223 protein-coding genes, 1 tRNA gene and 1 pseudogene (2 of these 225 running past the window's edge) are annotated in these 230,686 nt (G+C 37.4%); 111 read left to right on the forward strand and 114 right to left on the reverse strand.

The window, feature by feature from the left end; all coding sequences use genetic code 11:
- Together AC1PJP_RS16130 and AC1PJP_RS16135 are read left to right on the forward strand one after the other, a co-directional pair.
- Nucleotides 1-947: the 3' portion of an alpha/beta fold hydrolase gene (locus AC1PJP_RS16130; RefSeq protein ID WP_479767667.1), read on the forward strand. It extends 139 nt beyond the left edge of the window; the window shows 947 of its 1,086 coding nt (coding positions 140-1,086); the start codon falls outside the window, past its left edge; the stop codon is at nucleotides 945-947.
- Between the two features lie 10 nt (nucleotides 948-957).
- A complete protein-coding gene (locus AC1PJP_RS16135; RefSeq protein WP_479767669.1) occupies nucleotides 958-1,830 on the forward strand; it encodes an NAD(P)-dependent oxidoreductase in 873 nt (290 codons plus the stop codon).
- A 152-nt stretch (nucleotides 1,831-1,982) separates the two neighbouring features.
- Here the strand turns inward: AC1PJP_RS16135 and AC1PJP_RS16140 are convergent, their stop codons facing one another.
- The gene (locus AC1PJP_RS16140) at nucleotides 1,983-2,447 is read right to left on the reverse strand and encodes a hypothetical protein (RefSeq protein WP_479767671.1); all 465 of its coding nucleotides are present in this window, start codon (nucleotides 2,445-2,447) and stop codon (nucleotides 1,983-1,985) included.
- 864 nt (nucleotides 2,448-3,311) lie between these two features.
- Between AC1PJP_RS16140 and AC1PJP_RS16145 the strand changes: the two genes are divergently transcribed.
- The 3 genes from AC1PJP_RS16145 to AC1PJP_RS16155 all read left to right on the forward strand — a co-directional run bounded on the left by AC1PJP_RS16145 (nucleotide 3,312) and on the right by AC1PJP_RS16155 (nucleotide 5,374).
- Nucleotides 3,312-3,581 (forward strand): YARHG domain-containing protein, encoded by a 270-nt coding sequence (locus AC1PJP_RS16145; protein WP_005304919.1) that lies wholly within the window; start codon nucleotides 3,312-3,314, stop codon nucleotides 3,579-3,581.
- 17 nt (nucleotides 3,582-3,598) lie between these two features.
- A complete protein-coding gene (locus AC1PJP_RS16150; protein WP_013198018.1) occupies nucleotides 3,599-4,012 on the forward strand; it encodes an HIT family protein in 414 nt (137 codons plus the stop codon).
- A gap of 255 nt (nucleotides 4,013-4,267) precedes the next feature.
- Nucleotides 4,268-5,374, forward strand: a complete 1,107-nt coding sequence (locus AC1PJP_RS16155; RefSeq protein WP_013198019.1) for a porin — start codon at nucleotides 4,268-4,270, stop codon at nucleotides 5,372-5,374.
- A gap of 107 nt (nucleotides 5,375-5,481) precedes the next feature.
- On the opposite strand, the gene AC1PJP_RS16160 is transcribed toward AC1PJP_RS16155, so the two are convergent.
- Both AC1PJP_RS16160 and AC1PJP_RS16165 read right to left on the reverse strand, forming a co-directional pair.
- Nucleotides 5,482-6,075, reverse strand: a complete 594-nt coding sequence (locus tag AC1PJP_RS16160) for a YidB family protein (protein WP_013198020.1) — start codon at nucleotides 6,073-6,075, stop codon at nucleotides 5,482-5,484.
- 99 nt (nucleotides 6,076-6,174) lie between these two features.
- Nucleotides 6,175-6,636 (reverse strand): DUF6231 family protein, encoded by a 462-nt coding sequence (locus tag AC1PJP_RS16165; RefSeq protein ID WP_005304907.1) that lies wholly within the window; start codon nucleotides 6,634-6,636, stop codon nucleotides 6,175-6,177.
- Between the two features lie 39 nt (nucleotides 6,637-6,675).
- Between AC1PJP_RS16165 and AC1PJP_RS16170 the strand changes: the two genes are divergently transcribed.
- Entirely contained in the window at nucleotides 6,676-7,545 is an 870-nt protein-coding gene (locus AC1PJP_RS16170) for a DUF2797 domain-containing protein (protein ID WP_479767674.1), read from the forward strand.
- 35 nt (nucleotides 7,546-7,580) lie between these two features.
- On the opposite strand, the gene AC1PJP_RS16175 is transcribed toward AC1PJP_RS16170, so the two are convergent.
- From AC1PJP_RS16175 to AC1PJP_RS16190, 4 genes are read right to left on the reverse strand one after another with little or no spacing between them, the layout of a single operon-like run.
- The gene (locus AC1PJP_RS16175; RefSeq protein ID WP_479767676.1) at nucleotides 7,581-8,699 is read right to left on the reverse strand and encodes an ABC transporter permease; all 1,119 of its coding nucleotides are present in this window, start codon (nucleotides 8,697-8,699) and stop codon (nucleotides 7,581-7,583) included.
- Nucleotides 8,700-8,703: 4 nt separating this feature from the next.
- On the reverse strand, nucleotides 8,704-9,828 hold the full coding sequence (locus tag AC1PJP_RS16180; RefSeq protein WP_479767677.1) for an ABC transporter permease: 1,125 nt from the start codon (nucleotides 9,826-9,828) through the stop codon (nucleotides 8,704-8,706).
- Nucleotides 9,829-9,838: 10 nt separating this feature from the next.
- Entirely contained in the window at nucleotides 9,839-11,602 is a 1,764-nt protein-coding gene (locus tag AC1PJP_RS16185; RefSeq protein ID WP_479767679.1) for an ATP-binding cassette domain-containing protein, read from the reverse strand.
- Nucleotides 11,595-12,614: an HlyD family secretion protein gene (locus AC1PJP_RS16190; protein ID WP_479767682.1), complete on the reverse strand. Its 1,020-nt coding sequence runs from the start codon at nucleotides 12,612-12,614 to the stop codon at nucleotides 11,595-11,597. The genes AC1PJP_RS16185 and AC1PJP_RS16190 overlap by 8 nt, the downstream gene beginning before the upstream one ends.
- 118 nt (nucleotides 12,615-12,732) lie before the next feature.
- Here AC1PJP_RS16190 and eppR point away from each other — a divergent pair, with 118 nt between their 5' ends.
- Entirely contained in the window at nucleotides 12,733-13,380 is a 648-nt protein-coding gene (eppR, locus tag AC1PJP_RS16195) for an error-prone polymerase regulator EppR (protein WP_479767684.1), read from the forward strand.
- Here the strand turns inward: eppR and lpxB are convergent.
- Complete coding sequence (lpxB, locus tag AC1PJP_RS16200; RefSeq protein ID WP_479767686.1) at nucleotides 13,377-14,552, reverse strand: lipid-A-disaccharide synthase; 1,176 nt, start codon at nucleotides 14,550-14,552, stop codon at nucleotides 13,377-13,379. The two genes, eppR and lpxB, sit on opposite strands and share 4 nt — an antisense overlap.
- 220 nt (nucleotides 14,553-14,772) lie before the next feature.
- Between lpxB and AC1PJP_RS16205 the strand changes: the two genes are divergently transcribed.
- From AC1PJP_RS16205 to AC1PJP_RS16220, 4 genes are all read left to right on the forward strand, one after another.
- Nucleotides 14,773-16,872, forward strand: coding sequence for a TonB-dependent siderophore receptor (locus AC1PJP_RS16205; protein WP_416717316.1), 2,100 nt, complete (start codon nucleotides 14,773-14,775; stop codon nucleotides 16,870-16,872).
- 65 nt (nucleotides 16,873-16,937) lie between these two features.
- Entirely contained in the window at nucleotides 16,938-17,237 is a 300-nt protein-coding gene (locus AC1PJP_RS16210) for a hypothetical protein (RefSeq protein ID WP_479767688.1), read from the forward strand.
- Nucleotides 17,230-18,786, forward strand: a complete 1,557-nt coding sequence (locus AC1PJP_RS16215; RefSeq protein ID WP_479767690.1) for a PepSY-associated TM helix domain-containing protein — start codon at nucleotides 17,230-17,232, stop codon at nucleotides 18,784-18,786. The genes AC1PJP_RS16210 and AC1PJP_RS16215 overlap by 8 nt, the downstream gene beginning before the upstream one ends.
- Nucleotides 18,783-19,064 (forward strand): DUF1634 domain-containing protein, encoded by a 282-nt coding sequence (locus AC1PJP_RS16220; RefSeq protein ID WP_199942142.1) that lies wholly within the window; start codon nucleotides 18,783-18,785, stop codon nucleotides 19,062-19,064. Before AC1PJP_RS16215 ends, AC1PJP_RS16220 begins: the two co-directional genes overlap by 4 nt.
- Here AC1PJP_RS16220 and AC1PJP_RS16225 read toward each other — a convergent pair.
- Complete coding sequence (locus AC1PJP_RS16225) at nucleotides 19,039-19,155, reverse strand: hypothetical protein (protein WP_267530290.1); 117 nt, start codon at nucleotides 19,153-19,155, stop codon at nucleotides 19,039-19,041. The two genes, AC1PJP_RS16220 and AC1PJP_RS16225, sit on opposite strands and share 26 nt — an antisense overlap.
- A 61-nt stretch (nucleotides 19,156-19,216) precedes the next feature.
- On the opposite strand from AC1PJP_RS16225, the gene AC1PJP_RS16230 reads away from it, so the two are divergent.
- From AC1PJP_RS16230 to AC1PJP_RS16245, 4 genes are all read left to right on the forward strand, one after another.
- The gene (locus AC1PJP_RS16230; protein ID WP_049836553.1) at nucleotides 19,217-20,104 is read left to right on the forward strand and encodes a sulfite exporter TauE/SafE family protein; all 888 of its coding nucleotides are present in this window, start codon (nucleotides 19,217-19,219) and stop codon (nucleotides 20,102-20,104) included.
- 96 nt (nucleotides 20,105-20,200) lie between these two features.
- Complete coding sequence (locus AC1PJP_RS16235; RefSeq protein WP_013198033.1) at nucleotides 20,201-21,310, forward strand: 3-deoxy-7-phosphoheptulonate synthase; 1,110 nt, start codon at nucleotides 20,201-20,203, stop codon at nucleotides 21,308-21,310.
- A 135-nt stretch (nucleotides 21,311-21,445) separates the two neighbouring features.
- Nucleotides 21,446-21,937 carry a hypothetical protein gene (locus AC1PJP_RS16240; protein WP_198307949.1) on the forward strand — a complete coding sequence of 164 codons (492 nt, stop codon included), beginning with the start codon at nucleotides 21,446-21,448 and terminating at the stop codon, nucleotides 21,935-21,937.
- Nucleotides 21,938-22,004: 67 nt separating this feature from the next.
- Entirely contained in the window at nucleotides 22,005-24,125 is a 2,121-nt protein-coding gene (locus tag AC1PJP_RS16245; protein ID WP_479767693.1) for a TonB-dependent receptor family protein, read from the forward strand.
- A gap of 49 nt (nucleotides 24,126-24,174) precedes the next feature.
- Here AC1PJP_RS16245 and AC1PJP_RS16250 read toward each other — a convergent pair whose 3' ends face one another.
- From AC1PJP_RS16250 to ybaK, 8 genes are all read right to left on the reverse strand, one after another.
- Nucleotides 24,175-24,915, reverse strand: coding sequence for an adenosylcobinamide-GDP ribazoletransferase (locus AC1PJP_RS16250; RefSeq protein WP_479767695.1), 741 nt, complete (start codon nucleotides 24,913-24,915; stop codon nucleotides 24,175-24,177).
- 106 nt (nucleotides 24,916-25,021) lie between these two features.
- Nucleotides 25,022-26,581 carry a histidine-type phosphatase gene (locus AC1PJP_RS16255; RefSeq protein ID WP_479767697.1) on the reverse strand — a complete coding sequence of 520 codons (1,560 nt, stop codon included), beginning with the start codon at nucleotides 26,579-26,581 and terminating at the stop codon, nucleotides 25,022-25,024.
- Nucleotides 26,582-26,705: 124 nt separating this feature from the next.
- The gene (locus tag AC1PJP_RS16260; protein ID WP_479767699.1) at nucleotides 26,706-27,305 is read right to left on the reverse strand and encodes a histidine phosphatase family protein; all 600 of its coding nucleotides are present in this window, start codon (nucleotides 27,303-27,305) and stop codon (nucleotides 26,706-26,708) included.
- Nucleotides 27,298-28,353: a nicotinate-nucleotide--dimethylbenzimidazole phosphoribosyltransferase gene (cobT, locus tag AC1PJP_RS16265; RefSeq protein WP_479767700.1), complete on the reverse strand. Its 1,056-nt coding sequence runs from the start codon at nucleotides 28,351-28,353 to the stop codon at nucleotides 27,298-27,300. The genes AC1PJP_RS16260 and cobT overlap by 8 nt, the downstream gene beginning before the upstream one ends.
- Before the next feature lies 1 nt (nucleotide 28,354).
- On the reverse strand, nucleotides 28,355-28,873 hold the full coding sequence (cobU, locus tag AC1PJP_RS16270) for a bifunctional adenosylcobinamide kinase/adenosylcobinamide-phosphate guanylyltransferase (protein WP_151962722.1): 519 nt from the start codon (nucleotides 28,871-28,873) through the stop codon (nucleotides 28,355-28,357).
- Nucleotides 28,861-29,487 (reverse strand): 2'-5' RNA ligase family protein, encoded by a 627-nt coding sequence (locus AC1PJP_RS16275; protein ID WP_005304846.1) that lies wholly within the window; start codon nucleotides 29,485-29,487, stop codon nucleotides 28,861-28,863. Before AC1PJP_RS16275 ends, cobU begins: the two co-directional genes overlap by 13 nt.
- Nucleotides 29,488-29,592: 105 nt before the next feature.
- Nucleotides 29,593-31,740: a bifunctional mannitol-1-phosphate dehydrogenase/phosphatase gene (gene mtlD / locus AC1PJP_RS16280; RefSeq protein WP_479767702.1), complete on the reverse strand. Its 2,148-nt coding sequence runs from the start codon at nucleotides 31,738-31,740 to the stop codon at nucleotides 29,593-29,595.
- Nucleotides 31,741-32,364: 624 nt separating this feature from the next.
- Complete coding sequence (gene ybaK / locus AC1PJP_RS16285; protein ID WP_479768251.1) at nucleotides 32,365-32,832, reverse strand: Cys-tRNA(Pro) deacylase; 468 nt, start codon at nucleotides 32,830-32,832, stop codon at nucleotides 32,365-32,367.
- A gap of 190 nt (nucleotides 32,833-33,022) precedes the next feature.
- On the opposite strand from ybaK, the gene AC1PJP_RS16290 reads away from it, so the two are divergent.
- The 4 genes from AC1PJP_RS16290 (at nucleotide 33,023) to AC1PJP_RS16305 (ending at nucleotide 37,674) form a co-directional block, all read left to right on the forward strand.
- Nucleotides 33,023-33,325, forward strand: coding sequence for a hypothetical protein (locus AC1PJP_RS16290; protein WP_004792622.1), 303 nt, complete (start codon nucleotides 33,023-33,025; stop codon nucleotides 33,323-33,325).
- Between the two features lie 233 nt (nucleotides 33,326-33,558).
- Complete coding sequence (locus AC1PJP_RS16295; protein ID WP_005304840.1) at nucleotides 33,559-34,932, forward strand: ABC1 kinase family protein; 1,374 nt, start codon at nucleotides 33,559-33,561, stop codon at nucleotides 34,930-34,932.
- 229 nt (nucleotides 34,933-35,161) lie between these two features.
- Nucleotides 35,162-36,445, forward strand: coding sequence for an acyl-CoA dehydrogenase family protein (locus AC1PJP_RS16300; protein WP_479768253.1), 1,284 nt, complete (start codon nucleotides 35,162-35,164; stop codon nucleotides 36,443-36,445).
- A gap of 23 nt (nucleotides 36,446-36,468) precedes the next feature.
- On the forward strand, nucleotides 36,469-37,674 hold the full coding sequence (locus AC1PJP_RS16305) for an acyl-CoA dehydrogenase family protein (RefSeq protein ID WP_479767703.1): 1,206 nt from the start codon (nucleotides 36,469-36,471) through the stop codon (nucleotides 37,672-37,674).
- Between the two features lie 108 nt (nucleotides 37,675-37,782).
- On the opposite strand, the gene AC1PJP_RS16310 is transcribed toward AC1PJP_RS16305, so the two are convergent.
- Nucleotides 37,783-39,006: an alkane 1-monooxygenase gene (locus tag AC1PJP_RS16310; RefSeq protein WP_479767704.1), complete on the reverse strand. Its 1,224-nt coding sequence runs from the start codon at nucleotides 39,004-39,006 to the stop codon at nucleotides 37,783-37,785.
- A gap of 189 nt (nucleotides 39,007-39,195) precedes the next feature.
- On the opposite strand from AC1PJP_RS16310, the gene AC1PJP_RS16315 reads away from it, so the two are divergent.
- Complete coding sequence (locus AC1PJP_RS16315) at nucleotides 39,196-40,140, forward strand: AraC family transcriptional regulator (protein ID WP_416684568.1); 945 nt, start codon at nucleotides 39,196-39,198, stop codon at nucleotides 40,138-40,140.
- Between the two features lie 49 nt (nucleotides 40,141-40,189).
- On the opposite strand, the gene AC1PJP_RS16320 is transcribed toward AC1PJP_RS16315, so the two are convergent.
- From AC1PJP_RS16320 to AC1PJP_RS16330, 3 genes are all read right to left on the reverse strand, one after another.
- Nucleotides 40,190-42,055: a SurA N-terminal domain-containing protein gene (locus AC1PJP_RS16320; RefSeq protein ID WP_151988016.1), complete on the reverse strand. Its 1,866-nt coding sequence runs from the start codon at nucleotides 42,053-42,055 to the stop codon at nucleotides 40,190-40,192.
- A 131-nt stretch (nucleotides 42,056-42,186) separates the two neighbouring features.
- Nucleotides 42,187-42,459 (reverse strand): HU family DNA-binding protein, encoded by a 273-nt coding sequence (locus AC1PJP_RS16325; protein ID WP_001043034.1) that lies wholly within the window; start codon nucleotides 42,457-42,459, stop codon nucleotides 42,187-42,189.
- Between the two features lie 168 nt (nucleotides 42,460-42,627).
- Nucleotides 42,628-43,083: a phasin family protein gene (locus AC1PJP_RS16330; protein WP_049836542.1), complete on the reverse strand. Its 456-nt coding sequence runs from the start codon at nucleotides 43,081-43,083 to the stop codon at nucleotides 42,628-42,630.
- A 208-nt stretch (nucleotides 43,084-43,291) separates the two neighbouring features.
- Here AC1PJP_RS16330 and AC1PJP_RS16335 point away from each other — a divergent pair, with 208 nt between their 5' ends.
- The 8 genes from AC1PJP_RS16335 (at nucleotide 43,292) to fdx (ending at nucleotide 49,401) form a co-directional block, all read left to right on the forward strand.
- Complete coding sequence (locus AC1PJP_RS16335; protein ID WP_479767705.1) at nucleotides 43,292-43,939, forward strand: hypothetical protein; 648 nt, start codon at nucleotides 43,292-43,294, stop codon at nucleotides 43,937-43,939.
- A gap of 109 nt (nucleotides 43,940-44,048) precedes the next feature.
- Complete coding sequence (locus tag AC1PJP_RS16340; protein ID WP_004792640.1) at nucleotides 44,049-44,522, forward strand: Rrf2 family transcriptional regulator; 474 nt, start codon at nucleotides 44,049-44,051, stop codon at nucleotides 44,520-44,522.
- Nucleotide 44,523: 1 nt separating this feature from the next.
- A complete protein-coding gene (locus AC1PJP_RS16345; protein WP_005304823.1) occupies nucleotides 44,524-45,741 on the forward strand; it encodes an IscS subfamily cysteine desulfurase in 1,218 nt (405 codons plus the stop codon).
- Nucleotides 45,742-45,808: 67 nt separating this feature from the next.
- The gene (gene iscU / locus AC1PJP_RS16350) at nucleotides 45,809-46,195 is read left to right on the forward strand and encodes a Fe-S cluster assembly scaffold IscU (protein WP_004792646.1); all 387 of its coding nucleotides are present in this window, start codon (nucleotides 45,809-45,811) and stop codon (nucleotides 46,193-46,195) included.
- Between the two features lie 30 nt (nucleotides 46,196-46,225).
- On the forward strand, nucleotides 46,226-46,546 hold the full coding sequence (gene iscA, locus AC1PJP_RS16355; protein ID WP_004792648.1) for an iron-sulfur cluster assembly protein IscA: 321 nt from the start codon (nucleotides 46,226-46,228) through the stop codon (nucleotides 46,544-46,546).
- A gap of 82 nt (nucleotides 46,547-46,628) precedes the next feature.
- Nucleotides 46,629-47,147 (forward strand): Fe-S protein assembly co-chaperone HscB, encoded by a 519-nt coding sequence (gene hscB, locus AC1PJP_RS16360; protein ID WP_005304822.1) that lies wholly within the window; start codon nucleotides 46,629-46,631, stop codon nucleotides 47,145-47,147.
- 38 nt (nucleotides 47,148-47,185) lie between these two features.
- Nucleotides 47,186-49,045 carry a Fe-S protein assembly chaperone HscA gene (hscA, locus tag AC1PJP_RS16365; RefSeq protein WP_479767707.1) on the forward strand — a complete coding sequence of 620 codons (1,860 nt, stop codon included), beginning with the start codon at nucleotides 47,186-47,188 and terminating at the stop codon, nucleotides 49,043-49,045.
- A 17-nt stretch (nucleotides 49,046-49,062) separates the two neighbouring features.
- A complete protein-coding gene (gene fdx, locus AC1PJP_RS16370) occupies nucleotides 49,063-49,401 on the forward strand; it encodes an ISC system 2Fe-2S type ferredoxin (RefSeq protein WP_004792653.1) in 339 nt (112 codons plus the stop codon).
- Between the two features lie 52 nt (nucleotides 49,402-49,453).
- On the opposite strand, the gene AC1PJP_RS16375 is transcribed toward fdx, so the two are convergent.
- From AC1PJP_RS16375 to AC1PJP_RS16410, 8 genes are all read right to left on the reverse strand, one after another.
- Nucleotides 49,454-50,920, reverse strand: coding sequence for an adenylate/guanylate cyclase domain-containing protein (locus AC1PJP_RS16375; protein WP_023274248.1), 1,467 nt, complete (start codon nucleotides 50,918-50,920; stop codon nucleotides 49,454-49,456).
- Between the two features lie 56 nt (nucleotides 50,921-50,976).
- Nucleotides 50,977-51,411, reverse strand: a complete 435-nt coding sequence (locus AC1PJP_RS16380; RefSeq protein ID WP_479767709.1) for an HIT domain-containing protein — start codon at nucleotides 51,409-51,411, stop codon at nucleotides 50,977-50,979.
- A gap of 201 nt (nucleotides 51,412-51,612) precedes the next feature.
- Nucleotides 51,613-55,074 carry a transcription-repair coupling factor gene (gene mfd, locus AC1PJP_RS16385; protein ID WP_479767711.1) on the reverse strand — a complete coding sequence of 1,154 codons (3,462 nt, stop codon included), beginning with the start codon at nucleotides 55,072-55,074 and terminating at the stop codon, nucleotides 51,613-51,615.
- 134 nt (nucleotides 55,075-55,208) lie between these two features.
- A complete protein-coding gene (locus AC1PJP_RS16390) occupies nucleotides 55,209-55,565 on the reverse strand; it encodes a hypothetical protein (protein ID WP_479767713.1) in 357 nt (118 codons plus the stop codon).
- Between the two features lie 82 nt (nucleotides 55,566-55,647).
- Nucleotides 55,648-56,580, reverse strand: a complete 933-nt coding sequence (locus AC1PJP_RS16395) for a Dyp-type peroxidase (RefSeq protein ID WP_107880363.1) — start codon at nucleotides 56,578-56,580, stop codon at nucleotides 55,648-55,650.
- Between the two features lie 142 nt (nucleotides 56,581-56,722).
- Nucleotides 56,723-57,505 (reverse strand): glutathione S-transferase N-terminal domain-containing protein, encoded by a 783-nt coding sequence (locus AC1PJP_RS16400; RefSeq protein ID WP_479767715.1) that lies wholly within the window; start codon nucleotides 57,503-57,505, stop codon nucleotides 56,723-56,725.
- A gap of 21 nt (nucleotides 57,506-57,526) precedes the next feature.
- Nucleotides 57,527-58,033 (reverse strand): ribonuclease E activity regulator RraA, encoded by a 507-nt coding sequence (gene rraA, locus AC1PJP_RS16405; RefSeq protein WP_005304796.1) that lies wholly within the window; start codon nucleotides 58,031-58,033, stop codon nucleotides 57,527-57,529.
- Nucleotides 58,034-58,045: 12 nt separating this feature from the next.
- On the reverse strand, nucleotides 58,046-58,711 hold the full coding sequence (locus AC1PJP_RS16410; protein ID WP_479767716.1) for an NAD(P)H-binding protein: 666 nt from the start codon (nucleotides 58,709-58,711) through the stop codon (nucleotides 58,046-58,048).
- A gap of 212 nt (nucleotides 58,712-58,923) precedes the next feature.
- Here AC1PJP_RS16410 and rpsT point away from each other — a divergent pair, with 212 nt between their 5' ends.
- On the forward strand, nucleotides 58,924-59,190 hold the full coding sequence (gene rpsT / locus AC1PJP_RS16415; RefSeq protein ID WP_004792670.1) for a 30S ribosomal protein S20: 267 nt from the start codon (nucleotides 58,924-58,926) through the stop codon (nucleotides 59,188-59,190).
- Between the two features lie 57 nt (nucleotides 59,191-59,247).
- On the opposite strand, the gene AC1PJP_RS16420 is transcribed toward rpsT, so the two are convergent.
- Both AC1PJP_RS16420 and AC1PJP_RS16425 read right to left on the reverse strand, forming a co-directional pair.
- Nucleotides 59,248-59,982, reverse strand: coding sequence for a histidine phosphatase family protein (locus AC1PJP_RS16420; RefSeq protein WP_004792672.1), 735 nt, complete (start codon nucleotides 59,980-59,982; stop codon nucleotides 59,248-59,250).
- A 57-nt stretch (nucleotides 59,983-60,039) separates the two neighbouring features.
- Nucleotides 60,040-60,897 (reverse strand): 3'(2'),5'-bisphosphate nucleotidase CysQ family protein, encoded by an 858-nt coding sequence (locus AC1PJP_RS16425; RefSeq protein ID WP_479767717.1) that lies wholly within the window; start codon nucleotides 60,895-60,897, stop codon nucleotides 60,040-60,042.
- A 295-nt stretch (nucleotides 60,898-61,192) separates the two neighbouring features.
- On the opposite strand from AC1PJP_RS16425, the gene AC1PJP_RS16430 reads away from it, so the two are divergent.
- Nucleotides 61,193-61,561, forward strand: a complete 369-nt coding sequence (locus AC1PJP_RS16430) for a hypothetical protein (protein ID WP_004792677.1) — start codon at nucleotides 61,193-61,195, stop codon at nucleotides 61,559-61,561.
- Nucleotides 61,562-61,619: 58 nt separating this feature from the next.
- On the opposite strand, the gene AC1PJP_RS16435 is transcribed toward AC1PJP_RS16430, so the two are convergent.
- The 7 genes from AC1PJP_RS16435 to AC1PJP_RS16465 form a co-directional block, all read right to left on the reverse strand.
- Nucleotides 61,620-62,279, reverse strand: coding sequence for an SOS response-associated peptidase family protein (locus tag AC1PJP_RS16435; RefSeq protein ID WP_034591087.1), 660 nt, complete (start codon nucleotides 62,277-62,279; stop codon nucleotides 61,620-61,622).
- Between the two features lie 107 nt (nucleotides 62,280-62,386).
- Nucleotides 62,387-64,120, reverse strand: coding sequence for an ABC transporter ATP-binding protein (locus AC1PJP_RS16440; protein ID WP_479767719.1), 1,734 nt, complete (start codon nucleotides 64,118-64,120; stop codon nucleotides 62,387-62,389).
- A 12-nt stretch (nucleotides 64,121-64,132) separates the two neighbouring features.
- Nucleotides 64,133-65,275, reverse strand: a complete 1,143-nt coding sequence (locus AC1PJP_RS16445; protein ID WP_111853781.1) for an ABC transporter permease — start codon at nucleotides 65,273-65,275, stop codon at nucleotides 64,133-64,135.
- A 7-nt stretch (nucleotides 65,276-65,282) separates the two neighbouring features.
- Nucleotides 65,283-66,221: an ABC transporter permease gene (locus AC1PJP_RS16450; RefSeq protein WP_005304778.1), complete on the reverse strand. Its 939-nt coding sequence runs from the start codon at nucleotides 66,219-66,221 to the stop codon at nucleotides 65,283-65,285.
- 12 nt (nucleotides 66,222-66,233) lie between these two features.
- Complete coding sequence (locus AC1PJP_RS16455; protein WP_479767722.1) at nucleotides 66,234-68,246, reverse strand: M3 family metallopeptidase; 2,013 nt, start codon at nucleotides 68,244-68,246, stop codon at nucleotides 66,234-66,236.
- A 22-nt stretch (nucleotides 68,247-68,268) separates the two neighbouring features.
- Complete coding sequence (locus AC1PJP_RS16460) at nucleotides 68,269-70,089, reverse strand: ABC transporter substrate-binding protein (RefSeq protein ID WP_479767724.1); 1,821 nt, start codon at nucleotides 70,087-70,089, stop codon at nucleotides 68,269-68,271.
- A gap of 18 nt (nucleotides 70,090-70,107) precedes the next feature.
- Nucleotides 70,108-71,886 (reverse strand): ABC transporter substrate-binding protein, encoded by a 1,779-nt coding sequence (locus AC1PJP_RS16465; RefSeq protein ID WP_479767725.1) that lies wholly within the window; start codon nucleotides 71,884-71,886, stop codon nucleotides 70,108-70,110.
- 780 nt (nucleotides 71,887-72,666) lie between these two features.
- Between AC1PJP_RS16465 and AC1PJP_RS16470 the strand changes: the two genes are divergently transcribed.
- The 5 genes from AC1PJP_RS16470 (at nucleotide 72,667) to AC1PJP_RS16490 (ending at nucleotide 77,982) form a co-directional block, all read left to right on the forward strand.
- A complete protein-coding gene (locus AC1PJP_RS16470) occupies nucleotides 72,667-75,366 on the forward strand; it encodes a TonB-dependent receptor (protein ID WP_479767727.1) in 2,700 nt (899 codons plus the stop codon).
- 108 nt (nucleotides 75,367-75,474) lie between these two features.
- On the forward strand, nucleotides 75,475-76,188 hold the full coding sequence (locus tag AC1PJP_RS16475) for an energy transducer TonB (protein ID WP_479767729.1): 714 nt from the start codon (nucleotides 75,475-75,477) through the stop codon (nucleotides 76,186-76,188).
- A 41-nt stretch (nucleotides 76,189-76,229) separates the two neighbouring features.
- The gene (locus tag AC1PJP_RS16480; RefSeq protein ID WP_004792695.1) at nucleotides 76,230-77,111 is read left to right on the forward strand and encodes a MotA/TolQ/ExbB proton channel family protein; all 882 of its coding nucleotides are present in this window, start codon (nucleotides 76,230-76,232) and stop codon (nucleotides 77,109-77,111) included.
- A gap of 15 nt (nucleotides 77,112-77,126) precedes the next feature.
- Nucleotides 77,127-77,549 carry an ExbD/TolR family protein gene (locus tag AC1PJP_RS16485; RefSeq protein WP_004792697.1) on the forward strand — a complete coding sequence of 141 codons (423 nt, stop codon included), beginning with the start codon at nucleotides 77,127-77,129 and terminating at the stop codon, nucleotides 77,547-77,549.
- A 19-nt stretch (nucleotides 77,550-77,568) separates the two neighbouring features.
- Nucleotides 77,569-77,982, forward strand: a complete 414-nt coding sequence (locus tag AC1PJP_RS16490; RefSeq protein WP_013198067.1) for an ExbD/TolR family protein — start codon at nucleotides 77,569-77,571, stop codon at nucleotides 77,980-77,982.
- A gap of 51 nt (nucleotides 77,983-78,033) precedes the next feature.
- Here AC1PJP_RS16490 and AC1PJP_RS16495 read toward each other — a convergent pair whose 3' ends face one another.
- The 4 genes from AC1PJP_RS16495 to AC1PJP_RS16510 form a co-directional block, all read right to left on the reverse strand.
- Complete coding sequence (locus AC1PJP_RS16495) at nucleotides 78,034-78,495, reverse strand: GNAT family N-acetyltransferase (RefSeq protein ID WP_479767732.1); 462 nt, start codon at nucleotides 78,493-78,495, stop codon at nucleotides 78,034-78,036.
- Between the two features lie 103 nt (nucleotides 78,496-78,598).
- Nucleotides 78,599-80,764 carry a malate synthase G gene (locus AC1PJP_RS16500; RefSeq protein WP_111853776.1) on the reverse strand — a complete coding sequence of 722 codons (2,166 nt, stop codon included), beginning with the start codon at nucleotides 80,762-80,764 and terminating at the stop codon, nucleotides 78,599-78,601.
- A 367-nt stretch (nucleotides 80,765-81,131) separates the two neighbouring features.
- Complete coding sequence (gene zapE, locus AC1PJP_RS16505) at nucleotides 81,132-82,274, reverse strand: cell division protein ZapE (protein WP_174732204.1); 1,143 nt, start codon at nucleotides 82,272-82,274, stop codon at nucleotides 81,132-81,134.
- Nucleotides 82,275-82,351: 77 nt separating this feature from the next.
- Complete coding sequence (locus tag AC1PJP_RS16510; protein WP_013198070.1) at nucleotides 82,352-83,374, reverse strand: AraC family transcriptional regulator; 1,023 nt, start codon at nucleotides 83,372-83,374, stop codon at nucleotides 82,352-82,354.
- A 160-nt stretch (nucleotides 83,375-83,534) separates the two neighbouring features.
- Between AC1PJP_RS16510 and AC1PJP_RS16515 the strand changes: the two genes are divergently transcribed.
- Together AC1PJP_RS16515 and AC1PJP_RS16520 are read left to right on the forward strand one after the other, a co-directional pair.
- On the forward strand, nucleotides 83,535-85,043 hold the full coding sequence (locus AC1PJP_RS16515) for a flavin-containing monooxygenase (RefSeq protein WP_479767737.1): 1,509 nt from the start codon (nucleotides 83,535-83,537) through the stop codon (nucleotides 85,041-85,043).
- A gap of 48 nt (nucleotides 85,044-85,091) precedes the next feature.
- Entirely contained in the window at nucleotides 85,092-86,003 is a 912-nt protein-coding gene (locus AC1PJP_RS16520) for a LysO family transporter (RefSeq protein WP_447500469.1), read from the forward strand.
- On the opposite strand, the gene pyrF is transcribed toward AC1PJP_RS16520, so the two are convergent.
- The 28 genes from pyrF to AC1PJP_RS16660 all read right to left on the reverse strand — a co-directional run bounded on the left by pyrF (nucleotide 86,000) and on the right by AC1PJP_RS16660 (nucleotide 108,116).
- Nucleotides 86,000-86,698, reverse strand: coding sequence for an orotidine-5'-phosphate decarboxylase (gene pyrF / locus AC1PJP_RS16525; RefSeq protein WP_107880366.1), 699 nt, complete (start codon nucleotides 86,696-86,698; stop codon nucleotides 86,000-86,002). The genes AC1PJP_RS16520 and pyrF overlap by 4 nt on opposite strands.
- 185 nt (nucleotides 86,699-86,883) lie before the next feature.
- Nucleotides 86,884-87,249, reverse strand: coding sequence for a lipopolysaccharide assembly protein LapA domain-containing protein (locus AC1PJP_RS16530; RefSeq protein ID WP_002121360.1), 366 nt, complete (start codon nucleotides 87,247-87,249; stop codon nucleotides 86,884-86,886).
- Nucleotides 87,250-87,274: 25 nt separating this feature from the next.
- The gene (locus tag AC1PJP_RS16535; protein ID WP_003651488.1) at nucleotides 87,275-87,577 is read right to left on the reverse strand and encodes an integration host factor subunit beta; all 303 of its coding nucleotides are present in this window, start codon (nucleotides 87,575-87,577) and stop codon (nucleotides 87,275-87,277) included.
- Between the two features lie 156 nt (nucleotides 87,578-87,733).
- On the reverse strand, nucleotides 87,734-89,407 hold the full coding sequence (rpsA, locus tag AC1PJP_RS16540) for a 30S ribosomal protein S1 (protein ID WP_004792715.1): 1,674 nt from the start codon (nucleotides 89,405-89,407) through the stop codon (nucleotides 87,734-87,736).
- A 111-nt stretch (nucleotides 89,408-89,518) separates the two neighbouring features.
- Complete coding sequence (cmk, locus tag AC1PJP_RS16545; RefSeq protein WP_479767740.1) at nucleotides 89,519-90,199, reverse strand: (d)CMP kinase; 681 nt, start codon at nucleotides 90,197-90,199, stop codon at nucleotides 89,519-89,521.
- Between the two features lie 10 nt (nucleotides 90,200-90,209).
- On the reverse strand, nucleotides 90,210-90,650 hold the full coding sequence (locus tag AC1PJP_RS16550; RefSeq protein WP_005304736.1) for an SRPBCC family protein: 441 nt from the start codon (nucleotides 90,648-90,650) through the stop codon (nucleotides 90,210-90,212).
- Nucleotides 90,651-90,717: 67 nt separating this feature from the next.
- Nucleotides 90,718-91,221 carry a tRNA adenosine(34) deaminase TadA gene (tadA, locus tag AC1PJP_RS16555; protein ID WP_191899205.1) on the reverse strand — a complete coding sequence of 168 codons (504 nt, stop codon included), beginning with the start codon at nucleotides 91,219-91,221 and terminating at the stop codon, nucleotides 90,718-90,720.
- 4 nt (nucleotides 91,222-91,225) lie between these two features.
- Complete coding sequence (locus AC1PJP_RS16560) at nucleotides 91,226-92,350, reverse strand: enoyl-CoA hydratase/isomerase family protein (protein WP_111853773.1); 1,125 nt, start codon at nucleotides 92,348-92,350, stop codon at nucleotides 91,226-91,228.
- The gene (ung, locus tag AC1PJP_RS16565; protein ID WP_005304723.1) at nucleotides 92,347-93,060 is read right to left on the reverse strand and encodes a uracil-DNA glycosylase; all 714 of its coding nucleotides are present in this window, start codon (nucleotides 93,058-93,060) and stop codon (nucleotides 92,347-92,349) included. Before ung ends, AC1PJP_RS16560 begins: the two co-directional genes overlap by 4 nt.
- A 53-nt stretch (nucleotides 93,061-93,113) precedes the next feature.
- Entirely contained in the window at nucleotides 93,114-93,710 is a 597-nt protein-coding gene (locus AC1PJP_RS16570) for a 6-pyruvoyl trahydropterin synthase family protein (RefSeq protein ID WP_004792725.1), read from the reverse strand.
- Nucleotides 93,711-93,938: 228 nt separating this feature from the next.
- Complete coding sequence (gene gspK, locus AC1PJP_RS16575) at nucleotides 93,939-94,898, reverse strand: type II secretion system minor pseudopilin GspK (protein ID WP_447500472.1); 960 nt, start codon at nucleotides 94,896-94,898, stop codon at nucleotides 93,939-93,941.
- Nucleotides 94,898-95,653: a type II secretion system minor pseudopilin GspJ gene (gene gspJ / locus AC1PJP_RS16580; protein ID WP_447500473.1), complete on the reverse strand. Its 756-nt coding sequence runs from the start codon at nucleotides 95,651-95,653 to the stop codon at nucleotides 94,898-94,900. The genes gspK and gspJ overlap by 1 nt, the downstream gene beginning before the upstream one ends.
- Entirely contained in the window at nucleotides 95,653-96,033 is a 381-nt protein-coding gene (gspI, locus tag AC1PJP_RS16585) for a type II secretion system minor pseudopilin GspI (RefSeq protein ID WP_447500474.1), read from the reverse strand. The genes gspJ and gspI overlap by 1 nt, the downstream gene beginning before the upstream one ends.
- On the reverse strand, nucleotides 96,023-96,577 hold the full coding sequence (locus tag AC1PJP_RS16590; protein WP_005304714.1) for a type II secretion system protein: 555 nt from the start codon (nucleotides 96,575-96,577) through the stop codon (nucleotides 96,023-96,025). The genes gspI and AC1PJP_RS16590 overlap by 11 nt, the downstream gene beginning before the upstream one ends.
- Before the next feature lie 9 nt (nucleotides 96,578-96,586).
- Nucleotides 96,587-97,195, reverse strand: coding sequence for a TetR/AcrR family transcriptional regulator (locus AC1PJP_RS16595; RefSeq protein WP_013198082.1), 609 nt, complete (start codon nucleotides 97,193-97,195; stop codon nucleotides 96,587-96,589).
- Nucleotides 97,196-97,231: 36 nt separating this feature from the next.
- Complete coding sequence (locus AC1PJP_RS16600; protein ID WP_004792737.1) at nucleotides 97,232-98,005, reverse strand: TatD family hydrolase; 774 nt, start codon at nucleotides 98,003-98,005, stop codon at nucleotides 97,232-97,234.
- Between the two features lie 17 nt (nucleotides 98,006-98,022).
- Entirely contained in the window at nucleotides 98,023-98,364 is a 342-nt protein-coding gene (locus AC1PJP_RS16605; protein ID WP_003651467.1) for a PilZ domain-containing protein, read from the reverse strand.
- A gap of 10 nt (nucleotides 98,365-98,374) precedes the next feature.
- A complete protein-coding gene (locus AC1PJP_RS16610; RefSeq protein ID WP_198307917.1) occupies nucleotides 98,375-99,355 on the reverse strand; it encodes a DNA polymerase III subunit delta' in 981 nt (326 codons plus the stop codon).
- A 13-nt stretch (nucleotides 99,356-99,368) separates the two neighbouring features.
- Entirely contained in the window at nucleotides 99,369-100,130 is a 762-nt protein-coding gene (gene kdsB, locus AC1PJP_RS16615; protein ID WP_107880085.1) for a 3-deoxy-manno-octulosonate cytidylyltransferase, read from the reverse strand.
- A gap of 9 nt (nucleotides 100,131-100,139) precedes the next feature.
- Nucleotides 100,140-101,150, reverse strand: a complete 1,011-nt coding sequence (gene lpxK / locus AC1PJP_RS16620; protein WP_479767745.1) for a tetraacyldisaccharide 4'-kinase — start codon at nucleotides 101,148-101,150, stop codon at nucleotides 100,140-100,142.
- 2 nt (nucleotides 101,151-101,152) lie between these two features.
- Nucleotides 101,153-102,880: a lipid A export permease/ATP-binding protein MsbA gene (gene msbA, locus AC1PJP_RS16625; RefSeq protein WP_151826716.1), complete on the reverse strand. Its 1,728-nt coding sequence runs from the start codon at nucleotides 102,878-102,880 to the stop codon at nucleotides 101,153-101,155.
- Nucleotides 102,877-103,305, reverse strand: a complete 429-nt coding sequence (locus tag AC1PJP_RS16630) for an ExbD/TolR family protein (RefSeq protein ID WP_004642621.1) — start codon at nucleotides 103,303-103,305, stop codon at nucleotides 102,877-102,879. Before AC1PJP_RS16630 ends, msbA begins: the two co-directional genes overlap by 4 nt.
- 14 nt (nucleotides 103,306-103,319) lie before the next feature.
- Nucleotides 103,320-103,955: a MotA/TolQ/ExbB proton channel family protein gene (locus AC1PJP_RS16635; protein ID WP_013198088.1), complete on the reverse strand. Its 636-nt coding sequence runs from the start codon at nucleotides 103,953-103,955 to the stop codon at nucleotides 103,320-103,322.
- Nucleotides 103,956-104,005: 50 nt separating this feature from the next.
- The gene (locus AC1PJP_RS16640) at nucleotides 104,006-104,893 is read right to left on the reverse strand and encodes a ParB/RepB/Spo0J family partition protein (protein ID WP_005304694.1); all 888 of its coding nucleotides are present in this window, start codon (nucleotides 104,891-104,893) and stop codon (nucleotides 104,006-104,008) included.
- Complete coding sequence (locus tag AC1PJP_RS16645) at nucleotides 104,890-105,672, reverse strand: ParA family protein (protein ID WP_003651453.1); 783 nt, start codon at nucleotides 105,670-105,672, stop codon at nucleotides 104,890-104,892. The genes AC1PJP_RS16640 and AC1PJP_RS16645 overlap by 4 nt, the downstream gene beginning before the upstream one ends.
- A gap of 21 nt (nucleotides 105,673-105,693) precedes the next feature.
- A complete protein-coding gene (rsmG, locus tag AC1PJP_RS16650) occupies nucleotides 105,694-106,326 on the reverse strand; it encodes a 16S rRNA (guanine(527)-N(7))-methyltransferase RsmG (RefSeq protein WP_151826714.1) in 633 nt (210 codons plus the stop codon).
- Between the two features lie 87 nt (nucleotides 106,327-106,413).
- Nucleotides 106,414-107,103: an N-acetylmuramate alpha-1-phosphate uridylyltransferase MurU gene (gene murU, locus AC1PJP_RS16655; RefSeq protein WP_479767748.1), complete on the reverse strand. Its 690-nt coding sequence runs from the start codon at nucleotides 107,101-107,103 to the stop codon at nucleotides 106,414-106,416.
- Nucleotides 107,103-108,116, reverse strand: coding sequence for an aminoglycoside phosphotransferase family protein (locus tag AC1PJP_RS16660; RefSeq protein WP_416667669.1), 1,014 nt, complete (start codon nucleotides 108,114-108,116; stop codon nucleotides 107,103-107,105). Before AC1PJP_RS16660 ends, murU begins: the two co-directional genes overlap by 1 nt.
- Nucleotides 108,117-108,236: 120 nt before the next feature.
- On the opposite strand from AC1PJP_RS16660, the gene AC1PJP_RS16665 reads away from it, so the two are divergent.
- Nucleotides 108,237-110,675 (forward strand): LPS-assembly protein LptD, encoded by a 2,439-nt coding sequence (locus tag AC1PJP_RS16665; RefSeq protein WP_479767749.1) that lies wholly within the window; start codon nucleotides 108,237-108,239, stop codon nucleotides 110,673-110,675.
- A complete protein-coding gene (locus tag AC1PJP_RS16670; protein WP_199942178.1) occupies nucleotides 110,675-111,985 on the forward strand; it encodes a peptidylprolyl isomerase in 1,311 nt (436 codons plus the stop codon). Before AC1PJP_RS16665 ends, AC1PJP_RS16670 begins: the two co-directional genes overlap by 1 nt.
- Nucleotides 111,986-112,099: 114 nt before the next feature.
- Here the strand turns inward: AC1PJP_RS16670 and fba are convergent, their stop codons facing one another.
- From fba to AC1PJP_RS16685, 3 genes are all read right to left on the reverse strand, one after another.
- Complete coding sequence (gene fba, locus AC1PJP_RS16675) at nucleotides 112,100-113,137, reverse strand: class II fructose-bisphosphate aldolase (protein ID WP_005304678.1); 1,038 nt, start codon at nucleotides 113,135-113,137, stop codon at nucleotides 112,100-112,102.
- A gap of 121 nt (nucleotides 113,138-113,258) precedes the next feature.
- Nucleotides 113,259-113,504, reverse strand: a complete 246-nt coding sequence (locus AC1PJP_RS16680; RefSeq protein ID WP_013198094.1) for a hypothetical protein — start codon at nucleotides 113,502-113,504, stop codon at nucleotides 113,259-113,261.
- Nucleotides 113,505-113,628: 124 nt separating this feature from the next.
- Nucleotides 113,629-114,816 carry a phosphoglycerate kinase gene (locus AC1PJP_RS16685; RefSeq protein WP_151768065.1) on the reverse strand — a complete coding sequence of 396 codons (1,188 nt, stop codon included), beginning with the start codon at nucleotides 114,814-114,816 and terminating at the stop codon, nucleotides 113,629-113,631.
- Nucleotides 114,817-114,954: 138 nt separating this feature from the next.
- On the opposite strand from AC1PJP_RS16685, the gene AC1PJP_RS16690 reads away from it, so the two are divergent.
- The 14 genes from AC1PJP_RS16690 (at nucleotide 114,955) to putP (ending at nucleotide 128,549) form a co-directional block, all read left to right on the forward strand.
- Nucleotides 114,955-115,338 carry a DUF2237 family protein gene (locus AC1PJP_RS16690; protein WP_003651438.1) on the forward strand — a complete coding sequence of 128 codons (384 nt, stop codon included), beginning with the start codon at nucleotides 114,955-114,957 and terminating at the stop codon, nucleotides 115,336-115,338.
- Complete coding sequence (locus AC1PJP_RS16695) at nucleotides 115,338-115,931, forward strand: Maf family protein (RefSeq protein WP_151768066.1); 594 nt, start codon at nucleotides 115,338-115,340, stop codon at nucleotides 115,929-115,931. Before AC1PJP_RS16690 ends, AC1PJP_RS16695 begins: the two co-directional genes overlap by 1 nt.
- A 31-nt stretch (nucleotides 115,932-115,962) precedes the next feature.
- Entirely contained in the window at nucleotides 115,963-117,126 is a 1,164-nt protein-coding gene (locus tag AC1PJP_RS16700) for a ribosomal protein uL16 3-hydroxylase (RefSeq protein ID WP_447507018.1), read from the forward strand.
- Between the two features lie 368 nt (nucleotides 117,127-117,494).
- A complete protein-coding gene (locus AC1PJP_RS16705) occupies nucleotides 117,495-118,058 on the forward strand; it encodes a TetR/AcrR family transcriptional regulator (RefSeq protein WP_004792769.1) in 564 nt (187 codons plus the stop codon).
- A 466-nt stretch (nucleotides 118,059-118,524) separates the two neighbouring features.
- Nucleotides 118,525-118,836: an ArsR/SmtB family transcription factor gene (locus AC1PJP_RS16710; RefSeq protein WP_002121379.1), complete on the forward strand. Its 312-nt coding sequence runs from the start codon at nucleotides 118,525-118,527 to the stop codon at nucleotides 118,834-118,836.
- 398 nt (nucleotides 118,837-119,234) lie between these two features.
- Complete coding sequence (sstT, locus tag AC1PJP_RS16715) at nucleotides 119,235-120,437, forward strand: serine/threonine transporter SstT (protein ID WP_013198098.1); 1,203 nt, start codon at nucleotides 119,235-119,237, stop codon at nucleotides 120,435-120,437.
- Nucleotides 120,438-120,441: 4 nt separating this feature from the next.
- Entirely contained in the window at nucleotides 120,442-121,122 is a 681-nt protein-coding gene (locus AC1PJP_RS16720; protein WP_151768069.1) for a YoaK family protein, read from the forward strand.
- A gap of 3 nt (nucleotides 121,123-121,125) precedes the next feature.
- Nucleotides 121,126-121,662 carry a DUF2058 domain-containing protein gene (locus AC1PJP_RS16725; RefSeq protein ID WP_005304667.1) on the forward strand — a complete coding sequence of 179 codons (537 nt, stop codon included), beginning with the start codon at nucleotides 121,126-121,128 and terminating at the stop codon, nucleotides 121,660-121,662.
- A 365-nt stretch (nucleotides 121,663-122,027) separates the two neighbouring features.
- Nucleotides 122,028-123,875 (forward strand): ABC transporter ATP-binding protein, encoded by a 1,848-nt coding sequence (locus AC1PJP_RS16730; protein ID WP_013198100.1) that lies wholly within the window; start codon nucleotides 122,028-122,030, stop codon nucleotides 123,873-123,875.
- Nucleotides 123,875-124,315 (forward strand): MaoC family dehydratase, encoded by a 441-nt coding sequence (locus AC1PJP_RS16735; protein ID WP_151987954.1) that lies wholly within the window; start codon nucleotides 123,875-123,877, stop codon nucleotides 124,313-124,315. The genes AC1PJP_RS16730 and AC1PJP_RS16735 overlap by 1 nt, the downstream gene beginning before the upstream one ends.
- Nucleotides 124,316-124,422: 107 nt before the next feature.
- Nucleotides 124,423-125,448, forward strand: coding sequence for an AraC family transcriptional regulator (locus AC1PJP_RS16740; protein WP_004792780.1), 1,026 nt, complete (start codon nucleotides 124,423-124,425; stop codon nucleotides 125,446-125,448).
- A 37-nt stretch (nucleotides 125,449-125,485) separates the two neighbouring features.
- Complete coding sequence (gcvH, locus tag AC1PJP_RS16745; protein ID WP_005069578.1) at nucleotides 125,486-125,860, forward strand: glycine cleavage system protein GcvH; 375 nt, start codon at nucleotides 125,486-125,488, stop codon at nucleotides 125,858-125,860.
- Between the two features lie 90 nt (nucleotides 125,861-125,950).
- Nucleotides 125,951-126,658 (forward strand): SIR2 family NAD-dependent protein deacylase, encoded by a 708-nt coding sequence (locus tag AC1PJP_RS16750; protein WP_199942183.1) that lies wholly within the window; start codon nucleotides 125,951-125,953, stop codon nucleotides 126,656-126,658.
- Between the two features lie 400 nt (nucleotides 126,659-127,058).
- A complete protein-coding gene (gene putP, locus AC1PJP_RS16755; protein WP_005304658.1) occupies nucleotides 127,059-128,549 on the forward strand; it encodes a sodium/proline symporter PutP in 1,491 nt (496 codons plus the stop codon).
- A 33-nt stretch (nucleotides 128,550-128,582) separates the two neighbouring features.
- Here the strand turns inward: putP and AC1PJP_RS16760 are convergent, their stop codons facing one another.
- Nucleotides 128,583-129,071 (reverse strand): Lrp/AsnC ligand binding domain-containing protein, encoded by a 489-nt coding sequence (locus tag AC1PJP_RS16760; RefSeq protein WP_005304655.1) that lies wholly within the window; start codon nucleotides 129,069-129,071, stop codon nucleotides 128,583-128,585.
- 124 nt (nucleotides 129,072-129,195) lie between these two features.
- On the opposite strand from AC1PJP_RS16760, the gene putA reads away from it, so the two are divergent.
- From putA to AC1PJP_RS16780, 4 genes are all read left to right on the forward strand, one after another.
- A complete protein-coding gene (gene putA, locus AC1PJP_RS16765; RefSeq protein ID WP_479767755.1) occupies nucleotides 129,196-132,948 on the forward strand; it encodes a trifunctional transcriptional regulator/proline dehydrogenase/L-glutamate gamma-semialdehyde dehydrogenase in 3,753 nt (1,250 codons plus the stop codon).
- Between the two features lie 105 nt (nucleotides 132,949-133,053).
- Nucleotides 133,054-133,527: a GrpB family protein gene (locus AC1PJP_RS16770; RefSeq protein WP_479767757.1), complete on the forward strand. Its 474-nt coding sequence runs from the start codon at nucleotides 133,054-133,056 to the stop codon at nucleotides 133,525-133,527.
- Between the two features lie 106 nt (nucleotides 133,528-133,633).
- Nucleotides 133,634-134,719 (forward strand): tRNA (uridine(54)-C5)-methyltransferase TrmA, encoded by a 1,086-nt coding sequence (trmA, locus tag AC1PJP_RS16775; RefSeq protein ID WP_151822424.1) that lies wholly within the window; start codon nucleotides 133,634-133,636, stop codon nucleotides 134,717-134,719.
- Nucleotides 134,720-134,967: 248 nt separating this feature from the next.
- The gene (locus AC1PJP_RS16780) at nucleotides 134,968-135,198 is read left to right on the forward strand and encodes a hypothetical protein (protein WP_003651412.1); all 231 of its coding nucleotides are present in this window, start codon (nucleotides 134,968-134,970) and stop codon (nucleotides 135,196-135,198) included.
- A gap of 35 nt (nucleotides 135,199-135,233) precedes the next feature.
- Here AC1PJP_RS16780 and AC1PJP_RS16785 read toward each other — a convergent pair whose 3' ends face one another.
- A complete protein-coding gene (locus AC1PJP_RS16785; RefSeq protein WP_479767758.1) occupies nucleotides 135,234-135,980 on the reverse strand; it encodes a phosphodiester glycosidase family protein in 747 nt (248 codons plus the stop codon).
- 193 nt (nucleotides 135,981-136,173) lie between these two features.
- Between AC1PJP_RS16785 and AC1PJP_RS16790 the strand changes: the two genes are divergently transcribed.
- On the forward strand, nucleotides 136,174-136,764 hold the full coding sequence (locus tag AC1PJP_RS16790) for a lecithin retinol acyltransferase family protein (RefSeq protein ID WP_013198108.1): 591 nt from the start codon (nucleotides 136,174-136,176) through the stop codon (nucleotides 136,762-136,764).
- Between the two features lie 45 nt (nucleotides 136,765-136,809).
- On the opposite strand, the gene AC1PJP_RS16795 is transcribed toward AC1PJP_RS16790, so the two are convergent.
- The gene (locus tag AC1PJP_RS16795) at nucleotides 136,810-137,400 is read right to left on the reverse strand and encodes a YceI family protein (protein WP_005304638.1); all 591 of its coding nucleotides are present in this window, start codon (nucleotides 137,398-137,400) and stop codon (nucleotides 136,810-136,812) included.
- A gap of 216 nt (nucleotides 137,401-137,616) precedes the next feature.
- On the opposite strand from AC1PJP_RS16795, the gene AC1PJP_RS16800 reads away from it, so the two are divergent.
- The gene (locus AC1PJP_RS16800; protein WP_005304635.1) at nucleotides 137,617-138,024 is read left to right on the forward strand and encodes an OsmC family protein; all 408 of its coding nucleotides are present in this window, start codon (nucleotides 137,617-137,619) and stop codon (nucleotides 138,022-138,024) included.
- A gap of 56 nt (nucleotides 138,025-138,080) precedes the next feature.
- Here AC1PJP_RS16800 and tkt read toward each other — a convergent pair whose 3' ends face one another.
- Nucleotides 138,081-140,069 (reverse strand): transketolase, encoded by a 1,989-nt coding sequence (gene tkt / locus AC1PJP_RS16805; RefSeq protein WP_013198111.1) that lies wholly within the window; start codon nucleotides 140,067-140,069, stop codon nucleotides 138,081-138,083.
- 538 nt (nucleotides 140,070-140,607) lie between these two features.
- Between tkt and metK the strand changes: the two genes are divergently transcribed.
- Entirely contained in the window at nucleotides 140,608-141,774 is a 1,167-nt protein-coding gene (metK, locus tag AC1PJP_RS16810) for a methionine adenosyltransferase (RefSeq protein WP_004792802.1), read from the forward strand.
- Between the two features lie 124 nt (nucleotides 141,775-141,898).
- Here the strand turns inward: metK and AC1PJP_RS16815 are convergent, their stop codons facing one another.
- Nucleotides 141,899-142,147: a hypothetical protein gene (locus tag AC1PJP_RS16815; protein ID WP_005304620.1), complete on the reverse strand. Its 249-nt coding sequence runs from the start codon at nucleotides 142,145-142,147 to the stop codon at nucleotides 141,899-141,901.
- Between the two features lie 257 nt (nucleotides 142,148-142,404).
- On the opposite strand from AC1PJP_RS16815, the gene AC1PJP_RS16820 reads away from it, so the two are divergent.
- Nucleotides 142,405-142,599 carry a hypothetical protein gene (locus AC1PJP_RS16820; protein WP_479767762.1) on the forward strand — a complete coding sequence of 65 codons (195 nt, stop codon included), beginning with the start codon at nucleotides 142,405-142,407 and terminating at the stop codon, nucleotides 142,597-142,599.
- 65 nt (nucleotides 142,600-142,664) lie between these two features.
- Here the strand turns inward: AC1PJP_RS16820 and AC1PJP_RS16825 are convergent, their stop codons facing one another.
- On the reverse strand, nucleotides 142,665-143,228 hold the full coding sequence (locus AC1PJP_RS16825; RefSeq protein ID WP_111853744.1) for an FxsA family protein: 564 nt from the start codon (nucleotides 143,226-143,228) through the stop codon (nucleotides 142,665-142,667).
- A gap of 497 nt (nucleotides 143,229-143,725) precedes the next feature.
- Here AC1PJP_RS16825 and blaOXA point away from each other — a divergent pair, with 497 nt between their 5' ends.
- The gene (blaOXA, locus tag AC1PJP_RS16830) at nucleotides 143,726-144,547 is read left to right on the forward strand and encodes an OXA-213 family carbapenem-hydrolyzing class D beta-lactamase (protein ID WP_479767764.1); all 822 of its coding nucleotides are present in this window, start codon (nucleotides 143,726-143,728) and stop codon (nucleotides 144,545-144,547) included.
- A 76-nt stretch (nucleotides 144,548-144,623) separates the two neighbouring features.
- Here the strand turns inward: blaOXA and AC1PJP_RS16835 are convergent, their stop codons facing one another.
- A complete protein-coding gene (locus AC1PJP_RS16835) occupies nucleotides 144,624-145,169 on the reverse strand; it encodes a GNAT family N-acetyltransferase (RefSeq protein ID WP_151987937.1) in 546 nt (181 codons plus the stop codon).
- Nucleotides 145,166-145,759, reverse strand: a complete 594-nt coding sequence (locus tag AC1PJP_RS16840) for a helix-turn-helix domain-containing protein (protein ID WP_479767766.1) — start codon at nucleotides 145,757-145,759, stop codon at nucleotides 145,166-145,168. The genes AC1PJP_RS16835 and AC1PJP_RS16840 overlap by 4 nt, the downstream gene beginning before the upstream one ends.
- 198 nt (nucleotides 145,760-145,957) lie before the next feature.
- Between AC1PJP_RS16840 and ruvC the strand changes: the two genes are divergently transcribed.
- Nucleotides 145,958-146,503 carry a crossover junction endodeoxyribonuclease RuvC gene (gene ruvC / locus AC1PJP_RS16845; RefSeq protein ID WP_002121356.1) on the forward strand — a complete coding sequence of 182 codons (546 nt, stop codon included), beginning with the start codon at nucleotides 145,958-145,960 and terminating at the stop codon, nucleotides 146,501-146,503.
- A 7-nt stretch (nucleotides 146,504-146,510) separates the two neighbouring features.
- Here the strand turns inward: ruvC and AC1PJP_RS16850 are convergent, their stop codons facing one another.
- On the reverse strand, nucleotides 146,511-147,968 hold the full coding sequence (locus AC1PJP_RS16850; protein ID WP_479767768.1) for an NAD(P)H-hydrate dehydratase: 1,458 nt from the start codon (nucleotides 147,966-147,968) through the stop codon (nucleotides 146,511-146,513).
- A gap of 26 nt (nucleotides 147,969-147,994) precedes the next feature.
- On the opposite strand from AC1PJP_RS16850, the gene queG reads away from it, so the two are divergent.
- On the forward strand, nucleotides 147,995-149,095 hold the full coding sequence (gene queG, locus AC1PJP_RS16855) for a tRNA epoxyqueuosine(34) reductase QueG (RefSeq protein WP_005304608.1): 1,101 nt from the start codon (nucleotides 147,995-147,997) through the stop codon (nucleotides 149,093-149,095).
- 87 nt (nucleotides 149,096-149,182) lie between these two features.
- Complete coding sequence (gene bioB / locus AC1PJP_RS16860) at nucleotides 149,183-150,172, forward strand: biotin synthase BioB (RefSeq protein WP_004792815.1); 990 nt, start codon at nucleotides 149,183-149,185, stop codon at nucleotides 150,170-150,172.
- 50 nt (nucleotides 150,173-150,222) lie between these two features.
- Here the strand turns inward: bioB and AC1PJP_RS16865 are convergent, their stop codons facing one another.
- Together AC1PJP_RS16865 and AC1PJP_RS16870 are read right to left on the reverse strand one after the other, a co-directional pair.
- Nucleotides 150,223-150,435 carry a hypothetical protein gene (locus AC1PJP_RS16865; protein WP_005304605.1) on the reverse strand — a complete coding sequence of 71 codons (213 nt, stop codon included), beginning with the start codon at nucleotides 150,433-150,435 and terminating at the stop codon, nucleotides 150,223-150,225.
- 63 nt (nucleotides 150,436-150,498) lie between these two features.
- Nucleotides 150,499-150,849: a hypothetical protein gene (locus AC1PJP_RS16870; RefSeq protein WP_004792817.1), complete on the reverse strand. Its 351-nt coding sequence runs from the start codon at nucleotides 150,847-150,849 to the stop codon at nucleotides 150,499-150,501.
- 445 nt (nucleotides 150,850-151,294) lie between these two features.
- On the opposite strand from AC1PJP_RS16870, the gene AC1PJP_RS16875 reads away from it, so the two are divergent.
- From AC1PJP_RS16875 to AC1PJP_RS16905, 7 genes and pseudogenes are all read left to right on the forward strand, one after another.
- Nucleotides 151,295-151,831, forward strand: a complete 537-nt coding sequence (locus tag AC1PJP_RS16875) for a fimbrial protein (protein WP_421613622.1) — start codon at nucleotides 151,295-151,297, stop codon at nucleotides 151,829-151,831.
- Between the two features lie 87 nt (nucleotides 151,832-151,918).
- Nucleotides 151,919-152,662 carry a fimbrial biogenesis chaperone gene (locus AC1PJP_RS16880; protein ID WP_479767771.1) on the forward strand — a complete coding sequence of 248 codons (744 nt, stop codon included), beginning with the start codon at nucleotides 151,919-151,921 and terminating at the stop codon, nucleotides 152,660-152,662.
- A 56-nt stretch (nucleotides 152,663-152,718) separates the two neighbouring features.
- On the forward strand, nucleotides 152,719-155,259 hold the full coding sequence (locus AC1PJP_RS16885; RefSeq protein ID WP_479767772.1) for a fimbria/pilus outer membrane usher protein: 2,541 nt from the start codon (nucleotides 152,719-152,721) through the stop codon (nucleotides 155,257-155,259).
- Nucleotides 155,256-156,275: a fimbrial protein gene (locus AC1PJP_RS16890; RefSeq protein WP_151823243.1), complete on the forward strand. Its 1,020-nt coding sequence runs from the start codon at nucleotides 155,256-155,258 to the stop codon at nucleotides 156,273-156,275. The genes AC1PJP_RS16885 and AC1PJP_RS16890 overlap by 4 nt, the downstream gene beginning before the upstream one ends.
- 559 nt (nucleotides 156,276-156,834) lie before the next feature.
- Nucleotides 156,835-157,014, forward strand: a complete 180-nt coding sequence (locus AC1PJP_RS16895) for a hypothetical protein (RefSeq protein WP_035331443.1) — start codon at nucleotides 156,835-156,837, stop codon at nucleotides 157,012-157,014.
- Between the two features lie 88 nt (nucleotides 157,015-157,102).
- Nucleotides 157,103-158,099 (forward strand): annotated as a pseudogene (locus tag AC1PJP_RS16900) (AraC family transcriptional regulator).
- Nucleotides 158,100-158,198: 99 nt separating this feature from the next.
- Nucleotides 158,199-158,825, forward strand: a complete 627-nt coding sequence (locus AC1PJP_RS16905) for a sterol desaturase family protein (RefSeq protein WP_479767774.1) — start codon at nucleotides 158,199-158,201, stop codon at nucleotides 158,823-158,825.
- Between the two features lie 63 nt (nucleotides 158,826-158,888).
- On the opposite strand, the gene AC1PJP_RS16910 is transcribed toward AC1PJP_RS16905, so the two are convergent.
- Nucleotides 158,889-159,740, reverse strand: coding sequence for a LysR family transcriptional regulator (locus AC1PJP_RS16910; RefSeq protein ID WP_151768707.1), 852 nt, complete (start codon nucleotides 159,738-159,740; stop codon nucleotides 158,889-158,891).
- A gap of 94 nt (nucleotides 159,741-159,834) precedes the next feature.
- Between AC1PJP_RS16910 and AC1PJP_RS16915 the strand changes: the two genes are divergently transcribed.
- The 3 genes from AC1PJP_RS16915 to AC1PJP_RS16925 all read left to right on the forward strand — a co-directional run bounded on the left by AC1PJP_RS16915 (nucleotide 159,835) and on the right by AC1PJP_RS16925 (nucleotide 163,132).
- A complete protein-coding gene (locus tag AC1PJP_RS16915) occupies nucleotides 159,835-160,764 on the forward strand; it encodes a DMT family transporter (RefSeq protein WP_416684489.1) in 930 nt (309 codons plus the stop codon).
- Nucleotides 160,765-161,006: 242 nt separating this feature from the next.
- Complete coding sequence (locus AC1PJP_RS16920) at nucleotides 161,007-161,471, forward strand: hypothetical protein (RefSeq protein WP_005304574.1); 465 nt, start codon at nucleotides 161,007-161,009, stop codon at nucleotides 161,469-161,471.
- A 245-nt stretch (nucleotides 161,472-161,716) separates the two neighbouring features.
- A complete protein-coding gene (locus AC1PJP_RS16925; protein WP_479767776.1) occupies nucleotides 161,717-163,132 on the forward strand; it encodes a purine-cytosine permease family protein in 1,416 nt (471 codons plus the stop codon).
- Nucleotides 163,133-163,194: 62 nt separating this feature from the next.
- Here AC1PJP_RS16925 and AC1PJP_RS16930 read toward each other — a convergent pair whose 3' ends face one another.
- Nucleotides 163,195-163,632, reverse strand: coding sequence for a PACE efflux transporter (locus AC1PJP_RS16930; RefSeq protein WP_005304570.1), 438 nt, complete (start codon nucleotides 163,630-163,632; stop codon nucleotides 163,195-163,197).
- Between the two features lie 89 nt (nucleotides 163,633-163,721).
- Between AC1PJP_RS16930 and AC1PJP_RS16935 the strand changes: the two genes are divergently transcribed.
- Both AC1PJP_RS16935 and AC1PJP_RS16940 read left to right on the forward strand, forming a co-directional pair.
- Nucleotides 163,722-164,606 (forward strand): LysR family transcriptional regulator, encoded by an 885-nt coding sequence (locus AC1PJP_RS16935; RefSeq protein WP_005304566.1) that lies wholly within the window; start codon nucleotides 163,722-163,724, stop codon nucleotides 164,604-164,606.
- Between the two features lie 1,181 nt (nucleotides 164,607-165,787).
- Nucleotides 165,788-165,864 (forward strand) — tRNA-Ile (locus AC1PJP_RS16940).
- Between the two features lie 181 nt (nucleotides 165,865-166,045).
- On the opposite strand, the gene AC1PJP_RS16945 is transcribed toward AC1PJP_RS16940, so the two are convergent.
- Nucleotides 166,046-166,909, reverse strand: coding sequence for an iron-containing redox enzyme family protein (locus AC1PJP_RS16945; protein ID WP_013198131.1), 864 nt, complete (start codon nucleotides 166,907-166,909; stop codon nucleotides 166,046-166,048).
- 278 nt (nucleotides 166,910-167,187) lie between these two features.
- Here AC1PJP_RS16945 and AC1PJP_RS16950 point away from each other — a divergent pair, with 278 nt between their 5' ends.
- The 3 genes from AC1PJP_RS16950 to AC1PJP_RS16960 all read left to right on the forward strand — a co-directional run bounded on the left by AC1PJP_RS16950 (nucleotide 167,188) and on the right by AC1PJP_RS16960 (nucleotide 169,390).
- Nucleotides 167,188-167,760, forward strand: coding sequence for a TetR/AcrR family transcriptional regulator (locus AC1PJP_RS16950; protein ID WP_151823386.1), 573 nt, complete (start codon nucleotides 167,188-167,190; stop codon nucleotides 167,758-167,760).
- A gap of 173 nt (nucleotides 167,761-167,933) precedes the next feature.
- A complete protein-coding gene (locus AC1PJP_RS16955; RefSeq protein WP_151823134.1) occupies nucleotides 167,934-168,479 on the forward strand; it encodes a 1-acyl-sn-glycerol-3-phosphate acyltransferase in 546 nt (181 codons plus the stop codon).
- 161 nt (nucleotides 168,480-168,640) lie between these two features.
- Nucleotides 168,641-169,390, forward strand: a complete 750-nt coding sequence (locus tag AC1PJP_RS16960) for a YebC/PmpR family DNA-binding transcriptional regulator (protein ID WP_005304550.1) — start codon at nucleotides 168,641-168,643, stop codon at nucleotides 169,388-169,390.
- 44 nt (nucleotides 169,391-169,434) lie between these two features.
- On the opposite strand, the gene AC1PJP_RS16965 is transcribed toward AC1PJP_RS16960, so the two are convergent.
- A complete protein-coding gene (locus AC1PJP_RS16965) occupies nucleotides 169,435-169,905 on the reverse strand; it encodes an Lrp/AsnC family transcriptional regulator (RefSeq protein ID WP_004642558.1) in 471 nt (156 codons plus the stop codon).
- A 345-nt stretch (nucleotides 169,906-170,250) separates the two neighbouring features.
- Between AC1PJP_RS16965 and AC1PJP_RS16970 the strand changes: the two genes are divergently transcribed.
- Nucleotides 170,251-171,564, forward strand: coding sequence for a DcaP family trimeric outer membrane transporter (locus AC1PJP_RS16970; RefSeq protein ID WP_479767778.1), 1,314 nt, complete (start codon nucleotides 170,251-170,253; stop codon nucleotides 171,562-171,564).
- A 53-nt stretch (nucleotides 171,565-171,617) separates the two neighbouring features.
- On the opposite strand, the gene AC1PJP_RS16975 is transcribed toward AC1PJP_RS16970, so the two are convergent.
- The 5 genes from AC1PJP_RS16975 to AC1PJP_RS16995 all read right to left on the reverse strand — a co-directional run bounded on the left by AC1PJP_RS16975 (nucleotide 171,618) and on the right by AC1PJP_RS16995 (nucleotide 176,186).
- The gene (locus tag AC1PJP_RS16975; protein ID WP_004792844.1) at nucleotides 171,618-172,361 is read right to left on the reverse strand and encodes an amino acid ABC transporter ATP-binding protein; all 744 of its coding nucleotides are present in this window, start codon (nucleotides 172,359-172,361) and stop codon (nucleotides 171,618-171,620) included.
- Nucleotides 172,362-172,374: 13 nt separating this feature from the next.
- Nucleotides 172,375-173,052, reverse strand: coding sequence for an amino acid ABC transporter permease (locus AC1PJP_RS16980; protein WP_005304545.1), 678 nt, complete (start codon nucleotides 173,050-173,052; stop codon nucleotides 172,375-172,377).
- A gap of 2 nt (nucleotides 173,053-173,054) precedes the next feature.
- Nucleotides 173,055-173,897: an amino acid ABC transporter permease gene (locus AC1PJP_RS16985; RefSeq protein ID WP_005304542.1), complete on the reverse strand. Its 843-nt coding sequence runs from the start codon at nucleotides 173,895-173,897 to the stop codon at nucleotides 173,055-173,057.
- A 92-nt stretch (nucleotides 173,898-173,989) separates the two neighbouring features.
- Entirely contained in the window at nucleotides 173,990-174,883 is an 894-nt protein-coding gene (locus tag AC1PJP_RS16990; RefSeq protein WP_005304540.1) for an amino acid ABC transporter substrate-binding protein, read from the reverse strand.
- 538 nt (nucleotides 174,884-175,421) lie between these two features.
- Nucleotides 175,422-176,186, reverse strand: coding sequence for a glutathione S-transferase family protein (locus AC1PJP_RS16995; protein ID WP_151822568.1), 765 nt, complete (start codon nucleotides 176,184-176,186; stop codon nucleotides 175,422-175,424).
- 344 nt (nucleotides 176,187-176,530) lie between these two features.
- On the opposite strand from AC1PJP_RS16995, the gene AC1PJP_RS17000 reads away from it, so the two are divergent.
- The 8 genes from AC1PJP_RS17000 (at nucleotide 176,531) to ychF (ending at nucleotide 185,013) form a co-directional block, all read left to right on the forward strand.
- On the forward strand, nucleotides 176,531-177,766 hold the full coding sequence (locus tag AC1PJP_RS17000; protein ID WP_479767781.1) for an SfnB family sulfur acquisition oxidoreductase: 1,236 nt from the start codon (nucleotides 176,531-176,533) through the stop codon (nucleotides 177,764-177,766).
- Nucleotides 177,767-177,778: 12 nt separating this feature from the next.
- Entirely contained in the window at nucleotides 177,779-179,002 is a 1,224-nt protein-coding gene (locus tag AC1PJP_RS17005; RefSeq protein ID WP_479767783.1) for an SfnB family sulfur acquisition oxidoreductase, read from the forward strand.
- Entirely contained in the window at nucleotides 179,002-180,414 is a 1,413-nt protein-coding gene (locus tag AC1PJP_RS17010) for an LLM class flavin-dependent oxidoreductase (protein WP_479767785.1), read from the forward strand. Before AC1PJP_RS17005 ends, AC1PJP_RS17010 begins: the two co-directional genes overlap by 1 nt.
- Before the next feature lie 14 nt (nucleotides 180,415-180,428).
- The gene (locus tag AC1PJP_RS17015) at nucleotides 180,429-181,259 is read left to right on the forward strand and encodes a MetQ/NlpA family ABC transporter substrate-binding protein (RefSeq protein WP_479767787.1); all 831 of its coding nucleotides are present in this window, start codon (nucleotides 180,429-180,431) and stop codon (nucleotides 181,257-181,259) included.
- 13 nt (nucleotides 181,260-181,272) lie between these two features.
- Nucleotides 181,273-182,106, forward strand: coding sequence for a MetQ/NlpA family ABC transporter substrate-binding protein (locus AC1PJP_RS17020; protein WP_479767789.1), 834 nt, complete (start codon nucleotides 181,273-181,275; stop codon nucleotides 182,104-182,106).
- Between the two features lie 5 nt (nucleotides 182,107-182,111).
- A complete protein-coding gene (locus tag AC1PJP_RS17025; protein ID WP_198308435.1) occupies nucleotides 182,112-183,188 on the forward strand; it encodes a methionine ABC transporter ATP-binding protein in 1,077 nt (358 codons plus the stop codon).
- Nucleotides 183,169-183,828 (forward strand): methionine ABC transporter permease, encoded by a 660-nt coding sequence (locus AC1PJP_RS17030; RefSeq protein ID WP_004792864.1) that lies wholly within the window; start codon nucleotides 183,169-183,171, stop codon nucleotides 183,826-183,828. Before AC1PJP_RS17025 ends, AC1PJP_RS17030 begins: the two co-directional genes overlap by 20 nt.
- Nucleotides 183,829-183,921: 93 nt before the next feature.
- Nucleotides 183,922-185,013: a redox-regulated ATPase YchF gene (gene ychF / locus AC1PJP_RS17035; protein WP_004642544.1), complete on the forward strand. Its 1,092-nt coding sequence runs from the start codon at nucleotides 183,922-183,924 to the stop codon at nucleotides 185,011-185,013.
- Between the two features lie 46 nt (nucleotides 185,014-185,059).
- On the opposite strand, the gene AC1PJP_RS17040 is transcribed toward ychF, so the two are convergent.
- Nucleotides 185,060-185,581: an Mpo1 family 2-hydroxy fatty acid dioxygenase gene (locus AC1PJP_RS17040; protein WP_198308436.1), complete on the reverse strand. Its 522-nt coding sequence runs from the start codon at nucleotides 185,579-185,581 to the stop codon at nucleotides 185,060-185,062.
- A 91-nt stretch (nucleotides 185,582-185,672) separates the two neighbouring features.
- Here AC1PJP_RS17040 and AC1PJP_RS17045 point away from each other — a divergent pair, with 91 nt between their 5' ends.
- Together AC1PJP_RS17045 and AC1PJP_RS17050 are read left to right on the forward strand one after the other, a co-directional pair.
- Nucleotides 185,673-186,380: a Crp/Fnr family transcriptional regulator gene (locus AC1PJP_RS17045; protein WP_198308437.1), complete on the forward strand. Its 708-nt coding sequence runs from the start codon at nucleotides 185,673-185,675 to the stop codon at nucleotides 186,378-186,380.
- Between the two features lie 171 nt (nucleotides 186,381-186,551).
- Nucleotides 186,552-186,878, forward strand: a complete 327-nt coding sequence (locus tag AC1PJP_RS17050; RefSeq protein WP_004792870.1) for a hypothetical protein — start codon at nucleotides 186,552-186,554, stop codon at nucleotides 186,876-186,878.
- 74 nt (nucleotides 186,879-186,952) lie between these two features.
- Here the strand turns inward: AC1PJP_RS17050 and AC1PJP_RS17055 are convergent, their stop codons facing one another.
- Nucleotides 186,953-187,423: a hypothetical protein gene (locus AC1PJP_RS17055; protein WP_176564279.1), complete on the reverse strand. Its 471-nt coding sequence runs from the start codon at nucleotides 187,421-187,423 to the stop codon at nucleotides 186,953-186,955.
- A 121-nt stretch (nucleotides 187,424-187,544) separates the two neighbouring features.
- Here AC1PJP_RS17055 and AC1PJP_RS17060 point away from each other — a divergent pair, with 121 nt between their 5' ends.
- The 6 genes from AC1PJP_RS17060 (at nucleotide 187,545) to dapC (ending at nucleotide 194,336) form a co-directional block, all read left to right on the forward strand.
- A complete protein-coding gene (locus AC1PJP_RS17060; RefSeq protein WP_081402146.1) occupies nucleotides 187,545-188,267 on the forward strand; it encodes an AzlC family ABC transporter permease in 723 nt (240 codons plus the stop codon).
- 1 nt (nucleotide 188,268) lies between these two features.
- Entirely contained in the window at nucleotides 188,269-188,610 is a 342-nt protein-coding gene (gene ygaH / locus AC1PJP_RS17065) for an L-valine transporter subunit YgaH (protein ID WP_151767955.1), read from the forward strand.
- A 130-nt stretch (nucleotides 188,611-188,740) separates the two neighbouring features.
- Nucleotides 188,741-189,130: a tautomerase family protein gene (locus AC1PJP_RS17070; RefSeq protein WP_005304505.1), complete on the forward strand. Its 390-nt coding sequence runs from the start codon at nucleotides 188,741-188,743 to the stop codon at nucleotides 189,128-189,130.
- A 102-nt stretch (nucleotides 189,131-189,232) separates the two neighbouring features.
- On the forward strand, nucleotides 189,233-190,450 hold the full coding sequence (gene purT, locus AC1PJP_RS17075; RefSeq protein ID WP_479767807.1) for a formate-dependent phosphoribosylglycinamide formyltransferase: 1,218 nt from the start codon (nucleotides 189,233-189,235) through the stop codon (nucleotides 190,448-190,450).
- 27 nt (nucleotides 190,451-190,477) lie between these two features.
- Complete coding sequence (gene glnD, locus AC1PJP_RS17080; protein ID WP_013198147.1) at nucleotides 190,478-193,141, forward strand: [protein-PII] uridylyltransferase; 2,664 nt, start codon at nucleotides 190,478-190,480, stop codon at nucleotides 193,139-193,141.
- 25 nt (nucleotides 193,142-193,166) lie between these two features.
- On the forward strand, nucleotides 193,167-194,336 hold the full coding sequence (gene dapC / locus AC1PJP_RS17085) for a succinyldiaminopimelate transaminase (RefSeq protein WP_323740280.1): 1,170 nt from the start codon (nucleotides 193,167-193,169) through the stop codon (nucleotides 194,334-194,336).
- 58 nt (nucleotides 194,337-194,394) lie between these two features.
- Here the strand turns inward: dapC and AC1PJP_RS17090 are convergent, their stop codons facing one another.
- The 4 genes from AC1PJP_RS17090 to msrB all read right to left on the reverse strand — a co-directional run bounded on the left by AC1PJP_RS17090 (nucleotide 194,395) and on the right by msrB (nucleotide 196,838).
- Nucleotides 194,395-195,027 carry a LysE family translocator gene (locus tag AC1PJP_RS17090; protein WP_479767809.1) on the reverse strand — a complete coding sequence of 211 codons (633 nt, stop codon included), beginning with the start codon at nucleotides 195,025-195,027 and terminating at the stop codon, nucleotides 194,395-194,397.
- A gap of 64 nt (nucleotides 195,028-195,091) precedes the next feature.
- Nucleotides 195,092-195,937: an AraC family transcriptional regulator gene (locus AC1PJP_RS17095; RefSeq protein WP_479767811.1), complete on the reverse strand. Its 846-nt coding sequence runs from the start codon at nucleotides 195,935-195,937 to the stop codon at nucleotides 195,092-195,094.
- Nucleotides 195,937-196,422, reverse strand: a complete 486-nt coding sequence (locus tag AC1PJP_RS17100; RefSeq protein WP_479767813.1) for a glutathione peroxidase — start codon at nucleotides 196,420-196,422, stop codon at nucleotides 195,937-195,939. Before AC1PJP_RS17100 ends, AC1PJP_RS17095 begins: the two co-directional genes overlap by 1 nt.
- Nucleotides 196,419-196,838, reverse strand: a complete 420-nt coding sequence (gene msrB, locus AC1PJP_RS17105) for a peptide-methionine (R)-S-oxide reductase MsrB (RefSeq protein ID WP_004792889.1) — start codon at nucleotides 196,836-196,838, stop codon at nucleotides 196,419-196,421. The genes AC1PJP_RS17100 and msrB overlap by 4 nt, the downstream gene beginning before the upstream one ends.
- Nucleotides 196,839-197,076: 238 nt before the next feature.
- On the opposite strand from msrB, the gene AC1PJP_RS17110 reads away from it, so the two are divergent.
- The 8 genes from AC1PJP_RS17110 (at nucleotide 197,077) to AC1PJP_RS17145 (ending at nucleotide 210,641) form a co-directional block, all read left to right on the forward strand.
- A complete protein-coding gene (locus AC1PJP_RS17110; protein ID WP_198308441.1) occupies nucleotides 197,077-198,507 on the forward strand; it encodes a pyridoxal phosphate-dependent aminotransferase in 1,431 nt (476 codons plus the stop codon).
- A gap of 476 nt (nucleotides 198,508-198,983) precedes the next feature.
- The gene (locus tag AC1PJP_RS17115; RefSeq protein ID WP_013198151.1) at nucleotides 198,984-200,291 is read left to right on the forward strand and encodes a dicarboxylate/amino acid:cation symporter; all 1,308 of its coding nucleotides are present in this window, start codon (nucleotides 198,984-198,986) and stop codon (nucleotides 200,289-200,291) included.
- Between the two features lie 684 nt (nucleotides 200,292-200,975).
- The gene (locus tag AC1PJP_RS17120; protein ID WP_005304480.1) at nucleotides 200,976-202,043 is read left to right on the forward strand and encodes a type II asparaginase; all 1,068 of its coding nucleotides are present in this window, start codon (nucleotides 200,976-200,978) and stop codon (nucleotides 202,041-202,043) included.
- Between the two features lie 199 nt (nucleotides 202,044-202,242).
- Nucleotides 202,243-205,806 (forward strand): DNA polymerase III subunit alpha, encoded by a 3,564-nt coding sequence (dnaE, locus tag AC1PJP_RS17125; RefSeq protein ID WP_199942218.1) that lies wholly within the window; start codon nucleotides 202,243-202,245, stop codon nucleotides 205,804-205,806.
- 14 nt (nucleotides 205,807-205,820) lie between these two features.
- Nucleotides 205,821-206,660, forward strand: coding sequence for an RNA methyltransferase (locus AC1PJP_RS17130; protein ID WP_013198154.1), 840 nt, complete (start codon nucleotides 205,821-205,823; stop codon nucleotides 206,658-206,660).
- Complete coding sequence (gene cysE / locus AC1PJP_RS17135) at nucleotides 206,653-207,468, forward strand: serine O-acetyltransferase (protein ID WP_440207156.1); 816 nt, start codon at nucleotides 206,653-206,655, stop codon at nucleotides 207,466-207,468. The genes AC1PJP_RS17130 and cysE overlap by 8 nt, the downstream gene beginning before the upstream one ends.
- A gap of 105 nt (nucleotides 207,469-207,573) precedes the next feature.
- The gene (locus AC1PJP_RS17140) at nucleotides 207,574-208,518 is read left to right on the forward strand and encodes an ABUW_2363 family tetratricopeptide repeat lipoprotein (protein WP_479767817.1); all 945 of its coding nucleotides are present in this window, start codon (nucleotides 207,574-207,576) and stop codon (nucleotides 208,516-208,518) included.
- 116 nt (nucleotides 208,519-208,634) lie between these two features.
- A complete protein-coding gene (locus AC1PJP_RS17145) occupies nucleotides 208,635-210,641 on the forward strand; it encodes an esterase/lipase family protein (RefSeq protein ID WP_107880137.1) in 2,007 nt (668 codons plus the stop codon).
- Between the two features lie 52 nt (nucleotides 210,642-210,693).
- Here the strand turns inward: AC1PJP_RS17145 and ahpF are convergent, their stop codons facing one another.
- From ahpF to AC1PJP_RS17160, 3 genes are all read right to left on the reverse strand, one after another.
- The gene (ahpF, locus tag AC1PJP_RS17150) at nucleotides 210,694-212,259 is read right to left on the reverse strand and encodes an alkyl hydroperoxide reductase subunit F (protein ID WP_151822023.1); all 1,566 of its coding nucleotides are present in this window, start codon (nucleotides 212,257-212,259) and stop codon (nucleotides 210,694-210,696) included.
- A 177-nt stretch (nucleotides 212,260-212,436) separates the two neighbouring features.
- The gene (locus tag AC1PJP_RS17155; RefSeq protein ID WP_479767819.1) at nucleotides 212,437-212,958 is read right to left on the reverse strand and encodes a chromate transporter; all 522 of its coding nucleotides are present in this window, start codon (nucleotides 212,956-212,958) and stop codon (nucleotides 212,437-212,439) included.
- Nucleotides 212,958-213,518: a chromate transporter gene (locus AC1PJP_RS17160; RefSeq protein ID WP_191000235.1), complete on the reverse strand. Its 561-nt coding sequence runs from the start codon at nucleotides 213,516-213,518 to the stop codon at nucleotides 212,958-212,960. Before AC1PJP_RS17160 ends, AC1PJP_RS17155 begins: the two co-directional genes overlap by 1 nt.
- Before the next feature lie 101 nt (nucleotides 213,519-213,619).
- Between AC1PJP_RS17160 and AC1PJP_RS17165 the strand changes: the two genes are divergently transcribed.
- Nucleotides 213,620-214,522, forward strand: a complete 903-nt coding sequence (locus tag AC1PJP_RS17165) for a LysR family transcriptional regulator (RefSeq protein ID WP_479767822.1) — start codon at nucleotides 213,620-213,622, stop codon at nucleotides 214,520-214,522.
- 82 nt (nucleotides 214,523-214,604) lie between these two features.
- Here the strand turns inward: AC1PJP_RS17165 and arsB are convergent, their stop codons facing one another.
- The 3 genes from arsB to AC1PJP_RS17180 are packed head-to-tail and all read right to left on the reverse strand — an operon-like array spanning nucleotide 214,605 to nucleotide 216,457.
- The gene (gene arsB / locus AC1PJP_RS17170) at nucleotides 214,605-215,639 is read right to left on the reverse strand and encodes an ACR3 family arsenite efflux transporter (protein WP_479767824.1); all 1,035 of its coding nucleotides are present in this window, start codon (nucleotides 215,637-215,639) and stop codon (nucleotides 214,605-214,607) included.
- Nucleotides 215,640-215,649: 10 nt separating this feature from the next.
- Nucleotides 215,650-216,123, reverse strand: coding sequence for an arsenate reductase ArsC (locus tag AC1PJP_RS17175; RefSeq protein WP_479767825.1), 474 nt, complete (start codon nucleotides 216,121-216,123; stop codon nucleotides 215,650-215,652).
- Between the two features lie 4 nt (nucleotides 216,124-216,127).
- Nucleotides 216,128-216,457: a metalloregulator ArsR/SmtB family transcription factor gene (locus AC1PJP_RS17180; protein ID WP_322903565.1), complete on the reverse strand. Its 330-nt coding sequence runs from the start codon at nucleotides 216,455-216,457 to the stop codon at nucleotides 216,128-216,130.
- 84 nt (nucleotides 216,458-216,541) lie between these two features.
- Between AC1PJP_RS17180 and arsC the strand changes: the two genes are divergently transcribed.
- Nucleotides 216,542-216,970: an arsenate reductase (glutaredoxin) gene (arsC, locus tag AC1PJP_RS17185; protein WP_479767827.1), complete on the forward strand. Its 429-nt coding sequence runs from the start codon at nucleotides 216,542-216,544 to the stop codon at nucleotides 216,968-216,970.
- A 68-nt stretch (nucleotides 216,971-217,038) separates the two neighbouring features.
- Here arsC and AC1PJP_RS17190 read toward each other — a convergent pair whose 3' ends face one another.
- From AC1PJP_RS17190 to AC1PJP_RS17200, 3 genes are all read right to left on the reverse strand, one after another.
- Nucleotides 217,039-217,200 (reverse strand): DUF1427 family protein, encoded by a 162-nt coding sequence (locus AC1PJP_RS17190; RefSeq protein ID WP_000784879.1) that lies wholly within the window; start codon nucleotides 217,198-217,200, stop codon nucleotides 217,039-217,041.
- Between the two features lie 57 nt (nucleotides 217,201-217,257).
- Complete coding sequence (locus tag AC1PJP_RS17195; protein WP_479767832.1) at nucleotides 217,258-219,132, reverse strand: amidohydrolase; 1,875 nt, start codon at nucleotides 219,130-219,132, stop codon at nucleotides 217,258-217,260.
- A 109-nt stretch (nucleotides 219,133-219,241) separates the two neighbouring features.
- Nucleotides 219,242-219,928: a hydrolase gene (locus tag AC1PJP_RS17200; RefSeq protein ID WP_003651277.1), complete on the reverse strand. Its 687-nt coding sequence runs from the start codon at nucleotides 219,926-219,928 to the stop codon at nucleotides 219,242-219,244.
- A 197-nt stretch (nucleotides 219,929-220,125) separates the two neighbouring features.
- Here AC1PJP_RS17200 and AC1PJP_RS17205 point away from each other — a divergent pair, with 197 nt between their 5' ends.
- Nucleotides 220,126-221,016, forward strand: coding sequence for a LysR family transcriptional regulator (locus AC1PJP_RS17205; protein WP_005304435.1), 891 nt, complete (start codon nucleotides 220,126-220,128; stop codon nucleotides 221,014-221,016).
- 40 nt (nucleotides 221,017-221,056) lie between these two features.
- On the opposite strand, the gene AC1PJP_RS17210 is transcribed toward AC1PJP_RS17205, so the two are convergent.
- Entirely contained in the window at nucleotides 221,057-221,806 is a 750-nt protein-coding gene (locus tag AC1PJP_RS17210; protein ID WP_034591058.1) for a GntR family transcriptional regulator, read from the reverse strand.
- 396 nt (nucleotides 221,807-222,202) lie between these two features.
- On the opposite strand from AC1PJP_RS17210, the gene AC1PJP_RS17215 reads away from it, so the two are divergent.
- Nucleotides 222,203-223,672 (forward strand): NCS1 family nucleobase:cation symporter-1, encoded by a 1,470-nt coding sequence (locus AC1PJP_RS17215; RefSeq protein ID WP_322903556.1) that lies wholly within the window; start codon nucleotides 222,203-222,205, stop codon nucleotides 223,670-223,672.
- On the forward strand, nucleotides 223,669-224,403 hold the full coding sequence (locus tag AC1PJP_RS17220; RefSeq protein WP_479767835.1) for an aspartate/glutamate racemase family protein: 735 nt from the start codon (nucleotides 223,669-223,671) through the stop codon (nucleotides 224,401-224,403). Before AC1PJP_RS17215 ends, AC1PJP_RS17220 begins: the two co-directional genes overlap by 4 nt.
- A gap of 66 nt (nucleotides 224,404-224,469) precedes the next feature.
- On the opposite strand, the gene tauD is transcribed toward AC1PJP_RS17220, so the two are convergent.
- From tauD to tauA, 4 genes are read right to left on the reverse strand one after another with little or no spacing between them, the layout of a single operon-like run.
- Nucleotides 224,470-225,351, reverse strand: a complete 882-nt coding sequence (gene tauD, locus AC1PJP_RS17225; RefSeq protein WP_479767837.1) for a taurine dioxygenase — start codon at nucleotides 225,349-225,351, stop codon at nucleotides 224,470-224,472.
- An 8-nt stretch (nucleotides 225,352-225,359) separates the two neighbouring features.
- Nucleotides 225,360-226,229, reverse strand: a complete 870-nt coding sequence (gene tauC / locus AC1PJP_RS17230; protein WP_002114284.1) for a taurine ABC transporter permease TauC — start codon at nucleotides 226,227-226,229, stop codon at nucleotides 225,360-225,362.
- Nucleotides 226,226-227,020: a taurine ABC transporter ATP-binding protein gene (locus AC1PJP_RS17235; RefSeq protein ID WP_479767839.1), complete on the reverse strand. Its 795-nt coding sequence runs from the start codon at nucleotides 227,018-227,020 to the stop codon at nucleotides 226,226-226,228. Before AC1PJP_RS17235 ends, tauC begins: the two co-directional genes overlap by 4 nt.
- A 9-nt stretch (nucleotides 227,021-227,029) precedes the next feature.
- Nucleotides 227,030-228,070 (reverse strand): taurine ABC transporter substrate-binding protein, encoded by a 1,041-nt coding sequence (tauA, locus tag AC1PJP_RS17240; protein WP_282496882.1) that lies wholly within the window; start codon nucleotides 228,068-228,070, stop codon nucleotides 227,030-227,032.
- A gap of 441 nt (nucleotides 228,071-228,511) precedes the next feature.
- On the opposite strand from tauA, the gene AC1PJP_RS17245 reads away from it, so the two are divergent.
- Entirely contained in the window at nucleotides 228,512-229,696 is a 1,185-nt protein-coding gene (locus AC1PJP_RS17245; protein WP_282496883.1) for a hypothetical protein, read from the forward strand.
- A 62-nt stretch (nucleotides 229,697-229,758) separates the two neighbouring features.
- Here AC1PJP_RS17245 and AC1PJP_RS17250 read toward each other — a convergent pair whose 3' ends face one another.
- Nucleotides 229,759-230,686 carry the 3' portion of an MFS transporter gene (locus tag AC1PJP_RS17250; RefSeq protein WP_013198172.1) on the reverse strand. It continues 539 nt past the right edge of the window, so 928 of the gene's 1,467 nt are visible here — the last part of the coding sequence; its start codon lies beyond the right edge, outside the window; it ends in the stop codon at nucleotides 229,759-229,761.

Genomic DNA, 230,686 nt, shown 5'->3' on the forward strand with positions numbered 1-230,686 from the left:
GTTATTACTCAGCAACACAAAAAAAATTTAAAGAACCATTAGTGTTTGTTGCACCACTCGCAATTAATATGGCGATTTATGATTTATATCCTTATCGCTCTCTTATTAAATACTTTCAAAATGCAGGTTTTGATGTTTATTTAGTCGATTGGGGTCGCTTAAAGTTTAAAGATAGACACCTTAACTTTTTATCATTTATTGAAGATTTCATTCCAAAAGCAATAGAACTCGTTCGCACACATTCAGGAAGTGAGCAAATCTCACTCCATGGCTGGAGTATGGCAGGCATATTCGTTACTTTATATGCTGCTCTGAATCAACCTAACTACATTAAAAATTTAATTGTTCTTGGTAGTCCAATAGATAGTTATGCATCTGGCCATATTGGCAAGCTCTATCAAACCATAAATCAGTTGATTAGTCGCAATAAGAGAATTCAGGAACGTATTTATTCTGGATTGCCAAAACGTCTGATCCACAGTCCCGGAATTTTAAATTCACTAGGTTTCAAAATTCTTGATCCTAAAGGTTGGTTAGATGGACATGTGCAATTGCTAAAGAATCTTGATGACCTGCAATTTGTACAAGAGCATGCCACCCTAAGTAACTTTTTAAATAATATGATTGACTATCCGGGTGGTATTAATCAGGACATGTTGTTTAATGTCTGGCTACAAAATCCGTTAAAACGTGGCTTTATTCAGTTAAAAGATAAGAAAATCGAATTAAAAAATATAGATTGTTCTCTCTTAGTTGGCGCGGGTCGTAGTGATCAATTGGTGACTGCTGACGCTGCTTCGCCATTAAGTCAATTGACAAGCAGTCAGGATGTCACGTTTACTCTCATCCCCGGTGGTCATTTAGGCCTAATGTCGAGTCAAGCAAGTGCTCTGGAGTTTTGGCCGAAACTGGCTGCATGGCTCGCCGAACGTTCAACACAAATTTAAGGATAAGGTCATGAGTCAATCTGTTGCATTTATTGGTTTGGGTGCAATGGGCTACCGTATGGCAGCGCATTTACCAAAACACTTCGATACTGTCTATGTATGGAATCGAAATTTTGAAAAAGCCAAACAACATGCAGCAGACTATGGCACTAAGGCTGTCTCATTAGAGCAAGCTGTACAAACAGATATTATCTTTTCATGCTTACCGACAAGTACTGATGTAGAAGAACTTATTAGTAGTGTAGAAATTAAATCTGGAGCAATCTGGATTGACTGTACCAGCGGGGTTCCGGACTCTGCCCGTGCATTAGCTAGCTCATTAAAGCAATTAAATGTTGATTTTCTGGATGCTCCAGTAAGCGGTCAAACCGTAGGAGCTGAAAACGCAACTTTGACTGTAATGGTGGGTGGTGATGTAGCAGCTTTCGAACGCGCATTACCAGCTCTACAAGCGGTAGGAAAATTAATTAAACATGTCGGTGAGTCTGGCGCTGGATTTGCAGTAAAAGCAGTTAATAATATGCTACTTGCGGTCAACCTTTGGTCTGTTGCAGAAGGTTTCAGTGCTTTAAAAGCGCATGGGGTAAGCTTGAACGAAGCTTTAGAGTGTATTAACGCTTCAAGTGGTAAAAGTCTGGTAACAGAAACTATCTTCCCACAGCGTGTATTGAGTCGCGAATTTCCAGTAACCTTTGGCTTGCCTCTTCTTGCCAAAGACACAGGAATTGCTTTGGATTTAGTCAAGCAAGCAAAGCTTCCTGCCCCGCTTTTGTCATTAGCACAAAGTTTAATCCAAGCAGCTCATTTAACTGCTGAAGACAACAGTGACTTCTCTGCGGCCGTTAAAATGTATGAAGCGTGGACAAAGATTACATTAGAGTAAATTTAATCTTTTAGAGGGCTGCCTATTAAACTTAGTTTTAATAGGCTCAATAATGAATAGTAGGAAATCTCAAACATGTAAACTCATGTCATTCATTACGAAAATTTTTCTAAATAAAAACATTAAGTATCAGAAAGATTATTATTTTTATACTACGTAGGTACTTTATTAACCTTTTTATAATCCGAGGATCTAAAATAATTTACAATCATTTGCGCACTTTTCTCGGATACAACCTTAGCTTGTTCCATTTTTGCTGAATAAGGATTGGCAAGCATACAGCTAGGAAGCAAAGTATTAGCAAGTGGTGGAAACTTTTCTCTTCCTCCCAAAGTAATCTTTTCAATAAAACTAGCCAACCACATAATATATTCTCCTTTATTTTTATATGTTGGCATTAAACTGATATCGAGTTTAGCTGAACATTCATTTGCTGGCTTATTTAAACATTCTTCAAAATCAATAAAGTTATATTTTAATTTATATGAAGTATCTTTTATCTCTTTTCGAATCATACTAACTAAGCGATTCAAGTGCTCAATAATATCCTCTGAGAAAAGCTTTTCTTCTTCAGATTTCTCATAAATGCTTTCAGCAATGAGTAAAAATTGTGGCATTCTCTATTTCCTTTTAATCTTGTCTCCGATGAATAATCAGATCCTTTAAGGAAGTATGATGAATATAACATTGCTATATGTAAGTTAGTTAGATTAAAAAGTAACCACAACAGTAAAAGTGAAAGTTGTATGCCTAATGCATCACACTAATTAAACATATAGCTAATTACCACTCACAAGAGTGGGGTTAAATTAATATATTTCGAAATAACTTAAATAAAAAAAACCCATCTCAATTTTAGAAATGGGCTACAAAAACAAAAAACTATCAAACGCAGCAATTTAAGGACTATATAATAGAAGTTAAAACATGCAAAATCAATACATCTTTCAATTGAAGTGTAAAATAAGATTACTTTTGGTCTATTAATATTTTACAGCTTAAAAGAAAAAGCCCATTTCCGTCTAAATTAAAATGGGCCCAGTGAATTCCACTTAATCCTAAAAACACAAACTGTGATAATTATCACGTTTTGTGTTTTTGATAATGTCATTGCTAATCCCCTTTTTCATTGACCTAATTTCAAACTTCATTTGTCTATTTAGCAAATGGAATAGGCTATAAGATCTCATCTTTTGCTAAAATTTTTTATATCTGATCACCTTAATCTTAGGCATATTTTTATATCGCCAATAAAAGTTAAAAGTGAATTTAAAAGAATCAAATTCTAAAAAAATATATATAATTTCTCTTAAGTTTATGTTTTTATTTGATTTTTATAAATTATTGATATCTAAAGTTTTTATTTGTTTTATGAACAAATTATCACCCAAAATGACATTTGAGTAATTAATAATCATTGAAATATTGGTAATAAACCTTATATTGAGTACAGGTTCATACCTTTAACTGAGGAAACGCTCATGAATAAATTTATGGTTGCAGTCTTTACTGGCATGGTGAGCATGGCTGGTTTAAGCGTTCAAGCTGCAACGCCTGAGCAAGAATGTCAGAAATTGCAAGACGACTATAATTTGATTTATGCATCAAAAGGCTTTTGTTTTAAAGATCCTGATGCTAAAGAAAAATATGGTAATGAAAACTGTCATACGACAAAACCAAAGTTTTCTGACAAAGAGCAACAACGTCTTGATGCTATTAAAGAGCGTCAGAAAGAATTGAAATGTAAATAATTTTAAAGGACTAATACATGGCATATGATGATCAAAATATCTTCGCAAAAATTTTACGTGGAGAACTTCCAGCGATAAAAATCTATGAAGATGATCAAGTTCTAGCTTTTATGGATATTATGCCTCAAGCCGATGGTCATACATTAGTTATTCCAAAAACACCAGCTGTAACGCTGCTTGATTTACCCCCAGAAGCAGCCGCATATACCATCCAAATTGTTCAGAAAATTGCGAAAGCAATGGAAAAAGCCTTCAATTTAGAAGGTATTGTTTTGATGCAACTTTCTGGAGCAGCGGCTGGACAAACTGTTCCACATGTTCATTTTCACCTTATTCCTACAAATGTGCATCAACTAGGAAGACATGCTGTAGAGTTAGGCGATCAAGAAAAAATTAAAGCTTTAGCTGAGAAAATTAAAGCAGCTCTTTGATTTTTAATATATTAAAGCGGAGTTTTGACTCCGCTTTTTTTCGTCTAAAAAATATAAAAACCTAAAATAATTAATTTATTTCTAAATTTTAATCGTCATAAAACTGTCATTTATTTTTCACGCCCCTGTCACAAAGTTTGCCGATACTGCTTAGCAAGTTGGTGAGCTTTTGTAACTTTTTGTACATAAGTCAACTACAAAATAAATAGTTAACTAGGCATACGCCATTTTTAAATACCTTTTGGAGAAATCTCAATGAAGAAATTGCTACTCGCTGCCGCAGTTGCAACTTTGAGCATAAACGCGGTGCAAGCAGCGCCAACTTTGTATGGCAAACTAAATGTTTCTATTAACCAAGTTGATAATAAAAATTTCGATGGTAAAAGTGATGTTACCGAAGTTAACTCAAACTCTTCTCGCATTGGGGTAAAAGGCGAAGAGAAATTAACTGACAAGTTATCTGCTGTTTATTTAGCTGAATGGGCAATTTCTACTGATGGTTCAGGTTCTGATAGTGACCTTAGCGCTCGTAACCGTTTCATCGGTTTAAAAACTGAAGGTGTTGGTACTTTAAAAGTAGGTAAATACGACTCTTACTTTAAAACTGCTGCTGGTGGTAACCAAGACATCTTTAATGACGATACACGTTTAGATATTACCAATATCATGTACGGTGAAAACCGCTTAGATAACGTAGTTGGTTTTGAATTAGACCCTAAATTATTAGCTGGTTTAACTTTCAACATCATGGCTCAAACTGGTGAAAGCACCTCTGACAGCAAACAAGGTGAAACTGGTAAAGACAGCAAGAATGACAGCTTTGACTCTGTGTCTACTGCGCTTGGTTATGAAAACAAAGATCTTGGTTTAGCAGTAGCTGCCGCTGGTGACTTTGGTATTAAAGGTAAATATGCTGCTTACGGTTTGAAAGATGTTTATACAGATGCTTACCGTGTAACTGGTTCTTATGACATCGCAAAATCAGGTTTTGTGGTAGGTGCTTTATGGCAACATGCTGAACCTACTGATGAATTGACTGCATATGGTCAATCATATAAATCAGATGGTTCAATCGATAAAGCTGGTAAAGCTTACCGTGGTTTAGAGGAACAAGCATATGCAGTAACAGCTGCTTATAAAATTCCTAACACTAAACTTAAAGTGAAAGCAGAATATGCTTCAGCTGAAACACAAGTAAGTGGTCAAGCAGATCGTAAAATCGACTTGTATGGTTTAGGTCTTGACTACCAAATCAACAAGCAAGCTCGTTTCTATGGCATTGTTGCTCAACAAAAACGCGATTGGTTGAATGATGATGACAAGCAAACTGTTGTAGGTACAGGTATCGAATATAACTTCTAATTAGTTATCTTCGATTCAAATCTAAAATAAAAGGGCTAATGCCCTTTTATTTTATTGTTCAGATTAAAAAGCCGATATTTTTATATCGGCTTTTTTTACTTTGTAGCTTACTTTAAGAAACCACTTACAAGATTCATAACGTTTTGAATGTCTTGGTTCGCTTCTTGATGATCGGTACTTTCACCCTGAGGTGTTAATGAGTCAATGACTTGAGGTAAGACTGAAGCAATTGCACTGTAAACTTGCTCTTTTGGAGCTTGAGCTTGCACAGCAACTTGCTCAATGTCAGCTGGATTAAATAAACTCTGCAATTGTTGAGTAGGAACTTCGCTATTACTTTGATTTGGATCAACCCAGCTTTGAACTTGATTACCTAAACCTGCACCTTTTAGCTTTTCTAAAGCAGCCTGCAAACCACCTTGTTGTTGAACCCAACCTAAGATTAAAGGTACAACTGCAATTAATAAACTTTGTACGCCACCACCTGCTTGAGGTGCGTTATTATTATTTCCAGTCACTTGACCTAATACAGAACCTAGTACTCCTCCAAGACCACCTTGTGCGCCAGAAGAAGTATTGCCCCCCATTTGTCCGAGTACTGAACCTAAAATTCCACCTAAACCACCTTGACCTGATGCTTGCTGGTTCCCACCTAAAGCCTGCTGAGCCAAAACTTCTACAATGTTGCTTAAATTTGTCATGTGTAACTCTTATGTATGGTTTATACACGAGCATACGCGGATTCTTGTGAAGACAGCAAAAGCCAAATTGTTAAATTTTGAAAGAGATTTAGTGCTCTTTTACCAGCGGAATTTATTCCAGTTCTCTGGGTTTGCCCAGAACTTTGAATTAAACCAATCTGGAACATGCTTATAAGTCAAGATGTTAAATTGCCATAAAGCAAAATCACTATCATGTGAAGTTTTATCAATGAGTTGCGTGAAACCTAAAGAACGTAATAACTGTTCATCACTGCGTTTACTCACTACAACAATTCGCTTTGCTAATAAATCTCTTAGCTTCACTAATAATTGTGACTTTTGTAGTTCAGTTATGTTCTGCATTTCATCTGTATCAAACAATACAAAACCCAAGTCATAACGCTGAGTAAAAGGCAGACTTAAAAGCTCAGTTACGGTAAAATAGTGCCATTGAATTGCGTTATTCTGGTCAATTTTCTGGCCAATACAAAGTGCAGTATGAATGGGCTGTTCGTTTGATAAATCGTCTAGCATAGAAGTGATGACATTTTGTTCAGCCATAACTGCAACCCTTAATTGAAAGATGTGAGTTTAAACTTTATGGAACTACAAGGCATTTGCCATAAAATGCATGCAGGCCTAAAAGATGCTAGTGTAACTGATCAACAGACAACCAAGGCAAATGTTGAATACAAATTTGTATTAGACCGTTCAGAAATTGATCTTCCTTTTAATTTAGGACAAGAACTAGAAATCGAATGGACAGGTAATATTTATTGCACTTCTTGTGGCACTAAAACACCAAAATCTTATTCTCAAGGCCACTGCTTTAAATGCTTTAAAACTAAAGCAGAATGTGACCTATGCATTATGAAACCTGAAACATGCCACTATCATTTAGGTACATGTCGTGAAGATGACTTTGCCCACAATCTTTGTTTCCAACCTCATATTGTATATTTGGCAAATTCGAGTGCTTTAAAAGTGGGTATTACTCGTGTTAGCCATATGCCAGGCCGTTGGTTAGATCAAGGTGCAACACAAGCCTTACCAATTTTAAAAGTTGGATCCCGCCGTTTATCTGGTCAGCTTGAAACCATGTTCGGTACTTTAGTTGCTGACAAAACTGATTGGCGCAAACTCCTTAAAGGAGAAGCTGAACCTCTGAAACTGACAGAACAACGTGATCAGTTAATTGAAGAGTTCGCACCTAAAATTCAAACTATTCGTGAAGAATTTAGTCAAAATCTTGAATTTAACGAAACGGTTGAACTACTAGAAAATGAATTACCACGTGAGTTTGTTTATCCAGTTGAACAATATCCTGAAAAAATTAAGTCTCTAAACTTAGATAAAACGCCAAAAATTCGTGGTGTATTACAAGGTATTAAAGGGCAATATTTAATTTTTGATATTGGTGTCATCAACGTCCGTAAATATACGGGTTACGAGCTGATCGTACGTGCCTAAGTAAGTTTTAAAGCCCCTAAAATGGGGCTTTTTAATTAAGATAATCTGTTTCTAAATAGCCAAGCTGCTAAAGGCAAAGTTATTAGTCCAAGTATGATCATTGGAATAAAGTTGAATTTGACTTGTGGAAAGCTTGCACCTTCCAAATAAACTCGTTGTACCAAGTTAATTCCAAACCTTAAAGGATTTGCGTACGTTGCTATTTGTAATGCTTCCGGCATGTTTTCTACAGGAGTTAATAAACCTGAAAGCAACATTAAAGGCATAATCAATAAAAACGTAAATAACATAGCTTGTTGCATATTTAAAGATAATGCCGAAATCGATAAGCCCACACCAACTACAGCCACATTAAAACTCAACAAACCAAAATAAAGCAGCCCAATAGAGCCATTCATGGGAATTTTAAACCAGAACAAAATAATCAATAAAATAATGGTTGACTGCATCAGCCCTACAAAAATTGGCGGCAAGGCCTTACCAATCATAATTTGTAATGGCGTATATGGCGTAACTAACAACTGATCAAATGTCCCCTGCTCACGTTCCCGCGCGACTGATAAAGCGGATAAAAGTAATGTTTGCATCATACTTAAGGCTGCAATTAATGAAGGCATTAGACTCCAACGAGACTCTTGATTTGGGTTGTACCATGTTCTTGTTTCAAGGCTAATCGGTAAAGCTAAGTTAAATTTTTGCTGATTAAACTGACCAACAATTTTATTTAGATATGAACCAGCTACAACAGCAGTTGATGAGTTCCTGCCATCAACAATCACCTGTACAGGAGAGCTCTGGTTATTATTTAATTTGTCTTCAAAGTCGGACGGTATCGTAATTACAACCAGTGCCTGACGGCTATCAATAACTTGTTTGATTTGACCAGTATATTGAAGTGTTCCAACACGCTTAAAAATACCAGAGCCATCTAGTTTTGAGATGAGTTCATGTGAGACCTGCCCATTGCTCTGATCTAAAATTGCATAATCCACACGGTTAACATCATAGGTTGCAGCATAACCAAACAAAAGCGCTTGCATGAGGGCTGGTACAAATAGAATGACTCTATTTGCAGGATCACTAAAAATGGTTAAGAATTCTTTTTTGACCAAAAAACTTAAATGTTTTAGCCAAGCGATTAGTTGCTGCCACATAACTTTATCTCAACCGTTTTTTTAGTGAAAAGTTCACAGCACATATCAAAACAACGATATATCCCAACAGAAAACCGCACTCTTTAAACCATAACTTCCAATCATCACCTCCCATAAATAAGGTTTTAATTAAAATCATAAAATGTGTAGCCGGTAATAACTGGCTAATAATTTGCACAACCAAAGGCAAGTTGCGTGTATCAAAAACAAACCCAGAAAGCATCAGCGCGGGCATAAAACTTGCCAATAAGGCAATTTGACTCGCCTGAAACTGACTTTGAGCAAAGCCTGATATAGTTAAACCAAGTAATAAAGAAACAACTAAATAGAGAAATGAAGCAGACAAAATTGAGAATAATGAACCGCGCATAGGCACTTCAAAAATAAAATATGCAGCAACAATACAAATCATGATATCAATCATGCCGACCACCACATAGGGAATGAGTTTTGCTAATACAATTTCAAATGGCCGTACAGGCGTAACAAATAAAGCCTCTAGAGTTCCTCGTTCCCTTTCACGGGCAATAAGCAGCCCCGTTAAAAATGCGCCAATTAAAGTTAAAATGAGTACCATTAAGCCAGGAACTAAAAACCAAGTACTGTTACCAGATTCGTTAAACCATATTCGTTGTTCAATATTAACGGCGCTTGATGTTGCTAATATTGGGCTACGGTCAAACTGTATAGACGGTGCAGTAGCTAAAGCACCTGCAACATAACCGTCTAAGGCTGTTGCTATGGTGGTGGATGTCCCATTTAATAATAGTTGAACCTTGGCATTACCTTGCTGCGCCTGACTGGCAAAATCTGAAGGAAAATGCAAAATGGCATCAATTTCGCCATCTCGAATGGCCTGCTCTGCTACAGGCAAATTATGAAACTCTAGACTTGTTAAATAGCGCGAGCCATTTAAACCAGCTAAAGCCTGATTGATCTGCGGTGAAGACTGATCAACGACAACACCGACTCGGGCCTGATTTAAGTCAAAAGAAAGTCCATAACCAAACAGTAGAATTAAAATAACAGGCAAAACGAGTCCAATCCCGAGGCTGCTTTTATCACGAATGAGCTGCTTAGTTTCTTTACGAACTAATGCTGTCAGCCGATTCCAAAATCCAAAGCTCATTGTAGTCCTCCTAAACAGCATGCCTTAACGCGCGTGCTTGTTCCACAATTGCTATAAAAGCCTCATTCATGTCACCAATATGTTTATCTTTACTTGCCAATTTACGGACTTGTTGGGGAGACCCTAAGGCCAATAACTTTCCAGCATCTTGTATGGCAATGCGGTCACAATATTCTGCCTCCTCCATAAAATGCGTCGTAATAATGATGGTAATGCCCTGATTTGCCAGTTCACCAATGCTGTACCAAAATGAGCGCCGTGCAAGCGGGTCAATTCCGCTCGTGGGTTCGTCTAAAAATAAAATTTCTGGTTCATGTAATAGTGCAGCAGCCATTGATAGCCGTTGTTTATACCCACCCGGTAAATCACCACTTTTACTATGAGGCTTTAAATCGTATTGCTGTAAGGCTTTATCAATTTGTTGATTAAGTTTTTTGCCAGATAACCCATATGCTCCACCAAAAAACTTCAAGTTTTCTAAGACAGTTAAATTGCTATACAGTGCAAATTTTTGAGAGACATACCCCACTTTGGCTCTTGCCTCAGCACGAGCTGTCCGTAAATTTTTACCAGCAACTTCTAGATAACCACTACTTGCCGGTAGTAACCCACATAACATTCGAAATGTTGTCGTTTTACCCGCGCCATTGGGCCCAAGTAATCCAAATATTTCGCCACGTTGTACAGTAAATGATGTATTGGCAACAGCAGTAAAATCTCCAAAAGTTCGGACTAAATCTTTAACTACAATGATAGGTTGCTCTGATTTTAAATTATCGTTTTGTGCTAATTGAAAAGCTTGCTCAGAAATAGATATATGTTTTGATTGCTTTTGAGTCTGCTGCAACAGCATCATAAATGCATCTTCAAGTTCAGGTGGTCTTGTATTTGCTTTTAGCCCTTCAGGTAAAGTATCGACTGATAGCTCTTTTTGACGACTAATAAAGTTCACTTGTTCACCCTTTGGAACAGCATCAATAATCTCTAAATCGTTATCAAGTAACTGGGCTTGTAAGGTCCGAGCTTTAATTTGTTCTGAAGGTTTTAGACTCCATGTTTGTCCATGTGCTATTTCTTTTAATTGTTCAGGTGAACCTTGTTTTAAAATTTTGCCTTCGTGCATGATATACACGTAAGCGCACTTTTCTGCTTCATCCATATAAGCAGTACTTATAATTACGCTTAAGTTTTCTTCCTGAACAAGTTGTTCAATAATGATCCATAAATCTCGTCTCGATAGAGGATCCACCCCAACACTAGGCTCATCAAGTAACAGTAATTCTGGGGACCGAACTAACGTACATGCCAGCCCTAGTTTTTGTTTCATCCCACCAGAAAGTTGCCCAGCTAGGCGTTGAGTAAACTGAGTAAGATCCGTTATTTCCAATAACCGCTTAAACCTTTGCCCCCGTACATCCTTTGAAACGCCGTGTAAGTCAGCATATAAATCTAAATTTTCCTGTATGCTTAAATCTTCATATAGTCCAAAGCGTTGTGGCATATAGCTAATACGGTCTTGTACAGCCTGCGGATTTTTACTCACGTCAATTCCAAGTACATTTAATGAACCAGAAGTCGCTTTATATAGTCCTGCAATTAATCTTAATAAAGTTGTTTTTCCCGAGCCATCCGGACCTACCAAAGCGGTAAGTTCTCCTTTGTTAATTTGCATATTCAAATCAACAATTGCCGTAATTTCTGCTGTCTTTTTACTCTCAGCCTTAAAAGTCATGAGCAAATTTTTAACTTGAACCACTGCTTTTTCATCAGTCATGAGCTTTCTCACCTGAAGCAAGTGGCACTTTTACAGTCACAGGTTGACCCATTTTCAATTGATCATTCGGATCATTTACATAGACCCTAACCTCATAAACTAGTGTTGTTCTAATCTCTTCGGTCTGTACTGTTTTGGGCGTGAACTCAGCCACTGAAGATATATAACCAATTTTTCCATTGATAGGCTGATTAGGATCAGAATCACGAATAACTTGGGCCGTGCCACCCATTTTAATAGAGCTTAAATCTTGTTCGTTTACATACACCCGAATCCATTTGGGATCGGTCAAAGCCAATGTATAAACGGCCTTTTGCGCAGTTGTCATATCTCCAACTTCTTGTAACCGAGCTCGTACCACTGCCTTTACAGGAGACTTTAGTTCAGCTTGAGTAAGGTTATAGTTAATTAGATCTAAATTAGCCTTAGTTACTTCATACTGTGCTTTGGTCGCTTCACGATCTTCTTGTCTGGCACCTTTAATGATTAATTCTAAATTAGCTTGTCTTTCACGGACCGCTGCCTCAGCGCTATCTTTATTACTTTTGGCATAGTCGAGCTCTTGTTGGCTAATTGCCCGACCATCCGTACTACTTACCAAAATTTGTAAGCGTTGCAAGTTTTTGTTGGTTTTATCAAGCTCGGCTTGGGCAGATGCAAGTTGTGCTTTTGCTTGACTAATTTCTTCTGGGCGAGCTCCCACATCTTGTTTAACAATTGCCTCTTGTTGAGCTTTAAGTTGTGCTTGAGCTTGCTTTGCCTGAATGTGTAGTGCATTGGTATTAAGAGCCGCTAGTACTTGACCAGCTTTAACTTTATCACCCTCTTGAACTAAAAGCTTCTCTATACGGCCAGACTGTTCAAATGCAAGTGAAACTTGGCGAATATCAACATTTCCATATAAAGTTAATACACTATCTTTTTGATTTTTATTGTTATATTTCCATACCCAAAAGCTAATAATAACTACAACTATAACAACCAAGACGACGGCAATCACTTTTTTATTCATCTTATTAGCCTTCTTATTAAATTCAAATTTTCTTAGTTTAAATTCAATTTAAATTTAAATTACTCCAATCTTTGAATAAAAGATATACTTTTATGGTGAGTAAAAATTAGGGTTAAACATGTCCAGATCTAGACGAAGTGATGGTGACTTAACCAAGTCCAAAATTATTGAGGCAGCAGGACCTTTAATTGCCCAATATGGTTTTGCAAAGACAGCGAACAAAACAATTGCTAACGCTGCGAATGTCGATTTGGCTGCAATTAATTATCACTTTGATGGTCGAGACGGGCTATATCAAGCTGTGTTAGTGGAAGCTCACGCTCACTATCTAGATGAAAAATATTTACTAGAACTTGTTGAAAGCACTCAGTCACCAGAAGAAAAGCTAAGCTTATTACTTGAGACCTTGCTGCATAAATTAACTGAAAAAGAAGTTTGGCATGGCAAAGTCTTTATTCGTGAACTCTTTTCACCTTCTGAGCATTTATTAAATTTTATTGAACTTGCAGGTATGAGGAAATTTTTTCTTATTCGTAAGCTCATTAGTCAAGTTGCTGGTTTAGATGAAAATGATCCGGCTGTTTTGCCTTGTATTTTAAGCGTGATGACACCTTGCATGATGCTCATTATTGCCGGACCTAATGCTCAAGCACCTGAGCCGCTTAAAAATATTGCCCAGATGCCATTACACGGTTTAGTTGAACATTTTAAGAAATTTTCTTTAGCTGGCTTAAAAGCAATTAGCCAAGCAAATCTTAAAAATTAGCGATTTAAACATTGCAAAATGGCTTGTACCGGATCTTCTGTATTTCCAGAAATAAGTTGTTTATGCATGGTTAAATGTTGCATCACTTGAATTTGAGCTGTTTCAACATTCATTAGTTTTTCTATTTCAGCGGCTAAATTTTCTGGTGTTGCATCAGCCTGAATAAGCTCTTCAATGACTTTCTTACCCGCAATAATATTGGGTAAAGAATAATAAGGAATTTTCACCAAAAGCTTAGCAATTATATAGGTCAACCAATGCAATTTATAGAAAGTGACCATTGGTCTATGCATGAGCATGGCTTCTAATGTTGCCGTTCCAGAAGCTAAAGCAATGATATTACTTGCATTCATGACCATACGACCAACTTTAGACTCGCTATCTGTATTTTCTAAAATATGAATTACAGTTTTCAAATTAGGCGCTAATTGTTCAACACCCTGCTCAATCTGTTGTTTTCGTGCATCGTTAATCGCGGGAATTAAGAATTGAATATCTGGATATTTCTTATGCAGAATATTGGCAGTTCCAAGCAACATAGGCAAAAGTCGTTCTACCTCACCTTTTCGGCTGCCTGGTAATAACGCAATATGTTTTTGATTTTCATTAAGACCTAATTGCTGTTTAGCAATTTGGATTGGATTTTCAAGTGGCAATTGTTTAGCTAATGGATGGCCTACAAATGCTGCTGGAACTTCATATCGTTCATAAAAAACTTTTTCAAAAGGAAATAAGCAAAGTACTAAATCTATACTCTGTTTAATGCCATGAACACGTCCTTGACGCCACGCCCAAACTGAAGGACTGACATATTGAACTGTTTTTATTGGAATATTCTTTTCTTTAATACTTTTAGAAAGTCTGAGGTTAAAGTCTGGCGCATCAATACCAATAAAAATATCAACTGGATTTTGAGTCCATTGGTTAATTAAACCATCCCGCACGGCGAATAATTTTTTTAAGTCTTTTAATACCTCAACAATCCCCATCACAGACAGAGTTTCCATTGGGTAATAACTGTTAAAACCTTCAGCAATCATTTGAGGACCACCGATTCCCTCAAATTCGGCATCGATTCCTTGTTCTCGAAAACTACGCATAAGTTTCACACCAAGCGTATCTCCAGAAACTTCCCCAACCACAATGCCTATTTTAAGTTTTCGGTTTGCCAAGGCGATTTACCCAAGAATTTGAAATAATGCATTCTAGCATAGAGGTTTATCAATCTTGAACTTGATCTATATGTACTTACCAAGAGCAGCTACAGCACAAGCTATCTAAAATTACATTCATTCACCATATTTTAATCTAAATTAACAATGCAATTTGAATTGTAGCTTACATTTACAAACAATAAAATAAATGAGAATTATTTACATTATCCTTAATCTTATGAATATCCCACCTCGACCATTTAAGCTTACTGTAATCGCCTGCGCGATTTGTTATGCGAACCTCTCTTATGCTCAAGACTCAGAGGTACAATCTTTACAGACGATCCAAGTTAAAGCATCAAATGCTGAGCAGTCTTCTGAACAAACCAAAGCATATAATGTTAAGAACTCAAGTAGCGCAACCAAGCTTAATATAGAGGCTAAAGAAACCCCTCAAACTATTAATGTCGTTACTCGTCAGCAAATTGAAGATTTCGGACTGACTAGTACCCGAGATATTTTAAGTAATACTCCCGGTGTCACTGTAACTGGATTAGAAACAAACCGAACAACTTATACTGCTCGTGGTTTTGATATTTCAAACATTTTGGTTGATGGAATCGGTATCCCTCAAGTTGACAGCTATAATTATAATAATAGTGATGCAGATAGTTATTTGTATGATCGTGTTGAAATTGTCAAAGGTGCTGATGCCTTAACAAATGCTCTTGGGGATCCTGGCGCTACAATTAACTATATACGTAAACGTCCCACTAAAGAATTTCAAGCAAATGCTGGGGTGAGCTACGGTTCATGGGATACGCAACGTTATGAAGCGGATATCTCTGGTTCCCTTACACAAGATGGACGAGTACGGGGACGTCTTGTAGGTTATGAGAAAGTAGGAGATTCTTATCTAGACCGCTATTCAGAAGAAAAAAATGGATTTCAAGGAATTTTAGAAGCTGACGTTACAGACACCACAAATGTTTCAGCAGGATATTCGAAAACTCGTCAATACGCTAATGGTTCTCAATGGGGTGCTCTACCCTTAGTTAACTCCAAAGGTAAACCATTAAGTTATTCTCGTAACTATAATTATGCACCGTCATGGACATACTACGATTGGGAAATAGATAATTATTTTGCCAATATTGAACAAAAATTATGGGGAGACTGGAAGCTAAGATTAGGATATAACCTCAAAAAATCAGATGTTAAAGATAAAATGCTTTATCTCAGTGGCTCTCCTTCTGATACTGATAATACCTCTGGTATTTCGCTCTATCCAGAGATTTATAATCAAAAATTTAAAGAAACTACTGCTAATGCAGATATTCAAGGTACTTTTAATTTATTAGGGCAGCAACACGAAGCAAATATTGGTTATAACTGGTCAAAATATAGTGCTCAAAGTGTTTATTCTTATGGCAGTAGTTTAGGTGTTATTACCACAGACTTACCAAGCTGGACTCCTGAAGAACCGACTTGGGGAGATTTTACCTATGCTGACCCAGAAGAAAGAACTATGAAGTCCGTTTACGGTGCGACTCGTCTTCATTTGGGTGAGGATCTGAAATTTATCTTAGGTGCCAACTACACTGAAATTGACACTTTAGAATATAAAAAGAATAAAGTTTCTCCATATGCAGGTATTACATATAACTTTACTCCTGAATACACAGGTTATATGAGTTACACCTCTATTTTTAGACCACAAACTGTTATTGATCTTTCTACTAAACAAACAGCTGTACCAGTAGAGGGTGAAAGCTATGAATTAGGTGTAAAAAGCGCTTGGTTAGATGGAGCTTTAACAGGAAATATCGCCATCTTTAGAACAGATGAAGATAATTTTGCACTAGATCCATTATGGGATCCGCTTTATAACAAATACTCATCTCCAATCGGAACGATTAGATCGCAAGGTGTTGAGGTAGGATTAACTGGAAAATTAACTGATAACTTAGATTTAGTTTTTGGTTTTTCAACATTTAGTCTAAAAAATATGGAAACGGGTGAAAGAGGTAGACCTAATATCCCGACTCAAACGCTTAACGTTTTGGCATCTTATACTGTTCCACAGATTCCAAAGTTAAAAGTTGGTGCAAGCATTAAGTGGCAAGATGATATACATGATACCTCTTACTCAACTGTAAAACAGGATGCGTATGCATTGCTTAACGTTATGGCCAGTTATGATTTAAACGAACATGTACTGTTTCAAGTAAATGGTAACAACCTGACAAATGAAAAATATTTGACAGGTTTATCTGGTGGCCAAGGTTACTATGGCGCTCCAGCCAACTATACAGTTGCTGTAAAGTTTAAATATTAATACCGTAGTCAATCTCAATTAGGGATTGGCTTTACTTATTATTCTTTGTGTATGTGTCAGTAACGATGTCCAAAACTGTAAATCTCCCAGTGTCATATCGCATTAAAGTTTTCTATCGATTCTTACTAGTTTTCGGTATGGGGTTTGCCTGTATGGCGTATTTAAGTCTTGGACTCATTGGAATTTTTCTTTTGACCCTCGACAAAGCTGAAGCTATATATCTCGCTGCATTTATAGCAATTCTATTTTATGTATTGTTCGTAATTATAGGTTTTTGCATTCAATCACTTTTGAAACTCACTGGGCTATCAATTGTTTTGTGCGCCCTTTTCTTTTTTGTGACATGTATGGTGGGTTATGCATAAAGGTATACGTCAATCTATGGCATGGCTACACTCATGGACTGGCTTAATATTTGGATGGCTCGTATTTGCCATTTTCTTAATGGGAAGTTTGTCCTATTACCGCCACGAAATTAATTTATGGATGCAGCCTGCACTTGCACAATATGAAGTAAAGCAAGATATTGCCATTAAAACAGCATATCAATATTTACAAGAAAACGCTCCAGATGCCAAATCTTGGTATTTAACTGTTGCTACACCTGAAAGTCCCGTCAACACTATGTATTGGGAAAAAGCTGATGGCGGGTATGGCAATGCCACACTTGATGCTAACACGGGAAAAGAACTTAAACTTTCGGCAACTCTAGGCGGCGATTTTTTTTACCGCTTCCATTACCAACTTTTTGGCATTCCAATCATAGTTGGGCGATTAGTCGTATGTCTTGCCGCATTTATTATGCTGATTGCTTTGGTTTCAGGCATTATTACCCATAAAAAAATATTTACCGACTTTTTTACTTTACGCACATTTAAGTCTCAGCGTTCATGGCTAGACTTTCACAATATTTCTTCAGTGGTTGCACTGCCCTTCTTTTTAACCATTACATTTACGGGCTTAGCTATTTTCTTTTATTTATATCTGCCTTGGGGAATGCAAAAGCTTTACCCTGAAAACCCTTATCAATATTTTACCGAAATCCGCACAAAGACTGTACTTGAGAATCAATCAATTCAGCCTGCTCAAAACTTAGCTATTGATAAGCTATTGAACCAAGTTCAACAAAGTTGGGGTAATCAACCTTTATCAACGATTAGTGTGAAAAACCCGAATACCAATCAGACGCAAATTACATTTATTCAGCAAGAAGACCGCTCTATTACTCGTAATCAGGCTCAAATTACATTAAATGCTTCAACCGGCAAAGTCTTAGAAGACACACGTAATAATAGTCCTATTGCAACGTTAAATGCGGGTGTCTATGGGCTACATATGGCGACATTTGCTCAGCCTTTACTTCGTTTAGGATTCTTTTTCTCAGGCATTTTAGGCTGTGTAATGATTGCCTCTGGTTTATTACTGTGGAGTCTTAAACGACAAATTCAAAATAAGAATAGTAAGTTTCATTTCGGGCACTACTTAGTTGACCGATTGAATGTTGCAGCGTTTGTTGGATTACCTTGTGCAACTGTAGCCTACTTAAGCGCTAATCGATTATTTACAGTCACTTCAACCACAATCAATTATGAAGTTTATAGCTTTTTCTTGGTTTGGCTCATCAGCTTAATGATTGCATTAATCACTAAAAAACAGCATTTGTGGCGAACTCAACTTTGCGTTTTTATTATACTAAGTATTGTACTTCCCATCTTAAATCTAAGTTATTTACTTAAACATGAGTATGTTCAAAGCCTCAGAGATTATTGGACCTTTGCACGTGTAGATGTATTTTTGTGGATCTTTGCAGCTTTAGCAATTTTTATATTCTGCAAAATTCAACCTATCCAGCATAAAGCTGTCGCAAAAATTCAAAAAAAGCTGAATAAACTAAATACTGAGGTGAGCTCATGATTCTTATAGCTTTCATCTTAATTTTATTAGGGATGTATTTACTATTTATGGCGAGTGAAAAATATCGATCACCGAAATCGACAGGACATTTCAAATCGATAGCTCAAAAATATTACCGACACATTAAGATAGCTGCATTCATGCTATTTGGTTTATGTGCATTTATTCTTATTCAACACTATAAATTTTCAATTGGTTTTGTCAGTTGGTGGATCTTTGCAACGCCATTAACTTTTATTCTTATACTTTTAGTTAATCCTCTAAAGTCTTCAAAATAATCGTTTTCTTAAAAAAGTGATGAAAAATAGAACAAGCTAAGCAATATTTTGATTGCTTAGCTTTTTTTTGCATAAGCAAATCATTATTCATGACAACTGTTTATCTCTAAAAGGAATAAGATATGTGCGTTTCGTGATAAGTGGCGATAAAGATGTCTGGTGCTTTTGAATTTATCTTAGCGGGTATGTTAGTTGGTTTCTGCGTAGGGATTACGGGAGTTGGTGGTGGATCATTAATGACACCAATTTTAATTGGCCTTTTTAGAATTGAACCTCATATCGCAATTGGTACCGATTTACTTTATGCCGCAATTTCAAAATTTTGTGGATCAATGGTTCACGCTAGAAAGCTCAATATTGTCTGGCCAATTGTTTTATGGTTAGCAGTAGGCAGTATTCCTGCATCTTTCGGTACCACATGGGTACTTGAGCATTATTTAAGTCAGTCAACACACTATAAAGCTGTACTCACCATGGTATTAGGTTTTATGCTGACTTTAACTGGTGTATCTATCATTTTCCGCTCTCGTATTGAGAAGTTCTTTAGTCGTTTTAGAAGTAAAGAAGTCACTCAAACTGAGACTGAGCATTTAGCTATCCATAAGAAACGTAGCTTTATCGTGGTGATGGGTATCATCTTAGGTGTATTCGTAACGCTTTCATCAGTCGGTGCTGGTGCATTTGGAATTATGGCACTCGTGATCATGTTTCCGAACTTACCAATGATTCGAATTATTGGGTCAGATGTTGTACATGCCGTATTGCTTACTTTAGTAGCTGGCCTTGGACATATGAGTGCTGGTAATGTCGACTTTACGCTTCTTATGTGGTTATTGGTAGGTTCAATTCCTGCAATTATTGTTGGTACGCTCATTAGTTCTCGTATGCCAGAACGTTTAATCCGAAAAATTTTAGGGATTACCCTATTTGCCCTCGGTGTTAACTTTATGGTTCACCCAGTCAAAGCAAAACCGAAAGCACCTGTGGTACAACAACAAGCTGTGGTTGCTGAAAAAACAAGCAACTCAACTGAAAGATAGCAAAATCAATAAGATTTTTCCAAACTGAAATACCATGAGATGTAGGATTTTCATAATTATTTCATGGTATATTCAGTACACAAAACAACCTTTAGTATGATCGAACCAGTGACAGCAATGACTACACATTCAAATTCCGTTTCAAAGCCAGATATCGACGACGTTAATATTAAAAGCATTCAAACTCTTGTAACACCAGCTGAGCTTAAGTCAGAACTTCCTTTATCTGATGTTGCTTCACAAACTGTTCTAAAAGGTCGCGATACCATTCGTAATATTTTAGATGGTTCAGATAAGCGTTTGTTTGTCGTTATTGGTCCTTGCTCTATTCATGATCCAAAAGCTGCTCACGAATATGCCGATCGTTTAAAAGCATTAAGTGAAAAGGTTAAAGATTCATTGTATTTAGTTATGCGTGTTTATTTTGAAAAACCACGTACAACAATTGGTTGGAAAGGTCTAATTAATGACCCTGACATGAATGACTCTTTTAATATTGAAAAAGGTTTACGTATTGGTCGTAAGCTTTTGCTTGAATTAAATGAAAAAGGTTTACCATGTGCAACTGAAGCACTTGACCCGAACTCTCCGCAGTACTACCAAGACTTAATTTCTTGGTCTGCAATTGGTGCACGTACAACCGAAAGCCAAACTCACCGCGAAATGTCTTCTGGTTTATCATCACCAGTAGGTTTTAAAAATGGTACAGATGGCGGTTTAACTGTTGCAACCAATGCGATGCAGTCTGTTAAATATGGTCATAGCTTCTTAGGTCTTAATGAAGACGGACAAGTTTCGATTATTAATACAAGCGGTAACCCTTACGCACACGTAGTATTACGTGGTGGTAATGGTAAGCCAAACTATGATGCTGGCTCTGTTGAAGAAGCTGAAAATGCTTTAGCAAAAGCAAAAGTTAGCACTAAAATCATGATTGATGCGAGCCACGCAAACTCAAATAAAGACCCGTACTTACAACCACTTGTTCTTAAAAATATTACTGAACAAATTTTAGATGGTAATAAGTCAATTGTTGGTCTTATGGTTGAAAGTCACTTAAAAGGCGGCCGCCAAGATATTCCTGAGAATCTTTGTGATCTCGAATATGGTAAATCAGTGACTGATGGCTGTATTGACTGGGAAACGACTGAAAAAACATTACTTGAAATGCATGAAGCTTTAAAAGACGTTTTACCAAATCGTTAATACATCTTTTTAAGAAGATCAATTAAGCCCTCATTTTTGAGGGCTTTTTTATTTTTCTTTGTCGGAATTTAGCTATGATGACTTTTCTTTTTTGATTATACTTCGGCGAGCTTTTCCACTACGACCGCCTAGAATATGGTGCTGAGTTTCCGTCAACATTTGCTGAAGTGGCGCACGCTTTTAAGTGCTATCACTTTGCTGTGTTTACTATGGCACATTTTTTTGCCTACTTTAGTGCAAATTGGCATCGTACCTGAGTTATACACCATGCCTAGTCACTGTCAGCCAGTCACGCTAGAGCATTCATTTCACCAACAAAATTTCAATACTCAGCAGCATCACTCTTCACATGCCCATCACCATATGGAATCTGTTCAAGATAAATTTCATAGTTCGCATGCTCAAGAAGTTTTTGCTCTAGCTACTCAAATCATGAAGCATTGTCCGCTTTGTACGCATGGTCTAGATGCAGCAATTTTAATTCCTTTAATTGCTTTGATTTTTGTTTTAATTTTACGTTGGTTTACCCGTGTACGATGCCTGTGCCATACGTGGACAATACAGCTAGAACTTCCCCCTACCTTCTATATTTTACCGATTAAACACGCCCCACCTGCTGCTCTGTAAAAACGCAACTTTTACCATCCTTGATTTTCAAGGACTCAAAACTTATTGCTTTTTATAGGGTCAAAATATGTTATCCCTCAAATTCCGCTTATCTGTTTTAAGTGCGGCGTGCTTTTCTGCCTCAGCCAGCCCTATTATTTTTGCTGAAGATTTAACACCAGCAAATAGTGACACAAAAACATTAACAACGATTGTAGTCACAGCAAGCCGTGAAGGTGAAACACTCAATAAAACACCAGCAGCGATTAGCCAAATTAATAATGACCAAATTGAAAATAAACATGCCACGTTTATTGGACAACTTGTGAACCAGACACCAGGGGTTTTAATGAATGACCTTGGTAATGAGCAGCACATGATGTCTATACGTCAACCCATGACAACCGCAGCTGTATATCAATATTTAGAAGATGGTCTTTCAATTCGCCCTGTAGGCGTGTTTAACCATAATGCCTTATATGAAATGAATATGGCTGGCGTGGACAATATTGAAATTTTACGTGGACCTGCGAGTAGTGTTTATGGAAGTAATGCTATTGGTGGAACTATTAATTTTTTAACAAAGGCACCAAGTACAACACCAACAGCTGATATTGGCCTGAGCGCGAGCAGTGAAGGCTATCGTCGTGTAGATGTAGGAGCATCTGATACTTTTGATACAAGCAACGGAACACATGGTTTAAGAATTTCTGCCTATGCCAGTGATCGCGGTGATAGCTGGCAAGATCATGCCGAATCAGATAAACAAAGCATTACCTTACGTCATGATTGGCAGATCTCAAATGCAACAAAACTGAAAAACATTTTTAGTTATAACCACTTATATGCAGATATGACAGGTAGTTTAAATGCTGAAGATTATAGTCAACGCCCTGGCTATAGCTATCAGACATTTACCTACCGTGAAGTAGATGCAACTCGATTGTCTTCCCAGCTTAGCCATGACTGGAATGATCAGCAACAAAGCCAAATTACTTTATATTATCGAGACAATACAACTGAGCAAAACCCAAGCTATAACATAAAAACAGATAAGAAAGATGGAGTTGCAACAGGAACATACAGCGGACAAACAACATACAATAGTTTTCAGTCCTATGGGCTTAACTTACAGCATTCAGCAACGTTAGGCCAAGTTAAGTTAGTCGTCGGTGGCATGGCTGAGCATTCTCCGACCCAAGGTCGAACCAATGACATTCAAGTTTTTCGAGATCCAGTTACCCGTATTTATACCCGTTTTAAACAGCGAAAACTTTTACGTGATTTTGATGTCGATGTTGATAATGAAGCAATCTACGCCCAAGCTAACTGGCAAGCTCTACCTACTTTAAACTTAGTCGGCGGCGCTCGTTATGACTGGATTCGTTATGATTATCAAAATAATTTAACTCCATCTAATGTTACGGGCGCACCTGATGAAACGCGAAACTTTCATAAGACCAGTCCGAAACTAGGTGCAATTTGGAACGTAGCACCACAAATTGACTTCTATACAAACTGGTCACAAGGCTTTGTCCCACCAGAAGTTAGTAGCCTTTACGGCGCAAATTTAGTCACACCAAATTTGACTGAAGCAACTTTTACCAATATTGATGCAGGTATTCGCTTTAAAACATTGAATGATCGTTTGGACGGTGAAATTACGCTTTATCGTTTAAATGGTGCAGATGAAGTAATTAGTTATACCAAGCCAGATAATAGCCGTGAACCACGGAATGCGGGTAAAACTCGTCACGAAGGTATTGAAGTAGGTGCAACTTGGCAAATTTCCGATCAGCTTGACCAAAAACTGAAACTATCAGGTAGCTGGGCTCACCATCGTTATGAACAATTTCAGCCATCATCCACTATCGACTATAGTGGTAATGATATGCCAAGTGCCCCAAAAACTTTTGGTACGCTGGAATATCAAATTAAACCAATTCCCGAACTACTACTTTCAGCAGAAGGTGTCTATGTAGGTTCATATTGGATTAATGATGCTAATACACAAAAATATGACGGACACACAGTACTCAATCTTCGTGCGAACTATCGTAAAAAAGCTTATGAGGTATATGGTCAGATTTTAAATGTGGCAGATACTCATTATGCTGAAAGTACTTCTTTTAGTAATAATGAAGTGAGCTATACACCAGCTGCACCACGTACTTATTTATTAGGTCTACGCTATCACTTTGGTGATTAATCAACTTTAAAGTTTGTGGTCATCAATTTGGCCACAAACCTTTATCTAGCTATAAATAAAAATAACTCACGACAAAAGCAAAAAGCAGCACGGTTTCGCTAAGCTCAATCGCTGCCCCCACTGTATCACCTGTAATACCGCAAATTCTTTTAATAAAGAGATGTCTTAAATAAACCAGACTGATTAAAAAGCCAATAACGGCGATGAGTCCTTGCCATTCCCAATATAAAGCCAATAACAAAACTACCGCAGTTATTATCCATGAGGCTGTTTTAGGTAAATGATCTGTCAATGAACGGCCTAAACCTTTTTCACGGACATATGGCGTAGTTAAAAACAAAATAGATGGCACAACACGACCAAGTGCGGGAACAAAGACTAAAAATAACGTTTGATGCTGTCCAGTCAACACATAAATCAGTACAAACTTGAGCAAACAAATAATAACTAAACTTAGCACTCCAATTGGACCACAACTTGGATCTTTCATGATTTGTAAAGTACGTAGTTTGTCTCCAAAACCGCCTACCCATGCATCTGCCGTATCTGCTAGCCCGTCTAGATGTAATCCTCCGGTCAGCCAAATCCATAAAGTCATGATGATGGCAGCAAGTAAAAGAACGGGTAATTTAACTAAAAGACACGAGATAAGAAAAAGAATGCCACCAATAATCAGTCCAACAAATGGATAAAACAAAATAGCTCGACCATTTTGTTGCGCCGTCGGCATTGTCTTTAGCTCAATAGGCAGAACAGTTAAAAATTGCAATGCAATCCAAAAAGGTGTCATATCCAAGTCTCTAACTGATCTATATTTAAAAGCAAATTGGATTATGAAGAAATAAAAATGGGAATAGCAATCCCTATTCCCATTAAAGACTTCAAAAACTGAAAATCTATTGCATTTGATAGCACTGTTTCAATTTGATGTAGTCGTAGTAAAAACTAGTTGGTGTATAACGTGCATAGTTACATGTAGATTTGAACAAAGTTTCTTTTTCGTTATAAAGCATTTTTACCAAAGTATTGCCTTGGCTATTTTGGTAAATATCCCATTGAACATTTGCCGCCATAGGTGAAACTACTTCACCACGCCATGCGCTAGTTGAGTAATTATAGGTCTGACGTAGTGGTAAAGGCTGCATCATATTATGTAAATCTAGGCTCGTTGCCAAAGGAATAATAATTTCAGCATGGGCAAACCGTAAAACTGCTTTGTAAGGCTGAGCTTTATTCACCACGGCGTCAACTTGTTGGAACAGGTCCTGTTTAAGTCCTTGAGCAATTTCACTTGTGACTTGATTTGACTCTGTAAAACTTGGACCTTTTTCGTAAAAATCGTTTGTATCATTAAATTCAGCGTAGAATTTCGCAGCATCTAACGCCATATATTTATCAAAATCGATACCTTTTAACTCATCTTTCATGCCACCAGCAATTGAATAGAGCTCATAAATATAAGCTGCTGCATCAACTGCACTGGCAATTGTATTTTTGCCCTTACCTTTTTCTGTAATTTGCTCACCTTTTGGTGAAGTTACCGTAAAGGATCCGGTATTGCTAAAGCTATAACCTGTTGTACCCAGTTTTTTAATAAAGTCTGTTTTAAAAATCGGATTAAGTACAATTTGGGCCGTTTTTTCGGCTTCTGTATTTTTTGATAACTCATCTAACTTTTGGGCTAAATCTTTATTATTTTCTTCAAAATCTTGATAGGCCTGACTAGCATCATAAATTTTTTGTTGATTAGGACTCAATGGCTGAGTTAAATCTTCATCTGCATTCAAACTATGAAAATAGAGCTTAAAACGATCAACGCCACCATCTTCAACACTTGGAACGCTTGCACTCGATAAATTGGTATAAGACGTTGGTACAATTTTATCTTTAAGTTGCGGTTGTTGTTGAATGAGTTCAGCCGTGAAGAACTTAGCACTATCTACCGCACGATCCACCCCAGAACTTTGTACCAATATAGATGCTTGCGAATTTAAAAGACTTGGTAAGCGTTGTAATAAACGATCTGCAATGCCGCGGTGTTCTAAAATACCAGTCATGGTTTCATTTCCATAACCGTACTGGCGAATTCCTTCCACGCCATAGCCTAATAAGATATTGGCTTTCATCATTGCTTCTAAATCAGCACCCAATTGTTCACCTAATGGTGTTAAGGCATTTTCTGCTTTTGCCTGTTTCCATAAATTATAAAGTGCCAAATCATATTTCAGACTTGAGAGACCTCTTGAACCGTGACGTGCCACTAATTCTGTAAAAACTGGCTGGAACCCATTCGGTGCTGTTTCATAGTTTTTTATTTCTTGTTGTGGTTGATAAGGTGTTTTTGTTTGATAATATTTTGATGAGTTTGTTGGGACAATTGTTTGATCATCATTATTGTTACAAGCCACAAGTAATAATGAGGCTGCAAGCACAGTCGTTTTAAATAAAATATTCATAAGTCAGATGAGTGATTAATAAGAAATGCCAATAGCTTAATTTTTAGCAATGACAGTTCTATTACAAATACTCAAATATCTTTATAAAAATAATAACTTACATGTGTATAAAAATATAAAAGTGCTATCTCAACATAAAAGTTAATTGACCATCTGTTTCAGAAAAGTCGAATGAATATAATTTCCCAAGCTCTGCCGGCATTTTTAGCAAATCATCTAAAGGTTGTTGCGTGGCCAAACAAGCTAATAGCTTAATCACACCGCCGTGGGTAACAACCAATGCATGTTGCCAGTTTTGGTTTTGCATCTCTACAAGTAGTTCCTGAAAGCCTTTAAGCACCCTTGTTTGAAATTGCATTAATGTTTCTGCATGCGGTGGACAATATTGACTCGGTTTTTGCCAAAAATTTGCCAGTAATTCCGGTGAAGTTTCATAAATTTGCTGAGTTGAGACACCTTCCCACTCACCAAAATACATTTCTTTTAAGTCATGGTTTAAAAGTAAAGGTAGCTGAGTTGTCTTTGCAAGTTGCTCAGCAAAACAAGCACAACGTTTTAATGATGAACTTATAATGACATCCCATGACTGATTTGCAACTTGCTCAATGGTTGACTGCATCTGCTGCCAACCTTTTGCCGTTAACTCATCATCCAAATGTCCACGTAAAGTATGGCTATACTCACTTTCACCATGTCTGAGCAAATCAATTCTGAATTTACCCAATTTTATCCCCGCTTACGGCAGCTTGAGTAAAGGTAGCCATTTGGTTGTGTAATACACATGCCATTTTAACTAATGCTAAGGCAGTCCCAGCACCACTACCTTCACCTAAGCGTAAATTCATTTTTAAAATCGGGTCAGCATTGAGTTCTTGCAAAATACGGCGGTGGCCATATTCTGCCGATTGATGGCCAAATAACATCCAGTCACGTACTTTAGAGTTCATGCGTACCGCACATAAAGCAGCGACCGAACTAATAAAGCCATCTACAATGATAGGTAGGCCAATCTGCGCACATCGAATATAAGCACCTACAATTGCCGCAATTTCCAATCCACCAACTGCACACAATGTTTTGAACGCATCACCAGTAACATGTTTATGGTGAAGTTCAATTGCTTGTTCAATTACTTCAATTTTGTGTCTTAGCTGATCGGCACCAATTCCTGTCCCGACTCCAGTTAATTGTTCAGCAGTATCATTTAATAAAAGACATGCTAAGGCAGAAGCAGAACAGGTATTTCCAATTCCCATTTCACCCGCAATATAAATATCTGCGCCGTTGGCTTTAGCCGTGTCTACACTATTTTTACCTAACTCTAAAGCAGCACGGCATTCATCAGCATTCATTGCGGCTTGTTTGGCAAAATTTGCTGTCCCAGCACGAATACAATGACGCTCAACACCTACGTATTCATATGCTTCACCTACGGTACCGCAATCAATCACTTGCAAATGAGCTTGATGATATTTGGCAATTACACTAATTGCTGCCCCGCCAGTTGTGAAGTTTTGCAACATTTGACGAGTTACGGCTTGAGGATATGCAGAGATATTTTCTTCAACCACACCATGATCGCCCGCAAAAATAGTAATCCATGGATGGTTAGCTTGTGGATGTGCATTTGACTGCAAACTGGCAAGTTTAACTGCTATCAGTTCTAAATCACCTAAGGCACCAGTAGGTTTTGTGAGTTGGAGTTGATGTTGCTCTGCTTGTTGTTTTGCGTCCAAATTTGGTTGCTGTACAGACTCTAACCACCAGTTCATTTTATTTCTCACCTTTTAAAATCATTGGAAAACCAGCCACACAAAACACAACCTTATCTGCAATTTGCCCTAGAGCTTGATGTAGTCTGCCTGCTTCATCTACAAATCGTCGACTTATCTCACCGAGTGGCACAACGCCTAAACCCGTTTCATTACTTACTAAAATAATTTCTGACTCAAGCGTAGGTAAAACTTTTAACAGCTGCTCACACTCAAGTTGTTGAACACTTTGATCATCTAACAGTAACAAATTGGTTAGCCAAAGCGTTAAACAATCCACCAAAATAATTTGATTAGGTCGATCAATTTTTTGTAGAGCATTTGCTAAATATAATGGCTCTTCAACCAAAGACCAGTGAGCAGGACGCTGATTTTGATGGTGTTCAATTCGACTTTGCATTTCTGGGTCAAGCGCTTGCGCAGTAGCAACATAAGTCACAGCTAATTGCGTATTTATTGCCGTTTGTTCAGCCAGTCGACTTTTACCAGAACGGGCTCCACCTAAAATCAGTTGCAACATGAATCACCTAAAAACAAATGCTGAGATGGATATAACTTACCTTGTAAAGTTTGAGCTTGATAATAACCAAACGTTAGATGCTCGAACTTAAGATCAAATTCAGCGTGTTTGTATTGTACAGGTAATTCAGAAATTTTATGTAAAATCAAATCACTACTATATTCTTTTTTATATAACCCCAAAGTAATATGCGGACAATATTCTAAAGCAGCTATTTCATTAGAAACTAAACCTAGCTTTTGGCGTATTAGAGGCAAGGTATTTTTGATATCTTGGATTTGAACAAATAAAGCACTAGTAAAACTATCAATTGAACCAATTTTTAATTGAAATGAGGAAAAATTCTCTTTTCTTAAGATTTCTCTTTGCTGCTCAAATTCACTCAAACTAAAGTCATCACTATAGATTCTAGTTTTGTGGGTTAAAAATCCACATATAAACAGCGTGATATGATATTGACGATTATTGGGTTCTACTAAAAATTCTGAAAAATGCGCGCGCAAGGCATCTAAATAATCAACTATTTTTTGATCATTAATTTCTAAATACCATAAAGCATAATTTTGGCGCCCAAGATGCCATTCGGGATAATCCCGTATAGAGGTTGGCACCATGAACGTCGAAGGTTTTAGCAGCACAGCTTTAATTCAAAATCATTCAATTTTCATATTAAAGCACGTTTGCCTTTCAGTTGTAGAACATTAATTATTTAAACGAACTTAAGCATACTGAGTACGCGTACTTTTGGAGTTGGTAATATTCATGTTTAAAGGCTGTTTGCCTTGTTCAGAAAATAAATATTGAACTAATTGCGTTAACTCAACTTCAAGTTGTCTTTTTTGGGTAGTATTCATATCCATTTTTTGAATTTGCTGTTGTAAATGTTTGATTACATCAGCCTCTTCAATTTCTAAATATTGAATTGCATACGCATACCCTAGCGCAGCGCCTTTTAATAAGTTTTTATAAGGCAAATCATGACCTATATTCACCTCAATTGACGCAATTACTCTTTCATTATGAGTTAATTTGCGAAGTGGATCTCTGGCCACTCGTTGACAAGGGTCTTTAAAAGCATATTCACATGAGTCTAGAAAGCTTTGTGCCATACGATCCAAATCTTTTGCATAGTTAGGTAATACAATTGCAAGCCCTTGCTTTACTTCTCTAATTAAGTTTTCTGCAAATGCTTTAACTGAATGATCACCCATGGCAACACCGATAGATTCATAACCTAGTAAAGATGCGTACCAAGCAAGCATGGCATGCACGCCATTCCATAGTCGGTTTTTGATTAATTGTATATCTGTAATCTGATTAACCAAGACAACTTGACGTAACTTTTCGAGCAAAGGACTGCCTTTTTCTACATAAATTGGCATATCCGTTTCGCTATGAAACAGAATTAGGTCCATGCTTTGTAATATATGACCTGGCTGGAAATTACGGCGCATGTTATCAACATATAAAGATGCCTGGTTTTGCTGATCTTGGGACAGTTTATTGCAATCTTCGATTTCGACTTGTTCTTCATGCTCGACATCAGATAAATGCTGTTCAAGAAAGTGATGCTTAATACGAAGTTGACGATATAAATTCTGATTAGATAGCTTTGAAACCATGCGATTTACAACGGTGTCACAAAAGTAATGTTCTTTTAAAATATGCTCAGTTACATCTTCATCGTTAGTTAACTCTAGTAGAGCTTCTCTAAGATGCTTCATAACCAAATATTTCGCGCCTACTTTATTTAAAATAATTAGAAAAGTTAGCGGTTCAATACATGTTTCAAGTGGCGAGTTAAAACGTGCATATAATCCTTTTGCAATTATTTTTGACTCAGCCTCGATCGCTTGTTCAGGTAAGCAAAGTGCAATCAAACTTGAATGTGTATACATCTCTAGCATTTGTTGCTCATTGTCAGAATCAACAATGGTCATATTCTCAATACGTTCATCATAAGAAAATTGACCATAGCGAATACTATAAGTTCCAAATGCATTCACAGCCTCTCGAAAAAGACTATTACGTGTTGAAGCAATAATTCTCTTTGGTTTTGTGTACCCATCCCAATGTGACAAGATTTGCGCTATATAACCACCACCAATAGCGCCGAAACCATGTATTCCAACCGTCAATTGATTTAGGCTTTGCGGAAAAGGCTCCTGCATCTCTGGCATATCCATAGCAGGAATAAATTGATCGAGATCAGTTAACAAGTCATACATCTGATCATAATAAAAATGTGCTTTTTCCAGCATTTCATCATTTGGTTCTTTAATATCTTTTAATAAAATCGTCAAACCTTTTGAAGTGTGAGCCGAAGTTAAACCATTTTCAGAATCTTCAAACATAAGACACTGGTTAGCATCCAAGTGAAGTTGACTAGCAGCTTTTAAAAAGATTTCAGGATGCGGCTTTCCTTGTTCGACTTCATCACCACAGGTAATCACATCAAAAAATTTATAAACATTCGCATTAATTAAATATTCTTCGGCAATTGCTCTACGGCTTGAAGTCGCAACAGCCATTCTTAAGCCAGATTTTCGTAAACGTTCTAAAACTTGAACCAAACCTTTTTTAATCGGTACGCCGTGTTTTCGAATATATTCGAGTTCCATCTCATCGGCTCTTTTTCGAATTTCTTTATAGGGAACATTTACACCATATAACCGTTGAGCCAATTGTTCAGCAGTAGTTGCACTTAAACCTAAACATTGCATTAAATATTCGTGTGAAAATTCCTGTCCAATGAGTTCTTGAGATGCATGTTGCAATGTTTGAAACCGCAACCTCTCAGTATCAAACATTGTCCCATCCATATCAAAAATTGCTCCATGAACAGGTTTTCCATGAAAAATAAGCACGCTTTTTCCTCTTTTTTGATCATGTTTTATTCAGGGTATACAAAAAATTGGTTAAAAAGGCGGGATATTAATAAATGAAACATTAGTGGTTATTTTTTAATCAAAAATATAAGAGATCTGTTACTGAGCAGAGTTAAAACTCTAAAAAGGTTGAACAATATGAATAAGTATGAAGCTAACTGTAAATACAAGAGTAGCAAGCCATCCTCGCTTGCCACTCTTGGTTTATTCTTTTTGTTGCGCTGATAGTATTTATTTTTCTTAGTTCCATTTACCGCTACTTGAACCTGCATATTTTTATAATGTCTCGCAGGTGTCATATACCAGAAATCAACTCACCTTTCGCTATTCTCATTGTTGGTGCTTCTGGTATAACTCTAAAATTCATAAGAAAATGAGCATGAACGAATAGAATATAAGATTGATATTACAACCAATGTCTTTGCTCCTTTAGAAAATAGCTATATCGCCACTAACAATAATGATAATCATTTTCATTTGATAATTCAAGCTTTTTCTTCATTATTTGTGCTTCTCTCTTTTAAAAAAAGATCTGCATAAAGTATTTTCTCAATATAGATAGAGAATCATGATTGGTTCTTAAAGTATGTTTTTCGGTCATTATTATTGATCAAGCACATCAACAAATTGAGCATTTAAAAGCTGAGCTAAATCTTTTGGATTTAAACCAATATCCAGCCCTCTTTTTCCCCCACTTACATAAATTTTATTAAAGTTTTGAGCGGATGCATCAATGACCGTTTTTAATCGTTTCTTTTGGCCTAAAGGACTAATCCCTCCTACTAAATATCCTGTTAAACGTTCGGCATCTTTAGGATTAGCCATCTGTAATTTTTTACATCCAAACGCCGTAGCTACTTTTTTTAAATTTAATTGGTGATTAACTGGTAAGACAGCAACGAAATAATTTTTATCGTCACTTACCATTAGAGTTTTAAATACTTCGTTTACATCTAAATCTAATTTTTCGGCTGCTTCTAATCCAAAACTTTTAGCATTTGATTCATGTTCATATTCATGAATAGAAAATTCGATTTTATTACTTTTTAACAATCTACATGCAGGAGTCATGATAAGTGGTGTTATAGATGAAATTGTTTCGATTATAGTTTTTTTAGAAAAATTTTTAAATTTGCTTAGGCTATTTACAAGAGTTACATAAAAATTCAAACAGCAACTGAAGAAAAAATAATCTCAACTTGATATTCGTTGCTCGACTCCATATATTTTATTTAGATTTGAAGTCTGAGCTGACAATTTTATGAGTTATAAACACAATAATCTGATGGCGATGCGTCACCGTTTTTGGGATGAATCCTCAGATTCTGTATTAAATGAAAAGCAATTTTTGCAGCAGACGTTAATTGAACAAGGTATTTTTAATAATGCAACTCTTGATGATGTTAAGTACTTCTTTTACACCCTTCCTAGCATCATTATTGTAAAAGCTCATGCACTTGGTTTTATGCATGATTCAGTCAAACAGATGTTATTGCAACATATTCAGACCAATCGTCTGCATTTGATGCAGAAATCTGAATTAAAGATTCAATTTAAAATGTAATCCATTTTGTTATCAAAGATCTGTTTTATCTTAGTTTTACTCATCTCAATTGTTTTAATTTCTTAAATTTCCAAATTGCTTAGGCTATTTAAGAATTATTGGAATAAAGATGACCATTTCGGCCTATCATTCAGTCTGAGAGAACTATTTTAATACGCTCAAAACATGTAATATTCGTTACAATTTTAGATCACCAGCGTTTGGCTGCATGATGCGCATAGGATTCTATTTTCATGTCAAATCAGAAAGATAAGCTTAAGAGTTTAAAAACTTCTTCCATGGATCGACGCTTATCAATCGCGAAAGCTTCTTTACTTGCAGGAACACGTTGGGCAACTGCAAGTGCCTCTTCTTTATTTTCTAATGAAGAAGAAAAAGAAAAGAAACGCAAAAAAGCGATGAGCGAACAAGCTAACTATCTGGTTTCTGAAATAGGTAAACTTAAGGGTTCTATTGTTAAAATTGGCCAAATGATGGCTCTTTATGGTGAACACTTTTTACCAGAAGAGATTACACAAGCATTAAATACCCTAAATAACCAAACCGTTGCCTTAGATTGGCCTGCAATTAAGCCACATTTACAAGAGCAATTGGGTGCTAAATTAAATGATTTAACGATTGATCATGAACCAATTGGTACTGCATCTCTCGCACAAGTACATCGTGCAACACGTAAATCAGACGGCTTAGAGTTAGTTTTAAAAATCCAATATCCTGGCGTTGCAAATGCAATTGATTCAGATATGAGCTTGTTTAAAAACATGCTTAAACTGACACGTATGGTGCCACAAACCCGTGAATTTGATCAGTGGTTTGATGAAGTACGTGAAATGATGCATCGTGAAGTTGATTATGATGTTGAAGCTGCCACTACCCGTCGTTTCGGTGAACGCTTAAAAGATGACGAGCGTTATATTGTTCCGACAATTGTAGATGAATACTGCACTAATCAAGTACTTTGCATGACTTTTGAACGTGGTGTTCCAATCAATAGCCCTGTGATGTTGTCTTTACCTCAAGAGCGTCGTAATCAGCTCGGTGAAGCTTCACTCGAAATTGCAGTTCGTGAAATTTTTGAATGGGGTGAAATGCAGACTGACCCTAACTTTGGTAATTACCTTGTTCGTTTGGGTAATGGCCAAGACGTTCAAGACAAAATTGTGTTATTAGATTTTGGTGCTATCCGTCAGTTTGATGAACATCTGTTAGCAGTTGCACGTCAACTCATTCAAGCAGGTTATCAGCATGATAAAAATGCGATGGTACAAGCCATGACTGGATATGAATTTTTTGATGCAATGCCTGAAAGTATTAAACCCGGCATGGCTGATGTGTTTTTAATCGCGACAGAAGCATTTAGTACCCCTGCAAATAATCCAGATATGCCCGCTGGCCTTATGGATGAACATGAACGTTATGACTGGAAGAAAAGTCAGTTACATAGCCGTGTTATGCAGCAAGCAAGTAAATCAATGGCATCACGTTATTTCTCAGTTCCTCCAAAAGAATTTATGTTTATTAGCCGTAAGTTTATTGGGGCCTATACGTTTATGACAGTTATTGATGCAAAAACAAATGTGCGACGTATGATTCGTAACTTTGCTTAATTTAATAAAGGACTAGAATGATTCCATGTCATTCTAGTCAATACCTCTGAACCCACCCAATCATCAAATATTTTTAAACAAATAAAATCAAAAACTTATAATTTTATTATTTTCTATTTGCCATTTATCTACTCATTATTTGAATGTCAGTAACGACATAGTTTTTTAATATGAGGCGTGTCAGCATAAAACAATAACAACGTGTTAGGACACCATAATCATGACAAGTATGATCAATAAAGCTCAGGGTTTGGGTTTATCGCTAATTACCAGATTGGCTGGAAGCGATGTACTTGATCAACTCAAGTTGCGTAAATTTGTTGAAAAATCTCTTTATCAAGGTTCAAAAGCTGGTTTTAAAGCATTAAGCCAGACTCAAAAAGCATTTAAACCAAAACAGATCTCCCAACAGCGATTACCTCGCCAACAAAAAAATCTATTTGATTTAAGCCTAACTGAAGAACAACAAATGACCTCTGATGCAATGTCTCAATTTGCTCAAGAGGTTCTATTAGGATTAGCACATGAAGCTGACCAGAATGCTCAGTTTCCTGAAAGTCTTTGGCAATATGTTGAAGATTTAGGTCTTAACTACTATGCACTTCCAGAGGCATTAGGCGGTGTCGCGACCGAACAAAATATTGTAAGTAATCTATTAATAGCTGAAAAACTAGCTGAAGGTGATTTTAGCCTTACAGCAGGATTACTCAGTACATTTAGCGTTATCAATGCAATCACACGTTGGGGTTCTGCTGAAGTTCAGTCAATGTACCTACCCTGTTTTGCAGAAGACTCAGACATTACAGCAACCTTTGCAGTTCAAGAAGCAACTCCGGCATTTAATCCTTATGCTTTAAAAACAAAAGCATCACTTGAAAATGATCAGTTTTTTATTAATGGCGAAAAAACATTAGTAATTTTAGGTGATTTAGCTGATGTATTTTTAGTAAGTGCAGACTTTAACGGCAAGCCAGACGTATTTGTCGTGCAATGCGGTGACACAATTTCAATAAAAAACACTCCGGCCATGGGTCTTAAAGCCACAGAAACTGCAACTCTTCGTTTTAATCACACACCCGCTCTTAGACTAGGCGCAACAGACTTTGATTACACTGTTTTTTTAGATTTGGGGAACTTAATGTGGTGTGCAATGGCTGTAGGTACATGTGAAGCTGTTAAAGCTTATTGTATTAAATATGCCAATGAACGAACTGCTTTCGGTGAACCAATTTCTCATCGCCAAAGTGTCGCTTTCATAATTGCAGATATGGCTATTGAAATTGATGCAATGCGTATGCTGGTTTTAAACGCAGCAAGCCTTGCAGAATCAGGCAAACCATTTCACCGCGAAGCTTATCTGGCCCAACTACTTTGTGCTGAAAAATCCATGAAAATCGGTACAGATGGTGTGCAAATTCTTGGTGGACATGGTTTCACAAAAGAACATCCAGTTGAACGCTGGTACCGTGATCTACGCGCTACTGCAATTTTACAATCTGGCTTACATGCTTAAATGATCAATCAGAGGATACTTTAATGAATTTACAAAATCCTAAAAAATTCAAGATGATGATTGATCAGGCACACGATGTTGCGATCAATGTTTTACGCCCTATTTCTCGTAAATATGATAAGGCTGAGCATGCTTATCCCAAAGAGCTGGATATGCTCGCTTCACTCATTGATGGTATGAATGAAGGTGGCGAAGGTATTAATGCTGGAGCTGCAGGTGCTGGAAAGCGTGGTGATACAGAAAGTGAAGGTGTTCGTAACGGAACCAACATGTCGACCGCTCTTGGAATTATTGAGATGTGTTATGGCGATACAGGCTTATTGCTGAGTATGCCACGTCAGGGGCTTGGGAACTCAGCAATTGCTGCTGTGGCAAATGATGAACAGTTAGAACGGTTTAACGGAACATGGGCAGCAATGGCCATTACTGAGCCAGGATGCGGCTCTGACTCTGCTGCGATCCGCACCACTGCAACCAAAGATGGCAATGACTATATTTTAAATGGTGAAAAGATTTTTGTGACCTCTGGCGAACGTGCAGATTCTGTCGTCGTTTGGGCCACGCTTGATCGCAAACTTGGACGTGCAGCTATTAAGTCATTTGTGGTACCCAAAGGTACACCGGGAATGAAAGTTGAACGTCTCGAACATAAATTAGGAATTAAAGCTTCAGATACAGCAGTGATTAGTTTTATTGATTGCCGTGTGCCAGCCGAAAACCTTTTAGGTAATGCCGAAGTAGACGTCGCTAAAGGTTTTGCTGGAGTAATGGAAACTTTTGACAATACTCGCCCCTTAGTTGCAGCAATGGCAATCGGTTGTGCTAAAGCTTCACTAGAACGTATTAAAGAGATTTTTAAAGATCAACTCGATCCTAATTACTCTACGCCCTACCTACATGCTTCTAACTTTGCAGCTCAAATCTACCGTATGGAAGCTGAGTGGGAAGCTGCTCGCCTCCTCATGTTAAAAGCAACGTGGATGGCAGATAACAAAAAACCAAACTCTAAAGAAGCTTCTATTGCAAAAGCAAAAGCAGGTCGTGTGGGTAATGAGATCACTTTAAAATGTGTCGAATTGGCAGCAAGTGTGGGCTATAACGAAGATGAGTTACTTGAAAAATGGGCACGTGATTCGAAAATTCTCGATATCTTTGAAGGTACTCAGCAAATCCAGCAATTAATCATTGCCCGCCGAGAACTGGGTAAATCTTCTAGCGAACTAAAATAATAATTAAGGGAAATTTTCCCTTCTTTTATTAGCTGTTTATGTAAAAACTTAAAAGCCCTCTAGCGATTAAACTAGAGGGCTTCGTATTTCAGGAATTTACATTTTTATTTATTCGGTAGTTGTACTGTCTAACGCTTTATCAACTACACCAAATTTCTTAAAGATTTTTGCACGTCGTTTTGACGAAATATTTGCTTTGTTTAAATCACCTTTATAATGATCAAAAACACGCTTATCCATTATTTTAAACCACAATGAAGGGATTAATGCTGGTAGTAACATACTTGCATAACCGCTTGGTAGCTCAGGTGCCTCGTCAAAATGACGCAATGCTTGGAATGGACGAGTCGGATAAGCATGATGGTCTGAATGACGCTGCAATTGGTACAAGAATAAGTTTGTTACAACGTTATTATTGTTCCAGCTATGCTCTGGCATTGTACGTTCATATTGACCATTTTCTTTTTTCTGACGTAATAAACCATAATGCTCAATATAGTTAATAATTTCAAAAAGACTAATGCCATAAAATGCTTGTGTTGCTAAATATGGAATTGTACGTTTACCAAAGATTCCAACCATAGAACCATGAAAAGCAGCAGTCATTCCCCAGCCTTGTAATAGTTCATTATCTGAAGACCAGAATTCTTTACCTTTACGTTTTAAACGATTTTTTTCAATTTCTATTGCAGACTTAAAAGAACCAATAACAGTACGTGGCCAAAACTCATAGAATGTTTCACCCATACGTGATGAAGCTGGATCTTCTGGTGTTGCTGCACGCTTATGATGACCATAAGGATGCTCAATACGGAAATGATTATAGCCTGTTGGAACTAAAGCAAGATGAGACAGAATATGGTCTATACGATCATGCTTATGACTTAACTCATGGGCTGTATTAATCGCAATACCATTGATTGCACCCATTGAGATACCAAGTAAAATCTTATCAATAAAAGATGTTGTTTTACGACTTGTTAAATAACATGCATAAACATTCGCAGCATACTGTAGAGGGATAAAGCTCTTCACAAGACGTGAGTAATAGGGATCTTTTTCTAAAAGCTTAATTTCTTCATCTGTCGGATTTCGAGCATCTTTCCCAATAATAGTATCAATTACAGGAATCACAACATGTAATAAAAGTGGGCCACCTAATGCGAAGACTTTTTTCAAAGGGCGTGGACCAAACTGATAACCAGCTAAAATAGCTAAACCGATAGCAGGTAAAGCAGGACTAATCATCCATAAAAAGCGTTTGCGATCTATTTCACGCATAGACGCAGGCACTGGCATAAGTTCTTGCTGAACATTTACTGGTGCATTCATAGCTATATTTCCTTTTTCTATATGTCTATATAGTTAAAGAAATAGTGTTTAGTTAACAGTAGTAACCGTCCAAAAAACCTATGTTAAAGTCTTTGGCATTTTCTTCCACTTTTCTGTCCTAAAAACACATGTTGATCTATTCTTATAGCTCACTATAATTTTATTAAAATAATGATTGATCATTTAAATATGGATGCACTAAGTAAATTTTTTGATGATATTCACCTAAATAAGTCTGAATACATCTATTTAAAAGCGCAAGGAGAATGGGCTTTTAAAACACAAGATCAATCTGCTTTACTTGCTTATATTGTTTTAACTGGTTCTGTATATATTCAACTTAACACTTCAGAAAAAATAACTGCGACTGCTGGCGATATTATTTTAATTCCTTCAGGGAAAGCACATAGTGCGACTGACTCAAAATCAACAGCGAGTAAGTTGGTAGATTCTTTAGATATAACATCGCTTTTTAATGGTCATAGACAAGATGCCATCGAATTTGGTACTTCATCTCCAGATAATACATTATTGCTATCTTTACGCTGTCAAATCGATACCCATATGGCTGGGCCACTCATTAATGCCCTGCCGTCCATCATGCATATTCAGCATGAAAATCAAACTACCCCACCTGAATGGCTACAAATTGGACTTTATTTTCTAGCAATCGAAACTCAAAAAATTAGGCCAGGTCACGACAAAATTATTGATCACTTAGTCAGTATTTTGCTCATCGAATGCATTCGTGATCATATTCAACGGATGACAGATCAACAAAACTGGTTAAGTGCCTTAACTCATCCAGAACTGAGCAATGCGCTATCTGCTATTCATAGCCAGCCAGAAGTCACATGGACAGTTGAATCTTTAGCTGAACAATGTTGTATGTCACGTTCTAAATTTGCAAATTTGTTTAGTAGTATTATTGGCGAGCCACCTCTAACTTATTTACAGCATTACCGTTTCCGTTTAGCCAGTCAGTATTTACGCACAAGTAATTTATCAATTCAGCAAATATCAAATAAGGTTGGCTATTCATCCGAAACAGCATTTAGTCAGGCATTTAAACGAATTTTTGATTTATCTCCTAAACAATATAGACAGCAATATATTGGACACAGCTTAGATTAACTACCAATAAAAAAAAGCGCCGAGGCGCTTTTTTTATTGAATCAAATTATTATTTAATTTTTGCATGTGATTTTAAATATTGACTGTAATCTTCTAATATTTGTTGACCACGTGACTGACGATAAAGTTGCTTTAACTGCTGCAACTGATCAGCAGGAATAGCATTCGCAGCAGATGAATTTACATTTGAAACTGCAACAACAACTAGCTCATTTGGTAAATTTGCAGTTGTAACAGACCACATACCTGGCTTAGGTGTAGCTGCACTAAATGCCGCGCGCTCAATTTCACGCTTTAATCCTTGTGAACGACTAAATACGCCAGCCGATTCAAATGCTACTTTATTTTTAGCAACTACTTGATCTGCTGGTTGAGTTTTAAATTCAGCTAGCATTGTAGCAATTTTAGCTTGAACAGCTTTACGCGCTTTTTCATCGATAACTTTTGCTTTTGCTTCATTCATCGCCTGTGCTAAAGGTTTTACACCAGCAGCATGATAATCACGTACTTTAACCCATACCGTATCACCATTCGCTAACTGAATATTAGATGATGCATTACGGTCACCATTTTTCACGTCATCATTAAACAATTTAATTTTAACGTTTGGATCACTTAAATATGGATTTTGTGTAGCTAAAGTTACGCCATTTAATGATTCAACTTTTGTACCTTTTACTTCTTGTACAACAGCTTCTAAAGAATCATTACCAACAATCGTTTCATTTAAACTGTTTACGGTATCTGAATAAACAGTTGCAACTTTATTCTTTTCAACCTCAGCAGTTAAACGCGCCTTCTCTGCTTCGAATGAAGGGATTTGACTAGCTTGAGTTTCTGCCTCAATAATATGATAACCATATTGAGTTTTTACTGGTTGAGAAATCTGTCCATTTTTCAAGCTCACTACAGTTTTATCAAATGCATCGGAAAAAACACCTGGTGCATACGCTTCAACTAAACCACCTTTTGCTTTCGAACTTGGATCTTCAGAGAACTGAGATGCAGCTTGTGCAAATGTCAGACCGCCTTGAATTTTCGCATATACTTCTTTAGCAAGTTTTTGAGCTGCGGCATCATCACGAGCATCTGTAGTAATTAAAATATGCTTCACAGTACGTTTAGCATCTTTTTTCTGAGTTTCAACAAACTTGCTATACGCTTGTTGCAGTTCAGCTTCAGTTGCAGGAGCTGGTTTAGCCATTAGTGATGGCGACACAACCACATAATCCACATCAACAGAAGATTGTTGTTTAAACTCATTTTGGTGTTTGTTGTAATAATCTGTAGCTTCTTGATTAGAGGCAGTTAAACCAGTTTTATAACCATCTAATTTAATACTAGCCAAATGTAATGTACGTTGTTCAGTTTGCAAATTCGCAATTTGCATTAAATCAACTTTACTTACTAAAGAGTAATCAGAAAAAGTTGACGTTAGCATTTTTAAAGCATGATCTTGACGAAGACTAGCAATTAAGCCCTGACTTGTCATACCAATAGAACGTAAGTAATTTTCATAGAGTTTTTGAGAGAACTGTCCATTCTCTTGCAAACTAGGCTGTTGAGCTAACATTTGCTCAATTTGAGTATCACTAAGTGAGATACCTAATTTTTCAGCTTGTTGAATTAGTAAATTACGCGACACTAAAATATCGAGTGCCTTAGCCTGAATAACAGGCAAATTAAGTAAACTCTCATCGCCTTTAACAGCAGCTAAATATTGTTCTTTGTAAGACTGAGTTAAAGTTTCAAGGTCTTTTTTAGATATTTCTTGGCCATTTACTGTTTTTGCAACATCAGCCTTGTTTCCCCTATTAAAATATCCTTCAATACCTACAAGTGCTAAAGGGGTCAAAAACAAAATTAGAAGGACTTTGCCGAGCCAACCCTTAATGACTGTACGAAACGATTCCATAAGTATTCCAATATTTTATTTCGAGGAGAATTTTAACTGAAAAACCACAATCAATGAATGAGCAATATTGGTCAATTCAGATTTTTAATAAAAAACGCGCCTATATTGGCGCGTTTAATCATCTTAAAAGATTAAGCTACTGAATCTTTAAGACCTTTACCAGCTTTGAAGCTAGGTACTTTTGTTGCTTTAATTTGAAGCTCTTCACCAGTTTTAGGGTTACGACCAGTGCGTGCAGCACGTTCTTTAACACTGAAAGTACCAAAACCAACTAAAGTTACTGTGTCACCTTTTTTAAGTGCTTCAGTAATTGACGCAATTGTCGCATCGAGTGCCTTGCCTGCATCAGTCTTAGATACTCCCCCTTTTTCAGCAATTGCATCGATTAATTCTGATTTATTCATGAATAAAACATCCTCTTAATATCGTTTGTTTAAGGTCCAAGGCTATAGTTTAAAAGGCCATGACGCCTTTATAGCAATGCTTTGGGGGAAAACGCAATACTAGAGCAGGGCTTTTAGCGAAAATAAATGCTAAAAAACTGTTATATATTTGCTAAATCCCAACATTTTTTACTTTTTATTCAATTTTTCTTTCAATTGCTGGTTTTCTTCTATTAAAGCATCCACCTTAATATGAAGCTGTACCAAGAGCTGTTCAATGTGCTGTAAATCCTTCGGAGTGACCAATCCAATCCGGTTTAAAGAATGGTTCACACTGGTATCAAGAATTTTCTCTACTTTATCTTTTGTTTCAGATACAGATTCTTTTGCTTTTTCTGTGACTTTGCCTACAGTGTTATCTGCTAAGTCTCCAGTTTTTGACTCTAGTTCTTCACCAACTTTGACTAAGGAATCAAAGAGTTTGTTGCCCTCTTCTTCTGCGCGTGAAAAAGCTCCTAGTCCAGCTAACCAAATTTGCTTGGTATACTTTCTAAAATCTAAAGCTGATTTTCTTGAACTTCTTGATTTTAATTTATTTTTTTCTTCTGACTCTTCTGCCTGTGTCTCTATGTTTGCATTATCCATTAATCTAAACTCCTAATCAGATGAGAGAGATGATGACTGATTTGACCACAAAATATTTCTATAATATCAAAGTAAAGACTTGATCCATTTACAAAACTGTTCTACAAAGCAATTAAGTCATGTAAATATATTTAACACGACATTGTGTTAAGTTTGGGATAGGATGTCCCATTCTTCGGTTAACTGCTATTTGTAAGGATAAACTTTTATGAGTGAAACGCAACAAAGACAAAAACATCCCCGTCTGTTGCTGAATATCGTTCTAATTATTTTAGAAACTTTCTTTTCATTTATTCTCACCCACGATGGTGTTCTTCGCTTGCAAGCGAAAAAGTTTATTTCAAACAAAATGACTATTCGTATCAATAGCTATCTACCTTTTTTTGACTTTTATGTTCAATTTACAGAAAAGGGTTTGTTGTTCGATATCCATTCTTTTGACCGACGTATTGATCTTGAAATCAATAGTACTCTTATCGACTTAATTAAGATTTTTGCTTTTTCAAACCAGCGCAGTCTTAAAAATATGCGTATCGATGGTGATGAAGAAACTAAAAAAGAGTTATTAGATTTAATTTCTCACCTTACTCTGCCTAAACTTTTAGCAGACTGGAAGCAATGGTTTAATACACCTGATGATGAAGCTGAAGCCCTTGCTTCACGCAAAAGAATTGCCCCATTACTTGAAAAAATTGATCAACAACGATCAGAAATCAATTCACTTCATGTGGAAATTAAACAATATCAAAATCGAATTACTCGCTTACAGCAGCGTCAACGAAATATTAACTTCTCCTTTGGTATAATTAGCCTGATATTTATTGTTTATTTCATATATAATTTGTGGGTTGCTTAAATTATTTTTCCATTTTGTTCCTGCACTTGAATTAAAAATAAAAAAACTTGACTATTTTAGTCGGGATTCATAAAATCCTATTATCTAGTCTTAACATGTGTATCGAATCATGCGCCTTACAACTCGCGGTCGCTACGCAGTGACTGCTCTACTTGATTTAGCTTTGCAGCCAACTGAACAAACGATCACGCTCGCCGAAATTGCAGCTCGCCAATCCATTTCAGTTGCTTATTTAGAACAGTTATTCGCAAAACTTAAGCGTCATGGGTTAGTTTCTAGTGTTCGTGGTGCAAATGGTGGTTATCATTTGGCTCGAAATGCTGATGAAATTACTGTGTTAGAAATTATTGAAGCTGTAAATGAAACTGTTGATGCAACTCGTTGCGACCATAAAGGTAACTGCCAAAATGGTGCAATGTGTCTCACACACGATTTATGGCAAGAACTCTCTCATCATATTGCCGACTATTTAGCAAAAATCTCTCTTGCCGACCTCATTAGCCGAGACAACGTTCAAACTGTTGCATTACGCCAAAATGTGACTGGCATAGATTCAGCTCTTTTATCGGGTACAGGTATTTGATATGAAACGTCCAATTTATCTTGATTACGCAGCAACCACTCCAGTAGATCCGCAAGTTGCAGAACGTATGATGGAGTGTTTAACTTTCGACGGTACCTTTGGTAATGCTGCATCTCGTTCCCACGCTTATGGCTGGCAGGCAGAAGAGAAAGTTGAATATGCACGTGAGCAAGTTGCAAATTTAATTAAAGCTGATCCACGTGAAATCGTTTGGACTTCTGGTGCAACTGAATCAGATAACCTTGCTCTAAAAGGTGTAGCACAATTTTATGCATCTAAAGGCAAGCATATCATTACAAGTAAAATTGAACACAAAGCTGTTCTAGATCCTTGTCGTGAATTAGAAGACCAAGGTTTTGAAATTACTTATTTAGAACCAGAACCACAAACTGGTTTAATTACACCTGAAATGGTAAAAGCTGCCCTTCGTCCTGATACTGTTCTTGTTTCTCTTATGATGGTAAACAACGAAATCGGTACAGTTACAGATGTAGCAGCAATTGGTGAATTAACACGTGCCAATAAAACCTTCTTTCATGTAGATGCTGCTCAAGCTGCTGGTAAAGTTGAAATTGACCTATCTACTATGAAAATTGACCTAATGAGTTTCTCAGCTCATAAAATTTATGGTCCAAAAGGTATCGGTGCATTATATGTACGTCGTAGTCCACGTGTTCGTTTAAAAGCACAAATTCATGGCGGTGGTCATGAGCGTGGTATGCGTTCTGGTACTTTAGCTACCCATCAAATTGTAGGTATGGGTGAAGCTTTTGAAATTGCTGGCAAAAGAATGCAAGCAGAACAAGAGCGTATTCGCAAGCTTCGCGACAAGCTTTGGAATGGTTTACAAGATCTTGAACAAGTTTTCTTAAATGGCCATCCAACTCAAAACGTTGCTAACTATTTAAATGTCAGCTTTAACTTTGTTGAAGGTGAATCTTTAATGATGTCGCTCAAAGATGCTGCAGTATCAAGTGGTTCTGCTTGTACTTCTGCAACTTTAGAGCCTTCATACGTTCTTCGCGCATTAGGTTTATCTGATGAGCTAGCACACAGCTCTATCCGCTTCAGTTTTGGTAAATACACAACTGAAGAAGATATTGACCATGTGCTTACAATTACCAAAGCCGCTGTTGAGAAATTACGTGAACTTTCTCCGCTTTGGGATATGTACAAAGAAGGTATCGATCTTTCTACAGTTGAATGGGCTGAACACTAATTCATTGAAATTAGTGTTTTTACCCTCATATTAATATTAGGCTGACCCCGAGGTTTGGAGAAGCGAAATGGCTTATAGCGAAAAGGTAATTGATCATTACGAAAACCCTCGTAATGTTGGTGTTTTAGACAAAAACTCTGAAAATGTAGGTACAGGCATGGTGGGTGCACCAGCATGTGGCGACGTGATGCGTTTACAAATTCAAGTAAACGATAGCGGTGTGATTGAAGAAGCACGCTTTAAAACTTATGGCTGTGGTTCAGCAATTGCTTCTAGCTCACTTGTAACTGAGTGGTTAAAAGGTAAAACTCTTGATGAAGCTCAAGCAATCAAGAATATTGATATCGCAACCGAGCTTGCTCTTCCACCAGTAAAAGTTCACTGCTCTGTACTAGCTGAAGATGCGATTAAAGCTGCGATTGAAGATTACCGCACTAAAAAATCAAAAGCTTAATTTGTTATTACTGTAAAAGTTGGAGTTTTCATGATTCATTTAACTGAAAATGCTGCGACTCATATTAGCAATTACCTCAAAAACCGAGGTAAGGGTGAAGGCATTCGCGTGGGTGTGAAAACTTCTGGCTGTTCTGGGTTGGCTTACGTTCTTGAATTTGTTGATTCTGTCGATGAACATGACGAAGTTTTCGAACAATTTGGCGTTAAGGTATTTGTAGATCCAAAAAGTCATGTCTATTTAGAAGGCTTAGAAATGGACTACGTCAAAAATGGCCTTAATGAAGGGTTCGAATTTAACAACCCCAATAAAAAAGGCGAATGTGGTTGTGGTGAGTCTTTCACTGTATAACCCTTCTCCTTCCATCTCTCATTAAAACAGTGTCTTTTTAGCACTGTTTTAATGTATTTAATTAACGTGGACCTCCTTTCTAATGAATCATTTTGAGTTGTTCAATTTACCCGTAGAACTCGATATCGATTTGGCGAGCTTAAAATCTAGTTTCTTGAATTTGCAGCAGCAATATCATCCAGATAAAGCAGAAGATAAAAATCAGGCATTGATCAAATCAAGTGAAATCAATCAAGCTTTTAAAACATTATCGCAAGTAGATAGCCGCGCAGCTTATCTTTTAGCATTAAAAAAGCAAGATCATCACCTTGATCAATCTATTAGTGATTTTGAGTTCTTACAATCAGCTTTGGAACTTCGTGAGCAACTGGATGAAGCAACCTCCCCAGAACATCTAAGCACTCTTAAACAAGAAGTGTTTCAATGGATAGAAAGTTTAGTTCGCGAATTTAAAATTGATTACTCAGATGAAGACTGGGGTGAAGCTCGCGATACTGTACGTAAATTACGGTTCTTTCAGCGCGTTCTTAATGATATTGAAAAAGCAGAAGATCAAATGTTGGATGACGAAGACAACTTTGATTTAGACGACGATTTTTAATTTTGCTTTTTCCAATTTATATTCAAGGGATTTAACTCATGGCACTTTTGCAAATTGCTGAACCGGGTCAATCCAGTGCCCCACACCAACACCGCATTGCGATTGGTATCGACCTAGGAACAACACACTCCTTAGTTGCGACAGTGTTATCAGGCAAGCCTAAAGTACTCAATGATGAAAAAGAAAGAAGACTCCTTCCTTCTATTGTGCACTATGGAAACGATGCAACTCACTACGGTGAAGAAGCAAAGCCTTTCCTTATTGCCGACCCGAAAAATACAATTGTCTCTGTAAAACGCTTTATGGGTCGTTCAAAAGCGGATATCAAATTTCAGCATCCATATGAATTAATGGGTTCTGAAAATGAGATGCCAGCTTTTGAAACACGTGCTGGTCGTAAAACCCCTGTTGAAATTTCTGCAGAAATTTTAAAACAATTAAAAGATCGTGCTGAAACTAGCCTACAAAATCCAGTAAATGGTGCAGTTATTACTGTTCCTGCCTATTTTGATGAAGCTCAGCGACAAGCAACTCGTGATGCAGCACAACTTGCTGGTTTGAATGTACTACGTTTATTAAATGAGCCAACTGCTGCTGCTGTGGCTTATGGTTTAGACCAAGAAACTAATTTAGCTACAGATCATAACTACGTAATTTATGATTTAGGTGGTGGTACTTTTGACGTATCAATTTTGCGTTTCTCACAAGGTGTCTTTGAAGTATTAGCTACAGGTGGCCACACTGCTCTAGGTGGTGACGATTTAGACCGTCTCATTGTTAAATGGGCTAAAAAGCAGTTAGATATTGATACTTTGAGCGATGAAGCATATGCAGTATTTATGGTTGCTGCTCGTCAAGCTAAAGAACAATTATCTACTCAAGAATTAGTTCAGTTAAAATTACTTGAAAATGTATTAACACTGGACCGTCCAACTTTTGAAAGTATTATTCAAGTTGCTTTAGATAAAACAATCAGTGTTTGTAAGCGTGTTTTACGTGATGCAAAACTTGAATTATCAGATATTCAAAATGTTGTTTTAGTGGGTGGCTCTACGCGTTCGTATGCTGTTCAACAAGCGGTTCGTAATGTATTTAATCAAGAACCTCTTTGCACGATCAACCCTGATGAAGTGGTTGCAATTGGTGCTTCGATTACTGCCAACCAATTAATTGGAAACAGTCAAGACGGTTCATTACTTTTAGACGTAACTCCTCTTTCACTTGGTCTAGAAACTATGGGTGGACTAGTAGAGCGCCTTATTTCACGTAATACTGCTATTCCTGTTGCTCGTCGTCAAGAATTCACAACTTATCAAGATGGCCAAACCGCCATGCTTATTCATGTGGTTCAAGGTGAACGAGATTTGGTAGAACATTGTCGTTCATTAGGAAAATTTGTCCTTCACGGCATTCCACCAATGACTGCTGGTCAAGCACGTATTGAAGTTACCTTTCAGGTAGATGCAGATGGTCTACTTACTGTTTCAGCTCATGAAACAACTTCTGGTGTACAGGCTCAAATTGATATTAAACCATCTTATGGCTTATCAGAATCTGACACTGAGCGCTTATTAATTGAAGGTTTCCAACATGCGGAAGAAGATAAAAATCTACGCCATTTAAAAGAAACCAAAGTTGAAGCCCAACGTGAACTTGAAGCATTAGAACAAGCTCTCAAAGTTGATGCTGATTTGCTTAATGATGAGCAGCTTGAAGCACTTAAAACTGCTGAAAATTTGCTAAAAGTTCAGCTTGAAGGCAATGATATTCAAGCAATTGAAAAAGCTGTAGAACAACTTAAAGTACATAGTGATGCTTTTGCCGCACTACGTATGAATCGACATATTGACCACGCCTTAAAAGGTACAAAACTTGAAGATTGGTCAAATTCAAACTAAAGGTATAGGTGATCAATATGCCCCGTATTAAAGTACTTCCTCATGCTCAGTTCTGTCCTGAAGGTGCAGAATTTGAAGTTGAACAAAATGCAAATCTTTGTCAAAGTTTGCTTGATCGAGGAATTAAAATTGAACACGCTTGTGACATGTCGTGTGCATGTACAACTTGTCACGTAGTCGTTCGCAAGGGTTTTGACAGCCTAGAAGAAATGGATGATGTTGAAGCAGATCTTTTAGATCGTGCTTGGGGTCTTGAACCAGATTCTCGTCTCTCTTGCCAAGTGAAGATTGTTGATGAAGATTTAGAAATTGAGATTCCTAAATATACAATCAATCACGCATCCGAAAGCCATTAAAATAAAAAAGCTGCTTTTAAAAGCAGCTTTTTTTTACTTCACATTTTAAGCTTTAAACCTGATCTTGTTGATCAATTTCAATAGGCTTAACTTCATCTTCAAGTCTCAAACGTGCAATACCTTGAGTATTAATTAAAGTTTGTTGAACTTTAAGTCGTTGAATCATTTTCTCAAGCACTTCTACTAATTCAGGGTACTCATAGTTTTGTACTTCTTCTAAATTAAGGACTAAATGGAAGCCTTTATATTCATAGTCGAACCATTGCTGATGATCTGACTTATTCCCTGTGTATTTCTCCATTACTTGCCAAGTCTTCACAGCACCTTGAATCCCTTTTAAGTAAATTGGTGTTTTTGGAGCACAAAGAAAATCACTTTTGATTAATTGATAAGTATCATCTGAAATTAAAATTTCATCTATTTCAGCAGCATATTGTAAACGAGCTGCTAAATTCACATCACGACCTACAATAGTATAAGCCATACGATGTGTTGCCCCATAGTTCCCTACGTGGCAGTAACCAGTACTAATTCCCATGCGAATATGTAAGGCTGAGTAGCCCATTTTTTTCCAACGCTCACGCAGCAATTTCATTTGCTGACGCATAGCGATTGCCATTTCCACACAGGCTTTTGCATCTTGCTCTACACCCTGAGAATTCGGATCACCAAAAAATATGAGGATGGCATCCCCCATAAATTTGTCGACGGTAGCTTCATACTGCTTGGCAATTTCTGTCATATGGCTTAAATAGTCATTAAGCAAAAATGCCAAATCATCAGGAATTAAAGTTTCTGATAATTCTGTAAAACCCTGAATATCAGAAAAAAATACAGTCATTTTTTTTCGTTTATATTCAATTTTTGCTTCTGCCTCACCGCGCATGATAGATTGCCACAACTGTAGTGGTGCATATCGGCTTAACTGATTAGCAAAAGCAATATAGCGGGTCATTTGGTCATAGTAATGTTGACGCTGCTGACTGATTTTTTTAACCCAACGATGTTGGTAGTAATTTCCAATGGTAATAAACATGACCAAACCCAAGAGTGTAATTACAGTTAACTCTTGGCTAGTAGGTTCAAAATATGTATAAAAACCAAATAGGAAAAAAGTACTTAAATAAAAAATAATCGCGCCTAGCAGGCTCGTCAAACAAATAACTGCGAAAGAAATACGACTATTAATTGCAGAATAAAATAATGCAAATACCGCAATAAATGTAGGGACTAAATTGAGATGCAGCCCTGCCAAGGTAACCGCTACAACAATTGCATCAATTGCAAAAAAGACACTTTTTTGAGTTTTCTTATCGAATTGGTATTGAAGCCAATGTTCTAACTTCGAACTAATAAAAAGTAAAAAGAGAAAAAAAGGAGGAACGTAGATCTGATAATTTGTATTAGGTGAGGTAAAAGCATAGATCACTAAAATTAAGGACAGAATTGAATATCCCATCAAACGATGAAAATATGCAAACTGCTTAGGCTCTCTATCGATAAACCTCTCTAATTGCACCCTGTCCTCCATACCTCAATGTAGCCACATTCGTATAAATGTGGCATTGCATTGATTTAATCCATGCGCCAATCAAAAGGCATATCACCTTGACCACGTAAAGCAAGCATAAGGGTTTGACGCATATGAGCCAGTACATCATTCGTGTATGAAACTGCAGGTGTTCCCCAAACTGGCTTAGGCCATGCAACATCATTTTGATAACGTACAACATGATGGAAATGCAACTGAGGTACCATGTTACCTAAAGCTGCAACATTCATTTTATCAGCACGGAATACTCGAGCTAGCTGGCTAGATAACCAACTTGATTCACGTAAAAACTGTTCTTGATCAGCTTGGCTCAATTCATATAATTCTGTGATTCCCGGTACACGAGGGATTAAAATCAACCACGGGAATTGCATATCATTCATTAAACGACATGTTGAAAGCGGAAAATCGCCGACAAAAAAAGTATCTTGAGCAAGTTGTGGATGCAAACTAAACATATCTTTTATAAATGACAATAAACAATAATGGCTAATACTATCACATCAGTTTTGATGTGAGTATTGCTAGTGGCTGGTTTGATTACAAATAACAATGATTTTATGCACTTATTCCTCCTATGATCCGAGAAATCGTGCATAAAATTCTGATATCAGCTTTTAAAAAATTTGTATGGGATTAAAATCACTTTGAAACATTATTTAAGCATGTAATTCATTTAATAATTTAGCTAATAAATCATTAATAAATTGAATGCGCTTTTCCTGTTCTTCTAACTGAACCATAACTTTTAAACGCTGTCCGCCCTCCATACGATAATAGGTCGGATGCTTTTGCATCAGCTGAATAATGCTAATCGCTTGAACAGGTGTATCAGGTGAAAATTCAATATTACCACCTTGAGTATTAATATCGATTTTTGTGATACCCAGTTGCTCTGCTTTCAAGCGGATCTGATGGACAGTAAACAAATGTTTAACCGATTGCGGAGGAACCCCAAAACGATCAATGAGTTCCATACGGATATTATCGAGTTTTTCTTGTGTATCTGTATTACTAATACGCTTATAGAATAATAAACGCTGATGCACATCTCCTAAATACTCATCTGGAATGAGTGCCGGAATATGTAAATTAATTTCCGCAGTCAGCGATAAAGGTGCATCAAAATTCGGTGTTTTTCCTTGCTGAATCGCCTTAGTGGCTTTTTCGAGCATTTCCATATACAAACTATATCCGATTGCCTGCATTGAACCGCTTTGTTGTTCACCTAAAAGCTCACCAGCACCGCGAATTTCTAAATCCTCTGTAGCTAACATAAAGCCAGCACCGAGTGTAGAGGCACGTTGGATTGCATCCAAACGTTTTTCTGCATCACCTTTCAAGTGCTTTATAGAAGGAACTAACAAATAAGCATACGCTTGGTGATGTGAACGCCCTACACGTCCACGTAATTGATGTAATTGAGCCAAACCGAGTTTGTCAGCCCTTTCTATCAAAATTGTGTTGGCATTTGGAACATCAATTCCGGTTTCAATAATGGTTGAACATACCAATACATTAAACTCTTTGTGATAGAACTGCTGCATCACTTGTTCGAGCTCTCTTTCTCGCATTTGTCCATGAGCAACGGCCACACGAGCTTCAGGTACAAGAACGCGGATGTTTTCAGCAGCTCTTTCAATCGTATCGACTTCATTATGTAAGAAATATACTTGGCCACCACGTAATAGCTCACGCAAAATCGCTTCTTTAACAGAGGCTTCTGTATGCTCTTGCACAAAGGTTTTAACAGCTAATCGACGGGCTGGCGGTGTAGCAATGATAGATAGATCACGCATTCCCGAAAAAGCCATATTTAAAGTTCTTGGAATAGGCGTTGCTGTAAGCGTCAACATGTCTACATCTGCTCGTAATGCTTTGATACGCTCTTTATCACGCACACCGAATCGATGTTCTTCATCGACTACCATTAGGCCCAGATCTTTAAATTGCACATTTTCTTGTAAAAGTTTATGTGTTCCCACCACAATATCAACTTTACCAGCAATTAGATCTTCAATATTTTTTGTATGGGTTTTACTTGAGCCAAAGCGTGATAGCACTTCTATACGCACAGGCCAATCAGCAAAACGATCTTTAAAAGACTCATAATGTTGTTGTGCAAGTAAAGTCGTAGGCACTAAAACAGCAACTTGCTTGCCATTTTGCACAGCAACAAACGCGGCTCGCATTGCCACTTCTGTTTTACCGAAACCTACATCACCACAAACAAGTCGATCCATAGGTCTGGCTTGTTGCATATCGTGAAGCGTCGCTTCAATAGCATTCGCCTGATCGAGTGTTTCTTCGTAGGCAAATCCACTGGCAAATTGCATATAAAGTGATTGATCGAGTTCGAAACCAAAACCAGGTTTTGACTGACGACGTGCTTGTATATGTAATAATTCGGCTGCAACATCATGAATTTGTTCTAAAGCTTTACGTTTAGCTTTACTCCACGCATCACTTCCAATTTTATGAAGTGGCGCTAGATCGGGATCGCCACCACTATAGCGACTGATCAGATGCAAATTAGTCACAGGAACATAAACTTTTGCCCCTTCAGCATAATTGAGTTGCAAGAATTCATAATCTTGCCCTTCAATTGCTAAAGTAACTAATCCTGCATAACGTCCCACACCATGATCAATATGAACAACTGGAGCATCAATACTGAGTTCAGTCAAACTGCGAATTAAGAACTCTTCAGAAACTTCTTGCTGACGTTTACGACGACGCTGAACTACCCGATGTTCATATAACTGATTTTCTGAAATAACAGTTAATTGGTCTGTTAAAAGTAAGCCACGGTCGAGCGGTGCATTTGTAATCGCAATCGCAAACTGACTCGTTTGAAATTGTTCAAAACTGTCTACACTAGGGATATCTCCCAGACTAGCACGTAAACCATCTCTTAGGCTTTCACGTCGGCCTGCACTTTCTGCAACCAATAAAACGGGATGATTGGCTTCATCAATATATTTTTTGACGACGGTAAACGGTTTTTCCTTTTTAGGATCGACTGCTAATTTTGGCGGCTGCTCAGCCTTAAGATTTAATGCTCCAGCTTTTTCTTCAACCAATTCGGCACTTACAAGCATACGAGGAAACTGGTTTAAAGCACTCAGCAAATGGTTTGGAGCAATAAATAGTTCTTCAGGAGCAAGAATTGGCTGATCTACATTATGACGTCTGTCTTCGTAACGACGGAAAACTTCTTTCCAAAAATTAGTTAAATCATTATCTACATCATTTGTTGTAATTACAATGCAATTCTTTGGTAAGTACGTTGTAAGTGTACTTTGCGATTGCATTTGTGCTTTATCAAAAAATAATGGTAAATAAAACTCAATTCCTGGTGAAGCAATTCCCTCTAAGACATCTTGATAAATCGGGTTTTTCTTAGGATTAGCAGTAGGAAAAAGTTCAGAATATCGATCTCTAAAAATTGAGCGAGCTTCTTTTAATGGGAATTCTTTTGCGGGTAAAACTGTAAAACTTTTTAAAGCTGTAGTCGTTCTTTGTGTTTCTGGATCAAAGAATTTTAATGTATCAATTTCATCATCAAACAGATCAATACGGATAGGTGCTTCTTGTCCTGAGGCAAAAATATCCATAATACTGCCACGCACAGCAAACTCACCATGATCATAAACAGTATCTACCAAATGATAACCAGCTTGTACCAAACGTAATTTCTGTTGCTCTAAATCAAATTTTTGACCTACACGAATATCAAAATGTTCACCCAAAACCCATGAATATGGCGCAACTCTTTGAGCTAAAGTACTTGCTGAAAGGAGTAATACCCCCTTCTGAGGCATATTAGATAAAATTGCGAGGCGTTCTGAAACAATATCTTGATGAGGTGACAAACGATCATACGGTAAGATTTCCCAATCAGGGAAAATTGTTGGTTTTATGCCATAAAATTCAAGTTCACTTTCTAATTGAGCTACATGCTGGTTATTTCTGGCAATCACAACAAGTAAAGACGAATGCTGAACAGCAATTTCCTTAAATAGTAATGCAGCAGATGAACCTAATAACGACCCCACCCAACGCTTTTCACCGGCCTTGAGCTGTTGTAAATTCAATTGAGAGATTTCTTGTTGAAACATGTATATGGCTTTTATCAGCTAAGAAGATATAGGCCTAATAGTAGCATGATGTTTTTAGTGAATTGAGTTATTTTTTTGAAAATCAAACTACTAGTTAGCTCTACTTTTTATATTTTTTAATCAATCAACTATGATTATTTATCACGCAAAAACAAAACGTAATATTGATTTAATATTTGTATAATCGCTTTAAGCTGAAGTAGCTTTTCTTGCGTATTTCCTAATCTTTCTACATAGCGCTGGGTTGCGATTTCCAGATCAATTTTTTCACTAATTTGTGGAGTAATGAGGAATAACTTCTGAAGATTATCAAAATTTTGTAATTTACGGTTTGAGAAATACTCAAGATGTTCTGACCATTTCTCATTGATTACTACATCGTTAATGATAGGTCCTTGTTCAGAATCAAATTTTAATTGATTCTCTTGCAAGTAAAGTTGTTCTGGCGTTTCTTTTGAGCCTTGAAAAAGCTGAGTTATCTTCTTAAACATTTCATCACATCATATTAATTTTAAATTTAAGTCATGGAAGCAATCTAAATACCTCCATGACTTAAGCCTTCTAATTTAACGACTATTCATCGCCTAAATCATCAAGAAAATCGACAGTTGGTACAAAAAACAGAGTTCCAGTCTGGGCAGTACTAAAGTCAAGCAACCGATCAAGATTACCATCCTCATTGCCTAAAAACATGTTTTCAAGCATTTGCCGGGTTGTACTAAATTTACGTGAGTAACCAATAAAGAATGTGCCATATTCATTTCTAGACGGATTTGAAAAAGGCATATTAGCTCGCATAATTTTAAGTTCATTGCCTTCTGCATCATGAGCTTTACTTACAACATTATGAGCAGTTAAAGGCTTTTCATCATCACCAAGTTCAACATCATTGAACTTTTTGCGTCCAATCACTTTCTCTTGCTCTTCATCGGTTAATGAACGCCATTTCTCCATATCATGTGTATATTTTTGAATAAAAGCATAACTTCCCCCGATAAAATCAGGATCTTCATTCCCCACTAACGCCCACTGCGCTGCAATAACGGGTTCCGGGTTTTCAGTCCCATCAACAAAACCAATAATTGCACGTCCGTCAAAATAACGAAAACCATGAACTTCATCAATTGGATACGTTACTTTACCAAGCTGTTGATTAATTATATTGCCCAGCTCGTAACATAAAGCCTGGCGATCGGCACGAATATGAAAAAATAAATCACCCGGAGTTGAGACAGCCGTATATTTCGGGCCTCTAATTTCTTGAAATGGCTGTAACTCTTGAGGCTTCGCTTGCTCTGGGAATAAAATATCCCATGCATTTGAACTAAAACCCAACGTCGCATTAAATTTACTTTCTGGGTAACGATTAGACAGACTTCTGGTTAGCGCTGAAAAATTAGCAGCAAAATCTTTTACTTTTTCTATTACAGAATCACCTTGAGCCAGTCCCAATACAATAAATAATGCATTTTCACCAGGAGCGCTCGTTACAGGCTGAATTCTCATACATTCCATAAAATATGCCTTTTAGGTAATTAACCTTATTAATTTAGCATACTCATTTTCTTTTCATACATCTTGTAATGAAATCTGAGATTGGTAAGAGTTTAAGTAAAGCGCCTTAAACTCTTACTAAAATAGATATTAATTAACGTCCATACTGCTTCTTTAAATATTTTACGATTTGAGCAGACTCAAACATCTTCACTCCTGTATTCGGATCTACCAAATACGGCACCTGCATTTTACCTTGCATAATAGGCAATATTTTTTCTCTTTTTCCGCCTTCTAAAGGTATATATTTACCTGGCTTTAAACGAAGTATGGCAGGTCCCATATCTTGCCATCTCTCTTTTGCAACATTATGCAAAATATATGGAAGCTCAAGCTCACAGAGTAAACCTCTTACGACTCTTGAATAAGGGCTTGCCTCAAAACTCCATAACTCAAGCTTTTGCTCAGGCGCAGCTCTATTAACAATTTTTTTATTTATCCAAACTCCACGAGCACCATTTAATATGGTCCCTGCAAATGCCACATACGGCATGTTCGGGTAACTCGAAAATTTCTGAGGTGTCTTTCCAGTCTTACCGTAGTGTTTAAATAAATGATGAATAATATCTTGTGATTCGTATAGCTGATCACCTGTATTTTCATCAATTAAAAAAGGAAATTTTAATTTCCCGCCTTTTTCTTTTACAACTGAACGATACTTTGTTCCGCCTTTAGGACATGGATAAATTTCGACATCCAGATTCAAAAGTGTAATCACTTCACGAACGCGGCGGCAAAATGGTGAACCTTCAAATTCATATAGTTTCAAAGCTTTTACAGGTTGCTGAGGAAAAGCTGTGCCTGTTACGCCCCTACCGCCTTCAGCAATTGCAGATACAACTGCTTGAAGTACTTTAATTTGATGAATCACCATCATGCGTTCCTTTATATTAGAGAATTAGACTAATTTTTCTTTTGCAATCACAATTCCATTATTATCAGCATAGATAAAATCACCTGATTGAATTGTGACACCACCAAAATACAAATTAATATCTACTTCACCAATGCCTTTACGATTACTTTTTTGCGGAATTGCAGCCAATGCATGTACGCCTAAATCCAAAGTTGCAAGCGCATCTACATCTCGTACACAACCGTAAATCACGACACCATTCCAGTTATTTTTAACTGCTGACTCAGCAATCAAATCACCCATAAGTGCACAGCGCATAGATGCGCCACCATCCACAACTAATACTTTATCTGTACCATCTGTTGCCAATAACTCTTTTACACGTGAGTTATCTTCAAAGCACTTTACTGTTACAACCTGTCCCCCAAAAGTTTTACGTGCGCCATAGCTTTGAAAGAACTTTCCATCCATTGAAGGAATTACAACCTGTAAATCTTTTTCAGGGTTATCATCTAATAAATCACATGTTACAAATGGCACTGTCGACACTTTTATTCTCCCTTATCGAGTTTTCTGTATGCTCAGATTATCATATCGTTTAAAGGCTTCAATTTGCGTTAGCGCCGCTACGACCATCGTATGAGCCAATTGCTCCGCAGTTACAGGTTTATATTTGAATGGTTTTTGTAATTTATTCTCAATAAATTTAAATAGACTTTGCCCTAAATCTTCTATAAAACGTACGTCACTGCGTTTACCAATAAGTAAAGATGGTCTAAAGATAGACAATTTCTCGAGTTGTAGACTTTCAATATAATCTTCTAGTTGTCCTTTCACTTTATTATAAAAAATCGGTGAATTGGCATTTGCACCAAGTGCACTCACTAACAATAAATGAATATGTTTATCTTGTACCAAATCTGCCAAATGAGCATTGATTTCATAATCCACAGCGTAAAAGGCTTGTTTTGAGCCTGCATTTTTTAATGTTGTTCCCAAACAGCTAAATGCATGGGTATGACCGTTCACATCTTCATCATTTAACATTAAGAAATCTTCTACAACCAGCTGATTAACTTTTTTATATGTATTAAGTAGTTGTGATTCTTTTCTTACCACAACAGTAATCGCTTCAAATTCTGGTGTTTGCTCAAGCTGTTCGACAAGAGCTAAACCCACAAGTCCTGTAGCACCTATCACAATTGCTTTTTTCGTACTTATAGTCATTTTTTATCCAACCCTCTTTAAGTTTGTATCAAATTTAACCTTTTCTTACGGTTTTAGCAGCCCCTAAAACCGCTTAAAATGCTCTCAAGGCTTGACTTCACGGTGTCTATTCATCACAATATGGCACTTGTTTACGGGCTGGTGATGGTTGCACCAGTTTACTGGATTGACCACAGCCCGCCCAGACCAACTTATTTTCAAGGAGTGCAAGAGTGGCAAACTCTGCTCAAGCTAAAAAACGTGCGCGTCAAAACGTTACTGCACGTAAACACAACGCAAGCTTGCGTTCTATGGTTCGTACATACATCAAACGTACTTTAAGTGCAATTGCTGGTGGTGATCATGCTGTTGCTACAGAAGCTTACAAAAAAGCTGTTCCTGTAATCGACCGTATGGCTGATAAAGGCATCATCCACAAAAATAAAGCTGCTCGTCATAAGAGCCGTTTAAATGCTCAAGTTAAAGCGTTAGCTAACTAATTGAAGCATGTAAAAAAAGCCCTATTGGGCTTTTTTTATTACTTATCGTTTTTGAGCTTATAGCCCTGTGTTAAATTTGGCTACATTTAGCTCATAGGCCTTACCTCTCCAAATCCATTTTAATTTGCAATTTGGAAACTCTTCGCCCTCAAACCATACAAATAAGCCTTCCATCATTTCAGGCCAATCTTCTTTCTTAATTTTATTTTCACCAGAAATTACCGCAACAATCGCAGCAATAATAGTGTCATGACTGACAGCTAAACTAAGTCCGCCTTGAGTTTTCGGATGAGTACGGTAAATAAGCTCTAGCACGTCTAGAACACCAGTAATGGGGTGTTTCATGCCAGGTAATGCATTATTAACAAAACTATTAATAAAACCCAAAGCGCCTTGTTTTTTAAAATAAGGAGCAGCTTGCTGTATATCTAGTACAAAGCTACCGGGTTCAACCAGTAGTCCTTGCTCAATAATTTCAATGGTATGCGTATTAGATTCGGGACTTACATCATCCGCCCCTTCAATCATGAGCGCAGCCGTATCTACACAACGTTGTATTGGACTTGAAATACAATGCTGGATAACACGATCTGTATTTTTAATTAAATAATTACCCCATGCCTGCGCAAGCTCACGCCCTTGAGGAGTAAGTTGGAGGTCATATCCTGCTAAACCCTGCCCGTCCACAAGTTCTCTTAGAGAATGGCGCGTAAATAAGGTCACGGGAGTTGAAGCATCGGGCAATAAATCAATTGCTTCAAACATACTTTTAGGCAATAAATCGAGTGCCATTGTTATCTTGTCATCTTTTTTCAATACTTTGCCACTATAACATGTCTGGCATAACTCTCAATCTATAACACCTGATTGGGCTAATGCTTCAAATGCTATTTTTTTGCTTTCCTGATCACGAAATGCGATAAAGCCCTTATTTAAAACGGTGTGTCTCTGGTTATATTCAAAAGGTTTTCCATCAAGAGTAAGTAAACCACCCCCTATACTTTCCAACAACCCTTGACCAGAACTTGTATCCCATTCAGAAGTTGGATGGAATCGCGGGTAAATATCTATTTCACCTTCCAACATCATGCAAAATTTATAGGCACTCCCAGCTTCTCTTCGAATAATATTATGTTCTTTTTCGATAGGTTGAATAAATTTTTGATATTTTGGATTTTTACTGCCGTGACTAAGTCCTATTTGTATAGGTGCATCTGGCGAAGGCGAAGTTATCTGATATTGATACCACTGCTTTTGACTAAAACTATATTTAAAAGGTAAATCTTGCAGATATCCTAAATACACGACTTGTTCACATGGCACCGCAATAACTGAAAAGATTGTCTGTTTACCCTTAATCAAACTTAGGTTTATCGTGAACTCATCACGCTCATGAATAAACTCTTTAGTTCCGTCAAGAGGATCTAACATCCAACACATAGACCAGTCATGGCGAGCACTATAATCGCTTTCTTCAGACAAAACAGGCAAGTCTGGGGTAATCTCCGCCAAGTGCTTTAATAAGAAAAGATTCACTTTTAAATCTGCTTGAGTTACAGGTGAATCGTCTTGTTTTTCATGAATAGTAAACTCATAACCCGCAGAATAATTTTGATATTCTTGTAATAGAATCTGGCTCGCTTGTTCCAAGATTGGAAGAAGCTGATTAATCAAAGTATCTTGTGGGCGCGTAGTTGTTATAAACATAAATATGCTCTACATAGTTTCATTTCTATTATAGGTGAATTATGAACAATTCAATATTCGCCAACAGTTTGATTTACTAAAAAAGTAATTTATCTTAATGATTAGATGAACGATGCTTTGTGTGCACACTATATAGTTAATATGAAAAATGATGATGTTAAAAAACCATTATTATGTACAAAAAACAATCTATAAGTTATGAAAAATAAACAACTTAAATCAGATCCATCCATTTCCTTTTCATGTATTTCTTGCTATGTTCAATCACACAATAACAAGATGGAAGAAAGCGCACATGATGCTATATGGATATCATTTCTCGACAATAGAACGTAACTGGGAAGAACTTACTCCCTTAAATGAGTTCCTACAAACATTTGCAGATGATGATGGTGATGTTTCAACAAGAGATAAAGAATCTCTTAAAGAAATTATTGCAAAATCAGATACAGCTTTAGCTTTAGCAAGAGAAATGGGTTGGGATGGTAGTTATACAGGATGTCCTTATCTATTCTGGTTACCAAACAAAAGTAGCCAGTCTTTTGAATATGGTTTTGTATTTAAACAGACCTCAGATAATACAACTTTTGTTATTTCACCCATTGAATTGAGTTATCTAGCTCAGGATTCTGAAGTACAAACATTAAGTAAAAATATTGAATAAATAATATAGGTTATTGATTCAGAGTTGATATCAATAACCTCATCTTATTTTAGATAGATTAGTCAAACATGCTTAACTGTGGTGTCGGTTTTATAACTTTTTCTTTTGGCACATGAGAGCACTCAAATTCTTCAACCGGAAAGCCTTCGATAAAGCTGGAAATATCAGGTGATTCTAAACTTAACCACTCTTCTAGTCGATCATGTGGAATCACAATCACTGATCTTTTGACATCGCCTGGTTCATGAAAGTCTTTCATCATGGGATGGTCTATGGCGTCCATAGTTAACATGCTTGCAGAACGAATAACCGTCTCATTAATTTTGCAAATTTCATAGATCGCTGCAATGAAAAAAGCTTGCCCATCTTTACGGCGTACACCCCATCGTTCGGGCTTATCATTTATATATTTACTTTCATAAAACTCGGTCACTGGAATTACCCCAAACTTACATTTAAGAGCAGCTTCTTGAAAACTCGGTTTTTGGAAAATCGTTTCATGACGGGCATTGTAAGTATGTTTCGCTATGTTGGTATCTTCAGCCCACTTTGGAACCAAGCCGAACATAACTTCACGCCATTCAAAACCTTGTGGTGATTTGAATAATAGTGGCATTGTTCCCGCAGGATAAACCTCTTCAGCATAGCTAAAGCCAACCACAGGCAACTGAAGTTGCTGTAATTGAGCAAGAGTTAAAGGTTTAAAGTTGGCGCACATAGCAAGAATAAAATACTCTATATTTACTTCTGTTATTTTATAAGCATTTACGCAATAAACCAAATAAAAAGGCACTCGAAAGTGCCTTTAACGACATAACTTTACGCTTATGAAATGTGTTGAATCCCTTGAGGAATCGCCTGCAATAGACGTTTAGTGTAATCATGTTGAGGATGTGCATAGAGCTCATCTGAGTTGGCAATTTCCACAACTTCTCCATGGTTCATGACCATCACCTGATCAGAGATATATTTCACAACAGATAAATCATGTGAAATAAAGATATAACTCAGCCCAAACTCATCTTGTAAATCTTGTAATAAGTTAAGTACCTGCGCTTGGACTGAAACATCGAGCGCAGAAACAGATTCATCACAAATCAAAATTTCAGGTTTTAATGTTAAACAACGTGCAATCGCAATACGTTGACGCTGTCCACCCGAAAACTCATGCGGGTATCGATAATAAGCTTGTTCAGGTAAATTGACTCTATCAAGTAAACCAAGCGCAATTTGTTTGCGCTCAGCATCATCTTTACCAATACCATGAATTTGCATAGGCTCTAATAATATTTGCCCAATGGTAAAACGTGGATTAAGAGAGGCATATGGGTTTTGAAAAATGATCTGAATCTTTCGCTGATATTTTGCAAACTCTTTTTCAGTTAATGAAAGAATATCTTTACCTTCGATGAAAGCCTGTCCACCAGATGCCTGATGTAAGCGCATGAGTAATAGTCCAACAGTCGTTTTACCTGAACCTGACTCACCGACTAAACCTAAGGTTTTTCCTTTAGCGAGTTTAAAAGAAACTCCTTTAACTGCCTGAAACTCTTCTTTGCCAAATAGACCTTTACGGCTATAAAAGCTTTTTTTCAGGTCTTTTACTTCTAAAATGATTTGCTCATCACCATTTAAGCCACGTTTGCGCTCGGGAATTTCTGAAGCATCAAAACTTTGTTCGACCAATATATTGTCTTCTTGACGCATAAAATCGCTGGTCACTGGCAAACGATAAGGTCGTTGTGACATTTGCGGGCGACAATAGAGCAAAGCTCTCGTATATACATCTTTAGGCTGTTCAAGAACCTCTTCAGCAGCACCTTGCTCTCTAATCTCACCATGACGCATCACAATAACTTTATCTGCAATTTCACCAACCAACGCTAAATCGTGAGTAATAAAAAGCATCGACATTTGACGGCGCTTACGCAATGACTCAAGTAAATCAATAATCTGTTTTTGGATCGTGACATCAAGTGCAGTAGTCGGCTCATCGGCAATGAGCAGTTTAGGCTCACACGCAATCGCCATAGCAATCATGATACGTTGTTGTTGACCACCCGAAAGTTGATTTGGATAGGCATCAATTTTAGTTTCAGGTGAAGGAATACCCACTTCTTTAAGCAACTCTAAAACGCGTTGTCGAGCCTGTTTGCGGCTCAATCCCATATGCAAACACAACACTTCTGCAATTTGATTACCAACCGTAAAAACAGGATTTAATGATGACATCGGCTCCTGAAAAATCATCGCAATATCTTTGCCACAAATTTTACGCATCTCTGTACGAGATAAGCTCAGTAAGTCTTTGCCTTCAAATATAATTTTACTTTGCTCATCAATTTTACTCTGGCCTACAGGCAGTAACCCCATAGTTGCCAAAGAAGTAACCGATTTACCGCTACCCGACTCACCTACTAAAGCAACCGTTGTATTTTCAGGAATATCAAAGCTAATTCCTTTTATGGTTTCAATATATTGTTTATCTTCACCTTTAAAACTTACTCGTAGATTTTTAACATGAAGCAACGGCGCACTCTTATTTTCATGTTCTGACATTAGGATTTCCTCTTATTTTAGTTTTGGATCTAATGCATCACGGAGTGCATCAGTAAACATTGAAAATGCCGTTACCAAAACAGCCATCGCGACAGAGGCTGCGACAAGCTGCCACCACTTACCTAAAAGAAGTTCACTTTGTGCTTCATTTAACATGCTCCCCCAAGACACTACGCCTACTGGCACACCAAAACCTAAGAAACTCAAGATGACCTCAGATTTAATGAAAGACACCACCAAAATTGACATTTGGACCAAAGCGATATGGCTGACATTAGGGAAAATATGAATGAACATACGGCGAAAGTGTCCAACGCCAATTGCTTTAGCAGCAAGAACGTACTCACGTGCAGTATGTTTCATATATTCGGCACGAATTAAACGATAAACACCCGTCCAACCCGTTAAACCTAAAATCAGAACAATGGATAAAATGCCTTTTTGTTGAAGTACGGCAGCAATAGCGAGAACTAATAATAAATATGGGATTGAAGTAAAAATGTTATAAAACCAGTTGAGAATGTCATCAACCCAACCACCAAAATATCCAGAAATTGCACCTAAAAGTGTACCAATCCCTACCGCAAGTAAAGCGGATATCACCCCAACAATAATTGAAGTTTCAGCACCTTTAATGGTCTTTTTAAGGACGTCTTGTCCCCATTTATCAGCTCCAAATATAAGTGTGCTTTTAAGTTCACTTTGCTGATCAAGTAAATGTCCTCCCAGCTGTTGATCAATTGCTTTCATATCATCAGCTAAAGGGTCAGCTACACCATAATAATCAATTGCACTTCCAGCACTCTTTTCTTGTTTAATTTCAGCCTTGAGTTGGTGAATTACATCTTTTAAAGGATCGACTGGATTTATCGGTAACTCTTCTTCAATCGCTGCTGCATTTTGCCCTGCACCTGTTGTCTTATCTGCGCCTATAAATGTAGGTGGTGCATAACTTACTGCAACCTCTTTATTCCAGTCAGATGCAATCACACCCGTCATTGATAGAACTAAGATAATAAAATAAAGCAATACAATCACTAGCGATGACATTGCGATCTTGTCAGCCCGAAGACGACGCATGGCAAGTTTCCACAGGCCAGATGAATGAGCTTCGGCTTTTGTTTGTTGTTTTCTTTTTGATAAAACGCTCAGCATAGCCCACCTACTTCAACTGTACACGTGGATCAACCACTTTGTAGACCAAATCGGCAATCAGGTTAAAAATCATGGTTGCAGCGGCGATGTAAACTGTAATTGCCTTAATTACAGGAAAATCACTCCGCTCAACTGCAATAATCACCTCTCGACCAATCCCAGGAATGCCAAAAAAACGTTCAATTAAAAATGCGCCTATGAGCAATGCAGGTAAAGTTGACATTACATCGGTAATAATAGGAATTGAAGCGTTCCGCAGTACATGTACACCTAAAATTCGGCTTTCACCTACACCTTTAGCACGTGCTGTTCGAACATAGTCCTGATTAATTTCATCAAGCACAAAGCTACGATATAAACGTAAAGTCGGTGCAATACTCACCACCAGCATGATTAGAATCGGTAGTAAGGCAAACTTAAATAAATTATCAGTAAAGCTATCGCTCCAGCCTTGTACAGGGAACCAACTTAGCTGATAAGCCAGAACATATTGAAAAACGATAATGTAAACTAAGATGCTGATCGACATGCCGATGGTACAGAGCATCATGACCATACGGTCGGTTAGAGAACCACGTACAGCTGCAACAGCCAATGCCAAAATAATTGAAATAACTGTCTGTAAAATAGTCAGTGGAATTAAAAGCGTGAGCGATGGTCCTAATCGAGTTAAAATAATTTGGGAAACAGGTTCGCCAGTACTCCAACTCGCACCATAGTCAAAAGTAAGAATCTGCTTAATAAAAATCCAGAGCTGAACGTAATAAGGCTGATCTACACCAAGCTGCTTACGAATGTTTTCGATCTGCTCAGGATTAGACATCTTGCCCGCTAAAATATAAGCAGGATCGCCACCTACCCAGTTAAAAAGAATAAAAATAAGTAAGACTACCCCCAACATAGTTGGAATCATCTGCCATAAACGCCGAATAACATATGCCAGCATAGTGATAATTCCTTATTTAACCCGTTGTCCGGTAATTTCATTAAAGAACGCTTTGTTATCAGGTTCACGGCCAAGGAAATCTTTAACTAATTCAGCTGCCGGTTTTTGGCTACCTTGTGACAAAATGGTTTGACGGTAACGCTGTCCAACTTGCGGGTTATTAAGGTTGTCCCCATAAGCAGAAAGCATGTCTAAAGCTAAAACCTCAGACCACATATAGCCGTAATAACCTGCTTGATAACCGCCCATCAAATGCCCAAACTGCCCAGGAAATTCTGTTGTTGGTACATAACCTAAGGCTGTAGCAGCTTCCATTTTTTGCCAATTTTCTAAAGGTTTTACTTTTAAGGCATCAGCAGTATGCAATGACATATCGTACTGTGCATAAAGAGTCTGACGCGCATAGCGCAAGCCACGACCATAGTTATGTACAGCTTTTAAACGGGCAATTAGTTCGTCATCAACACGTGGACATGCTGGATCACAATAATCGGCCACTTTAGATAAAGTCTCTTTACGGCGTGCCCACTCTTCATACATTTGAGACGGCGCTTCTACAAAATCACGCTCTACGGATGTTCCTGACTGACTGGCATAACGTGTATTTGATAAAATGCCATGTAAGGCATGACCAAACTCATGAACAAAAGTTTCAAGCTCGTCACTGTTTAAACCTTTACGGTTAAAATTTGTGACCAAAGCCGAAATGGGCAATCGATTGGTTAAAGTGCTGCCACCGTATACTCCCCAAACGGCAGCATGGCCATATTTCCCTTCACGAGGAAATTTATCCATATATAAGCCGCCAAGAAGCTTACCTGTTTTTTTGTCAACTACATCGTAATATTCAACTTCATCCTGCCATGCTTTAACTTTGACAGGTTTAAAATCAATGCCATAAAGGTCAGATGAAATGGCAAATAACCATTTTTGAGAAGCTAAAGTGGGAAAATAATCACGAAGTTTTTCCTGATCAATCTGATATTTATTCTTACGAAGTTTTTCACTCCAGTAAGCTTCACTCCAACGTGTGATCTCGGTTTTCTCTAGGGGCGTTTTTAACGTTTGTGCTTTAAATTCACGGAGTTCTTCTACTTCTTTACGTTCAAGTGGCGCTACTGTTTTTTGGACTTCTGCTAAAAATTGATTTACAGCCTCAGGCGTTTTAGCCATACGGTCTTTTAAAACCCAATCTGCATAACTTGCTTTTCCAAATAACTGAGCAAGCTCATAACGCAAATCAATTGCTTGTTTAAGTAGTTTTAAATTTTGCTCAGTACCACGTCGAGTAAAGGCAATTTGATATCTTTTCCGAGCATCATCATTATCTGCCAACTCCATAAAGGGACGATATTCAGGATATTCAAACCCTAATAAATAATTGCCTTTAGCATTTTTCTTTAATGCTGAAATATAACTTTGAGGTAAGCCTTTCATCTCTTCAGGAGTAAACTCAAGTTTCTCCGGATTATCACGGACATTACGGGCATATTCTTGTTCGAGTTTGGTCAACTCATCCAGAATGGCCTTCATTCGTGCACGCTTTACTGGTTCAAGTTGAACACCTGTGTCTTCAAACTGATCTAGAATATCTTGGCGGTATTTTTGGTCAATTGGGTCTGTTGCTTGTGTATTTTTAATTAAGTTATATAGCTTCGGGTTCTGAAATATATCAGTGTGAAACTGATTAATTTTGATTTCACAGTCTTCAGCTGCCTTACGTAATTTTGCATCTGGGTCTACGTTACTATATAGACTTATCGGACCTGAGAAATCTTCAAAATGCGCAAAAATTTTATCCCATTTTGCCAATATAGGTGCCGCTGCTGCATTATCTTTCACAGGCGTTTTTTCGAAAATTGTAATCTGTTGTTGAATCTTTTTTAAATTAGCATCACACCATGCTGGGAGTTGTTGTGCTTTAAGTAATGGCAAAGTAGGACGTGTTGTCTCTGCCGTTGCAAACTGACTTATACCTATGGTCAACATACATAAAGTTGTCATTTTCAGTGCATTATTTTTCATCATATCTCCAATTTTTTTTCATTTAATGATTAGATTTAGTATGTGTATCGATATCAAAATACATCCACTCAGCATGTAAAATTGGATGCTTTTTATATCCAATGATTTGTGGTTGAGCCAGCATATTTCGGTAGCGTGCATAAGAGACCTGAACAGGCATATACACTTCTAATAAACGTGACATTTTTCGATAAAGCGCGTCTCTCTCAGGACCTGCTTGCATTTGTTGTGTCTGACGATATAACTGATCAAACTCTGGTGTCGAACCACAAGACCAGTTCGTCATATGCGTATTGGGTCCATAAAAATTCTGCATAAAATTATCCCCATCTGGATAATCGGCGATCCATGCAGAAGAACCAAACATACCTTCACATTGTTTTTGCGCTCGAATGAGGTCTGCAAAAAGCATGGGTTTAAAGACCATGCGAATATTTAAACTATCAAAGTTCTTTTTCCAAAGCTCAGCGCTTTGCTGACCAATACTGTCACTGCGCGCCATATATTCAATGACGAGAGGCTTACCGTCTGGTTGTGTACGCCAACCTGAAGCATCTTTTTTATAATGATATCGATCTAATAGTAAATTTGCTGCTTTCACGGAATATGGCGTACTGCTTCTATACTGTGGATCGTTACCCACTACCCCTGGTGGAACTGGAAAATCTAAACGCTGAGCATCATCATTTCTTACTAATTTAATTTCTTGATCTATTGAACGAGACATTGCTATTGCACGGCGTAAAGCAATCTTTTCTTTACTCATTCCGCCTACCACCGGATTTTTAAGGTTCCAATAGATATAGCTAATTTCAGGATCAACAATACGAGATAGCTGCACACCTTCTTTAGCAAGTTCAGGTCTTAATTTACCGTCTTTAATTGCTTTTGCGACCAGTTGACCTTCAAGCTGAAATATATCAATTTCACCACGCTGAAATGCCAGCCATCGCGATTGATTTTCTTCCATAACCTGAATATCAATTGTACCTATTTGAGGCATTTTTTTACCTTTAAGGCGTTTTACAATTGCCTCGTCCTCAGGGGTACTGGCAGCAAAGTTCCAAGTAAAACCACGGAAATCAGGATTCGCTTTTAAAACAATTCGTGATGCTGGTACCCATTTACTGAGTACATAAGGTCCAGTCCCTACAGGATGGCCCATTACATAACCTGCTTTATCTTTATATTTTTCGATGACTTCACGTGCCACTGCACCTGTAGGGTCATGTGCCAGTAACAGAGGAAAGTTATAATCTGGCTTAACTAAACGAATCACCAAGGTGTATCTATCTGGTGTTTGTAAACCAATTACTTTTTGGTCATAGTTAAATTTTCCAGTTTTATTGGCTGCGTTTATTAATGCATCCATACCTTCAATTTTGTTCTCTAGCAACCAGCTATTTGGAGAACGTAAATTCGGGTCCAATAAACGCTTAAAAGAATAAGCATAATCATTGGCTGTTAATTCTCGTGGTTTACCTTTGAAAACAGGGTCCTGTGTAAAATAAATACCCTTTTTTATGTGAATGGTATAAGTCAGACCATCGGCACTAACTTCTGGCATGGCTGTGGCTATTTTCGGAACAAGTTTTGCTGGCCTTGCTAAGTAGTCATAGGTATATAAAGTTTCAAATATTGAAGTGGTTACATGTGCTGAATATAGATCATGAATATAAGCTGGGTCGAAACCTGTTTCTGCTGTCGGGAATACGTAACGTAGAACTTTATTGGGATCGGCTGGGCTTTTAGCACATAGAGCTGTAGAACCAGTTAATGCCATGCTAGCAAATAAAAAACTGACGCCACAATGCTTGAGCTGTTTTATTAAATTTTCAGTCATATTTATCTTTATCTAAAATTATTTTTTAACAGGGGTAATATCAAGATATTGCCAGTTCGTATTCATCATTGGGTGGGGTTTAAAACCCTGAACTTGTGGACGTATCAACCAGTTACGAATTCGAGTTACATGAATAATCCAAGGATTATCAGCTTCAATCTGGCGATTAAGCTTTTCGTAATATGGTAGACGTTGTTGGGGTGGTAAATGAGTGGCTTGATTATAAAGAGCATCGTATGTTTTAGACTGATAACAAGCATGGTTTCCCTGACCTGCGTTTGGACCATAAAGTAATTGTGCAAAATTATCTCCCTCAGGATAGTCAGCAATCCATGCGCCGCCCCAAATCATATATTTACATTGAGTTGCGGCTTTTAAGTTATCTGCAAAATTACTCACTTTGAATTCAGCACGAATACCAATCGCGTCTAGATTTTTTTTCCATAATTCAGAAAGAATAACTGAAGATGAGCTATTTTCATTATTAATTTTTAAAACTAAAGGTTTTCCATTTGGCAAATTTCGATAGCCATCAGCCCCTTTTTTATAACCATAATAATCAAGTAATTTATTTGCCAATAATGGATTGTACCCTACGCTACTTCTGTACTTGGGGTTATATCCATTTACACCTTCAGGTATGAACATTTCTGCTCTAACAGCTTGGCCTTTGTAAACCAGTCTTATACTTTCTTTTTGATTATATGCCAACGTAATTGCTCTACGAAGTGCAATCTTTTCTGGGCTGAAACCACCAATGACCGGATCACGCATGTTCATCATCGTATAGGTCATTTCGGGTTCCTTATATGGAAAGTGCTTAATTCCCCTTTTCTGAAAAGAAGTCTTAAGTTGATTTCCATCTAAAGCTTGAGGAACAGCATCTGCTGTAAGTCTGTCAAAATCTAATTGACCAGACTGAAAAGCTAACCATCGTGACTGTTGTTCTTCAATAATACTGACTACAACCTTACCAATTTGGGGCATTTTCTTACCGCTCATTTCTTTAATAAGCTGGTTATCCCAAGGTGTTCCTGTTGACTTAAAATTCCAGACAAAACCTCGATAATCAGGATTGGCAACTAACTCGACCTTACTTCTTGGAACATATTTACTTAACATGTATGGTCCGGTACCAACTGGATGCATGCCGATACGATCACCGTAATAATCCACAACTTCTTTTGCAACGCCACCAAAGGTAATATAAGCAAGAATATAAGGAAAATTAAAATCTTGCCGAGTCAAAGTGAATTGTAGAGTGTATCGATCAAGTGCTTTAACCCCAGCAATCGGAGTAGCATAATTAAACTTTCCCGTTTTCTTTGCTTGAGCTACAACTGCATCTGCACCTAACAATTTACCCTCAATAAAAGAAACTGAAGGTGCCCTATTTTCAGGATCTAAAATGCGTTTAATTGCATAGACGTAATCTTCAGCTACCAGCTCACGGCGTTTACCTTTAAAAGCAGGGTCATCGGTAAAATAAATACCAGGCCTAATTTTAAATGTATAAACTTTCCCATCTTGTTCCACCTTAGGCAGGCTTTCAGCCGTATATGGAACTAACTGTACTGGACGAGCTAAATAATCATATTTGAGTAAAGGCTCAAATATGGTTTCCGCGATACTGGCACTATAAAAATTGGTGGTTTTAACCATGTCAAAACCATCATCTGGGGCTTCATAGGCAACGTGTAATATTTTGTTTGGTTGCGCAGGCGTTTGGGCGAAAGCACAAGAAACTGATGTAATAGCCAGACTTAGAATGGCGAGCTTAAAAATTTTTAATTTCAAGTTCCTACCTACTTAATTAATTTTTTAAAGATATTATCCTTTTGAGTAACATCTAAATCCGAATAAGAAAAGTTCTTTCTCAATGGACTACTTTCTTCTTTGTAAATTATTAACCTTTCTATTCAATCTTTTATTTGATCGAATGGAAAACATCATAATGAAATTAGAAAGCTGTAACTATCTAATATAAAGCGAATTTCATGCCATATTTTATGATCAAGAATAATTCATATAGAAATATTTAAAATTTACATTTTAATTAGGCACTTAAAACTTCTGGGACTATATAAATAAAAGTAAGTTTTTGCCAAATATTATATTTATATAACTTATCCATTATTAGCCTATAATGCACAATTAAAAGTCATGAATGTTTCATTCTAGTTCATAATTTTTTTATAGATCAAACAAGAAACATCAACATAAAATATTAATTTATATTAAAAAATGAAAAAATAAAAAAAATGTTACATTATACAATTACATTTAAAAAAGTTCTAAAAAGATACAAAAGATACGAATCGATACATGAACAATCCAATAATGATTACTTTTTGTACAAATAATTTTGGAACTTTTGGCCACCTTATAAAAACTTACCAAATGGAAAATTTTTTAGGTGGAGATAAAACACTAGATCCTCACCACAAACATAATAAAATCAATATATATCAATATTTTGCATAAACTAAAAAAAGAAAAATATATAGTTGGCACTTGCTTTGCTTAAAAACTTTCCAGCAATATCGCTAACTACAACAAAAAGGGATCAAATCCACGATGAAAAAAAAATACAATGTTCGATCTCAGGTAACCCCCAAGATTGGCAAAACAATTCTTAAATTAAGTACCCTTAGTTTAAGCATGATGTGTCTTACCATGGCACAAGCAGCAGAAACAGAACAATCCAACTCACATGATAAACCCATCAAAGTTGTAAAAGTTGCTGTGACAGGCTCTTCAATCAAGGGAGTTGCAGCTCAAAGTGCTTCACCCATTACTATTATCAAAGGCGAAGATCTCGCAAATGCTGGCGTTACTACAGTTGAAGAAGCATTAACTCGCGTAAGTTCAAATCAGGCTGGCTTCTCAACTGATCAAAATGTTGGCGCAACCAATACAGATGGTTCTACAGCTAACCTTCGTGGTTTAGGCAGCGATAAAACATTAGTATTACTTAATGGACGTCGGCTCGCAGCCAATCCATTTGGTACATCTACTGTAAATCTGAATATTATTCCTCTAGCAATGATTGACCGTATTGAAGTTTTACGTGATGGTGCGTCAGCTGTGTATGGTGCCGATGCTGTTGCGGGGGTTATTAACTTCATTACAAAAAAAACATATGAAGGCATTGGGATTAGTGCAGGTTTATTACAACCAGAACACAAAGGTGGTGACAAACAAGATGTTTCTATCTTTGGTGGTTATGGGAACTTAGATGATGATGGTTTTAATATCTTTGGTGTTTTAGATTATCGCCGTACTAACGGCATTATGGCAAAAGATCGAAAAATTTCAGAACGTGGGGGGCTATTACCAGAACTCGGCCTAGATGGACGCTCTGCTAATGCCTTTACCTCAAATTTTTATGATCCTGTATCTGGCGTTTCAGGAAATCCCTATGCTCAAAATGGTCAATGTTTTGGAGCTGGAGAATCAGCAGAAGATGGTTTTTGTTATGCAAATACCCAAGCTTTGATAGGCATCAAACCAGACGTAGAAAACGTTTCTGCATTAGGGCGTGGTACATTCAAGATTAATGATAATTTAAATGCTATTGGTGAATATATTTATTCGCGTAGTGAAGTTATCACTTCTGTTGCTCCGGATCCTTTTAGCCGCAGCAACCTTTCAACTCGTGTCACTCTCCCAAATGACAGTCCATATTATCCTGGTAACGGTATCGTTCCTGGCGTTGAAGGACTAAGTGGTGCCCCCCTTGAACTCTATTTACGGTCACATGCAGGAAACCGTATAGCTAAATCTATTAATGAATCCCATCGTCTTTTTGCTGGTTTAGAGGGTGAAGTCTGGGGTTGGGATTTAAATACAGGTTTGACCTATGCAAAAAGTGAAGCCTCTGATCATTTCGTTAATGGCCAATTAAACAAAGCCAAATTACAAGATGCTTTAAATAATGGAACACTGAACCCATTTGGTGAAAGTAGTAATCCTGATATCTGGAATACTCTATCAGTTAAAGGAAAATACAACGAAGCAACTTTAGAATCGACTACTGCTGATTTCAGTATTAGCCGCCCTATTTTTACTTTACCTGCTGGTGAGGTTGGTTTTGCCTTAGGAGGTAGCTTTACCAATCAAGAATGGAAACAACATATTAATGCGGATTTAGTCCGTCAAGCTCCTAGTAGTGGCACAGATCCTAGTAAACCCGATAACTCTGGTGACCGGGATATTACCTCTGCATTTGCAGAATTTCAAATACCAATAACCAAAACGATCGAAGCACAACTTGCAGCTCGTTATGATGACTATAGTGACTTTGGTAATACATTTAATCCTAAATTCGCTATACGTTGGGAACCATTAAAACAACTAATGTTCCGTACCTCATATAGTACAGGTTTTCGAGCACCTAGCTTATATGAGATTAATGCAGCTCAAAGCAAAACATACACTGGAGCAAAATATAATGACCCACTTTACTGTCCAGGCGGTGTCATTGTAGAAGGGAAAAATAAAAATGACTTTTGTAATACTCAATTTATGAAATTACAGGGGGGATCAAAAGATTTACAACCAGAAGAATCAAAATCATTTACTGCTGGTTTTGTTTTTGAGCCAATTAAAAACCTTGTATTAACGGTTGACTACTTCAATATTAAGATTGATGACCTGATTGCACAGGTAGGGGAAGCTACTATATTTGGGGAGCCTGAAAAATACTCTGCTCTTTTTGTAAGAAATGCTGATGGTTCTATCGATTATGTAAAAACTAATTTATTTAACTCTGGCGGTATGAAAACAGAAGGTTTTGATATTAGTCTGAACTATTTAACTCCAATGACATCCACTGGCCGTTTTGGCTTTGGAATTGATGGGACTTATGTATCCAAACTAGATTATCGCGACTCAAAAGGTGAACCATGGACAGGTCAGGTTGGCCTATATGAAGACCCTGCTGTTGTCCGGTGGAAACACACAGCTAATATTAACTGGGCATATAAAAATTGGAGATTAGTTTTCGAACAACAGTTTATACGTGGTTACGATGATCAAAATCAGATAGGTGAAGAACAATATGATCATCATAAAGTTAGTGATTATACCCTCTACAATATTTCTGGTACTTATAAAGGCTTTAAAAATCTTGAGTTAACAGCGGGTATTAAAAATATTTTCGACGAAGAGCCGTCTGCTTCAAACGTTTTAGATAATTTCCAATACGGATATGACCCTCGGTATGGTGACCCAACAGGACGTACATACTATTTACGCGGTACATACAAGTTCTAATTGGTTATTTTGCAAACACGAATTTAGACATCGTGTTTGCAGACCGAATACTCACCCTTAGTCAAACATTAATTCAAGAATTGTTTGTCTCAAGTTTCAGGAGTAACTATGGGCATGACTTTTACAGACATAGAAAATAAATCTGCAAAGCGCCTTATTGGTATTGCCGCAGTACTTTTTCTGCATCTTATTGTTGCCTATATTCTGATGTCAGGTTTAGCAAACAATATTCAAAAACCAGCAGAAAAACCTGTGGAATTACAAATTATTCAAGATATTAAACCACCTCCTCCGCCTAAACCAGAGGAGCCAAAACCTAAGGAAAAACCGCCAGAGCCACCTAAAATGGTAGAAAAAGTTGCCAAAGTTCCTGAGCCGCCTAAACAAGTAGAGAAAGTAGCGACACCGGTACAAAAAACGACACCAGTAGCTCAACCAACAAAAGTTGCTACCCCAGCTCCTGCTGCACCTAGCACCCCATCACCAAGCCCTGTTGCCGCACCAGCTCCAGTGGCAGCTGCCCCTACTCCTAAACCAGCTGGCGTAACTCGCGGTGTTTCGGAAGGTTCTGCTGGCTGTGAAAAACCGGAATATCCTCGTGAAGCACTGATGAATGAAGAACAAGGTACGGTGCGTATACGTGTTTTGGTTGATACTTCAGGCAAAGTCATCGATGCCAAAGTAAAAAAATCAAGTGGCAGCAAAACCTTAGATAAAGCAGCAACTAAAGCTTACAGCTTATGTACATTCAAACCAGCAATGAAAGATGGCGTGCCTCAGCAAGACTGGTATGAAATTGAATATCCATTCGTAATTGAATAAACAATTGAATTAGTAAGAAATTAAAAAATATTGGAGATAATATGATGAAAAAATCAACTCAACCGCTAGTACGTTTCGCTTCTGCAAGTTTAATCGCAGCTTGTTCATTACTTCCATTAAACTCGGTTTTTGCAGAAGAAACGAGTAATGCTCCTGTGGCAACAGCAACCGCTGAAGCTACTTCAAATGCAAATACTCCAACTCCACCACCGAAACCAGCAACAAGCGAAACTGTTAAAAACCCTTATGGTCTAGAAGCTCTTTGGCGCGAAGGAGACTTAGTCGCTAAATCTACCTTATTTATATTAGTGCTGATGTCTATTGGCACGTGGTACATCATTATTTCAAAATTCTTACAGCAAGCTAAAGTAAAACGCCAAGGTAAAGAAGCTGAGAAAAGTTTTTGGGAAGCAACTTCACTAGATAATGCAGCTGATAATTTAGAACAAAGTAGCGCATATCGCTTTATTGCAGAAAAAGGCATTAACTCAACTAAATCGCACGGCGGCTCTTTACTTGAGCGAATCGATTTTAATACATGGGTGAGCATATCAATTCAACGTGCAATTGAAAAAATACAAAATCATTTAGGTGGTGGTTTAGCTTTCTTAGCAACCGTTGGATCAACGGCACCCTTTGTTGGTCTTTTTGGTACGGTTTGGGGAATTTATCACGCATTAACTGCCATCGGAATTTCAGGTCAGGCATCTATTGATAAAGTTGCTGGTCCTGTCGGTGAAGCTTTAATTATGACAGCTATTGGTCTTGCAGTCGCAGTACCCGCTGTACTTGGTTACAACTGGCTAACTCGCCGTAATAAAGCCGTTATGGAAAATGTTCGTTCATTTGGTTCAGATTTACACGCAGTTTTATTAAGCGGAGAAATTAGTACCAATAATTCGGTTAACCGCAGCATTAAATAACGAGGAGCAAACGTTATGGGTATGAGTGTGGGTTCTGAAGATGATGACGAAATGATTGGCGCAATTAATACAACGCCTCTAGTTGATGTCATGTTGGTTTTACTTATTATTTTTCTAATTACGATTCCGGTAGTTACACATACGGTTCCAGTGAAACTACCAGAAGAAAAAAATACGCCATATGCCACCACACCTGAAAATATTCAACTTTCTGTGAACAAGAAAGGAGATATTTTCTGGAATGAAAGCTATGTGCCTAATAAAGAAATATTGCTATCAAAGCTTCAAGCAGTTGCACAAAAAAGGCCTCAGCCAGAAGTTCATATTCGTGGAGATCAGCTTACTCATTTTGAGGCGATAGATCAGGTCATTAGCACGACCAAACAAGCTGGTATTGGCAAAATTGCATTTGTTACTACCCCACCAGCCTCCCAGTAATTATTTTAAGGAGAATTTTATGGGTATGAATGTCGGTTCAAATAATGATGACGATGTGATGTTAGAGGTCAACATGACACCTCTTATTGATGTCATGTTGGTACTTATTATTATGTTCATTATTACCATCCCTGCACCAAACAACGCGATTAATATTAATTTGCCAAATGGCACACCGCCTCCAACAAATGAAAAACCACCTGAAGTGATTGATGTAAGAATTGATGCAGCAGGTAAAGTTTTTTGGAATAACCAGCAGGTTTCAGACCGCACCGCACTAGAGACTTTATTTCAAAGTGTGGTTGCCAAAAAAGATCAAGACCAGATCAAACTTAAACCAGATCAAATGGCTGAATATAAAAATGTAGCGATGGTCATGGCTACAGCGCAGCGTTTAGGTGTCACCAAAATTGGAATTGTGAGCAGTAACTAATATTGCTTTTAAATCTGTTCTATTACTTCATACGCTAACTGGAATTTTCAGTTAGCGTTTTTTTTGAAGGGAAATATTCAACTCTAAAATAATATCTCCACATTCATCATATTCTCCAGTTTCTATAAAACCCATTTTTTTATAAAGTTTTCCAGCACAATGATTCGATGATTTATACATAGTTCGAATGCGTTTAGCTCCTTTTGTAAATATTTCATCGATTGCAATTTGCAATGCTTCGGTACCATAACCTTTAGCTTGATTATTTTTATCAATCATAAAACGAAATAACCAGAATAATGTCTCATCAGGTGGATCAATTTCGACGCAATACATTAAGAACCCAATGACGTCATTATTGAAACAGATCACTCTTGGACAGTAATGTTCTTCCACTTTAGACTCAGCAATAGAATAAACATTTGGTGCAACATAGTCTTTTTGAGATTCATCTAATGATAATCTTGCACATTGAATCCAATTCTCACGATCGAGATTTTTTAAGTTAATCAAACTTGAAAACCTTTATTTATAAATTCACACCTTATCTGTAAGCACAAAATATACCGAGAACAAAAAAAGCCTCCGAAGAGGCTTTTTTCATGACAGGTTAAAATTAGTCACCTGTATAACCTTTTAACTTTAAACGAGCAGCATGAAGTAGCGGCTCAGTATAACCTGAAGGCTGTTCACAACCTTTAAAGATGAGGTCAGAAGCGGCTTGGAAAGCAATGTTAGTTTCAAAGTTAGCAGCCATTGGTTTATACAATGGGTCATTCGCATTTTGCTCATCAACAATTTTTGCCATGCGTTTAAGCACTTCTTCAACTTGTTCACGAGTCACAATACCGTGACGTAACCAGTTTGCAACGTGTTGAGAAGAAATACGTAATGTTGCACGGTCTTCCATTAAGCCCACATTGTTAATGTCAGGAACTTTCGAACAACCTACACCTAAGTCAACCCAACGAACAACGTAACCTAAAATACCTTGGCAGTTATTTTCAAGCTCATTGTTGATTTCTTCTGCTGACCAGTTTGTTTCTGGTGCAAACGGAGGAGTCAACAAGTCATCTAATGACAACATTTCTTCAGCTTTCAACTGATCTTGACGTGCTTTAACATTCACTTGATGGTAATGCATCGCATGAAGTACTGCACCTGCTGGAGATGGAACCCAAGCACATGAAGCACCCGCATTTGGATGTGCAGCTTTAGTTGCCAACATATCTTTCATGCTGTCTGGTTTTGGCCACATGCCTTTACCAATTTGTGCTTTACCTTGTAAACCAGTCTTCAAACCAATTGCAACGTTACGGTTTTCGTAAGCAGCAATCCATTTTTGTGTTTTTACGGCTTCTTTACGAACAACTGGTGCAGCTTCCATTGAAGTATGAATTTCATCACCAGTACGGTCCATGAAACCAGTATTAATAAAGATCGTGCGGTCTTTTGCAGCAGCAATACAGTTTTTCAAGTTTACAGATGTACGGCGCTCTTCATCCATAATACCGATTTTTAACGATTTAGGTGGTAAACCAATCGCTTGTTCAGCACGTTCAAATAACTCTACAGCAAACGCAACTTCTTCTGGACCATGCATTTTTGGCTTAACAATATACATAGAACCTTTACGAGAGTTCTTGTTTTCGTTTTCACTACGAATGTCCGCAACTGACAATAATGGTGTTACCAAGGCATCCATAATACCTTCGAAAATCTCTTCACCATCTACTAAAATCGCTGGGTTAGTCATTAAATGGCCTACATTACGAAGTAACATAAGTGAACGACCATGAAGTTTCGTTGTACCACCAATTAAGTTTTTAATTTCGCGGTCTTTATTTAAATCACGAACAATCGTTTTACCATTTTTCTCGATAGATTCTTGAAGCGTACCTTTCATTAAACCTAACCAGTTACGGTAACCTTCAACTTTTTCTTCAGCATCTACTGCCGCAACAGAATCTTCTAAATCCTGAATAGTAGTTACAGCCGCTTCGAATGTTAAATCTTTAACACCCGCTAAATCAGTTTGACCAATTGGACTAGATGCATCAATTTCGATAATGACATGAAGGCCATTACTTAAAAGAACAACTTCTGTAGGGTTCGCTTCTTCACCATTGAAACCAACGAACTGAGCTTCATGAGCTAAACCTGTTTTTGAACCATCTTTCAAAGTCACAACAAGTTTGTTTTGCTCAATCGCATATTTTGTCGCATCTGCATGTGAACCTTGTGCAAGTGGGAAAACTTCATTTAAGAAGTTTTTAGCGAACTCAATCACTTTTGCACCACGTACAGGGTTATATCCTTTGCCTTTTTCAGCTCCGCCTTCTTCAGAAATTACATCGAAACCGTAAAGTGCATCATATAAAGAGCCCCAACGCGCATTTGCTGCATTTAAGCTATAACGTGCATTACGTACAGGTACAACTAACTGTGGCCCTGCCAATAATGCGATTTCTTCATCAACGTTTTCAGTTGTAATTTGAAAATCTTCAACTTCTGGCAATAAATAACCAATCTCTGTTAAGAACGCCTTATAAGCACCTAATTCAAATTTATTGTTGCGGTGCCATTCATCAATTTTTGCTTGTAATTCATCACGCTTAGCCAATAATGCTTTATTTTTTGGGCTAAGATCGACAACAACTTGCTCAAAGTTCTTCCAGTAAGTTTCACTATCTAAACCAGAACCTGGTAAAGCTTCATTTTCGATAAAATCGTAAAGTTCTTTAGCAATCGCTAACTTGCCTTTTTGAATACGTGCAGTCATTGTCTTTCCTGAAGTTGCTACTTTTTATACCAAGAGAATCCTAGTATACCGATTTAAATTAAGCTGAATACTAATATCACATTCCTAAATAGTAAGCATTTTCCCTTGTAAAACTATTGACAAAGATAAATTCTTCTATATAGGAAATATTAAAATTCTAACTAGGATTCCCAACAATTTATTCAATATTTAAAGATACTGAAACTAGACTTTTTGTTAACAGACAAAAAATTCCACTATCTTATTTTTCTAAAGCGTATTTAGTTATATCAAACTTTGCAGCATGAAAAAGCATTATTTAACTAAAATTATCTATTTTTGTTGTAAAAAAAGCGCCCTATAAAGAGCGCTTTTCATATCTATTTTTTTATGCGTTTTTAGCTTCATCAATATGGCGATGTTCAGAATGCAAATATTCATCCGATTGCATTTCCAGTAAACGCGAACGAGTACGCTCAATCTCAAAGGCTAATTTTTCACCTTGATAAATATCAATAATACTATCTTGCGAAGTTAAAAGTAATTTTACTCCACGATCATAAAATTCATCGACTAGATAAATAAAACGACGTGTACCTTCAGACAAGAAATCTGTTAAATGCGGAACATTACTTACCAGAACCGTATTATAGATATTTGCAATTTCAATAAAATCTGCTGGGCTACGTGGTTTAAAGCAAAGTTCAGAAAACTCACACCACAACACATCTTCGGTATGTCCTAGAGTCTCGACCACACGATTATTAATCACAATCGGCTCTTGAGAGTGAGCTTGTGTGTGAGTTAAAGCGCTAAAACGTTCCGCCATCCAACTTTGCACTTCATTACTTAATGGTGATTTAAATAATTGAGCTTGCTTTAAGACACGTAAACGATAATCCACACCGGCATCTACGTTTAAAACAGTACAGTTCTTTTTAACCATTTCAATTGTTGGCAAGAAACGGTCACGATGAATACCGTTTTTATATAAACCGTCTGGTGCAATGTTTGATGTAGCAATCAATGTCACACCACGAACAAACAATTTTTGAAATAAATCACTCAAGATCATTGCATCAGTTACGTTTGATACAAAGAACTCATCAAAACAAATAACGACTGCATCTTTATAAATTTGGTCAGCCACAATTTCAAGTGGATTACGTTGACCAGAAAGCTTGTTTAATTCTTTATGAACATGTTGCATGAAATGATGAAAATGCATACGTGTTTTACGACGAAATGGCACTGACTCATAAAATTGATCCATAAGCCAAGTTTTTCCACGGCCTACTCCACCCCACATATAGACACCTTTAGGTGAGGTTTGGCGGCGAAAACGACGGAAAGCTTTTTTAGAGGCTTTATAACGGTTTAAAAGTTCTTTCCATACACGATCTAATTCTTGCACTGCCTGTGCTTGCGCTTCATCTGCCATAAACTGGCCTGAAGCTAAAGCCTCAGCATAGCGTTCTGCTGGGGAAGAAGGTGAGAATGCAGTACTATGAGAAGATTTTAAATTTAACATATCGTTTTATTTCAATTTTAACTGATAGGAGTATAGCGAACATTTTGTTCAACCACATTAGCTTTTAGCATCAAGAATTACGACGATGACTCTTTGCCATATTGTCGAGGACTCTGCCCAAACCATCGTTTAAATGCATGATTAAATGCCGCTGGTTCAGAATAACCGAGTAAGTCGGCAATAACTTCTATTGAGTATTCTCTATATTCCATAAGCTTTAATGCCTTATTCTTAATAATTTGTTCACGAATTTGCTTATAACTCGTATTTAACTGTTGCAATTGATGCCTTAATGTCCTTTCAGGCATTTTCAATGCAAAAGCTGTTTCCGCCATGCTCGGGATAATTCCTTGTTGCAACTCAAGATAATCTTGCACACATTGTATGATATGTGGAGTTTGGTGATCTTGTTGATTTAATCTTGTTATTTCTGTAATACATTTTGATTCATAAATACGATGTGTAATGATGTCCGCAGAAGGGATTTTGATTTCAAGTACATCCTTGCTTAGGCTAAATGCTGCATATTTACCATTAAAGTGCACATCATCGCCATAGTATGCAAAATAGCGAGATAAGGTCTCTGAGTCCGTTGGTTTTTCAAATGGAAGTTCTATACGCATAGCGGGCATTTCTAATCCCATCATCATATAAATATCTTGAATAAATTTATAAGTTCCTGAAACCTCACATTGTGCCCGTAACTGCCCCACTTGGGTTTTCAAATCAACAGGCAAATAATTTAAGATGGTGCGCTCATCCGTTTCATAAAGTCCTAAAGCACCAAATAAATGTGTAAGTCTTTGATATTTTATTCCTTTACTTAATGCAGTTTGAACATCATTACTTGTTACAAGCAACATAAGTAGTGGCCCATAACCGGCCAAAGCATAATGCTGTCCAATGAATAGACCCTTTTCAGGCTCAACATTTTCGCTAATAATTTGTTGTATATCCCATTCTAGGCGATCATGAATTGTGGAGCTCGGATCTAAAGCATCAACCTTAATTCCTATGCCAGCCAAACGTGAGTCGACATCAATGCCCGCATTGCGCATTCCTTGAATTAAATACATTAAACCAAGTATCGACCGTTTCATTCTTCTATCAATTTCCCTAGACTCAAATGTTTTACTATAAAGAAGAAAGAAAATTAATTGCCGAATCTATCAATTTTCACGTCGATACAATCATGTTTAAACTGATCAAAAAACGTTAGTCTTTCCTGCAATCCTCTTTTCAGCTTATGCAGGGTTTCCAATGCTAAACACAAAGCAAGATGCTATTCAAAAAACTAAAATCGCTATTATTGGTGCTGGATTTGGTGGCCTAGCAATGGCAATTCGCTTACTGCAAAACCAACAGCAAGACTTTGTTATTTTAGAAAAATCAGATGATGTTGGTGGAACCTGGCGCGAAAATCGCTACCCGGGTGCGGCATGTGATGTTCAATCTCATATGTATTCTCTCTCGTTTGCCCCTAAAACAGACTGGTCGAAACGTTACGCTGAGGGGCCAGAGATATTTGAATATATTCAAGATATTACAGAAAAATATAAGATTAAAAATTACTGTAAGTTCAATCACGATGTAACTCATGTCCAATATGATGAAATGCGTCACGTATGGACTCTTGATTTTAAAAATCAGCCTTCGATTGAAGCTCAATTTGTAGTTTTTGCATCAGGCCCCTTACACATCCCACAAATCCCTCATATTCAAGGCATCGAAAAATTCAAAGGGAAAGTTTTTCATTCCTCACAGTGGGAACATGACTATAACCTAAATGGTAAATCAGTCGCATCTATTGGTACTGGTGGTAGCGCGATTCAATATATTCCAGAAATAGCTGGAGATGTTAAACAGCTCTATGTATTCCAAAGAACGGCAGCTTGGGTAATACCACGAGATGAACGCAAGTACTCTCGTTTGAGTAAAGCATTATTCAAATCTTCTAATCTTTATCGTCAAATTCATCGTAGTCGTCTTTATTGGAGTAATGAGTCGCGCGTTGTACCCATTGTTCAACCCCAAATTATGAAATATGGTCAAAAGTTGGCAGAAGCTTTCATACGCTTTCAAGTGAAAGATAAAGAAGTAGCCAAGAAACTTACACCTGACTTTGTGATGGGATGTAAACGTATTCTTATTTCAAATAAATATTTCCCTACATTTAACCGTAAAAATGTTGAGCTAGTAACAGATAGTATTCAAGAAATTAAAGAAAACAGTATTGTCACTAAAGATGGTAAAGAACGATCTATCGATTGTTTAATTTATGGTACTGGTTTTATTACTGACCCACGTATTTACTTGAAACATTTCACTTGTATTGGACGTAATCAAATCGAGTTAAAACAGGCTTGGAAAAATGGTGCAGAAAGTTATTATGGCATTATGACTAAAAACTTTCCAAATCTCTTCCAATTAGTCGGCCCTAATACAGTATTAGGTCATAATTCGATTATTTTTATGATTGAATCTCAAGTAAATTACATTTTACAACTCATCCAACTTGTAGAAAAATCTGGGCAAAAAGCAGTTGAGATTAAACCAGAAGTTCAAGATGCTTTTAACGAGCGGGTTCAAACTCAGCTTCAAGGAACTGTGTGGCAAGCTGGAGGTTGTAGTAGCTGGTATCAATCTGCCGATGGAAAAAACTTTTCACTATGGCCCACCTATACATGGAAGTACTGGTTAGAAACGCGCAAAGTTAATCCTAAAGATTATTTACTTTTAAATAAAAGCGCACAGAGCTATGCAGCTTAAAATGTTCAAGACATAATAGGTGGGTTAAAACAATCCACCTATTATTATATGCAATCTTTTTATCTCATCATTCAAATTTTTTTAGCACTTGCTTCCGGCTATTTTCTAGCACCCAAACTATCTTTAAATATCCAAAAGTTTATTTTTAAAATACTGCCCTATTTTTCTTATATTCTCTTAGCAAGTGTAGCTTTAGAATTAACACTAGCACTTGATCAAATTGAGAATCCTTCTGCCATACTTCCACCCGCTATTATTATTGCACTTACAACATCTTTTGGTTCTTTCTTTACCTGTTTATTGGCTTATACAATTTTTGATAAACAAAGTGTCAAAGGCAAAATTTCACTTCAACTTTTTGTAAATGCTTTAAAAAATATTGCAAAGGCCTTTCTTGCTTTAGGCGTCGGTGTTCTATTAGGAGCTATTGCCACTCAATTCAATTCACATATGGCCTTTAATAGTTGGTATTTATTATTACTATTTATTTTCTTAATTGGTATTGAACTTGCCTTCACTCATTTCAACCGTACTTGGTTAAGCTGGAAGATTTTAATTGTACCCTTAGCCGCTTTTATCGGTTCATGTATAGCCGGCTTCTTTAACTACTTTTTACTTAGCAAGAATTTTGCACTGAATGAGACGTTAGCATTAGCACAAGGTTATGGCTGGTATTCAATGTCAGGGATCTTATTTACGCAATTACACTCGGCAGAACTAGGTGGTATTGCATTATTAACTGATTTATTTAGAGAAATTGTGGCTATATTTTTAATGTATACAATGGGATGGCGTTTTCCACGCCCTGCTATCTCAAGTGCTGGCGCAACATCAATGGATGTTACCTTAGCCATGGTAAAACAGTCATGTGGTACACATTATGTACCACATGCCATGATGAGCGGCTTATTATTAAGCCTACTCGCCCCGCTATTAATTAGCTTATTCCTAAATTTTTAAGCAATTGAAGTAAGAATAGACTTCAACATTTCTGTTGGATTTTCTGCTTTAGTAATCGGTCGACCAATGACTAAGTGTGTAGAACCATCAAGCATAGCCTGCTTGGGAGTCACAATACGTTTTTGGTCGTCCGCATTTGAACCTTCCGGACGAATACCAGGTGTTACTAAAGAGAAGTCTTGTCCAATCAAGTCGCGAAGAATTTTAGCTTCTTGTGCAGAACAAACCACACCATCTAATCCACTTTCTTTAGTGAGTTTAGCTAAGCGTTTTACATGCTCTACTGGTTCAACATCTAGACCAATATCTTTTAAATCTTCACGCCCCATTGAAGTTAACACAGTAACCGCAATTAATTGAGTTTGATAGTTACCTGCTTTTAAGCGTTCTACACAAGTTTCCATCATTTTACGGCCACCTGAAGCATGGACGTTGACCATCCACACTCCTAAATCAGCTGCTGCACAAACAGCCTGAGCGGTAGTATTTGGAATATCATGAAATTTAAGATCAAGAAAAACTTCAAAGTTTTGTTCTTGAAGTTTTTTTACAACAGATGGGCCTTCATGAGTAAAAAGCTCTTTACCCACTTTTACACGACATAAAGTAGGATCAAGCTGTTCAACAATTTTTAAAGCGTCATATTGGCTTTTTGCATCTAACGCAACAATGATACTCAAGAGACTTTCTTCCATCATATAAAATCAGCATCATTATAATAGACAAGTCATCAAGTAATAAAGAAATGTATAAAGAAGGCTTTCAAATTTAGACACAATAATGTTATGGGGACTTATTTTTAGAAAAATACAAAGAAGTACAAGCTAACAAATTAAGGAAAATACTACTCTTTACTCATTAATAAAGAGTAGTACGGGGATTATAGCGGAGTAGAGTTTTTATCTTGCGGATAAATATCTACAACGGTTTTTTCATGTCTTACATTTGCAGCTGCCTCAGCTGCTGCTAATTGAGCACTTTGGATTTGTTCTTTTCTTAAATGGTCAATATCTTTACGAAGACGTTTAATTTCCCAGCCTTTTTGGAATACTCTGAAAACCTGCACACCTAATAAAAGACCAACCACAGTTCCTAGTACCAATGTGAGTAGCAATAATAAGCCTAAACGCATAGCTGGAACTTGGGTAAATAACAAATCAACAGACAGCTCTGTTGGATTCTGCAAAACAAGTGCTAAAGAATAGCCAAATACAACAATAAGCAATGCAATTAAAATATAACGCATAGGCACCCCGCTTATAAATTTTTATTTATTTCCCGGATTCGTTGACTGCATCACGCAGTGCTTTACCGGGTTTGAAATGTGGAACAGCTTTAGCTGCCACTTCTACTGATCTTCCAGTTTTAGGATTACGACCAACTCTTGGATCACGGTGGTGTAAAGCAAAGCTACCGAAACCACGGATTTCAATTCGATTATCAGTTGATAGGGCCTCTATCATTTGATCAATCATAATTTTAACCGCCTCTTCCACCAAAGGTTCAGCTAAGTGTGGGTTTTTCAGCGCAATGCGTTCAATCAAATCAGACTTATTAAGAGCTTCAGTAGTCATCTACGACCTCGTTATTTATTGCTACTCTATGTCGTCTGATAATAACCTGTTTAAATACAAAACGGTAGCGTAGTATATTGAATACTAGGCTACCGTTTACAGTAATTTGTATAAAAAGTACAATTCCGTTACATGAAACTGTACTTTGTTAACCTATTACTTCATTTGTGCTTTAATCAAATCACCAATAGTCTTAGGACCATTTTCTTGATTTGTTGTTGCTGTACGCAAGCTAGCAACTGCTTCTTTCTCTTCAGCTTCGTCTTTTGCTTTAACAGACAAGTTGATAGAGCGAGATTTACGATCAACGTTGATGATTTTCGCTTCAACTTCTTGACCAACTTCTAAGAATTTAGTTGCATCTTCAACGCGGTCACGGTTGATTTCAGAAGCTTTAAGAGTAGCTTCTACTTCGTCAGCTAACTTAACAGTTGCGCCACGAGCATCAACTGCAGTTACAGTACCTTTAACTAAAGCACCGCGTTCGTTAGCAGCTAAGAAATCATTGAACGGATCGCTGTTCAATTGCTTGATACCAAGGCTGATACGGTTACCTTCAGCGTCTACAGACAAGATAACAGCTTCAACAGTGTCACCTTTCTTGTAACGACGAATAGCTTCTTCACCTTGCTCGTTCCAAGAAATATCAGACAAGTGTACTAAACCGTCGATACCGCCGTTCAAGCCAATGAAGATACCAAAGTCAGTGATAGACTTGATAGTACCAGATACTTTTTCGCCTTTCTCATGAGCTTTAGCAAACTCTTCCCATGGGTTAGCACGAGTTTGTTTGATACCAAGGCTGATACGACGACGTTCTTCGTCAACTTCAAGAACCATAACATCAACTTCATCACCAATCTGAACAACTTTAGATGGGTGGATGTTTTTGTTAGTGTGATCCATTTCAGAAACGTGAACTAAACCTTCAACGCCTTCAGCGATTTCAGCGAAACAACCGTAGTCAGTTAAGTTAGTTACACGAGCTTTAACGATAGAACCTTTAGGATAACGGCTCATGATCGCTAACCATGGATCTTCGCCTAATTGCTTAAGGCCTAAAGATACGCGGTTACGCTCACGGTCAAATTTAAGTACTTTAACAGTAACTTCTTGACCAACTTCAACAACTTCTGAAGGGTGCTTGATACGTTTCCACGCCATATCTGTGATATGGAGAAGACCATCAATACCGCCAAGATCAACGAATGCGCCGTAATCAGTAAGGTTCTTGATTGTACCTGTAACTGTTTGACCTTCTTCAAGTTGAGCAAGTAATGCTTCACGGTCAGCAGAAGATTCAGCTTCCATAACAGCACGACGAGATACAACAACGTTATTACGTTTAGCATCAAGTTTGATTACTTTAAACTCTAACTCTTTACCTTCAAGGTGAGTAGTGTCACGGATAGGACGAGTGTCAACTAATGAACCTGGTAAGAATGCACGAACAGGACCGATGTCAACAGTGAAACCGCCTTTAACTTTACCAGAGATAACACCAGTAACGATTTCGCCATCTTCAAAGATTTTTTCAAGTTTAGTCCAAGTTTCAGCACGCTTAGCTTTTTCACGTGATAAAACTGTTTGACCCATACCGTTGTCAAGAGCTTCAACAACTACGTCAACAGTATCACCAACCTGAACTTCAAGTTCACGTTGTTCATTTAAAAATTCAGCACGGTCAACAATGCCTTCAGACTTTAGGCCAGTGTCAACAGTTACCCAGTCGCTATCGATGTTTACAACAACACCTTGGATGACTGCACCCTTTTCAACGTTGAGGTTTAATTCACTTTCTTCAAAGAGGGCTGCAAAAGATTCGGTCATGATATACCTGATAAATTCAGCGGTCTTGGATCAGACAAGGCCGGTTTAGTTAAGTATCAACATAGTCTTTATAGACTGATCAAGCTATGCTTCAACTGATAATTCTATTTGCTAAATGGTGCGGCTATCGACATAATCAACCATCAACTTAAATACCTGATCGATCGTTAATTCCGAACTATCAATGATATAAGCGTCTTTGGCTGGCTTGAGCGGAGCAACTTCTCGCTCCATATCTCTTTTGTCACGCGCCTGTATATTAGCTAAAATGTCGTTTATTTTAGCATCTAGGCCCATGCCCTGCAACTGTTTTACTCTTCGCTCAGCACGCGACTCAGCCGAAGCAGTCAGATAAATTTTTGCATTTGCTTCTGGAAAAATAGCTGTTGCCATATCACGGCCATCTGCAACTAAGCCAGGTTTTTGTGCAAAAGCTCTTTGTCTCTCAAATAACGCCTGTCTAAGTTCAGGAACTGCTGCAACTTTCGATGCATATTCACCCACACGTTCTGTACGAATTGTTTGCGATACATCTTCGCCATCTAGAAAAACTAGAATGCCCGCTGCGGAAGTTTCAAATTTAATATCCAATTGACGTGCATATTGAATACATTCGTCGAGTTGACTGTCTAATTTCTCTAATAAATCGTGCTTATGTAATGACAACCCCAATAAACGATATAAGGCACCAGAATCGAGTAAATGATATTTATAATATGCTGCAAGTTTTGCTGCCAATGTTCCTTTACCCGAACCACTCGGACCATCAATAGTAATAATTTGAACTGTCATTGAACTCTCACTAAGAAGCAACTGCTTTAGCTAATCTCGAAAAGCCTAGTGTAATGGCTAGTTTTAGCTGTGCAAGGATTAATTTACTTACCACTGGAGCTTTTGCCGTTAACTCGATGCGATATGTAACTAAAGTTATGTATGGGGTTATTTCAGAAAACTCTATTCGACCTAAATGGTGTTTAATCAAAGGATTGTCTATTAATTTATATTCAATGCTTTTATTTTCTTCAAGCAAGGTAATTTCTTCTTTAATTGGCTTAATTGGACCAAACCCCATACGACGAACTGAACCTAAACCATCAGGTCTTTTAGAATCTGCTGAGTCTTTCACACGTACAACTTGTAATGGCGCAAAAGCAGTATTGTAAGTTGCATGTTTAGAAAGCAAATTAAATACGTCACGAAGAGGAGCATTAAATTCTTTTTTTACGGTAATTACATTACGCATTGAATATTCCTTATTAAAAAACATGGCAGTAAAATCGCGTTAGTTTGCCATAAGCTCGTGTTACTTTTTAATCATTTAAGGACGTTTTCTGTTGTTTTTCTTGTTTCTTTTGCTCGCGTCTTTGTTTAAAAAAATGACTGAGTTGTTGGGCACATTTTTCTTGTAAACAACCTTGTTGAAAAGTAAATTTATGATTGTAATAACCATCTTGTAGTAACTGACGAGCACTTACCAATGAACCTGCTTTAGGTTCTGTTGTACCAAAAACCACATGTTTGATTCTTGCATGTACTAATGCACCTACACACATTGTGCATGGCTCAAGAGTGACATATAAAGTCGCATCGTCAGGTAATCGATAATTATTTAATGATAAGCATGCTGCACGGATAGCTTGAATTTCTGCATGTGCAGTTGGGTCTAACAAACTAATTGGAGCATTATAGCCAGATCCAATCACTCGATTTTGGCTTACTACAATCGCACCAACAGGAATTTCACCCTGCTGTGCAGCTAATTCAGCTTGCTCGTAAGCAAGCTGCATCCAATATTCATCACTAAATTCAGTCATGTATTTAGGTGATCACACCGTGTTGTCTAAGTAACGCATTCCAGCTATCTATTGAAGTCACTGGCGGACAATCAGCTAATATGCCTCTTAAGCTTAAGTCTTCACATGGTTTCCATTCTGGTGATAAATCTTTATCAACCAACCGTGCACGAACCCCTTCAACAAAGTCAGGATGACGAATTTTCCACTCAGAAATCTGAGCTTCAAGATCAAAAACCTCATCCCAAGAATGTATCTGTTTACCCCATTGCCACAACAACCAAGTGATTGCCGCAGTACTAGGAGATCCTTTTTGTAAGTTCTCACTCGCTTGGCGTAACCAATCACTGCTCGCATCACGCAAGCTCACAATAGCTTGATAATCTTGTTCAAAATTAAAACCACGGCAAACACTATGAATCACATCAAGTGAGTTTTGTAATGGACCTGCCGCAACCGGACGATGCAAACTATTTAAAGTATCATCAATTGCGCGGAAATCCCCAGCAGGATAATGAGCCCAATTAATATTTAAAACTTTTTGCAAAACATTATCACGCTGTGCTTCACAAATATGTGTTGCCCAACCGATGCTATATGCTCCAGCGGCTGTCATGATTGAACCAGTTAAACCAGTAAACAAGCCTATTGGACCACGATCTGCCAAGAAGCGGCTCGCCCCTACATCCGGATATAAACCAATATTAATTTCAGGCATTGCTAAACGAGAATATGGAGTTACTAGACGGAATGGTGCTGCCATAAACAAGCCCAAACCACCACCCATAACATAACCTTCGCCCCAAACAACTACAGGCTTAGCATAATTATGTAATAGTAAATCTAAAGCATATTCTTGCTGGAAAAACTTATTCGCTGTGTCTACTTCTTGATTGATAACAAGTTGACGTAATTTTCTAACATCACCACCTGCACAAAAAGCTTTTGGTGTTGTTGAATCTAACCAAATTGCTTTAACGCTTTCATCATCACGGAAATCTTCAAATACTCGTAATAATGCCGTTACGATTGATTCATCTAAAGCATGCAATGATTTAGGACGATTCAAACGTACTATACGCCAGCCGTTTTTTGCTTCTTCGACCACCAAGTCCGGGTGATAGTTATTTAGATTGGGAGAGTTCATCATGCGTCCAATTGCCAGTCTATGGGCTCAATGCCATGTTGTTTCAAATATTGATTTGTTTTTGAGAACACTTTGCATCCAAAAAAACCACCTCTGTTTGCAGCAAGAGGCGATGGATGTGCAGCGGTTAAAACCAAGTGTTTATCTCTATTTATACGTTGTCCTTTGCGCTGTGCATAAGCACCCCACAAAATAAATACTATATGTTCTCTTTGCTCATTCAGGACATCAATAACTTCATCAGTAAATGCTTCCCAACCTTGCTTTTGATGTGAGGTTGGCTGTCCAGCTTCAACAGTAAGCACACTGTTCAGTAAAAGCACACCTTGTGTAGCCCATTTCGTTAAGTCGCCATGACGAGGAGCTGGAATACCCAAATCTGTATGTAATTCATGAAAAATATTACGTAAAGATGGTGGTAATGCAATACCTTTTTGAACAGAGAAACTTAATCCATTTGCTTGGTTTGGTCCATGATATGGATCTTGTCCAAGAATAACGACCTTCACATCAGCCAATGGTGTCGTATTTAGAGCACTAAAGATTTGTTTACTCGGGGGATATATTATTTTTTGTGCTTGTTTCTCTTGAAATAAGAAATCGCGCAAATTATCCATTTGAGGGCTTAACAAAAAAGGTGCTAAAGATATTTTCCAGCTTTCTTCTAATTGAACTTTACTGAGTTTATCTTGCTGTTGCTCAGTTAATTGCATTAATGTCATCCTAGATCAATTTTCAATTCTACAAATACTGTAAGTAATTCGACTTATACTTCGACTTGTAAATCAACTTGAGGATTATTAAATTTAATCCCATTTTTCAAGTCTTCATACATTTGAGGATTTGCCCACTCTATCTGAATTTGTTCTGAAAAAACAATTCCATCGAGACTTAAAATCCCCATTTGTTCATTTTGAATATCTTCAATAAAGCTTTGTGCATATCCAGTATCAGTCTCATGAACAATAACTGAATAAACCTCAACATCACCTTCCCCATTTTGAGTGATGGTTGATTGTAAAACTTGCTGAGCTAAATAAAAGAAAATACGTGAAAACTGTTCAGCCGAAGGTGAAACAGGTAAAGAAATCCAACGAGCACTAAAAGTCTGACAAGCATCAATGTATTGAGAATCATCTTTTTCCCAAAAACAGATTGCATGATCAAAGCTGTCAATAAGGTCTTTTATTACCCCTTTTAGAAGCCCAAAATCATAAACCATTTGTCCATGATCTAATTTCGAAGCTTTAAGCAATAATTCGACTTTATAGCTATGTCCATGAATTGATCGCTTACAACGATCCGATGTACAGTTTCGTACAACATGTGCATTTTCAAACTTAAATAACTTACGAATTAACATGTGCCAAATCGATCATTCCTTCTAGGAACATTATTATAAAGCAAAAGACGAAAACTTCGCACCACTTTTCAATTAGAAACAATTAGCGAAAAGTATGATAAGACTTGTGAAGAAATATTGAAGATAAATATATAGAAAATTTATCTTCATTTTATTTTGTCATTAGAGAAGTTTCTAAATATGACTTTTCAACAACATGATAAAAACAAATAAACCAAAATTTTTCAATTAGTTAAATGGTGACATGTTTCTAGAATAAACATAAACCTGCTTATCATTACGCATTAGTGCACTTGTAAATTGTCTTTTCCGATTATTTAGCACGACCTCAATTTGTGCTTGAAAAAAACTCGACTTTACATCTAACAAGCTATTCACTTCAGTTCTCTTTTGAGTGTCGACTGTTGAAAAAGCATTCAATTGCCATAATTCATCAACATTTTGAAAGAATTTTAAATTTTGTTGGCGCATCTGAAGCTCTTTTTCTACCGCCCCTAAATCTAATTTTGGATCAATACTCGCCAAAACTAATGGCGAGACGGTATTAATATTTACTTTTGTATTCTCAGGTAATGCAGAAATATAAGGAGCAATTAAATCATATTTCTTACCGTCAAACCCTCTTACTAATTTTAGCTCTTCAATACGATGAAATTTAGCATTTGAAGCTAAATAGCTAGGATCAAGACCTTCATAATAACTGCTTTCAGCACCCATAGGCCCAGATGGTTCGTCATCTGGATCTTGCCAATCGATGACTGCTTGACTTAATTCTGCTGGCAAGCCTACACGTACAAGTAACCGCTCAAACCAATTTTTAGCAGCTTCGTTTACCTTACCTTCATTCGTCGTCAAATTGTTTAGGTTAAATTTGCCTGACTCATCCAATAAACGTCCTGATACTGATCCATCTTCTATTGGAAAAGGTGGCATCGGCTGTGCCCATGTTTCTTTTAAATGATCAACGCCACCAGCATTGTTTGCATCTTGAATTAATAATTCAGAAAAAAAAGCCTCTGCACTTTTTGCATAGAGTAATGACTGATTTTGACGCATCAAATAGCCAGTATTTTCCATCGTATTGGTTTGATGCTTTGCAATAGAGGCAGCCAAAATTGTAGCCAAAGCAACCATAATTAGAATGGTGAGCAAAGCAACGCCTTGCTGGCTTTTTTTATAATGCAACACTATCCCACTCCTTTATTGGAGAGCGATAAATCACCTTGATTTAAGCTATAAATCCACTCATAACTTACACCGGCAACTGTGAGTTGTATTTTTATTCCTTTCGGCAACTTTCTAAATTCTTCAGGTTTTGTGGGATCAATATTAATTTCTGGCCACTTTGTCACTTCTTGAGGCGTTAGTACCATAATTTGAAATTGTTCAACTTGGCTCAACAGCGTACTTGATAATGGTTGCTCTCTGTTTGAAGTATTTAAATTACTATATTTAAGACGATAAAGCTTTTTTTGATCAGGATCATATCGATATTCGATACGTTCAAAAGGTGACAACCCTTGTTTTAAGGGATCAGTAACACCTGCCTTACTAAAGTGAAGAACTTGATTATCTAGTTCCAAGGCTGGACGTAGTTGCCCGCCTTGATTAGCCGATAAAGGTATAATTTGCAACGTATCACGTAAAACTTGTTGATAAGCATCTTGTAATTCGAATAACTGTACTTCGTGTTGTGCATTACGATCACGGACTTTTAATAAATAATCAAAGATCTTCCAACCCAACAAAGATAGAACAGCAAAAATTGCAATTGCGACTAAAAGCTCAACTAAAGTAAATCCTGAGCGAGGATTAACAAAGCGAAGCTTTGTCTGAGCGCAAGACGAAGAGCTTTGCTCGGAGTAACCCCTCATCATCTGCTCCGATCGTGCAGCAAGACGAGAAACTAGACTTCTCGAGCGAAGATATTTATTTTTTATCATTATTTTGCTTTCATTGGATAATTAAAAAATACCAAGTGGGTAATACCATTTTGAACTTTCCCTTTATCAGAATCATATAAGCTAATTTGCAAATCTACTTTCTGAACATTCGGGCTGACTGTAGCTTCAGCAGATTTATCAATCTGCCAAGTTTCACCTTGAGAAGTAACTTGCTTACTTTGAGTACCTTGAAGCCATTCTTGATTTATCTCCATTAAGGCAACTTCATTCATTGCTACAAACTGAGCTTTTGTTCTAAGAATTGCATTTGAGGTAGATTGGGTATATTGCATGGCCACTTTAGTTAACGCGACGGCAGCTACAGCAAAAATTGCTAAAGCTACCATTACCTCTAATAGAGTAAAGCCTTTAGATTTCATTTATTTTACCCAAATGATCAATCTGTATTTCTGAACCAATTGGTTTTTGTTCAAAGTAAAACTGTATTTTAACTGTTTTAGCTTCACCATTTCCAAACCAGATTAACTGCGGAGCCTGCCCGCCAATTAAATCTGTATTGGTAGCTTTTGAATAGGTTTGACCATCTAGAGGTTGTACTGTAAACGATACATGTTTAGGCAATTGGCGCGTAGTAAATTCTGGGTATTTCTGCCAACGATTTTTTAAATCTTGTACCTGTAATTTACTCTGATCGTGGTATTCATACAGCTCATAAGAAAATGGAGAAACGTCAGTTTCACTCATAGTAGATAGAGCTAAAACACGAGACTGATCAAGTGACTCTTTACCAATTTTATGGGCATCAAGCAAAAATAACTCTCTTGCTTGCATCGCTTTCTTTTGGTCAACCCCACCTATATTAAGTACAACAAGAGAGGTCATAATCGTCATAATAACAATCACCACCATCACTTCAATGAGGGTAAAACCTTTTTGTGATTTAGGCGGTGATTGAGATTTCATATCGACCTATTAAGCATATTGTTCAGCAGTTTGTTTAGGTAAGGCTAATGCCTGATCAATATAAGCCACTCTTAAAGTGTCCCGCGAACCCAAATAGCGTTGGTAAAAACTTGAGTTGAGAATAGCTGCTGCACCATGCGTTAACGACCAAATAGAAGCCAGATAATCTCGAGTTGTCATATTGCTTTGAATCGATTCTAAATAGTGATCTGTCATGCGAATGATAATTCGTAATCGTTGTTTACGCACTTGATAAAGCTCATTAAAAAGGTGATGCACACCTTGAGCTGTAATCGAAAGTTTTTCCTCAATTTGATGAAATAAAACTGTCCGTTCAGGATGGTGTAAATGATGCAGCATAAAAAAGGCCAAATGTTCTGGAAAGGCCTTTTCAGTATCTTGAACCATTTCGAGTAACATACGTTCATTACGAATAATCAACAGCATGTACAATTCATCTTTACTTTGAAAGTGTTTGTACAAAGTTCCTTTTGCTAAATCAAGCTCAGCAGCCAAGACATCAAGTGTCATTCCGGCTTCGCCATTTTCTAGCAATAATTGCTCCGCAACCTGAAATATTAATACTTCTCTTGCTCGGAACTGAGCCTGACGATCCATCTTCACGCAATTACTCTCTTATATAGTTTCTATAACTTAAATCGCTTTTAGCAAGTTCTCAAAATTTTGTGAGGTGATCATTGCAATTTCCTCAACCGATTTATCATATACATCGCTGAGCGCTTTGGCTACATAAGGTACATATTTTGGTTCATTTGTTTTTCCACGGTATGGAACAGGTGCTAAATAAGGGCTATCTGTTTCAATTAAAAGCCGATCTAATGGCACTTGTTTAGCTACATCACGCAAGTCTTGTGCATTTTTAAATGACACAATACCTGAAAAAGAAATGTAATAACCACAATCCAGAACAGCCTTTGCTGTCTCCCAATCTTCGGTAAAACAATGCAAAATTCCATGAGTGGAGTTTTCAGCACGAATAATATCTACCGTATCATGCTTTGCTGAACGCGTATGAACGACAACCGGTTTTTTTACAGTTTTCGAAGCTTGGATATGTCTTGCAAAACATGCCTTTTGCTCTTCAACAAAATCTGTACTGTGGTAGTAGTCCAGTCCAGTTTCACCCAGAGCCCATACTTTTTTCGACTGAGCCAATTCAATCAAGTATTCGGTCGTGGCACGAGCCATTGTATCGGCATCTTCACAAGGATGAACACCTACTGTATAACCAACGTCTTCATGTCTCTTTGCAATCTCTGCTAGTGCAATGTGGTCATCAAGATCAACGGATATTGCCATAAATTTAGACACACCTTCTGCTCGCGCTGCTGCGAGCGCAAGGTCCAGATCGCCGTTATAAGGCGTTAAATCTAACATCGTTAAATGGCAATGCGTATCAACAAACACTTTTCTATCCTATTTGATTACATGGTATAACTTGGACGATCTAGAGACATACTACCAGCCAAAACTCTTTCTGCCTCAGCTTTATAGTAAATTCCCTTATCTCCACTTAATTGAATAGCAAAACCTTGAGGTTTAAATCCACTCTGCTTGTGCGATATCCAAATCACCTTACCCGTAAGAGGAATTTTTTGAGACTGCTCAGGCAAAGTAGCTAAAATGAAAATTTCTTGTCCCATTTTTACTTTTTGTTTTGATGGTACAAATAGGCCTCCACCTTGCACATATCCCATATAGCTTGCTTGTAAAGTAGCTCTATCAGGAATATTTACCTGAATAATCCCCCCCATTTGCGGCTGCATAATCTTCCCCTTAAACATTCATTAACGTTATAAACAATTGATCTATAATAAGTTGACTTTGTACATTTTGCTCAACAAGCTTTTTTGCTTGTTGTAGTTCACTATAAATATTGAATAAGCTTTCTAAATCGTAATATGGAATTAATTGATCAAAATCTAAATCTGTATTTTTCTGCGGTTGATTTAGCTTGACACAAATTAAATCTCCCAACAAGTACTCAAAAAGTACGATAAAATCGCTAAAACTTAATTCTTTTTGCCATTTTCCTGAGAAAAATAAAGGCATATTTTTTTGAGCTACAATTTTTAGCCAGTCATTTAAGAAAGTCTGTCGTTTAGTAAACCAATCACTTTTTGCAATTTCTATAGCTTGTAAAGGCATATCATTAGATAGACCAAGCAATAAATCAGGTTGGACTTCTGCAATTTCAGATAAATGCTCATTCAAATATGAAGTAGCCTGCTCATATGAAATGCGGTCTAAAGCAAAGTGCTGCAATCGGCTACGAATAGTGGCTGGTAATTTAAGGTAGTGATCGGCCAATAAAATTAAAACAACACGCTCACCTGGTTCTTCCAAGGTTTTTAATAGCGCATTTGAAGATGCTAAGTTAAGAGCTTCAGCAGGTTCAATAAGAATAACGCGCCAACCCTCTCCTGTTTGTTGCACGAAAGGCAGTAAATCTCGAATCTTTTCGATTTTTATTTTTGCATTTTGCTTTTTATTTTCTTCATCTGTTGTGATATGGACATAATTTGGATGAGTATCCGATTTTAACCATTGACAGCTGCTACATTCACCACAAGCACCATGAGGCTGCTTATTTAGACAAAGTACCCACGCCAAGAAATGCTTAGCAAATGCATGTTTCCCACAGCCTTCCTTGCCATAGAATAATAGGCCATGTCCAATATTGGGAAACCTTGTTGTTAAGGTATCCCATGTTGTTTTCTGCCAAGGATAAACCTTTGAAGTTACATTCGGATTCATTAAAAATTAACGCTTATTCAAAAGATTCGACTGGCATATTATTTAAGCGATCAAGATCAGCTTGAGTGTCCACACCGGGTGGTAAATTTGCTTGGGCAACAGCAATCGCAATACGATGACCATTTTCTAAAACACGTAATTGTTCAAGACTTTCTAATTTTTCAAGCTTACCCATATCCCAGGTCACATATTCTTGCAATAAGCTCACTCGATACGCATATAAACCTAAATGACGAAATGCTTGTGTATGTAAAGTCGGTTCATCATGTTTAGCCTCATCCCGATCATAAGGAATAGTAGCCCGGCTAAAATATAAAGCTTCATTTTGTTTAGACATGACTACTTTTACAATACTATCGCGCTGAAACTCATCTAAGGTATGAATTGGCTCGCACAACGTCGACATTGAACAATTTGGTTTATCAACCAAAAGTTTTGCAACTTGCTTAACAAGTTGGGCTGGTAATAAAGGTTCATCTCCCTGAACATTTACAATAATGTCATTAGCATCCCAACCTTTAATGCGCGCAACTTCGCTTAATCGGTCTGTTCCTGATGGATGATCAGGACTTGTAAGAACAACATCTACACCATCTGCACGGCAAATCTCAGCAATACGTTCATCATCTGTTGCCACACATAGATCATCAAAACCTTCGACTTTTTTGGCTTGATCCACTACACGTAAAATCATAGGACGGCCATGAATAAGCAACAATGGTTTACCTGGCAAACGCGAACTTGAAAAGCGTGCTGGAATGACGATGTGTTTCATTTTTTCTTCCTAAGATAATTGGATATCAAGTTGTTGCAGTTGCTGCTTTAAAACCTGATAACACTCTACAGACAGGATAGCTTTAACAGGAACAACCCAAATAGGTTGTTTAAATTCTGGATATTTTTTAAGCAATGGCAATAATTTAACTGCATCTTTTTCAGTTGTAATAAGTGGCAGTTCATCATTAAAAATTAAATCATCGATTGCGTAATCATGATGGTCACGAAACGCATGTTCTTGAAATTGTTTCAGACCTAAATCTTTAAGTGTTTGATAAAAACGCTGTGGAAAGCCAATCCCAACTACAGCATGATAATTACTTTGAGGATTAAAAATGTGTTCGACCCTTCGCGAAGGATTGAGTAAATATGGTTGTCCAGTATCAAGATGCATATTTAATTCTGTAGTTGGTTTATACGCATGTTCAATTACTGTTCCAGTTTCTAAACGCTCAACTGGCTCTCTCAAAAATCCTTCAGGTAATAGTTTTTGATTTCCTAAGCCTCGATTTTGATCGAGTACAATCCACTCGATTTGTCGTCCCAGTGCCCAATGCTGCAAACCATCATCACTAATAATTAAATCTACTGATGTTGATGCTAATAAAAGTTCAATTGCAGCCTGTCTATTAGGACCTACTGCCATTGGTACACTTGTCGATTGAACAATTAATGCAGGCTCATCTCCAACCTGAGTTGCTTGAGCACCCGAAGTAACTAACATGGGAAAAGGACCTATACCACCATATCCACGGCTAATGACCCCAACTTTGACATTATGCTGTTGTAGATAATTCACCAGTTGTATTAATAATGGAGTTTTTCCACTTCCACCCACAGTAATATTACCAATCACCATGACCGGTACAGGTGCTTTATAAACTTTCTTTAAACCCACAGTATAAAAATTACGATTTAATAGAAACCCAGCACGATACAAACAAGATAATGGACGTAAAGCAATCAACCAACTCGATTGCTTATTCCATGCATTCTGGATCAGCTGGGCCAATGACATGCTTAGTTATCCTCAAAATTACGCTGATGTAATTGATAATAAGCACCATGTTTTTCAAGAAGCTCTTTATGAGTACCTTGCTCAAGGATTTGCCCTTGATCCATCACTACAATACGATCAGCATTTTCAATTGTTGATAAACGGTGTGCAATAACGATCGTTGTACGGTCTTGCATCGCTTCATCAAATGCTTGCTGAATAAAATGTTCAGATTCATTATCGAGAGCACTTGTAGCTTCATCTAAAATTAGAATTGGAGCATTCTTTAAGATTGCTCGAGCAATTGCAATTCGTTGACGCTGACCACCAGATAGGTTTAGACCTTGTGCGCCTAAAACAGTGTCATAACCGTTTGGCAAATTCATGATGAAGTCATGTGCATAGGCTGCTTTTGCCGCTGCATAGATTTTTTCATCTGATGCACCTTCCAACTGACCATATGCGATATTTTCACGAACAGTACGATTAAACAATATAACCTGTTGATTTACCATTGCAATTTGCGTGCGCAGACAAGAAAGTTCAATATCATTAATTGGCAAATCATCTAAATAAATTTGTCCACTCGATACTTCTTGAAAACGTACCAACATATTCACTAATGAACTTTTACCAGCTCCTGAACGACCAACCAATGCCACTGTTTGACCCGGGAGAATATCTAAAGAAAAATCTTTAATGGCTGCTACGCCATCAGCATAATTTAATGTCACATGATCAAAACGGATTGCACCATTTAATTTAGGCTTCAATTGACCGTTATTTTGCTCTTCAGGTAAATCTAGTAATTCAAAAACAGAATGAGCTGCTGCTAAACCACGTTGTAGCTTTTCATTTACATCAGTCAAGCTTTTAACTGGTTTTGCTAATAGACCAGCAGCTGTAAGATAAGCCACAAATTCACCAGCACTTGTATTACCTAAAATCTGAGGTCGCAAAGCTAACCATACAATAAGGGCCATAGCACAAGCCATTACTACCTGAACAACTGGACTATTCAGGTTTTGCACAATCACCATTTTTAAACCGCGTTTTAAGTTCTCTTCCGATGACTTATAGAAACGTTTTTGTTCAGATTCTTCACCAGCAAAAGTCTTTACTACAGCATTACCATTAATACTTTCTTGGACAACATGGTTCACATCACCCATAGTGTCTTGAACTTGTAACGAAAGCTTTCGCATACGTTTCGAAGCTTTACGTACCAATACACCAATTACTGGTAAAAACACAAAAACGCATAAGGTAAGACGCCAATTGGTATAGAACAGATAGCCTAATAGTCCAATAGTAATCATCCCATCCCTAACAATGGTTCTTAATGATTCCGAAGAAGCAGCTGTTAGCTGTTCAACGTTATACATAATTTTGGCAGTAATATGGCCAGATGAGTTATCTAAGTAATATTGTGCTGGGAGTCTTAAAAGTTTGGCGTAAACTTCCTGACGAATACTAAAAACTAAACTACGGGAAATCACAGCAGTATAGTAGCCGCCCATAAATAGGCCTAAGCCGCGGAAGAATACTAATAAAATAATTAATAACGGGAACCAATCCAAATCTGCTCTACTGCTGTTTTGGATTGCATCAATAATAAATTTAATCAATTTAGCAACGGAAACTTCTGTTGCTGAGTTAATACCGAACCCGATAAGTACTAATAAGGCCACGCCCCAATAAGGTTTTAAATAGGCTAAGAGACGCGTATAAACCTTAAAATCTTGATTCACTCAGAAAAACCTCTAGAAGGAACTTTGGTACTAATATTGATGTTAACAAAACCGAGTTGTCCTGCCACATCCATAACGCGAATTACATCCTGATGAGACGCTTTGGCATCCGCAGCAATGATGAACATAAAGTCACGGTGCTCTTGAGCAACTTGCTTAATTGCAGTACTCAGATCAGCAACCTCTTTAGATGAAAGCGCTTGACCATTCACAGCATAATGACCAGCAGAGTCTACCACGACTTCAATTTTATGATCGTACTGTTTTGGTGGAACACCTTGTGCATCTGGTAATGTTAAATTGATGCGACTTGGCTGATTAAAAGTGGTCGACAGCAATAAAAAAACCAAAATGAACAACAAACAGTCAATCATAGGCGTTAAATTGATATGAATGTCTTCAACTTGAGAACGTTTAAACTTCATTTGGCGTCCACCTCTTAACCAACACGGCGGTGTTCAGCTACAGATGAAGAACGCTTATAGAACAATGAAGCATGAAACAAGGTCGATTGCTGTTCTAATTCAGCAATATAATCTTGCACTACTCTTTGGAAATAGCGATAAGCAATTAGAGCAGGAATTGCAATTAACATTCCCACAGCTGTGGTAATTAATGCTTTAGAGATACCAGGGATCATTAAACTTGGACTACCAGCCGATCCAAAATCAATCACAAGAAATGACTCAATAATTCCCACCACAGTGCCAAGCAATCCGAGTAACGGCGCTACAGCACTTAAAGTGCCCAAGAAGTTAATATTTTTTTCTAAATAGGAAATTTCTTGAGAAGCTGCAACTTCCATTTGCGCGCGAGCAAATTGCTCACCATGTTCGCGATGCTCAAAGCCTGCTTTTAAAATGTGTCCCAATGCACTATTTTGCACTTCTACATTTTGTTCTAAACTTTCCACTATATCTTCAGCTCTTAAAGAGCTCTTACCGCTTAATGCTTCGGGTAGAACTTGTGAACGTCTTAACCGAACAAAACGTTCAATACTGATCGCAACAGTTAAAATTGAGCATAGAATTAAAGGCAGCATCAACCAGCCACCCGCTCTCACAAGTTCCCACATATGTTCTTCCCCAAGAATATAAAATTAGAAATACATGACCCATCTGCAAATTATTCTGGCAAGCAAATATTTAAAATGCCATCTAACTCATCCAAGGTATGATAATGAATAACAAGTTTACCCTTACCTTTTTGGTTATGATCAATTTTTACATTAGCACCAAAACGCTCTGATAATTTTTGTGTCAATTGCTCAATATCTGGTGCTACAGGCGCTTTTTCCTTTTCCTGCTTAGGCTCACTTCTATCACGCACCAATTGCTCTGTTTGACGAACTGACAATCCTTTCTCGATTACAATTTTAGCAACTTCTAATTGATCTTTACCTTTCAATGTCAAAATTGCTCGAGCATGCCCCATATCAAGCTGCCCTTGCTGCATGAAATCTTTAATATCATCAGCTAAACTCAATAAGCGCAGTAGATTACTGACAGTAGTACGTGCTTTACCAACTGTGTCAGCAATTTCTTGATGACTTAAACCAAATTCATCATGAAAGCGTTGTAGAGCTATTGCTTGATCAATTGGATTTAAATCTTGACGTTGAATGTTTTCAATTAACGCTAATGCAATTGCCACCTGATCATTTAAATCACGAACAATTGCAGGAATTTCAGTTAAGCCCGCAAGTTGAGCTGCACGCCAACGACGCTCACCTGCAATGATTTCATATGGATGTGTTTCATCATCAACTGGACGGATTACAATAGGCTGCATCACGCCATGTTTTTCAATAGAAGATGCTAACTCTTGTAAATCATGCTCATGAATAAAACGACGTGGTTGATATTCACCACGCTTCAGTAAATTCACATCAATTTGTTTTAACTGTCCGTGGTCTAACGCCTGTGCTTCCAGTTGTAGTTTTTCTTTTTGAATTGAACCAAGTAATGCATCTAAACCACGTCCTTTAGCCAATCCGCGTTTTTTGATGCTCATACTTTACTTCCTTTCTTCACTTTACTTCTCTTTAACATCTCAGCTGCAAGATTTAAGTATGCAACTGCACCTTTAGAACTTTTTTCGAAATAGATAACAGGCAACCCATGTGCTGGTGCTTCTGCTAAGCGAACATTTCGTGGAACAACAGTATCATAAAGTTTCTTGCCGAAATATTGCTCTAGTTCTGCAGACACATCACGTGTTAAAGCATTTCGTGCATCGTACATCGTGCGTAATACACCAATAATTTCTAAATCAGGGTTGAGTGCTTTTTGAATACGATCAATAGTCTGGGTTAAATCAGCCAAACCCTCTAGCGCATAATATTCACATTGCATTGGAATAATTACACTATCTACAGCCGCCAAAGCATTGACAGTAATCAAACTCAAACTTGGAGCACAATCTACAATGATATAGTCAAATGAGTTTCTGATTTCATTCAAAGCGTTCTTTAGAATGAATTCACGACCTTCCTGCTCTGCGATAGCGAGCTCTACACCTGAAAGCTCACGATTGGAACCTAGAACTTTATATCCAACTTCTGCTTTTTGAATGGCTGTTTCAATTGGAACTTCGCCAAGAAGAACATCTGTAATTGAATACAAAAGATCGTTCTTTTGAATACCAGACCCCATCGTAGCATTACCTTGTGAGTCCATATCTACAAGTAATACACGTTTTTTTAATACAGCTAGAGACGCTGCAAGATTTACTGCAGTCGTTGTTTTACCAACACCACCCTTTTGGTTTGCAATCGCAATAATTTGAGCCATGGTAACCTTAATACTTTTTATTTAGATACGTTGAAGTAAAAGTAAATGACGTTGTTCATCAAGTCTTGGTACGCGCAGTTCAATCACTTTACATGAAAAGCCCTGCTTGAGCTGCTCAATTTCCTCAACTGGCACTACACCTTTCATCGCTGCGATTATACTGCTCTGATGAAGATATGGCTGAGCTGCATCTACAAAGTCCGTTAAAGAAGCAAAAGCTCGACTTGTTATGACGTCAAACTGGCCAAGCTCATCAATTGTATCTTGATTCTCAACACGTGTTTGCACTGCCACAACGTTACTCAATTTTAGATCAGCAATAAATTGCTTCAAAAAACGAATTTTTTTACCATTAGAATCTAAAAGAACACATTGGCGTTGTGGCTGACAAAGAGCAATAATCATGCCAGGCATTCCACCACCTGTACCCACATCAAGTAGTCTACCTTCAGGTAAGTCATTTAAAATACTTAGACTATCCAACAAATGCTTCACTAACATTTCTTTCGGATCACGAATTGCTGTCAGATTATATGCTTTATTCCAAAGTACCAAAGCATCTTGATACTTTAACAATAATGCCAAAGCTTCATCGCTAAGCGATAAACCTAGTTTTTGACTACCCTGTTGTAACTCTTGAAAAAACGGATGCATAAACAGATAACATCTAAGTAAAATTTAAAACAAAGTATACCCATTTATGCATCGTGGAACACTAGTTAACGATTAGGGATTACACACTTAATCGTAGAAGCCTTCACGAATTTGCAAATCTAGCTCCATTAAACGCTCAGGCGTTCCCACATCGACCCATGCACCTTTAAGCTTTTCACCAGATATTTTTTGATTGTGCATCGCTTGCTTCAACAGTGGAGCTAAAGGACGTTTACCAGGTTCCAATCCATCAAAAAGCTTAGGATGGATAACAGATACACCACTAAAAGTGAGATTCTCACCCTTCACATCTTGATCGAATGTAAAAGCGCGTCCATCCAATAATGTAAAGTCGCCTTCGGGATGCTGTTTAGGGTTATTAACCAATACAAGATGTGCTAAATCATCATTTAACTTAATATGGGGTAGAGCTTCAAAATCCATTGTGGTCCATACATCTCCATTCACCAGAATAAACGGATCTGTTCCAAGCAGTGGCAAAGCATTAATAATTCCACCAGCTGTTTCTAGCCCCTCATCCTCTCGTGTCCAACGGATATCTACACCAAATTGAGAGCCGTCTCCTAAGCTACTGATGAGTTTATCTGCCAACCATGCAGAATTGATGACGATTTCAGTCACACCAATTTTCTTAAGCTTTTCAATATGCCACACAATTAGCGGCTTACCGCCTACCTCAAGCAGAGGCTTTGGTGTATATAGCGTAAGTGGACGCATACGATTACCCAAGCCAGCAGCAAGAATCATTGCTTTCATTATGCTGCTACCTCATAGCTACCATATTTCTCGATAAATTTAGGCATCACTGTGTTATTTATAAATACCATAAATTCTTCAAGTTCAGCGTAACCACGACTTTCTTCAAGTAAATACCACATGACTCGCGGCAAGTCTTTTAAGTATCCAGACTTACCATCACGCTCAAACAAACGAACAAAAATGCCAAGAATTTTAATATGGCGCTGAATAGCCATTAAATCTGCATCACGCTTGAATTGCTCAAAACTGCGGTTCTGTTTGGCAGACTCAGGCAATAAGTCATAAAATGTTCTAAACCATTGATAAACATGCTCAGCATTCCATTGAACATATGCATCACGAGTAATCGAAATTAAGTCATATGTATCAGCACCAATAACAGCATCTTGGAAGTCGATTACTCCAAGCTCTAGTTCATTTTCAATTTTCATCAGATTACGACTGTGAAAATCTCGATGTACAATAACTTGCGGTTGGGCTACTGCGGCACGAGCCAAGAAATCAAATGCATCATCAATCGTTTTTTTCTGCTCAGCAGTCGGCTGAATAGCAAGCGATGGCAACATCCAGTCTGTGAGTAACTGCATTTCCGACATTAATTTTTCGTAGGAATAAGCTGGAAACTGGTTAGTCCCATCAATAGATTGCAATTGAATAAGTTGTTTAAAACTTTGTTCATAGTATTTATCGACTGTTTCATCATTTAATAATGTAGACAACAGCACATCACCAAAATCTTCCAATAGCAGAAAACCTTGAGCCAAATCTTTCGCGACGATCTGCGGTACGCGTACACCATGGCCTGCAAAAAATTCGTCAATGGTCACAAACGGAACACAGTCTTCTTTTTCTGGAGGGGCATCCATAAGCATATACGTTTTATTTTGTAACTGGATACGCGCATAACGTCGGAAGCTTGCATCACCTGCTAAAAAAGCGATCTTAAATTGATCATTTTTAAGAACAGATGTAAGCCATGTATATATCAATTGTTCACGTTGTGTATTCATTTGCAATAAAATCTAAAACAAGCTGAGATTTTTGAAGGGTTAAGTGTAGCCACTTATAAACTTTTTCTCTATGATGCGACAATAATTAATTGTGAATTAGCATACTTGGTTAATGAGACAATGAAGCATCAGTTTAAATTTAATCCTTTAGCGACAGCTATTTTTACGCTCTTATGTGGCTCCATACAATCAAGTTATGCTGAGTCAGCTGATGTTGTCTCCAATATAGACAATAATCAACTTAAAGCGAGCATCAAAGAAGCCTACCCGGGTCAAGAATTCTTTCAACAGTACTATGTTGATAAATCTGCACCTGAGGCCCAGCTTCGTGACAATAAATATTTAAGCTCGGCATTTTGCCAGGGTACTTGGGTTACACCGATTAACCCACAGACCAAAGCCTTAGATGCCGATAAGACAACCTCTGTCGTTACGGCTAATTATGGACATTATAATCCTGCCGGTGACTCGGTTTTAGAAGGCGATGTCGTTATTGATCAGGAAGGACGCACAGTTCGTGCTGACAAGGTTACGATTGATAAGACCCAAACCTTTGCACACGCACAAGGCCGAGTACAACTCGCTCAAGGTGGGTTGCTTTCACAGAGCGACGAAATTAATTACAACCTAAAAAACCAGACTGGTAATTTAGAAAATAGTTTTTATATTTCTGAACAGCAACATGCTCATGGTCATGCAGGGAAAATCGAAAGAACATCACCAAATGTGATGGTTCTTAACGATGCTACCTACTCGACTTGTCCACCGGGTCAAAAACCTGGTTGGAAAATTCAAGCAAATAAAATTGAGTTAAATCAGGAAACTGGACGTGGTACAACCCACGGAACAAAACTATATGTTAAAGATGTTCCAGTTCTAGCAATTCCCTACTTTAACTTCCCAATTGATGATCGCCGAACTACAGGTATTCTTAATCCACAGTTTGGTTTCTCAAACGATGGTGGTGTTGAGCTTTCTATTCCGGTTTATTTAAACCTTGCACCTAACTATGATCTGACACTTACTCCACGCTATTTAGCAGATCGCGGTGCAATGTTAAAAGGTGACTTTAGATATTTAACCGATGGCTTTGGTGCGGGCGAGATGTGGGGTGGCATGTTGCCATCTGACAAAGAATATGATGATAAAGATCGTAAAGATTTCCATTTCTTACATAACTGGAATATCAACGATCAATGGTCGACCAATCTAGAATACAACTACGCTTCAGATAAAGACTATTTCTCAGATTTAGATAGCAGCCCTAACTCTAAAACAGACCTAAACTTACGTAGAGCATGGGAACTTAACTATCAACACGGTATTCCGGGTTTAAAAGCTCAGCTTAAAGTTGAAGATTTCCAGACACTTGACCCAGACATTGCCGATGTTGATAAGCCTTATGCACGCTTGCCACAATTCTTATTAAATTATGTCACGGGTAATCCATTAGGTTTACAATACGAATTTAATAACGATACCGCATACTTCAAGAAATCAATTAATGATGATTCTGCTCAGGAAAGTAGCGGTACACGTATCTACAACCAGTTTGCAACACGCTACAACTACCGCACACCAGCAGCATTTGTAATTCCTGAAGTTTCAGTACGTTCTATTCAAACATTCTACGATAAAGACAGTATTGCATCTCAAGGTCTAGATGGCGGTTCTGAAAATAAATCAGTCGTTGTACCTCAATTCACATTGGATACTGGACTGAATTTTGAACGTGAGGGCAAGTACCTACAAACACTTACCCCTCGTGCGTTTTATGCATATGCTCCATACAAAAACCAAGACAACTATCCAAATTTTGACTCAACTTCAGCATCAGTAAGTTACGATCAATTATTTAACCCTTACCGCTTCTACGGACATGACCGTCTTGAAGACAACAACTTTCTATCACTTGGCGTAAGCTATAGCCTTTTTGACACAGTCGGCTTAGAGCGTTTACGTGCAAGTGTTGGTCAAAGTTATTATTTTGAAGATCGTCGTGTGACATTAAAGCAACAAGATGAGATTGATACTGAAAGTAACACTGGTCCAGTTGTAAGTTTAACAAGCCAGTTAAACCAAAACTTCACTATTGCTGCTAACTCAGCATGGATGTCTAATGGTGACAATGCTCAGCGTGATTTCCAAGTTTATTATACTGGAGATAAAGGAAACCTATATAACTTAGGCTATTTCTACCGTAAAGACATTGCAGGACGTCAAGATACTTACGATCAGGTTGTTGCATCGTTTATACAACCAGTTAAAGATAATTGGCGTATTATGGGCCACGTACAATATGACATGGACAATGATGTTGCCCGCGAGATATTACTAGGGGTTAACTATGAGTCATGTTGCTGGGGCATTTCTGTCTATGGTCGCTCATACTATAACGATCTAGATGATCCAAAATCTCCAGATGTTAGTGAAAAACGTGCCATTATGGCCGAAATTACGCTAAAAGGTTTAGGTGGTTTAAACAATAAACTCGCGTCTTTACTTGAAAATCGCGTTTTAGGTTTTAACAAAATTAATCAATCTTGGACACAACGTTAATGAAGACAAAGCATCTTAAACAGTTTTTTAAAGCAACTACCCTTGCTGCCCTAATCTCTTCATCAATGCATAGTTTTGCCCAACCCGCTGATGAAGTTGTGGCAATTGTGGACAATAGCGTAATTTTAAAAAGTGATCTTCAACAAGGGATGGCTGAAGCCGCTCACGAACTACAAGCACAAAAAAAAGAGGTTCCACCTCAGCAATATTTACAATTTCAGGTGTTAGATCAACTCATCTTGCGTGAGGCACAACTTGAACAAGTTAAAAAATATGGCATCAAACCTGATGAAAAAAGCTTAAATGAAGCAGTCTTAAAAGTAGCAAGTCAATCTGGAAGTAAAAGTTTAGAAGCTTTCCAGCAAAAGTTGGATGCTATGGCACCAGGAACTTATGAAAGTTTACGTGGCCGAATCGCTGAGGATTTAGCGATTAGCCGTTTGCGCCAACAACAAGTCATGTCCCGTATTAAAATTAGTGACCAAGACGTAGAAAACTTCTTGAAATCACCTCAGGGACAAGCTGCTTTAGGCAACCAAGCGCATGTGATTCATATACGTATTACTGGTGATAATCCGCAGGAAGTTCAATCTGTAGCTCAAGAAGTACGTTCGAAGCTTGCACAAAGTAATGATATAAACGCATTGAAAAAGCTTTCAACTGCAAATGCAAAAGTTGATGGGGCTGACATGGGATTCCGCCCACTTTCAGATATTCCTGCCGAGCTTGCAGCCCGTATTACCCCATTACAAGAAGGTCAAACAACCGACTTAATTTCAGTACGTGATGGTGTACATGTTTTAAAGCTTATTGAACGTAAACAAAATGAGCAAAAAGCTTTAGTACCTCAATATCAAACTCGCCATATTCTTATTCAACCGTCTGAAGTGGTTAGCCTTGATAATGCCAAGCAAATTATTGACAACATCTATAAGCGCTTAAAAGCTGGCGATGATTTTGCAACTCTTGCAGCGACCTACTCAAATGATACAGGCTCTGCGCGTGATGGCGGCAGTTTAGGTTGGGTGACGCCTGGCATGATGGTGCCTGAATTTGACAAAAAAATGCAGGAAATTCCTGTCGGTGAAATCAGCGAACCATTCCAAACTCAATTTGGTTGGCACATTTTACAAGTAACTGAAAAACGTGAAAAAGATATGACTCATGAATATCAAGAGCGTATGGCACGTCAAATTTTAGGTGAACGTCAATTTAATACTGAAATCGACAGCTGGTTGCGTGAAGTGCGTGCGAATGCTTATGTAGAAATTAAAGATCCAAGTCTAGACAAAAAGAACTTACAAAAGTAAGTCTTTTGTCTTCATTAAAACCTGCGTTCATCGCAGGTTTTTTTATGAATAAAATTCACTTAATAAAAAACCGGTTATAAATAACCGGTTTTTTAAATTAAACCCTAACGGGAATTATTTATAACGATCAACCATTTTCTCTAAAGAAATTGGACGAATCTTGTCAGCATTTCCAGCTGTACCAAATGCTTCATAACGATCGATACAAATTTGCTTCATTGTATCAACTGTTTTAGCAAAGTATTTGCGTGGATCAAACTCAGATGGATTCTCTGCCAAAAATTGACGAATCGCACCTGTTGAAGCTAAACGTAAATCAGTATCAATGTTGATTTTACGTACACCGTGTTTGATTGCTTCTACAAGCTGCTCAACAGGTACGCCATAAGTTTCGCCAATATTACCGCCAAACTCATTGATTACCTTTAACCATTCTTGCGGAACAGAACTCGAACCATGCATTACAAGATGAGTATTTGGTAATGCCGCATGAATTTCTTTAATGCGGTCAATTGCCAAAATATCGCCTGTAGGTGGACGCGTAAATTTATACGCACCGTGTGAAGTACCAACTGCAATTGCTAGTGCATCAACATTTGTATCAGCAACGAACTGAGTCGCTTCTTCAACAGAAGTTAAAAGTTGTGAGTGGTCTAGCACACCTTCTGCGCCAACACCATCTTCTTCACCAGCCATACCAGTTTCAAGGCTACCTAAACAGCCAATCTCACCTTCAACAGAAACACCACATGCATGCGCTAAAGCAACGACATTACGAGTTACATCAACGTTGTATTCGTAAGATGTAGGTGTTTTACCGTCTACACCTAATGAACCGTCCATCATCACAGAGCTAAAGCCAAGCTGAATTGAACGCTGACAGATATCAGGGCTTGTACCATGATCTTGGTGCATTACCACTGGAATATGTGGCCATTCTTCAATTGCAGCCAAAATAAGATGGCGTAAGAATGGAGCGCCTGCATATTTGCGAGCTCCAGCTGATGCTTGAACAATTACAGGTGAATTGGTTGCATCCGCGGCAAGCATGATTGCGCGCATTTGTTCTAAGTTATTTACGTTAAATGCTGGTACGCCGTAGTTATGTTCAGCAGCGTGATCCAAGAGCTGGCGCATTGAAATGAGTGCCATAATATCCTCCCAGGTAGTGCGGGTTATTCTACCCTTTCATTTATTTCAATTCAGCAACAAATCACAGTATTTCAAAAAAAATCCCCGCATATGCAGGGATTTTTTAACAAAAAACAACAAATTAATGTGTTTCTGAAGCAGCAGCCTCACTTGATGCACTACCTTCAACCACATCAGTATTCTTTTCATCTAAAACTGGCTTATCAATCGCATCAATTGCTGCTTGTTGCTCAGGCGTTACTTTTTCAGAAACAGCAGTAGAAGCTGCCGATTCTTGCCCAGCCTGAGATGCTTCATCTTTCTTAGCACAAGCAGTCAACATCATCGGTACAATTAACACAGCAGCAAATGTAAGCTTTAAATTCATCACTATTGTCCACAGTTGGTGATTTAATGCTCGCTATTTTATTGCAGATATATGACAGTTTAATGACCTATCCATGAAAAAAGGGATTGGCAACCCAATCCCTCCTTCTTTTTAGATAACAGTATTAAGCGCGCTCAAGTAGAACCGCAACTGCTGGCAAAGTCTTTCCTTCAACAAACTCAAGGAAGGCACCGCCACCTGTAGAAATATAACCAATTTGATCAGCAACGTTATATTTATCAATCGCAGCTAAAGTATCTCCGCCACCAGCAATAGAGAAACCAGCAGATTCAGCAACAGCAAGCGAAAGCGCTTTCGTACCTTCACCAAACTGATCAACTTCAAATACGCCTACAGGACCATTCCAAAGAATCGTTTTTGATGTTGTTAAAATATTTGCAAATGCTTTAGCTGTTTCCGGACCAACATCTAAAATCATGTCATTTGATGTTACATCTTCTACTTTCTTCACAACTGCTTGCGCTGCTGCTAAAGAACCTAAGAAATCTTCAAAGTTAATTTGCGAAGCATCCGCAACTACCACATCTGTAGGAAGTGGAACACTTACTTTAGCTGCAATTTGTTTTGCAGTTTCAACCAAGTCAGCTTCGTATAGTGACTTACCAACATTGAAACCAGCAGCTGCCAAGAATGTATTTGCAATACCACCACCAACGATAAGTTGATCACAAATACTAGAAAGTGAGTTTAGAACATCAAGTTTAGTTGAAACTTTAGAACCTGCAACAATTGCAACCATTGGTTTTTCAGGAGTTTGCATTGCACGGCCTAGTGCATCTAACTCAGCTGCCAATAAAGGGCCAGCTGCTGCAACTGGAGCAAAGCGAGCAACACCTTCAGTAGACGCTTCTGCACGATGAGCAGTACCAAATGCATCCATTACAAATACATCGCATAATGCAGCATATTTTTGTGCAAGCTCTGGATTATTTTTCTTTTCGCCATGGTTAAAACGTACATTCTCAAGCAATACAACTTGACCAGCTTCAACCTCTACGCCATCTAGGTAATCTGTTAACAATTTAACTTCTTGACCCAATACTTCTGTTAAATAAGCAGCGACTGGTGCAAGTGATTGTTCCGGCTTTGGTTCACCTTCAACAGGACGACCTAGATGTGAAAACACCATCACTGCTGCGCCTTTTTCTAAAGCACCCTTGATAGTTGGTAATGCTGCACGTAAGCGAGCATCACTAGTAATCACACCATTTTTGACAGGAACGTTTAAATCTTCACGAATAAGGACACGTTTACCTGTTAAGTTAAGGTCAGTCATACGCTGAAAATTCATGTAAAGCTCTCTTTATGATTTTAAAAACGCGCCAATTTTAAATGATTACATCAAAAAAGGTTAGTTTTTTTGCATAAAAGCTGTAGAAAGCCTGAGTTTTGATTATGATAGAGATAGTCATTTGATATTTCATCCATTATGTCTATTCATCCAGATCCACAAATCAATCGTTTAAATGTTTTAGGGGAACCTTTAGCAAGTTGTTGTTTCGACCCTATTACTGGCTATTTTAGAAATGGCTTCTGCCACACGGCAGTAACAGACCTTGGTCAGCATACCGTATGTGCGCAAATGACCTCTGATTTCTTAAATTTTTCACAAAAAATAGGTAATGATCTTATTACCCCGTTACCAGAAGTAGATTTCCCTGGTCTAAAACCCGGTGATTTCTGGTGTATCTGTGTAACCCGTTGGGTTGAAGCATATCAAGCAGGTCAAGCACCTCCTATCAAAATACATGCATGTCACCAAGCTGTATTAAGCTATGTGCCTTTAGATGTTTTAATGGAATTTGCAGTGTAATGGTTCAGCCACAAATTATTTTGGCATCAAGCAGTCAAACCCGTAAAGCTTTAATGGATCGCCTAGGGATTAGCTATATCTGTGTGAGTCCTGATATTGATGAGAGCCCTCGCAGTGAAACCCATGCCGATGAACTTGCGAAAAGGCTAGCTTTCACAAAAGCTCAAGTGATTGCTGCACAAAACCCACATGCAATTATTATTGGTTCCGATCAAGTCGCATGGCGAGAACACGCTCCTAACGACTTCATTGGTAAACCAATGACCACTGAAAATGCCAAAATACAGTTAGCAGAAAACTCAGGTCGAACTGTCTTCTTTAGTACGGCACTCAGTGTGCAATGGCTTGATGGGAGTTTTGAGCAAACGCTTGTTGAACATTATCAAGTTAAATTCCGAACCCTAACTCAAGCTGAAATTGAACGATATATTGCATTAGATCAACCACTCCATTGTGCTGGTAGCTTTAAGTGTGAAAGTTTAGGAATTAGTTTGTTCGAAAAAATGACTGGCCTAGATCAGACGACACTTATGGGTTTACCCATGATTCAACTTTGCCATATTTTAAGGCAGCTTGGTCTACAAATTCCTTAATTTTAGATGTTTTTATAAATAGGTTATTTCCATGACAGAACCTTTAGCAGTTTTAGGCGGTATTACTGCCGAACAATTTTTAGCAGAATATTGGCAGAAAAAACCTTTACTGGTACGTAACGGGTTGCCAGAAATTGTCGGTCTTTTAGAGCCCGAAGATGTGCAAGAACTTGCTTTGGAAGAACATGCGAGTGCCCGACTCATTCGCCAAAAAGATAAAAATCCAAATGAATGGCATGTCAAGTCTTCACCTTTAACCAAGGGTGATTTTCAAAAGCTACCAAAACTATGGACGCTTTTAGTACAAGCTGTAGATCATTATTCATTTGATTTGTCTGAACTTTGGAAAAAATTTCCATTTATTCCTCAATGGCGCCGCGACGACATTATGGTCTCTTACGCTCCTAAAGGTGGTTCAGTAGGAAAGCATTTTGATTTTTATGATGTGTTTCTAGTTCAAGGTCATGGACATCGTCGCTGGCAGTTAGGACAAATGTGCGATGCAAATACTGCCTTTGTACCGAATCAACCATTAAAACTCTTGCCAGAAATAGATGTACAATTTGATGAAATTTTGGCACCTGGTGATTTGCTATATGTTCCACCTGGAATGGCGCATTATGGCGTTGCTGAAGATGATTGCCTAACGTTCTCATTTGGTTTTCGCATGCCAAACGTTGCAGGGATGATGGAACGTATTAGTGATCAATTTTCAGCTAATAGTTTATTGCAAAATCCTGTTGTTGACATAGTACGCAAACAGATAAGTCAAATTGGTGAAATTAATACCTCTGAACTTAGCCACCTAAAAGACTTAGTATTAGCTCAATTACAGGATTCGGCAGCACTTGATGCCGCTATCATGTCTTATATGAGTGAACCTAAATATCCGGATAATATTCCAGAGGCTGATGAAATCGAAGCCGATGACTTGAAGGAAATTTTACATGAAGGTTACGAAGTTCTTTTAGAGCCTGCCTCTCGCCTACTCTATACAGAAAAAAACGGCACCCTAAACTTTTGGGGCAATGGTGAAGCCCTATTTATAGCTGAGTCCTTTGAGCAAAAATTAAAAGCAATTGCTAATGGAGAAAGTCTAGCTTTCGATAGCCAATTTAATGATGATGAAACATTAGAGAACGTTGCTCACTTGTTAAATGAATCTATTCTGATGCTTTTACCTCCTGCAGAGTAAACGTCTTAATAAAAGTAGACTTTTACATGACCGTGGAAAAGTCTACTTTTTAAATTAACAATCTAACTCAAAATAAACTCGATTATTACTCATTAAATTTACCTGAAAGTCCTTAAATAGCGCGTAATTAAAGTTATTAAGCATAAAAAATTTTGAAAACAAAATTAAAAATAGAAAACCTTATTATTAGAGAAATAGCATACCTCTTACTTACTTTTTCCTTAAAATTTAAACGATACCGTTTAAAAAAATAATATCTTTTTTCTATCAATAACAAACAATACCTTGTAAAATTAAAGATCCAGATTCTCATTAATACAGATCACAGTTCAAGCGAATAGCAATTCATTTGTGAGAGGCTAAAAAATATGTCGAAAAAAGATGACATTATTAACACCGCATTAAGACTTTTTAACTCGTATAGCTATAATTCTATAGGGGTAGATCGCATCATTAATGAATCTGGCGTTGCAAAAATGACTTTTTATAAGCATTTTCCATCAAAAGAAAAATTAATTGAAGAATGCCTACTTCTACGGAATACGCTTTTACAAAACTCTCTGACTTCAGCCTTATCACAACATGATGAGTTAGACCCTCTCGCGAGAATTAAAGCAGTATTCTTATGGTATTCCGACTGGTTTAATAGTGAAGATTTTAATGGCTGTATGTTTCAAAAAGCTTTGGAAGAAGTTTTAAAACAGTATCCGTCAACACACCAACCTGCTACGTTGTATAAAGCTTGGTTGACTCAACTTATGCAAAATCTTCTTAATCAATATGATGTAAAAGAACCAGGTCCTTTATCTTTACTACTCGTTAATATATTGGAAGGTATGACCATTCAAGCTCAAGTCGAACATGGTTCAATAAAAATTTATGATTATTGGAATCGAGTTGAAAAGTTAATCGACTTTGAAAGAGCCGCTTAAAAATAAAGCGTGATGTTCTTCTTCTTATATTAATGTTCTTCTTATCTATCACGCTGCGTCTGAAAGTCATTTTGGTTCAAAATTAGACGTTTTTTTCGACCCTACCGAACCAAAATATACAGACCTGTCTGTACAAAACAGATTATATATTTAAAAAATAAAAACTCAATCATTTTTTATGATTCATTTAAAGATAAATTAGATTTAACTATTTATCAGAGTGGAATAGCAGTTATTTCATATTAGCTTCAATTCACTTATACTTAACAATTAAACTTATAACACAATGCAACACTTTAGACACAAAAGAACTACAAACAACTGTTTTTAATTAAAAATACTACTTATTTATCAGTTCCCCTTATATTGCTTTTCAACAAAAACAATTGGATTGATTAGTTTTGCTACATTCATTTGTGCAAGATCAATCTATACTATGCCCGCTATATTGATATAGGTATAAAGTATGAAAGATGGACTCCAAATTGAAGAAATGAAAAATGCGGCTGATTCAGTCGTTGGAATTCTCAAATCTTTGGCGAATACAGATCGTTTATTAATTTTATGTCATTTAGCTTATGAAGAGCTAAATGTCTCACAAATTGAAGAGAAGACCCAAATTACACAGCCCACTCTTTCACAACAACTTATGATGCTACGTAAAAGTGACGTTGTATCAACTCGTCGTGATGGTAAGCAAATTTTTTATTCTATTAAGGACGACAATATGCATTCAATTTTAAATACGCTTCACCAACTGTACTGCGCAAGTAAATAATATCTTTAAACTATAAATTTATAATAATATTAGTAATTTCCTGAAATATGCGATTTTTCAGCTTGAAAGCTTAGAGTTTAGTCCAAGCACAGAGTTTTGAAAATTCGCGTAGCTTTTCCAAAGTCTCACTGATCCCCTTTATTATTTCATCTATTCATTTCTCTGCGATTTGATAGTTATTTGATATAACTCTTTTTCTGACGAACAATTAACAAGCAAAACAATTAACGAGAAAAGTTAAATTTCAATAATAAATAAAATTAAAACAATAGTTTAATATTACCAATCACTATAAAAAAATCTAGTTAGCATAAAAAAGCTTAAGATTCACTTAACTTAAGTATAAAATACTCCGCTTGTTCAACCTTTAGCCATGATTAGGTTAATAAGGCCTTTATATGCTTGCATTCTTTTCTCGATTAAGCTTAGTCACTAAGATTATTATCGCCATTATTTTAGGTATTGGCGTTGCATTATTATTTCCAAACGTTACGCCTTATTTAAGTTTATTTGGTGAGCTTTTTATTAAAGCCTTAAAATCGGTTGCCCCTATTTTAGTTTTTGTATTGGTACTTTCCTCTATCGCCAACTTCCAAGTGGGTCATAGTGCAAATTTACGTCCAATCTTGATTTTATATGTAGTCGGTATGTTGCTTGCTGCTTTCACAGCTGTGATTGTGAGTCTTTCTTTTCCTAGCACTTTGTTCCTTAACACTGTTTCGCACAATGATTTGCAAGCCCCAGGAAGTTTAGCCGATATTTTAAAAAATCTGCTTTTGAGCTTTATTGCGAACCCTGTTCAAGCAATCAGTGAAGCAAACTTTATCGGTATTTTAGCTTGGGCAATTGGCTTAGGTTTAGCTATGCGCCATAGCTCAGACACCACTAAAGAAGTAATGCAAGATGTTGCTCATGCTGTCAGCGCTATTATTCATAAAGTAATTGCTTTTGCACCTGTTGGTATTTTCGGTTTGGTTGCAGTAACTTTTGCTGACGCTGGCCTCGCGACTCTTGAAAGTTACGCACAATTATTAATAGTCCTATTGGGTACGATGTTCTTTGTTGCTTTAGTTATTAATCCAATTCTTGTTGCACTTACCATACGCGGGAATCCGTACCCTCTTGTGTTTAAGTGTCTTAAAGAAAGTGGGATTACTGCTTTTTTCACACGAAGTTCAGCAGCCAACATTCCAGTTAACTTAGATTTAGCAGAACGCTTAGGTGTTAATCCATCTACAGCAAGTGTGTCCATTCCATTAGGTGCGACAATTAATATGGCGGGTGCAGCAGTAACAATTACTGTACTTACGCTAGCAACTGTACATACGCTTGGAATTCATGTTGATTTTGCAACAATGCTTATTTTATCAGTTGTTGCTACAGTTTCAGCATGTGGTGCTTCTGGTGTAGCTGGTGGTTCTTTACTTCTAATTCCAGTAGCGTGTAGTCTATTTGGCATTTCAACTGAAATTGCTATGCAAGTCGTGGCTATTGGTATGATTATTAGTGTATTGCAAGACTCTACAGAAACAGCGCTTAACTCTTCTACGGATGTTTTATTTACCGCAGCTGTAGATATTCGCTCTAAGCAAGCTTCTTAAACACATGCCATTTCAACGTCTACCAAACTGGTTCCAACTTGGAGCCTTTTTACTGGCATTCAATGCCGGAATGATTAATGTATTAGGGTTAATTACCCTTTTGCATCAATCTATTTCACATATGACTGGCAACGTTAGTATGCTAGCTATGAGTTTGGTAGAGTGGCAGCCAGAACATATCATTTTCTTGCTTCTGGTAATTATTTGTTATGTTTGCGGTTCATTTTATAGTGGTTTTATTTTAGGCAGCAGTCATTTTCGATTAGGTCGTCGCTATGGACTACCTTTGAGTCTTGTTGCCTTATTCATTTTTCTTTGTTGGCTATTACTTCCTTATTTTCCACGCTATGGATTATTATGGGCTTGTACAGCGATGGGCTTACAAAATGCGATGGTAAGCCATTATAAAGGAACCATTATTCGAACTACCCATCTATCTGGTGTTTTAACAGATATTGGTTTAGCACTTGGATATAAAGCCAGAGGCTTACCAGTAGAAAACCGACGTATTGTTTTACATTTACTTATTTTTACAGGTTTTCTGCTTGGTGGGATTCTCGCAGCGCTAGTACATCCGTATTTAAAGTTACAAGCATTTTTATTGCCAGCAACTTTAAGCTTAGTCTTAAGTATTTCTTACTGGGTAGTTTATCTCTATAGCCCTTCAACTTCACATAAGGATTAAGTCATGGTTAAAAATGCCTTACAAGCACAGCTACTAAAAGCTGGGTTAGTGGATAATAAAAAAGCAAAAAAACTAACAAAACAAGCTCATCATGAGCAACGTATCGGTCAAAGTGATGAACCAGCAATCAAAGCGAATATTGAAAAAGCTCAACAAGAAAAGTTAGCTAAAGATCAGGCTTTAAACTTAGAAAAACAACAACAACTTGAGGAAAAAGCCCTCAAAGCATCAATCATTCAAATGATTAAACATCATAAAATTTCAAATACTGATGGTGATAGTGTTTATCAATTTATTGATGAGGGTAAGATCAAGAAGGTATACATTTCTCAGCAAGTATATAATGCACTTGTTAGCGGTAGCTTAGTGATTGCTAAAGATCAAGATCAATACGCTTATTTGCCAAAAGCTTTAGCTGAAAAAATCGATCAAAAAATGCAAGGTTTCATTTTAATGAATAATGCTGAGAAAAATGAACAAGCCACTGATGAAGAAGATCCTTATGCAGCGTATGTTATTCCTGATGATTTGATGTGGTAATGCATACAAGGGCCTTTATGATGCAAATCTAAGGGCCTTTTTTGATTTGGGTTAAAAATATTAATTTAACAAATGTTCAAAATATTAAGAAAAAATACTTAAAGAATAAATTCCTTCACCACTTTATCTATTAATCCCGATATAATAAATCATAATTTTTTAAGTCCTCGCGACATTCTTGAAGATTTCTTCAGGTATCCAAATTTTACGTCATGTACAAATGAATGACGTACAACGTAATCAGTTCTGTGTATTTACACATACTCAAAAGATCGAAAACTAAGTGATATTGATCTGACTGACTTTCTTGTAAATTTAATTGCAAAGATTTAATTAAGTGGCTTTTGTCTTAAAGGTAGTAATTCATGCTGAAGTGGTTTGAAAAACTTGTAGATCCCTACCCAACAAAAGGTCTGGATGAACCTTTACCAACTCGTTTTTTTCCATTTATTTGGCAAGCGACAGAAGGCTTACGCCCTTACTTATTATTACTTATTCTGTTTACAGCAGGTGCTGCAAGCTTTGAAGCCTTACTTTTTTCAAAGATTGGACAACTCGTAGATTGGTTAAGTAAAAGTCATCCTGAAAGTTTTTTAAGTCAACATGCAACTGATCTATTGCTTTTAATTGGTGTTTTATTTGCCAATATCTTCTTCGTAAATATTCAATCTATTATTAAACACCAGATTTTATATAGTACTTTTCCAATGCGTTTGCGTTGGCGGTTCCATAATCTTTTATTGAAACAAAGCTTAGATTTTTTCCATAATGACTTTGCTGGAAGGCTTTCCGCAAAAGTTATGCAAACGGCTCTGGCAATCCGTGAATTCTGGATTATTTTGGGTGACATGTTGGCTTATGTCGCTATTTACTTTATTACGGTTAGCATTGTCCTTGGGGCTATTTCTCCTATTTTGTTAATACCACTTTTAGTTTGGTTAGCTTTATTTCTCTTAAGTGCATGGTTCTTTATTCCTCGTTTAAGTAAAGTTTCACAGCAACAAGCTGATGCCAGAGCAGTGATGACTGGCCGCATTACCGATGCTTACACCAATATTCAAACTGTTAAATTGTTTGCTCATGCAGGACGTGAGAGCCAATATGCCAAAGCATCAATGAAAGAGTTTATGACAACAGTCTATGCTCAGATGCGTTTAGGTACTCTTTTTGAAATAAGTATCAACATGCTATCAGCTGTTTTATTTATTGGCGTTATTGGCACTTCCGTTTGGCTATGGACTCAAGGTTTAGCAGCATTAGGTGTCATTGCAGCGACTACTGCCATGATTTTAAAGCTTAATAGTATGGCTGAATTTATGATGTGGCATATGTCCGCGTTATTTGAAAATGTTGGAACTATTCAAGATGGTATGCAAACATTAGGTAAAAAAATCAATATTCAAGACAAAGCAGATGCAAAAACTCTTGAAGTTGCCAAAGGTGAAATTGTATTCAAAGATGTGAGTTTTGCTTATAACAATAAAAATGTAATTGATCATTTCAATTTACATATTAAAGCAGGCGAAAAGATTGGTATTGTTGGGCGTTCAGGTGCAGGTAAATCCACTCTAATCCAACTACTTTTACATTTTTATCATCTTAAAGACGGTGAAATTTTAATTGATGGGCAAAATATTGAAAATGTGACTCAAGATAGTCTAAGAGCGAATATTGCCTTAGTAACCCAAGATACGTCTTTATTACATCGCTCAGTGGCTGAAAATATTAAATATGGCCGTCCAGATGCATCTGATGCCGAGATGGAGAATGCTGTAAATAAAGCCAAAGCAGCCGAATTTATACCTCAATTGGTTGATTTAAAAGGTCGTAATGGATATCACGCCCAAGTTGGTGAACGTGGTGTAAAACTTTCTGGCGGTCAAAGACAACGTATTGCTATCGCACGTGTATTCTTAAAAGATGCTCCTATTCTCATTTTAGATGAAGCGACCAGTGCACTAGATTCAGAAGTTGAAGCAGCAATTCAATCTAGTTTAAATGACCTTATGGTTGATAAAACGGTTATTGCAATTGCACACCGATTATCTACTATTGCACAAATGGACCGTTTAATTGTTCTTGATGAAGGTCGAATTGCTGAGCAAGGAACACACGAAGAGTTAATTGCTCAAAATGGAATATATGCACAATTATGGAAACGCCAAACAGGCGGCTTCCTGTTTGAACAAAAAGTTTTACAGGGTCAAGATTAATGCTTTATTTAGAAGATTTGAAAATTGGTGATCGTTTCATTAGCCGTGAATATGAAATCACCTTAGATGAAATCAAAAAATTTGCAAACTCCTATGACCCTCAAACATTTCACACAGATGAAGAGCAAGCTAAGTATGACCCTATTTTTCAGGGGATTGCTGCCAGCGGTTGGCATACGTCAGCCATCACTATGCGTTTATGGACAGAATGCATGCCAATTCATGGCGGCCTCATAGGTTCCGAATCTAGCCTACGATGGCCACGCCCCACCCGACCTGGTGACAGAATTCATGTTGAAGCTGAAATTTCAGCTATCACACCATCCAAAACAAAATTAGATCGTGGTATTGTTAGTTACGTTACGCAAGCCTTAAATCAACACGGGGATGTTTTACTTATTTCAACAACAAAAATTGTTGTCTTTAAAAAAAATGTTTAAAAATGGTTGATATGATTGTCTAACAGTTTTTATAAACTCAGATTATATTTCATGACAAGATGTGTAAGAAATGCATGTGAAAAATTGATGAGAGCAATGGAACGCATATGAAAATTACCTCAGCTCGTCAAGATCAGGGTATTCCGGGTGTCTATGGCTTATTGCTATTAGATGTTGTTTCACGTTGGGGATACAACGACGAAACATTATTTGCTCCATTTCATCTTACCAGCGAGCAACTGGCTGACCCTGACTATCGTATTTCTACACCAGTAGCAAATGAACTAGTAAAACACGCTCTTAATTTAACTGGCGAAACTACGTTGGGTTACCATCTTGGTACTCAAATGCGTATTTCAATTCATGGCTTCATTGGCTATGCAATTATGACAGCTAAAGATATTACTGAAGCAATTGCTCTTGCAGCTCGCTTTATTCAGCTACGCCTACCCTTTTTACAATTATATTTCTCAACTTTTGGGCCTAAAGCAACCTTACAATTACAGTGTGATATTGAACTTGAACCTTTACGTACAGAAATCGTTTTAGGTTTAACCATTGGTATCATGAGCATGGCCAAAGCGATTACTGGTATTGAAGATTTAGCTGGTGATGTAGATTTAGATTTCCCAGAACCAGAAGGTTTTGACAAATATAGAAATAAGCTAAGCAGCACAATTCGCTTTAACCAACCTCATTTAATTTCAAGTTTTGATAAAAAATATTTAGGAATTAAATTGGTTAATGCTGACCCTATCGCAAGTCAAGTTGCTATTAATCAGTGCGAAGCTGAACTATCCGCTTTAGGTGAACGCCGTCGTTTAGCAATGCGAGTTCGTGATATTTTAAGTAATTCTGAACAACATTATTTAAGCATCGAAAATGTAGCTGAATGTCTACATATGTCTGATCGAACGCTCAAACGTCAATTAGCAGCGGAAGGAACATCATTTTCAACGTTAGTTGATGAAGTACGCTATCGACATGCAACATCGTTACTTTCACGTACAGATTATAGTCTTGAACAAATTGCTGATGAACTTGGCTATTCGGACGTTGCAAATTTTAGCCGTGCTTTTAAACGCTGGAGTGGCCGCAGCCCGAGCAACTGGCGTAAAGACCCATACCTATAATTTTTAAAACTATTGGACACAAGCTTAAGGAGTTACCATGAATCATCCTTCGGAACTGAAGTATGCACGTACACATGAGTGGGTAAAGATTGAGGGTGATCTTGTTATTACAGGGATTACCGATCATGCACAAGATGAACTTGGCGATTTGGTTTACGTTGAAACTCCAGAAGTTGGGAGTAAAGTTACTGCTGGCGAACAAGCTGGTGTGGTTGAATCAGTAAAAACTGCTTCTGATATCCATGCTCCTGTTTCAGGCACTGTAGTAGAAGTAAATACTGACCTTGAAGATGATCCTGATTTTGTAAATGATGATCCATATGGTAAAGGTTGGATTTATAAAATCAAACCAGACAACATTGCAGATGTTGAAAAACTTTTAACAAATGCAGAATATGAAGCTGGCTTATAAAAGATAGCTAAAGCTTTTCATATTTAATAAAAACCAGTTTAGTCTTAAACTGGTTTTTCTTTATCTATTCAAATTCAGTTTTACGAATCGGTGACTTCTATGACAAAGCTTGTTGTATTCTCTGGCGCTGGCATGAGTGCCGAAAGTGGAATTAGCACTTTTCGTGACAGTAATGGTCTATGGGAAAATTACGACATCCAACAAGTTGCCACACCTGAAGCATGGCAAAAGAACCCTGCTCTAGTTCAACGCTTTTACAATGAACGACGTAAAAATATTTTAGAATCTCAACCCAATTCAGCTCATCAATATATTGCAAAGTTACAAGACTATTTTGACGTTCAGGTTATTACTCAAAACATTGATGATTTACATGAACGTGCCGGAAGTTCCAAAGTTTTACATTTGCATGGAAATATTCGTTTAGCAAAGAGTTCTGGCCCAAATGCACAATTTACAACTCAGTTTTATGACATTAACGGTTGGAAATTAGATTTAGAACATGACCTGTGTCCAAATGGTTATCCCCTTCGTCCACATGTTGTTTGGTTTGGTGAAGCTGTACCTGCTTATGAAGAAGCAATTAGAGTCGTGCAAAGTGCAGATATTTTTATTGTAATCGGCTCCACATTAAGCGTATATCCGGTTGCGGGTTTAGTGCATGAAATTGCAGCACAATGTAAAGCTTACTATATAGATCCCCAAGCAGATCATGGACGTGTTCCTCAACAATACGAATTATTAAAGATGTCAGCGACTCAAGGAATGCATGAACTTTTTGAAAATTTAACCAATTAATTGCTATTTTTAAGGACTAAATAAATTTAATTTGAATAAAAATTACTATTTTTTAGATAAATTTTTTTAACATTGTTCTAATTTTGCTCAATAAAACTTTATCACTTAAGCCCGTTGTAACTAAATTTAGAGTTATTTTTTTAAAAATATTTTTATTTTTCACAAAATCTTTAAAAAATAAATATTAAAAAATTATAAGTTAATGATTAATATTATAATTTTTCTATTAAAAAACCCACTTATTTTAACTTACACAAAGATACAAAAGTACAATATAAAAATAACAGAGCAAAAAAAATCTTTTGTGGTTGAATCTCAACCTCTTGAATGCCGTACAAGAAAACAGCGACCTGGATTAGGTTACAATCACGGATTATGGATATAAGGACACACATCCATCATGAGTTATTTTGATCCCACCCTCATCATGTTTATGGTGTACATCGTAGCAATGGTACTTATTGGCTTATTTGCCTACCGTGCTACAAGCGACTTCTCAGATTATATTCTCGGTGGTCGTAGTTTAGGCAGTTTCGTTACTGCGTTATCCGCAGGCGCATCAGACATGAGTGGTTGGCTACTCATGGGTTTACCAGGAGCAATTTATCTTTCTGGTCTATCTGAAGCGTGGATTGCAATTGGTCTTATTATCGGTGCTTGGCTTAACTGGCTACTGGTTGCTGGTCGATTACGCGTTCATACTGAAATTCAAAACAATGCATTAACTTTGCCAGATTATTTTACAAGCCGTTTTGATGACCAGAAAAAAGTACTTCGTATTTTCTCGGCTGTTATCATCTTGGTTTTCTTCGCTATTTACTGTGCTTCAGGCATGGTAGCGGGTGCTCGTTTATTTGAAAATCTATTCGGCATGTCTTACAACACAGCAATTTGGCTCAGTGCTATTGCAACCATCAGTTATGTTTGTATCGGTGGATTCTTAGCAATTAGCTGGACTGATACATTCCAAGCTGGATTGATGATTTTTGCCCTGATTTTGACACCAATCGTGACTTATCTTGCGATCGGGGACACAACTCATTTTGTTACCCTCATTGAAACTGCACGCCCGCATGCATTTAATCTCATCTCAGATTTTGGTGTGGTAGCAGTTTTATCCTCCATGGCATGGGGTCTTGGTTACTTTGGTCAACCACACATCCTTGTACGTTTCATGGCAGCTGACTCAGTAAAATCTATTCCTGCTGCTCGCCGTATTGGCATGACTTGGATGATTTTGTGTTTAGGTGGTGCTGTCGGTGCTGGTTTCTTCGGTATTGCTTATTTCGAGCAACATCCTGAATTAGCAGCAGTTGTAAGCAAGAACCCTGAAACTGTATTTATGGAATTGACTAAAATTTTATTCAATCCATGGATTGTGGGTATCATTTTGGCTGCAATTTTAGCTGCTGTTATGAGCACACTAAGCTGTCAACTTTTAGTATGTTCAAGTGCTTTAACTGAAGATTTATACAAAGGTTTCCTTCGTAAAAATGCATCTCAAAAAGAACTTGTATGGGTTGGCCGTGTCATGGTTCTTGTTATTGCTGTTCTTGCAATTATTCTTGCAGGCAATCCTGATAGCAAGGTTCTTGGTCTTGTTGCTTATGCATGGGCTGGTTTCGGTGCAGCGTTTGGTCCGCTTATCATCTTGTCATTGTTCTGGAAACGTATGAATTTACAAGGTGCATTAGCTGGTATGATCGTTGGTGCAGTTGTGGTTATTGGTTGGAAAAATCTTTTCGCAAGCACAGGTGTTTACGAAATCATTCCGGGCTTTATCCTTGCATTTATCAGCATCATTGTAGTGAGTCTTTTAACTAAAGCGCCAAATACGACTGTAACTGGACGCTTTGAAGAAGCAGATAAACTCTACAAAGAAAGCGTATAAATCATTGAAATAAATAAAGGGGCTAAAGCCCCTTTATTTATTTTTGGTTTTAATTTTAATTTTTGAAGTATCTTTGACTACCTGCATTACGGGATAACTCCGAGTTTCTTTCACGCCCGGTAACTGCCATAGCACCTGCCCCGCAATACGTCTAAATTCTTCCATACTACCACTTCGTAATTTAATTAAAAAATCAAACCCTCCACTCACCATATGACATTCAACAATTTCCGGATAGTGAACCACAGCATCAATAAACTCATCTAAAACATTAGGCGTGGTTTTATCTAGTAATACTTCAACAAATACCAAAAAATTTGCATTTAATTTGACTGGATTTAATTTTGCTTCATAACCCAAAATGAAATCATCTTTTGTCAGCTTTTGAACTCGGGCCATCACAGCAGTTGGAGATAAATTCACAAGTTCGGCTAATTTACTGTTAGAAATACGCCCATCTGTTTGAAGAATATCCAAAATTTTTAAATCAGTGCGATCAAGGCTTAATATTGGGCCATTCATCTGAATTTTCCTCTAAAAAATGGGCTAAATATAGTGAGTTATTCGGTGTTTCTTCTGTAATGATAAATTATCTAAACCTCTCTACTCAAGATCTTTGTACGAGAGTCGGTTGGCGGAAACAGATATGAACACAATGGATACTTTTCATCAAATGGATAAATCTCACCAAGGCTATATCACCGAATTCAACGATAAAAGTGAGTTTGAACAACGCATCAATACAGCTTGGCGACGTGCTGAACCAGAAGCTGTAGAAGAGCTATTACAAGCTGCTGCGGTATCTGATGATTTAGATCATAAAATTTATGACCTTGCTTTTAATCTTGCTAATAATTTACGTGAACGTAAAACCTCTTCGGGTAAAGCAGGTATTGTTCAAGGGTTATTACAAGAATTCTCTCTTTCTTCACAAGAAGGCGTGGCACTCATGTGTCTTGCTGAAGCTTTGCTTCGTATTCCAGATTCTGCAACACGTGATTTGCTTATTCGAGATAAGATCAATCAAGGTAACTGGAAAGAACACGTTGGCCAAAGCAGCTTAATGTTTGTAAATGCTGCGGCATGGGGCCTCATGTTAACTGGTAAGCTTATGGAAACTCCAAAGCAAACCAGTCTTTCAAGTGTACTTACTGGCCTTTTAGCACGTAGTGGACGTGGCATTATTCGTAAAGCTGTTGACGTTGCAATGCGTATGATGGGTGAGCAGTTTGTAACTGGTGAAACCATTGAAGAAGCTGTAGATCATGCGAAAGTACTCGAAGACAAAGGTTTTCGCTATTCGTACGACATGTTGGGTGAAGCAGCATTAACCGAACATGATGCTGAACGTTACTTTAACGATTATACGCAAGCCATACATGCAATTGGTAAAGCATCGAATGGTAAAGGCGTTTATGATGGTCCGGGTATTTCAATCAAACTTTCTGCTTTACACCCTCGCTATCAACGTGCCCAAATTGAACGTGTTCATCAAGAACTCTACGGCAAAGTATTTGAACTCGCTCTTTTAGCTAAAAATTACAATATTGGTTTAAATATTGATGCAGAAGAATCAGAACGCTTAGAAATTTCGCTTGAGTTACTTGAACGTCTTTGTTTCGAGCCAGAACTTGCAAACTGGAAAGGCATTGGCTTCGTTATTCAGGCTTATCAAAAACGCTGTTTCTTCGTAGTTGATTATATTATTGACCTTGCTAAACGCAGCCAAAAACGTCTCATGATCCGTCTTGTGAAAGGTGCGTATTGGGATAGCGAAATTAAGAAAGCGCAAATCGAAGGTATGGATGACTACCCTGTCTTCACGCGTAAAGTACATACAGATTTATCTTATATCGCTTGTGCTAAAAAATTACTTGCTGCGCCAGATTTCATCTATCCTCAATTTGCAACTCATAATGCTCAAACATTGGCAACGATCTATCAGTTAGCTGATCCAAGCAAATATTATACGGGTCAATATGAATTCCAATGCTTACATGGTATGGGCGAACCGCTTTATGAACAAGTTGTTGGTCCACGTGAGCAAAATAAATTAGGCGTGCCATGCCGTATTTATGCTCCTGTTGGTAACCATGAAACGTTGTTAGCTTATTTAGTTCGTCGTTTACTTGAAAATGGCGCGAATACTTCATTCGTTAACCGTATTGCAGACAAAACACTTAAAGTTGAAGATCTTATCCAGTCTCCAATTTACGACATTCGTCATGCAGCTAAGCTTGAAGGTTCGGTTGGTTTAAAACACCCATCAATTCCATTACCTTTAGATATGTACGGATCACTCCGTAAAAACTCTAAAGGCTATGATTTAGCAAATGATGCTCCACTTGAAGCTTTAGATAGCACAGCTCAACAACTACGTAATCGTATTTGGCAAAGTCATCCATTATTGGCAAATAACGATTCATTAGAGCAAGGTCATTCTGTTGCAATTACAAACCCAGCACAAAATGATGAAATTGTTGGGCATGTGCAAGAAGCTGATCTTAAGCATGTCGAAATTGCATTGAATGCAGCAGAACAAGCTCAATCTGAATGGTCAAATACACCTAAAGAAAAACGTGCTCAATACTTAAAACGTGCAGCAGACCTCATGGAAAGCCGCATTCAAGAATTGATGGTTTTGCTTTGCCGTGAAAGTGGTAAAACTTATGCCAATGCAATCGCAGAAGTTCGTGAAGCTGTAGATTTCTTACGTTACTACGCGACTCAAGTCGAGAATCTTCCTGCTAATACAGCGATTGAACCTTTAGGTACAGTACTTTGTATTAGCCCATGGAACTTCCCTCTTGCAATTTTCTCTGGTCAAATTGCTGCCGCATTAGTGAGTGGTAACTGTGTTATTGCTAAGCCTGCTGAACAGACTCCATTAATCGCAGCTCAAGCCGTTCAGATTTTATGGGAAGCTGGTATTCCACATGGTGCTGTACAGCTACTTCCTGGCCGTGGTGAAACAGTGGGTGCTCAGCTTAGCCAAGATAGTCGTATCGATGGCATCATGTTTACTGGCTCGACTGAAGTTGCCAAAATTTTACAGAAAACTGTTGCGAAACGTTTATCTGATAATGGTCAATCTATTCCTCTCATTGCAGAGACTGGCGGTCAAAACGCCATGATTGTGGATTCATCAGCATTAACTGAACAAGTCGTACTTGATGTTGTAAGTTCTGCTTTTGATAGCGCGGGTCAACGTTGCTCGGCTTTACGTATTTTATGTGTGCAAGAAGACAGTGCTGCAAGCGTTATTAAAATGCTTAAAGGTGCAATGCAACAGTTGATCGTAGGTAACCCTGCAATTTTAAAAACTGACATTGGTCCTGTTATTGATGAAGAAGCAAAGCAGACGATTGACCAGCACATCCAAAAAATGAAATCTAAAGGCTACCCTGTACATCAGTTGATGTTCGGTGCAACAAGCCAGAATGAATTAGATAAAGGAACTTTTGTTGTACCAACGGCAATTGAGTTACCTAATCTTGATGATTTGCAACGTGAAGTGTTTGGTCCAGTTTTACACATTATTACCTATAAGTATGGTGAACTCGAACAACTCATCTCACGTATTAATGCAAAAGGTTATGGTTTAACAATGGGTCTACATACCCGTATTGATGAAACCATCCAAACCGTCATTCAGCATGCTGAAGTTGGTAACCTCTATATCAACCGTAATATTGTTGGTGCAGTTGTTGGTGTGCAACCATTCGGTGGTGAAGGTCTATCTGGTACAGGCCCGAAAGCTGGTGGTCCGCTATATATGTACCGCTTAATGCAGCACTGTTCAAACAAAGTACTGGCAACACCATTTGCCATGAAGAATGAGCAAACTGCTTTTGAAGGCTTTAACCGTGAGGTTTATCAGAGCTTACAAAATTGGGCGAAACAGCATTTACCGCAAGCAAATCGTGAGATTGAACCATTTGGTGTGGGTAAATTCTATGAGTTACAAGGCCCTACTGGGGAAAGTAACCAATATATTATTTTGCCGCGCCATCGTGTGCTTTCAATTGCAGACACTGAACAAAATCAATTGCATCAGTTGCTCGCAATTTTTGCAGTGGGTAGCCAAGCAGCAGTAATGCCTAATAGTCCATTATTGGCAAAATACAAACAAACTTTGCCAAAAGATGTGCTTGCAGCAATTACTACGGTTAAAAACATCACATCAGATGATTTTGATGCAGTTTTACACCATGGTAACCGTGAAGAAATCTTCTCATTACAGCAAGAAGTTGCTAAGCGTTCTGGTGCAATTGTTGGTATTACACACGTTGAGCCGAATGAAAATATTCCACTTGAACGTTTAGTGATTGAACGTGCGATTAGTGTGAATACAGCTGCAGCTGGTGGTAACGCAAGCTTAATGACAATGACTGATTAATCGATAATTTTCTAAAAAAGCCCAAATCTCAGTATTTGGGCTTTTTTATTTAATAAAGTAATCTATTCTTTAATATATAAATTTTATCAAATCGAGATTCTAATAATGGTCTTTTTAGAACCAGAACAATATCAGCAAAGATGCGCTCAACTTTTTAATTCGTATAAAAAAGATATTTCCACACTTCTACCATTTGCCCAAATTGAGCACATTGGTTCATCTGCAATACCTAATGCAATTTCAAAAGGTGATCTAGATATTTACATTGAAGTTAAACCTGATCAATTTGAATTCGCAGTAGCTCAGTTAAAAACACTTAATTTTATAGAGAAGCAAAATACACTAAGGACAGATGAGCTTTGTATGCTCGAATCACTCAACAACGATGATGTGGCATTTCAAATTGTAGTAACGGATTCAAAATTTACATTTTTCTTAACATTTAGAAATAAGATTATGGATTCTCCAGCTCTAGTCAACGAATATAACCAATTAAAATTAGAGTGTAGCCATTTAGATCATGATCAATATAGAACAATAAAAGCAGATTTTATCAATCGCGTTTTGAAACATCCTTAATTTTAACGTTAGCCTTGCTTATTGATATCCAGCTAAAATTGGCTCCTGTAACCCCGTTTTTTTTGATACCATTCACTATTTGATTCTGTCTAAATTTTCTTTGTCTATGACCTCTTCTTATCATCAACAACTTCAAACTAAAATTGACCGCATTACTGCCCAATTTTCTGAATTTACTCCACCTACATTAGAAGTGTTTGAGTCACCTGAACAACATTTCCGTATGCGTGCTGAGTTTCGTATCTGGCATACAGAAAATGACATGTTCTATGCCATGTTTGAACGTAACGATGATGACAAGCAAAAAACAGTTGTACGCATTGATGAGTTTCCTATTGCTGACCAAAGCATTAATGATTTAATGCCAAAACTTTTGGAAGAACTCAAAGCGGAACCCAAGCTTTCTAACCGTATATTCGAAGCTGATTTCCTCGCTACACTTAGCGGAGAAATGTTAGTTACCTTAATTTATCACCGTAAACTAGATCAAGAATGGGAACAGGCAGCTAAAGCACTTGCTGAGAAATTAGACATTAAAATTATGGGCCGCAGTCGTGGCCAGAAAATTATTATTGGCGATGACTTTGTTGTAGAAGAATTTGAACTTTTAAACCGTTCATTTAAATACAAACAAATTGAAAGTAGCTTTACTCAGCCAAATGCACAGGTTTGCAAAAAAATGCTGCAATGGGCATGTGATGCTGCAGAAGGATCGAAAAAACATTTATTAGAGCTTTACTGTGGTAACGGTAACTTTACTCTTCCACTTTCTTTAAAGTTTGAACGCGTTTTGGCAACAGAACTTGCAAAATCCTCTGTTTATGCGGCTCAATGGAACATCGAACAAAATCAGATCGATAATATTCAAGTAGCCCGTCTTTCAGCTGAAGAATTCACTCAAGCTTATCAAGGTGAGCGCGAATTCCGCCGTCTACAAGAAGCAAATATTGATATTCAGAGCTATGACTTTGATACCGTATTTGTTGATCCCCCACGTGCAGGGATTGATGATGAAACTTTGAAATTATTACAGGGTTTTGAACGTATTATTTACATTTCATGCAACCCAGATACACTGTATGAGAACTTAAAAACATTAGGTTTAACTCACCGTATTACTAAGTTTGCATTGTTCGATCAATTCCCTTATACACATCATGTTGAGTCAGGTGTATTACTTGAGAAGATTTAAACAAAATCTTTCATTGTAAAGTTTTAAATAAGGAGGTTTTGTACCTCCTTATTTTTTAACACTTTATTAGCTAAGTATTTAAATTTTCAAAAAATATCAAGTCATCTATTCGTCATAATTTCGTTTAACTCGAGCATTCCTATCGAAAATTCTTGAGTTCAATTGGTGGATTTATCACTTATAGAGACTTGTATTTTATTTTAAATTGGCTATATTTCGAGCTATGTTAGGTTGTATATGAAGGCTCTATGAGTTTTTGGCAAAAGCTGTTCTTAGCAGATCAACAGCATAACGAGCATAAAAACCAAACTGCTTGTGTTGAAAATGACTGCTCATGTAAAACAAATGAACAACTTCTAAGTGCTCTTGCACTAGCAACAGATGAAGATGTCATTAAGGGAATAAAAAAAGTTCTTATTTCCCGTGGTTATAGCCGAAAAGAGTTAAATGAACTCACTCAAAAACCATCTATCCACTAATAAAAAAGCCAGTCTTGTACTGGCTTTTTTATATTTCACTTTATTTGGCAATCTGTCTGATCAACCGAACCAACTATTGGCCCCATTTCAAATAATTGATCATTACGCTTGTTTTTTTGAATATATAAACTAGAAATAGAACCATCGAGATATAAAGCCTGCTCTACCTTAAGATTTCTTTGAAAGAACTGAGCAAATCTGTAGAAACTCACGCTATTTTTCGATATTACAAAGTAGAGCTTATTATTTCGAATACCAACACCATTACGAATTTTATTCGACTGAGAGTCTGGTAAAAAAAGGGAGTTTATCTTCCCATCAATAACTAACATCGGGCCAGATTGTGTCGCATACTCAAGGTTGAAATCTCGTTGGCTATATTGATGCGTTGTTAAAATAAAGGCCTGTTTTTTATTCCAACCTAGCACACCATTCGGCTGTAAAAAGAAATTTCCCAATCCTTTATTTTCATTCAATGGCTGAATCACTTTAGCTTGTTCAACAAATAGGCCTACTGGAGAAAATCCCGGATGAAACATCCCTGCATTCATTGCAAAAGAAAGATGCTCACATTTCTTTAAATTTTTCTGAATATTACTAAAGCTTTTGTAATATTGCTTATTATTGGAATTCTTAAGAAACAGACGTAACTGTTTTAAATTGCTAATTACAATCACATCATATTGGTCGCCTTCCGCTGTTTTAACTTGCTGATGTTCTATGGCATAGACAGACTGAATCAAAAGACCATATATCGTTAAGCACCACATCAACCATTTCATTTAGTACCACCAAGCATGACATTTTTCCTTCATATGAAATCTTTAAATTATATACAATAAAGACAAATAGATTGGGTATGAGCCAAACTCATTCATTCGACGTAATCAATACACTCTGTATTGCTGATATTGGTTATAATGGTTGGCAGCTTTTCAATAAAAGCCATTTACACTTTATTGGATCAGCGTAAGCATGCAGCAATCGAATAAACGCTACCCTCTAGGGGCTCATCTCATCGTAAAGCATCTCGGCTATAGCCATCATGGTATATATGCTGGGAGAGGTCGAGTTATCCATTATTCTGGCTTAGCGCATTTCATCAAAAAACGTCCGATTGAGATCACCTCAATAGATGCATTCTCACATGGCAAAAAAATTCACGTTCGCTCTTATGACACGCCACGCTATAAAGGAAAAGCAGTCGTGCGCCGGATGCGTTCACGCATGCATGAAAACCACTATCATCTCATTATTAACAACTGCGAACATTTATGTAGTTGGGCCATTACTGGAATTGAAAGTAGTACTCAAGTTGAACGTATGATGCACCGATTAACGACCATCGGTTATGTAAGTTCAATCATGAGCTATATGAATGGTATGATGCTCACTGTTGCAACAACATGTTTTGCTCTTGTTCTTTATATTAAAAAGAAATTGCGTGATCAGGCAAAAATGAAAGTCCCTACTTACCAATTCCTTAGAGAAAAATCTGAAAAAAGGAATATTGATCCTTCAGTCCCTTTAGTATTTATAGATCCAGATAAAAAAGAACCAATCTAAATAAAAAAGCCCTCATATTTGAGGGCTTTTGAGAAAAATTATAGCTTATTTTTTAGCTGCATTAGCAACAGTTGCTTCAGTCGTAATATTTACAGTGATTTTATCACCAACATTAGGTACATAGTTTCCTAGACCAAAATCAGAGCGTTTGAATGAAGTTGTAGCATTGAAACCAATCGCTGGAACTTTTGCCATTGGGTGTTCGCCTTGCTTGTTTAAAACAGCGTCAAGTACAACAGGCTTCGTTACACCTTTAACAGTTAAGTCACCAGTAATTTTAAAGTGCTTTTTGTCTTTGGTTTCAACTTTAGTACTTTTAAAAGTAATGTTTGGATATTTAGCTGCATTAAACCAAGCTTCTTCTTGGAACTCTTTATCCAAAGCAGGAACGTTTGTATTTACGCTGCTTAAAGGAATAGTTACATTAACAGATGAGTTTGCTGGTTTAGCATTATCAACTTTAATTACACCTTGGATATCCGAGAAGTTAGCGCTTGGAGTAGAGAAACCAAAGTGATTCCACGAGAAAACAGTAGCTGTATGTGTTGGATCAATTTTGTAGTCGACTGGTGCAGCTAAAGTAACTGAACTAGCTAATGCTACTGCCAAACCGAAGCTTAATGTTTTAAGATGCATTTTTCGTATCCTTTATTGATATAGTCGTTAGTGTATACATCAAGTAATTTAATTCACTATTCTTTATAAAACGATATGTTTCATCCATGCAACAATAAAAGCGTTACAGTTATTATTTAAAAACAATATTATAAAGTATAGGTACTATCGTACCGTGTCTGGACTCTTAAATTAATTCGTTTTTACTTCGATTTTTGATTAATAATAAGGTAAAACATGGCTAATACTGCTCAAGCACAAAGTACTTCCACTCCATATCGAGTAACGCTTACTGATCCTTCAGGTCACCAATGGTTTGCTGATGAACCAACTGATAAAGGTGGGCAAGATACTGCACCAAACCCAGTTCAAATCTTACTGTCTGCTTTAGGTGCTTGCACTACCATCACATTAGAGATGTATGCGAATCTTAAAGGTATTAAGATTGATCATGTTCAAGTGGACTTAGCATTAAACCCAAATGGTGAACCAGAGAAAGGCCAAAATAATATTGAACGCAAAATCACACTCAAAGGTGAATTCACGGAAGATCAACACAAGCGCTTATTAAAAGTTGCTGAAAACTGCCCTATCCATAAATTACTGACTTCTCAAATCAATATTCAAACCGAACTTAGTATTTAATCTTCAAATATAAAAAAGCGCTCCATGAGGAGCGCTTTTTTACACTACTTCAATATTTAAGCAGTTAATTCTTTTACCGCTGCAACAACAGCTTCAGTTGTAATACCAAAGAATTGGAACAAGTCTTTTGCTGGTGCAGACTCACCATAAGTTGTCATACCAATTACTTTGCCATCAAGACCAACAAACTTCCACCAGTAGTCAACATGAGCTGCTTCAACTGCAACACGTGCACGGATATGAGCTGGTAATACAGCTTCACGATATGCAGCGTCTTGTTTCATAAACTCTTCTGCACATGGCATAGAAACTACACGCACACCATCAAGTTGAGCATAAGCTTCCATTGCTAAAGAAATTTCAGAACCAGTTGCAATAATGATTGCTTTCAATTCGCCTTTTTCTTGAGCAAGAACGTAACCACCTTTTGCAACATTTTGAATTTGTTCTTCAGAACGTGCTTGGAATGGTAAGTTTTGACGAGAGAAAATAAGTGCTGTAGGGCCATCTTTACGCTCTAAAGCAGATTTCCACGCAGTAGCAGTTTCTACAGTATCAGCAGGACGCCATGTATTTAGGTTCGGTGTACCACGTAAAGAAGCAATTTGTTCGATTGGTTGGTGAGTTGGACCATCTTCACCTAGACCAATTGAGTCATGTGTATAAACATGAATTACACGTTGTTTCATTAATGCAGACATACGTACTGCATTACGCGCATATTCCATAAACATTAAGAATGTTGCAACGTAAGGAACAAAACCGCCATGCAATGCAACGCCATTCGCAATTGCAGTCATACCGAACTCACGTACGCCATAATATACGTAGTTACCAGCTGGGTTCTCTTGAATGCCTTGGCAACCTTTCCAAAGCGTTAAGTTAGAACCAGCTAAGTCAGCAGAACCACCTAGTAATTCAGGCAATAAAGGACCAAATGCTTGTAATGTGTTCTGGCTCGCTTTACGTGTTGCGATGGTTTCGCCTTTAGCATTTGTTTCACGAATGAATGCATCTGCTTGTGCTGCAAATTCAGCTGGTAAATCACCGCTAATACGACGAAGTAACTCAGCTGCTTCAGTTGGATATTTTGCTTGATACTGTGCAAATACCGCATCCCAAGCTGCTTCAGATTCCGTACCTTTTGCTTTCGCGTCCCATGCAGCATATACATCAGCAGGAATAACGAATGCTTCTTCTTTCCAACCTAATGCTTCACGAGTTAAAGTAATCTCATCTTTACCTAATGGCGCACCATGACAGTCTTCTTTACCTTGCTTATTTGGTGAACCTAAACCAATAATCGTTTTACACATAATGATTGTTGGTTTTTGAGTTTCAGCTTTTGCTTCGATTGTTGCTTGACGAATCGCATCAGCATCATGCCCATCTACACGAAGAACTTGCCAACCATAGGCTTTAAAACGCTCTTCTGTATCATCGCTGAACCAGCCTTCTACTTCACCATCAATTGAAATGCCATTGTCATCATAATAAGCAATCAATTTACCAAGCTGTAAAGTACCTGCTAAAGAACATACTTCGTGAGAAATACCTTCCATTAAACAGCCATCGCCCAAGAAACAATAAGTAAAGTGATCAACTACTTTTAAATCATCTTTATTGAACTGAGCAGCTAAAGTCTTTTCTGCCAATGCAAAACCAACAGCGTTTGCAATACCTTGGCCTAAAGGACCAGTAGTAGTTTCAATACCTGGTGCATAACCATATTCAGGGTGACCAGGAGTTTTTGAATGTAATTGACGGAACTGTTTTAAATCTTCAATTGAAAGATCATAACCTGTTAAATGAAGCAAAGCATATTGCAACATTGAACCATGGCCGTTTGATAAAACGAAACGGTCGCGGTTTGCCCATTGTGGGTTAGTTGGGTTGTGATTTAAAAACTCGCGCCAGACGACGTCAGCAATATCTGCCATCCCCATTGGAGCACCAGGATGCCCTGAGTTTGCCTGTTGCACAGCATCCATTGCCAATACACGAATTGCATTTGCAATACGACGTTCGTTTAAAGGGGTCGTCATAAGATCAGAATCCAATTTTAATAGATTGATGAAAAGAAGAAGATGAATAACAATTCAATGCCGCTATATTGTCTTAAAAAAAAGGCTGAGGGTAAACCCCAACATAGTATATTTCTTTATTTTTAACCGTTTCTTGGTTACACAAAAATCATTTGGACCTTTAAGTTATACAAAACAGTGCTCATTTTCTTAAATACTGCTCCCCTATACGAACAGGCAGTTCTATTAGACTTTGATATATAGATAAAATCTTTTGAAATCTCTATGTAGGTCGATCATGTTTCTTTTCTTTAAAATCCCACTTAGAAGACATAATCTTTTTGTTAATTCATATGTCTAAAAAGTACTCTAATAACTTGTTATTAAAATACCAATACTTTAAATAAACATTCTTTATATCAATTTTACTAATACACTTATCAATTAAAACACAGTATAAATGAAACAAATTCATGCTTTTTGGTCAGTATGAACTGGTCCTTAAGCTCAAGTCGATGTAACATATTATGTCTTTTGAAATAACCAAGATAGGACTTTCATGCGCGAGTACGCTGTTTTTACCTCGGAATCTGTAAGCGAAGGTCATCCCGATAAAATGGCCGACCAAATTAGCGACGCTATTTTGGATGCAATCTTAAAAGAAGACCCATACGCACGTGTTGCATGTGAAACACTGGTAAAAACAGGCGCTGTTGTACTTGCTGGTGAAGTAACAACGACTGCTAATATTGATGTTGAAGCTGTTGTTCGTAATACTGTTAACGGTATTGGATACCACCACTCTGATCTTGGCTTTGATGGATCAACATGTGCTGTAATCAATATGATTGGTAAACAATCACCAGAGATTGCACAAGGTGTAGACCGTCAAAAACCTGAAGATCAAGGTGCCGGTGACCAAGGTTTAATGTTCGGTTATGCAAGCCGTGAAACAGATGTTTTAATGCCTGCTCCGATTTCTTATGCTCACCGTTTAATGGAACGTCAGGCTGAACTTCGTCGTTCAGGCACACTTCCATGGTTACGCCCAGATGCAAAAAGCCAAGTGACTTTTGCATATGAAAATGGCAAGCCTGTACGTCTAGATGCAGTTGTTTTATCTACTCAACATGATCCTGAAATTACTCAAAGCCAGCTTAAAGAAGCTGTTATTGAAGAAATTATCAAGCCGATCATTCCTGCTGAAATGTTCCACGCTGCGACTAAATTCCACATTAACCCAACAGGTATGTTCGTTATTGGCGGTCCTGTAGGTGACTGTGGTTTAACAGGTCGTAAAATTATTGTTGATACATACGGCGGTATGGCTCGTCACGGCGGTGGTGCTTTCTCTGGTAAAGATCCATCTAAAGTTGACCGCTCAGCTGCATATGCAGGCCGTTATGTTGCAAAAAATATTGTAGCAGCTGGTCTTGCTGACAAATGTGAAATTCAGGTGAGTTACGCAATTGGTGTAGCAGAACCTACTTCAATTTCAATTAATACATTTGGTACAGCAAAAGTTTCTGATGAGTTGATTATTCAACTTGTACGTGATCATTTCGATTTAAGACCGTTTGGTATTACTCGTATGCTGGATCTTATTCAGCCAATGTACAAACAAACTGCGGCTTATGGCCACTTTGGTCGCGAAGGATCAGATACTGCATTTACATGGGAAAAAACTGATAAAGTTGAAGCTCTTAAAGATGCTGCTGGCCTCTAATATAAAGACATAAAAAAGCCCGCCAATGAGCGGGCTTTTTTACATTTCAAATTTCATAATATGTAGGGTTTACTCTTCTAGCAACTATCCTTGATGCCATATCATTTGTAGCTCTGATCAAAATTTATTGTCTTGTGGTTTTATCATCCTGATTTAATACATCAAGTAATGTTGACTGCGTCGGAGTATCTTGATGGTTCTGAACATAAATATGGACAACTTTAAATACAACGACAACCGCTAAACAAGCCATCACACAAAACATCCACAAACCATACGGGCTTCGAATATGTTGCGAACCACAATATGGACATGATTTATCAGTTGATGCCACAACTTTGTCGCAACACGCACAATGGTATTGATATAGCATAGGTAACCCTCCTTCCCTCATTTCAACCGTTGTTTTTTTAATAGGTTTGCTGCATTTTTAATTTATACATCCTTTATATTTATCCTATGTGAAATGAAAAGATAATTCAATCTGAATGAACAATTGAGTCAATTAAAAAATATTATTAAAATACAAAAAGATAAGTTAAATATTATTTTTTTGGCACTATTTTTCTTATTTTGATATTTTGCCAAATTTGCTAAAATAAGCGAATAATCTCACATTTAGGCAAATGCATGTCTCATACACAGCTGATTAATAAAGGTGGCTTTCGCGAAAGAGCAAACCGAAGTCGAGGTTATCAACAATCTGAAAACAAGCAAACCGCTCTACCTTCAAATAAGTATCAACCACAGCCGAAACCACAAGAAGAAACTAAATTAGAAATAGACGATACTGATTCATCTACTTCGGTTTCTCAGAATCAATAATAATTTTAGAAATAAAAAAAGCTTAAACCTTATGGGTTTAAGCTTTTTCATAACATAATTACTTATCAATCTTTATTTTTATGCTCAATTTTTTTGTGGTTTGGCGTAACATCTCGCGCTTCGCCATCAATGACGTTTGAATCATGGTATTGGCCTTGACCACCACCTTGCTGATTCTGCATATCTTGCATTTGACGCATTAAATCAGCGAATGGATTTTGTCCTGAAGCATTACCGCCCATACCACCCATCATTTTATTCATCATGGCTTGTTGGCGTTTTGCAAGAGTTCTCATCGCTATGTTACGAAATGCGGTTTGAACACCAGGAATCAAAATTAAAACAGCCAAAACATCAGATACAAGACCTGGTAACATTAATAAGAAACCTGCAAAAGCATAAGCAAGTTTTTTAGTTACAGTTGGATCACTACCTAGCTGGCCGGTCATCTGCATTTGCTGTAATTGAGGCATAATACCAGCAGTACTTCTGCGAATAAGCCCCAAACCAATAAAGAAAGCAATAATGAACCAAAAGAACACGTACCATCCACTGATGAACTGTGCTACGCCAATCCATACGGCAATTTCAACAATCGCGCCCAGAACTACAATAAGAAGTAAATTCATGTAAAACTTTATCTATCTCAAAAAGAAAATTCATTGCAGTTTTATTTGACCTAACCCTATCTAAGTTTCATATAAGGATTAAGCATTTCTCTTAACTCTGATTGTTTTGTCTAATTTCTAAAAAATTAACAATACTATCGGATCAATAAGAGTCTGCAATACTGGAGTACATTTGATTTTAACTCGATAAAAACAAACATGCTTTCTTATTAATGAGTGCTGTATCAGGTTTATCAAGTGCCACTTCAATCAGATTTTAAATTTTTTGCTTTATTTGAGCTAAAAGCTCTTTGAAAAAGAACGTATTTAGTCAAATAAAGTCTTATTTACTTAGCAAAGTTATGTGTATTCCTTTACTTCCGCTGTATCTGTTGAGAACTTTAAAGATACTACCGACATGTAGATCTCGCTAAATAGCTTACATTTTACCTATCTAGAGATAGCTCTATTCAAGTTAAATTAATTAATAACACTTCAAATTAAACTTAGTCAGAATTATGTATAAAAAAGTCCTTGTCGTTGCGACAACTACTCTATTTTTATCTGCCTGCTCTTCTAACACGGTAAAACAACATCAAATACACGCTATTTCCGCCAATAAAAATTCAGAAGAAATTAAATCTCTGTTTGATCAGGCACAGACCACGGGAGTTTTAGTGATTAAGCGTGGGCAGACCGAAGAAATTTATGGCAATGATCTTAAAAGAGCATCAATCGAATATGTTCCCGCCTCTACCTTTAAAATGCTAAGTGCTTTAATTGGACTCGAACATCATAAAGCAACGGCAACTGAAGTATTTAAATGGGACGGGCAAAAGCGTTTGTTTCCTGATTGGGAAAAGGACATGACTTTAGGCGATGCAATGAAAGCTTCTGCTATTCCAGTTTATCAAGAACTAGCTCGAAGAATTGGACTTGATCTTATGTCTAAAGAGGTAAAACGTATTGGTTTCGGTAATGCAGACATTGGTTCAAAAGTAGATAATTTTTGGCTTGTCGGCCCACTTAAAATTACACCTGAACAAGAAACCCAATTTGCTTATGAATTAGCTAATAAAACTCTTCCATTTAGTAAAAATGTACAAGAACAAGTCCAATCAATGGTGTTCATAGAAGAAAAAAATGGACGTAAAATTTATGCTAAAAGTGGTTGGGGATGGGATGTTGAACCACAAGTTGGCTGGTTAACCGGTTGGGTCATTCAACCACAAGGAGAAATTGTGGCGTTCTCACTCAATTTAGAAATGAAAAAAGGAATTCCTAGTTCTATTCGAAAAGAAATTGCTTATAAAGGATTAGAACAACTCGGTGTTTTATAATTTATGCTCTATAGCCCTGTTTTATTTCATCACAAACTGGGCTATTTTCTTAAACTTGAGATTTGAGCTTTATGATTTACCCATCAACTGGCTGCTGTGGCGTATTTAAATTTAACTGATAAAAAGCAGCATCCAACCATTGTCCAAACTTAAACCCGACTTGTTTAAAAGTACCTGCATGGATAAAGCCCATTTTTTCATGTAAACCAATGCTTGCCTGATTGGTCGCATCAATACAGCCTATCAATACATGTAGTTCAGCCTCTTGAGCACGCTTAATCAACTCTTGCATTAAAATTTTGCTTAGCCCACAACCACGATGCTCATGATGAATATAAATACTATGTTCAACAGTATATTTATAGGCAGGAAAAGCCCTGAAAGTTCCCCAACTCGCAAAACCTAACAACTTGTTTGTTTCATCAATAATACCAATCACTGGAAAACCATTTTCTCGTTTAACTGAAAACCAGTTTTTCATCGATTCTTCAGAGCGCGGTAAATAGTCATATAGAGCGGTTGAATTGATAATTGCCTCATTCAGAATATCTAATATAGCCCCAGAATATTCTGTTTCATTACAATCAATTAAACGAAAATTAGAATTGAGGGAATAAGTCATAAAGATTCCTTAACGGCAGAAACAAGTTGATTAGAGACGACTAAAATATAGCGAGCGACTTGAGATGAATTATTACTGTATATAACGGGCTGGTTGAGTTGCATTGCCAAGCAATCCCCTGTGCTTAAAGCATAAGAAGAATCACCTAATTGAATATCAATTTCTCCTTCAACTACCCAGAGTTGCTGTTGTACCACCTTGGAGGTTTCACTAATTTCATACGTAATTCGTGACTGAGGCGGGAATTCGATTTCAACGATTTGAAATGGAGATTTCCAATTTGGCGGTGAAACCTGACGGCGAATATAACCTGTTTCGGGATCTTTCCATTCTGATTGTTTAGTACGCCGAATCAGGGGTTGAGGTGATTGATTGTTTTGTGGGATATCAAATAGCTGAGTCAAAGTTACACCTAAACCATTTGCCAGCTTTTCAAGGACAACAGCTGTAGGACTCGCCTCCCCTCGTTCAATTAATGAAATTGCAGAACGACTTACCTGACATCGAGTTGCAAGAACATCTAAGGTATATCCACGGGCTAGACGCAATTCACGTACTTGCTGCGCAATGCGTATATTTATATCTTCCATCTGCCGACAGACTTTAATTCCAAAATTATAGATAAGTATTCCATTAAAATAGAATTACATCAAATGATTTTAAAAAATATAATTGGGTTCAATAAAAACCGAAAAATAACCATTCATCACAGCATTCTTTAAATTACTCATGCATAACCGTTTTGGCTATGTAACAATACCCACTGAACTATTTATATAAGTCTTCACATGGCATTGATTATTGGTATTGACCCAGGTTCACGCTTAACAGGTTATGGAATCATTGAAAAAGATGGTAGTAAACTGCGTTTTGTTGATGCTGGTACAATCCGAACTGAAACTCAAGAAATGCCAGAACGCTTAAAGCGTATTTTTGCTGGCGTTGAACGAATTGTGAAATTTCATGGTCCAACTGAAGCTGCGGTTGAGCAGGTCTTTATGGCTCAAAACCCAGACTCTGCTTTAAAACTGGGACAAGCTCGTGGTGCTGCCATAGCCGCATTAGTTAATTTAGATTTACAAGTTGCAGAATATACTGCCCGTCAAATTAAACAGTCTGTCGTTGGTTATGGTGCCGCAGATAAAGAACAAGTACAAATGATGGTGATGCGATTACTTAACTTGACGATTAAACCTCAATCCGATGCAGCCGATGCTCTTGCTGCCGCTATTTGCCATGCTCATGCATCTGGAAGTATGAGTAAACTTTCTGTCCTTAATGCCTTAGGTGGTATGGCGCGTGGACGAAGCCGCTCTAGCAGTCGTAGACGTTAAAACTTTCTTAGTTCACTACTTGAGTAATTGCCTCATTCATTTGATAAGCCTGTAAACCACGCATACCTTGTTTTGCAAGTTCATCACCTGCTTGAGCATGAAGGGTAACAATCTCATGTAATGCAATTGCCTTATCGAACTGGGTTTTTAGACTTGCAATCATTCCAGCTAATACATCACCCATTCCACCAGTTCCCATACCGGCATTACCTTCGGTACAAATATACAAGTTATCCTCTAAAATTAAGCTACCTGCTCCTTTAAGTACCCACTGACCCGCATATTTATGTTGCAAGGCATAAATTGCAGCAATTCGATCATTTTCAATTTTCGCTGTAGAGGAACCAAGTAAGGTAGCAGCTTCTCCCGGATGAGGCGTCGCATAAACATGTACACCCAATTTTTCAGGCTGCTTGGCGAGAAACCATAAAGCATCTGCATCTAAAACAGTTTCTAGGTGTGTACTTTGATTTAACAAATTAAACCATTGCTGATAAATTTGCTTTGCCCAGCCATCTCGCCCTAGCCCCATTCCAAAACATACTGCATCAACTTGAGATAAAATTTCTCTAATATTTTCTTCACCTAAAGCATTAATATCACGGAGCATAATATTAGGTGCCCGCGACAAAATAGCTTGATGATGGTTACGATGACAAATCACGGTCACCTTACCTGCACCTGCATGAAAAGCAGCCTCAGCAGCCATAATGACAGCGCCACCCATTTGCTCATGTCCACCTATCACCAAAACATGTCCATAGCTCCCTTTATGACCAAAAGCCAAACGTTTAGGAAGCTTAATATTTGTAGATGTCAAATAAGCTAAAGGTTTCAGCTCTTGGTCTATTGGAATTAAATTAACTAAATGAATTTGTCCCACATATTCTTTGCCTTGACCTGTAAATAATCCTGCCTTAAGACCTAAAACAGTAAAGGTATGATCAGCTCGTATTGCAAAAGGTAAAGCACAGCCTGTATTTGCATGTAAGCCACTCGGTATATCAATCGAAACTTTTAAGCCAGATTGTTCATTAAATTGATGAATGGCCTGTTGCCAATTAGTATTTAATTCGCGATTTAAGCCTATGCCAAATAGAGCATCAATATGGCAATCGAATGTTTTTTTAATATCAAAATTTGAATGAATTTGAACTTTCTTTTCTATAGCAAATTGTGCTGCACAATGTAAATCGGTTGATTCACCCAATGGAGCTGCAAATATTTCAACGTGAAATCCAGCTTGTTTTAGATAACCTGCTATAAAGTAGCCATCACCTGCGTTATTGCCTTGCCCGCACCAAACAGCAATATTATTAATGGTACGATTTTTAAAAAGCTCGATGAACTGCTGAGCGATTGACCAAGCTGCTTGTTGCATTAAACCTAATGAGGAGTTTTGTGCAGCAAACCAACGCTGCTCCCATGCTCGAATATCATCGCTATGGTAAACTACCGCCTGCATATTATTATCCTCTTGCATTTTGGTTTATGACATCTTCCGACACATCACGCATTGCAGTGCAACAACTTGATCCTCATGAATTAAAAGCATGGATCAAAGCTCAAGCCTTAGACTTGGGTTTTGCTGATTGTGTCATTGCAAAACCAGATGCTCAAGAGCAAATGCCACGTTTTTTAGAATATCTAGAACGTGGTTATCATGCAGACATGACCTATTTAGAAGAAAATCTAGAAAAACGAGCCGACCCTACATTATTAGTTCCTGGCACAAAAAGTATTATTTGCGTTCGTATGAATTATCTTGTGGAATCTCCAAAACCTCGATATGTACCTTTCGAACCAAATTCTGCGATTATCGCCCGTTATGCACGTGGCCGTGATTACCATAAAGTCATGCGTGGCAGATTGAAAACTTTAGCAACAAGAATTCGTGAAAAAGTCGGCGATTTTGAATCTCGCCCTTTTGCAGATTCGGCTCCTATTTTTGAGAAATCATTAGCTGAAAGTGCCGGAATGGGTTGGACAGGTAAGCATACTTTGCTCATTCATAAAAAGTCGGGTTCTTTTTTTGTATTAGGCGAGCTATTTACGTCACTCGACTTACCTTTCGACGAACCTGCAACAGCACATTGTGGTTCTTGTAGCGCTTGTATTGATATTTGCCCGACACAAGCAATTGTCGAGCCTTATATGCTAGATGCAAGACGATGTATTGCTTACTTAACTATCGAATACAAAGGAATTATTGCTGAAGAATTACGTGCAGGGATTGGTAATCGAATTTTTGGTTGTGACGACTGCCAATTAATTTGTCCATGGAATAGTTTTGCCAAAACTGCGTCCATTAGCGATTTCAATCCTAGAAATGGATTAGACAATATTAGTCTACTGGATATCTGGCAGTGGGATGAAGCCACTTTTTTAGCCAATACAGAAGGTAGCCCTATTCGTAGGACGGGTTATCAGTCATTTAAACGTAATATTGCTATCGGATTAGGAAATGCTCCTTATTCAAAAGAAATTGTAGATCAGCTACACAAAGGCAAAAATTTACATGACGAAATCGTCAATGTGCATATTGATTGGGCAATTGAACAGCAACTTAATCAACTTCAGCTATCAAATTAAAAAAATGATGTTTTTTGCCCTATAGCTTTAATACGAATTCTGTATGATTATGTGTAGTGAATTAATGCCATCATCATGGATATGACAATGACTCTACGTAATGATTGGAATCGTGAAGAAATCCAAGCTTTATATGAACAACCTTTTTTGGATTTAGTTTTCAAGGCTCAGCAAGTACATCGTGAGCACTTCACTGCCAATTCGATTCAGGTCAGTACCCTTTTATCTATTAAAACGGGTAAATGTCCTGAAGATTGCAAATACTGCTCACAATCCGCACATTACGAATCAAAATTAGAAGCAGAAAAACGTATCGCTGTAGAAAAAGTGATTAGCGAAGCAAAAGCTGCAAAAGATTCAGGTTCGTCTCGTTTTTGTATGGGTGCTGCTTGGCGTAACCCACATGAGCGCGATATGCCTTATGTTTTAGAAATGGTACGTGAAGTAAAAGCGTTAGGTTTAGAAACATGCATGACTTTAGGCATGCTTAACCAATCTCAAGCAGAGCGTCTACAAGTTGCTGGTTTAGATTATTACAATCACAACCTAGATACATCTCGTGAGTACTACTCTCACATCATTAGCACACGTACTTTTGATGATCGTTTAAATACCCTAGATTATGTTCGCCAAGCTGGTATGAAAGTTTGTAGTGGCGGTATTGTAGGTCTAGGTGAAAGCCGTGATGACCGTGTTGGTTTATTGCATGAACTAGCTACCTTGCCAATTCATCCTGAATCAGTGCCAATTAACATGCTTGTTCCAATTGAAGGAACACCTTTAGCAGATGTTGAAAAGCTTGATGTAATTGAGTGGATCCGCACTATTGCTGTTGCACGCATTATTATGCCGCATAGCTATATTCGTTTATCTGCTGGTCGTGAGTCATTAAGTGATTCAGATCAAGCATTAGCATTTATGGCAGGTGCAAACTCATTATTCTCTGGTGATAAATTACTCACCACACCAAATGCTGGTGAAGGTAAAGACCAAGCGTTGTTTAATAAACTAGGCTTAACCGCAGAAAAACCAAAACCTACGGTTGCTGACTTATCAGTAAATGCAATGAGTGCATAACTTAGTGTAGTAGAACAAAAAGCCCTGATTTTTTCAGGGCTTTTTTTTATTTAAACAGAAGTAACTAAAATTCCGTAAGTGGCATTAAGAAATGTCCCTACTCGAATAATGTCTTTTCCTGCTGCATGCGTTACAGACAGCTCTTGGCTCAATACATCAAAATTAAAAGAATCAAAAACATCTTGATGGTGTAAGAGCCAAGTCACTGTATCTGCTATCTTATCATCCGCAATATAAGTTAAGGCCTTAAAGTCTTTACTCATAAATAACTCTTAAAAATAAATTTTATGAATTTTATATGAGTTCACTCTACCTTAAAAGAAAATCTAAGCTGCTTTAGGATTCACTAAAGAGCGACCTGACAATAAGCTTGTCAAAGCTTGTGGTGAGAATTCCAAAGAAAGTACATGATTCTTGAGATTAACAGAGTGCTTACTAATCAATGGAAGTAAACCATCTTCTGTTTCAAAGACGTATTCATCTGCAATATTTAAGATACCCTCAAGATTAGTTGTACTTGAAGCAAGATCATGACTAAAGATGTCATAAATCGTCTGTAGATTAAACGTTGTCTGCTGCTCCGTTGGGTGCTTAATCAGATAATCCTTTAAAAACAAAACTAGTTTATGAGCAAAGAAAAAGTAATTTGGTTTATAGCTATACTTCATACTATTCATGGAACGGAACTCCAGATTATCTTTTATTGAATTACAACTAAAACAGTAGGAATTGAATCTTAAAAAATTCTTAAAAAATAAATTTATTCACAAGATAAATTTAAAAATAATTTTATTATTTAAAAACAAACAGTTATGTAAATAAAATATACTTTTTTACTCAAAAATATTTTAAAGTTAGATTAATTTAATAAAATACAAACACTTAAATATTACGAGTTTTTTAATTTTATTTTAAATATGAATCATAAAGTATTTTACCAACTGATAAAAAATATATTTCAAAAATATTTATCTATAAAAACAATTGATCAAAATATATATAAATATAATGTTCTTCTTGTTTTTTGGTTGAAAAGTGATATATTTCCTTCGCCTTACTTAAGCAGAATAAACTTGCTGAAAAGTAATGGATTTTATTTTAAAAGGCTATTCTGGGGATTTTATGAAAAAGTTTATTTTTATAGCAGCGGTTTCTCTCTTAAATATAACAAATGCACAAGCAGCAGATGGCACAATTACTATTAATGGTCTTGTCACGGATAATACTTGTACTATTGATACTGGAGATAAAAATCTAACAATTAATCTACCTACAGTTTCATCTCAAACTTTAAAAAATGCAGGTGATGTGGCTGGTCGCACACCTTTTCAAATTAATTTAACGAACTGTGCTTCTGCTGGTAAAGTAGCCACTTATTTTGAGCCGGGTGCTACAGTTGACTTTAATACTGGTCGTTTATTAAACCAAGCAACCTCGGGTGCGGCAACAAACGTGAATATCCAGTTGCTAGGCAGTAATAATGCTGTGATCCCAGTACTTGCTACAAGCACGAATAGCACGCAAACCAACTCGCAATGGGTAAATGTTTCAGCAGGTGGTGATGCTGACCTTAACTACTATGCTGAATATTATGCTACAGGTGCTTCTACTGCTGGTACGGTAACGTCGCAAGTCAAATACACGATTATTTATCAATAAAATTAAAACTGAAGCTTCTATTTCTAAATAGAAGCTATCTCCTATCTATTATTCATTATTCATTATTCATTATTGAGAATATGGCTCATGCTTTTTCGTGGTCGTAAGTTTTTTTGGGGATTAGTTTGCCTACAGGTAGTACTGACTACCACAGGTCATACTGAAATTGTTTTGCATGGAACTCGTGTCGTTTATCCTTCAAATGCACGTGAGATCACATTACAACTAAGCAATAACGGCACAGCTCCGTCTCTTGTTCAAGCTTGGATTGATGATGGAAATGCAAAATCAACTCCCGATGAAGCAAATGTGCCTTTCATTATTACTCCCCCGATTTCACGAGTAGAAGCAACTAAGGGCCAAACTTTAAGAATTACAGCTCTACCTAATTCGTCTCAATTAAGTCAGCAACAAGAATCAATTTTCTGGCTTAATGTTTTAGATATACCTCCTAAACCCGAAGGCAAAACTCAACAAGACCAAAGTACCCCAATTTCTAATAATTTTTTACAGCTCGCTGTTCGTTCGCGAATTAAATTCTTTTATCGTCCTATAGATCTAAAAGAAAATATTGAACAGCTAAGTGAAAAAGTTCAATGGAAAATAAATGATCAATATCTCGTAATAAAGAACCCGACTCCCTTTTTCCTCACTATCACTTCCATTTTTCAAGGAACTGAAGGCCATAAAGTAGACTTGTTACCACAAGGTTTAATGGTTGCCCCTTTTTCTGAAGATAAAATAAAACTAAAGAATAAAAATGTAGCAGATATGAGCTTTGTATATATCAATGATTACGGCGGAAGAGTTGAGCATCCAATAAAGTTCTAACCTTACTATATTACTTAAAAAAACCTAAATACCTATCATGAATAGGCTCTAAAACTATGTCTAAATGGTTTATACCTTATATATGTTTAAAAAGCCCTTTTACTTGTTATATGGCCTCAAGTATTGCTTTATTTATGCCTTTAGCAGCATATGCACAAAATAATGTTGATGTTTCAGGTTTCTCAAAAGCAGAATTTGATAGCAATTTTTTAGTAGGTAATGCACAAAAAATTGATATTGGTCGTTTCAAATATGGAAACCCCATCTTAGCTGGTGAATATAGCTTAGATGTCTATGTTAATGGTCAATGGTTGGGTAAACGACGCATGCGCTTTAATGCCAGCTCTCCTAACGTAAATGCCGAAACCTGTTTTACAGAAGCCATGTTACTAGAATATGGCGTAAAAGCTGATGTGCTTAGCCAACATTCTCATACATCCTCTCTTTCTTGTGATGCACTGAGTCATTGGATAGATAATGCTTTTTATTTATTTGATAGTTCTCGTTTAAGAATTGATATCTCTATCCCCCAAGTCACATTAGAAAAAAATGCACAGGGCTATATCGATCCACATCTTTGGGATCGAGGTATTAATGCAGCTTTTTTGACATATAACGTGACTGCTTATCGAATAGTTAACGAACAACATGAAAGTACATATGCTTTTATGGGGACTAATCTTGGAGCAAATTTAGCAAGTTGGCAATTTCGCCATAATGGACAATGGAAATGGCAAGACCATACTGATTTTCAATCTGATAATTCTTCTTATACTTCAACAAATACATATATACAAAAAGCATTTCCGAAAATTCATGGTGTTGTGACTTTAGGCAATTATTTTACTAATAGTGATTTTATCGATTCTTTACCGTATCGCGGCATAAATATTTCAAGTGATGACCGAATGCTTCCAAACAGTATGCTCGGTTATGCTCCCAGAGTAAGAGGTTATGCAAAAACCAATGCGAAAGTCGAGGTTAGGCAACAAGGCAATTTAATTTATCAGACAACAGTACCACCCGGAAACTTTGAAATTAATGATCTTTATCCAACAGGATTTGGGGGCGAGCTACAAGTTTCGGTAATTGAATCTAATGGCGTAATTCAGAAATTCGCTATTCCCTATGCTTCTGTCGTCGAAATGCTACGCCCGCAAATGAGTCGATACTCTTTCACATTAGGACAGTTTCGAGATTCAAATCTAGGTCTAAATCCTTGGCTAATACAAGGTAAGTATCAACGGGGAATTAATAATTACCTCACAACTTACACCGCACTTCAAGCAACGCAACAATATCTCTCACTCTTACTAGGTACGGCTTTTTCAACCCCCATTGGAGCGATTTCTTTTGATGCTACCCAGTCAAAAACTGAGTTTGATCATCAACCTACAATGACTGGGCAAAGTTATCGTTTAAGCTACAGTAAGTTATTTTCCCCAACAAATACTAATTTAACATTAGCGGCTTATCGATATTCAACTGAAAACTACCTCAAATTGCGTGATGCAATTTTAATTCAAGATTTACAAAAGCAAAATATTGATAGCTTTTCCGTAGGCAAACAAAAAAGTGAATTTCAGATTACTTTAAATCAGGTACTTCCAAAGCAATGGGGAAATTTTTACTTAGTCGGTTCATGGATAAATTATTGGAATCAACCCAAGACCAATAAACAGTTCCAATTAGGTTATAGCAATCAATTTAAAGATTTAACTTATAGTTTATCTGCAATGAGCAGCGAGATTGAAGAAGACGGCGCTCGCACAGGACAAGATACACAGTACCTTGCTTCTTTCTCTTTTCCATTAGATTTTAAGAAAAATTCTCTGACTTTTAATAGTGTTATTGGGGATGACAGTCAGATTTTAAGCTTCAGTGGCTTTACAGGAAATCGCTTAAACTACGGCGCATCAATTTCTAATCAGGACCATGATCAAACTAACTTAAATATTAATGGTACCTATAAAACCAACTATACAACACTTGCTGCTTCATTCAGTCATGCAGATTCATACCAACAAGAAATGCTTAGCTTCAGTGGTAATGTTGTTGCACATTCTCAAGGAATTTTGTTTGGGCCAGATCAAGCCCAAACCATGGTGTTGGTCTATGCGCCGGATGCTACTGGAGCACAAGTCGGTAATACACCTGGGCTAAGTATTAATAAAAACGGGTATGCCGTTATTCCCTATGTTACGCCTTACCGTATGAATGACATTAGTCTTGACCCGCAAGGCATGTCTACCCAAGTTGAGCTTTCTGAAAGTAGTTTACGGATTGCGCCCTATGCTGGCTCAATCACTAAAGTCCAATTCTTAACAAAAAAAGGTTATGCACTTTTTATTAGTACAACAACATTAGATGGTTCACATCTACCTTTTGCCGCACAGGTATATAACCAGAATAACGAAGTAATAAGCATTGTCGCACAAGGCAGTCGCATTTATTTACGAACACCCTTAACCCATGATCGTTTATATGTGAAATGGGGAAATACGAGTACTGAAAAATGCGAGATTGAATACGATATAGCGGATCAAATAAAGCATAACAACCAACCAATTATTATGACAAAGGCAGTCTGTAAATGAATAATATTTTAAAAAAAATTGGATTTCTGGCAGTGAGTCTATTTGCTTATAGCCATACAAATGCAAATTGCAATTTAAGTAAAGGATTTACTACCGTCGATATTCCGATGACGATAGGTAAAATCGTAGTAAAACCAAACGATCCAATAGGAACGATCTTACAAAAGAATACTTTTACAATATCACCTAATAATTCGACTGCAACTTGTAATCGTGCGAGTGATCAAATTATTGCAGCTCTCCCCTTAAATTATCCAATTAGCCCAATAGGCAATAATGTTTATGCCACTAATATTCCGGGTATTGGTATTCGACTTTATCGCGAAGCTGCCGATGCTTCAGATTTTTCAGGATATTATCCTTATAGACGTACATTAACACCTAATCAAACATATACACTTTCCCCAGGATATTTTGTTATGGAAGTTATTAAAACAGCTATGACAACTGGTTCTGGTGCACTAGTTGCAGGCCGTTACAGTACCTATTACGTATCAGGGCAACAGAACCGCCCATTTTTAACCACTACTGTATTAAGTAATGCCCCTATTCTTATTGCGTCTTCATCTTGTGAAATTCAAAATGGTGTAGATTCACCAGTTCAACTTCCAACCGTGATGAAATCAGGCTTTAGAGCGATTGGTTCAACCCAAGGGGACCAGAATTTTAATCTATCGATCTTATGTAATGGTGGCGAAAACAATTCTGGTATCGCTACGAGCAATACGATCAGCTTAAGTTTTGATTATAATTCTGATACCTCCAATAATCAGGTAATTAATAACAGTGCTGCGAATTCAATAAAAGCTAACGGTGTTGGTGTTGAACTGTTATGGAATATGAATGGAGCAAATAAGCCGATTCAAAAAGCAACCAAACTCAATATAGGTAGCGTGAGTTCCAATCAAACTGTTGAATATGATATTCCTTTAACTGCCCGTTATTATCAGACCGCCACCAATGTGACCGCAGGTGAGGTTAAAGCCACAGCGACGGTGACGATTCAATATGATTAACTATTCTCTATAAAATTACTAAAAACAAAGAAACTTAACGCTACCAAGGGAACACAAAGGCTATTTTTTTTTAAACTTTGTAGTTCTATTAAAAAATCACATAAAAAAATGCTCATAAGCAAAAATAGCAAATGAGCATTAGTGATAACCACTTAACCTGAAATACAAATTGTGGGAAATAGATCACAATTTGCATGACTATAATTTCAAAAAATAGCTTAAAGATCAAGTCTTTTTTTTAACAAAGATTCTAATAGCCAACATAACATATTGTTTTAAATAAATTAAAAAAATAAATTTAATTCATGAGCACTATTTTATAGTGTTTCTAAAGAATTATCATTCTATTAATTAATAAAAACTTAATTTTAAGAAAAATTAAAATTCACTCATCAAGCCCAGTAAAACAAAAATCTATTTATTTTCATAATGTTATATCAAAACCATAAAAATTAAAATTTTACTGAATTACATAATTTATAATAAAAAAAACATAAAAAAATTTAGAATTCCCCTTCAATTGCAAATAATATCTTTAGACTTTTTATCAGAACGTAACATGCTCATTTTTTGGAAAATATTATGTATCTTATTACTAAGTCTAGGTGCTACAAGTATAGGTTTTGCGATTAGTAACATCGATTTTTTTCTTTTTTTCATAGGATTCCTTTTATTAATCTGCTTTATCTTAGCTTTAAAGCAAGCACGTGAAGATGCTGGTTTCTTTCCCGATAATTAAAATACTATGAATTTCTAGGATATAGCATCAATAGTAAAATCATGATTGAATGCACCATAGAGTCTATAGGGATGGTTGTAATCAAAATATGTCAAAAAGTTCTTCAGATGCTGGAATTTTTTTGTGGATGACTTATCAGACTATGCAAAAGATGGGCTTAGATGCAGCATCTATTTTTGCAAGTGTAAATTTACCCAATCAGCCTCCCGATAAAATATTCGTAGAGATAATTCGACTCAACAAAGGTTTTGGACAGCGGCTGAAGAAATAAGTGAAGACCCTGATATTGGCTTGCATGTAGGTAGTCAAATGCCACCATTTAGGGGATTAGTAATTGAATATCTATTTTTGAGTAGCTCAACTTTTGGAGAAGGTTTACAGCGGGCTCTAAGATATCAAGCCATACTTACAGATGTATTTGACCTAAAATTAACAATTAAGGAAGATCAAGCAATACTGTCTGGTTTTAAGCATCCCGTAAGACATTATCTTGAATTTGCCATAGGTATTTTTCTTAATTTTTTTAAATATATTACAAATAAAGAGTTCAGACCTACTCAAATTATCTTGCCCCATCAAGAAGGTGCATCAGCAGAAATATATGAGGAAATATGGAATTGCTCCGTGATTTTAGGGCAAATGGAAGGTTCTATTATTTTTCCTAGCGTACTTTTAAATAAAGCTTCACCAGCTGCTGAACCAGAATTATTAAGAATTCATGAAACGCTTGCAGAACAACAGTTAATGACTTTAGAAAAGCATCAACTCGTTTATGCTATTGAGCGTTTGCTTAGCAATGGATTACTGGAATCTGGGCATTTTGATCAAAAATTTATTGCTGAACAATTAAATCGTAACCCTCGTACCCTTCGAGCAGATTTACAAGCAATTAATATAAATTATGAGAAAATTTTAAATCAGCATCGGGAAAACTAGCCAGACGTTTACTTGCTCACACACAAGAAACAATTGATCAAATAGTTTATCTAACTGGTTTTTCTGAACCCTCTGCTTTTACGCGAGCTTTTAAACGTTGGACTGGTGAGACTCCTAGTGCTTATCGCCAGCGTAAACAAAATAGTTAAATTGATTCTAATGACACTTATTTAACTGCCTGTTAAGTCAAAGGGATAAAACATTCTTCTTTTACAATCATTTTAAATTGTAATTAAGAAGTTCCCAATATGCTTGGTTTCCCTGTAGGTGTTTTTGTTGCTAATGGTCTTGAATGGTACTTTCATAAAGTCTGGTTACACGAATATCCAAGACAGTATCGTAATAGCCCATTTTTCACTCACATCGCTCATCATAAGCGCGCTCGCTTAAATGGTTTTCAAGATGACGGTTATGCTGAATCAATGTTTAAAAATGCTGAAATTTATAATGAAAAGACAGCATTAATTGGATTAGCTGGAGCTGCTACAATTTTTTTGCCTGTCGCTCCATTTTTTACAGCTGGGCTCTATTATGGTTTATGGAATTATTGGCGTGTACATTCAAAAGCACATTTAGATTCAGAATATGCAAAAAAACGTATTCCTTGGCACTATGATCATCACATGACAAGTAATCAAAATGCTAATTGGTGCGTTACTAAACCTTGGTTTGACTATATTATGGGAACTAGAGTCACTACCGAAGTGTCTCAAACCGAGACCAATCCACTTGGTATTAAATTACCAAAGTTTTTAGAAAAACCAATTAATTTTACTGCTAGACGTATACTCACCAAATCCTATGCCAAAATTGATTTAAATTCTGTTCAGGATCAATCTAATTTACGCAACGGAATAGAAGTCAGTTTGACGTAAATATATCAAAATAAAAAAGCTGCGAACTCCAGCAGCTTTTTATATAAATCGAGAGTTAACAGCTTAAACTTTAAAAGGCTCAAAACACGATACAAGAAAATCCATTACTACTCTTATTGCTGGACTATGCCGTAAATCTTCATGTGTAACTAACCAAATTTCAGCACTCATCGGGTAATCATCTTGTAATCTAACTAAATTGCTAAGAGCGCCTAAAAAATCCGGTAAGACCGCTAACCCCACTTCTCCACATGCAGCTCTCCACTGCAACTCAGGATGGTTGGTCACCATAATCGGTTCTTTATGATTTAATCTTTCTTTTAGTTTTTGCTGTTTTTGACCATGTACTCCCCCTACTTCTACACTAATCCATTCATAATTTTCAGGAGCCGTTGAAGCCAAATAATTTGGACCTGCATATATTCCAAAAGGAATTTCACCTACTTTACGAGCTACTAAATTTTCATCTTTAGGACGGCCAAATCTTACCGCAATATCAGCCTCACTATGCTGTAAAGAAACATAATGAACATCACCGAGCACACGCAATTTTAATTGAGGATAATGTCGGTAAAATCTGCCCAGATGAGGCATGATGAGATGTGCCGCAGTTAAAGGAGGCATACTGATAGAAACACTTCCCATCACTTCTTGCTGACCAGCCTGAGTTAAACGTTCAATAGAAAAAGTTTCTTCCATCATACGAGCAACCACCTGCGCAAGACGTTCACCATCAGGAGTTAGGATGTAGGTGCGTGGTCTACGATCAACTAATTTAAGTTTTAAATTTTGTTCTAGCTGGGCAATTCTTCTAGATACAGTTGCATGATCTACTCCCAATTTTCGGGCAGCCGCTGACAGTGACTTTTCTTCTGTAAAAACTGAAAAGTAATGTAAATTTTCCCAATCAATCATTGTGCAAATTTTCACATTAGAAGTGTATTAATATGGAATTGTACACCTTTATGTAATTGCCCAGAATAAAACCTTTCTTGATGGGAGCCTGTCCATGAACAGAACGGTGGCTTATGCCTATGCTGGTGTTGTCTTAACAATGTTTTTTTGGGGATCAGCATTTAATGCAATGTCTTATATCATTCAACATATGCCTCCGCTATCTGCTGCATCTGAACGGTTTTCAATTGCAAGCCTAGGCTTACTTCTGATCTTTTCAATAACAGGCCAATTAAGATGGGCAGCCTTAAGCCAAAATTTAGTTATCTATCTTGTGATTGGAGTAATTGGAATTGCAGGCTTCAACATAGGCTGTTTTTATGGCTTAAAAACGACATCTGCCGTGAACGGTGCTTTAATTATGGCAACTACCCCCTTAATGACTCTATTAATGACAATCATGCTAGATGGTGAAAAACTTACCACTAGTAAATTTTTAGGCGTTTTATTCGGTTTAAGTGGCGTATTACTTGTGATTAGTCAGGGCCATATAACAACTTTACTTCACCTCAAAATAGACATTGGAGATCTATTTATATTATTGGGTGCATTTGGATTTTGTTTCGCAAATGTACTGTCTCGTCGTTATGTAAAAAATGCTACTCCGCTAGAAACAACGACTTTTTCTATGATGTTTGGGGCAATAACACTTGGTTTGTTGAGTGTGATATTTGAAAATCCTCTTTCAGCCATTGCATCTGCACCTATAAATGCACATTTAGCCATGGGATATGTGGTTATCTGCTCTACCATGATTGCTTATTTATTCTGGTTTAATGGCATACAAAAGTTAGGTGCTGGCCGCGCTTCGGTATTTTTTAACTTTGTACCAGTGTTTAGTATGATCATTGCTCTACTTGCTGGGCAAACCCTTAATATCTGGCAATTAGTAGGAACCGCTTTAGTGATGCTTGGTGTCATGAGTAGCGGAGGTTTTTTAAAAATTAAAAGTACTCCACTTATGGCAAAACATTGTACAAAATAAGAAATATGCTGCTACATTAAAATCTATCATTAATATGTAGCAGCATTTTCAAATATAAAATACAAAATCACCTCCCGACAATCTCTTTAAATTCCTATATTTTCGAAAATATTTTTACATTTTTGAAGTTTTATACAAAAGCTCATCTTAATTATTCCGTTGTAACAAATACTGTATGTTTCTTTAAAACTTAATAAAAGATTGCCATATATAGTTTTAAAACAACCAAAGGAGATATTAAAATGAAGCTGGATTTTACAACAATTGAAAAGCAAGCCAAATTGCTACAAGAAGAACAAGAAAAGATCGAGCAACGAGATCATGAATTTCAACTTGCTTTAGATAAACACCGGGAATCCCTAAAGAGTTTATTTAAAGATCTTTTCTCTGACCGAGAAGTTAAGACAGAAAATGGAGGTCACTTTTGTGTAAATTTTGGTGATTTCAAAATTTCTTTGTTGATTGAAACTGCTAAATTTGAAAATGGTGTTCCTGTAAAATTAAATTCGGTAAATCCTGTTATTATTAAATGCAAGAAAGATAAGCCCATTGCAAAAGCCCAGTTTACTGATGCAACACAATATCTAGATAACCATTTAGAAACTCCAAATTATCAATATTATTTTAAGCAAGAAGATAAAACCCAGCTCGTGCAATTTTCTGAACTTCCTACTTATTTCCAAATCGTTTTAGATGCAAACGCATAAAGTTGAGCCCTCTATAGAGGGCTTTTTTATATATTATTTTTCAATTATTTAACTTTTTAAAAAATAAAATTAATCCAATATATTTTCTATTTATCTATGAATTATTTAAGCCACTTTTAGCTTTTACAGCCTCAAAAACTGTTTGATTATTTTTCAAATTACTTGTATATACATGTTTATATTTGTTTGTACAAATATTGAATTAATAAAAATAGAGTGGACTCTTAAAGGACAAGGAGAGTGAAATGGACTCATCGGCTGAGAAAGCAAATAGTAGTTTTATTGAAAACCGAAGTATTGACTTTATTCCAGAAAATGAAAGACATGGCGGAGTATTTGCTCAATTCACCCTCTGGTTTGGTGCTAATTTACAAATCACAGCCATTGTGACTGGTGCGCTAGCAGTTGTATTAGGCGGGGATGTTTTTTGGTCTATTATTGGTTTATTCGTGGGACAATGTTTTGGTGCTGCCGTTATGGCACTACATGCCGCCCAAGGTCCTAAACTTGGCCTTCCTCAAATGATTTCAAGCCGTGTGCAATTTGGGGTATATGGTGCCTGTATTCCAATCATACTTGTTTGCCTCATGTATATTGGCTTTACCGCAACTGGAGAGGTATTAGCTGGTAAAGCAATTGCACATCTAGCACATGTCAGCAATACAACTGGTATCTTAATTTACGCATGTTTGATTATTATATTCGCAACAATTGGATATCGTTTAATTCATTTGGTAGGCAAAGTAGCTAGTATTATTGGTTTGATCGCTTTTGTGATTATTTTGACTCAAATTTTAGCACTTTCTGATTTTTCTGAACTCTTAGCAGTGCGTCATTTCAGTTGGTCTTCATTTTTATTAGCAGTTTCACTTTCTGCTTCTTGGCAAATTTCTTTTGGGCCTTATGTTGCAGACTACTCCCGTTACCTTCCAACTAAAACGTCTTCATCTCGTGTATTTTGGGCCGTTGGCTTAGGTTCTTTATTGGGTTCACAAATTTCCATGACCTTAGGTGTTTTGATTGCTCAGGTCGCAAACGGCAATTTTGTCGGAAATGAAGTTCAATATGTTGTGGGTATGAACCCTATTGGCCTCGTCGTGACCTTTTTATATTTTAGTATCGCTTTTGGCAAAGTTACTCTGACAACCTTAAATGCTTACGGTAGTTTTATGTGCATTGCTACGGTTTGGAATAGTTTCAAATCGACAAATCAAATCTCAAAAATAACAAGATTACTCATTGTTCTTGCTATGGTTGTGATTTCAACTTTTATTGCAATTATAGGTGAACATACTTTTTTAAGTGCTTTTAAAGCATTTATTTTGTTTTTACTTACCTTCTTTATTCCATGGAGTGCTATTAATCTGGTTGATTACTACTTTATCTCTAAAGAAGAATGTGATGTAGATGCGCTCTATGATCCAAATGGCAAGTATGGCCGTTGGAATCGAATTGGTATCACCTGCTACTTTTTAGGTATTTTGATCCAACTGCCCTTTATTGATAGTAAATTTTATACGGGACAAATTGCTGCAATGTTAGGAGGGATCGACTTATCATGGCTGGTAGGACTTATTTCTACAGCAGTGATTTATTATATTTTCGCCAAGAAAGCTCAACTTAAATTTTCAAAGCAGTTAGTCATTGATCAAATCAAATAATTAAACTAGAGATAAGCTATCAAAGCCACACACCTTGATAGCTTATTAAGCTGATTTAGTGACTATTCTTGCAATGCTTTAGCTTGTGCCGAAGCAGGCAATCCAAATAACTTATCAAAGCTCCAATTAAATATAAAAGTATAGATAGGAATAATGATAATAAAAGCCACATCTAACCAAAAAGCAGCAATCAGAGAAATATCCATCCACCATGCAATAAGAGGAATCAAAAATAGGACTAAGGTAAGCTGGAAACCAATAGCATGTCCAACTCTACGCTTAACTGTACGAACATTACTGCTCTGTCTAGCCTCCCACTTCTCATATAAAATATTGTAGATAAAATTCCAAGTTACAGCGATGGTCGTAATCATGACAGAGAGTGGTCCTGTATGTTCAACACTATCACCTGCCAAAATCGCTAAACCTACTGATGAAATAATCATTCCGATGACTTCATAAGAAGAAACATAGACAATTCGACGCTTTACACCTTGCATAATAGGCAAACTCTAATTAATTCTTTATATTTTAATTTCAGTCAAAATCATATATAAAGTTAATAGCTTTCAGTTCTACTGATATCAAAATGAATTTTAACAGCGAAAATATTGAACTCTTTATTACTGTACTCGATACAGGATCTTTCTCTGCGGCCGCCCGTAAACTAAATCGAGTACCTTCAGCAGTCAGTATGGCAGTTGCTAATCTAGAAGCAGAATTGGGTTACACCTTATTTGAACGTACTCCACGCAAGGTCATTCCTACACCTACCGCATTAGCTTTGGAACCTCAAGCACGAATTATTTCTGAACAACTTAGGCTATTTAGTACTCATGCCCATGAACTTTCTTTAGGACTAGAGAGTAAATTACGTATTGGTGTGGTCTCAGACGTAAATACAAAACTATTATTTTTTTCAATAAAGAAGTTAGCTGATAAATTCCCCTTACTAAATATAGAGGTTATTACTGCACCTCAAGATGACATTCTTAATTTACTTTATAGGGAAGAAATTAGTCTTTGCTTAGCTGGTTCAGACCTCAATATAAAAATGCGTGAGAATCTGCAATTAGTAATGACTGAAACAGTCGTTGCTACTATCTCGTCTAGTCATACTCTTCTACAAGAAAAAACAAAGCATTTTTCTATTGAAGAGTTAATTAATATTAGACAAATTGTAGTGGCGAGTAGCGACCATGAAATGACAGATTCTCGGTCAATTATTGGTGCTATGTACTGGAAAACGAATAGTCTACAAACAGCAATTAATATGGTTGAAGCAGGACTCGGTTGGGGAAACTTCCCGTTATCGTTAGTACAAGAAAAAATTTCACAAGGTCATTTAGTTCTTTTAGATTTTAAAAATACTAAAAATCATTTACCTCTATCCATTTACTTAATTTGGCTTCAAGACCGCCCCTTATCTAAAGCAGCTCGAGAACTCATTCAGATTATTCAAGAAAATTTATAATTTCTTATACTGTAGCTCTCTGAGCACACATGATCTTTTTATAGTTTTATTTCTAATTATATACTTACTTTTAAAATTCAGATTATTGCTCTTTCCTATTTTCTCTATATTACAAAAAGCAAGAAGCCTACTTTAAAAAGCAGGCTTCTTACTGTATTTCAGGACTAAGCAATAGTTTTTTATTTTGGGAAAATACATTTGTACTTTATTAAAACCTAGCATTTTAGTCAAGAATAAATTCAATAAAATACAATCATTTGTATCGAGCGTGAAAGTAGTCACACTTTAAGTTTTGTATAGAAAACACATGAGAAAAAGAAAGAAATTTCAATTAAAAAATTTCCAATTCTCCCACTAAAAAGTTCTAATTTTTTAAAAATCAGATAAAGGTCTTAATTTTAAGGAAGCTCACTTTACTCCCTTATTTTTGTATTTCCTCGTTAAAACTTATGGATTTTTCCCTATGCGCTAAACAAAATTAATTTCATAAATATTATCTTTGTATTACTAGTTTTTTAAAAATTAATTAGAATTTTGGATTCACCTTACTCAAAAAAATAATCACTTTCACTAGATTTATTACAGTAACTATTAGACTGCAAAGAATAACCTCTCATTAAAATGATATAGAATTGACTATGATAAGAGTACATCATTCTATAAATAGGATTTTATAAAGTTATACGTTTTCTAAATATTTAGCGTAGATAAATATTTCTTAAATTAAGTTTATTTAGAATATTCTATAGTCGTTATTGAACAAATATTTATAAATTCTGTGTAAGACATAAATGTATAAATTATGTTTGTAAACTTTTTTGAAAAACCAATTTTGGTCACATTTCAAGCAATATTCAATCAACCTGAAATTTGATTACTCTTCAAACAAAAGATGTTTTTAAAAGAATTAACTATTCGAACTGATAATTAACTAAAACCCAATCACTATAAACTTCTGACTGACATAAGTTCTAATTGATCGATAAATAACTAAGTTCACTTTACTCATGAGCTACTCATACGCTAGAATCACTCTCGCTCGTAATATTTAACCAAAATAACACAATATTTTTTAGGTCTAGTATGTGCCTAGTTTAGAAAATGACTTGTGTTTGATTAAAAAATTGATTAGTATTGCACGCACTGAAAGGCCTTGAGATTTAAAGCTTTTCTGACTTATAGGGCCTATAGCTCAGTTGGTTAGAGCAGCGGACTCATAATCCGTTGGTCCCGTGTTCAAGTCACGGTGGGCCCACCAAATTCAAACCTCATAAACTAAAAAGTTTATGGGGTTTTTTAATGCTTATCTAAATAGAATTCGTTTTACCGTTATAAACAATATTCAAAATTTAATTATCAAAATGTAAATTTTATTTTATCTTAAAATTTTAACTGCTTTAAAATACGTTTTTCTAAACTTAATACTTCTATTTCTTCTATTAAGCTAAGATTCTCTTCCGCATAAGCTCTGTATGTTCTAATTGAGCGTCCCAAAATTTTTCCCATAAATCACAATACTCTAAGCATAACTTTTCGATATAGTTATAATCTTCTTCTGTACAAGCTTGCATTAAGACATACCATAAGTCTTCTTCATGATCATCATCTGCGGCTTCGGCACTTTCATCTTCAGAAATACCATGCACATGATAATAACCACCACCCTCTACCTCTAAACCTACAGCTTTAGTCGCTTTACGTAACGGTGGACTATAAAGAATCACCTCTTCTTCTGCGACTGCTAATAAGGCTGAAACAGCTTTATAGTCATCATAAGCATTTTCTAAAAACACTCTAACTTGATTTGCAATTTCAGTCGGCTGATAAGTCAGACGATCTTGTTCTGTAATACCAAAATCATTTAATACGTCTTCAAATAAAGGATAGTGAGCATATTCAGGATTTCCCTGATAATAACCATCTTTGTCTAAACCTGGACGAAATCCAAACTCATCAAAAATATTTAGGCTCAAAAGAAAGCGCGGAAACATTTTCGCACCGGCATGCAATCTTGGCTCTAGTTGTTTAGTTTGAAATTGGGCCATGAGCAATGCATCAGTAAAAGTTTGTACAATTGCATGGCGGTATTCTAAGTGTATTTTTTTTAAATTTTCTTTATTAATTTCTCCGTTATTTAAAATATCAATTGCAGGATGATGTGACACCGCATGTTTAGCAATTTTTTCTCTTAATTGGGTCAAAAAGTCTGAATTTTTTTCCCATAGTTCAGTAGAAATGCTTTGCTTCATCCCTGCGAGTGCTTTCTTTCTAGGATTATTAAAATTCTCAAATTTCTTAGGCATATCTACTCTCATTAAACTTATTGAAGCCTGATCGATTTTTACATATTTTATTATAAAAACAATGACTTAAATTAATATTTAAATATGTTCCCTTATCAATCCATATTAGAATTAAAATCGTACGAAATCAAATAGAAAATTAAAAAAAACTTATGTTAATGATTATCATTATCACAATATCAACTTGAATCCAATCCCTTTTTTTATTATGATCATTAATATTAAAATTTTAATTTTTTCGATTAAGTTATAATTAGTTCTAACTATATGGAATAGTAATGTCAAAAAAAGAAGATATTATAAATACTGCTTTAAATTTATTTAATCAGATTGGCTACAATGCAACTGGTGTTGACCGTATTATTGCTGAATCTAATGTTGCAAAGATGACCTTTTATAAATATTTTCCTTCAAAAGAAAATTTAATTATGGAGTGTTTGCAACATAGAAACTTAAATATTCAAAATTCAATTAATGAACAATTAAATTTACGTCAAGATGCTAACCCGCTTGAGAAAATTCATATTATTTTTAATTGGTATATTGAATGGATCAATAGCGAAACATTTAATGGTTGCTTATTTAAAAAAGCATTTATTGAAGTATCTAAACAATATACTTCAATTCGTGAACCATTTTACGAGTATACAAAGTGGTTAACTCATTTATTAGAAGACCAGCTCGCTCAATTAGGTGTAGAAAACCCTACTCCCCTTACTCATATCATTATTTCTATTATTGATGGGATGATTATTGATGGAACAACAGATAAAAAACTAATTAACGCTGAAAAAATTTGGCAGTATATTGAGTTTTTAATTAATGAAGAAATACCTCAACAGGTTTCTTAATTTTAAAATTATCTAAGTTTATTATGTTTAAAGAAAAATAAAAAAGAACTTTTTAAATCTTCAAGCTTAGATAATCTTCATTTTTAATTGGCTACTTTAGCTTTCATAATTTTTCTAGGCTTTTTTACAAACTCATATTAGAATCCTGCAAATTTATCACCTTGCACTGATCTATGAAAAAATTTCTAGCTAACTCTATCTTTAAAGCTGCTGGTTGGACCTATAATGTAGATCCCAAAATTCTTGAAAAAAAACAAGTTATTATTGGATTTGAACATACCTCAAATCTAGATGCAGTGCTCTCTATTGCTCTCTTCCAAATTTTAGACATTAAGATTCATACTTTAATAAAGAAAGAACTCTTTAAGGGTCCCCTTAAGCCAGTTTTAGAAAAACTTGGTGGCATTCCCGTTGACCGCAAAGCGAGTAAAGATATTGTTTCTCAAATGGTTGAACAATTTCAAACTCATGAGACTTTTAACTTGGTGATTGCCCCTGAAGCTACTCGTGCGAAAGATGGCTCAGAACGTAAACCTATCCGTACAGGTTTTTGGCATATTGCGAAAGCCGCTAATGTTCCAATTGTACTCATGTATGCCAATGCCCGAAGCAAACAAGGCGGAATTCTAGGCAAAATTTACCCAACAGACTTACAAAAAGATCTGGAAACGATTAAAGAGCTATATGCGAAATTTGACATAGATGTCAAAATTAACTAGATCAAATTGGATTTGATTCGGCCTGATCTCACTCATTAGGCCTTAAGGTTATTATTCTTATTCAATTGGCTAACAAAACGCAGGGCAATAGTTTTCAACAAAACCAAGCCTATGCTACTATTCCAGCACTTTTGCATTTTCTTTTTTTGGAGTTCACGTCCATGGCGGGTCATTCTAAATGGGCCAATATTAAGCATCGTAAAGCGAAACAAGATGCAAGTCGCGGTAAAGTTTTTACTAAATATATTCGTGAAATTGTGACTGCTGCCAAACTTGGTGGTGGAGATGCTGCTAGTAACCCTCGTTTGCGTGCAGTAGTTGAAAAAGCTCTTTCAGTTAATATGACACGTGACACCATCAACCGTGCAATCCAACGTGGTGCCGGTGGTGAAGATAATGATGATTTAAAAGAAGTAACTTACGAAGGTTATGGTGTTGGCGGTGTTGCTGTTCTTGTTGAGACAATGACAGATAACTTAAACCGTACAGTACCAGATGTACGTCACTGTTTTAGTAAAACAAATGGTAACCTAGGAACTGCGGGTTCTGTCGCTTATCTATTTACTAAACGTGGTGAAATTACTTTTGAAGATGTTTCTTTAGAAGACAAAATCATGGAAATTGCTTTAGAAGCTGGCGCTGAAGATATTGAAGTTTCAGAAGATGAAATTTTGGTAATCACTTCACCAGAAACTTTTGGTGAAGTTCAAGATGCTCTAACTGCTGCTGGTTTAAAATCTGACAACGCAGAAGTTGTTATGAGTCCATCAACGAAAGCTGAAATTACTGATGTCGACCAAGCAAAACAAATTCTTAAAATGATTGATATGTTTGAAGATCTTGATGATGTACAAAACGTTTATACTAACGTTGAGTTCACAGATGAAGTTTTGGCTCAGCTTGATGCCTAAATCAAACATTTGAATTGAAAAAACGCACCATTTGGTGCGTTTTTTTATAGTTTATTGAGTAAGTTATAGCAGTTAAAAACATTATATTTTTTAATCACAAAGCTCGAATGCAGCGCAACAACATTGTCAATTTTTCCAATACGTCTTAATAAAATTTCACTGTAGTCATCCATGTTACGTGCTACAAGTTCTAAAATAAAATCGGCACTTTGCCCCGTCACAAGAAATGCATTGGTCACTTCTGGAATTGCTTCTATTTCAGAAAGAAACTTATCAAATGTTTCGGTGTCATGCTTACTCAACGAAACTTGCAATAAGATGTGTAAGGTAAATCCAAGTTTACTAAAATTAATTTCCCTTTTGAGCTGCCCCATAACGTTGGCTTCAATCAGATGCTTAATCCGGCGATGCACAGAACTGACTGACAGATTGATCCGTTCTGAAAGTTCATTCAAATTTAAGTCTTCATGAGACAAAATTTCTAGAATTTGTTTATCAAAACGATCTAACTCCATTGTTATCTCCAGCCAGAATTTTACAGTGCGGACAGTATACCCTATACAACTCACCTGCATTTAAAATACAAAGGTTTAAAAATAGCTAAAACGTTTAATTCTTTTACACATTTTATTGCAGACGTGCATTTTAACCGTGCAAATAATGGAGCCTATGGCGCATTTTAGAAAGTGAATTTCATGCTCTCATTTATTTTTTTCAATATAAGATCTTACTTGCCCCCATTATTTAAATGTAGAACAATGATAATTATAGAAATTTTACTATTTTTCTAAATTCTTAAAGTTGGCATTATTATTGTTATGTATTTGCAGGAAAATTTTTATCCATGTCGGGGAGTTCCTGTGAATAAGATCAAAACACTAGTGCTAGCAATGAGTTCTTTAGGCGCAATTAGCGTGACAGTGCCTGTGCATGCCGCTACAGATGCTGAAGTTAACGCCTTACGTGATGAAGTAAAGGAGTTAAAACAACTGGTCCAGAAACTATCTGATCAACAAAAAACAGCTTTATCGGTTAGTGCTCCAGCAACAATTCCCGTAACACCAGCTATTCCTACACCTCCTGTATCAAAACCAGGTTGGATAGCGATGGCGGATGGGCAAACCCAAGTTAAGCTTTATGGTAGTGTCCGCGCAGATGCAACCTATGACTTTAAAGGTTCAAATGGCAGCATTTCAAATGGCGCTAACTATCCATTAAATAAAGATGATCCGAAACAAGACTCACTAAATGTATCTGCTGCAACTTCAAGAATAGGTCTAGACATTACTAGACCCACTCAGTACGGAGATTTAACCGGAAAAATTGAAGCCGATTTCATGGGTGGAAATGGCGATAATGGTAATGGTACCTTCCGTGTTCGCCATGCCTATATGTCTTTAGGAAAATGGTTAGCTGGTCAAACGACCTCACCTTTTGTGAATACCGATACATCGCCAGAAACAGTAGATTTTAATGGCGCTATTGGTACAGGTACTACACGTACAGTACAGGTTAGATACACTCAGCCAATTAATGCACAACAGAAAATATTAGTTGCCTTAGAAGGCGGTGATGTTGAAAAAGCTGGTAATGCTGCCGGTGGAAGCCGTTTTCCTGCTTTAACAGCACGATATGATTTCAAAACTACAGATAATAAAGGCCTATTACAGTTACATGGTCTTGCCCATGAAAACCGCGTGGCTCCCAAAGATAGTACTTCTGAAGAAAAATTTGGTTGGGGTGTCGGCGTTGGTGGTAAATATGATTTAACGCCTCAAGATAGCTTGGTTGCTAATTACTATCATGTTAAAGGAGATGGCCGCTATTTACTTTATAGCAACTCAGCTTATGCCTATGACACAACAACTCAGGATATTAATTTAGGTGAATTTGATAGTGCCGTTATTGGCTATCAACGGAAATGGAGCCCTATCCTCCGCTCTACTTTTGCAATAGGCGGTATTCAATACAAAGATGATAACACCTATGCAAATAGCAATTTAACCAGCACCAGCTATAACAAAGAAATTTATAATGCCTTGGTCAATTTAATCTGGAATCCGGTTAAAAATATTGATTTAGGTGCAGAATATACATATGGCCAACGAGAAACTTTCGCAGGCGATAAAGGTGATTACTCTCGTGTCAATTTATTAGCAAAATATAGTTTCTAAAAATGGAAATAAAAAAAAGAGCCTTTTAAAAGGCTCTTTTTTTATTAATGGTATTAGTGCATGGCTTGAATTTTTTCTAAGAAGAGCTTCGCACGCTCGTGGCGAGCATCTAAATTATCAAAGAATTCATGCGTTGGACAGTCTTCTAAAATCTTACCTTCATCCATAAAAATTAGACGGTTAGATACTCTTTTAGCAAAACCCATTTCATGTGTAACACACATCATGGTCATGCCCTCATGTGCAAGTTGCACCATCACTTCAAGTACTTCCCCGACCATTTCTGGGTCAAGTGCAGAAGTTGGTTCATCAAACAACATACAGATTGGGTCCATGGACAAGCCACGAGCAATCGCTACACGTTGCTGCTGACCACCAGACAATTGGCCCGGAAACTTATCTTTATGCGCAAGTAAACCTACACGCTCTAAATATTTCAGACCTTTTTCACGAGCATCGGCAACTGAACGCTTTAACACTTTAACTTGAGCAATGGTTAGATTTTCCAAAACAGTCATGTGCGGGAAAAGTTCAAAATGCTGGAACACCATTCCCACTCGTGAACGGAATTTAGCAAGATCCGTTTTTGGATCTTTCAGAGAAACTCCATCAACAATAATATCGCCTTGTTGAAATGGTTCTAACGCATTTACTGTTTTAATGAGTGTTGATTTTCCTGAACCAGACGGTCCGCAAACAACAACGACATCACCTTTTTCAATACTCGTCGTGCAATCTGTTAAAACCTGAAAATCACCATACCATTTAGAGATATGTTGGATGTCTATCATTGGCATTTAAAATCTCCAATTAGCGAATGATGGCAATTTTTTGCTGTAAGCGTTTGACTAATTGCGACAGCACAAACGAACTACAGAAGTAAACTACAGCGACGATTAAATAGAATGTTGCTTTCGTTTCAGGACCATATGTATTAGCCAATGTATCTGCACGACCTAAAAAGTCTGGTGCACTAATCACATAAACTAATGAGATATCCTGAAATAAAATAATTGTTTGAGTTAACAATACTGGGAGCATGTTACGAAAGGCTTGAGGTAAAACCACATAGCGCATTGATTGACCATAGGTAAAACCTAGCGCGTAGCCTGCATTGACCTGACCTCTTGAAATAGACTGAATTCCGGAACGTACAATTTCCGAGAAAAATGCAGCTTCAAAAATAGCAAAAGTCACAACACTTGAAAACAATGGCCCCCAATACGTATCAGATTGAAACTCAAATATTTTCGGTAACAAGAAGTAGAAAATAAAGATCACCTGAATCAGTGGAATACCACGAAACAGATCGACATAAAATTTTGCGAAATTACTTGCGATGGCATTGTTTGATAAACGCATCATTGCCAATGGAGTTCCGATTAGGATACCGCCCATCATCGCCAATACAGTCACGGTCAGGGTAAAAATGAAACCTTCTTTGAGTGCCGCGATCACGTCAGGGTTATGTAATAAAGAAAAATCCATAATTACTTCCCTCCTGAGCCTAAGCCAGGCACAGCCATTCGTTTCTCAATCCATGCCATGATAAATTTAATGCTATAAGTAATAATTAAATAAACAGGCGTAGAGAGAATAAGAATAATGATGTCCTGAGAAGTTTCTTCACGCATCGTTTTCGTATAAGCAAAGAAATTCAACACACTCAACGCATATAAAACAGCTGAGTTTTTGAATACGTTCATTGCTTCAGATGTAATCGTTGGCCATACAGTACGATATGCAACTGGTAAAATGACATAACGATAGCTTTGGGCAGTAGTAAAACCCATAGCAGAAGCCGCGAACTTTTGTCCACGAGAAACAGTATTAATTCCGGCACGTATGTGCTCAGATACACGGGCAGCCGTGTAGAGACCTAATGCAAAAACACCAATAACCGCAGGTTGTTGATTTAAAATATTTTTCCACCAACCACCAGCAACCACATCCCCACTACCTGCACTTAAGCTGTCCGGTAGAAATTCCGGAAAAACAAAAGCCCAGAAGAATAGTTGCACAATAAGTGGAATATTACGAAAAATTTCTACGTAACAATTGCCGATAAATGCGAGAGGTTTGTTAGGTAATGTACGAATTACCCCTAGGAGAGAACCTAATAAAAATGCGATAAGAAAGGCTATAACAGCTGTCCAAACCATAGTAAAGACGCCTGAACCTAACATTTGTAACCATGTGGGCGCTTCAGCATGAGCATTGTAGCTTGTACTACCAATTGCTCTACAGACTGATTCTGCCCATGCGGCTTTATCGACACCATATTCATTAGACTCCGCACAGAATATAGTCCAGTTTAGCGAGCCGACTGACATGTTTGCCCCTTAAATGAATATCTTTAGGAAAATAGACCGCTTAAGCAAGTGAGTCTCACTTGCTTAAGTAAATTTAGGACAAAAAGATCTTGTTAGATCCCTGCATCTGTTGGGTGAGCTTTTAGTTTTTTATAAGATGAACTTTGTGGCATGTTCAAATTTGTATTTTTTGGTGGAATTGGCGATAAGAACCACTTCTTATATAAAGCGTCCATTTGACCAGTTTTCCATAAATTATTTACAGTACGGTCTGCAATCGCTTTAAATTTTGGATCATCTTTAGCAAGCATAATACCGTAAGGTTCAGATGAAAGTACTGGCCCTACAATTGCAAATGCCTTAGGTGTAGAAGACTTGGCAACCAAACCAGCTAAAATATTATCATCCATTACAAATGCGGCAGCACGGCCAGATGCCATCATGGCAAAAGAGTCTGCATGATCTTTACCATAAATATTTTGGACATTAATTGACTGACCCTTTTCATTCATCTTAATGTATTTATCAGATGTTGTGCCTTGAGTTGTTACAACCGCCTTGCCGTTTAAATCTGCCAAACTCTTAATGCCAGAGTTGGCTTTAACTGCCATACGTACTTCTGTTGCATAATAGTTAGTTGAGAAACCCACTTGTTCTTGCCGTTGCTTTGAGTTTGTGGTCGTACCACATTCCATATCGATATTGCCTGCTAAAAGTTCAGGAATACGTGTTGATGAAGTTACTGCCTTGTATTCAACTTTTAGCCCAGGCATTTTCAATTCTTTTTTAATGTCATTTGCAAACTGGTTACAGATATCGACTGCATAACCTACTGGTTTACCTGCAACAACATATGAAATTGGGTCAGAAGATTCTCGGTGGCCAATAACGATTTTTCCGCTGCTTTTAATTTTAGCTAATGTATCTGCTGCCTGAATTTGAGAAGTAGCACCAACCGTACAAAGCATAAATGTTGAAATAATGAGAGAGGTTGCAGAACGTTTCATAAGAACTCCTTGATGATCATTCTCTCTATTTATCTATAGAATCATTCATATAGAGCAATAGAGTGATTTATTATTAAATTGCAATTATCGCGCCAACTTTTCCAAGTAGGACACATCCATTTGCTTCACTTATTTTATTCAGTCTGTTTTGCAGAGTTAATACCTTTAAAACTGCTAACATGTTTCTACTTTAATCTATGTTTTAATCTTCTGTCTATTATTAAGCTCATCTATTTACACTTAAATGTGGCAATTATTGATTACAATGTAAACACATGCACAATAAAGTGGCTTAACTTCAGCTAAAAACTGTTTTTAGAAAAATAGGATTTTGCAAAAAATTATAAAAATTAAAATTATTAAGTATTTAGAATAAGTTTGAATAATGAACTAAATAAAGAAGTTGCAGGAGTAAAATAATATATGCAAATGGTTTAATAAAAATCATTTATAAAATTGATAGTAATATTTAAGTTAATGACTGAACTTAGAAATATTACAAAAAAGCCCTGAGAAAAATCAGGGCTTTTTATAAAGTTTAAATTCCTCGCCAATCTACGCGTGCGTTTCTTTCGGTTTGATATATTCTTAAAACATATTGGCCTAGAGGTAAATCAAGCAAATATTTTTGATAGTTGCTCCATTCCTCAGAAACTTCTTCTGCTTCTTCACGCTCCCATGGCGTACCCTTCACCTCTAACAATGGTGCAAGCATCGAACACACAGAAATATCAGCAAGACTTAAGCGATCACCCACCATGTAGCGCGCTTGATTTTCTATTAGATAGCGGTTTAATTCATTTATGAGTTTGTCCATCTGCTCTTTGGACTGACCCACCAACTCCTCTTCAAGTTTATAGTTCTTCTTTACGAGTGTTTTGAGAAAAGGTTTCGATATTTTTTCAAACTGACGTAAATAGCCTTGTTCACCCATCATAATTTCTAGAGCATGGTCTCCTTGTGCCAACGTATGAGCTAAAGCCCAACGACGCACATGTATACCAAGCTCATCAGCTAAACTATCAATTTTAAGAGTTTGTTGTCTAAGTTGCTCATCACGACGCAAAAGCGCATGTTCTGGGTAGGTATCATCCAGATAAAGTGCAATCTTGGTTGATTCAGCAATCCATTGATGGTCATCTTTCAAAATTGGCAATAAATTTTGGCCTGTTTTGAGTTGTGCAAAAGCACGATGAAACCCTGGAATTAAGTTATGAGCCACATAATCAAGTTCTTTATGGTCTAACAACCAGCGAGCTTTTTCACAATAATGGGACAAAGGAAACTGATACAAAACCCGCATAAAATCTCCACGTTTATTTTTATTTGACTATTTGTACAAAAATGGTCGATGGTAAGTAGATACTTTAGAAGCTATTTTTATTTAAAACAATGGATATTGTGCTCATTTTTTGCTGACAGTTAGGTCTATTTTTTTATATCTTTTTTTACCGTACTTATTGCTCTTTTTCATATTAAAACTAATTCTATTATCAATTTTTCGCATAAAACCGATAATTTATTGATTTATAAAAACTTTTAATATCTTTATTTCTCAATTAAAAATCAAAAAAAATGCTTTGCACTTTATTTCATAAGCTGAGCATAAGTCCTCGTTTAGTGGAAAAATATTTCTTTTGTAAGGTAATGACAGCAATACAAGGTGTCATTATGTCTAATTCTCTATCTAAAACGACGGCATACGTCCAAATCATTCAAAATGATCAACAAGCCATTAATGCTGCTTATCAAGTGGCTGATTATGCTTTAGAGGGTCGTAATACACGTGATCAACAACGCTTATTACCGCATGAGCAAATCGAAAGCTTTAGCCAAAAAGGCTTAGGCGGAATTCGAATTTCGAAAAAATATGGCGGAGCTTTTGTTTCCAATAAAACACTCGCTCAAGTTTTCCGTATTTTAAGTAAAGGTGATGCGAACGTTGGTCAGATTCCACAAAATCAGATTAGCCTTTTAAACCTGATCGAAATTATGGGCACAGAACAACAAAAACAATTTATCTTTTCAGAAATATTGGCAGGCAAACGTCTTGCTAACGGTGGACCAGAACGTAATACACATGACTCAAAAACTTTAAAAACTACACTTACCATTGAAAACGGCAAATATATTTTAAACGGCGAAAAGTTTTATTCGACAGGTACAAGTTTTGCGCATTGGCTCGCAATTAAAGCGGTTCATCCTGAAGGTCATGTGGTTTTAGTCATTGTGAATCGAGAAGCTCAAGGTATTGAAGTCATTAATGACTGGAATGGATTTGGGCAACGTACGACAGCGAGTGGTACAGTTAAATTAAATCAAGTTGAAGTTAATCCAGAACTTATTTTTGATGAACGCTTATTAACTAAAGCCCCTACCTATCGCGGTGCTTATTCTCAGTTATTACAAGTTGCCATTGATGTGGGGATTGCAGAAGCTGCATTTGACGATACTTTATCGACTATTCATAAAGCACGCCCAATTATTGATGCAAATGTTGAAAAAGCCAGCTTTGAACATTACACCCTGCAAGAAGTAGGTAAGTTAAATATTTTACTCGACGCTGCAATTTTACTGCTTGATGAAGCTGCTGAATATTTAGATGAACTCGACCAACTTCAAACTGTGACTGATGAACAAGTAGCTAAAGCTTCAATTTTGGTCGCAGAAGCGAAAGTCTATGCCAATGATGCGGCTCTACAAATCTCTGAAAAATTGCTGGAACTAGGCGGTAGCCGTTCAAGCTTAAGCCAACATAATTTAGATCAACATTGGCGAAATGCCCGTGTACATACCTTACACGACCCTGTTCGCTGGAAATTACATGCCATTGGCAATTATTACCTTAATGGTCATTTCCCTGCCCGCCATGCCTGGATTTAAGGAGAAATTGTCATGACTTCATATCAATCGGTTCAAACTAAACAAACATCGGCATCTGGCCAAGCACACATTATTCAAAATGATGCTGAAGCATTAGAAATTGCCAAACAGTTTGCTGAGCAATTTAAAAAAACCGCAGTTGAGCGAGACTCTAAGCGAATTTTACCCTATACCGAAATCGATGCATTGAGCCAATCTGGTCTTTGGGCAATTACAGTGCCAAAGCAATATGGCGGTGCCGAAGTTTCAAGTCATACAGTCGCTAAAGTAATTGCACTTTTAAGCGGTGCAGATGGTTCAATCGGACAAATTCCACAAAACCATTTTTACGCTTTAGAAGTATTGCGCAATACAGGCACAGAAGCTCAAAAACAACGTTTATATGGCGAAGTGTTAAATGGCACTCGCTTCGGTAATGCACTTGCCGAGTTTAAAACTAAAACTTCAACCCATAAACAAACCAACATTCGTCCGCATGAAAATGGGTATTTGATTCAGGGTGAAAAGTTTTACTGCACAGGAAGTTTATTTGCTCACCGTATTCCAACCTTAGTTTTAGACGATGCAGGCCGAGAATATCTAGCCTTTGTAAAAAGTGGTTCACAAGGATTGAAACTTGTTGATGACTGGTCTGGTTTTGGGCAGAAAACCACAGGCAGCGGCACAGTTAAATTTGATCAGGTTTTTGTAGATGCGGATGATGTTATTCCTTTCGATACTGCATTTTTACAACCAACCTTAGTGGGCCCTTTTGCTCAAATTATGCATGCATCAATTGAGGTAGGCATTGCACGTGAAGCCTTTGAAGAAAGCTTGCAAAGAGTGCATCAAGCGCGCCCATGGATTGATTCAAATGTAGAAACGGCAAACCAAGATCCTTTAACGATTTATGAATTAGGACGCATTGCCGTAGATGTACGAGCAAGTGAAGTGTTATTAAAACAAGCAGCTCAATCAATCGATGCCGCAAAAATTGAAACCACGCCTGAAAGCATTGCAAAAGCTTCAATTGATGTGGCCAAAGTACGTGCTCATAGTAGCGATATCGCACTAAAAGCATCGTCTAAGCTGATTGAACTTGCTGGTAGTCGTGGTAGTCAATCACAAGATGGTCTAGACCGTTTCTGGCGCAATGCGCGTGTACATACGTTGCATGATGCTGCACGATGGAAATATTACTTTATTGGGAACTATGTACTTAACGGTGTTCTTCCACCTCGTCGGGGGACATTGTAATGGCAGATTTAAAAGCAAAAGAGATTTTACTCAATGCTTTTGACATGAACTGTGTTGGGCATATCAATCATGGCTTATGGACACATCCACGCGATGAATCACACCGCTTTAATGAACTGAGCTATTGGACAGAACAAGCCAAAACCTTAGAAAGTGGTTTATTTGATGGTTTGTTTATTGCAGACATTACAGGCGTCTATGACGTCTATCAAAATGGTATTGATCTGACTTTAAAAGAGTCCATTCAGCTTCCGAGCCATGATCCATCTACACTCATTTCTGCTATGGCAGCAGTCACTCAAAACTTAAGTTTTGGGGTCACTGTGAACTTAAGCTATGAGCATCCGTATCAATTTGCACGCCGCTTTGCGAGTCTCGACCATTTAACTCAAGGTCGTATTGGCTGGAATATCGTGACAGGTTATCTAGATAGTGCGGAACGGTTGATTGGTCAAAAAGGTTTAAAAGACCACGATGCTCGCTATGAACAAGCTGAAGAATTTTTAGAGCTTTGCTATAAATATTGGGAAGGTTCATGGGAAAACGACGCCGTTAAAAAAGATAAAGTACAACGTGTTTTTACAGATCCATCTAAAGTTCACACCATTCACCACCACGGAAAATATTACCAAAGTGAAGGTGTTTTTCAGGTGTCTCCTTCTGTGCAACGCACCCCAACACTCTTTCAAGCAGGTGCTTCACCCAAAGGTATGCAGTTTGCGACTCGTCATGCTGAATGTGTATTTATTGGCGGTGACAAACCCGAAAAAATACGCGAACAAGTGAAAAAGATTCGTGCTCTTGCCGAGCAGCAAGGTCGTTCAGCGGATGACATTAAAGTCTTTGTCGGTATAACCGTTGTTGTTGCCGAAACACATGATCTCGCTGTACAGAAACTTAATGAATATCGTCAGTATGCAAGTCCTGAAGCAGGCTTAGCGCATTATGCGAGTTCAACTGGCATCGACTTAAGTAAATTTGCCGACGATGAGGCGATTCCTTACCAAAAAAGTAACAGTATTGTTTCGATTACCGAAAAATTTAAAGAGCAACAAATCACGAAAAATGACTTAAAAGCTCAGCATGTCCTAGGTGGTCGTTATCCCCTCATCGTGGGTAGTGGCGAAGAAGTTGCTGAATACCTAATTCATCTTTTAGATGAGACAGATATTGATGGCTTTAATTTGACACGTACAGTTGCACCTGAGTCTCACCACGACTTTATTCGCTTGGTTATTCCTGAGCTACAACAACGTGGTCGCTATAAAACTGCATATAAAACGGGTTCACTACGGAACAAAATCTTTAATCGGGGTGATCAATTACCAAAACAACACCCTGTTCAAGCGTTCCGATGTAGTCCCTATAACAACAGCAAAAACCTAACAACAATTGAAGAAATAACCGTTTAAATTTGGAGATAGACATGGCTCAAACAGCCTCTAAGAAATGGCTAGGCGTAGGCTTAGTCGTTGTAGTCCTTTTTGTTGCTTTATTCTTTTGGAATAAACACCGTCAAAATGGCTCAAATGAACTTGTGATTGGTATTAGTCCACCATTTGCAAAAACTTTACAAGCTGCTGCCGATGAAGCAAAGCAACAAGGTTTAAATGTGAAACTGGTTGAGTTTTCTGACTGGAACACACCAAACATTACCTTAAATCATGGGGATATTGATGCGAACTTTTTCCAGCATCAACCGTTCTTAGACAATGCAATTAAAGAAACTGGCTTTAAATTAAAAGCATTTGCAGTGGGTGCAGCATCACATGTGGGACTTTATTCAAAGAAATATAAAAGCCTTGATGAATTGCCACAAAACGCACGTGTAGTCATTCCAAATGATCCTGTGAACCAAGGTCGTGCCCTACTACTTTTACAACAAGCTAAACTAATTACGCTTAAAGATTCAAACAATCATTTATCTGCACTTAAAGATGTTGTTTCAAACCCTAAAAACTTGCAATTTATCGAGGTTGAAGGACCGCAAACTGCTCGTGCAATTGATGATGTTGACTTGGCATTTGGCTACCCACACTACTTGCGCTTAGCAAAAACAGCTGATCCAGATAGTGCTCTTTTACTTGATGACAATACCAATAAACGCTATGCAATTTTGTTTGTAGTACGTGACGACTATCAGGATAAAGGCGACAAATTGAAGAAATTTGTTGAGATCTATCAAAACTCGCCAAAAGTTAAAGCTGTGTTAGATGCTGAGATTGGGCCAAAACTTTGGTTCCCTGGCTGGAAGTAATAACGGAAAGATTATGGCGATTCAGTTCAAACAGCATAAGCCTTGGTTACTCGGAATTACGATTGTTATCGTAGTTCTGGGCCTCGTCGGTTACCGTTATATTAAAAACAAACAAGCCGATGATGTTTTAACGATTGGCATTAGCCCACCGTATGCTGAGTTATTACAAAGCGTTGCCAATGAAGTAGAAAAGCAAGGTGTTCATGTCAAACTCGTTGAATTTTCTGACTGGCGAGCACCAAATGTTGCCGTACAAAACGGTGATATTGATGCAAACTTTTTCCAGCAAAGCGTATTTCTACGTAATGCTGTTAAAGAAACGGGCTATGACTTACATGCATTTGCCGTGGGCTCAGGAAGTCATGTGGGTTTATATTCAAAAAAATATAAATCACTTAAAGACTTACCTTCAAATGCACGTGTTGCTATTCCAAACGATCCCGTCAATTTAGCTCGCGCTTTAATTTTATTGCACCGTGCAGGTTTAATTCAGCTTAAAGACATTAATAATGAACTTTCAACCACTCAAGACATTATTGCTAATCCCAAACAGCTGAGCTTTGTTGAAGTTGAAGGTCCTCAAACAGCACATGCATATAACGATATCGATTTAATTTTCGGCTTCCCTCACTACTTAAAAATGGCAAAGGTAACCGACCCACATAGCGCATTATTTTTAGATCCAATCGATAAAAAATATGCAATTTTGTTTGTGACCCGTCGCGATTACCAAGATAAAAACCAAAAACTTGCAACCTTTGTTAAAGCATTCCAGAACTCAAAACAAGCACAAGATATTCTGGATAAAGACTTTGGCCAAGGTATGTGGTTTCAAGGCTGGAAATAAGGAGAATGACAATGGTGAGTTTTGGATCACAAGTTGATTTTTCTCTACCTCATATCAAAATTCGTGGTTTAAATAAGTTTTACCAATCGCAGGGTCAAAAACTGCATGCTTTAAAAGAGATTAACCTTGATATTCCTCAAGGTAAGATTTTAGGCATTATTGGTAAAAGTGGTGCAGGAAAATCTTCCCTACTCCGCACTTTAAATGGCTTAGAAAAAGTAAATACAGGCAGTATTCATATTCATCAACAAAACATTGCTGAATTGAGTCATGCCGAGCTTATTCAAACTCGCCAACGAATTGGAATGATTTTTCAACATTTCAATTTGATGTCTGCAAAAACGGTCTGGGAAAATGTGGCATTACCCTTAAAAGTTTCCAATTACAACAAAGCAGATATCGATCAACGTGTAAATGAAGTTCTAGCACTAGTAGGCCTTGCAGATAAGTCTAGTCATTATCCATCACAACTTTCAGGCGGACAAAAGCAACGTGTCGGTATTGCACGCGCACTTGTTCACCACCCTGAAATTTTACTGTGTGATGAAGCAACCTCAGCACTTGACCCAGAAAGTACTGCCACTATTTTGGCTTTACTTAAAAAGATTAATCAGGAACTTGGTCTAACGATTGTACTCATCACTCACGAAATGCAGGTCATTCGAGAAATTTGTGATCAAGTCGTGGTGATTGACCAAGGTGAAATTGTCGAGGCTGGGCAAGTCTGGTCTGTATTTTCACGACCAGAACAACAAATTACTCAAGAATTGTTGAACCTTGAGCAGATCACTCTGCCATTTAAAATCACTCCACTTCCCGATGAAGATTCGACTCATATTATTGTAAAACTGAAATATGAAGCTGAAGCACATCAAGTACCCGATATTCAAGAACTACTTGCTAGATTTAAAGCACCCGTCAATTTATATCAAAGTCAGGTCGATACCATTCAAGGGCACATTATTGGTTCTCTTTTAATCGGTATTCCTAACGTAGAAATTGATCTTTCATCTATACGACAAGACGCATCAACTGCAATTGCACAATTTGAGGTACTTGGCTATGCACGACCAGCTCATTGATTTATTAATTACTGGAACCGTAGATACCTTACTCATGGTAGGTGCATCTGCATTTATTGCTTTTTTAATTGGCTTACCTATTGCTGTTGTTTTAGTTAGCACTTCTGAGCATGGCATTCATCCGTCACAAAAGATTAATCAGGCTTTGGGTTGGGTCATTAATATTACTCGTTCTGTGCCCTTTCTTATTTTAATGGTTGCACTTATTCCGCTTACTCGCTGGATTGTAGGTACAAGTTATGGCGTTTGGGCAGCCGTTGTTCCATTGACGATTGCGGCAATTCCCTTCTTTGCTCGTATTGCAGAAGTCAGCTTACGTGAAGTCGATCAAGGCTTAATTGAAGCTGCACAAGCCATGGGTTGTAACCGTAAACAAATTATTTGGCACGTGCTTTTACCAGAGGCTTTGCCGGGTATTGTGGCAGGCTTTACCGTGACTATTGTGACTATGATTAACTCCTCTGCGATTGCTGGTGCTATTGGTGCAGGTGGCCTAGGAGACATTGCATATAGATATGGTTATCAACGTTTTGATATGCAAATTATGTTGGCTGTAATTTTTGTGCTCATTGTTTTAGTCATGTTAGTACAAGCAACTGGCGATGCATTAGCCCAGCAACTTGATAAACGTAAAGTTTAAAAGCAATACAACCCTGCTCTAGCCATGACTTTGTCATGGCTTTCATGTAAAATCAGCGACAATTTTTAATTTACACATTTGTGAGTGGTTTTCATGGGTTTTAATTGCGGTATTGTTGGTCTGCCAAACGTAGGGAAATCTACCCTTTTCAATGCATTAACGAAAGCAGCGATTGCAGCGGAAAACTTCCCTTTCTGTACCATTGAACCAAACACAGGCATTGTTCCTGTACCGGATCCACGTTTAGACAAACTTGCTGCGATTGTTAAACCACAACGTATTTTGCCAACTACAATGGAATTTGTGGACATTGCAGGTCTTGTTGCTGGTGCATCAAAAGGTGAAGGCTTAGGTAACCAATTCCTTGCTAACATTCGTGAAACTGATGCAATCGCTCATGTTGTACGTTGTTTCGAAGATGAAAACGTAATTCACGTAAATGGTAAAATTGATCCATTAGACGACATCGCAACTATTAATACTGAACTTGCGCTTGCAGACCTTGAAACTGTTGCTAAAGCAATTTTACGTTTAACTAAAGTTGCTAAAGGCGGCGACAAAGAAGCTGTAGCAACTAAAGCAGTTTTAGAGAAAATCCAACCGTTACTTGACGAAGGTAAACCAGCTCGCGCGGCTGATTTGTCTGATGACGAACGTAAATTAGTTCGTGGTTTTGGTTTAATGACTTTAAAACCAACCATGTATATTGCAAACGTTGCAGAAGATGGTTTTGAAAATAACCCGCATTTAGATGCAGTAAAAAAACTAGCTGCGGAAGAAAACGCAATTGTTGTTCCTCTTTGCAACCAGATCGAAGCTGAAATTTCATTATTAGAAGATGAAGATCGTGCTGAGTTTTTAGAAGCAATGGGCATGGAAGAACCAGGCTTAAATGTGGTTATTCGTGCAGGTTATGCGCTTTTAGGTTTACAGACTTATTTCACTGCTGGTGTACAAGAAGTTCGTGCATGGACAGTAAAAGTTGGCGCAACCGCTCCTCAAGCAGCTGGTGTGATTCATACTGACTTCGAAAAAGGCTTTATCCGTGCTGAAGTTGTTGCATATGACGACTTTGTACAATACAACGGTGAAAACGGCGCTAAAGAAGCTGGTAAATGGCGTTTAGAAGGTAAAACTTACGTTGTTCAAGATGGCGATGTAATGCACTTCCGTTTTAACGTTTAAGTTAAAGCTCATAAAAAAGCCCCATCATATTGGGGCTTTTTTATGTTTAATGACTTAAATCCATCGCCTCTCGTTTAATGCGCGCCTCTTGTAAAATACGCGCATGCAAAGGCTTTCTAAAACCTAGCATAAATATAAATTCTGCCAATACAAATAACGGCCCTATGGCGAGTCCAATCACATCATCAACAAAAGCTGGTTTTTTCTTTTCGAAATAATGCCCAACAAACTGAAAGACCCAACCCACCACAAAGAATCCAATACTTGCTGCTAACCATTGCCCCAAAGATAACTGGGCAATTTGGCTCGCCAGTGGATACACGGCGGCTAAAAGAATCAGCATAATTACGCCAAAAACTTTATCTAAAATGAAATAATAGATCGTACTAGCTGCAATCAACACAATGGCTAAAGTTAGTTTAAAACTGCCAATATCGACTCCAGCTCTCGCAGTTAAACATAAAATTGAAAACACGATGAGCGGAATACCGATAAAATGCGTCAAAATATTTTTATGATTTAAGTGGTAAGCTGCATATTTGCTAAGCTGTTGCTCCAGATTTGACATGAGTTGTTCCCTATTCATCTATCTATAGTCATACTGTACAAATAAGGAAAACTTAAAGTTGTCAGCTATTTGACAAAGTAATGATTTTTTCATGGATGGGCTGATATTGGATCTTATTTATATTAATCGACTAAGAGAAAATACATGGTTTAGTTTGCTTCCAGAAGCATTCCAAAACTTTATTCTAGAGCATGGTAAGCAAAGAACCTTTGAAAAAAACAATTATGTGTTCCGTGCCCAAGATGTATTTGATGGCATTTATACTGTGCTTGAAGGCTCAATTAGCTTAGGTTATGTCGATGTAAATGGTAATGAAGCTCTTTCTGCAATTGCTGAGCCAATTATGTGGTTTGGTGAAATATCGCTGATTGATCATGAACCACGTTCGCACGATGCGATTTCTTTGAAAAAAAGTACCGTTCTGCATATTCCTGCAAAACCATTAAATGAATTACTCAAAGACAATCCATATTACTGGTATTACTTTGCTCGTTTAACCAGCCAAAAACTCAGGTACGTTTTCTTAGAACAGATTGCTATCCAAACACGCAGTATTTCTCAAAGGCTTGCTCAACGTCTTCTATTTATTTTAGAAGGATATGGAAATCATACTCTTATTCAAGATCATCACATCCATATTTCTCAAGAACAATTGGCAAATATGCTGACCACATCTAGACAGACGATCAACCATGAGCTGAGTCTGCTTGAAAAACAGAAAATCATCAAAATTGCTTTTAGAAAAATTGAGATTCTAGATATTGAGAAATTGAAAGTAGTTGCTCAAGTCCATTCCTAGTCTTTGCACAACCAGCTATATGATAAAAACTTAAAACCAAATTAAAAAAATAGATAACGCTGCAAAACAACACATTGTTCAAACTCTATTTCACAAAATAAATGTTTTAAAGCAGATATTTTCATTTTACACTCAAGCTGAGCAATAATACTCAACAAGGCGCTGATTAACATGAAAAAATTATCAACAATTCTTACAGCTGGCGTATTGGCTATGTTAAGTGTTTCGGCATTTGCATGTCCAAAAGGAACTCAATTACAAGGTGGTACAGGGCCAAATCATAAAGGCGGAAAATGTGTTGCTGCACACGGCAAAGCAACTGCTAAAAAAGAAGCAGTAAAAGCAAAACAAGATGTTAAAAAAGATATGACTGAACAAAAGCATGAAGCAATGATGAAATCTACGCATGCTCAACATGAATCACAGCAAATGACTCATCAAATGAAACAAGATGCAGTGAAAACAGCAAACACAGCTAAAGCTGCGACAAAGCCGTAATTAACATTCACTCATTATCGTTTTAAAAGCAAAAAAGCGAGATTAATCATCTCGCTTTTTTATATTTATAAATTTTATTTTGGAGATGTGTTTCCAAGATTCGGCGTATTGATCGCATCCTTACATTGCGCTTTATCTCGCTCATAGTCTGCTTGTTTCTTAGCAACTGAATCATTATTTTCAAGCGTTTCACGAGCCCACACATCTAAACTTGTCAGGGCTTTACGACAAAGGGCATATTTCCCTTCTGTCACGGAATCAGTCATTTTCACATTAATGCGCCAGTCCGTACTCAATTGACGTAAAGGTTTACGAACTTTGTCATCGATTTGGCTCAACTGCTTTTCATAAACCAAATGCTCAACCGTATTAATCAATGTCCATGCTTTTTGAGCATAAACAGTTGCGTCATTGGTCAGTTTAGGTGCTGGCTTAATTTCTACTTTTTTTTCTGCCTCATGATTACCATTGTCACAGCCCTGCAATGTAAAAATACCTGCACTCAACATGGCGATATAAACTAAACGAATCTTTGCGTTGAACATAGCAAACTGCCGATTAAACATTTCGGCACTATGCTATTAAATTCGGCTACAATACTCAATCTTTCAAGTATTTTTATCATTTGGTTTATTGCCAAGGTGTATTGTGTCCGAACAACAATTGATGCCTGCCCAAACGGCAACTTTTTGGCAAGGCGCCAAAGATAGCCAAGCTATCGTACTCACCTATTTACCCGTTTCTTTTGCCTTTGGCGTTTCTGCATCTCAGTTTGGTTTTACACCATGGGAAGCATTTTTTCTATCTTGTTCAATGTATGCTGGAGCCAGCCAGTTCTTAGTTGTCGCACTTTTAGCCAGTGGTTCATCTATCTGGTTAACTGCATTAACAGTCATTGCACTGGATATTCGCCATGTACTTTATGGACCAGCTTTATATAACCTGATTCCAAACAAATTAAATCTAAAAAAAACGGCGGTATGGGCTTGGGGCTTAACCGATGAAGTTTTTGCAAGTGGAATGATCCAACTTTCACAGCGTAGACAACAATGGTCCGAGTCTTGGATGTTAGGCTTGAGTCTATTTAGTTGGATGGCTTGGGCAACTGGCTCATTGTTAGGGGGATTATTTGCAGATCAAGTGTCTCATCTTCCAAAGTTTTTACAAGCAGCCTTAGACTTCTTATTGCCTGCTTTATTCTTAAGTTTTTTATTAGCAGCATTTGAGCGAAAGCATAGTCTTGTAGTTGCTGTATCTTTGGTTGTTTCAGCGTTGTCCTGCTATTGGATTAACCTATCTGCGGCTATTTTTATTGGTATTCTTTCAGGCATTTTAGCCGGCTTGTTTAAACATTATGTGCTGAAACAACAAGAAGAGGTCGAAGTTTAAAATGAATCTAGAGATTATTCTGGTTGGTATCATTGTTGGTATTGCCAATTTTGCCTCACGTTTTGGACCATTCTTTGTTATACAAAAGCTACAAGGGACACAGCAAAGACGTGGTTCAGTCTGGCTAAAAATTGCTTTGGGAAGCATTGGTATATCAGCAATTAGCGCCATGCTTATTGTTGCCACTCTTCCGCCACTTCTTGAGAATCCAGATAAAAGCTTAGCCATGCTTATCGGTTTTTTAGTGCTAGCAGGTCTTTATTTTAAATTTAAGAAAATTGTTCCGGCAACATTAACTGCCGCAATTGTTTATGGTCTGATCTATACTTATTTACCTTTATAAATAGATAAACTGATCTTCCTTATATAAAATAAAACCTAGCCAGAAGCCTTTAAGATTGAAACTTCTGGCGTAAAAATCTAATTTTTGAATTGATTAAAAAGATAATCTTACCTACTTAATAGAGATAAAAATGTCACAAGTTAAAATTTACGCAAATGAACAAACGATTATGCAGTATCGAGAATTACTTTCTCATGCAATCCATCAAGCGCTCATTGAAGAATTGAAATATCCTATCGAGAAAAGATTTCAGCGTTTTATCAGTCTTAAGCCTGGAAATTTTATCTATCCTTCTGACCGCAGCCAACACTACATTATTATCGAACTCTCAATGTTTGCAGGACGTAGCGCGGCTACTAAGAAACAACTCATTCAAACTTTATTTCGCAATATTGAACAACAATGCAAAATAGCTCCGCAAGATATTGAAATTACGATTTTTGAAACCCCTAAAGAAAATTGGGGTATTCGCGGCAAAAATGCAGATGAGTTACTTTTAAACTATCAAGTTAATATCTAAAAAGTCACATCTTAATTGTCCGACAAAATTAATTTTTTTATGTGTGATAAAGCTTAACTCCCTCATAAGTTCTGCTATGCTTAAAAAAATAATTTTGTCAGGATGATTCGCATGAGCGTGACACTCGGTACCCCCCTTCAATCTTCTGCATTTAAAGTTTTATTGTTAGGTTCAGGAGAGCTTGGCAAAGAAGTTGTAATTTCTTTACAACGCCTTGGTGTTGAAGTACATGCAGCCGACCGTTATGATCATGCGCCAGCCATGCAAGTTGCACATTTTTCTTATGTGTTAAATATGGCTAATCCAACTGAGTTAAAACAGCTCATTGAGAAAATTAAACCGAATTTAATTGTTCCAGAAATTGAAGCCATCGCTACAGAAGTTTTGCTTGAAATTGAAGCGAGTCAAACTGCAACTGTTATTCCTTCCGCTAAAGCTGTAAACCTGACCATGAACCGTGAAGGCATTCGTCGTCTTGCGGCTGAAGAACTTGGTTTACCTACTTCTGCTTACCGCTTTGCTGACTCACTAGAAAGCTTCCGCGCTGCTTCTGATGACATTGGTTATCCAAACTTTGTAAAACCAGTAATGTCATCTTCAGGTAAAGGTCAGTCTCGTGTAAAAAGTTTCGATGAAGTCGATGCTGCTTGGGAATATGCGATGCAAGGTGGTCGTGTTAACCAAGGTACAGTCATCATTGAATCTCAAATTGATTTTGATTTTGAAATTACATTACTTACCGTTCGTGCTAAAAATCCTGAAACTGGCGAAATCGAAACTCACTACTGTGACCCAATTGGTCACCGTCAAGATGCAGGTGATTATGTAGAAAGCTGGCAGCCTCAACCAATGACTGCAGCTGCACTTGAAGAAGCAAAACGTATTGCAAATAAAGTGACAACAGCACTGGGCGGTTGTGGTATTTTTGGTGTAGAGCTGTTTATTAAAGGCGACAAGGTCTGGTTTAGTGAAGTTTCGCCTCGCCCACATGATACTGGTCTAGTTACTCTAGCGTCACAATTTCAAAGTGAATTTGAACTGCATGCTCGTGCAATTTTAGGATTGCCAGTAAATACAGCTCGCCATAGTGTTGCGGCTAGTGCAGTTATTTATGCTGGGGTCGATGCCAACAATTTAAGCTACAGCGGCTTAAATACGGCATTAGCTAACCCAAATACCGATTTACGCCTGTTTGGTAAACCAGAAGGTTTCAAACGACGTCGTATGGGTGTGGCAATTGCTCGTGCAGAAAATACTGATCTTGCTCGTACTTTAGCGAAAGAAACCGCTGATCAAGTAAGCGTAAAAACCAACTCTTAATATTTACTTTTTGGTAGACCCATTTTCATGATCAATACATCGCCATTGCTGAACTACGTTACAAGCCATCATGATATTAAAGCCATTAATCAATGGCGAACGGATGTAGAAAAGCAATTGCAGGATTCATATGAAAATGGGCAATCTATTCGGGAAGTCATTAAAGCACGCTCAGACCTCGTTGACGAAGCACTGATCTTTTTATGGAAACATGCTGAACTTGATCAGACAGGGCTAGGTCTTTTTGCTGTAGGTGGTTATGGGCGCCGTGAAATGTTGCCCTATTCCGATGTTGATATCATGATTTTATCGGAACATGAAATTAACGAAGAAAATGAAAAACGCATTTCTACATTCATTTCCTCTTTATGGGATGTTGGCAATTTCAAACCCGGTATTAGCGTTCGCACCATTCAAAGTTGTGTTGAACAAGCTGCTACCGATTTAACTGTTGCAACTACACTCATCGAAGCTCGTTTAATTACCGGTAATAGTCAACTTGCAAAATGGCCGCGTCGTATTGTTTCGCAAACGTGGACAGACAAAACCTTTTTTGATGCAAAAATGGCTGAACAAGCTAAGCGTTACCATCAACACAACAATACTGAAAGCAACTTAGAACCCGACATTAAAAATGCGCCTGGCGGTATTCGTGATATTAACCAGATTGGCTGGATTGCTAAGCGTCATTTCCGCGTAAACCGCATTTATGACTTAGTTCATTTAGGCTTTATTTCAGAATTCGAATTAAACGTTTTAGAAGAAGCTGAAAGTTTTCTTTGGGAAATTCGTCACCATTTACATCGTTTAGCGAAGCGTGATGAAAACCGTCTTCTGTTCGATCATCAACGAGAAATTGCGGCTCAATTTGGTTACGCTCGTCAAGAAGGTCAGCCTGTAAACTACGGTGTTGAGCAGTTCATGAAACGCTACTACCGTACAGCTCAACAGGTTTCAACACTTAATGAAATGTTATTGGCCTATTTTAGCGAATCAGTTATTACTCCGCGTTTACCAAATTACGAACGTAAAATTGAAGTCGTTAATGACCACTTTAAGATTGTCGACAATAAACTTGCCGTACAGCACCACAAAATCTTCGCAGAACATCCAAGTGCTATTTTAGAACTATTCTATATTTTGGCTAATCGACCAGATATTGAAGGTATTCGCGCTCGTACTTTACGTTTACTTATTCTTGCTGCAAAACGTATTAACCAAAATTTTCGAGATAATCCTGAGCATCAAGCCCTATTTATGTCGATTATTCGCTCACCTTATCGTCTATACGATACTTTGGTAGCGATGAAACGATATGGTGTTTTAGGAAACTATATTCCAGCCTTTGGTCAAATTATGGGTCTCATGCAATATGACCTATTCCATATCTATACAGTCGATGCTCACACATTATTATTACTGCGCAATTTAAACCGTTTTAAAGAACCAGAATTTGCTAAAGAGTTCCCTGTTGTAAGTTCTGTTTTCCAGCGTCTTGCACGTCAAGATATTGTGTTTATTGCTGCATTATTTCATGACATTGCTAAAGGCCGCGGTGGAGACCATAGTGAACTTGGTGCAGAAGATGCGATTGAGTTTGGACGTGCACACGGCTTTACAGAGCGTGAATGTAAATTAATTGCATGGCTCATTCACAACCATTTGCTCATGTCGCTAACAGCTCAGAAAAAGGATATTTCCGATCCAGATGTTGTTAAAGATTTTGCCGAAAAACTTGGCGATATGGAACATCTTGATTATCTATATACTTTAACAGTCGCAGATATTAATGCGACAAATCCAAAACTGTGGAACACATGGCGTGCGTCGCTTATGCGTCAACTTTATACGCATGCCCGTGATGTCATTCGTACAGGTTTAAGCCGTCCTGTTGACTATCAAATGCTAATTGAAGACACCAAATTTGCAGCAAGTGAATTACTGGTGAATAGTTTCTCATTGGCAGACGTTGAAAAAGTATGGCAAGAACTGGGTGATGAATACTTCATTAAAGAATCGGCAGATGAAATTGCATGGCATACTCAAGCAATTTTGAAACACGGAGACAACCCAGAGCCATTAGTACTATTACGTGCTCACCGTAAAGCTGCCCAAGATGCCGTGCAAATCTTTATATACACGCGTGACCAACCCAACCTTTTTGCAACGACTGTGGCAGTTTTAGACCGCATGAACTTAGACGTTCAGGATGCAAAAATTATCACAGCAAGTACCGCTTTTAGCTTAGATACCTATGTTGTGCTCGATCGCTTTGGTACATTGCTAACGGACCCCGAACGCGAAGAAACAGTTAAAACCGCATTAGTGAAGGCGCTTAGTCAGCCAGACCAATATCCGGGACTTATGCAACGCCGAATTCCACGTCAGCTACGTCACTTCGATATTGAAAATACAGTTGACGTTACATTGAATGAAGCGTTACAGCAAAATATGGTTGAAATTTCAACACTCGATCACCCCGGACTACTTGCACGTGTAGGTGGCTTATTTATGATGCAAGGTTTAGACATCCATTCAGCTAGAATTGCAACTTTAGGTGAACGTGCAGAAGATATTTTCTTTGTCACGAAAAAAGATGGAAAACCGTTAAATAACGAAGAGGTTAAACTCTTCTCGGAAAAGCTTAAAGCTGCATTAGATGAAGCATCTAATCAAATTTGTCAGCACTGAAACTCAACTACTTGGTAACTGTTTAATGAACTCTAGCTTGTCGTTATTGCACCCATATCCATTTGAAAAGTTAAACCAACTTTTTAAGGATACTACCCCTGCTAACCTTCCCTTGATTCCTCTATCAATTGGCGAACCAAAGCATCCAGCACCAGAGTTTGTTAAACAGGCAATTATTGACAACTTCAATCACCTCTCAACTTATCCAAATAGCAAAGGCTTACCTGAGCTTCGCCAAAGTATTGCGGACTGGCTAACTAAGCGTTTTAAACTTAACAGCATTAGTGCTGAAAACCACATTTTGCCAGTGTCTGGTACGCGTGAAGGGATTTTCTCATTTGTTCAGGCGCTCATTAACCGTGAAGATGCGCCTTATATAGTAATGCCGAATCCGTTTTATCAAATTTATGAAGGTGCCGCTCTACTGGCTGGTGCAAAACCTTATTTCATCAATTGCACCGAAGAAAATGGTTACTTAGGCGATTTTGATGCAGTACCCGCAGAAGTATGGGAAAAAACAGCCCTTCTTTTTGTATGTACGCCGGGCAACCCAACTGGCACTGTGCTTTCTAAAGAACAATTTAAAAAGCTAATCGCGTTATCTGATCAATATAATTTTGTTATTGCTTCTGACGAATGTTATTCAGAACTTTGGTTCGAGCAAGCACCTACTGGTTTATTAGAAGTTTGTGCAGAACTTGGTCGTGATGACTATAAAAACTGTGTCGTATTTCATTCACTTTCTAAACGCTCAAACTTGCCAGGATTACGCTCAGGTTTTGTAGCGGGTGATGCAGAATTATTAAAACCATATTTGCAGTACCGTACCTATCATGGCGCAGCAATGCCTGTTCAACACCAGCTTGCATCAATTGCGGCATGGAATGATGAAAACCATGTTGAAGAAAACCGTAAGCAATATCGTGCAAAGTTTGATTTATTCCAAAACGAACTAGGTCACTTATTACCTCTGCAAAAGCCAGATGCAGGTTTCTATTATTGGTTAAAAGTCGATAACGATGAAAGTTTTGCCAAGATGCTAATGGAAAAAGCCCATATTAAAGTTTTACCGGGTCGTTATTTATCTCGTGACACAGATCAAGGTAACCCTGGGGAAAATCATGTACGTATGGCTTTAGTCGCCGATTTAGCGCAATGTGAAGAAGTGGTTAAGCGCTTAAAAGCAATTCTTTAGGCATATATAAGTTGTATAGCCTTCACGATTATTTAGCATGAAGGCTATACAACCCACATTAACTATAAGCAATGAGTAAGATTGCAAAACATATAAAAGCCAGACTAGAACAATAATATAAGCCTATCGCTGAACGTTTAATCTGTTCTAGAACTCGGTTTTGAAGCAATAGCCGAACCAACAGTAAGTTCCAACCAAGTACAACTCCAGTCATCCACGTACTCATCAGTAATTTTTGAACCAAACTAAATTGATGCTGAATAAGCAGCATCAAGCTACTATAAAACATAATATTTTTGGGATTAAGCAGACTAGATTGTATTCCCAACATTATGCTCTTAACTTTATCCTGATGTTGATACTCTTGATCAATCAAATCATTTTTTTCAGTAGCAAAAGTTAAGGTGCCAGCGCGAGCAGCCTTAAAACAAAGATAACTCAAATAAACCAAATACCCTGCCCCAAGCCACTTAAGTACTAAAAGAATAGTCGTACTTAAATTTCCAAGCAACATAAATCCGAACATGCACGCCATCAAAATTAAGGCATTACCAAACGTAATTCCTGCAATGACGCCGTAGGTGTAACGCGAACCCTTTTGCAAAAGACTGGTGAGAATAAGAAAAAAATCAGGTCCCGGAGATAGCAGTGCTAAAAAGTGAGTAAAGGCGATAACTAAAAAAACTTCCATAACGATTTCATCTTTAAAACTGTATGGAATAGCTTAAAAATAGAGAAAAATAATTTATTGTAAATTATTGCGCGGCTGCGAGTTGAAACTGACGAGGAGTGATTCCTGTATGCGCTTTGAAAGCTTTATGAAAATGGCTCTGATCACTAAAACCCAAATTTACTGCCAACTCCACAAGCGAAATCCCTTGTTTCAATTGAGCTCTGGCTTGATTAATCTTTAAATTAATTTGAAATGCATGGGGTGTTAAACCAACATTAGCTTTAAATAGACGAATAATTGCATATCGACTAAGACCTACCTGCTGTGCAAGCTCTTCTAAAGAAATAAATCGTTCGGATGATTTAATAATATGAATTAAGGCCAAGAAGTCCTCATACAAATATTGTGTTTTCTGTATTTCTTCTAATATAAAATGAGGTAGTAACAACTGAGTAAGGCAATAGATAAGCGACTGTTCTTTTTCAAGAATCAATTTTTCAGAATCAAATAAAGTTTTATTCATACCAGAAAAAGCCTGATATAAAGACTCATCTTTAATAATGAGAGGTTTATGCTGGGGTAAATTTAAATCAAAGCCCTCTTTTTGAAATTCGGCATACCATTGATTAAGCCAAGATATATCCATATGCAACATCTGGTAACTCCAAGCCTGATCAGGTAATGGATTACAAGAATGTTCTATGTGGGCAGGTACAATGACTAAGGTACCAGCAGAAATCTTTTGTGCTGTACCAAATGAACTTTGAAAAACGCTATTCCCTTCATCTATAGCTCCAATAGAAAATGTTGGATGACTATGAGACTTATAACATGTTCGACTAAAACAAGATCTTCTGGCTTCAACATAAGGCATTCGCCCATCTTGCCAAAACTCAAAAGCTCGAGGAATAGCGTTCATTGAATTCATTAACTTGCTAATGCTTTTTCAATATCAGCTTCTAATGCTTCTGGTTTAGTCGTAGGCGCATAGCGATTAAGCACTGCGCCATCTTTCCCTACCAAAAATTTAGTAAAGTTCCATTTAATCGTGCTGCTTCCTAAAATGCCTTTAGCTTCACGTGTCAAATATCTAAAAATCACGTGAGCTTCTGGGCCTTTTACATCTACTTTCGCAAACATAGGGAATTTCACCCCATAGTTGCGCTGGCAGAACGTACTGATTTCTTTATTGCTACCCGGATCTTGCCCACCAAACTGGTTGCAGGGAAACCCTAAAACTTCCAAGCCTTGATCTTTATATTTCTCATAAAGCTTTTCAAGGCCAGCAAATTGTGGTGTAAAACCACATTTACTTGCAGTATTTACAATTAGTAAAACTTTACCTTTGTAATCAGCTAATTGCTTAACTTCACCCTCTAACAGTTCAGCTTCAAACTGATAAATATTACTCATGGATAGGTTTCCTCATCATTTTTTTCTTGTGATTTAAGTTGTAATGATGCCGAGTTTACACAATAGCGCAAACCAGTCGGCTGTGGTCCATCTTCAAAAACATGCCCTAAATGGGCTTCGCAATCATGACAAACAATTTCTGTTCTGACCATACCATGCGATAAATCGTCATGTTCTTCAATTGCAGTTGGCTCAATCGGTTTAAAGAAGCTAGGCCAACCACAACCACTGTCATATTTAGTATCTGAGGAGAACAATTCTGCACCGCAGCAACGGCAGACATAGGTACCATGTTGCTTAGTATTCCAGTATTGCCCCGTAAATGCAGGTTCAGTGCCCTTTTGTCGTGTGATCCGATACTCTTCTGGTGATAACTCTCTTTGCCATTCCCGGTCTGTTTTATTGACTTTTCCCATGACATGCACCTTTATTCTGAAGTAAACATTTCTGATGATTGAGTTTTATATTTACGCCATTCCTCGCAAAAACACTAGTCTCTGAACGTAAAATTTGTTGGAATTTAATCACCTAAGCCATAGAAAGCAAAAAGTAAGCAAAATTCAAAATTGGAAGTAAGCAAATTTATGTTTTATTTTCTTCCAAGGAAGCAAAGATGGTGCTATTCTTGTTCGGCACGGTTGTATAGGACAAAACATGTCTCAGAAAAAAAGTGTGCTTTTCCAGCAACTATTACCAGTTATCAAACAGTATCAGCAATCGGGCTTTACCCATGAAAAAATTGTTGAATTACTAAAAGATCAACACGATCTGAATTTGGTAACAGTTAAAACATTTAAAAGTTATTTATACCGATATGCAAAAGTGAATCCAGCTATGTCTAAAAATACTGCTATCCTCCAATCCATGCCAACTTCTCGAGAAATAAAGAAATCATCGAAGCTTGAGCATGTTTGTTATGACATTCGTGGACCAGTATTACGAGCCGCCAATGAAATGGAAGAGCAAGGACATAAAATCATCAAGCTCAATATCGGCAACCCTGCTCCATTTGGTTTTGAAGCCCCACAAGAAATTATTAATGACGTTGCTTTAAACCTACCAAATGCGATTGGTTATGTTGACTCAAAAGGTATCTTTCCAGCACGTAAAGCTATCTGCCAATATTACCAACAAAAAGGCATCCTAAATATGCACGTGAATGACGTGTATATCGGTAATGGTGTGTCTGAACTTATTGTAATGGCGATGCAAGGCTTGCTTGATGATGGCGACGAAATGTTGATTCCAATGCCGGATTATCCGCTTTGGACAGCAGCTGTTAATCTTTCAGGTGGCACAGCAATTCACTATAAATGTGATGAAGAAAATAGCTGGTATCCAGATATTGCTGACATTGAAAGCAAGATTACATCGAATACTCGCGGTATTGTCATCATTAACCCGAACAACCCTACTGGTTCAGTTTATCCACGTCATATTCTTGAACAAATTGTAGCGCTTGCAAAAAAATATGATCTAATTTTATTTGCTGATGAAATTTACGACAAAATTATTTATGACGGTATTGAACATGTTTCAGTAGCATCATTAGCTGGCGACCAGCTTTGCGTATCTTTTAATGGTCTATCAAAAGCTTATCGCATTGCAGGTTTCCGTTCAGGCTGGATGGCAATTACCGGAGATAAAAGCCGCGCTGCTGACTATATCGAAGGTTTAGATATGTTGGCATCAATGCGTCTATGTGCAAACGTTCAGGCTCAATATGCGATTCAAACTGCTTTAGGCGGTTACCAATCAATTAATGACCTGATTCGTCCGGGTGGCCGTTTGTACGAACAGCGTAATATTGCTTGGGAAATGCTAAATGAGATTCCTGGTGTAAGCTGCGTAAAACCAGATGGAGCAATGTACTGCTTCCCTCGCCTCGATCCAAACATCTATCCAATCGAAGATGACGAAAAATTAATGCTTGATTTGCTACGTGCAGAAAAAGTGCTATTGGTCCAAGGTACGGGCTTTAATTGGCCAACTCCAGATCATTTCCGTGTGGTTTTCTTACCAGCTGAAAATGAATTGCGAGAAGCAATCACTCGTTTAGGCCGTTTCTTAGCCAATCGTCGTTAAAAAAATGCATATCAAAAAAGGCATCTTAAATTAGATGCCTTTTTTGATAATTTTATTTAACTAATTTAAAAAAAGAATAATTACAAACTCTTCCGCACTTCCACTTACATTTAAATAACTATTTGAATTTAAGCAATTTTAATTAAAAATTTAATTCATTTAATCTTTAAAATCTGTTTAACAATTCATTTCTATATTTTTTACCATACGTTTAAATTTGTGCGTAATTTCACATTTCCCGCAATCTTCATTATGCAAAAATTGCATGGATCAATATTTTTTTGCATTTCACACTGCTTCAAAATCGAGCAACAATCCCTTCCCATAACAACATCACCATATTCGATTCGGTTAAAACAGATTCAGATATCTAGGAAGATAAAATCGGTAGAACGACCGGACTGAACTAACAAGGAAAGCTTTCAATCATTCAAATCCCATCAAAGAATGATTGAATCAAATGGATAGAGGTTCATATGAAGCAAAAGAAATTGCTCAAATATATTGTTATTGCTATTTTACTTGGCGTACTGACAGGCTGGATTTGTCACCACTTTTTTAATGAAGGTGACCAACTCAAACAAATCGCTTCTTATTTTAGCATCGGCACAGACATCTTTTTACGCCTCATCAAAATGATTATTGCTCCATTGGTATTTGCCACAATTGTTTCAGGCATTGTATCAATGGGGAAATCTACATCGATTGGTAGTATCACACTTAAGTCAATGACTTGGTTTATTACTGCTTCGTTTGTATCGCTTGCCATCGGCATGGGTTTAGCAAACTTTTTCCAACCGGGGGCAGCTCTAGATTTAGCACTACCAACAGCTCAACAACTTAGTGGCGCTTCTCTCCCAGAAACTACTGGCTTTACACTGCAATCATTCTTAAGCCATGTGTTCCCACGCAGCATTGCAGAAGCAATGGCAAATAACGATATTTTACAAGTACTTGTTTTCGCTATTTTCTTTGGCTCAGCACTCGCTTTTGTAAATCAAGGCAACGAAAAAGATTCAGTTATTGTTCGTTTGACTGAAGAACTTAGCAAGATCATGTTCCGTATCACCGATTACGTCATGATGTTTGCACCTTTTGCAGTATTTGCTGCAATTGCTTCAGCAATTACAGTACAAGGTTTAGGCTTAATTGTTGACTACGGTATTTTAATCGCTGAGTTCTATTTCGGTCTTCTGTTACTTTGGATCATTTTGTTCTCTGTTGGTGCAATCGTACTTAAAAAAGATATCTTCCGCTTAGGCAAATTAATTCGCGAACCTGTAACTCTTGCTTTTGCGACAGCTTCAAGTGAGTCTGCCTACCCTAAAGTAATGGATGCACTCAATAAATTTGGTGTACCTAAAAAAGTGACTAGCTTTGTATTACCGTTGGGTTATTCATTTAACCTAGATGGTTCAATGATGTACACCACGTTTGCAGTATTGTTTATTGCTCAAGCTTACAACATCGATCTTAGCTTCACTCAACAAATCTTAATTCTGTTAACTCTGATGGTGACAAGTAAAGGTATTGCAGGTGTATCACGAGCTTCAATTGTGGTTATTTCAGCAACACTCACCATGTTCCATTTACCTGAAGCTGGCATTCTCTTATTGCTTGGTATCGATCAGTTCCTTGATATGGGTCGTACTGCAACAAACGTAGTAGGTAACAGTATTGCTACCGCAGTTGTTGCTAAGCTTGAAGGCGAAAAAGTAGCAGATACTGAAGAGCTACCAGAGCCAGTATTAATTAAATCAACTCAAGAACAAACGCCCGCTTAAGTTTCTCTTTTCTCCCACTCTCCCAACTTAAGAGCAATTTTATATGACCTTATAAAATTGCTCTTCTTTTTATTCTAAAATTAAACAATAAAAATTTATGTGTATTTCCATATTAAATAATGAACCCAATAATGTATTTTTACTGCTATTAAATTTTCTTAAAACAAACCTTAAAAAGAGAATAAAATTCACCCAAACAGAATTTATATCCTTAGAAACAAACATCAATTGATTAATTTTTAATTCATTTCATTAACACTTAATTATATTAAACTATTGAAATTATTATTTAGTTTATCTATTAAAAAATTTATATAATTTTATTTACAAACAATATGATATACAATCAATGATATATAAATACCAAATGGTAAAGAAAAAGCATATCACTCCCATTATTTTTAAATTTTATAATAATGAGAAAATCATTTGTATCATTTATATTAAAAACAAAAAAATTGAGATAAATTAGAAAAACTTAATAGATTTTTTATTTTATTCATGATATTTATTAACGCTAAATAAAGGCAATGACTAAGCAATTGTTGATAAAACAAAATGCTATTCAGGGATGCTTCTTATTCAAACAAGTTACGAATATGTTTTACATGGTATGTATTTTGCTTAGGAAAAGCAGGCGTATTCGTCAAACTTCTACTTCGTCACTTCATAAGGATATTTTCGATGTTGACTAAAACTGTTAAATCTTTAGGTTTAGCGATGGGCTTATTGGCCTGCTCTCTCCCACTTTACGCAAAAAATAATGTAGTTGTTGTAGCCACTGGCGGTACGATCGCGGGTGCTGGCGCAAGCTCAGCAAACAGTGCAACCTACACTGCTGCAAAAGTTCCAGTTGATGCCTTAATTAATGCTGTTCCACAAATCAAAGATTTGGCGAATGTCACTGGTATTCAAGCATTACAGGTCGCTTCTGAAAGTATTACTGACAAGGAATTATTACAAATTGCTCGTCAAGTAAATGAGCTGGTAAAAAAACCATCTGTTAATGGTGTCGTGATTACTCACGGTACAGACACTTTAGAAGAAACAGCATTTTTCTTAAATCTTGTTGTTCACACTGATAAACCGATTGTTATTGTTGGTTCAATGCGTCCTTCAACTGCTCTTTCAGCAGATGGACCACTTAACCTTTATAGCGCAGTTGCTTTGGCAGCTTCTGATGATGCAAAAAATAAAGGCGTTATGGTTCTCATGAACGACTCTATTTTTGCAGCGCGTGATGTCACTAAAGGCATTAACATTCATACAAATGCTTTTGTTAGCCAATGGGGCGCTTTAGGTACATTAGTTGAAGGGAAGCCATACTGGTTCAGACAGTCTGTAAAACGTTTTACAAATGCTTCAGAATTTAATATCGAGAATATTAAAGGTGATGCACTTCCACTGGTACAAATCGTTTACGGTTCAGACTCTATGCTTCCTGATGCTTATGAAGCATATGCAAAAGCTGGCGCTAAAGCGATTATCCATGCTGGTACAGGTAACGGTTCAGTTGCGAACTATATCGTTCCAACTTTACAAAATCTTCACGACAAGAATGGTATTCAAATTATCCGTTCATCACGTGTACCACAAGGTTTCGTATTACGTAATGCTGAACAACCTGATGATAAATATGGTTGGGTAGCTGCTCATGACTTAAACCCACAAAAAGCACGTCTTCTTGCTGCATTAGCTCTTACTAAGACTAATGACGCTAAAGAAATTCAACGTATGTTCTGGCAGTACTAAGTTTTTCAACCAGCTCAAACCTTGGTGTTTGAGCTGGTCATATTTTATAAAAATAATGTCTTTTATATTAAAACTGTACAATAGATGTTCAACTCATTCTTCTTAAATAATAAAATCCTTAACAGTTTGCCAAAATATTAACCATTTCCTTTTAACTTTGCGTGTTAAACTATGCTTCGGTCGCATTAAGGATTGGTTTATGCAGTTTGTTCATCTAGGTATTTATACAGAATTTTCGATTACAGAGTCGATAGTTCGCATACCTGACTTGGTCAATGCTGCGGTTAAAGACCAAATGCCTGCGTTGGCATTAACTGACCTCTCTAACCTCCATGCGGCGGTAAAATTTTATAATGCTTGTTTAAAAAAAGGTATTAAGCCTCTTTTAGGTAGTACGATTCGCCTTGATGATGCTCAACATCGTGCAACATTACTTGCAATGAGTGATGTTGGGTGGAAAAGTCTCACTGAAATCGTTTCACGCGGTTTTATTGAAGGACAACAGCTCAGTATTCCATGTGTAAAAAAAGAATGGGTACTTGAACAGCATCAAGATATTATCGTTTTACTTGGGCAGCATAGTGATGTTGGTCAGATGCTTTGTTCATCTAACCCGCAAAAAGCAGCTCCCCTTTTAGAAGCATGGCTCGAAAAGTTTGGTAACCGTGTTTATCTTGCTTTAACACGTACCGACCGTCCTGGTGAAGAAGACTTTATTCAAGAAGCAGCTAAACTTGCTGCACAATATAATGTTGGTGTAGTTGCACATAATGATGTGCACTTTGTAGAAAAAGAAGATTTCGAAGCACACGAAGCACGTGTTTGTATCGCTGATGGTTATGTACTCGCAGATAATCGCCGTCCACGCATATATAGTCCTGAGCAGCACTTTAAAACCTCAGATGAAATGATCGAATTGTTTTCCGATATTCCTAGTGCTATCGAGAACACCTATCATATTGCTAAACGCTGTAACGTTAAACTGCAACTCGGTACTTACTTTTTACCTGACTATCCAATTCCAGATGGTTTTACCATCGACACTTATTTTGAACATTTATCTAAAGTAGGTTTGGAAGAGCGCTTAAATTATCTTTACCCTGTTGAAAAGCGTGGTGAAGATTGGCCAGAGATTCGTAAGCCTTACGATGAACGAATTGATTATGAAGTCGGTATTATCCTGAAGATGGGTTTCCCCGGCTACTTCCTCATCGTCATGGACTTCATTCAATGGGCAAAAAATAATGGTGTGCCAGTTGGGCCAGGTCGTGGTTCAGGTGCAGGTTCATTAGTCGCATACAGCTTAAAAATTACCGACCTTGACCCACTTCGTTACGATCTACTCTTCGAACGTTTCTTAAACCCAGAACGTGTATCGATGCCTGACTTCGACGTCGATTTCTGTATTGCTGGACGTGACCGCGTTATTGATTATGTATCGCGTACTTATGGTCGCGAAGCCGTTTCACAAATTGCAACTTTCGGAACCATGGCAGCAAAAGGTGCAATCCGTGACGTTGCGCGCGTATTGGGTAAATCTTACGGTTTAGCTGACCGTATTTCAAAAATGGTACCTACCAAACCGCTCGGTGTGGATTTAGCTACCGCTATTGATATGGAACCACAGCTTAAAGATATTGTGACCAACCCATCTAACCCAGATAACGACGATGCAAGCGAAATCTGGGAAATGGCATTAAAATTAGAAGGTGTAACCCGAAATACCGGTAAACATGCCGGAGGTGTAGTAATTGCGCCAGGTAAAATTACCGATTTCTCGGCTGTACTTTGTGATGCAGATGGAACAAACCGTGTTGCTCAATATGATAAAGACGATGTAGAAGCAGCGGGTCTGGTCAAGTTCGACTTCTTGGGTTTGCGTAACTTAACCGTTATTGAAGACGCGATTCAAAATATTAATAAAAACCGCGACAGTAATGATCAACTCAATATCTTGCATGTTCCTCTAGACGACGCTAAAGCCTATTCTGTCTTTGCCGATGCAAATACAACAGCGGTATTCCAGTTTGAATCCGTCGGCATGAAACGGATGCTTAAAGAAGCACGTCCAAGCAAATTTGAAGAAATTATTGCATTCGTATCCTTGTATCGTCCGGGTCCAATGGACCTGATTCCTGACTTTATTCACCGTATGCATGGTGGAGATTTTGAATATCTTCATCCTCTTTTAGAAGGTGTATTAGAACCAACTTACGGGATTATGGTTTATCAGGAACAGGTAATGCAGACTGCGCAGATCTGTGCAGGTTATACGTTAGGTGGCGCAGACTTACTACGCCGTGCAATGGGTAAAAAGAAACCTGAGGAAATGGTCAAACAGCGCCAAATCTTCTTAGAAGGTGCTGCTGAAAAAGGGATTGACGAAAGCACAGCAAACCATATCTTTGACTATATGGAAAAGTTTGCAGGCTATGGTTTTAACAAATCTCACGCGGCTGCTTATGCCCTAGTTGCCTACCATACTGCATGGTTAAAAGCTCACTATCCTGCTGAGTTTATGGCAGCGGTAATGACATCGGAAATGCAAAACACAGACAGTGTTGTATTTTTGATTGATGACTGTCGAAACAATAATCTTGAAGTCTTACCACCATCAGTCAACATGTCGACTTATCACTTCCATGCAAGTAACGATAAAACGATTGTTTATGGTTTAGGTGCAATTAAGGGCGTCGGCGAACAAGCAATGCAGTCAGTTATTGACTCTCGTCGACAATTTGGTCCTTATACAGATCTATTCGATTTTTGCCATCGTATTGATTTGAAAAAAATCAATAAGCGTACTCTTGAAGCTTTAATTCGCGCGGGTGCACTCGATTGCTTAGGAATTGAACGTGCAAGCTTAATGGCACAATTGCCAGAGGCTGTTCAAGCCGCTGAACAAGCACGCAGTAACCGTGAAAGCGGAATTATGGATTTATTTGGTGAGGTTGAAGAAGTTCAGCGTAAGCCAGCTAAACCAGTAAAACCATGGAGTGACGAAGTTCGTCTTAAAGGCGAAAAAGACACGCTTGGTTTATATTTAACGGGTCATCCAATTGATGTTTACCGACAAGAACTCAAAGCTTTTATTCCAGTAAAACTAAATGAAATTACTGCGACGCGTCGTGGTGTTACGACGGTTTATGCAGGTTTAGTTATTGATGTCGCAAACTTCCCGAACCGTGTGGTTATTGTACTTGATGATGGTACGGCACGTATTGAAGTCAGCTGTAACCATGAGCGCTTCCAACGCTTTAAAGATATTGTGCAAGTTGAACGTGTTGTAGTTTTCGAAGGCGAAATCTATGAGCGAGAAGGCTTTGATCGTCCAATGGGACGTTTAACCAAGGCTTTCACGTTAAATGAAATAAGGCAAAAACGTGCTAACAGTATTCAAATCAAATTGACAGAAGAGTTCATGCAGCCAACACTGGCAAAAGATCTGCAAAACATGATCTTGCCATTTTGCAATGTAGATATGCATCAACATATCACTCTACAGTTACAGATTGATCAACCCTATGCTCAAGCCGAGCTTCAGTTTGGTCCGCAATGGAAAGTCGCTCCTCTAGATGAATTACTTGCTAAACTCAGAGATTATTTTGGTAAAGATAATATTTATATTGAATATCAAGTAAAGTCGAAAGCAGCTAAAGCAGCAGACCCTGTTCGTCCACATGCTGTTGCCCCTCCTCCTGCGGGTATGTCTATGGACGATGCATTGGATTTATACCAAAGCGAAGTTTCTCAATATTCGTAATTTCTGGAAATCTTATGAGTTCGTTTGACCACACCACCGTGTCAAAACAATTAGCACAAGTGCGTATTGTCATGGTAAATACGACTTTGCCTGCCAATATTGGTAGTGCTTTACGTGCCATGAAGACAATGGGACTAATTAAATTAGTTCTCGTAGCACCAAAAACATATCCTCATCCAGATATACAAGCACTTGCCGCTGGTGCTCAAGATTTATTTGAACATCTTGAGATTGTAGACACCTTAGAAGATGCGATTAAAGATTGTCATTTAGTATTTGGAACAAGTGCACGTAGTCGCACCATTCCTTGGCCTTTACTTGATGTGAGACCCGCGGCTAAAGAAGCCATTAAGGCAACCACTCAAGGACAACAAATTGCTATTGTTTTTGGCCGTGAAGACCGTGGCTTAACAAATGAAGAATTAGCACTGGCAAATTATCATTTAACCATTCCTGTCAATCCGGACTATGGCGTGTTGAATGTTGCGCAAGCGATTCAAGTTGTATGTTACGAACTTCGCATGTCTGCTCTCGAGCAAGAGCAAGTCGATCAGAATGTAGATGAAATGCCATTAGTGCAAGGCCAAAGCATGCAATGGGATGAACCTTTGGTGACTCAGCAACAAATGGAAGAGTTTTATCCTCATCTAGAAAAAATGCTGACCGAAATCGAATTTTTAGATCCAGAAAATCCACGTTTATTACCTTTACGCTTGCGTCGTTTATTTGGTCGTATACAATTAGATCGTATGGAATATCATTTACTTCGCGGTATTTTTAGTCGCGTACAAGCTTTAACAAGTGGTAAATGGAAAAAAGCATTATCTGACAAGGAGGATCAACCCAATGCTTAAGCAGCTTAAAGAAGATATAAAAGCTGTATTTGCGCGAGATCCTGCTGCCCGCAATACACTTGAAGTTCTCACAACTTACCCAGGTATTCATGCAATTATGATGCATCGTGTTGCGCATGAACTATGGCAAAAAGACTGTAAAGGTGCAGCTCGCCTACTTTCTTCATTTAGTCGTTTTGCAACTGGAATTGAAATTCATCCTGGCGCTAAAATCGGTAAGCGTTTTTTTATTGATCATGGCATGGGTGTTGTGATTGGTGAAACTGCTGAAATTGGTGATGATGTTACGCTTTATCATGGGGTCACCTTAGGTGGTACCACATGGAAAACTGGTAAACGCCATCCAACTTTAGAAGACGGTGTTGTTGTTGGTGCTGGTGCGAAAATCTTGGGTCCATTTACTGTGGGTAAAGGTGCCAAAGTCGGTTCGAATGCTGTAGTGACCAAAGCTGTTCCTGCTGGAGTGACTGCTGTAGGAAACCCTGCTCGCTATATCTATAAAGATGCCGACAAAACTAAAGATAAAGATGAAGAACGTCGCCGCGATTATGCACAAAGTATTGGTTTTGCCCCATATGCAACAACTGCTGATCAGTCGGACCCTATTTTAGAAGGCATGCGTGTTTTACTTGATCGTATTCAGCACAATGAAACGCGTATGAATAATTTATGTCAGCGTTTATCAGAGCTAGATCCTAGCTTCGAAAAAGAAAGTCAAGATGAACAACCTTTTAGTGATGAAGAGCTAAAAATTCTTGAAGAAGTGCGTCGTGAATGTGGTGCACAAAACAAGATATCAAAAACGTAATATTCTTGATTCATAATGTAACACGCTTACCCTTGCATGTCGGTATAGCTTTTTCTAGACTTGTCACTACCAAATCTGACTTTACTAAAATGAACGGAAGATCCTATGAATTTTAAGCCTTTGGCATATATCATCCTTGCGACCTCAAGTTTAACAGCTTGTACAATGGCACCTGTAAAACAACAAAAAATTGAGCCTTTTGTTTTCAAGGAACCAGAGCTTACTCCTCCTTTTTATGCGTTAAATCCTTTTAACTACGATCAACCGCCAGCATTTGAAGTTGCCTTAAAAGACGCTGCTGCACAGCCAGTAACCAAAATGGTCGTTAATCGTCAAGATGACCCAACTAAACAGCTTACTCTCGACGTCAACAAACTGATTGTTCCGACTGTAAATAATTCACAGCGTTCAATGAAATACGCAGTTTTAGCTGGTGAAAATGAAATTGATGTTACAAGTATTGATGACTTTTTACAGTTAGTAGAAGGCAAAGCTCGTCACTACCCACCTCGTTTTACTGATCGCCAAGAACGTAAAGGCTTTGAAAGTAAACTTAAAGAAGTAACACAACAACTTGATACACTTGCTGCAAACCCAAATGCATCATTTGATATTTTGCTTCGTGCTTTCAAAGCAAGTGTTCTTGCACGTAATCTTGATTTAGGTACTGTTCATACCACTAGATCTTTAGAATATGCTCAAAGACTTTTAAAAATTAGCCCAGATGATGCAGAAACGAACTTCTGGTTTGGTTTCGGTTTATCTGAAGGTGGTGGTCAACGCGAAGCTATTCCTTACTTAGATAAAGCCATTAAAGGTAATGTTCAAGAAGCGTATCTAGCTGCTGCAAACAACTATATTGCAATGGAGCAAAAGAAAAACGCGATTCAGACACTTAAAAATTATAAAGTGAAATATCCAGATGAATCGGAAATTGCTGATCGTCTAATTCAAGAGATTGAAAAACAAGGTCGTTGGAATGTATGGCAAGTTTTGACTAACCCTGCAATGTCTGCAACTACAACACCAAGTGCAGCACCTAAAAAATAAGCTTAAATAGATAAAAAAGGGCTGTTTTGACAGCCCTTTTTTTTATTTGATCATTTGAAAAATATTTTAAAATTTGTATGATCTACCTACCATTGAGCCACTAAATTTTGACCATAATGTTTTCAATAAAAAGAAGCAAAACAGTATTGACGGTCATGCTACTCGGTTCAATTCTGAGTGGTTGTCAGGTCGTTAATGTTAAACAGCAAGCTTTGAATGTGACTATTGCAAATGAACGTAATAGTATTCTTACGCAAGATAAACTCAGCGAAGCAAGTCTGAATGTTTTATCAATGTCTGGTCAGGAAGCTAAAGTCTGCACTGACACACCTGATAACTGTGTAAATCAACTCAAAAAACTTCCTCAAATTTTAGATGAACAGTTTTTATCAGCTGCAAGTGAAATGTATCTGGCAAAAGCAATGGCTTTGTCAGATTCCTCGGATTGTAAAATTAGTAGGTTTACTAAACACAAGTCCGAAGAAGAACAAACCAATATTCAGAATAAATATGATGATTGCTTAGACCAACAATTAAATTTACTCGATAAAAGTATTCGTTATAGCTACGCCTATCTATTTTCAACAAAACGTAAGCCTACCGACCGTATTTTTGATAATAGACAAGTTCAGATTCGGGACTTTTACAATCAGGCTATAGCAAAAATGGTGAGCGTTTATGATTTACGCTATCCCAAAAAAGATGTCGTAGAACCTCAAATACATATTGGTAAAAGTGTCTATTCGATTGATTTTGAATTTCACCAGCAACTTGCTGGACAAAAATTAGAAAAGTTAATTTCTAGTTATAATTTAAATTTTTCAGGATTAAGAACTATTAACCGCCGCGATGGTTTTGGCTCTGAATTTGTAGCGGTTTTTCCTAGTTCAGGAAAAGAAGATATTAATGAATATATTCTAGACCCGCTTAAATACAATTATAAAAATGGTGTTAACCCCAATATTCATCATGCACGTTATTTGGCTGCAACTATTGTCGCTGAACCAAAACATGCGACCACTGTTGAAGAAATTATTAATAATTCTGAATTCGTGATTCGCGTTTACGACCCTTATCGCACAGATAATATTAATGTCGCTGGTAAGCAATACCCTCTAGCAGCCAACTTCTCTGCACCTTATGGTCTATGGCTGGCAGAAAATAACTTAGGAGTGGCAGCTTATTTAAGCCTGATTGATCGTGACCAGCACTTGACCATGCCTCATCTCTATATGCTTGAACCCTACAACCCCAATAAGAAAATTATTGTGTTGGTTCATGGGCTAGCAAGTAGTCCTGAGGCGTGGATTGCTTTGACCAATGATGTTATGGGTGACACGGTTTTAAGAGATAACTATCAAGTTTGGCAAGTTTTTTATTCAACCAATATGCCGATTTTGGAAAGCCGTTTCCAAACTTATGCCCTTCTTAAGCAAGCTTTTGGTTCGTTGAACCCTAGTGACCCTGCTGCACATGATGCTGTTCTTGTGGGCCATAGTATGGGAGGTATTATTAGCCGTTTACTGGTCAGTGATGGCGATATTACCAAGCCTGCTTTAGATTTGATGACAATTCGCCAGCAAAACCGCTTTAAGAAACATCCAATGGTTACTGAGCGATTGCAAATGCATTCAATCAATAATTTTGATCGTGCAATTTTCTTAGCTTCTCCTCATCGAGGCACAGATTATGCGGATCGTTGGTTTACGTTAGCTGCACGTAAAATTATTCGTTTACCGGGTGCATTTTTGTCGGCTGTAGCCACTTCACTCACCACTGAAAATTTAGATGTTAAAGATTTCTTGAGTAATATTGATAATGGTCTAATTCAAAATGGACCAAGTGACTTAAGCCATCAATCTAAATTTATGGAACTTACAGAAAATATTAATCCGCACCAAGGATTAGTCTTCCACTCTATTATGGGTAACATTACCAAAAGTGATGATCCAAATGTGATTACCGATGGTATTGTTCCTTATAAGAGCGCTCACCTAGAAGGTGCAAAATCTGAGAAAGTTCTTCCGGGTGGTCATTCAATCCAGCTCACACCACAAGCGGTATTAGAATTACGTCGTATTTTACGAGAGCATTTAGTCGAACACGGTTTATATAAACCATAAAATTAAAAGAGCCAAAGGTTACCCTTTGGCTCTTTCGTTTTGGAACTAAATATTACTGCCCAGAACGAATAATGTAATCAAACGCAGAGAGTGATGCTTTAGCGCCTTCACCTGTGGCAATAATAATTTGCTTGTAAGGCACAGTCGTACAGTCACCCGCAGCAAATACACCTTTGACATTGGTTTCGTTGCGGTCATTCACAATGATCTCACCACGGTTGGTTAACTCAACTTCACTGTCTTTTAAGAAGTCAGTATTTGGCAGTAAACCAATCTGTACAAAGATCCCTGCAAGCTCTACCACATGCTCTTCATCAGTGGCACGGTCTTTATATTTAAGACCAGTCACTTGTGATCCGTCGCCTAACACTTCTGTACTTAACGCATTCATAATCACCGTTGTGTTTGGCAGGCTATGCAGTTTGTTTTGCAACACTTGGTCAGCACGTAGTTTTGTATCGAACTCAACCAAAGTTACATGCTCAACAATCCCAGCAAGGTCAATCGCAGCTTCAACACCTGAGTTACCACCACCAATCACCGCAACACGTTTGCCTTTAAATAATGGACCATCACAGTGTGGGCAGTACGCGACACCACGGGTACGGTATTCTTGCTCACCCGGTACATTCATTTCTCTCCAACGTGCACCTGTTGAAAGGATCACTGTTTTCGATTCAAGTTTTGCACCGTTTTCAAGTTCAACTTCAACCAGACCATTTATCGTTTGGTTTGCACCTGTGATTTTACTAACACGTTGCAAGTTCATGATATCGACATCATATTCACGAACGTGTGCTTCCATCTCGGCAGCAAACTTAGGACCTTGAGTCTTTTGCACAGACGTGAAGTTTTCAATGTCCATGGTATCCATCACCTGACCACCGAAGCGTTCAGCTACGATACCTGTGTTAATACCTTTACGTGCTGCATAGATTGCTGCTGTTGCGCCCGCAGGTCCACCACCAATCACCAATACATCAAACGCATCTTTGGCATTGAGTGCTGCTGCATCTTTTTCAGCTGAGTTGGTGTCGAGTTTCGCCACAATCTCTTCAAGGGTCATACGACCTTGACCAATGTGTTCATTGTCTTGGAATACCATTGGTACAGCCATGATTTTGCGTTGTTCTACTTCGTCTTGGAAGAAAGAGCCATCAATCATGGTTGCTGTTGTGTTCGGGTTATAAATCGCGATCAGGTTAAGCGCCTGTACCACATCCGGACAGTTATGACAGCTTAAAGAGACGAACACATCAAAGTTGGCTTTGAGGTTTAAACCTTTAATCTGGTTAAGCACTTCATTTGACACTTTAGGTGCATAGCCAGACACTTGTAACAGAGCCAAGATCAAAGATGTAAACTCATGGCCCATTGGCAAGCCAGCAAAGAACACACGAGGTTGTTCACCTGCTTTAGCCACACCAAAGCTTGGACGACGTGTATTGTTGCCATCAAAACGGGCAGTCACTTTGTCAGAAAGCTCAGCGATTTCTGTCACTAATTCTTTAATTTGAGCCGCTTTATCTGACTCATCTAAAGCAGCAACTAATTCGATTGGACTTTCTAAACGTTCTAAGTAAGCTTTTAATTGAGTTTTAATGTTTTGATCTAACATCTGTTTTTACTCCAATGCATCCAAATTCTTTCAATAGATGCATAGTACGTTAAAACACAAAATAGGTGAAACAGTATGTTTTTATAGATTTAATCGGTTTTTTAGATTTTATTATTTACTTAAATCAAAAAAAAGCCAACCTGAACTCATCCAGCGCAGGTCGGCAAACTGGTTAAACTAGAGTAAGACCACACCAAATAACGCCCCAGCAATCAAGACATGCAAGGGATGAACTTTTTTAATTAAAGACAATAAAGTTGCAATGACTACCATAATAATGAGTAACGTATTTATTGCCGCTGCCTCAGAAATAATCCAAGCACTAGCAAGTACAGTTCCCACAGTGACAGGTTGTAAAGCAAGCTGTAAAACACGTCTCCATTTTTTATCTTTAAATTTTGACCAGCCTCTCATCACAAATACAGTAATAAGAGATGAAGGTAAAAATTTAGCGGTAGACGTTACAAGTAGACCTGACAACCCTGCTACATGCCATCCCACCAATGGTACAATCATCATATTTGGACCGGGTGCAGCTTGAGCCATGGCGAATAATGCACTGAATTCTTGTGCCGTCATCCAGTGATGAATATCAACGACTTGACGTTGCATTTCGGGCAAAATTGTATTCCCTCCACCAAATGCAATAAGAGACAATTGAGTAAAAATGATCGCTAAAGTAAGTAGAACTGCACCCATTACACACGTCTCCAAATTATGGCTGAATAAAATGCCAACAAAATCAGCATGGTCAAAAGCAAGGAGATTTTTAGAAAAGCAATGCTAACAATTGCTGCCACAACAACACACATCGCTATTGGGTTACGTAATAATGGTTTCAACATTTTTAAGCCAGTTGCCACCAGAAGCCCAGCTGCTGCTGCTCCTAACCCTTCAAAAAGATGCTTAACCATAAGGTTGTCTTGGAACTGCTCATAGACATAATGTAAAAGTACAACAATTATCGTAGGCGCAAGGATCAAGCCAATCAGTGAACTCACCGCACCACGGACACCGCGAAACTCCATGCCAATCGCAACAGATAAATTAATGATATTGCCGCCCGGTAAAAATTGACACAGACCCAGTAACTCAGTGAATTTTTCAGGACTTAGCCACTGTCGTTGCTCTACAACAACTTTACGAGCCAAAGGTAATACACCACCAAATCCGATTAAACCTAATGTTAAAAAACCTAAAAACAGTTCTGTGCAAGTCGGTACGGTCTCCTTCTGCACAGCAATCTCAACATGGTTCATTTTCGTTACTTTTCACTTTATCTGACCAAGATAGAATGCTACTTTTATGATATATCTACAAATGCTTTTATTTTCACTAACCATACCCTAAAGGTATTCCTATGCTAGATTTACATAAGCTTCATGCCTTTGTCGTGGTGGTAGAAGAAAAAAATATCACGCATGCAGCAAACCGATTATTTATTCAACAGCCGCCTTTGACGCGTTTACTCAAAAAGCTTGAAGAAGAACTCGGTACACAGTTACTTATTCGCCAGCCTCGTGGCATTGAACCGACTGAAGCGGGTTTAGCCTTATTTAAAGAAGCACAACTTTTATTAGAACATGCCAAACATATTCCAAAATTAGTCCAAGATGTTAGCCAAGGTAAAACTGGACAACTCAATATTGGTTTTACAAGTTCCGCAGGTTTGCATCCGCTCATTTCACTCGTATTGCGGTCATATCGAGAAATATATCCAAAGGTACTAACCAAACTTGAAGAAGCAGGCAGCCAAAAACAATTAGATCGATTAATCTCAGAGAAACTTGATATCGCTTTTTTAAGAGCACCGATTAGCCGTGATATTGGGCTAAAGCATCTTCATATATTAGATGAGCCAATGGTAGCGGCATTACCTATGGGCCACCCACTTACACAAAAAGAAAAAATTAGCTCAAATGACTTATCAGATGAAAATTTTGTTTTATACCGTCGTTCTTCAGGACAAGGTTTATATGACAATATTTTATATAGTTGCTATCAAGCAGGTTTTAGTCCACGCATTATTCAAGAAGCGCCTCGACCTACTGCAACGTTAAATTTAGTCGCTGCTGGAATTGGTATAACGATTGTGCCAGCCTCAATGCATAACTTTTGGGAACATGAAATTGTATATCGCGAGTTTGATGACTCTATAAAAATGAATGCTCCTATTTACTTGATTACACGAGAAAATGAAAATTCAGTGAAAGTTTCAAACTTCATTGAACTACTGCAAAAACTATTACCAACGATGACTTGAATGTGAATAACGAGACAATAAAAAAGTGCCTGTCTAAAGGCACTTTAATAAAACTTTGATCAAATAAATTTTGTTATATCTCTTAAGCGTAATACTTTTTCTTTAACCAAAGCGAAACTGAAACCAATGAAATCAGCACAGGTACTTCAACCAATGGTCCTATCACTGTGGTAAATGCTACAGGTGACGCTAAACCAAATGTTGCAATGGCAACGGCTAACGCGAGCTCAAAGTTGTTACCCGCAGCGGTAAAGGAAATGGCAGTGGTACGTGAGTAGTTATTCCCCATACGTTTACTCATAAAGAAGCTAATGAAGAACATCACCACAAAGTAAATCGTAAGTGGAATCGCAATACGTAATACATCTAAAGGTAAGCTCACCACATCACCACCTTTTAGACTAAACATAGCCACAATGGTAAAAAGTAAAGCAATTAAACTAATCGGGCTGATTTTTGGTAAAAATTTAGTTTGATACCATTGCAAACCTTTCGACTTGACTAAAATCAAACGAGTTAAAAATCCCATTAAAAATGGAATACCCAAGTACACCAAAACCGCATGTATAATAGTCCAAAAATTCACATCAATGACTTGCCCTGCCACACCAAAATACGGTGGCAAAAAGGTTAAGAATAACCATGCATAAGTGCTAAAGAACAGAATTTGGAAAATGCTGTTAAAAGCAACCAACGCTGCGACATATTGGTTATCGCCACAAGCCAAGCCATTCCAGACCAATACCATTGCAATACAACGTGCCAAGCCAATCAAAATAAGGCCAGTCATATACTCTGGATAGCTATGTAAGAAAACAATCGCAAGGATAAACATTAAAACTGGAGCAATAATCCAGTTCTGTACCAACGATAAAGTTAAGGTTTTCTTATCTTTAAATACTTCTGGTAACGCAGCATAATCTACCTTTGCTAAAGGCGGATACATCATTAAAATTAAGCCGATTGCGATTGGAATATTAACGTTATCCACACTCATCTGATTCAAAGAAACCGAGGCCTGAGGGAAAAAAACACCTATTGCCACACCTAAACCCATGGCAATAAAAATCCATAGCGTTAGGTTCCGGTCTAAAAAAGAAAGCTTTTGCTTAGTCATCTCGGCTCTCTTACTCAATATTAGAGATTTTATTAATCTCAGCAATCAAATGTGACCGATTTAAATGTGCCACATCTAAAGCAAACAAGGCATCTAAACGACGATTAATATGATTCACTATATCTTGAAAAGCTTTGAGTTTTTCTTCTTTTGGCAAATCAAGATGTGATGGGTCACTCAGTCCCCAATGTGCTTTGATTGCGCCACCTAAATAAAGTGGACATGCTTCTTGAGCAGCAGCATCACAAACTGTAATCACAACATCTGGTTGATATTGTTCACAATCATCAATATTTTTACTCCATAAGCCTTCTGTTGAAAGACCTAAATTTTCAAGCGTTTCGAGCGTGAGTGGATGTACCTGCCCTGATGGTTTACTGCCAGCGCTGTAAGCTTTCCAACCTTTTGGTGCACGACTGTTAAATAAAACTTCTGACAAAATGCTACGGCAACTGTTTCCAGTGCATAAAAATAAAAATTTCATGTTTTTACTCACAATAAGTAGAAATTGACGAAAACTGTGAAGATGATTGATTCACTAAACTTTCATCTTGGTTTCCTATAATTTTCAAAACTTCAACGGCCCAACTTGGTAAATCAGGGTTGACACTGTAATACACCCATTGCCCTTGCCGCGTGTCTAGTAAAATACCGTGGGTACGCAGTAAAGCTAAATGTCTGGAAATTTTAGGTTGGCTCAAATCCAGTTGTTCAGTTAGCTCACAGACACAAATATTTTGTTTATTTAGAACTAATTTAAGAATTTTTAACCGAGTTTGGTCAGATAGACATTTAAAGAAATCGACTTGGTTGATCATATCTTCAACAGAATATATTCGTTATTGCAAATATACGGATATCCATATATAAATGCAATATCTTAATTCGACCCTGAATTTACCATGACTGAGTTAGTGAAGATTTACCATAACCCTGCTTGCGGAACCTCGCGAAATACATTGGCACTTATTCGTCATGCTGGGATTGAACCCAGTATTATTGAATATTTAAAAACACCACCGAGTAAAGATGAATTGATTCAACTCATTAAGGATTCAAACTTAACTGTACGTAAAGCCATTCGTAAAAATGTTGACCCATATAAAGATTTAGAGATAGAACAAGACAACTGGACCGATGAGCAGTTAATTGATTTTATGGTTCAGTACCCAATTTTAATTAATCGCCCATTCGTTATTACACCAAAAGGCACACGACTTTGCCGCCCTTCTGAAGTGGTGCTCGACATTTTAGATTCAAAAAACTTAGGCTATTTTGCAAAAGAAGATGGTGAAGTAATCATTGATGATCAAGGTCGTCGTATAAAATAATTGAAGATACTTATTAATATAAAAAGCTAAATGGCACGACACCATTTAGCTTTTTTGAATGAAACGGATTAAAAATAGGATTTGATAAAAGGAAGGAGTTGCTCTCCTATTACCATGCCTAATAAACCGACTAATGCAACAAGAGGTGGAGCTGGTGACTTAACATTTAAAACGTAATATAAGACACCAACGAGCAACCCTACAGCCAAAGATAACAAGTACATTTTCATCGTACATACCTTAGGGAAGCAAGCCATTTAACGAGGCAGGTTCCCATACTGTTTTATTTAAAATGCAAAACAAGAACACCCGAGTGCACCCCAGAAAGATTTTTTATCTTTATCATTTACAGGAACATCAAGCATCCATGAGTGGCTATGTCCATGCATGCCACAACTGCTAGCACATTCACACAATGCACTTTGTGACTGTAATGATTGATTCGAAGGTGCATTACGATTTTCGGTTAAACGCCACTGACCACCAAAGCGTTTTACTGGCGACCATGTTGGAGATGCTGGCGGTAACGGTGGATCGTCTTGCTTAAACTCTGCACCTGCATATACCACTTTTCCGCCTAAAACAGTGAGTACAGACTCAATCCACTGGATATCTTCTGCTTCCACTTTGAAGTAGTCATCAGACAGCACAACTAAGTCGGCAAGTTCCCCTGCTGTAAGTGAACCTTTAACATCTTTTTCACCTGAGAACCAAGCCGAACCTTTCGTCCAGAGTTTAAGTGCTGTCTGACGGTCTAATAGATTTTTTTCATCATAGAGTGGTAAACCACCAACTGTTTTACCAGTACTTAGCCAATATAAACACACCCAAGGGTTATATGATGCAACTCGAGTCGCATCTGTTCCCGCACCTACAGGCACTCCAAGTTCTAACATTTTCTTAACTGGTGGAGTTGCCTGAGCAGCTTCAGCACCATAGCGTTTTACGAAAATCTCACCTTGATATGCCATACGGTGTTGAATGGCAATACCGCCACCCAACGCACCAATACGTTCGATATTACGCTCAGATACAGTTTCGGCATGGTCAATAATAAATCGAGTTGCAAATGGCTGTTTTGAATTGACGCGCTCAAATACATTGAGCAGACGATTAATACTTTCATCATAGGTTGCATGAATACGGAATGGCCATTTCTTTTCAGCCAAGTGCTCTACAATGGCTTCGAGTTCACCTTCCATTTTTTCCGGTAAATCTGGACGTGGCTCATAGAAATCTTCGAAATCACCTGCCGACCAAGTCAGGTTCTCACCTGCTCCATTCATTCTAAATAATTCATCACCATCGCCCGGAAATGTCATTTCGGTCCAGCGGCGATAATCATCAAGCTCTTGGCCTGCCTTCTGAGCAAATAGGTTATAAGCAATTCGAACCGTCATTTGATTTTGATCGTGCAATTGCTTAATCACATCATAATCTTCAGGATAGTTTTGCCCCCCGCCACCTGCATCAATTGCTGAAGTAATGCCTAATCGGTTCAACTCACGCATGAAATGACGAGTTGAATTGACTTGATCTTCAACTGGCAATTTTGGTGCTTTACCTAAAGTCGAATATAAAATCATAGCGGATGGAGTTGCGAGCAATAGACCAGTTGGCTCACCCTTTTCATCTCTTACAATCTTGCCACCCGGTGGGTCTGGTGTGTCTTTGTTAAAGCCTAATACATCAAGCGCAGCTCGGTTCAACAAGGCACTGGCGTATAAATGTAAAACGAATACAGGAGTATCTGGTGCAGCTTTATTAATTTCTTCTAAAGTCGGTAAACGCTTTTCAGCAAACTGGAACTCGGTCCAACCACCTACTACGCGAACCCATTGCGGAGCTGGCGTATTATCTGCTTGCTCTTTAAGTAAGCGTAATGCATCTGCAACGGATGGCACACCTTCCCAGCGCAGTTCCATATTGTAATTTAGGCCACCACGAATAATATGCAGATGACTGTCATTTAGACCCGGTATAACGCGACGACCATTTAAGTCTACGACTTTGCTTGTAGGTGTTGCGAGCTTCATAACCTCATCATTTGTACCCGTACGTACGACTTTACCGTCTGCAATCGCAATTGCTTGTACTTCGGGATTCTGAGGATCTAGTGTTGTGATTTTACCGTTTATGAGTATGAGGTTTATTTCGGTCATTCTGAACTCCATTCTTGTGAATTATCGTTCTAAAAAATAAAGGCATATCTGTATTAATATCACTTAAATATTGAATACTAGACATGCCTTTACCTAAATCAGTACTGTTTTATTTTGCAGGAACTGGTGCAAGTACTTCGTGTTTTGATGTTGTACGTTCAGGCGCCTTATGTACCATCGTATAGGCATAGTCCACACCCATACCGTAAGCACCAGAATGCTCGCGTACAATAGCCATAACTGCATCATACGTATCACGGTGTGCCCAATCACGTTGCCATTCAAGTAATACTTGTTGCCAAGTTACCGGAACAACACCTGCTTGAATCATACGTTGCATAGAATAGTCATGTGCCTCTTTCGATGTACCACCAGAAGCATCGGCAACCATATAAATTTCATAATCGCCTTCAAGCATGGCACCAAAAGCAAAGGTGTTATTGCACACTTCAGTCCACAAACCTGAAACAATCACTTTCTTACGATTATTTTTTGCAAGCGAATCACGTACTTTTTGGTCATCCCATGAATTCATTGAAGTACGTTCTAGTAATGGAGCATCTGGAAATACATCTAAAAGTTCTGGATAGGTATGACCAGAGAAGCTTTCAGTTTCAACCGTAGTAATAGTGACAGGAATATTGAATGTTTTAGCTGCTTTTGCTAATCCTACCGTATTATTCTTTAATACTTGGCGATCTATTGACTGTACCCCAAAAGCCATTTGTGGCTGATGATCAATAAAAATAACCTGACAATTTGTTGGTGAAAGTTGTTCTAAAAGTGACTTATTCATGGGTAAACTCCATTATTCCTTATGAGTAATGCATTAAAATTGCCTACTGGTCATTATCAAAACAGATAAAAATGTAAAAGCATAGACAGCAAATCAGCACGAATCTGTATGCTGTACGAATACAATAAAATCAATGATTGCTTTTTAATTTTTATAGTTTAATCATTGATATATATTTTTTTAACTTTTGCTTAACCATGGATCGATTAGACTGTATTTCCACTTTTGTAAGTGTCGTAGAACATGGGAATTTTAGTAGTGCAGCCAGAGCACTCGACATCTCACGTGATTTAGTGGCCAAACGTGTTTGCTACCTCGAAAATGACCTAAAAACCACACTGTTAACCCGAACCACAAGACAGATGAACCTCACCTCTTGTGGAGAAAAGTTTTATCAGCATAGTAAAGTCATTTTAAGTGAGTTTGAATGGGCTGCCTACGAAATTAGCTATAACCAACAGTACCCAGAAGGCGAACTCAAGCTCAATACGCCAATGTCTTTTAGCAATATTTTTCTTCAAAATATCATTTCAGACTTTATTGAGAAATATCCCAGCATCAAAATTGATCTATTCATGACTGATCAACTACTAGATATGAATAATAATAAATTTGATTTAACCATTCGTGTAGATGGCTCTCCTCCAAACTTAGCAAATAGTAAAATTTTAAATACCTATCAGCGCTATCTATATGCGACACCTGAGTATTTCAATCAGCATGGATTACCAGACTCATTAGAAGAACTTAAAGAACATAAGTTTCTGATTTATTATCAAGACAGTCGACATAAGAAATTGATTTTCCAAAAAGATCAAAAAGAAGTGTCCTTTAATTGCTTCCCAGTCATGACCTGTAATAATGGTGAATTATTATTAGATATGTGTTTAAAAGATCACGGTATCGTCTTTCTTCCAGAATTTATTGCAGAGCCTTACTACAAAGAAGGTAAATTACAGAAATGTTTGGAGGACTATACTAGTCAGCCACTTCACTTATATGTGACATGGCCAAATCGTAAGATTTTATCGAAGAAAGTAAAATTATTTATTGATTTTTTAACTCATCAAATCATTCCTATCAAATAACCAATCTGGGCCTTTTCCAGAAGAATTGGCCCATTATTTTTTAGTTAGTATAAATGGTTTCAATTTTCTTATTTTTAAATAAATTTAATAAATTTTGCTCTGCTGTTGCTGTACTGTCTTCTTCAACAAATGTCGTCGCGTAGTGTTCTAAATGCTCTTCCATCAATTGAGTTGCTCGTTTTTCATCGCCTTGCTCAATGGCATTTAAAATTGCACGATGTTCATCTGCCGAACAATTATTATGTTTGGGAATTTCATATAACCCAATTAATAACGAAGTCCTTGCAATAAGCGTCTGCAAATAACTGGTCATAATCGTATTTTGATTTGCTTCAATCAGCTTTAAATGAAATTGCCCTGATAACTTAATCCACTCGGCCCAATTGCCAGCTAAACGCTCATGAGACTCTTGATCTACTAAACCTCGAAGCTCACTAAAATCTAGGTTATGTGACTTTTGAGCTAGCTTTTTTACAGTCGCGATTTCAAGCATGCTACGTGCTTCAAAGACCTGTTTTGTTTCATGAGCACTATGTTTTGCGATGAGTGCTCCACGATTGGGCTGAATTTCGATGACCTTATCATGTGCAAGTTTGACGAAAACACGTCTTAACACTCCTCGCGTTACACCGAATGCTTCACACAAAGGCGCTTCAACTAAACGTGCGCCAGGGGGAAGTTGTCGATTTAAAATAGCATCTACAATAGCGTTATATATATGGTCATCAATTTCATCATTGCTCATTTCTACGGCTTTTTTTGGTGCATTCGATGGCATTGATTTCTCCATTTTTATTAATGCCTCCTCTTTTTAAAACTTTATCTAATGACAGTAGTGTAAGTTTAACTTAAGCGTTTTGGAATATTACTCTCATTCCTCCAAACACTTATGTTGAGCTAAACAATTCAATATTAGACCTCTAAATATCCACTTATACACCTAAATTTACTTACTTTTTATAAAAATTAAGCACTTCTCATTTTATAAATCTGTCTCTGCATATCCAAAATTCATACCAGTTTAAATAACTCATAAGCGCTACTTCTTAAATTTGGCATAACTTTTGCTCAATTAAGATTGTGCACAATTTAAATATAACATTGTACACAATTTTAATTTCATTCTTTTAGACAGAAAAACAATGCTGCTGAAAGTGCCACCATCTTAAGGAAGTGAGTGTTCAAGATGAATAATACCGAAGCAATAATTAAACCTTCTTATGATGCAAAACTGACAAATCAAGACTTAGCTCCTTTAAAAAAGCAGACTTGGGGCGCTTATAATATTTTTGCTTTCTGGATGTCTGATGTTCATAGTGTCGGCGGTTATGTCATGGCTGGGAGCCTTTTTGCACTTGGGCTCAATAGCTGGCAGGTACTTTTATCTTTACTCATCGGCATTGCCATAGTTCAGTTTTTTACAAACCTCATTGCCAAGTCTAGCCAACAAACTGGTACGCCCTATCCTGTTATTTGCCGCGCAACCTTCGGTGTGCTTGGTGCAAATATTCCTGCTGTTATCCGTGGGCTTATTGCTGTCGCATGGTATGGCATTCAAACCTATTTGGCCTCCAGTGCCTTTTTATTGGTCATTTTAAAGTTCTTTCCAGAATGGTCGGTCTATGCCGATGTTTCAAATTACGGCTTTCTTGGGCTTTCCTATTTAGGATGGGTTGGCTTTATGCTGCTTTGGCTACTTCAAGCGATTGTTTTTTGGTCTGGCATGGACAGTATTCGTAAGTTTATTGACTGGGCAGGCCCAGCTGTCTACGTTGTAATGTTTGCGATGGCAGTATGGCTCATCTGGAAAGCTGGCTGGCAAAATATTGATTTAAACTTGAGCGGTGTTCAATACGACGGTTTTGCGGTTGTGCCAGTTATGATTGGGGCTATTGCGCTTGTTGTTTCATATTTTTCAGGGCCTATGCTGAACTTTGGTGATTTCTCTCGTTATGGCAAAAGTTTTAATGCCATTAAAATGGGGAACTTTCTTGGACTACCGATTAACTTCTTAGGCTTTTCTTTACTTACTGTGGTGTGTATTGCAGCAACGCTTCCAGTCTACGGCAAACTCATTACAGACCCTGTCGAGATGGTTGGAAAACTGGATAACACCTTTGTGGTGATTTTAGGCAGCTTGACCTTAATGATTGCCACCATTGGGATTAATATTGTCGCTAACTTTGTTTCACCTGCATTTGATTTTTCTAATGTTTCACCGAGCAAAATTAGCTGGCGCATGGGTGGAATGATTGCAGCAGTAGGTTCAATTTTCATTACCCCATGGAATTTGTTTAATAACCCTCAAGTGATCCATTACACCATTGATATTTTAGGTGCATTTATCGGTCCACTTTTTGGCGTTTTGCTCGCCGATTTTTACCTCGTTAAAAAACAAAAAATTGTGGTAGATGATTTATATACCTTAGATACGAAAGGTTTGTATTGGTACAAAAATGGTTATAACCACTCTGCCTTTTATGCCTTAATTCCAGCTTCATTAATTCCTATTCTATGTGTGCTGTTACCACAATTATCTGCTCTTGCTAATTTCACATGGTTTATTGGGATGGGATTCGGTTTTGTCATTTACCGATTTCTTAACCAACCGCTTGCCCATGCTAAATCGGCAATGACTAAGGCAAAAGTACAATGAAAATTAAAATTATTAACCCCAATACCACTCAAAGCATGACAGACAAAATTGCTGCATCAGCAAAGATAGTCGCAGGTTCTGACACTCAAATTATTGCAGTAAGTCCTCAAATGGGCCCTGCTACGATTGAAAGTTATTATGATGAAGCATTAAGTGCAGTAGGTGTGCTAGAAGAAATTCGCCAAGGTGAATTTCTAGGTGTAAATGCTTATGTTATTGCCTGTTTTGGTGACCCTGCGCTTTATGCTGCCCGTGAAATGACTTCAGCGCCTGTGATTGGGATTGCCGAAGCAGCTATGCGAACTGCAAGTTATGTAAGTACTGGTTTTAGTGTAGTCACAACCTTACAACGCACAGTGAATATGAGCTGGCATCTGGCTCATCGCTATGGGGCTACACCATTTTGCAAAAATGTTCGAGCTTGTGACATTGCAGTTGAAGAGTTAGAGCTTCCTGACTCAAATGCCTATCGGACCGTACGAGATGAATGCAAGAAAGCACTAGTAGAAGATAAAAGCGATGCAATTGTTTTGGGCTGTGCAGGTATGAGTGATTTATGTCTAAAGCTACAAAACGAGTTGGGAGTGATTGTTATTGACGGCGTTGCAGCAGCAGTTAAACAAGCTGAAATGTTAGTTCAGTTAAATTTAAAAACCAGCAAAGTTGGTGATTGGGCTTCACCTCCCGTAAAGAGTTACACAGGTATATTGTCAGAATTTGGAATGCGCTAAAGAGTTATTGCTTCAATTCCAACTCAAAACGCTGCGTTGGAATTGAAACGGCTGAAAATCAAAGAATTAAACTTCGGCTAACTCTGGCTGTTGTTCATTTTTATAAAATGGCACATCACCGTTAATAGTTGCACGGTGCATGATGCGATGAGCATCGCCATAATCAAATAATGCTTTATGTTGCGTACAACGGTTATCCCAAATCGCGATATCACCATCTTGCCACTTCCAACGCAAATGAAATTGCTCTTGGGTCGCATGTTCAAACAAGAAATCAAGTAATTGCTCACTTTCTTGTTCAGGTAACTCATTAATGCGAGTGGTAAAGCCCTCACTTACAAACAACAAAGGCTCACCTGTAACCGGATGGGTACGCACCACTGGATGAACCACTGGAGGATTACGCTTAAAGGTTTGCAACAGCTTTTCACGCTCTTCTTCGTTATGGGCAAAACGCTCAAGTGGAAAAGACTTACGAATATCATGTGTTGCAGTTAAGCCACGTAATTTTTGCTTTAACTCAAGCGGGAGCCCTTTAAAAGCTGCTGTATTACTCGACCACAACGTATCACCGCCTACAGGTGGAATTTTAATGGCTTGCAACACACAGCCTAAAGGTGGATTTTTACTAAAAGTCACATCTGTGTGCCAAAGTTCATTGTCACGCAAGTCTTGTTTCCAACTGTCGAGCACCATCACTTCAGGTACATCTTCAATTGAAGGATAAATCGGGTGCACATGTAAGCTGCCAAAACTGCGTGCCAAGTCTGCTTGTGCTTGTGGCGCTAATTGTTGCTTTCGAAAAAAAATGACCTGATGATCAAGCAAAGCCTGCTGGATTTGTTGCGTTGTCTGTTCATTTAACGCATTCAAATCAATATCGTGAATAATTGCGCCAATGGTAGGCTTGATCACTTCAATATTTAAGTTTGCTACTACTGTATTCATCTTCTTTACTACAACTGCTGACCATACCAAGGAGAAAACTGTTTTTGTAACCAACGTAAAAACAGCTCAAAACTAACTGCGACAATCGCAATCACAATAATGCCCAGAATCACCGTATCGGTAATTAAGAACTGTGCTGCCGATTGCACCATAAAACCAATACCACGGTCCGCTGCAACCAATTCTGCTGCAACTAATGTTGACCAACCCACCCCAAGACCAATACGAATACCGGTAATAATATGAGGTAAAGCTGTTGGTAAAATGACATGCCAAAATACTTGTGCCTGACTTGCTCCTAACGACAGTGCAGCACGTTCACGATTAAGCTGATGGCTTAACACACCATGCGCACTACTAATGATGACCGGCGCCAAAATCGAGAAGAAAATCAAAAGTACTTTTGTGGTTTCGCCAATACCGAACCAAATTACGAGTAAAGGTAAATAAGCTAACGGCGGAATTGGACGTAATAATTCAACCAAAGGATCTAGAACAGCGCGAACCCATTTGTTCAGGCCCATCCATAAGCCCAGTGGTACACCAATCACCACGGCAGCAATCAAAGCTAAAAATACACGAGAGATACTAGCGGCCAAGTGTTGCCACAAAGTAGCCTTCATAAAGCCTTCTTGGCTGACCGATATAAATTTTTGCCAAACTGCCTGTGGGCTCGGTAAAAACAGTTCAGGTACGACATGCAAAGCAGTAATGAGGAACCAGAGTGCAACCACACTTCCCACACTAATTATGCTAACTGCCAAAGTACGATGCTTCTCAAAAAATGACGATAGAAATGAAGCATTTTCTGTTTGCACATCTGGCTTAAGTTTTAGCCCTGCTTTGTCATATTCATAGACGTTATCTTTAGTACTCATGTGGTTAACGCCTCCTTACCGCTTTGCTTTTGTGCCCTTAAACTTTCAAATAACTGCTCTCTGAGCTGAATAAATTGAGAGTCCGATTTAATTGAACGAATAGACTCGCCCTGACGATATCGATTAGCAAAATCGAGATGTAGAGTTTCTACAATTTTGCCTGGATGCGCTGTCATCAGAACTAACTGATTGCTGAGCAATAATGCTTCTTCAATGTCATGAGTAATTAAAAAGAAGCTTTTATTTTGTTGAATCCATAAATCGAGCACTAACTGCTGCATGTTTTCACGCGTAAAAGCATCTAATGCCGCAAAAGGTTCATCTAATAAAATAAACGGCGCGTGGCTGATCAAAGCTCTGGCAATACCAACACGTTGTTTCATACCACCGGAAAGTTCCCAAATATTGGCTTTTTCAACGTGACTTAAACCTACAATTTTTAAAATTGCATTCACTTTTGCTTCGATATCTACGCGCTTTAAACCTTTTAACTGCAAAGCGAAGCCAACATTATCTGCAACATTCAACCAAGGAAGGAGTGCATGATCCTGAAACACGACAGCGCGGGTTACATCTGGTCCATTTACCACTTCATGATTTACAAGCACATCACCTGAACTCGGCTTTTGAAACCCCGCCAAGATATTAAGCAAAGTTGTTTTGCCACAACCTGACTCGCCCAAAATGACGGTTAAAGTACCTTCTTCAATGGTTAGGTTAATGTCTTGTAAAACTGGCTTTTGCTGTTTAGGAAAAGTCAGATGAATATGTTTGGCTTCTAGTACACTCATGACAACTCCTTAAGGCTGCAAAAATGAAGAATTCACATTGCCTTTATAATCGGCTTTAAGTTGATCGACCTTGCCCTGACCTTTTAAGAACTTCGCTGTATCAAAAATATTTTGCGCAAATTCACCATCTAACGTTTGTTTTTGCTGAGCGTGGTCTAGGTAAATATTTCCACTTAATAAAAGTGGGATATCTTTTGGATCAGAACCTGTAAGCTGCGCAATTTTTTGCACGTTATCGGCATCTTTAACGTAAGCGGCTGGATCTTGATTATATTTTTCAAGCTGCTCAAGCGTAGTTTTAACAAAAGCTTTTAAGAAATCAGGATTTTTCTCTGCAAAATCTTTACGCACAACCCATAAGTCATAAGTTGGAGCACCCCATTCGCCCACTTGTTTTGAGTCGGTTAAAACCGTACCAGATGCTTTGGCTTTACTTAAAGCAGGTTCCCACACATATGCTGCATCAATATCACCACGTTCCCAAGCAGCTGAAATTTCAGGTGGACGCAAGTTAATAATTTTTACTTTGTCTTCTGGAATGTTCCAATGTTTAAGTGCAGACAAAAGGCTGTAATGCGTGGTTGATACAAACGGTACAGCAACGGTTTTGCCAATTAAATCTTGAGGAGTTTTAATGCCTGATTTATTACTTACTACTAATGCTTCAGACCCACCAAGTTTTGATGTAATTAAGAATACTTCAATCGGTAAATCACGGCTTGCCGCAGCAGCAAGTGGACTTGAGCCAATATTGCCAAGTACGACATCACCTGAAGCAAGTGCGTTTACAACATCTGAACCCGCATCAAATTTTTTCCATTGAATATTACGTTGGCTATGTTTTTCATATTCCCCATTGGCCTGGGCAACTTTGCTTGGGTCCACCCCTGTTTGGTAGGCAATTACGACAGGTTTGCTGTCGCGAACTGAAGCACTTGTATTATTGTCTTTTTTATTTTGCCATACGATAAATGCAACAATTGCTACAACCACAATTGCCGTGATAATCAACGGTTTGGTCTTTGTGCTCATAATTTCATGATCTTTCAATAATATAAGCTCATGGTATGCAGCTGGCTTTATAATGAAAAATAAAAAAATATGAGTTGCTTATCTATTTTTGATAAATAACTTTTTCATATAAGTTTTTATCTTTTGGTAAAAAGCAAATATCAACAAGCCTTACAGATTAGCCATAAAATTAAAATACTTATATATCAATAATTAAAAAGGATATTCAAAAAACACATGATGAGAAAAACCTGACATACCTACTCTAATTATTTTATCCTACTCATTTCGTCATTTTTATTTTTTGCTTATTGCATCCAGAGTTTTGCATCTAATTAATTTTCATTCTTTTATATAAAGTTCAGATTTTATTATCTTTTTATCTTAAAACTTCTGCAAATATTAAGATTTGAACAAATCTTTTTCTGGTTTATACATGACGCAAATTTAATTTTTATTTTTAAGAGGAGAAAAATTCTTTTGTTTAAACATTCTCAATTTTTGAAAAAAACATTAATTACAACGTCTTTGATTACATTCAGCCTTTCAAGTCATGCGGCTCTTACCTTTGGTAATGCTGAAGAAGGTCAACTTAAAGTGAGTGGTACTGTTCGAGCTAAATATGTTTATGATTTTGACTCTGACCCCACTACCAGTAAATTTTCCTTTAATGACGCGGTATTATGGCTAGATTACAACTCCCCGAAATGGATTGGCCACCTAGATTATCGGGTTTATGAATATTACGGGCGTTTAGGCGATGCCAATTGGCTTACCGATGCGTGGTTGGGTTATAAAATTAATGACAACAGTAAAATTATTGCTGGCTTAAACCCAGTTCCTTTTGGCTTGGGTCGCTTTTGGGGAAATACTTATTATTTAGGCATTGCCAATAGTGCAGGTTGGGAAGATGTACATAACCTTGGCGTAAAATATGATTTCAATGATGGAATCAATGAAGCACAACTCGCCTTTTATCCTACCGATGGTGGCACCTATAGAGGTAAAAGCAAAGACTCGAGTCGATTTAGTATCAACCCAGTCAATGCGGATGACTCTGTACCACAAGGCACCAATACTAAAGAAAAGAACTCCATTGTTGTTCGCGGTGCTCATACCTTTAAAAATGTCTTAGGCCAAGAAAATTTCTCTACTCAACTGGGTGCCTCTGCATGGTATTCCACCATTGAAAATAAACGTTCAGGGCAAGATGGCGATCGCCAAGTCTATTCAGTTTTTAGCAATACCAATTACAATCAATGGAATTTACAGCTTTTAGCTGGTTATCAAGACATTGATAATGCCGACGCTCAATATAAAGACCACCTGACTTTGGGCGGTTTCGATTATTCATTCAACTCTGCAACCAAAGGTCAGATTTACTCAGCCGAACTCAGCTATTTATTTCCTCAGCAGTTTGGCCCAATTACCTCTATTCGCCCGTACTTAAACTATAGTTCTTATCGAAAAGAGCAAGATGGCTTTAAAGACTCCACCCGTTTTATTCCCGGCATTGCCTTTAACTATCAAAAATTGACAGTACAAGCCGAGTTGCTGGTGGGTAAACACGATCCATATCTAGGAGACAGTGAAGGTCTTGCGGCTGGCGGAAGCAATGATAAATGGAACAAAAAAGCATTTGTGATTTTTGCTTATTACTTCTAACTCAAAAAAACAAAGGCCAACAGATGTTGGCCTTTGTTTTCATTTAGATATCTATTTTTACTCTAGTCGATTACTGGTGAATTATTGAGAGGAAGTTCTGCTTTATCTTCATCAATCACATCGACATCTTGAGCAGTAGGCTCAAACTTAATCAGTAGCCCAATCACAATTAAAGGAATAAATGCAAAGATAGAAATAATCAGGTAAACATCGGTTTTATATCCCGCCATCCAGATCGGTAAAACAAACAAAGCAATTGCTTGAGCAACACCCGTTACTGCACGGTTAAAGCCGACCCCAACGCCACGAATCGAAGCTGGATAAGCCATAGTTGGATACACCATCATTTGTGCACCTGGCCCAAAACCTTCAGCAAAAAGCCATAAACCTAGCATGCCAATTGCGGTGTAGAGTAAAAAACTATTACCGGGTTCACCAATTAATGCTAAGGCAATGAGGGCTATAAACTGGAGTAAAAAGCCTGTAAGCAACACATGACGAGATTTAAATCTGCTAGCAACAAATACGCCTAACAGCCCGCCCGTAAATGCAAATAATAAATTAAGTCCAAGTGTGGTGGTAATGGTCGTCAAGACATCTGTATGGAAGAAACGCGTTAAAATAGAAGGTAAAAAGAAGGCAATGGTCGTGTACTGAAATGCCACCGAAATGTGAATCACAATTGCCACAATCGTTCTTGGCAAATAGGTTTTATTAAATAAAACTGCAAACCCCTCGCGCTTTTTCTTTTCAGCAGTTCTTTCTACTTTTTCAACTGTAGCGACTGCATTAATTGCATAGGACTCTTGTAGAACTTTAGCTGCCCCTTTTAAATCACCTTGGTTGGCAAGCCAGATTGGTGATTCAGTTAAATATTTACCGCGAATAAAAATAATGAGTAACGCTGGCACTGCTCCAAAAATTAAAGATGCTCGCCATAACCAGTTGCTATGCTCAGGAGGTAAAAGAAAGTAAAGGGCTAAAACCAGA

Source organism: Acinetobacter sp. V116_7 (assembly GCF_056735735.1).

Bases quoted from the DNA above. Each gene is read 5' to 3' on its own strand.
- AC1PJP_RS16720 (WP_151768069.1), top strand. From the start codon at position 120,442: ATGCCATTTCAACGTCTACCAAACTGGTTCCAACTTGGAGCCTTTTTA.
- AC1PJP_RS16985 (WP_005304542.1), bottom strand. From the start codon at position 173,897: ATGTCAGTCGGCTCGCTAAACTGGACTATATTCTGTGCGGAGTCTAAT.
- AC1PJP_RS16310 (WP_479767704.1), bottom strand. From the start codon at position 39,006: ATGAATGCACCAGTAAATGTTCAGCAAGAACTTATGCCAGTGCCTGCG.
- AC1PJP_RS16140 (WP_479767671.1), bottom strand. From the start codon at position 2,447: ATGCCACAATTTTTACTCATTGCTGAAAGCATTTATGAGAAATCTGAA.
- AC1PJP_RS16410 (WP_479767716.1), bottom strand. From the start codon at position 58,711: ATGACTATAAGTACGAAAAAAGCAATTGTGATAGGTGCTACAGGACTT.
- fdx (WP_004792653.1), top strand. From the start codon at position 49,063: ATGCCCCGTATTAAAGTACTTCCTCATGCTCAGTTCTGTCCTGAAGGT.
- bioB (WP_004792815.1), top strand. From the start codon at position 149,183: ATGACTCTACGTAATGATTGGAATCGTGAAGAAATCCAAGCTTTATAT.
- AC1PJP_RS16400 (WP_479767715.1), bottom strand. From the start codon at position 57,505: ATGATGGTGATTCATCAAATTAAAGTACTTCAAGCAGTTGTATCTGCA.
- AC1PJP_RS16175 (WP_479767676.1), bottom strand. From the start codon at position 8,699: ATGTGGCAGCAACTAATCGCTTGGCTAAAACATTTAAGTTTTTTGGTC.
- dnaE (WP_199942218.1), top strand. From the start codon at position 202,243: ATGCAGTTTGTTCATCTAGGTATTTATACAGAATTTTCGATTACAGAG.
- msrB (WP_004792889.1), bottom strand. From the start codon at position 196,838: ATGGGAAAAGTCAATAAAACAGACCGGGAATGGCAAAGAGAGTTATCA.
- purT (WP_479767807.1), top strand. From the start codon at position 189,233: ATGATTCGCATGAGCGTGACACTCGGTACCCCCCTTCAATCTTCTGCA.
- AC1PJP_RS16725 (WP_005304667.1), top strand. From the start codon at position 121,126: ATGGTTAAAAATGCCTTACAAGCACAGCTACTAAAAGCTGGGTTAGTG.
- putP (WP_005304658.1), top strand. From the start codon at position 127,059: ATGAGTTATTTTGATCCCACCCTCATCATGTTTATGGTGTACATCGTA.
- ruvC (WP_002121356.1), top strand. From the start codon at position 145,958: ATGGCATTGATTATTGGTATTGACCCAGGTTCACGCTTAACAGGTTAT.
- tauD (WP_479767837.1), bottom strand. From the start codon at position 225,351: ATGAATACAGTAGTAGCAAACTTAAATATTGAAGTGATCAAGCCTACC.
- ybaK (WP_479768251.1), bottom strand. From the start codon at position 32,832: ATGACTCCTGCATGTAGATTGTTAAAAAGTAATAAAATCGAATTTTCT.
- AC1PJP_RS16250 (WP_479767695.1), bottom strand. From the start codon at position 24,915: ATGACACCTTTTTGGATTGCATTGCAATTTTTAACTGTTCTGCCTATT.
- iscA (WP_004792648.1), top strand. From the start codon at position 46,226: ATGATTCATTTAACTGAAAATGCTGCGACTCATATTAGCAATTACCTC.
- AC1PJP_RS16710 (WP_002121379.1), top strand. From the start codon at position 118,525: ATGAAAGATGGACTCCAAATTGAAGAAATGAAAAATGCGGCTGATTCA.
- gspI (WP_447500474.1), bottom strand. From the start codon at position 96,033: ATGAAATCTAAAGGCTTTACTCTATTAGAGGTAATGGTAGCTTTAGCA.
- AC1PJP_RS16485 (WP_004792697.1), top strand. From the start codon at position 77,127: ATGGGTATGAGTGTGGGTTCTGAAGATGATGACGAAATGATTGGCGCA.
- AC1PJP_RS16205 (WP_416717316.1), top strand. From the start codon at position 14,773: ATGAATATCCCACCTCGACCATTTAAGCTTACTGTAATCGCCTGCGCG.
- AC1PJP_RS16965 (WP_004642558.1), bottom strand. From the start codon at position 169,905: ATGGAGTTAGATCGTTTTGATAAACAAATTCTAGAAATTTTGTCTCAT.
- AC1PJP_RS16870 (WP_004792817.1), bottom strand. From the start codon at position 150,849: ATGAATAGTATGAAGTATAGCTATAAACCAAATTACTTTTTCTTTGCT.
- AC1PJP_RS16980 (WP_005304545.1), bottom strand. From the start codon at position 173,052: ATGGATTTTTCTTTATTACATAACCCTGACGTGATCGCGGCACTCAAA.
- AC1PJP_RS16660 (WP_416667669.1), bottom strand. From the start codon at position 108,116: ATGAATACACAACGTGAACAATTGATATATACATGGCTTACATCTGTT.
- AC1PJP_RS17000 (WP_479767781.1), top strand. From the start codon at position 176,531: ATGACAGCAATACAAGGTGTCATTATGTCTAATTCTCTATCTAAAACG.
- AC1PJP_RS16325 (WP_001043034.1), bottom strand. From the start codon at position 42,459: ATGAATAAATCAGAATTAATCGATGCAATTGCTGAAAAAGGGGGAGTA.
- AC1PJP_RS16335 (WP_479767705.1), top strand. From the start codon at position 43,292: ATGAGTGAAACGCAACAAAGACAAAAACATCCCCGTCTGTTGCTGAAT.
- AC1PJP_RS16595 (WP_013198082.1), bottom strand. From the start codon at position 97,195: ATGGATCGTCAGGCTCAGTTCCGAGCAAGAGAAGTATTAATATTTCAG.
- AC1PJP_RS17190 (WP_000784879.1), bottom strand. From the start codon at position 217,200: ATGAAAATGTACTTGTTATCTTTGGCTGTAGGGTTGCTCGTTGGTGTC.
- AC1PJP_RS16275 (WP_005304846.1), bottom strand. From the start codon at position 29,487: ATGGTGCCAACCTCTATACGGGATTATCCCGAATGGCATCTTGGGCGC.
- AC1PJP_RS16475 (WP_479767729.1), top strand. From the start codon at position 75,475: ATGGGCATGACTTTTACAGACATAGAAAATAAATCTGCAAAGCGCCTT.
- AC1PJP_RS16825 (WP_111853744.1), bottom strand. From the start codon at position 143,228: ATGAATTTACTTCTTATTGTAGTTCTGGGCGCGATTGTTGAAATTGCC.
- iscU (WP_004792646.1), top strand. From the start codon at position 45,809: ATGGCTTATAGCGAAAAGGTAATTGATCATTACGAAAACCCTCGTAAT.
- AC1PJP_RS16635 (WP_013198088.1), bottom strand. From the start codon at position 103,955: ATGTGGGAACTTGTGAGAGCGGGTGGCTGGTTGATGCTGCCTTTAATT.
- AC1PJP_RS16215 (WP_479767690.1), top strand. From the start codon at position 17,230: ATGCATAAAGGTATACGTCAATCTATGGCATGGCTACACTCATGGACT.
- cysE (WP_440207156.1), top strand. From the start codon at position 206,653: ATGCTTAAGCAGCTTAAAGAAGATATAAAAGCTGTATTTGCGCGAGAT.
- AC1PJP_RS16220 (WP_199942142.1), top strand. From the start codon at position 18,783: ATGATTCTTATAGCTTTCATCTTAATTTTATTAGGGATGTATTTACTA.
- AC1PJP_RS17115 (WP_013198151.1), top strand. From the start codon at position 198,984: ATGAAGCAAAAGAAATTGCTCAAATATATTGTTATTGCTATTTTACTT.
- AC1PJP_RS17095 (WP_479767811.1), bottom strand. From the start codon at position 195,937: ATGAATTCAATGAACGCTATTCCTCGAGCTTTTGAGTTTTGGCAAGAT.
- AC1PJP_RS16445 (WP_111853781.1), bottom strand. From the start codon at position 65,275: ATGCTGAGCGTTTTATCAAAAAGAAAACAACAAACAAAAGCCGAAGCT.
- AC1PJP_RS16480 (WP_004792695.1), top strand. From the start codon at position 76,230: ATGATGAAAAAATCAACTCAACCGCTAGTACGTTTCGCTTCTGCAAGT.
- AC1PJP_RS16455 (WP_479767722.1), bottom strand. From the start codon at position 68,246: ATGAAAAATAATGCACTGAAAATGACAACTTTATGTATGTTGACCATA.
- ygaH (WP_151767955.1), top strand. From the start codon at position 188,269: ATGAATCTAGAGATTATTCTGGTTGGTATCATTGTTGGTATTGCCAAT.
- AC1PJP_RS16975 (WP_004792844.1), bottom strand. From the start codon at position 172,361: ATGCCAATGATAGACATCCAACATATCTCTAAATGGTATGGTGATTTT.
- AC1PJP_RS16680 (WP_013198094.1), bottom strand. From the start codon at position 113,504: ATGAATTTAAAGCTTACATTTGCTGCTGTGTTAATTGTACCGATGATG.
- AC1PJP_RS16420 (WP_004792672.1), bottom strand. From the start codon at position 59,982: ATGGCACTCGATTTATTGCCTAAAAGTATGTTTGAAGCAATTGATTTA.
- AC1PJP_RS17140 (WP_479767817.1), top strand. From the start codon at position 207,574: ATGAATTTTAAGCCTTTGGCATATATCATCCTTGCGACCTCAAGTTTA.
- AC1PJP_RS16995 (WP_151822568.1), bottom strand. From the start codon at position 176,186: ATGCGGGTTTTGTATCAGTTTCCTTTGTCCCATTATTGTGAAAAAGCT.
- AC1PJP_RS16345 (WP_005304823.1), top strand. From the start codon at position 44,524: ATGAAACGTCCAATTTATCTTGATTACGCAGCAACCACTCCAGTAGAT.
- metK (WP_004792802.1), top strand. From the start codon at position 140,608: ATGCGCGAGTACGCTGTTTTTACCTCGGAATCTGTAAGCGAAGGTCAT.
- AC1PJP_RS16945 (WP_013198131.1), bottom strand. From the start codon at position 166,909: ATGCCTAAGAAATTTGAGAATTTTAATAATCCTAGAAAGAAAGCACTC.
- glnD (WP_013198147.1), top strand. From the start codon at position 190,478: ATGATCAATACATCGCCATTGCTGAACTACGTTACAAGCCATCATGAT.
- AC1PJP_RS16925 (WP_479767776.1), top strand. From the start codon at position 161,717: ATGGACTCATCGGCTGAGAAAGCAAATAGTAGTTTTATTGAAAACCGA.
- AC1PJP_RS16840 (WP_479767766.1), bottom strand. From the start codon at position 145,759: ATGGAAGATATAAATATACGCATTGCGCAGCAAGTACGTGAATTGCGT.
- sstT (WP_013198098.1), top strand. From the start codon at position 119,235: ATGCTTGCATTCTTTTCTCGATTAAGCTTAGTCACTAAGATTATTATC.
- AC1PJP_RS17120 (WP_005304480.1), top strand. From the start codon at position 200,976: ATGTTGACTAAAACTGTTAAATCTTTAGGTTTAGCGATGGGCTTATTG.
- AC1PJP_RS16705 (WP_004792769.1), top strand. From the start codon at position 117,495: ATGTCGAAAAAAGATGACATTATTAACACCGCATTAAGACTTTTTAAC.
- AC1PJP_RS16240 (WP_198307949.1), top strand. From the start codon at position 21,446: ATGGTGCTGAGTTTCCGTCAACATTTGCTGAAGTGGCGCACGCTTTTA.
- AC1PJP_RS16850 (WP_479767768.1), bottom strand. From the start codon at position 147,968: ATGCAGGCGGTAGTTTACCATAGCGATGATATTCGAGCATGGGAGCAG.
- AC1PJP_RS16955 (WP_151823134.1), top strand. From the start codon at position 167,934: ATGAAAAAATTTCTAGCTAACTCTATCTTTAAAGCTGCTGGTTGGACC.
- ychF (WP_004642544.1), top strand. From the start codon at position 183,922: ATGGGTTTTAATTGCGGTATTGTTGGTCTGCCAAACGTAGGGAAATCT.
- AC1PJP_RS16190 (WP_479767682.1), bottom strand. From the start codon at position 12,614: ATGAATAAAAAAGTGATTGCCGTCGTCTTGGTTGTTATAGTTGTAGTT.
- AC1PJP_RS16530 (WP_002121360.1), bottom strand. From the start codon at position 87,249: ATGCGTTATATTTTAATTGCATTGCTTATTGTTGTATTTGGCTATTCT.
- AC1PJP_RS16430 (WP_004792677.1), top strand. From the start codon at position 61,193: ATGATGCTATATGGATATCATTTCTCGACAATAGAACGTAACTGGGAA.
- AC1PJP_RS16305 (WP_479767703.1), top strand. From the start codon at position 36,469: ATGAATTTACAAAATCCTAAAAAATTCAAGATGATGATTGATCAGGCA.
- AC1PJP_RS16735 (WP_151987954.1), top strand. From the start codon at position 123,875: ATGCTTTATTTAGAAGATTTGAAAATTGGTGATCGTTTCATTAGCCGT.
- AC1PJP_RS16500 (WP_111853776.1), bottom strand. From the start codon at position 80,764: ATGACTGCACGTATTCAAAAAGGCAAGTTAGCGATTGCTAAAGAACTT.
- AC1PJP_RS17175 (WP_479767825.1), bottom strand. From the start codon at position 216,123: ATGAAATTTTTATTTTTATGCACTGGAAACAGTTGCCGTAGCATTTTG.
- AC1PJP_RS16780 (WP_003651412.1), top strand. From the start codon at position 134,968: ATGAGTTTTTGGCAAAAGCTGTTCTTAGCAGATCAACAGCATAACGAG.
- AC1PJP_RS16990 (WP_005304540.1), bottom strand. From the start codon at position 174,883: ATGAAACGTTCTGCAACCTCTCTCATTATTTCAACATTTATGCTTTGT.
- AC1PJP_RS16760 (WP_005304655.1), bottom strand. From the start codon at position 129,071: ATGAATGGCCCAATATTAAGCCTTGATCGCACTGATTTAAAAATTTTG.
- AC1PJP_RS16630 (WP_004642621.1), bottom strand. From the start codon at position 103,305: ATGAAGTTTAAACGTTCTCAAGTTGAAGACATTCATATCAATTTAACG.
- mfd (WP_479767711.1), bottom strand. From the start codon at position 55,074: ATGTTTCAACAAGAAATCTCTCAATTGAATTTACAACAGCTCAAGGCC.
- AC1PJP_RS17020 (WP_479767789.1), top strand. From the start codon at position 181,273: ATGGCGATTCAGTTCAAACAGCATAAGCCTTGGTTACTCGGAATTACG.
- AC1PJP_RS16340 (WP_004792640.1), top strand. From the start codon at position 44,049: ATGCGCCTTACAACTCGCGGTCGCTACGCAGTGACTGCTCTACTTGAT.
- AC1PJP_RS16915 (WP_416684489.1), top strand. From the start codon at position 159,835: ATGAACAGAACGGTGGCTTATGCCTATGCTGGTGTTGTCTTAACAATG.
- AC1PJP_RS16470 (WP_479767727.1), top strand. From the start codon at position 72,667: ATGAAAAAAAAATACAATGTTCGATCTCAGGTAACCCCCAAGATTGGC.
- AC1PJP_RS17195 (WP_479767832.1), bottom strand. From the start codon at position 219,132: ATGACCGAAATAAACCTCATACTCATAAACGGTAAAATCACAACACTA.
- AC1PJP_RS17200 (WP_003651277.1), bottom strand. From the start codon at position 219,928: ATGAATAAGTCACTTTTAGAACAACTTTCACCAACAAATTGTCAGGTT.
- AC1PJP_RS17210 (WP_034591058.1), bottom strand. From the start codon at position 221,806: ATGGAGAAATCAATGCCATCGAATGCACCAAAAAAAGCCGTAGAAATG.
- putA (WP_479767755.1), top strand. From the start codon at position 129,196: ATGAACACAATGGATACTTTTCATCAAATGGATAAATCTCACCAAGGC.
- AC1PJP_RS17055 (WP_176564279.1), bottom strand. From the start codon at position 187,423: ATGTTCAACGCAAAGATTCGTTTAGTTTATATCGCCATGTTGAGTGCA.
- AC1PJP_RS17235 (WP_479767839.1), bottom strand. From the start codon at position 227,020: ATGAGTGTACTAGAAGCCAAACATATTCATCTGACTTTTCCTAAACAG.
- AC1PJP_RS16170 (WP_479767674.1), top strand. From the start codon at position 6,676: ATGGAACTACAAGGCATTTGCCATAAAATGCATGCAGGCCTAAAAGAT.
- AC1PJP_RS16535 (WP_003651488.1), bottom strand. From the start codon at position 87,577: ATGACTACTGAAGCTCTTAATAAGTCTGATTTGATTGAACGCATTGCG.
- AC1PJP_RS16180 (WP_479767677.1), bottom strand. From the start codon at position 9,828: ATGAGCTTTGGATTTTGGAATCGGCTGACAGCATTAGTTCGTAAAGAA.
- AC1PJP_RS16225 (WP_267530290.1), bottom strand. From the start codon at position 19,155: ATGAATAATGATTTGCTTATGCAAAAAAAAGCTAAGCAATCAAAATAT.
- AC1PJP_RS16670 (WP_199942178.1), top strand. From the start codon at position 110,675: ATGAAGACAAAGCATCTTAAACAGTTTTTTAAAGCAACTACCCTTGCT.
- hscB (WP_005304822.1), top strand. From the start codon at position 46,629: ATGAATCATTTTGAGTTGTTCAATTTACCCGTAGAACTCGATATCGAT.
- AC1PJP_RS16300 (WP_479768253.1), top strand. From the start codon at position 35,162: ATGATCAATAAAGCTCAGGGTTTGGGTTTATCGCTAATTACCAGATTG.
- cobT (WP_479767700.1), bottom strand. From the start codon at position 28,353: ATGAACTGGTGGTTAGAGTCTGTACAGCAACCAAATTTGGACGCAAAA.
- AC1PJP_RS16740 (WP_004792780.1), top strand. From the start codon at position 124,423: ATGAAAATTACCTCAGCTCGTCAAGATCAGGGTATTCCGGGTGTCTAT.
- AC1PJP_RS16685 (WP_151768065.1), bottom strand. From the start codon at position 114,816: ATGAATTTTCAGCGTATGACTGACCTTAACTTAACAGGTAAACGTGTC.
- AC1PJP_RS16645 (WP_003651453.1), bottom strand. From the start codon at position 105,672: ATGGCTCAAATTATTGCGATTGCAAACCAAAAGGGTGGTGTTGGTAAA.
- tauC (WP_002114284.1), bottom strand. From the start codon at position 226,229: ATGAGTACTAAAGATAACGTCTATGAATATGACAAAGCAGGGCTAAAA.
- AC1PJP_RS16520 (WP_447500469.1), top strand. From the start codon at position 85,092: ATGCAATCTTTTTATCTCATCATTCAAATTTTTTTAGCACTTGCTTCC.
- ahpF (WP_151822023.1), bottom strand. From the start codon at position 212,259: ATGTTAGATCAAAACATTAAAACTCAATTAAAAGCTTACTTAGAACGT.
- AC1PJP_RS17040 (WP_198308436.1), bottom strand. From the start codon at position 185,581: ATGTCAAATCTGGAGCAACAGCTTAGCAAATATGCAGCTTACCACTTA.
- AC1PJP_RS16700 (WP_447507018.1), top strand. From the start codon at position 115,963: ATGACAGAACCTTTAGCAGTTTTAGGCGGTATTACTGCCGAACAATTT.
- AC1PJP_RS16605 (WP_003651467.1), bottom strand. From the start codon at position 98,364: ATGCAGCCGCAAATGGGGGGGATTATTCAGGTAAATATTCCTGATAGA.
- AC1PJP_RS16315 (WP_416684568.1), top strand. From the start codon at position 39,196: ATGGATGCACTAAGTAAATTTTTTGATGATATTCACCTAAATAAGTCT.
- AC1PJP_RS16865 (WP_005304605.1), bottom strand. From the start codon at position 150,435: ATGAGTAAAGACTTTAAGGCCTTAACTTATATTGCGGATGATAAGATA.
- AC1PJP_RS17110 (WP_198308441.1), top strand. From the start codon at position 197,077: ATGTCTCAGAAAAAAAGTGTGCTTTTCCAGCAACTATTACCAGTTATC.
- AC1PJP_RS16460 (WP_479767724.1), bottom strand. From the start codon at position 70,089: ATGACTGAAAATTTAATAAAACAGCTCAAGCATTGTGGCGTCAGTTTT.
- AC1PJP_RS16950 (WP_151823386.1), top strand. From the start codon at position 167,188: ATGTCAAAAAAAGAAGATATTATAAATACTGCTTTAAATTTATTTAAT.
- AC1PJP_RS16820 (WP_479767762.1), top strand. From the start codon at position 142,405: ATGTCTCATACACAGCTGATTAATAAAGGTGGCTTTCGCGAAAGAGCA.
- AC1PJP_RS16230 (WP_049836553.1), top strand. From the start codon at position 19,217: ATGTCTGGTGCTTTTGAATTTATCTTAGCGGGTATGTTAGTTGGTTTC.
- AC1PJP_RS16135 (WP_479767669.1), top strand. From the start codon at position 958: ATGAGTCAATCTGTTGCATTTATTGGTTTGGGTGCAATGGGCTACCGT.
- AC1PJP_RS16610 (WP_198307917.1), bottom strand. From the start codon at position 99,355: ATGAATCCGAATGTAACTTCAAAGGTTTATCCTTGGCAGAAAACAACA.
- AC1PJP_RS16235 (WP_013198033.1), top strand. From the start codon at position 20,201: ATGATCGAACCAGTGACAGCAATGACTACACATTCAAATTCCGTTTCA.
- fba (WP_005304678.1), bottom strand. From the start codon at position 113,137: ATGGCACTCATTTCAATGCGCCAGCTCTTGGATCACGCTGCTGAACAT.
- AC1PJP_RS17205 (WP_005304435.1), top strand. From the start codon at position 220,126: ATGGATCGATTAGACTGTATTTCCACTTTTGTAAGTGTCGTAGAACAT.
- AC1PJP_RS16390 (WP_479767713.1), bottom strand. From the start codon at position 55,565: ATGTTTAAGAAGATAACTCAGCTTTTTCAAGGCTCAAAAGAAACGCCA.
- hscA (WP_479767707.1), top strand. From the start codon at position 47,186: ATGGCACTTTTGCAAATTGCTGAACCGGGTCAATCCAGTGCCCCACAC.
- AC1PJP_RS16815 (WP_005304620.1), bottom strand. From the start codon at position 142,147: ATGCTATATCAATACCATTGTGCGTGTTGCGACAAAGTTGTGGCATCA.
- AC1PJP_RS16665 (WP_479767749.1), top strand. From the start codon at position 108,237: ATGAAGCATCAGTTTAAATTTAATCCTTTAGCGACAGCTATTTTTACG.
- AC1PJP_RS16880 (WP_479767771.1), top strand. From the start codon at position 151,919: ATGCTTTTTCGTGGTCGTAAGTTTTTTTGGGGATTAGTTTGCCTACAG.
- rpsA (WP_004792715.1), bottom strand. From the start codon at position 89,407: ATGACCGAATCTTTTGCAGCCCTCTTTGAAGAAAGTGAATTAAACCTC.
- AC1PJP_RS16295 (WP_005304840.1), top strand. From the start codon at position 33,559: ATGTCAAATCAGAAAGATAAGCTTAAGAGTTTAAAAACTTCTTCCATG.
- tkt (WP_013198111.1), bottom strand. From the start codon at position 140,069: ATGACGACCCCTTTAAACGAACGTCGTATTGCAAATGCAATTCGTGTA.
- AC1PJP_RS16185 (WP_479767679.1), bottom strand. From the start codon at position 11,602: ATGACTGATGAAAAAGCAGTGGTTCAAGTTAAAAATTTGCTCATGACT.
- AC1PJP_RS17165 (WP_479767822.1), top strand. From the start codon at position 213,620: ATGCTAGATTTACATAAGCTTCATGCCTTTGTCGTGGTGGTAGAAGAA.
- AC1PJP_RS17090 (WP_479767809.1), bottom strand. From the start codon at position 195,027: ATGGAAGTTTTTTTAGTTATCGCCTTTACTCACTTTTTAGCACTGCTA.
- eppR (WP_479767684.1), top strand. From the start codon at position 12,733: ATGTCCAGATCTAGACGAAGTGATGGTGACTTAACCAAGTCCAAAATT.
- AC1PJP_RS17100 (WP_479767813.1), bottom strand. From the start codon at position 196,422: ATGAGTAATATTTATCAGTTTGAAGCTGAACTGTTAGAGGGTGAAGTT.
- AC1PJP_RS16380 (WP_479767709.1), bottom strand. From the start codon at position 51,411: ATGTTTAGTTTGCATCCACAACTTGCTCAAGATACTTTTTTTGTCGGC.
- murU (WP_479767748.1), bottom strand. From the start codon at position 107,103: ATGAAAGCAATGATTCTTGCTGCTGGCTTGGGTAATCGTATGCGTCCA.
- trmA (WP_151822424.1), top strand. From the start codon at position 133,634: ATGACCTCTTCTTATCATCAACAACTTCAAACTAAAATTGACCGCATT.
- AC1PJP_RS17155 (WP_479767819.1), bottom strand. From the start codon at position 212,958: ATGGGTGCAGTTCTACTTACTTTAGCGATCATTTTTACTCAATTGTCT.
- AC1PJP_RS16695 (WP_151768066.1), top strand. From the start codon at position 115,338: ATGGTTCAGCCACAAATTATTTTGGCATCAAGCAGTCAAACCCGTAAA.
- AC1PJP_RS16245 (WP_479767693.1), top strand. From the start codon at position 22,005: ATGTTATCCCTCAAATTCCGCTTATCTGTTTTAAGTGCGGCGTGCTTT.
- arsC (WP_479767827.1), top strand. From the start codon at position 216,542: ATGACTGAGTTAGTGAAGATTTACCATAACCCTGCTTGCGGAACCTCG.
- cobU (WP_151962722.1), bottom strand. From the start codon at position 28,873: ATGTTGCAACTGATTTTAGGTGGAGCCCGTTCTGGTAAAAGTCGACTG.
- AC1PJP_RS17215 (WP_322903556.1), top strand. From the start codon at position 222,203: ATGAATAATACCGAAGCAATAATTAAACCTTCTTATGATGCAAAACTG.
- AC1PJP_RS16290 (WP_004792622.1), top strand. From the start codon at position 33,023: ATGAGTTATAAACACAATAATCTGATGGCGATGCGTCACCGTTTTTGG.
- cmk (WP_479767740.1), bottom strand. From the start codon at position 90,199: ATGACAGTTCAAATTATTACTATTGATGGTCCGAGTGGTTCGGGTAAA.
- AC1PJP_RS17220 (WP_479767835.1), top strand. From the start codon at position 223,669: ATGAAAATTAAAATTATTAACCCCAATACCACTCAAAGCATGACAGAC.
- AC1PJP_RS16440 (WP_479767719.1), bottom strand. From the start codon at position 64,120: ATGTCAGAACATGAAAATAAGAGTGCGCCGTTGCTTCATGTTAAAAAT.
- AC1PJP_RS17130 (WP_013198154.1), top strand. From the start codon at position 205,821: ATGAGTTCGTTTGACCACACCACCGTGTCAAAACAATTAGCACAAGTG.
- AC1PJP_RS16730 (WP_013198100.1), top strand. From the start codon at position 122,028: ATGCTGAAGTGGTTTGAAAAACTTGTAGATCCCTACCCAACAAAAGGT.
- AC1PJP_RS16640 (WP_005304694.1), bottom strand. From the start codon at position 104,893: ATGAGCATCAAAAAACGCGGATTGGCTAAAGGACGTGGTTTAGATGCA.
- AC1PJP_RS16800 (WP_005304635.1), top strand. From the start codon at position 137,617: ATGGCTAATACTGCTCAAGCACAAAGTACTTCCACTCCATATCGAGTA.
- AC1PJP_RS16905 (WP_479767774.1), top strand. From the start codon at position 158,199: ATGCTTGGTTTCCCTGTAGGTGTTTTTGTTGCTAATGGTCTTGAATGG.
- ung (WP_005304723.1), bottom strand. From the start codon at position 93,060: ATGCAATTAACTGAGCAACAGCAAGATAAACTCAGTAAAGTTCAATTA.
- AC1PJP_RS16570 (WP_004792725.1), bottom strand. From the start codon at position 93,710: ATGTTAATTCGTAAGTTATTTAAGTTTGAAAATGCACATGTTGTACGA.
- zapE (WP_174732204.1), bottom strand. From the start codon at position 82,274: ATGTTAAATTTAAAATCTTCTCATAGTACTGCATTCTCACCTTCTTCC.
- AC1PJP_RS16435 (WP_034591087.1), bottom strand. From the start codon at position 62,279: ATGTGCGCCAACTTTAAACCTTTAACTCTTGCTCAATTACAGCAACTT.
- AC1PJP_RS16425 (WP_479767717.1), bottom strand. From the start codon at position 60,897: ATGTTTATAACAACTACGCGCCCACAAGATACTTTGATTAATCAGCTT.
- lpxK (WP_479767745.1), bottom strand. From the start codon at position 101,150: ATGTCATTGGCCCAGCTGATCCAGAATGCATGGAATAAGCAATCGAGT.
- AC1PJP_RS16255 (WP_479767697.1), bottom strand. From the start codon at position 26,581: ATGAATATTTTATTTAAAACGACTGTGCTTGCAGCCTCATTATTACTT.
- AC1PJP_RS16150 (WP_013198018.1), top strand. From the start codon at position 3,599: ATGGCATATGATGATCAAAATATCTTCGCAAAAATTTTACGTGGAGAA.
- AC1PJP_RS16560 (WP_111853773.1), bottom strand. From the start codon at position 92,350: ATGATGAACTCTCCCAATCTAAATAACTATCACCCGGACTTGGTGGTC.
- AC1PJP_RS16960 (WP_005304550.1), top strand. From the start codon at position 168,641: ATGGCGGGTCATTCTAAATGGGCCAATATTAAGCATCGTAAAGCGAAA.
- queG (WP_005304608.1), top strand. From the start codon at position 147,995: ATGACATCTTCCGACACATCACGCATTGCAGTGCAACAACTTGATCCT.
- arsB (WP_479767824.1), bottom strand. From the start codon at position 215,639: ATGACTAAGCAAAAGCTTTCTTTTTTAGACCGGAACCTAACGCTATGG.
- AC1PJP_RS16875 (WP_421613622.1), top strand. From the start codon at position 151,295: ATGAAAAAGTTTATTTTTATAGCAGCGGTTTCTCTCTTAAATATAACA.
- AC1PJP_RS16210 (WP_479767688.1), top strand. From the start codon at position 16,938: ATGTCCAAAACTGTAAATCTCCCAGTGTCATATCGCATTAAAGTTTTC.
- AC1PJP_RS16515 (WP_479767737.1), top strand. From the start codon at position 83,535: ATGCTAAACACAAAGCAAGATGCTATTCAAAAAACTAAAATCGCTATT.
- kdsB (WP_107880085.1), bottom strand. From the start codon at position 100,130: ATGAAACACATCGTCATTCCAGCACGCTTTTCAAGTTCGCGTTTGCCA.
- AC1PJP_RS17060 (WP_081402146.1), top strand. From the start codon at position 187,545: ATGCCTGCCCAAACGGCAACTTTTTGGCAAGGCGCCAAAGATAGCCAA.
- AC1PJP_RS16510 (WP_013198070.1), bottom strand. From the start codon at position 83,374: ATGAAACGGTCGATACTTGGTTTAATGTATTTAATTCAAGGAATGCGC.
- AC1PJP_RS17050 (WP_004792870.1), top strand. From the start codon at position 186,552: ATGAAAAAATTATCAACAATTCTTACAGCTGGCGTATTGGCTATGTTA.
- AC1PJP_RS16790 (WP_013198108.1), top strand. From the start codon at position 136,174: ATGCAGCAATCGAATAAACGCTACCCTCTAGGGGCTCATCTCATCGTA.
- gcvH (WP_005069578.1), top strand. From the start codon at position 125,486: ATGAATCATCCTTCGGAACTGAAGTATGCACGTACACATGAGTGGGTA.
- AC1PJP_RS16770 (WP_479767757.1), top strand. From the start codon at position 133,054: ATGGTCTTTTTAGAACCAGAACAATATCAGCAAAGATGCGCTCAACTT.
- AC1PJP_RS17070 (WP_005304505.1), top strand. From the start codon at position 188,741: ATGTCACAAGTTAAAATTTACGCAAATGAACAAACGATTATGCAGTAT.
- AC1PJP_RS16795 (WP_005304638.1), bottom strand. From the start codon at position 137,400: ATGCATCTTAAAACATTAAGCTTCGGTTTGGCAGTAGCATTAGCTAGT.
- AC1PJP_RS17030 (WP_004792864.1), top strand. From the start codon at position 183,169: ATGCACGACCAGCTCATTGATTTATTAATTACTGGAACCGTAGATACC.
- AC1PJP_RS16895 (WP_035331443.1), top strand. From the start codon at position 156,835: ATGCTCATTTTTTGGAAAATATTATGTATCTTATTACTAAGTCTAGGT.
- AC1PJP_RS16930 (WP_005304570.1), bottom strand. From the start codon at position 163,632: ATGCAAGGTGTAAAGCGTCGAATTGTCTATGTTTCTTCTTATGAAGTC.
- tadA (WP_191899205.1), bottom strand. From the start codon at position 91,221: ATGACTGAATTTAGTGATGAATATTGGATGCAGCTTGCTTACGAGCAA.
- pyrF (WP_107880366.1), bottom strand. From the start codon at position 86,698: ATGGAAGAAAGTCTCTTGAGTATCATTGTTGCGTTAGATGCAAAAAGC.
- AC1PJP_RS16785 (WP_479767758.1), bottom strand. From the start codon at position 135,980: ATGAAATGGTTGATGTGGTGCTTAACGATATATGGTCTTTTGATTCAG.
- AC1PJP_RS16330 (WP_049836542.1), bottom strand. From the start codon at position 43,083: ATGGATAATGCAAACATAGAGACACAGGCAGAAGAGTCAGAAGAAAAA.
- AC1PJP_RS16920 (WP_005304574.1), top strand. From the start codon at position 161,007: ATGAAGCTGGATTTTACAACAATTGAAAAGCAAGCCAAATTGCTACAA.
- AC1PJP_RS16690 (WP_003651438.1), top strand. From the start codon at position 114,955: ATGTCTATTCATCCAGATCCACAAATCAATCGTTTAAATGTTTTAGGG.
- AC1PJP_RS16165 (WP_005304907.1), bottom strand. From the start codon at position 6,636: ATGGCTGAACAAAATGTCATCACTTCTATGCTAGACGATTTATCAAAC.
- AC1PJP_RS16550 (WP_005304736.1), bottom strand. From the start codon at position 90,650: ATGCGTAATGTAATTACCGTAAAAAAAGAATTTAATGCTCCTCTTCGT.
- AC1PJP_RS17180 (WP_322903565.1), bottom strand. From the start codon at position 216,457: ATGATCAACCAAGTCGATTTCTTTAAATGTCTATCTGACCAAACTCGG.
- AC1PJP_RS16885 (WP_479767772.1), top strand. From the start codon at position 152,719: ATGTCTAAATGGTTTATACCTTATATATGTTTAAAAAGCCCTTTTACT.
- AC1PJP_RS16320 (WP_151988016.1), bottom strand. From the start codon at position 42,055: ATGGAATCGTTTCGTACAGTCATTAAGGGTTGGCTCGGCAAAGTCCTT.
- blaOXA (WP_479767764.1), top strand. From the start codon at position 143,726: ATGTATAAAAAAGTCCTTGTCGTTGCGACAACTACTCTATTTTTATCT.
- AC1PJP_RS17015 (WP_479767787.1), top strand. From the start codon at position 180,429: ATGGCTCAAACAGCCTCTAAGAAATGGCTAGGCGTAGGCTTAGTCGTT.
- AC1PJP_RS17005 (WP_479767783.1), top strand. From the start codon at position 177,779: ATGACTTCATATCAATCGGTTCAAACTAAACAAACATCGGCATCTGGC.
- AC1PJP_RS16910 (WP_151768707.1), bottom strand. From the start codon at position 159,740: ATGATTGATTGGGAAAATTTACATTACTTTTCAGTTTTTACAGAAGAA.
- gspJ (WP_447500473.1), bottom strand. From the start codon at position 95,653: ATGATAAAAAATAAATATCTTCGCTCGAGAAGTCTAGTTTCTCGTCTT.
- AC1PJP_RS16155 (WP_013198019.1), top strand. From the start codon at position 4,268: ATGAAGAAATTGCTACTCGCTGCCGCAGTTGCAACTTTGAGCATAAAC.
- AC1PJP_RS17025 (WP_198308435.1), top strand. From the start codon at position 182,112: ATGACAATGGTGAGTTTTGGATCACAAGTTGATTTTTCTCTACCTCAT.
- AC1PJP_RS16145 (WP_005304919.1), top strand. From the start codon at position 3,312: ATGAATAAATTTATGGTTGCAGTCTTTACTGGCATGGTGAGCATGGCT.
- AC1PJP_RS17160 (WP_191000235.1), bottom strand. From the start codon at position 213,518: ATGAACCATGTTGAGATTGCTGTGCAGAAGGAGACCGTACCGACTTGC.
- AC1PJP_RS16395 (WP_107880363.1), bottom strand. From the start codon at position 56,580: ATGAGAATTCAGCCTGTAACGAGCGCTCCTGGTGAAAATGCATTATTT.
- AC1PJP_RS17010 (WP_479767785.1), top strand. From the start codon at position 179,002: ATGGCAGATTTAAAAGCAAAAGAGATTTTACTCAATGCTTTTGACATG.
- AC1PJP_RS16835 (WP_151987937.1), bottom strand. From the start codon at position 145,169: ATGACTTATTCCCTCAATTCTAATTTTCGTTTAATTGATTGTAATGAA.
- AC1PJP_RS16890 (WP_151823243.1), top strand. From the start codon at position 155,256: ATGAATAATATTTTAAAAAAAATTGGATTTCTGGCAGTGAGTCTATTT.
- rsmG (WP_151826714.1), bottom strand. From the start codon at position 106,326: ATGCATCCGTTTTTTCAAGAGTTACAACAGGGTAGTCAAAAACTAGGT.
- AC1PJP_RS16450 (WP_005304778.1), bottom strand. From the start codon at position 66,221: ATGCTGGCATATGTTATTCGGCGTTTATGGCAGATGATTCCAACTATG.
- AC1PJP_RS17045 (WP_198308437.1), top strand. From the start codon at position 185,673: ATGGATGGGCTGATATTGGATCTTATTTATATTAATCGACTAAGAGAA.
- dapC (WP_323740280.1), top strand. From the start codon at position 193,167: ATGAACTCTAGCTTGTCGTTATTGCACCCATATCCATTTGAAAAGTTA.
- AC1PJP_RS17145 (WP_107880137.1), top strand. From the start codon at position 208,635: ATGTTTTCAATAAAAAGAAGCAAAACAGTATTGACGGTCATGCTACTC.
- AC1PJP_RS16590 (WP_005304714.1), bottom strand. From the start codon at position 96,577: ATGAAATCTCAATCACCGCCTAAATCACAAAAAGGTTTTACCCTCATT.
- AC1PJP_RS16490 (WP_013198067.1), top strand. From the start codon at position 77,569: ATGGGTATGAATGTCGGTTCAAATAATGATGACGATGTGATGTTAGAG.
- AC1PJP_RS16935 (WP_005304566.1), top strand. From the start codon at position 163,722: ATGAATTTTAACAGCGAAAATATTGAACTCTTTATTACTGTACTCGAT.
- AC1PJP_RS16160 (WP_013198020.1), bottom strand. From the start codon at position 6,075: ATGACAAATTTAAGCAACATTGTAGAAGTTTTGGCTCAGCAGGCTTTA.